Below are 223,556 nucleotides of genomic sequence, written 5' to 3' on the forward strand. Positions count from 1 at the left end.
TTCCGGCAAAGGCAAGCAGCCTTGGGGCTTCGCAAGCTTTGGGGATTCGCAAGTCGAAGGCTCCAGCGCTCAGCGCCGGATCATTCGATCAGGTGTCGCGGCTTCGGCCGTCAGCTCTGATGCGGTCCGCGCATCATTTTCAGCGCGTCCTCGATATGACGCCAGTCACGCGCGTCTTCGGTCTCGCCCTTGGCCTCGCAGGCCACAGCGTTCTGCGCGGCCTGGGCGATAGCCTCGGGGCCGTGCTTCAGCAGCATCTGCCGCGCGATGGTGTGGATCTGCATTTCAGCTATCATGGCGCTCTCCTCGGCTGTCGAGTGCTGACAGCAAAAACCGCCGAACGCCGTATCTGGTTCCCGCAGCGCCGCCGGGCGCGACACAATCAGCGGTTCCCACCCGCCGCGGCGGCGGTTACAGAGAGGCGACTTCCGTTGCTTCCCGGGTTGCCGCAGCCATGGCGCAGAACATCTATGACGATCCCGGCTTCTTCGCCGGCTACAGCCAGTTGCCGCGGCAGGTCCGCGGACTGCTCGGCGCGCCCGAATGGCCCGCAATCCGCGCCATGCTGCCCGACATTGGCGGCAAGCACGTGGTCGATCTCGGCTGCGGCTTCGGCTGGGTGTCGCGCTGGATGCGCGAGCAAGGCGCCACCGGCGTGCTCGGCATAGACCTCTCGCAGAACATGATCGCGCGCGCCACGGCGATGACGCAGGATCCGGCCATCGCCTACGAGATCGCCGACCTTGAAACGCTGGAGCTGCCGAAGGCCACCTTCGATCTCGCCTACAGCGCCCTCACCTTCCATTACATCAGGGACTTCGATCGCCTGGCGCGCATGCTGCACCGCGCGCTGGTCCCGGAGGGGCAGCTGGTCTTCACCATCGAGCATCCGATCTATATGGCGGCCGCCCATCCCGGCTGGGGACACGACCGGGATGGCCGCAAGACCTGGCCGGTCAACCGCTATTTCATCGAAGGCGAACGGCGGACCGACTGGTATGTGAAGGGCGTGCTGAAATATCACCGCACCATCGGCACCACGCTCAATGCGCTGATCGGCGCCGGCTTCACGCTTCGCCAGGTCGAGGAATTCTCCCCGACGCGCGAGCAGATCAAGGCCATGCCGGAACTCGCCGACGAACTCGAACGGCCGATGATGCTCCTGGTGTCGGCGCAGCGCTGACCTTACGCCGCGAGCAGCTTGTCGAATTCCTCGGGCGGGTATGATTTTCCGTCCTTGTCGGTGATCACTACCTGCCACCCCTCGCTCGCCCAGACCTTGGCCTTGGCGATGATGATGAAGGTGCTCTCCCGCTCGATCCTGACCGTTTCGTTCTCGCGTTCTGCGATCATCTTGTAAGCCAACGCTTGTCCCTCGCCGACGTCATTCATTCGGCGGCTTGTTGGCAGCGGCGTTGGGCCGCAATTCGCCGGGAGCGTGACAATTTGGTGGACACACAGGCACCGGATGCGGCAGTGCGCTGCCCGCAAAGAAAAACCCCGCCTCAGTGGAACGCCAAGGCGGGGAAGGTTCATTGGGTAGAAATCCACGCGCCTGGAAGAGCAGAGCGCGGGAAGTAGCGGCAACAATTCTATTGGGACGGGTGGTTCGGACAACAGGATTAATGCGCGCACGGCGCCGGGACTTTTTCCCGATCTGCCCGGCAAAAAATCCCGAATCCACCTCGTTCGATGCGGCCTACTGCACCACGTCGAGCCTGACGTTCGCGACGCCCTTGCCGATCATGCCGAGCGACTGTGCGGCAGAATACGACACGTCGACGATGCGCCCGGGAACGTAAGGCCCGCGGTCGTTGACACGCACGGTGACCGAGCGGCCGGTCTTGACGTCGGTGACGCGCAGCTTGGTGCCGAACGGCAATGTCGGATGCGCGGCGGTCAGTTCGCGCGCGTTGAACTTCTCGCCGCTCGCGGTCTCCTGCTCGTCGCTGTAGAAGCTCGCGACGCCCTGCGATGCAACCTTGGTACCGCCGCCTTTGCGCGCGGCGTAAGGCGCATGCCGCCGCGCGGTTGCGACATGAGTGCGCGTCGCCGCTGACGCAGCCCGCGTCGGCTCGGCCGATACCGGCCGGCTCGCGAGCGCCTGCGAACGCTGGCTGACGACGGAGGACTGCGCACAGGCCGCAAGCGACGCGGCGCCGATCACGACGGCGAACAGCCGCAGCGGCGTTCGGGCATGCGAAAACAGGATCGGAGGCGCAGCGCCGCGCGCGCTGCGTTTGACGCCGACGTACGAGATGACTGCATCGTCGCGTGACATGTTGCACCCCCAACTTGCGCCCCCAGCCCAAGCCGAAAATCCAACAACTGCCTATCAGCCGAATCCAATCGGGGCGGAACGGAGGCGGAATGCGGCGGGACGCACCCCGCACGATGCGATTCCCCCTTGGGTGTGGTGGATCCGCAACACAACCCTCAACAGCGGGACGCTGGAGATGCCGCTCGGGGCCTGGGCTGCGGCCAGCGCTCCGATGCCGGCGTGATCCGCCCCGGCATCGGTTCCCGAAACTCCCCAACCTCTCCACCCTCTCGCCTTGCTTTGGTCAAACCGGACTGGAGTCGTGGGGCCCGGGTCAGGGGTCGATACAGAGCTCAAATTGCCGGCCGCCCATTTGCGGTTGACCTTGGACTGAAACGGGGACCGCCATGCAATCGACACTGAAAGACGCAGATCCGCACGATATTTTCGCGATCGAACCGAGCTTCGCTCCGGCACGCCCGGACAATGCCGCCGCGCCTGCAGCCGGCGCCAAGGCAGGGCCGCGCGAGCCGTGGTTCGGCCCGAGCCTCGCGCCCTCGTCCGCGCCACACGTCGCGCCCGCCGCTACGGTCGCCTCGGCGCCATCAGTCACGCCGACGCCAATGACGCCGCCGCCGGCCGCGCCGGAGTACAGCACGGCAAGCCACGACGGCAGGCTGGACGACATCAGGCTGGAGCGCGGGCCGCGTCCCACCAACAAATGGGCGATCCGCGCCTTCTGGTTCGTGTTCGCGATCGTCGGCGCCATGGGCACCGCGGCGTGGCAACACTACGGCCATCGCGTCAAGCAGGTGGTGGCGGAGTATGTGCCGCAGGTCGAGGCGCTGACGTCGCTGCTGCCGGGCAAGGCCGCTCCCGCTGCCGACCAGACGAGCCCGCCCGCGCAGGCGGCTGCCGCCGATCAGCCGGCTGAGGCTGCTCCGGCGGCTCCGCCGCAAGATGTCGCCACGGCGCAGCCCGCTCCTGCTGCTGCGCCGGCGGCCGCAGCACCCGCTGCCGCAGTTGCGCCGGTTGCGGCCGCCGCCCCGGCAGCGCCGGCCGCCGTGGTACCCGACCAAACGCAATTGCTGCAGTCGATGGCGCGCGATCTCGCCTCGATGGGACAGCAGATCGAGCAACTCAAGACCAGCATCGATCAGCTCAAGGCCAGCCAGGATCAGCTGACGCAGCGGGTCGCACGGACGACCGAGACCCGGGCCGTCGAACCCCGGCCGGTCGCACCGCGCCCACGTGCCGCGATCACCCCGCCGGCAGCACCGCACGCGGCTGTTGCGCCGCCGCCGGTGCGCCGGCCGGCCCAGGCCTATATCCCGCCGCCGCCTGCATCAGCGGCCCCGCTGCCGGCACCCGTTGCGGCCTCCCCGCAGGCGGCCGCGGCACCGCGGCCCGTGCAACCGCAGCAGCAGTCCAATATCGTCGACGCGGATGATGGCGGCCCGGTGGTTCGGCCGCCGATGCCGCTGCGCTGAAGCTGAAAAAGAAAGCGGCCGATCGCGCAATCGCGATCGGCCGCTTTTCAATTGGCGAGCGAATTACGCGCTCTGTCCCGGCGGCAGCACGACCACGGTCGCGCCCGGCTTGACGTGCTGATAGAGATCGATGACGTCGGCGTTGTTCATGCGGATGCAGCCCGACGAGATCGCCTGCCCGATATATTCGGGCTGGTTGGTGCCATGGATACGGTACAGCGTGTCCTTGTTGCCCTGGTAGAGGTAGATGCCGCGAGCCCCGAGCGGATTGGCCGGTCCACCGGCGACACGCTTCGGATACGGCCCCAGCCGCTCCTGGATATCCTGGGTCGGAACCCAATCGGGCCACTCCGCCAGACGGCCAACCGTGGCGACGCCGGAGAAGGCCATCGCCTCCTCGCCGACGGCGACGCCGTAGCGGATCGCCTTGCCGCCGGGCAGCACGTAATAGAGGTAGCGCGCGTCGGTATCGACCAGGATCGAGCCCGGCTGCTCCTTGCGCCTGTAATCGACAATGTGGCGCTGGAACTGATCCGGGATCTTGGCCTCCGCATAGGGCGGATGCGCCAGCAATTGCCGATCGCGCGGCGTCATCGCAGCATCCGTCACCGGCGACAGCGTCGCCTGCATGCAGCCGCCAAGTGCAAGCGAACCCACCAGCACCGCAGCAAGCCCCAACTTCGACACGATCATTCTCCCCTGCGTCAACTTGTGGCACTTGCTGCCGAAATCGTGCTGAAATCGTGGCAGCTCGAACTGGAACACGGCCGTTTGATCGGTTCCTTCGGCAAGTGTGTCCTTCCGGTTGCAGTCGGTTCCGGCGGACGCTAGCCTTGCGACAAAATGGCTAAAACACCGGGAGGAATTCGATGCGTTACGCTCTGCTGATCGGCGGTCTGGTCGTCGCGGCTACACCGGCCCACGCCGATCCGCGCGCGGCCTATGTCACCATGGTGCTGCAGGCCTTCGCCGCCAAGGTCGAGTGCCCCGGCACCGATCTCGTCTATCAGGACCTCGTGCAGCGCGCGCAGGACATGCACCTTCCCGACGGCACCACCGAGCAGGTGCGCAAGGCGATCGCCTACATGCACACCGGCGGCAAGATGGGCGAGAAGCAGGCTGACGATCTGATGACGGAAGTCGCGATCGCGACCCAGACCACCGACCTCGACCAGCGCCGCGCCGGCAGCATGACGAGCTGGTGCCAGGACCAGAAGACGCGGCTCGCGGGCTACATCAGGACCAAGTAACAAGCTTCGCTCTCAATCGAGCTCCGGCGGCGCGAACCAGTTGGTCAGCGACAGGCCGCCGTCGACCACGATCGATGCGCCGGTGACGTAGCCGGAAAGCTTGTGCGAGAGCACGGCGAGTGCCATCGGCGCAAGATCGTCCGCCTGACCGAGCCGCCCGAGCGGAATATGCCTTGCCAGCGCGGGATCGGCGACGAAGCCGCCGGCCGCGATCGCACCGGGCACCAGCGCATTGACGCGGATGCCGTAGCGGCCCCAGCTCTTGCCAAGCTCCTTCACCAGCATCGCCATGCCGGCCTTCGCCGTCGAGTAATGCGGCAGGTTGCGCGGCGTGCCAGCATGCAGCGAGGTGAGCAGCAGGAACGAACCCGACGTCTTCGCCGCGATCAGCTTGCGCGCCAGCTCGCGCGACAGATGAAAGCCGGCATCGAGATTGACCGCGTGCATCTGCCGCCAGGTCTCTTCGTCGACCGCCATCGCGTGATCGGCCTCGCGGCGCGGCGGCGAGGCGCTATGGACGAAGTGCGTGACCTGCCCGAGCGCGCCTTGCGCATGCGCCAGCAGCGCGTCGCACGCCGCGCGCTGCGCGAGATCGCCGGCCCAGGGGACCGCAAGCTCGGGACGCGGCGCGGCCTTGATTGCGGCCAGGACCTTGTCCTCGTGCAGATCGGCGAACACCGTGCGTACGCCCTCGCCGACCAGGGCCAGCGCGATGGCCCGGCCGATGCCGTTGCCGGCGCCGGTCACCAGGGCGGCCTCGCGCGCGGGATCGAAGGGCGATGTGAAGAGGCTCATGATGCCTGTCTCCAGGGATTGCAGACCGGGGCTCAGTATGGCGGCGCCTTGCGCGCCCGCTGTGCCTTGGCGGCTTCGATCCACCAGGTGAAGTCGTCGGCAAAGCGCGGAAAGGCGCGTTCGAGCGACTTGCCGGCATCGCCGATCGGCTTGCCATCGGCCGAGAGCGTCTGCGCGATCGGCCCGGCGCTGATCGTGCTCGACACCACCACCATTCCCATCTCCGACAGCGTGCCGTGCCAGGCGGTCGCAGCGCGGGCGCCGGCGAACCGCCCGGCCGAGTAGCTTGCGATCGCCGCCGGGCGCCAGAACCATTCCTCGAGGAAATGATCAGTCAGGTTCTTCAAGCCGGGCTGGATGCCCCAATTGTACTCGCCGGTGACGAACAGGAAGCCGTCGGCGTCGCGGATCTTTCCGGCGAGCGTTTCGAGCACGGCCGGCGCCTGACCCTTGGGATGCTCCTTGTACATCCGGTCGAGCATCGGCAGGCCGACCTCCTTGGCGTCGATCAACTCGACGTCGTCGCCGCGCGCACGAAAGCCGTCGACGACGAAATGGGCCAGGCGGATGCCCATGCGATCCGAACGATAGGAGCCGTAGAGAACGAGAATGCGGTGGGTCATGGCGCGATCCTACCACGGCGCTGCGACAGCCGTCTTGCGGCCAGCGCGCAGATGTTAACCGGCCGTCCGGCGCGTTTTCCGACCATTAAGCAATTCGTCGCAGGCGCGGTGCCGCGGCCAAAAATCGCCGGATTTGTTTTCTGGATATGCATTCGCTTCGAGAAGGAGAACCCGATATGCGGATCGCAAAGCTGGTTTTCGCAGGGTCGCTCGCGGCCATTGCTGCCGGGGCAACGCCGGCGCTGGCGAAGAGCGCCGAGCGGCAGAAAGCCGACGAAAAAGCCGCCACCACAACCAATTCCACCGGCTGCCAAGCCTACCAACAGGCCGCCGACGGCACCTGGAACCAGCTTCCCTGCGGCGAAGCGGGCTCGAGCGGCGTGACCCAACACCGTGCCGCGACCAAGGGCGCTGACGACGACGAGCACTGATCGTCACGCCGTGCCGCCCCGCGCGGCCGGGCGACACCGGTCCTTCGACTTTCGGACAATGCGGAATGTGCGGGACCGCCACGGCTCCCGCATCATAAACCCAAGCTTAATGCGCACCCGGTACGGTTGAGGCCTCCCCTCTCTCGTCAAGAAATGGCGCGCATCCCATGAAAATCGGTACTCTCCTGACGGCTGCGATCGTCTCCTTGTCCGCGGTCGGCGGCGGCCTGGCGGCCTATGTCGCTGTCACGAAGTACCAGACCATGGACAAGGTCTCGACCGCGCAGAGCCGGCTCGAGATCGTCCGCGCCGTCGGCGATATCCCGCGTTACATGAACCCCGAGCGTGGCTACGCCACCAACCTGCTGCTTGGGGGAGCCACGATCGATCCGAAGCAGATCGCCGAGCTCGACCGTCAGCGTCAGCTGACCGACGGCGCGCTCGCCAAGGTCAACCAGGTGCGCACCATCCTGCCGGGATCGCTCGACGATGGCGAGGCGGTCGCGCGCGAGATCGACGCGCTGAAGGTGAAGTTTGCCGGGCTGCGCGATGCCATCGCGACCGCAATCGCAGGGCCGGCCGATGCCCGCCGCGCCGCCGCCGGCAAGATCGTCGCCGACAATTCCGTGTTCAACGCCGGGGTCACCACGTTGCTCGACGAGCAGGTGCGCCGGCTCGCCGGCCTCGACGGCAACGCCTATCGCCAGGCCAGCTACGCCAACGTCGCCTGGATGCTGCGCGACACCGGCGGCCTCAATGCCAGCCTGCACAAGGCGCTGGTCGGCGCCAAGCGCGTCGCGACCGAACCGGAGAAGATGGAGCTCTATCGCTCGACCGGCCGCACCGAGCAGATCCTCTCGACCTTGCAGGAACTGCGCAACAATCCGGCGACGCCGGCCAATGTCATGACCGCGCTCGGCAAGATGCAGGCTGACTATGTCGAGCGCTTCGGCAAGGCGCTGAAGCTCGCCAAGGAAGGCGCCGTGACCGGCAAGTACGAGCAGGATCTCGACACCTACTATCCGGAATCGCAGGTCGGCCTCGCCGCCATCATCACCGTGCGCGACGCGTTCTACGAGAATGCCGAGCAGGTGCTCGCGAGCGCCTATTGGTCGGCGCGCCTCAGCTTCGTGATCGCACTGGTCGGGCTGCTCGCGGTCATCGCCGTCAGCGCCGGCCTGATCGTCGTGATCCGCCGCCGCATCCTGAACCCGATCGCCGCCCTCACCGGCCGGATGTCGCGGCTCGCCGCGGGCGAGGTCGCCGAAGCGATCCCCGGCGCCGCGCGCAACGACGAGATCGGCGCGATGGCCGCCGCCGTCCAGGTGTTCAAGGACAATAGGATCGAAGCCGACCGCCTCGCAAACGAGAAGGAAGCCGAGAACGACGTCAAGATGCGCCGCGCCCGCGTGCTCGACGATCTGACCCGCGCCTTCGAAGCTAAGGTCACGGAGCTGGTCGGCGGCCTGTCCGCAGCGTCTTCGGTGATGGAGGACACCGCGCAATCGATGTCCGCCACCGCGGCCGCCACCAACCGTCAGGCCGCGGTCGTCGCGGCGGCGTCGGATCAGACCTCGACCAATGTTCAGACCGTGGCGAGCGCCACCGAGGAACTGACCTCGTCGATCTCGGAGATCGCCCGTCAGGTTGCGACCTCGACCGAGATCGCCGCGCGCGCGGTCGACCATGCCCGCCGCACCGGCGACACCGCGCGCTCGCTCGCCGAAGGCGCCCAGAAGATCGGCGACGTCGTGACGCTGATCCAGAGCATCGCGGCACAGACCAACCTACTCGCGCTCAACGCCACCATCGAGGCGGCCCGCGCCGGCGAGGCCGGCCGCGGCTTTGCCGTCGTCGCCTCGGAGGTGAAGTCGCTGGCCGGCCAGACCGCGAAGGCGACCACGGAGATCTCCGAGCAGATCACCGCGATCCAGACCGCGAGCGACGAGACCGTGACCGCGATCCGGAGCGTCGTCGACGTCATCACCGAGATCGACCAGATCGGCACTGCGATTGCCGCCGCGATCGAGGAACAGGGCTCGGCGACCAAGGAGATCTCGCGCAGCGTTCAGGAAGCCGCGCGCGGAACCCAGGAAGTCAACTCCAACATCTCCGGCGTGCAGCGCGCCGCCGACGACACCGGCGCGGCGGCAACCCAGGTGCTGGGCGCAGCCGAGCAGCTCTCGACGCAGTCCAAGGACCTCGCCGGCCAGGTCAACCGCTTCCTCTCGGACGTGCGGGCGGCGTAGTCGGGGGTCGCTGCGCTCGCAATGGCGACGCTGGATGAGGTCTAGCGATCCGTCTAGCCGCCCCGCAAACCGAGCACGCGGCGGGCGATCGCCTGGCGATGGACCTCGCTCGGGCCTTCGTAGACCCGCATCAGACGGGCCTTCTGCCAGAGCGCGTTGAGCGGCAATTCCAGCGTCACGCCGAGTGCGCCGAGCGTCTGCATGGCGTGGTCGCAGGCGTCATAGGCCATCTCGGTCGCGAACACCTTGATCATCGAGGCCTCGTGTCGGATGTCCTCGCCGCGGTCGGTCTTGTCGGCGGCCTCGCGCACCATCAGCCGGCAGGCGTGCATGCGCGTCGAGATGTCCGCAATCCACCACTGGATCGCCTGGCGCTCGGCGAGCTTGACGCCGAAGGTCTCACGCTGCTTGGCGTGCTCGCACATCATGTCGAGCGCGCGCTTGGTGATGCCGACGCAGGTCGATCCCATCTCGAGCCGCCGTGTGCGCAGCCGCAGCTGCATCGGCGCGTAGCCCTTGCCGACTTCGCCGAGCACGGAGTCCTTCGGGATGCGGCAGTCCTCGAATACGATCTCATAGGTCGAACCGCCGCCGACCATCGGGATCTCACGCTCGATGATGAAGCCGGGCGTGCCCTTCTCGACGATGAAGGAGGTGATGCCGCCCTGGCGCTGGTCGTTGCCGACGCGCGCCATCACGATGATGAAGTCGGCGGCGCGCGCATTGCTGATCCAGATCTTGCGGCCGTTCAAGACCCACTGCTCGCCGTCGAGCACCGCGCGCGTCTTCATCCCTGCGGGATCGCCGCCGGCGCCGGGCTCGGAGATCGCGATCGCCGATGCCATCCGGCCCTCGATATAGGGCTGCAGATATTTCTTCTTCTGCGCGTCGGTGCCGACCGCCTGCAGCATGCGCAGGTTCGGCGAGTCCGGCGGCAGCACGAACGGCACGCAGCTGCGGCCGAGCTCTTCGTGCACCGCCGCCATCGTGCGCGTCGGCAAATCGTGGCCGCCGAGATCCTCGGGCGCATCGAGACCCCAGAGGCCGAGCTCCTTGGAGACGTCGCGCAGCCGCTTGCGTTGCTCCGCGGTGAGCTCGGGATGATCGCTGCCGGGCAGCTTCGATTTCAGATATTGCGGCTCCAGCGGAATGAGTTCGCGATCGACGAATCTCGCGACGGTCTCGCGGATCATGGCTGTCTGTTCATCATCCCTCATCTGGGATTCCTCGCCTGTGCTGTTTCGCTTCACAAAACCAGTAGCGCATTTTTTGTCGGCAGGAATAGCGCAAACGCGCGCTGACACTCACTGTCGCGCAATGGTTTCATGGTGCGGAATTCAATATCCCGCGGCGCGGTCGGCGCGTGCGCAATTGCGCAGAACGCTCGGGCGCGTGAGCAGCCGATCGCGCAGCACGAGGTTATTGGCTGCAAGGAAGCGATCGACGATCGGTGCTCAAATCGCCGATGCTGCCGTGCCTCCGCACTGGTCGGATCATGCGCTACTCGGCAAAGCCGACGTAGCGGACAAAGTCGCTGTTGGCCTCGCGGTCCGACCGCACCGCGTTGGCGGCAAAGCTGTCGTCGGGATAACCCATCGCGACGCAGGTCATGATCACCTGGTCCTCCGGGATGTTGGCGACCTCGCGCACGATGTCTGAACGCATGATGCCCTGGCCGTTGATGACGCTGCCGAGGCCGCGATCCCAGGCCGCCAGCACGATGCCGTAGCAGAGCGCGCCGAGGTCGAAATGGCAGACCGCGCCGGGATCGAGGATCCGGTCGTAGGCCAGGACCAGCGAGACCGGGGCGTCGAACTGGCGGAAGCCGCGCAGCACCCAATCCTGCCGCATCGGCTTGTCGTCGCGGGCAATCCCCATCGCCCCGAACAGCTTCTTGGCGATATCGACCTGACGGCCACGGTGCACGCCCTGGTACTCGCCATGGCTGACGATGTCGCGCTTCGCCTTGGCGCCGGCGATCATCTCCTCCATGTTGCGGCGGCGCACTTCCTCCAGCGGCTCCCCGGTCAGGACGTGGACATGCCAGGGCTGGGTGTTCATCGAGGACGGCGCGCGCTTGGCCACCTCGATGATCTCCTCGACGGTCGCCCGCGACACCGGCTGCTTCTTGAACCCGCGCACGCTTTTGCGTGTCTGTACCAGCGTCTCGAATTCCATTCCCCGCTTCCCCCATTTTGTTCCGCGCTGCACACGGAATTTTCTAACGGCTATCCGGGCATTTTATAGACAAATTCGGTCGTGGGAACTTGATCGGGCCAAGAATCCGATATCCAATCCGGCCACTGGTTTGGTTTAGGGAGAACCCAGATGAAGCGGATTTTCTTGGCGGCCGTGATCGCGACCTTTGCCGCCGGTTCGGCATTTGCTCAGGACGCCTCCTGCGAGACGAAAGCCGTCGGCAAGGACGGCAAGCCGCTGGCCGGCGCGGCCAAGACCTCGTTCATGAAGAAGTGCCAGAGCGGCGCCTGAGCCCCTCGCCGGCGCTGATTTAGCCCCCTCTATCGGGACAGAGCATCGGGTCGCGCAGGGCGCGGCCCGAACGGCTATTGGCGGGTCTCGCGCCCTAAGGCGCTCAGAACGAGACGCCGACCCGGACGCCCCGGCTCCAGACCCGACGGACGCGCTTGCGGGTGTTGCCGTGAAACATCTCAAAGCGTTCGGGCAGCTGGACCGGCTTCGAAAACTCCAGGCAGGCCCCACCGGCGGAATAGTCCACCAGGCGGCATTCGATCAGCGGCGCCTTCGGTTCGAGCTGGAGCTTGACCACGCTGGATACGCATCCTGAGGGACGAACACGCGCAAATCGTCGGGGATGCATCAGGCCGCCTCTGGTGGAATCGTACCAACAGATTCACCGCCGGCCGTTAAGATTCCGTTCAGGCCTATTGTTACGTTTCGTGTCTGCCGGCGGCCGAATCGGCGCGTCCGGCGCCGGGGCGGCGCGAGGCCGCCAGCGTCTCCGACGGCGCTTCCCCGAACTGCGACCGGTAGCTCCTCGAGAAGTCGCTGAGGTGCCAGAACCCATAGGCCAGCGCGCAGGCCTTGACGCTGGGCGCACCGGCAAGCAGCTGCTTGCGCACCAGCCAGAGCCGGCGCAGCCGCAGATAGCGATGCAGGCTCATGCCTCGGTAACGCTGGATCGCGTCGTGCAGCGTACGCACCGACACGCCGATCTGCCTGGCGAGCTCGCCGCTGTAGATCGGGTGAGCGACGTCACCGGCCAGGACGGCGCGCGCGTCGTTGAAGACCTTGAACTGGCGCGTCGTATTGGCCCGCGTCGCCCACTTGGCCGGTACGATCTCGGCGAACGCGTTGTCGATCTCGGCGAGCAGCGTCTCCTTGATCGACGCGCCCGTGGCGAGCTCGGCAATCGTGACCTGATCCGACGTGACGAGCAGAACCTGCCTCACCACCTCTCGCAACCGATCCTGCGCGCGTTGAGAAATCTCGTGAATGCTGAAATGAAGGCCAGGCTTCGGCCAGCCGCGGTCGACGATCTCCGGCGTGAACATCAGCGAGACATATTGGCGGGGCGTCTCCTCCACGGAGGTGTAGAACGCGCCGCCGCCGCCGAGCACGATCACCGCACGATCTCGCTCGACGCCGTTGAACCGCATCGGAACGCCGTCATCCATCGTGAAGCCGACCGCGGTGGTATGCCGCGCAAGCTGCGCGTCGACGATCCGCGGGAACGACTGCGTATAGTTGAGCTCGCATCCCGGCAAACTCAGGATGACCTGCTCGGCCGAAATCTTCCGCGCAAGTGGCGTGAAATCAACATCCAGATCTCGGATCGAACTCCGGAATGCGTCAACATCGTCAAAACGAAAGACTCTCGGCACCAGCAACGGCGCCGTCAAATGACTGCTCCTGTGAAATGGTCTCTAAAACTTGCGCGCGGCGCAGCACAGAGCGCGCCGGCCGGGTTGATAAATCGCGTGCACAAATTGCGAATCGTCCAAAGAAATTCAATCGGGAGAAATGCGGTCCGTCGGCCGAACCGGACAATCTGGCAAAACAGCGCTGCTGCCGAATTTCGATAGTGTTTGCCGGTATATCCACCGGCGGGATCAGCCTCCACAGCAATTTCTATACCCCTATTAAAGATTCGGGGAGCAGATTGATGTCGGGAACGATGATGTTCCCCGTCGCGGACCATTTTAGAGACCGCAATGACAGTCATTGCCTCGCCCGATCTTATTGCCAAGCTCGACCAAGTCTTGAGAGCCGGTCCCCCGGACCTCCGCACACGCATGTTGCAGGAGGTGGCCGGGCTGTTTCTCGACGACGCTCACCGCCTCAGCGAGCGCCACGTCAAGCTGTTCGACGACATCCTGATCCGTCTGACCGAAAGCGTCGAACTGCGGACCCTCACCACGCTGAGCCGCTCGCTCGCCGACTTGCATCTGGTGCCGCGGGAGCTCGCCCGCCGGCTGGCCAACCACGACGATGCCGATGTCGCCGCGCCGATCCTGCGGAAATGCGAGTGCATTCCGGACGCCGATCTGATCGACATTGCCTGGATGCGGGCCGAGGGACATCTCTGCGCAATCGCGGGACGCAAGGCCGTCAATCAGGAGCTCACGGACATTCTGTTGATGCGCGGCGACTGCAATGTGCTGCGCGCTCTCGCGCGCAATCCCGGCGCGGACATGACCAGCGCCGGCCTTGCCATGATGGTCGATGCCGCCGAACACGATGAGGACATCGCAGGCGCCTTGGTGTCGCGCAAGGATCTGCCGCACCGCGTGCTTGCCGACCTCGTGATGCGATCCACGCCGCGCCGGCAGGCCCGGCTGCTCAAGATCGCACGTGCCGAGATCCGGCACGCGATCCGCGCCATCATCCATGCCAGTGCAGCCCGCGCCTCGGCAAGCCCGCCAGCCACGATCGACTATGCGGAGGCGCGGGCCACGGTGATCGCGAAGCGCTCTCGGGCCGTGTGAGTGCTGCAATGACATACGGTGACCGCAGGGCGGATCGCGTCAAGCTCGAGACGCGTCACCCCGTTAATCTGATGGGTGTCGACGGCACGTGGCGGCGGAGCTGCATCCTGCTCGACGTCTCGCAGACCGGCGCCCGGCTCGAGGTCGACGGAACGCTTGATGTGCTGAAGGCGCAGGAATTCTTCCTGGTGTTGTCCTCGCGGGGACTGGCGTTTCGCCGCTGCGAGCTGGTGCGTGTCGACGGCACCGAGATCGGCGTGCGATTCATCGAGGAACGAAAGCGAAAGGGACGCGCCGTCATTCCGAGATGAGGATTGGCGGCAACCGCCCCGAGGGGAAATTGACGACATGACCATGCAGAGAGCGACCAACATCGCGGTATCGGCCGTCTCCGCCGCACCACTCCGCGGCACCATCGCAATCGACTGCGCCGGCACCGTCGCGACGTTCGAGATCGACGAGGAGCTCGCACATCGGCTGTGCGCCGATCTGGAACGGTTCCTGACCCAGGTGCCGCGCCGGTCCCGCGCAGCGCGGTGACCTTGAACGGCGGGCTGCCGCGCCCTACGCGCGCTTGAAGCGATAGTCGAAGCGGTCGCCGTCCGCCGTGATCAGGCCGACCGTCGGGGCCGGAAAATGGATCGGCAGGATCAGCGTGTCGGTCCCGGCAACCGAGGCAAAGAACTTGCGCCGCGAGACCGACGATTGCTTCGGGTCCCAATCCGGCTTGGCCGACCACTCGGGCTCGCGGCACTGGATCGCGTGGTGCATCAGGTCGCCGGCGACCACCGCGCGCTGCCCCTTCGAGAAGATGTTGACGCAGCAATGACAGGGCGAATGGCCCGGCGTCGGCGTCAGCGTCACGGTGTCGTCGAGCGCATAGTCGTCGTCGACCAGCAGCGCCTGCCCGGCTTCGACGATCGGCAGGCAATTGTCGCGAAACACCGTGCCGGGCGGATTGGCGCCCCTGGCGTTCTCGGCCTCCCAGGCCGCGTACTCGCCCTTGTGGAAGACGTATTTCGCGTTCGGGAAAGTCGGCACCCAGCGTCCGTCGCGCAGCGTGGTGTTCCAGCCGGTGTGGTCGATATGCAGATGGGTGCAGAACACGTAGTCGATCTGCTCATAGGAGATGCCGAGTGCGAACAGCTCGTTGCGCCAGCGCTCCTTGCCGGGGAAATCGAACGGCGGCGGGTGTCCCTTGTCCTCGCCGGTGCAGGTGTCGACCAGGATGGTGTAGCGCGGCGTCCGCACCACGAAGGTCTGGTAGGTGATCACCATCATGCCGCGCGCGGCGTCGAAGACCTCCGGCTCCATCGTCTTCAAATGATGCTTGAACATACCGTCGTCATAGGTCGGGAAGAAATCCTGCGGCCGCCGCCACGGCCCTTCGCGCTCGATCACTGCGTCGATCGTGATGTCGCCGATCCTGATCTGCTTCATGCCGTTTCGCTCCCGCTTTTTTGTGAAGCGTAGCGGGCGGCCCTTCGCCCGACAAGCCGAGCACCGCGCAGCGCGCCATGCGGCTTTGCATCACTGGATATCGTCATGCCGCAATTCATCCGAAATGTTGGCCATGCTGTAGGGAACGATCCGGCGCGCGATTGAGATTGCGGAGCCCTATCCAGCAAGGAAACGTATAGCTTGGGCAGGAAATTGAACTACGCGGCAGCGGCGCTCGTTACTGTCGCCGCCGGAATCTACCTCAACAACTCCAGCCTTCTCGCAACCCACCCCGGCGGCAAGCCCCTGCTGCTCGCCCATCGCGGCATGGCGCAGCGCTTCGACGAACGCAACCTCCGGAACGACACCTGCACCGCGGCGCGCATGCTGCCGTCGACCCATGACTTTCTCGAGAACACGATCCGCTCGATGCAGGCGAGCTTCGCGCGCGGCGCCGATATCGTCGAGCTCGACATCCACCCGACGACCGATGGCGAATTCGCGGTGTTTCACGACTGGACCGTCGATTGCCGCACCGACGGCCAGGGCGTCACCCGCGAACAGCCGATGGCGCGGCTGAAGATGCTCGATATCGGCTATGGCTACACCGCCGATGACGGCAAGACCTTTCCATTCCGCGGCAAGGGCATCGGCTTGATGCCGTCGCTGGACGAGGTGCTCGAGACCTTTCCGGACCGCCGGTTCCTGATCAACGTCAAGAGCCGCGATCCCGCCGAGGGCGAGAAGCTCGCAGCGGTCCTGAACCGGCTCCCGGCCGAACGGCGCAAGCTGATCATGGTCTACGGCGGCGACGAGCCGATCGCGGCGATCCGCCGTCTTGCGCCGGAGACGCGGACCATTTCGCGCGCGGCGATCAAGAGGTGCCTCGTTCGGTATCTCGGCTATGGCTGGACCGGCATCGTGCCCGACGCCTGCCGCAACGCCATCGTGCTGGTGCCGATCAACTACGCGCCGTGGCTCTGGGGCTGGCCGGACCGCTTCCTCAACCGCATGGCGGCGGCGAACAGCGCGGTGTTCGCACTCGGGCCCTATCAGGGCGGCGAATTCTCGACCGGCGTCGACGATGCCGATCTGTTGAAACGCCTGCCTGAACACTACTCGGGTGGAATCTGGACCAACGAAATCGAGACCATCGCACGGCTCACCGGCCGGTAAATCCGGCGCCTTCCGTCATCTCGCCGTCATAGAAATCATGCGACTGAAGCGGCTCGTCGCATCGAGGATAACGCTATGAACGCACCGAACCTGATCCGCCCCAAGCTTGCCGAGACCGTCATCGAGCCGACGGTCAAGCTGCGCGAAGTCAAGGTCGGACGTTGCTGCGAAGTGCTCGGCGACACCGCAATCGAATATACCGAGCTCGGCGATTACTCCTATCTCGGCAGCGGCTGCATCGTCGCTGATGCCGTGATCGGCCGGTTCTGCGCGATCGCGGCGCAAGTTAGGATCGGCGCGCCCAACCATCCGGTCGAGCGTCCCTCGCAGCATCGCTTCACCTACTGCCCCGAATATTATTCGGCCTCCGCTGAGCGCGATCATGGCTTCTTCAGCGATCGGCGCGCGGACCGCGTCGTGATCGGAAACGACGTCTGGATCGGCCATGGCGTGATCGTGCTACCCGGCGTCACCGTCGGAGACGGCGCGGTGCTGGCGGCCGGCGCGGTGGTAACGCGCGATGTCGCGCCCTACACCATCGTCGGCGGCGTGCCGGCCCGGCCGATCAAGGAGCGCTTCAACCGCAAGATCGCGGCCGAGCTGTCGCAGATCGCCTGGTGGAACTGGCCGCCCGAGACGATCTGGGAGCGGCTGCCCGAATTCCAGTCCGGCGATGTCGAGGCGTTTTGCGCGCGGTGGGGGGCCTGAGCTAGCTCCGCAATCCCGGCGCTTCCTGCCCGGTACGCGCGACGTATTCGGTGTAGCCGCCGCCATATTGGTGGATACCCGCCGGCGTCAGCTCCAGCACGCGGTTGGAGAGCGCGGCCAGGAAGTGCCGGTCGTGCGAGACGAACAGCATGGTGCCCTCGAACTCGGCGAGCGCGTTGATCAGCATCTCCTTGGTGGCGAGATCGAGATGGTTGGTCGGCTCGTCCAGCACCAGGAAGTTCGGCGGATCGAACAGCATCTTGGCCATCACGAGCCGCGCCTTCTCGCCGCCCGACAGCACCCGGCACTTCTTCTCGACGTCATCACCCGAGAATCCGAAGCAGCCGGCAAGCGCGCGCAGGGAGCTCTGCCCGGCCTGCGGAAACGCGTCCTCCAGCGACTGGAACACGGTGCGCTCGCCGTCGAGCAAATCCATCGCGTGCTGGGCGAAATAGCCCATCTTGACGCTGCCGCCGACCGCGACCGCGCCGTCATCCGGCTCGGTTGAACCCGCAACCAGCTTCAAGAGCGTCGACTTGCCGGCGCCGTTGATGCCCATCACGCACCAGCGCTCCTTGCGGCGGATCATGAAGTCGAGCCCGTCATAGATGCGCTTGCTGCCATAGGCCTTGTGGACGTTCTTCAGGCTGACGACGTCCTCGCCCGAGCGCGGCGCCGGCTGGAATTCGAACGCCACGGTCTGCCGTCGCCGCGGCGGCTCGACTCGCTCGATCTTGTCGAGCTTCTTGACCCGGCTCTGCACCTGCGCGGCGTGCGAGGCCCGTGCCTTGAAGCGCTCGATGAACTTGATCTCCTTGGCGAGCATCGCCTGCTGCCGCTCGAACTGCGCCTGCTGCTGCTTGTCGGAGAGCGCGCGCTGCTGTTCGTAGAACTCGTAATTGCCGGAATAGGTGGTGAGCTGGCCGGCGTCGATCTCGACCACCTTGTTGATGATGCGGTTGATGAACTCGCGGTCATGCGAGGTCATCAGCAGCGCGCCCTCGTAGCCCTTCAGGAACTGCTCGAGCCAGATCAGGCTTTCGAGATCGAGATGGTTGCTCGGCTCGTCGAGCAGCATGACGTCGGGACGCATCAGAAGGATGCGGGCCAGCGCGACGCGCATCTTCCAGCCGCCGGAGAGCTTGCCGACGTCGCCGTCCATCATCTCCTGGCTGAAGCCGAGACCGGCCAGCGCCTCGCGCGCGCGGCCGTCGAGCGCGTAGCCGTCGAGCTCCTCGAACTGGTGCTGCACCTCGCCATAGCGCGCGATGATGTCGTCCATCTCGTCGGCCTTGTCGGGGTCGGCCATTGCGGCCTCGAGTTCCCGAAGCTCGGCTGCCACCACGCTGACGGGGCCCGCCCCGTCCATCACCTCGGCGACCGCGCTGCGGCCACTCATTTCGCCGACATCCTGGCTGAAATAGCCGATCGAGATGCCGCGATCGAGCGACACCTGGCCCTCGTCCGGGATTTCCCGGCCGGAGATCATCCGGAACAGCGTGGTCTTGCCGGCGCCGTTCGGGCCGACAAGGCCGATCTTCTCGCCCTTCTGGAGCGCCGCGGAGGCTTCGATGAAGAGGATCTGGTGGCCGACTTGCTTGGAGACGTTATCGAGGCGGATCATGCTCTAATACTGGGGAATTAGGGGGTTGCGGCCTCTTATTCGATCTGGGACGTGGGTGGAAGCCCATTCCCGCAGGTTTCGCGCCGTGCTCCATGCATGCCACGGTCGCTGCCGATCGAATATGACATGAAATCCTTCGGCGAACGGTTTTGGGGTCTCCTATGCAAGTCTGGTTTCTCTATCTGCTCGCGCTCGGCGCCGGCATCAGCGTCGCCACGCAGCAGGTCCTCAACGGCAATCTGCGCTCCGCGCTGAACTCGCCGGCCTGGGCCGGGCTGATCAGCTATCTCGGCGGCCTCGTGACGATGGCGGTCGTGCTGGTCGCGACGCGGGAGCCGGTGCCGTCCTGGAAACTGGTCTCGGCAGTGCCGTGGTGGGCCTGGAGCGGCGGCGTCCTGGGCGGCGTCTTTATCCTCTTGATGATCCTGCTGCTGCCGTCGCTCGGTGCCGCGACCCTGCTGGCGCTGGTGGTCGCAGGTCAGATGATCGCGGGCATCGCGATGGACCATTTCGGCCTGTTCGGGCTGGCGCAGCATCCGGTGTCGTTTTCACGGCTGACCGGCATCGCACTGATCATCGGCGGCGTGCTCCTGATCAAGGATTGAGGACGCTTTCCAAATCTAGGCGCGGCGCATCAGCCGCAGTTCGGCCGACAAGCGAAGGCTGCGCTTCCCTGCTAGCGCAATGCCCTCGAGCTCGGCGCCGTCCTCGCGGCACGAGCCGGCGAAACCGATGCCGACCTCGTAACCGCCGAACACCGGATACTCGCCCTTCGCCGGCGTGTGCTCCTGGTTGACGATCTCGCCGCGCCAGCGGCCATCCGCGGACGAATAGGCGCCGAGATAATAGAAGAACGCGTCGCCGCCGAGGATGCGGCCGTCCATCAGCAACATCACTCCGGTGAGGCCGGCATCGACACCGTCGAGCGCGCGCAGCTGGATGGAATAGAGGCCGTTGACGATGCCACCTGGCCCGACCTCCCCGCGCGGCGGCAAGGCCTCGTCGTCGAGCGGCGCCAGATTGGCCCAGAACACGCCATCCGGCATGGCGTCCGCTTTGCCCTCGAGCAGGATGGTCGAGCCCTCGGTCCGGCCGCGCACCTTGATGACGGCGACGTCGGCGCCCATCAGCGGCTTGAAGTCGGGATCGTCGTTGTGACGCTCGGTGATCACCTCGGCGATGATCTCGCCCTTCGTCACCTGATAGGTGCCGAGATGGGCGAAGGCGGAATTGCCCCCCATCATCTTGCCGTCGTGCAGGCACATGATGCTGCGGCCGAATGCGCCGCTGATGCCGTACTCGACCTTGTAAAGTCCGTTGAGCACGCAAAAATCCAATAAATAAAATTGATTCTGTTTGCGACATAGCACCGGGCCGAAACCCGCACCATTGGGTCTTTTGGCGCAGGCAAGCCCGCAATGTCCTGATATGGACACCGACCGATTCGTCGCTTAGCTGTAGGCACCGCCCGCATTGTGCCGCGTCACGCGGGATCTACACGCCCTGTTCACTTCTCTCCAGTTCATTGTGTCCAAGCATTTGCGCATTCCGCCAATGGTCGCGCGGCCGCATCCGGCCTCGACCCTGGCGAGGGGCTTCGAGGAGCATCACATGATCAATCGCCTTGGCCTGGCCGCCGCGCTGGCACTGCTGCTCGGCAGCAGTGGCGCGGCGCTGGCCCAGTCGCTGCCCGACTACATGGCACCGATCTCGGGCAAGACCTCGTCGACGCCGGCCGACGTCGCGACCAAGGACGTGCTCGCGCTCAACACCGGCATGTTCGAGCTCTATGGCGATGCGGCGCGGATATTCCAGAAGAACATCCTCGACAAGCACCCGGTGATCCTCGGACTGTTCTCCGGCGCCGGCGGCCGGCTGATCCTTTACCGGCCGGGCAAGCCGCCGACCGAGGCGCCGCAGGTGCCGATCGTCTATCAGCTGCTGAAGTCGGTCGGCCACAGCACAATGGCGCTGGCCGAGGTGGTCGGCCCCTATGTCAACAATCCCGACGACAAGGCTTGGCGGGGCTCGATGCAGGCCTATCGCAGCCGGATGCAGTCGGCGCTCGACGGGCTCGATGCCACGCCGATGCAGGCGGACTGGCGCGACAACAACCGCGCCATCCTCAAGAACAACATCGCCTTCATGGATGAATGCCTCACCGCCGGCGCGATCCCCTTCGCGACGCTCGAGGCGTTCGGCAAGAAGCAGGCGCCGCTGCTCGCCAGGAACGTCGCCTGGGCCGCGCAGACCCAGGTCGCGCACTGGATGACGGTCATGGCCGACTGGAAGACCCAGCTCGGCCCGGACTGGGACAAAACCTATGGGGCGAGCAATACGATCTACGTGGCGCGGCAGAACAACGTGATCTTCAGCGTGCTGGCGCAGTTCTTCGGCCCCGACGCCATCAACAGCCGCCTGATGCTGATCGAGACGATCTCCTTCACCACCACGCCGTCGGACATGCTGGAATCGCTGACCCGGATCATCGCCGACCGCTCGGTCGGCGCGCTGTTCTTCGGCAGCTATCATTTGATGGATTATGAGCTGATGGGAGGCGACGCCCGCGAGGCGATCATCGCCGAGACCAAGAAGCGCGGCATGACGACCTTCCTGCCGCCGCTGGTGCCATTCGGTTCCAAGCAATGGCCGACCCTGATCACATCGGGTCCGGGACCCGCCACCATCGCCGACCTCAAGTGAGGCCAAAGCTACAAGTGAGACAACTACGACCTATTGCGGCATTGCGATTGCACCCGCTTTGCCGCAACACTGAAGCGTGTATTTTTACGGTTCATAAACCGCGGCGCGATACGCCGTTGAAGCGTAGATGAGAGAACGGACCATGCGGCCTTCGCGACGCGAATTCGTGAAGTGGTTGTCGGCAGGCGGCATCTCGGTCAGCCTGTCGCATCTGGCGCTGGCGAAGGAACCGGCCTTCGCGACCCGCGAGACGCTGCCCGGGCGCGGCCATTTCAATCCGGCGACCAAGGGCGCCGGCCGCGTCGACGGCGTCGCCAAGGTCACCGGCGCAAAGCTCTACGCCTCAGACTTTCGTTCCGCCGACATGCCGGGCTGGCCCGCGACCACCTCGCACGCCATTCTGGTCCGCGCCAACGACGCCACGCATGTCTATACCGGCATGGACCTTGTCCGCCTCGATGGTCCGGCGAAGCCCTCGGTCGTCGTGACCGCTGCCGACCTTGATCGGATCGGCACCCGGGTGCCGGAGTTCTACACAGGCGATCTGTTCTGCCCGGTCGGCAAGACGCCACTCTATCTCGGACAGCCGGTCGCGCTGTTGATCTTCGAGCAGTTCGACGCTTTCGACCGCGCGCGCCTTGCGCTGCGCGACGTCGGCTTCGTCAAGTTCGGCGACGAGACCGGGCCGGTGATCCTGCCGGACTTCGGCGCCTATCGCTTCACGCGCGTGGCCGGCGCCACACCTGAGGCGCCCGACGTCTATTCGCCGATCCAGGCCGGCTGGGTCTCGCCGAGCCGGATCCAGAACGCGGCGCTGCCGGTCTGGCTCCCGCTCGCCAAGGAAACCAAGGCCGACTACGCCAAAGCCGCGATCCATGGCGAAGCGATCCGCGCCCAGCTCGCCAAGGACGATCCGTCGCAGCTCGTGCTCGACCGCGAGTTCGAGACCCAGTCGGTCGATCCGATGTTCCTCGAACCGGAGAGCGGGCTCGCCTGGTACAGCGACAGCAGCGGCAATCTCGAACTGGTGCTCGGCGTGCAGTCACCCTATGAGGCGACCGAGTCGATCGCGCATCTGCTCGGCAACGCCCGCCCGCCGTTCCGCCCCTCGCACATCAACGCGCAGTTTGCCCATGTCGGCGGCGGCTTCGGCGGCCGCGACCACACCCCGTTCGTGCTTTACGTGGCGCTGGCGGCGATGTTCTTTCCGGGACGGCCGGTGCGGCTGGCGCACGACCGCTACCAGCAATTCCAGGGCGGCATCAAGCGCCACCCGATCAAGATGCGCTCGCGGATCGGCGTCGATCGCGCGAGCGGCAAGATCGCGGCATTCGCCGCCGACCATGTGCTCGACGGCGGCGGGCTCGCCAACTTCTCCGCCAATGTCGCCGTCGTTGCCGCGACTGCCGCGATCGGCATCTACGACATCCCGAAGGTCGACGTCACCACCGTGGCGGTGCATTCGCGCGGCGTCACCGCTGGCTCGATGCGCGGCTACGGCACCCTGCAGACCATGACCGCGCTGGAAGTGCTGATCGACGAGGCGGCAAGCGAGCTCAAGGTCGATCCGATCGCGTTCCGCCGCAACAATGCGTTGAAGCAGAACGGCCGGACCATGACCGGCAACCCCTACATCGTGTCGGTGCGCACGTCAGATATCCTCGACAAGCTCGAGACGCATCCGATCTGGCAGCAGCGCGCTGTGTTCAAGCAGAAGGCGTCGGAAGGCCGGCTGATCGGCACCGGCGTTGCCTGCGTCACCAAGGACTACGGCTCGGGCGCGGATTGCTCGCTCGGCCGGGTCGAGATCGATCCCGAGGGACGGATCGCGATCCATTGCGACCACGTCGAGATGGGCAATGGCGTCGGCACTGCGCTCGCCAACCGGGTCGCGAGCCATCTCGGCGCCGTCGCCGACGAGGTCGCTGTCTCCCGCGTCGACAGCTACGAGGCGCTCGGGCTCGTCACCTCGGGCGATCCCTACACGATGGATCAGAAGACCCAGGATCTCGCCGAGAAGAATCCGCGCTGGGTGCCCGCGATCAGCTCGGCAACGAGTGCGTCGATCGGCGCCCATGTCGGCACCCATTCGTCGGCCGAGGCGGCCCGCGTCATCTTCCGCTTCGGCCTGTGGCCGGCGGCGCTCGAGCTTTGGCACATCGGCAAGGCCGATCCCCGTGCCCGGCAATGGGACAAGGCACGCTGGAACGATGGCCAGCTCGTGCTCGACGATCTCGCGGCGCTGCCCCTGCCAAAGCTTGCCGCGACCGCGCATGCACGCGGCTTCGTCACCGGCGCGGTGGCGCACAGTTTCTCGCGCTGGGCCTGGTCGCGTGCGCGCTTCCCGCTGTTCGGCGAGCAGTACCGCGCAGAGATCGACGCGCTGGCGATCCGTCATGGCCGCGGCAAATTCGAGCGGATCGATCGCGTCAGCGTCAAGTTTCCGCCGACCGACAACAACCGGATCGGCACCGCCTACACCTCGATGTGCGGCACGCTGGTGCGTGTCGAGATCGAGCGCGCGACCGGCATCTTGCGCATCGCCAAGGCCTACAGCGTGTTCGAATGCGGCCAGGCGCTGGTGCCCGAGGTGGTGCTCGGCCAGTCGCATGGCGGTTTCGCCATGGGCGTCGGCTACGCGCTGCTGGAAACCCTGCCACCGTTCGAGGGCGGGCCCGGCAACGGACAGTGGAATCTTGGCCAGTACCTGATTGCGCGCGGCTCCGACCTGCCGCTGCACGATCTCGAAATCGAAATGCTGCCGCCGTTGACGCCGGACGAACCGCCGAAGGGCATGGCCGAGGTGGTGATGATTCCGATCGTGCCGGCGCTGCTCAACGCCATCAACGATGCCACCGGCCAGCGTTTCCGCTCATTGCCGGTGACAACGAGCCTGCTCAAGGGAGCGCTTGCGTGACGACACTCAATCTCACCATCAACGGCCGGAAGCACGGCCCGATCGAGGTCCGCGACGACCTCTCGATGAACGATTTCCTGCGGGAAATGCTCGGGATGACCGGCACCAAGTTCGGCTGCGGCGCCGCGCAATGCCTGAGCTGCGCCGTGATCATCGATAATCCCGACGGCACCAGCTACACCACCCCGACCTGCGTGGTGCCGGCGGCCAATTTCGATGGCAAGGCGATCCGCACCGTCGAGGGCCACGCCAAGGACGGCGAACTCTCGGCATTGCAGCGCGCCTTCATCGACCATTTCGCATTCCAGTGCGGCTATTGCACGGCCGGCTTCCTCAACGAGGGCCAGGTGCTGCTCGAACTGCTGGCAAGAGAGCCGGTGGCGCGGGATCAGCTCGAGACCGTCATCGCCGACGCGCTCGACGGCCATTTGTGCCGCTGCACCGGCTACATCAAATATCACCAGGCGGTGCGCGACGTGATCCTCGCCGATGCCAACCGCTATCTGACCGCCAGCAAGTGAGCGCGCGCGATGCCATCGGACACGCGATTTCGGATCATGGCCGTGCTGATCGCGTTCGCGACCAGCCTGTGTGCCGGCTATGCGGCATCGGAAAGCGCGAGCCACGCCCTCGCCTCGCCGGAAAGCTTCGCGGGAATTGAGAACGTCGAACAACGCTCGGCGGCGATCTTCACCGAGCTCGGCAAGGTGCTGACCCATCCGCGCTGCACCAATTGCCATCCCGCCGGCGACAGCCCGCGGCAGGGCGACATCAGCCGCATGCACCAGCCGCCGGTCACGCGCGGCGCCGACGGCCACGGCACCGCCGCCATGCGTTGCTCGATCTGCCACCAGCACGCCAATTTCGATCCCGGCCGGGTGCCGGGCCATCCGGAATGGCATCTCGCGCCGCGCGAGATGGCGTGGGCGGGGAAAACCGTCGGCGAGATCTGCCAGCAGATCCGCGACCCCGCACGCAACGGCGGCCGCAAGGTCGAGGAGCTGATCGAGCATATCGGCAAGGACACGCTGGTGGGTTGGGCCTGGCATCCCGGCTTCGGCCGCTCGCCGGCACCCGGCACGCAGGCACAGGCCGGCGCACTGGTCGAGGCCTGGGTGAAGACCGGCGCGGCCTGCCCGCCCTAGACGAGACACGCGGCGTCCGAACTAGTGCCGCTTGAAGTACTGCACGTCGCGCTCGTGCTTCTCCGCCGCGGCGCGTGACTTGAAGGTGCCGAGATTGCGGCGCTTGCCGGTCTTCGGATTGACCTTGCGGGAATACAGCCGGTACTCGCCGGAACGCAGCTTGCGGATCATGACATCGCCTCGCCTGTGCCTTTCGCGAGTCAACGATACGCGAGCGTGAGCGTTCCTGTCTGAAGCGCGATGAGACTAGAAGCAGAGGTTGGTCACGGCATTGCCGCGCTTGTCCTTGATCACGTAGGGACAGCGCGCCCGCTCCAGCGCCTTCTTGGCATCCTCGTCGCCGAGCGCGGCCGCCCGTTCGTAATAGGCTTTTGCCGCATCGCTGTCCTTCGGTCCGCCGCGGCCGGCTTGCGCGAAGGCGCCCATCCGCTCCAGCGCGCCCGGATGGTTCTGCGCCGCAGCCTTCTCGAACAGCGCCCGCGCGGCGGTATCGTCCTGCGCACCGCCCTTGCCTTCGGCCAGCATCATGCCGAGCTGGTACTGCGCCTCCGCATTGGTCTCGGCAGACTTGGCGAGCAGTTCGCGCGCGCGTGCCGGATCGGCCGCCGCGCCGCCGCCGCCGAGCGCGGCGAGATTGCTGACGCCGCGCGCATTGCCGGCCTGCGCCGCGCGCTCGAACAATTTGCGCGCCTGCGCCTCGTCCCTGGCGACGCCGGTGCCATTGCCGTAGAGCACGCCGAGCTCGACCATCGCCGATGTCGAGCCCTTGTCGGCCGCCTTGCGCCAGGCCGACATGGCTTCCGCGGTCTGCCGGTTGGCCGCATAGGCACGGCCGAGCTCATACATCGCGCGGCGCGAGGACTTTGCCGCCACCGCGCAATATTTGATCGCGGTCGCGATGTCAGCCGATGCGACGTCGGGTACGCCCTTCACGTCGGCCGGCTTGTCGGGATCAGAGGGATCGGCGGCGAGCCGGTCGCACAGCACGAGGTCGGCCGATTGCGCGTGGGCAAGCACGGGCGCGGCCAGCGCCGCGGCAAGGACGATTGCATGGAGAGGTCTGAACATGGTCGGCAGGTTGCGTCGCGCTGCGGGCAAATTCAAGGCTCGAGCCCGGTCTCGCGCAGCACCGGCGCGACGTCGGCGGACGAGAGATAGCGCAGCAGATGATCGGCGGCCGCAGCGCGTTTCGAGGCGACCATGCGACCCGCGGAAAACACCGCGGGCGTCTGCAAATCTAACGGAATTGGCCCGACGACCTCGATGCCGTCGATCTGCTTCAACTCGCTGATCTGCTGGATCGCCAGTTCTGCTTCGCCAGTGACGAGCTTTTCCGCGGTGAAACCTACCGGAATGATCACCGCGCGGGTGTTGATCGCCTCCGCAATGCCGAGACGCGCGATCAGCTGCGCGAACAGGATGCCGCTAGCGCCGAGCTGCGAATAGGCCACCGCCCGCGCGGCGAGCAGCGCCGCACGCAACGCGGCTTCGCTCGCGATGTCCGGATGTGCGGCGCCCGCCTTTACGGCGACGCCGACATAGGAGCGTGCGAGATCGACAACGCTGCCCCGCGCAACGCGGCCCTCGCCGGACATCCCGTCGAGGCCCTCGCGGGTCAGGATCACGAGATCGGCGCTCTCGCCGCCGCGCAGGCGTTCGAGCAGCGCCAGCGTCGGCGCGAAATCGGCGTCGATCCCAACGCCGCTTGCCGCATGATAGGCCGCGGCCAGCCGCGCGACCGCGCCCTTCAGCGCCAGCGTCGAGAGCACGCGAACCGTATTGTCCATCCCGCTTACGCCCGCCGCATCAGCTTGAGCGCGGCCCTGAGGCGAAGGCTGCGCTTGCCGGCAAGCGCAGTTGCTTCGAGCACCGCGCCTTCCGCGTCGCAACTACCGGCAAAGCCAATGCCGACCTCGTGGCCGCCGAACACGGGGTTCTCGCCCATCGCCGAGGTGTGCTCCTGATTGAGGATCTGCCCCTTCCAGCGGCCTTTCTCTGACGTGTAGGTGCCGAGATAGTAGAAGAACGCGTCGCCGCCGAGGATGCGGCCGTTGTTTAGTACCATCACACCGGTCAGGCCGCCGTCGACGCCGTCGAGCAGCTCGATGTGGATCGAATAGAGCCCGTTGATGATGCCGCCCTCGCCGACCCCGCCGGCGATCGGGATATCCTCCTCGGTGATCGGCGTCATCACCGACTGGAACGGCACGCCGGGCAATTCCTTCAGCTCGCCCTTGAACCGATAGAGCTCGCCATCGGGCCTGCCCCTTGCGATCAGCGTCGCATCGTCGGTGCCGGCCATCGCGCGGTAGGCCGGATCGGGGTTGTGGCGGACGGTCTGGATCTCGACCGCGACCTCGTCGCCGTCCTTCTCGTAGGTGCCGATATGGGCGAAGGCCGAGTTGCCGCCGAGCATCCTGCCGTCGCCGGCAAACATCACGCTGCGGCCGACGGCGCGGCCGAGCTCGAACCGAACCTTGTAAAACCCTTCAAACAAGCGCCGTGTCCCCGGCAGCGAAGATACAACCGTTGTCTAGCGCGGTTCATAACGCAGCGAAACCGCTTTCGGCGGCAGACCGGCCGCAAAGACTGTCGTCAAAACGCAAAGGTCCGCCAAGGCAGTCGCCTTGGCGGACCCGATTGCGGTACCGGATGGCTCCATCCGGGTCCGATAGCTGCTTAGGCCGCAGCCATTAAGCCCCAGCCCTTTAAGCTGCAGCCTTTTATGCTGCAGCCTTGGCGCCGGTCGGTACCTCGGAGATCGTCTTCAGGATCTGCGAAGCGATCTGGTAGGGGTCGCCTTGCGAGTTCGGACGGCGGTCTTCCAGGTAGCCCTTGTAGCCGTTGTTGACGAAGGAGTGCGGCACGCGGATCGACGCGCCACGATCAGCCACGCCGTAGCTGAACTTGTTCCACGGGGCGGTCTCGTGCTTGCCGGTCAAACGCTTGTCGTTGTCCGGGCCGTAGACGGCGATGTGGTCCATCAGGTTCTTCTCGAACGCCTTCATCAGGCTCTCGAAGTACTCCTTGCCGCCGACTTCGCGCATGTACTTGGTCGAGAAATTGGCGTGCATGCCCGAACCGTTCCAGTCGGTGTCGCCGAGCGGCTTGCAGTGGAATTCGATATCGATGCCGTAGCTCTCGGTGAGGCGCAGCATCAGATAGCGAGCCATCCACATCTGGTCAGCGGCGGTCTTGGAGCCCTTGCCGAAGATCTGGAATTCCCACTGGCCCTTCGCCACTTCGGCATTGATGCCTTCGTGGTTGATGCCGGCGGCGAGGCAGAGATTGAGATGCTCTTCCACGATCTTGCGGGCGACGCTGCCGACGTTCTTGTAGCCGACGCCGGTGTAGTACGGGCCCTGCGGAGCCGGATAACCCTCTTCCGGGAAGCCAAGCGGACGGCCATCCTTGTAGAAGAAATATTCCTGCTCGAAGCCGAACCAGGCGCCGTCGTCGTCCAGGATGGTGGCGCGCTTGTTGGACACATGCGGCGTCTTGCCATCGGGCATCATGACTTCGCACATCACCAGCACACCGTTCTCGCGCGCGGCGTCGGGATAGCAGGCGACCGGCTTCAGCACGCAGTCAGAGCTGTGGCCTTCAGCCTGCTGGGTGGACGAACCGTCAAAGCCCCACAGCGGAAGCTGTTCGAGGGTCGGGAACGACGCGAATTCCTTGATCTGCGTCTTACCGCGCAGGCTCGGCGTCGGCGTATATCCGTCGAGCCAGATATACTCGAGCTTGTACTTGGTCATTGAACCTCTCTGTTGATGATGCAAAACCGTGAGGAACCGAAAGCCAGTCGGCCGCCGCACGCGTACCCGGCCACCATCGGCCGGCTCTTACTAAGCAATTAAAATGCCAGTCGCTGCACTGCGGCACCCGCCTGGCCCGCGGATGTCCACAGCGGAGATCGCATTTTTAGCTGCGACAAAGCAGCGCAGCTGGCATGCGCCACGGTCAGCCAAAATCTTCTCTCAGCCGCCTCCGCCGCCCGTTTCTGCAGCAAATTCAGCTATGGCGCCGGCCGCCGATTAATGCGGCGGCAGCGCAGTGTGACAGTTCGTGTCCGATCATCGGTCGCCTCGCAACCATCGCCCCGGCCCAAGCGTTGGTCATTCGCATCCTGCCTCGCAGGAGGCAAACCGGAATTTGCACATGAATTAGACGGGACGTGACTATTTATTGGTCAACTTGCACCCCGCCGGGCCTAGGCCGATATCAAAATGACGGTAACGACACACGAATGAGTCGGGCGCACCATGGAGGCTCGCTCCGGCCAAAGGAGACTTTGACATGATCACCACGGGCCAAAACCAAGGGCCAATCGAGGGATCGGCAACGATCTACCAATTCCCGGCGGGAGGCCGCGCGGCTCTCGGCGGGCGCCGCTACGGCGAAATCCGATCGGCGCGCGACCTGGCCGCTGAGGTCGAGACTTCGGCGTGCAGCGAGAGCTGGTACCACCAGGCGGCAATCGACGATGCCACGCCGAGCCGCGATCACTGATGTCGATCAGGCAGAGAGGCGCGACGCAAAAACGTCAGACAGCAGCACAGCAGTAAGAGAGGGTCGGAACGAGCGTTTCGGCCCTTTTTTCATGCCAGCTCGCAGGCCGTCACCGGCCGCTTCGCATGCCGCAGCCTGGTAAGCCCGGCCCGGGTGATCTCGAGCGTGACCCCGCCCCCTTTATAGCGCGTGCCCGTCAGTGACAGCCGCTTGGTCAGCGTCACCGCCTTACCGTCGAGTTGCAGATGCGCGCGGGTATCTCCGCCAAAGAACGCCGCAATGAACTGCGTGCCGTCGGCACAGTGATAATTCCGGAAGGCGGACTGCGCCGGCGCTGCCGAGGAACCAACAATCTCGAAAAGAATTGCGCCGACGAGAATGGCGCCTCCGCGATAAGTCATATTCTCCCCCCGACGGGCCGGTTATAGACCTGTCTGCAACGCCCATATTCCTGCGCCGAGATTTCTGCGCCAAGACCTCACCAGCTGCAACAGGCCCGCCCGATGTCAGAAGCCCCTGCCCGTCACCTCAATCTCGCCGGCGCCAGCAATTTTCGTGACCTGGGCGGCTACCAGACCCGTGACGGCCGGACGATGCGCTGGCGGCAGATCTTCCGCTCCAACCATCTTGCCCATCTCACCGAGCAGGACATCGCCGTGGTGCGCTCGCTCGGGGTCAAGAGCGCATTCGATTTCCGCGGCGTCGCCGAGCGCGCCGAGGCGTTGTGCGGCATGAGCGACGTCACCGTGCATTCGCTTCCGGTCGAGCCGACGGTGGTTGCCTCGCTGCGCGCGATCGCCAGCAACCGACAGCTCTCGGAAGCCGATGCGATCGACGTGATGCGGGATTCCTACCGCGGCTATGTCCAGGACAACACGCCGCGCTATCGCACGCTGTTCGCCCATCTGCTCGAGGACCGCGCCCCGCTGGTGATCCACTGCACCGCGGGCAAGGATCGCACCGGCTTTGCCTGCGCGTTGATCCTGCACGCGCTCGGCGTGTCCGAGCAGGTGATCGCGGACGACTACCTCCTGACCAACCAGTACTACAAGCGCGACCCGGCCCACAGCACCGAGTTGCCCGATGACGTCAAGCAGGTGCTCGGCACCGTGCGCGCGGCGTTTCTGGCGGCTGCGTTCGAGGCGATCGATACCGACTATGGCGGCCTCGACGGATATTTCCGCGAAGGCCTCGGGCTCGGCCAGGCCGAGCGCAAGGCGCTTGAAGGCCGCTATTTGCAGGCCTGATCACTTCGCGCGAGAGCGCTTCGATCAGAACCGAAAAAGCTCAGGCCGCGGCGGCCTCGAGCTCGATCTCCGCGTCGAGATCGGCGATCACATCCTCGAACGCCGAGATGGCCTGCTGGATCGCCGCGATCTGCATCAGCTCCCAGCTGCCCACTGGTCCCTTGCGGTTTTGTAGTGCCACCACGAGATCGCGCCGCTGCTCCTTAAGCTGAACAAGCGGTAAACCGTGGTCCGGAAGATTTCCCATTCGCATAACCCCTACCTTGGCTGGAGTTCCGCTTCTAAGGAAAGGGTTCTGAAAACGACTTACGGAACTGCAGCAAATTTTATCCAACCGGCCCTACACCGTAGTCTTACGTAGTCAGGACGACGTGCTCGCGCTGCGTGCCACCGCATCGTTGATCGCACCGAGCAACGCTTGAGTGATACAATCGGTCGCCCACTCGCTCGTATGGAGATGCTCCTGTGCACCATCGTCGAGTTCGGAGAGCGGAATTCCGGCCTCGACCCATTGCTTCATCAGCGCAAAGCGGCGGAACAGATTGACCTTCCTGCTTGCGGCGACGTCGGCGATCATTGGCATGAACTGGTTGGCGAGCTTGAGCACGTCCGGCGCGCCGATGATTGCCTGGGTGTACTGCGAATCCATCACCACGACGTCCAGCGGCAGCACGGCGAGCACATCGAGCCCTGCCTCGAATGTCGCTTGCACCTGATCGAAATTGTAGTTCCTGTACACGGCGTTGGTGCCGACCTGCCAAATCACCATCACCGGTGCTTCAGCGATGACATCGGACTCGATGCGCGAGAACTCTTCCGGCGCCTCTTGCCCGCCGATCCCCCGGTTGACGATGTCGATCATCCGGCCGAAGGACTGCTTCTGGCTTCGCCACAAGATCTCCAGCCGTGGCGGAAACGGGAGTATCTTATCGGCTCCCGCGGTCGATGACGATCCGAGGGCAACGATCTTGATCTTGCGTTCGCGCTTGAGCGCTTCCGCGAGATGCGGCAATCCGTAGCTGAACTTGACGAGTTCGGGATGGGTTTCGCAGGGCCTCGGCGTTGGCATCGCAAACATCCTTGACGCGAATGAACTGATGAATGCGCGCAGTAGGAGACGAAATCGGCGGCATTGCAAATGAAATCCGCCTGATCATAGTGGGCAGCAGCCTGTCGTGAGTACGGAGACCACCATGAAGGGAAAAGCCATTGTCATCACCGGCGCGCTTGGCGCGCTAGGCAAGGTGGTCGCCGAAGAGGCGCTGGCGCGCGGCGCGCGCGTCGCCGGCATCGATCATGCGGCCTCGCAGCTTGCCGCGACGGCCGATCGCATCGAACTCGGCGGTGTCGACCTCACCGACACCGCGCAGGCGACGGCTGCGATCGACAAGGCGGCGGCGCATTTCGGCCGGCTCGACGGGCTGATCAACATCGCCGGCGGCTTCACCTTCGAGGCGGTGAGCGACGGCGATCCCGCGACCTGGCAGCGGATGTATGCGATGAACGTGATGACCGCGTTCAACACGTCGCACGCGGCGATTCCGCACCTCATCAAATCCGGCGCCGGACGGATCATCAATATCGGCGCGCTCGGCGCCTTGCAGGCTGCCTCCGGCATGGGGCCCTATGCAGCATCAAAGGCCGGCGTGCACCGCCTCACCGAGTCGCTCGCCGCCGAGCTCAAGGGCAAGGTCACGGTCAACGCGGTGCTGCCCTCGATTATCGACACCGCAGCCAATCGCGCCGCGATGCCGAAGGCCGACATCTCGAAATGGGTGACGCCGAAGGAGCTCGCCGAGGTGATCCTGTTCCTCACCAGCGATGCCGCCAGCGCCGTCACCGGCGCGCTGCTACCGGTCAACGGGCGGGTTTGAGCCTGTCGTTGCCGATCGGCCCCGCTACCAGAGGTCGCGATAGTTCGCGAACCTCCGCAGGGTCTTGTCGTAGCGGGCCGGAACGATCCAGGGCAGCAGCAGCCGGAAGATCGCGTTCGGAAGCGGAGAGCGCAGACGCGCATAGAGGTCGAGCGGATCGAGCTCATGCCGCATCCGGAATTTCGGCTCGTAGCTGAGACCCGTGCTGCGAAACCACTTGTAACCGTTGGCGATCGCCCAGTTCATCATGTCGCGAATGGTGTAGTAGTAAAGATGGAGGTCGAGGGCGACGGCATAGTCGAGCCCGACATACTCCCAGAACAGACTGTCGCCTTCGACCATGCAGAGGCTGAAGGCAATCACCTTGCCGCCCCGCCGCCAGATGAAGAAACGGACCTTGTCCTTCATGTCGCTGCCGATCCGGCGGAGATAGTCGGCCGTCAGCTTCTCGAAACGGAATTTCGAACGGTCAAACACCTGCAAATAGAGCGGATGGATGTCGTCGACGGCATCCCCGGCGTCGTCGGTGACGGTAAGGACAAGGGGTACGCCGTCGGTCGCCTTGAGTTTCTTGCGAAGCTGCCATCGCGCCGATCGTGGCAGCGCATTTTGCATGTAGGCGTCGAAATCCTCGTGCTCGATATTGAGCACCGTCATCGGCATGCTCGGCGCGCGGGCGAAACCGCGCCGGACGAAGCAATCCAGCACCGGCCGGTAGCGCGCAGGGAATTCCTTCATGACGATGAGCTGCGCCCGGCACGACCTTGCGAGATCGACGATCTCGCGGCAGAGAATCTCCGCCATCTCGCCTGGTGGCACCGTGTCTGATGCGCCGAGGTGTCCCTCTCCGGCGAAGCATCCAACCATCAAGGTGCGCATCTTGAGAAATCGGGGAGCGAAGCGCCGGATGCGCGCCAGCCAAACCTGCCATTCCGTGCCAAGGCCTTCGAGAATGTCCTGGTCGAGAACAAAGAACGGCTGGATGGCCTGGATGCAGCCGGCCCGGTCGACGATCGCGACATAGCGGTACTCGACGCCGTCGCCGAGCGTATCCTCCAGGATTTCGTAGTAGCGATGATCCTTGCGCAGGGCTGCGAAGGTGGCAGCCCAGGCGGGGCAACCGGCGATTTCGCCGCGCGTCACGATCTTCACGCCGAACCGCGCTGTCGCAGCCGCGGCGTCGGCGACACTTGGCGTACCAGACAGGCTGACGGTGTCCGACATCACACTTTGCCCCAGTGATGCTTAACCTTCCAAGTCCGGATTGGAACTTAATCGATCTGGGCTGGGGACCCTGTGCCATCCGCGCAACAAGCAGCAACATTTCGATCGCTGGCGACCAGGCGGACAAGGCCAGCAAGAAGCCGCGGGTCAATCGCGCGCGACCCGGACGCCGCGGGCGGCCGATGTCCCCGACCGCGACCTAGCAAAAGGCCCGGCCTGGATCGGCGCCTCAGTCAGCGACCAGCAGGCGCAGCTTCGACTTGAAGCGAATGCTCTGCTTGCCGGCGAGCGCCATGCCGTCGCCCTCGGCGGTCTGATCGGTGTATGTGCCGGTGAAGCCGATGGTGACCACCTTGCGTTCCCAGACCGGGCGCTCGCCGTAAGTCGGCGAATGCTCCTCGTTGGTCACCTCACCCTTCCACTTGCCGTCGGCCGCGGTGTAGCTGCCATAGGCGTAGAAGAACGAGTCGCCGCCGCGCATCTGGCCGTCGCGCAGCACCATGACGCCCTGGTTGCCGCCAGAGACGCTATCGAGAAATTCGACGGTGATGTGATAGAGCCCGTTCCGGATCATGAGGATGGTTGCGCCTTGTCCCGGCCGCGAGAATAGCCCGTTGGCCGCACTTTGGGCAAATTCCATCAGCCGCGGCAGGCGCAATTCCGCGCTATGCTGGCACCTGAGTCGCGGCCGGACGCCGCAGGAGCCTGCCTGTTGGAAACCGCGCTTTATCTGCCAGTCAAACGCTTCCTCGAAAAGCTCGGCTTCGCGGTCAAGGGCGAGATCGGCGGCTGCGACCTCGTCGCACTGAACGGCAGCGATCCGCCCGTCGTCGTGATCGGTGAACTTAAGCTCGCCTTCAATCTCGAACTGATCCTGCAGGCGGTCGATCGCGCCGGCGCCGCCGACGAGGTCTGGATCGCGGCCAAGGTATCGGCCCGCGGCAAGGGCCGCGAAAGCGATGCGCGCTATCGCAATCTGTGCCGACGGCTCGGCTTCGGCATGCTCGGCGTCACCGATCGCGGCGAGGTCGAGGTGCTGGTGCCGCCGCCGACCACCGCGCCGCGCCGCAATCCGAAGAAGCGTTCGCGCCTGATCACTGAACACCGCAAGCGGAAGGGCGATCCGGCAATGGGCGGATCGACGCGGGCGCCGATCATGACCGCCTACAGGCAGCAGGCGCTGGCCTGTGCCTGCGCGCTGTCGGATGGGCCACGGCGGGTCCGCGACCTCCGCGCCGAGATTCCCGACGCCGGCAAGATCCTGCTGCATAATGTCTACGGCTGGTTCGATCGTGCCGAGCGCGGCATCTATGTACTCAATGATGCCGGCCGCGCCGCGCTGAGGCGCTGGCCGCAGCAGCCGATGAGTGCGTCAGGGGCCGAAGCCGCCCCATAACAACAGGGGGAGATCATGATCGTCGTCACCGGCAGCATCACCGCCCGCCCCGACTCGTTCGACGAGGTGCGGCGATTGAGCCTCGAGCACGTCCATCGCTCGCGCAGCGAGCCCGGCTGCATCTCGCACGCGGTTCATGTCGACTGCGAGAATCCGCTCAGGCTGGTGTTTTTCGAGCAATGGGCCGACCGCGCCGCGCTGGCGGCACATTTCGCGGTCCCCGCATCACGCGATTTCGTCCGCTCCCTGCAATCTCTTGCCGCCGCTGCGACCACCATCGAACTTTATGACGCTCACAAGATTGAGAGACTCTAGCTGCATGGCTGGATTGCCATCTCATATTCATATTGCAATGCAACATTGGGGACCTTACGTATCTCCCGCGATTCAAAGGTGAGGCGGCGATGAGCGGAGACTGGAATACCAAGTACGGCACCCGGCGCGTGCGGCATGATCCGCCGACGCTGGAGGAGGCAATCTTCGCCGCTATCGGCATCACCGATGACGTGGAGGCCCAGGCCGAGATCGCGTCGTCGCTGATGGGGCTGCCCTATGACGAGGTGCTGGCCGAGGTGAAGAAGACGGCGCGCGTCAGCGCCCGCACCGGCACGGCAACCCGCGTGATCGCCGGCGAACAGGGCGCCCAGCGCTCGGTCGTGGTCGAGCGCCGCGTGGTTCGCCGCTTCGCCACCGACAAGCGCACCGGCACCTGAACAACCCCATTCCGCTCCTTAAAGAAAAAGGGCAATCCGCTGAGCGGATTGCCCTTTTTGCATTTGATGCGAATTGATGGCTCAGGCGGCCCGGCCCCAGCCGGACATCTGCATCACCATTCGCCAATAGGCGCGGTTCATGTCGACGATCGCGCGCGCGGCCTCGACCGGCGTAACCGGGCCAACAGCCGGTGCCGGCTGAGGCTGGTGCTGCTCGGTCAGGTCGATGCTGCCGGTCGACTCACCGTGACGGAAGGTCAACTGGGCACCGAACTTGGTGGCGAGCGCACGCATCGCGTCGTTCTGCGCACCGGTGGTGATCCGCAGGCTGATGTAGCCCTTGGCATGCGCCTCCGCGATCAGCTTGCGGAACAGCGTGCTGCCGACGCCCTTGCGCCGCACCGACCGCTCTACGCTGAAGGCGATCTCGGGCTGTGCATCCGGTGACTGCTCCGGCGGATGCAGCTCGGCCGCGCCGCGGACCACGCCATCCTCGAAATAGGCGATGATGACCGTGCCGTCGTTGGCGCAGCGCTCGGCATAGCGGCGGATGAAACTATCATCGATGAAGCCATGAAAACGATCATGTCGGCTGGTACGATCCAGTCGCAGCAGGTGATCGCGCAGCAGAGGAAGCTCTTCCTGCTGGCTCAACGTCCGCACGGTGCCCTTGGCAGACGTCGGACGGATGGAATCATAGTTCATTTCATAACTCCTCTTGGTAGCCCTCGAGGAGGCGTCGAGTCCCTAGCACCCTAATATTGTGCGCCGCACCATGTAATTCAAGTACTTAGATTCATTTAAGTAAACAATGATGTGATTGGCAAATCACATCATTGTCTCATCATAGTACCAATTGTGTTTGGGTCACGACCGCGACCAGCTTGCCGTCCTCGGTCTCCAGCCTGGTCTGCCAGACTTGGGTCCGTCGGCCCCGATGGACGGGTGTGGCCGTCGCGATCACGGTGGTCCCCTCCTTGGCCCCGCCGATGAAATTGGTCTTGCTCTCCAGCGTCGTGGTGCCCTTGGCGTCCTCGGGCAGGTTGATCACGGTGGCGGCGGCACCGACCGAGTCGGCGAAGGCCATCACCGCGCCGCCGTGGATGGTGTTCCGGAGGGTGCAGAGATCCGGCCGCACCAGCATTGTCGCGACCACGCGGTCCTGACCGGCCTCGGTGAAGGTGACGCCCTTCAGTTCCGCAAACGGCATCTTCATCGACTGGATCTTTTCGAGCGGCGTCATCACGTTCCTCCGGTTTTTCTGGGCGTCATACGCGGGCTTGACCCCGCGTGTCCCTCCTTCTTCGCAAAAAGCTTTCTCGGCATGATGGATTGCCGGGTCGAGCCCGGCAATGACGTGCGAGGTAATGGTGCGGATGACGTCATGACATCAGTGACAACGGCGCGCCAAATCTGCATACCGTCCGCGATGCGCGACTTCCCTCCCCGCCGGATCGTCTGCCTGACCGAAGAGACGGTCGAGACGCTGTACCTGCTCGGCGAGCAGGACCGCATCGTCGGCGTCTCCGGCTACGCGGTGCGGCCGCCGCAGGTCCGCCGCGAGAAGAAGCGGGTGTCGGCCTTCATCTCCGCCGACATTCCAAAAATCCTGGCGCTCGACCCCGATCTGGTGCTCGCCTTCTCCGACCTGCAGGCCGACATCGTCGCCGATCTCGTGCGCGCCGGCGTCGCCGTCCATGTCTTCAATCAGCGCGACATAGCCGGCATCTTCGCGATGATCCGCACCCTCGGCGCGATGGTCGGCGCGGCCGATCGCGCCGGGCAATTGGCACAAAGCCTCGAGCAACGGCTGGCCGCGATCGCGGCAACGCCGCGACCTGCGCGGCGGCCAAAGGTCTATTTCGAGGAGTGGGACGATCCCCTGATCAGCGGCATTGGCTGGGTGTCCGAACTGATCGAGATCGCCGGCGGCGAGGATGCGTTGCCGCATCTGCGCGCGCAGAAAGCGGCCAAGGACCGCATCGTCACGCTTGAGGCCGTGCGCGCGGCGATGCCCGACGTGATCCTGGCGTCCTGGTGCGGCAAGAAGGTCGTGCCCGACCGCATCCGCGCGCGTGAGGGTTGGAGCGATATTCCGGCCGTGCGCGATAACCGCATCGTCGAGATCAAGTCGCCGATCATCCTGCAGCCCGGCCCCGCCGCGCTGACCGATGGACTCGATGCGATCGTGAAGGCGTTGTGGGCGGAGCGTATATGAATCTCACCGCCGTCATTGCGAGGAGCGAAGCGACGAAGCAATCCATGTCTCCGCACGTGGTGAAATGGATTGCTTCGCTTCGCTCGCAATGACGGATAGACACCCTACGCCTTCTCCACCCCGCACCACTCCGCGACGAACAGCGCCATCGCCTTGGTCGCCTTGCGCAGCGAGTCCAGTTCGACATATTCGTTGAAGCCGTGCATCGCCGCGCCACTGGCGCCGAAGCAGAGGCTCGGGATGTCGTAGTTCAGGCCGTAGAAGCGCGTATCGGTCAACGCGGTGAAGGCACGGTCTTCCACCGCGCCGCCATAGACCGCCTGATGCGCGTTGGCGAAGGCGGCCTCCGGCGCTTCGGAATTCACCAGCTCATAGCCTTCCGACAGGAAGCCCGACCATTCCACCTGCGGCGGATTGTTGGAGAGGAAGCGATGGTCGCGCGCCGCAGCCGACACGCAGGCCAGGATCTCCTTCTGGCATTCGGCGATCGACCAGCCCGGCAGCACCGCGATGCGGCAGTCGACATCGCACCAGGCCGGCACGCTGGAGGCCCAGTCACCGCCCTTGATGATGCCGGGATTGAAGTTGATCGGGTGATTGACGTCCTTGAAGTGGCGGTCAGCCTTGGCGCGTTCGTTCCAGGCGATCTCGAGCTTCTCCAGCGCGTGCACCAGGTGATACGCCGCCATGATCGCGTTCGAGCCGGCGCCGGCCTCGAACACATGCACCGGGAAGCCGCGCACCTTCAGGCGGAACCAGATCACGCCGACCTGCGAGCGGATCATCTTGCCGTTGGTCGGCTCCGGGATGAAGCAGGCATCGGCGCGATAGCCGCGCTGCAAGGTCGAGAGCGCGCCGACCCCGGTGCTCTCCTCCTCGATGACAGACTGGAAGTGAATCCGCGCCGTCGGCTTCAGGCCGGCCTTCTTGATCGCATCCAGCGCGTAAAGCGCGGCGATGGTGCCGGACTTCATGTCGCAGGCGCCGCGGCCGTACATCTTGCCGTCCTTGATGACAGGCGAGAACGGCGGCGTCTCCCACATCTCGAGCGGGCCGGTCGGCACCACGTCGCAGTGACCCTGCAGGATCAGCGATTTGCCGGCATTGGTCGCCGGGCGGTAGGTGCCGACCACCGTGCGTGCCTTGGAGAAATCATGCTCGATCGGGCCGAAGCCGCGCAGGTCCTTCAGGTCGTCGAGATTGATGTGCCAGTCGTCGACCTCGTAGCCGCGCTCGCGCAAGAGATCGCCGATCATGTCCTGGCACGGCCCCTCGGCGCCGCGGGTCGAGGGGATCGCGACAAAGGCCTGCGTCGTCGCAAGCTGCGCATCGAATCCCTCGTCAACGGCGCTAAGGATTCGTTGTTGCGTCTCGGCAGTCATGCGGCAGCTCCATGGGGACATCAGAAATGGCGGGAGCCGCACCGTAACCCGATTTCATCCCTCCTTGTATTGCGCAAAATAGGCATCCCGCAATGCATCTTCGAGCAGACGGCCTTCCGAATAGCCATCGAGCGTCGCGGGCCGCGTCACGCCGTCGAGCAGCCGCGGGCACGGCTCGGGCGCGCCGAGCACGGTGCGCACCGGAATGCGCTCGGCATAGATCGGCAACTCGTAATCCTCGTCGTCATCGGCGACGCCCTTGGCGCGCACTTTTGCCGAGGCCTCCTCGATCTCCATCGCGATGAACGAGGTCGCCTTGATCTCCTGCTTGTTGCTGGCGCGCAGGCTCGCGGTGCGCTCGGGAAAGAAGCGGTCGACCATCGCGACGATCGCCCGCTCCTTCTCTTCCGGATCGGTGACGAGATAGGCCGAGCCGAACGCCATCACCGCGCGATAGTCGGCCGAGTGATTGAAGCCGCAGCGCGCCAGCACCAGGCTGTCGAGATGGGCGACCGTCAGGCACACGCGCTGGCCTTCCGACTGGTTCTCCAGCATGCGGCTCGCGCTGGACCCGTGCCAGTAGAGCCTGGTGCCCTCGCGCCAGAAGAAGGTCGGCGTGCAATAGGGCTGGCCGTCGATCACGTAGGAGACGTGGCACAGCATCGAGGCGTCGAGGATCTTGTGAACGGTGGCGTGGTCGTAGAAGCCGCGATCATGGCGGCGCTTGACCCGGTTGCGGGACGACATGGGGTAGGACGGAGTGGACGCGCCTTCGGTCACGGCTGTGCCTTTCGAAATCTGGAATCTGTCCAGAGTTGTAGCGGTCCATTTGGTCTGCGATAGTGCCAATTCCATGCGAAAAATTCCGACCAATTCCCGAGGGGCCGCGGCGCGCAAGCCGGAGCTGCCGCTCGACCTCACCGGCCCGCACGTGACGCCGGGCGCGGCCTCGCAGCAGCGGCTCTATCAGGCGCTGTGCCACACGATCGTCGGCGGCCTCGTCAAGCCGGGTGAGCCGCTGCCGCCGTCGCGCGCGCTGGCCAAGCAGACCGGCTTCCGCCGCAACGCTGTCACCACCGCCTATGAGCGGCTGATCGCCGACGGCTTTGCGGTGGCGACCACGGGCTCCGGCACCTTCGTCGCGTCGCGCATTCCGGCCCAGGCCGGCGCGCCGCGACGTGCGAGGGTCGAGATCGAGCCGCCGCAGCACAATGCGCTGTCGCTCGGCTGCACGCATATCGATGACCGCGCGCTGCAGCGCTTCCGCGCCTTTGCCGGCCGCAGGCTGCGCGCCTTCGGCGCCGAGCATCTGCATTACGGCGACCCTCGCGGCAGCAGCGAGTTGCGCGCCGCGATATCAGACCATTTGCTGTCGGCGCGCGGGCTGCGCTGCGATCCCGACCAGATCATGCTGGCCTCGGGCACCTTGCATGCGCTGCGCATCGTGCTCGGGGCGATCCTCAAGCCCGGCGACCAGGTCTGGTGCGAGGATCCCGGCTATCCGGCGGCGCGGCGCGCGATCGAGCATTGCGGCTATCGCCCGGTGTCGGTGCCGGTCGATGGCTCGGGCATGCGCATCGACAGGGGACGCGTATCCGCTCCTGCCGCGCGTGCCGCCTACGTCACGCCCTCGCACCAGTTTCCGCTCGGCGTACAGATGTCGATGCCGCGCCGGCTCGAGCTGCTCGACTGGGCCAGGGACGCCGGCGCCTTCGTGTTCGAAGACGATTACGACAGCGAGTTCCGCTACGACGGAGCCCCGCTGCTGTCGCTCGCCGGCATCGATCATCTGCGCCGCGTGATCTACATGGGCACGTTCGCGAAGACGCTGTTTCCGGGATTGCGGATCGGTTACTGCGCCCTGCCCGAGGCATTGATCGGTCCGGTGACGGCGGCGCGCGCCGCGCTCGATCGCTTTCCGGGCACCCTGATGGAAGGCGCAGTCGCCGACATGCTGAACTCCGGCGCCTTCGCCGCGAACCTGCGCAAATCGCGAAAGCTCTATCGCGAGGCGCGCGACGTGCTGGCGTCGACACTCACCGGTGCTTCCGAGGGCGAGCTCACGGTTCCCGTACCATCGCAAGGCCTGCATCTGGTGGCGCGGCTCGATCCCTTAACCGATCCGCTGATTGCCGCGCAGGCAAAGGCGGCCGCCGGCGTCGGCGGCTGGCTGCTCGCGGAAACCTATCATCGCGCGCCGCCACTGCCCGGCTTCGTGCTGGGGTTCTCGGGTCATCCGGTTCCGCAACTCGTCGCCTCGGCGGAACACCTGGCGAGGACAACGCTAGCTGCGCTGCGCGCAACGCGCAAGATCTCCGTCAAGGCATCCGCCAAGTCATTTGCCAAGCCATCTACCGCGCCGCGGCGCTCTAGGAGAATCGCAGCCACCTGACTAAGGTCGCCAGCGTTCAGTCAGTGTCCGCCTACGGAGATACCGGATGCCCAATCGCAACGTCCTGTATCTCGTGATCGGCGCGCTGATCGTGATCACGGGCATGCTCGGCTACAATTTGTATCAGGCGAAGAAGCAGCCCGAAGGTCTGCAGATCAACGTCGGCCCCGACGGGGTCAAGATCCAGAACAAGTGAGGGAGGCCGCGATGCCGCGCGTCGAATTGGTCGCGTTGATCGGTGCCGTCGCGCTTGTCGCGACGACTCACCCCGCCTCCGCACAGCAGGCTGTCATGCGCGAGGCCGATATCGTCGACCTCCGGGTCGGTCAGCGCGTCCTGGTCGATGACGGCTCCTGCCCGGCCGGGCAGATCAAGCAGGTGATCGGCGCCAGGCTGAGCCAGAACGGCGTGGTGCGGACCCAAAGCTGCGTGCAGCGTCTCGCCAAGAAATAAACGCCCCGCTTCTGCGAGGCGCCTGCTTCATCATTGCATCAACACGCCGCTCAGTTCGAGATCGGCTCGAACATGCATTGCAGCGTCGGCTTGGCGATCTTGGTGAAGGTCGGGCCGATCTCGGCCTGCTTGGACGGCGGCACCCAATCGGTCTCGATGGTCGGCACGCCGGTCTCGCTGATGCCGCGCAGCAGCGCCTGGCGCAGATCGGGATCGTCCACCGTCGCGGCAGCATGGTCATGCAGGCAACCGCAGACAGCCTCGGGATGCGCCCAGCGGCCGAGCATATGCGGCGCGCACTGGCGCACGAACTCGTCGCGCGGTTCAGGCACCCGGTACAGCGACCTGATCTGCATCGACTCCAGCGGAAGTTGGGATTGGGCCTGTGCGGAACCGGCCAGAGCGAGCAATGCCAGGAGCGCGGCGGAGCAGATACGGAGCAACATGGGGAGCCTTTAGCGGCAGTTCTGTTTTTGCGTCGTGCTCAGTTGACCTGCGCCATCACCATCGGGGCCGAGGTGACCACCGGCGAGCCGTTATAGGAGAAGGTGCCGATGCCGGGCAAACCGTTGTCCGGGGTCCCAGCCATCGACGAACCGGCCATCACGAAGGCGAAGGCGAGGATCAGGCTCATGGTCCGCATCTGACAGTCTCCGTCATTCCGGTTCGGCGCCCGGCGCCGTTGTGTTGAGGGTTTGATAACGATCTGCCGTTTCGGGAGTTCTGCGGAACAAGCTGAAAATGGTTTCGTCGGCGCGAGAATTGTTTCGTCGACGAGCGGTCCACGAAACATTGGCCGAAAAACGCCAATGTTTTCAGTAGCCGCGACATTGCAGGCAGCCTGCTCAAAATTTCGAGCGTTCAACCTGCCCGGCTGTGGATGGTTCGATTATGCGTGCAAATTGAGCGCCCTACCGCGCTTTCTTAACTTTCCTCTGCTGAGACAGCAGGCAGCACAGCAAGGACGGCATGAACCGGGCGACGGTTCGGCCGACTCATCTGGGCGCCGTGCAACCATCTTCGCGGTGGCACGTTGTCGTGATTCCCGATCCAACGGCAGTTGTGATCCGATCCAACGAAGGATGTCAGTCGTGGGAAATGGCAACATCGGTGTTGGCAATGAATCCGCGGCCAGCAAATCCGGCCAGCAGCAACAGATGACGGCCGCGATGCCGCAGCAAGGCGCCTATGTGATGGGCGACAATGAGTGCGCGCAGCAGAAGCTGGTCCGCCTCGTCGGCTGCCGCGACTCGAAGGTGAAGCCGGGCCTCAGCCTCGGCACGAAGCAGTTCGGGCAAACCAAGCGCTAACTCGTCCGCCGCTTCAGCCGCCCGGGCCAAGCCCCTGTTACAGCTACTGAATGAACTCACCGCACTTTTGCACCGCGGTGGCATCGGCCGCGCCCCATGGCATGATCGGCACCGAGGACGTCGAGTTCTTCGGCGAGCCTTCGATCAGCTTGTCGGAATAGACCATGTAGACCAGCACGTTGCGCTTGGCATCGCAGCCGCGCACGATCTGCATCTTCTTGAAGAACAGCGATCGCCGCTTGCTGAACATGTCGTCGCCCTGGCCGAGCTTGCTCTTGAAGCGGATCGGCCCGATCTGCCGGCAAGCCAGCGAGATATCAGAGACTTCCTCGGCAAGGCCAAGCCAGCCTTTGAAGCCGCCCTTCTCCGGGACTGTGAAGTGACAGGCGACGCCCTCGACCTCGGGGTCGTCGACGCCATAGGTCGCGAGCTTGTCGTTGGGACTGACCCATTTGAACACCGTCGAGCGGCGAAAGATCAGGTCCGGCTCGTCAGCAGCGACCGCGGGGGCAGCCATCCCCAAGGTCAGCAACATCAGCAGCGCCGCGCAGCCCCATCGAGACAACAGTCGCACGTCACACAAGCTCACATTTCTCGATGTCATCGAAGTCTCCGCGGGGGTGGTTCCCGCCTATGTAGTGCGCAAACGCCGCACAGGAAGGCGCTGACAGTTCGGTGATCAAACCGGGCGCTTTAACCTCCTGTGAGGCTTTTTTGTTACTGTTTCGTCGAAAATTCGCCGCTCACGGAAGGGTTAGATCGCTCGCGCTGGTGAACGCGTTCCGCGTCTGCGACAACCAACAGATAGTTTGGACTGGGATTCGGAATATGCGCGCAAGCGGTCGGATTTCGATTTTTGATTCTGCGAATGGGCGGTTCTGGCGGTTTGCAGTTCTGACCGCGGCCGGCACCGTCGCCGCGTCCTCCCAGGCCAGCGCAGCTCTCTATTACTGGAACCGCGACTCCGCCTATTACGGCGACTATGAGCCGCTGCCGCCGCCACAGCCGCACCGGCAAAAGCCGAAGCGCAATGCGGCCACGAAGACTCCCGCAATCGAGAAGCAGGCCAGCAAGCCGCAAGGTCCCCTGATCATCTCGGTCTCGATCGATCATCAGCGGGTCAGCGTCTACGACGCCAACGGCCTCTATGCCGAGGGCCCGGTGTCGACGGGCATGAAGGGGCATTCGACCCCGATGGGTGTCTTCAGCGTCATCCAGAAGCAGAAGTACCACCAGTCCAACATCTACAGCGGCGCGCCGATGCCGTACATGCAGCGCATCACCTGGTCGGGCATCGCGATGCACGCCGGTGTGCTGCCCGGCTATCCGGCGTCGCATGGCTGCATCCGGATGCCGATGGCGTTTGCGGTCAAGATGTACAATTGGACGCGGATGGGCGCCCGCGTGTTCGTCACGCCGGGCACGATCTCGCCGGAGAGTTTCTCGCACCCCCTGCTGGTGACGCAGAAGGTCACCCCGCAGCAGCCGGTTGCCGACGATATCCTGAAGATGGACGCGCCGCTCGGCGTGAAGAGCGACAAGGGCACGGACAAGCCGCAGACCAATCTCGATCTGCGCAGCAGCGTCGGCCATGCCGCCGCGTCATTGCGCGACAACACCCACACCGCCGACGCGAGCGGCGCGATGCCGGCGGCGAGCGCGTCGGCGACGATGTCCGATGCCTCCTCCTCGGCCGCACGTGACGCCATCGCGGAGAAGATCGCGGCCGACAAGTCCGAGGTGACGGCGACCGGGCCTGCCGCCGCCGACAAGCCGGCCGAGAGCAATTCCGCGGCCACCGACGACAGGACGGTCGGCGAAGTCACCGGCAGTACCGACACGCCGAAGTCCGAAGTTTCCGCAAGCGACCCGGCGAAGGCCGAAGCCAAGGCCGATGAGCCCAAGGCGGATGCCGCCAGGCCCGGCGCTGCCGAGGCCCCCAAGACGGATGCTGCCAAGACGGACTCAGATAAGGCTGACGCGGCCAGGGACGCAGCCAAGGCGACGGATACCGTCAAGCCTGCCGAGGCAGCCACTGCGACCGATGCACCCGACGCCAAGAAGGATCCGGCACGGCTGCCGGGGATCGCCAGGATCGACGTGTCGAAGCGCGCCGGCCAGATCGCGGTGTTCATCAGCCGCAAGGATTCCAAGCTCTACGTGCGGCAGAACTTCGCGCCGCTGTTCGAGGTGCCGGTGACGATCGCGGCGAGCGACCGGCCGCTCGGCACGCATGTGTTCACCGCGGAAGCCGACAAGACCGATGCGAACCTGCTGCGCTGGTCGGTGGTGACCCTGCCGACGCGCAGCGCCGCCCGCATCGACGTCGAGGAGCGCGCCCCGCATCGCCGCAAGGTGGCGGCCGCAGTGCCGGTCGAGGCGAAGCCGCAGCCGGCGACCAACACTCCGGCCGAAGCGCTCGATCGCATCTCGATCCCGGCCGACGTGATGGCGCGGATCAACGAAGCGCTCGGGAGCGGCGGATCGATCATCGTCTCCGACCTCGGCGTGAACCAGGGCGAGACCGGCGAAGGCACCGACTTCATCCTGCCGCTGCGCTAGACCTGCCATAACGCCTTCTTGAAAGCCTGCGCCTCCACTCTGGATTATGATCCCTGTGAGCATCCGTTCCAGGGACGAGCCATGATGGACCGCAGGACACTGATCGTGGCGGCGTTCGCCGCGGCCGCCGGATCCCGTACACTGCATGCCGAGCCGCCGGCAATGAGCCGGATCACCGCGTACGCCTTCGCATTTCCGGCACTCTCTGGCGGCGAGATCCGCCTTGCCGACTATGCCGGCCATCCCCTGATGATCGTGAACACGGCCTCGCTCTGTGGCTTCACGCCGCAATACGCCGGCCTGCAGCAATTGTGGACCGAATTCCGCGATCGCGGCTTCGTCATCATCGGCGTGCCCTCCAATGATTTCGGCGGCCAGGAACCCGGCGGCCCGACCGAAATCGCCGAGACCGCGCAGCACCAATACGGCGTCACCTTCCCGATCGCGGCGAAAGCCGTGGTCAAGGGCGCAAGCGCGCATCCGTTCTACCGCTGGGCCGCGGAGGCACGGCCGAAGGACGTGCCGCGCTGGAATTTCCACAAATACCTGATCGGCCGCGACGGCTACATCGCCGACGTCTTCCCTGAGTCGGTCACGCCGGACGACACCCGGATCAAGACCGGGATCGCCCGGGCACTGGCGGCGGCCTGAGAGGCCACGATAATCCCCGGAATTAACTGGGATTTCGGCCACAACCCGGTCACGTTCATTGCCTTGGCGTCGGCACTGCGACTAGGGTACGATGAGTTGGGGGTGAAGCGGCCCGGTCGCGGCAAAGCGGCGACCTGGAGCGCGATCAGCAGGGAACACGCCATGCGCATAGCGGCAGGTCTGATTTTCGCAGGGACCGTATCGTTGCTCGCCTCGAGCGCAGCCTGGTCGCAGACGCCGCCCGCCAAGGGCGCGGCGCCGGCAGCCGCACCGGCGGCTGCAGCTCCAGCGCCTGCCGCCGCGGCGCCGGCGCCCGCCGCAGCAGCTCAAGTGCCGCCGAAACAACCACCGCAGCCGGCACGCGCCGCCTGCAACAATCCGAATGCGCTCGGCGTCGCCCGCACCGTCGAGATCGACACCACAGGCGGTCCCGGCTTCGGCTTCGAGCATTTCAAGCAGCTCGACTTCCTGCGCGACCATGAGGTGGTGCTGACCTTCGACGACGGTCCGTGGCCGGGCAACACGCCGGCGGTGCTGAAGGCGCTCGCCGACGAGTGCACCACGGGCATCTTCTTCCCGATCGGCAAGCACGCCACCTATCACCCCGAAATCCTGCGACAGGTCTATGCCGCCGGCCACACCGTCGGCTCGCACACCTGGTCGCACGAGAATCTGAACAACAAGAAGCTGACCGAGGATCAGAAGAAGGACGAGATCGAGCGCGGCCTGGCTGCGGTCAAGTGGGCGCTCGAGACCTCACCCTCGCCGTTCTTCCGCTTCCCGGCGCTGCAGCATCCGCCGGAGATGGTCACCTATCTCGGCAACCGCAACATCGCGATCTTCTCCTGCGACCTCGACTCCTTCGACTTCAAGTCGAAGAACTCGCAACAGGTGATCGACACCGTGATGAAGAAGCTCGCCAAGCTCGGCAAGGGCATCATCCTGATGCACGACTTCCAGAAGCACACCGCGGAGGCCCTGCCGACGCTGCTGACGCAGCTCAAGGCCGGCGGCTACAAGGTGGTGGCGATGCGCGCCAAATTCCCGGCGACCGTGCTGCCGCAATACGAGCAGGAGCTCGCCAAGGACGTCAAGCTGCCGACCGTGAGCTCGCGGCCGGTGAACAGCGTCGTCACCACCGTCGATCAGTAAACGCGCCCGCGATAATCCTGGTGTCTGCGTTGCGTATCGAGGGGTTCGTCATCGTCTCCGCCGACGGCCGGCTGGCGAATGCGCACAACGTGATGCCCGACGACCTCAAGATCGAGGGCGACAAGCGGTTCTTCACCGCAGCCCTCGATCGCGCCGACCTTGTCGTCCATGGCCGCCACTCCCAGGAAGAGCAGCCGAACGCACCGAAGCGCCGCCGTTTGATCCTGACCGGCAAGGTCGCGGCCATCGCCCCCGACCCGGACAATCCGAAGGCGCTGTTGTGGAATCCCGCCGGCTGCCCGTTCGAGACCGCGAGCCGCGAGGCCGGCGTCATCTCGGGCATGGTCGCCATCATCGGCGGCCCCGGCGTGTTCGGCATGTTCATGGACCGCTACGACACGTTCTGGCTCTCGGTCGCACCGAAGGTGCGCATCCCCGACGGCGAGCCGTGCTTTCCCGGCGTCCCCGCCCGCACCCCGCAGCAGGTGCTGTCAGCACACGGCCTTCACGCCGGCACACCGCAACTGATCGACGACGCGCACGATGTCAGCGTCACGCCGTGGCGGCGGATGGGTTGAAAGCGGCAATGCCCGTAGGATGGGTAGAGAAACCCATCACTTCTAACTTGCGGCACGATGATGGGTTTCGCTGCGCTCTACCCTTCCTGCGCAGCTAGGCACACGTCCTCCTACACATCCCCATATGCCGGGTCATCGCGGCGCGGGCCGCGGCCGTAGCCGGCGATGATGAACAGCGCGCCGATCAGCGACAGGTTCTTCAGCGCGTCGATCAAGGTCCTGAGATTGTCGGGCGCCGGCTGGTTCCAGAAATCATGAAAGTAGAAGGTCGCGAAGCAAACGAAGATGATCAGGAGGAGCGCGAAGAACCGCGCCAGTACGTTCACCGCGATCATCAGCCCCGCGACGATCTCGAAGCCGCCGATCACGATCGCCAAGAGCTGCATGAACGGCATGCCGACGAAGGTCTCGACCTGCTGCGTATAGGGCGCTGCGATGGCCGGGATCGCCACCTTGGCCGTGAGCAGATCCGCCGTTGCCTGAACGCCGAACAGCTTGCTCGCTCCCGAATAGAGGAACAGAACGGCAAACAGAATCCGTCCGAAGGTGATGAACGCTGGCATGGGTCGGCCTCACTGGATGGCAGAAATCGGACGAAGCAGGCGCAGCGATTATGGTCGCTCCGCCTGCTTCGATCAAATCGAATCCATGTCGGCTCGAGCACGATGCGGAAAACCGCGCTGCGGTCTTCCGAACATAACGTGCTCAAACAACGCCCGTCAGCCGAACAGCGTCGGCTGCGCGCGGCCGGCGCGCTCCTGCGCCTCGACCGCGGCAACCGCGGTCATGTTGAGGATGCCGCGCGCCGTCACGCCGGGGGTGAGGATGTGCGCCGGACGCGCCGGACCAATCAGGATCGGCCCCACCGGCAACGCGTTGGCCAGCGACTTGATCATCTGGTAGGCGATGTTGGCGGCATCGAGGTTCGGCATGATCAGGATGTTGGCCTCGCCTTCGAGCCGCGATTGCGGCAGCACCAGGCGCCGCGCCGCGGCCGACAACGCCGTGTCGCCCTGCATTTCGCCGTCAGCCTCGATCTCCGGATGCTTGTCCTTCAGAAGCTGGGTGGCCCGCCGCATCTTGCGCGAGGAGTCGGTATCATAGCTGCCGAAGTCGGAATGTGACACGAAGGCGACCTTCGGCTTGAAGGCGAAGCGCTGGACGTGGATCGCCGCCAGCGACGCGACTTCCGCCAGTTCCTCCGCACTCGGATTCGGCCGCACCTGGGTGTCGGCGAGGAAGTGCGCGCCGGTGGAGGTGATCATCAGCGCCAGCGCGGCATAGTCGCTGACCCCCGGCAGGAAGCCGATGATCTCGCGGACATGGCGCAGATGGCTCATGTAGCGGCCTTCGACGCCGCATAGCATCGCGTCGGCCTCGCCGCGCGACACCGCGAGCGCCGCGATCACGGTATTGTTGGTGCGGACCACCGTCCGTGCGGCCTCAGGCGTCACACCGCGACGGCCGGCAACGTCGATATAGGACTGCACGTAGGAACGGTAGCGCGGATCGTCCTCGGGATTGACCAGGTCGAAGTCGCGACCGGCCTTGATCGACAGGCCGAAGCGCTTGATCCTGGTCTCGACCACGGACGGACGGCCGACCAGGATCGGCCGCGCCAGCTTTTCCTCGAGCACCACCTGGGTCGCGCGCAGCACGCGCTCGTCCTCGCCCTCGGCGTAGATCACGCGCACCGGCTGGGTCTTCGCCTTGGCGAACACCGGCTTCATGGTGAGGCCGGAGCGGAACGCGAAACGCTCGAGGCTCGCGGCGTATTCGTCGAAATTGGTGATCGGCCGGGTCGCGACGCCGGACTCGATCGCGGCCTTGGCGACGGCCGGAGCGATGCGCAGGATCAGGCGCGGATCGAACGGGCTCGGGATCAGCGAGCCCGGGCCGAAGCCCTGCGTCTCGCCGGTCTCGAGACCATGGGCCACCGCATCCGACGGCGGATCGCGCGCGAGCTGCGCGATCGCGTCGACCGCGGCGTGCTTCATCGCCTCGTTGATCGCGGTGGCGCCGACGTCGAGAGCGCCGCGGAAGATGAAGGGGAAGCACAGCACGTTGTTGACCTGGTTCGGATAGTCCGACCGGCCGGTGCAGATCATCGCGTCGGGACGCGCCGCGCGGGCCTCCTCCGGCATGATCTCCGGCACCGGATTGGCAAGCGCCATCACCAGCGGCTTGTCGGCCATCTGCTTGACCATCTCAGGCTTGAGCACGCCCGGCGCCGACAGCCCGACGAAGATGTCCGCGCCCGGAATGACGTCAGCCAGCACGCGCGCGTCGGTCTTCTGGGTATAGACCGCCTTCCAGCGGTCCATCGTGGTGTTGCGGCCCTCATAGACCACACCGTCGATGTCGCAGACAAAGATGTTCTTGCGCTGCGCCCCCATCGAGACCAGCAGATTGAGGGTCGCGATCGCGGCGGCGCCCGCACCCGAGCAGACGATCTTCACATCGGACAGTTGCTTGCCGTTCAGCAGCAGGGCGTTGACGATCGCGGCCGCGACGATGATGGCGGTGCCATGCTGGTCGTCGTGGAACACCGGGATCTTCATGCGCTCCTTGAGCTGGCTCTCGATCTCGAAGCACTCCGGGCCGCGGATGTCCTCCAGATTGATGCCGCCGAAGGTCGGCTCCAGCGCGGCGACGGTCTCCACCACGCGCTCGATCGTGTCGGCCTTGATCTCGATGTCGAACACGTCGATGCCGGCGAATTTCTTGAACAGCACCGCCTTGCCTTCCATGACGGGCTTGGAGGCCAACGGGCCGATATTGCCGAGACCGAGCACCGCCGTGCCGTTCGAGACCACGGCCACCAGATTGGAGCGGGCGGTCAGCGTCGCCGCCTCGGCCGGGTTCTTGGCGATCTCGGTGCAGGCGGCAGCGACGCCCGGCGAATAGGCCAGCGCCAGGTCGCGCTGGTTGGCAAGCGGCTTGATCGCCTGGATCTCGAGCTTGCCCGGGCGCGGCAGCCGGTGATAGGCGAGCGCGGCATTATGGAGTTCTTCAGACGATGACGACATACGTGCTCCCCGCGTTTCCGGCCCAAATTTCTTGTTTCTGTGCTAATCCAGGCAAAAGTCAGTTGTCCGGCAAATCGAGCCGGATGTGAAGCATGTCCCGCCGCTTGGATGCAACATCCGATCATGTCCCCGTCAACAGGCCCGGGCGGGCCCGTTTACCGATGCTGCACCTTTCGACCGTGGATTGGCAATTTTTTTCCTTTGATGATCCGGAGTTGACCGAATGAAGAAAATTCTGCTCGGCCTGATCGCTGTCGTTGTGATTGCGATCGGCGGCTTCTTCGGTTTCGACTTCTTTGCCCAGCGCCGGGTCACACGCGACGTGGAGGCCGCCTTCGAGCAGGTCCGCGCCACCGGCGCCAAGGCGAGCCACGGCAAGATCGCGTTCGACACCAAGAGCCGCACCCTGACGATTTCCGACATCGCCACCGAGTCCGGCGCGCAGTCCCCGGTCAGCGTCAAGATCGCCAGCCTCACCATGAGAGGCCTCGGCCAGCCGGACGCGGCACGGGTCTCGGCCGATCATGTCGAGTTCAGCGATGTCGAGGTCGGCGTGTCGGGGCCGACGCCGACAATCGCCGCCCTGACCTACAAGGCGCCTCGGATTACGGTGAAGGACTATTCCGGTCCGGCCGCCCTGCCCCGGCTTCCAGCCTCGTCGTCGATCTTCGAGCTATACCGGTTTGCGTTCGCCCAGCTCGCGAGCATCAACGCCTCGTCGGTGACTGCGCCCACATTGAGCGGAACGATAACCTTCAGCGCTGCCGCACATGCCGGCGACGGCGCCGGAGGCACGTTCGACTATTCGGGCCTTGCCATCGAAAACATGAAGGATGGACGGATCGGGTCCAGCAAGACCGACAAGGTTGCGTTCAGGATCAATTCGCAGACGGCAGGCAAGCCGGTCAAGATGACCGGCGACCTCGCCAACATCGCCGCGAGCGATATCGACGTCGGCGCGATGGCGGCGATGTTCGATCCCGCGAAGGCCAACGACGACCGGGACTATCGGGTTCAAGGCCACGTTTCGATCGGCCCCTATTTGATCACCGTGACGCCTGATGCCGCCACCGCCGCGCCTGGTCTGAACATGCGGATCGAGGGCGTCACCATCGATGACGTCAGGATCAACCCGTCGCGGATGCAACTGCCGGCGCTGCTCGCGATGATCCCGCCACAAGGGAGCCCGCCGCCGTCTCCGGCCCAGGCGCGTGAACTGCTTGAGAAGGTCGCCGGCCTCTATTCGGGTGCCGGAATTGGCAATGCCGAGATGCGCGGGCTGGCATTTGATACGCCGCAGGGGCCGCTCAAGCTGTCTTCTTTGCGATTCAACTTCGAACACGGCAAGATCGGCGAGCTTGCCGTCGAGGGGCTTGATGGGCGCGCGCCACAGGGGCCCTTCAAGGTCGGACGCTTCGCGCTGAAGTCGCTCGATGTCGCCAGCCTCATGCGGCTGTCGGCTCAGTTCGCCGGACAGAAGCCGTCGCCTGAACAGGCGCTGGCGCTGATTCCACTGATCGAGGGCGTCGAGGTCAAGGGCGTCACGTCGCCCTACAAGGCCACCGGCAAGCCGGTCAACATCGATGTCCTCAGCCTCGACTGGGGCCAGTTCGTCGGATCGATCCCGAGCAAGCTGCGGCTGGTCGCGAAGATGGCGGCGCCGCTGGATGCGGCCGATCCGCGGCAACAGGCGCTGGTCGCCGCCGGGATCGACCGGATGGCCATCGATGCCGATCTCGGCGCGGCCTGGACCGAGACGTCGCGCTCGTTCGCACTCGAGCCGGTCAAGCTCGACATGGCGGGACTGTTGAATGCGTCGGCCAAGCTCACGCTCGCCAACGTGCCGCGCGAGGCATTCTCGACCAGCGCCGCGGAAGCGATGGGCGCGGCCGCACAGATCGAAGCCGGCACGATCGAGCTCACGGTGCACGACCTCGGCGCCATCGACCTCGCCATCGCCCAGTATGCGCGCTCCCAGAATGTCAGCCGCGACGAAGCGCGCAATGCCGTCCTCAACAGCATCAAGGCGCAGGGCGACGCGGTCAGCGGAGGCAGTGCCGATGTCACGGCGCTCGTCACCGCCGTCAGCCAGTTCATCGAGACGCCGGGGCAGACGCTCGTCATCAAGCTGACCCCGCGGGCGAAAGCGCCCGCGCTTCAGCTGATGCAATTGCTCAAGACCGATCCACAGTCGGCGCTGGCGCAATTCAAGATCGAGGCCTCGACGGGGTTGTAATCAATCTCTCCCGTAGCCCGGATGGAGCGCAGCGCTATCCGGGAACAGTGTTGCCGCCGAAGGACCGCCCCGGATTTCGCTTCGCTTCATCCGGGCTACGCACCTAATCTCCCTCTCCCCGTTCTTACGGGGTGAGGGGCTGCCTCCGCAAACTCGGCAGACGAGCTTATGCGGAAAGAAGCCCCTCACCCGGATTGCTTCGCAATCCGACCTCTCCCCGCAAGCGCGGGGCGAGGTGACTTCAGAGGCTACCCCTTCGCCGGCAGGTTGGTGCGGATATGCAGCTCCTTGAGCTGCTTCGGCGTCGCTTCCGACGGCGCGCCCATCAGCAAATCCATGGCCTGCTGGTTCATCGGGAATAGCGAGATCTCGCGCAGATTGTTGGTGCCGCAGAGTAGCATCACGATGCGGTCGAGGCCGGCCGCCATGCCGCCATGCGGCGGGGCGCCGTACTGGAACGCACGGTACATGCCGCCGAAACGGTCGATGACCTCCTGCTCGCCATAGCCCGCGATCTCGAACGCCTTCACCATGGCTTCCGGCTTGTGGTTGCGGATGCCGCCGGAAGCGATCTCGTAGCCGTTGCAGGCGATGTCGTACTGGAACGCCTTGATGGTCAGCGGGTCCTGCGACTTCAGCGCATCGAGACCACCCTGCGGCATCGAGAACGGGTTGTGCGAGAAGTCGACCTTCTTGTTCTCCTCGTCATACTCGTACATCGGGAAGTCGACGATCCAGGCGAGCTCGAACCGGTCCTTGTCGATCTGGTTCAATTCCTCACCGAGCTTGGTGCGCGCGAGCCCTGCGAACTTCCAGAACTTCTCCGGATCGCCCGCGACGAAGAACGCCGCATCGCCTTCCTTGAGGCCGAGCTGGTCGCGGATCGCTGCCGTTCGCTCCGGGCCGATGTTGTTCGCAAGCGGACCTGCGCCCTCGCCGCCCTCGCGCCACATGATGTAGCCGAGGCCGGGCTGGCCTTCGCCCTGCGCCCACGAGTTCATGCGGTCGCAGAACGCGCGACTGCCGCCGCCGGTGCCGGGGATCGCCCAGACCTGGTTCTTCGGGTCCTCCAGCATCCGCGCGAACACCTTGAAGCCGGAGCCGCGGAAGTGCTCGGAGACTTCCTGCATCACGATCTTGTTGCGCAGATCGGGCTTGTCGGAGCCGTATTTGCGCACGGCTTCCGCAAACGGAATCCGCGGCCAGTTCTTGGTGACCGGCTTGCCCTTGGCAAAGTCCTCGAACACGCCGGTGATGACGGGCTCCATCGCCGCGAACACGTCGTCCTGGGTGACAAAGCTCATCTCGACGTCGAGCTGGTAGAACTCGCCCGGCAGGCGGTCGGCGCGCGGGTCCTCGTCGCGGAAGCACGGCGCGATCTGGAAGTAGCGGTCGAAGCCCGACATCATCAGCAGCTGCTTGTACTGCTGCGGCGCCTGCGGCAGCGCGTAGAATTTGCCGGGATGGATGCGCGACGGCACCAGGAAGTCACGCGCGCCTTCCGGCGACGATGCCGTCAGGATCGGGGTCTGGAATTCGAAGAAGCCCTGCTCCTTCATCCGCTTGCGCATGGAATCGACCACCGCGCCACGGGTCATGATGTTCTGGTGCAGCTTCTCGCGACGCAGGTCGAGGAAGCGGTATTTGAGCCTGATATCTTCAGGATATTCCTGCTCGCCGAACACCGGCAGCGGCAGCTCGGCCGCCGGGCCCAGCACCTCGATCTCCTTGATGTAGATCTCGATCAGGCCGGTCGGCAATTCGGGATTGTCGGTGCCGGCCGGACGGCGGCGCACCTTGCCGTCGATCCGCACCACCCACTCCGAACGGAACTTCTCGACCTCGGCGAACGCCGGCGAGTCCGGGTCGGCCACGCACTGGGTAATGCCGTAATGGTCTCGCAGGTCGACGAACAGCACGCCGCCGTGGTCGCGGACCCGGTGGACCCAGCCTGACAGCCTGGCCGTCTGGTCGATATCGCTCTCTCGGAGCGCGCCGCATGTGTGTGACCGGTAGCGATGCATATTCGTTCCAAAACTGATGTCGGAGAGGAATCGCGATAGGAATTATCCTATCCGCGAAGTTGCGGAGGGTTTACCCGACGAGGCCGGGGGCGGCAACCAATGGAACGCCCGGTTTTCGAGCCAAACGGCAGATTTTCGGAAACCGAAGGCCGCCAATCGTTTGCCTATTCGGCCCGCGAGCCTATCTTCGGGATATGACCGTCCATTTCCCGTTCCAGAACACCTATTCGGCGCTGCCGGCGAACTTTTTTGCCCGCGTCGCGCCGACCCCGGTGGCCGCCCCCCGGCTGATCAAGCTGAACCGGCCGCTCGCGGTCCAGCTCGGGCTGGACCCGGACCTGCTCTCGACGCCGGAGGGTGCCGAAATCCTCGCCGGCAAGCGGCTGCCTGACGGCGCCGACCCGATCGCGATGGCCTATGCCGGCCACCAGTTCGGGCACTTTGTTCCCCAGCTCGGCGACGGGCGCGCCATCCTGCTCGGCGAGGTCATCGACAAGGACGGCGTCCGTCGCGACATCCAGCTCAAGGGTTCTGGCCCCACCCCGTTCTCCCGCCGCGGCGACGGCCGCGCCGCGCTCGGCCCGGTGCTGCGCGAATACATCGTCAGCGAGGCGATGTTCGCCTTGGGCATCCCGACCACGCGTTCCCTCGCCGCGGTCGTCACCGGCGAGGCGGTGATGCGCGAGACCGCGCTGCCGGGCGCTGTCCTGACCCGGGTCGCGTCGAGCCACATCCGCGTCGGCACCTTCCAGTTCTTCGCCGCGCGTGGCGACACCGACGGGGTGCGTGCGCTGGCCGACCATGTCATCGCGCGGCACTATCCCGAGCTGAAGGATGCCGCCCAGCCCTATCACGCGCTGCTCGCCGGCGTCGTCGCGCGGCAGGCCGCGCTGGTTGCGCGCTGGCTGCTGGTCGGCTTCATCCATGGCGTGATGAACACCGACAACACCTCGATCTCGGGCGAGACCATCGACTACGGCCCCTGCGCCTTCCTCGACGCCTACAACCCGGCGCAGGTGTTCTCCTCGATCGACGAGATGGGCCGATACGCCTATGCCAACCAGCCGCGTATCGCGTTGTGGAATCTGACCCGGCTCGCCGAGTGCCTGCTGCCGCTGTTCGACGGCGAGCAGGAGAAGGCGATCGAGCAGGCACAGACGATCCTCGGCGAATTCCCGGAAAAGTTCACCGCGGCCTATCAGGCCGGGCTGCGCACCAAGGTCGGCCTGTTCACCGCGCGCGACGGTGACGAAGCGCTGATCCAGGACCTGCTCGACGCGATGGCCAAGAACGCGGCCGACTTCACGCTGACCTTCCGCCATCTCGGCGCAGCCGCAGCCGATGATGCCGCCGACGTCCGCGCGCAGTTCAGCGATCCTGCCGCGTTCGACGAATGGGCCGGCCGCTGGCGCGCCCGCCTCGCGCTGGAACAGCAGAGCGCCGCCGAGCGCAGGGCCGCGATGGCTGCCGTCAACCCAGCCTTCATCCCGCGCAACCACCGGATCGAGGCGGTGATCCAGGCAGCGGTCACGAGCGACGACTACGCGCCGTTCGAAGAGCTGCTGGCGGTGCTGGCAAAGCCCTACGAGGACCAGCCGCAATTCGCGGCCTACGCCGACCCGCCGCTGCCCGAGCAGATGGTGACGCAGACGTTCTGCGGGACCTGAGGTCTCCACATCGTCGTTGCGAGCGCAGCGAAGCAATCCATCGCGCCACCTGCGCCGAACAATGGATTGCTTCGTCGCTTCGTTCCTCGCAATGACGGTGGGATCGTCAGCAACCACTCACACCGTCACGACAATCTTCCCAAACTGCACATTCGACTCCAGATACCGGTGCGCCTCCACGATCTGCTCGAATGGAAACGTCCGCGCGATGATCGGCTTCAGCGCGCCGTCCGCTAGCCCGTCGAGAATGAACGTCTTCGCCGCGGCGAGCCGAGCGGGATCCTGGACGACCTCATGGACGCGGTAGCCGCGCAGGATCAGGCTCTTGCTCAGCACGGTGAACAGGGGAAACGGCGTCGGCTCCTCGCTGAGCCCGCCATACTCGATCAGGATGCCGCCATGCGCCATCGCTGCCGTCAGCGGCATGAAGATGGGGCCGCCGACCGGATCGAGCACCACGCGAACGCCGTCGGGACCTGCGATCTGCTCCAGCCTCGATTCCAAATCCTCCTCCGCGGAGGCGATCACATGCGCTGCGCCGGCGTCGCGCAGGGCCTGCGTCTTGGCGGAGGTCCGCGTCACCGCGATCGGGATCGCACCGACGCGATTGGCGATCTGGATCGCGGCGAGCCCGACGCTGCTCGATGCCGCCGTGATGACGACGAACTCCGCACGGACGAGCTTCGCGATATCGATCAAGGCGCCGTAGGCCGTGAGATACTGCATCCACACCGCGGCGGCCTGCTGAAACCCCAGCGCCGGGGGATGCTTGACGACCAGCTCGGCCGGGAACGTCGCGAGCTCAGCATAGGCCGGCCAGCGCGCCATCGAGATCGGCGGCACGATGCTGACGGCATCGCCTGGCGCGAAACCGTCGACACCCTCGCCGACCGCCTCGACGAGGCCTGCGGCCTCGAGGCCGAGGCCGGACGGAAGCGCCGCCGTCTCGATATAGGTCCCTGTGCGCATCAGGGCCTCGGCGCGGTTCAGTCCGAGCGCCTTGATCCGGATCTGGACCTCGCCGCGCGCGGGCGGCGCGATCGCCACATCCTCGATGCGCAGCACTTCGGGACCACCGGTTTGATCAAAACGAACCACGCGCGCCATCGGCAACACTCCTGAATTGCAAAACAGTTCAATTGAATGAGCTATGCCAAGGCCAATTTAGCGGATAAACCATCGCACAGACTGAACAGTCAAAACTGCGGGTTTCGAATGATGGACCGCCTCACCAGCATGGCCGTGTTCCTCAGGGCGGTCGATCTCGGCTCTTTCGCGGCTGCCGCCGAGGCGCTCGAGATGTCCGGCCCGATGGTCGGCAAGCATGTCCGCTTCCTCGAGGAACGGCTCGGCGTCCGCCTGATCCATCGCACCACGCGGCGTCAGAGCCTGACCGAGTTCGGGCAAGCCTATTACGAGCGCTGCCGCGCGGTGCTCGCAGAAGCGGAGGCTGCCGACGCACTCGCGGCCGATCAGCTGTCCGAACCGCGCGGACGGCTCAAGGTGACGATGCCGGCGCTATTGGGTCGACACTGCGTCGCGCCGCTGCTGCTCAAGCTCGCGCAAAAATATCCTGCGCTGGAGCTCGACCTTTCGTTCGGCGATCCGGTCACCGATCTGATGGAGGGCGGCTACGACCTTGCGATCAGGACCGGCAATCTCGATGCGCCATCCGGCGTCATCACGCGGCGCATCGCACGCCAGCGCATGGTGGTGTGCGGCTCGCGCGCATATTTGAAGGCGCACGGCAGGCCGCGCTCGCTCGACGAGCTCAGCCAGCACCAGGCGATCGTCTATCGCCGGCTGGGGCGCGCGCGCCCGTGGCTGTTCCCGCGCGACGGCCAGCCGCCGCGCGAGGTCTGGCCCGCCGGGCGGCTCAGGCTCGACGATCTCGAAGCCATCGCCGACGCCGCGGCGCGCGGCATGGGCCTCGCGTGGCTGCCCTCCTGGCTGGTGCGCGACCGCCTCGAGCGCGGCGCGCTGGTCCGCGTTCTCGGCGATGAAGGCGAACTTCCCTACGACTGTCATGCGCTGTGGCTGCCGACACCGCGATTGCCGCCAAAAGTCCGGCTTGTGGTGGACGCGCTTGCAGCCGCGCTGCCGAAGCTCGTGGCCTAGCGCCAACGCGCAGTTCCGGAGCTCCGCCCGCCGTGAGCGTTAACTCACCCTCCACCATGCGCCGAGCCTCGCGGCGGTAACCATAAGGCTTAACAGCGCGTCAACGCTCCCCCAACAAGTCTAACTGTTTCTGATGGGGGAGAATGGCCCGTGGACGCTTTTGCATTCGAATTCATGGGACTGGCGATGATCGCGCTGTGTCTCGTCGTGCTGGCGATGCCGGCGGCGCGGCGGCCGTCGAAGAACATGCGTTACGAGTGAGCCGAGCAGCTGAAGTTGGGGCCGGCCGCTTCGTGCCAGCGGTCGTTTGACCCGCATGAGCCCGGATGACGACGAACGTCATCCTGGCTTCCACTGTCGTCTCGGCCCTCGCCTTCAACATTTGTCTCGCGATGGCCAGATAATATCGCGCTCGCACGTCATCGAATGCCGATATGCTCGCCCTGGTGAGTCCTGACATGGGACGCAAGTCAGGGAATTGACGCTTGAACGACACCGACGTCCGGAAGCCCGACACGCCGGCCTCCACCGCGAGGTCAGCGCATTCGCCGCTCGAGGTGCTGCTGATTTTTCTCAAGCTCGGCGTCAGCTGCTTCGGCGGCCCGATCGCCCATATCGGTTACTTCCGCGACGAGTTCGTCACTCGCCGGCGCTGGCTTGACGAGCAGGCCTATGCCGATCTGGTCGCGCTCTGCCAATTCCTGCCGGGCCCGGCGAGCAGCCAGGTCGGCTTTTCGCTCGGCCTGATGCGCGCCGGCTATCTGGGCGCGCTCGCGGCCTGGACCGGCTTCACGCTGCCGTCGGCAATCGCGCTGGTGCTGTTTGCGTACGGCGCCAGCGGATTGAGCGGTGCGGCCGGCGCGGGCCTCGTGCATGGCCTCAAGCTGGTCGCGGTGGCGATCGTGGCACAGGCGGTCTGGGGCATGGCGCGGTCGCTCTGCCCCGACCGCGAACGCGCATCGATCGCGACGGTCGCGGCACTCGTCGTCCTCACGAGCTCCTCGGCGATCGCGCAGATCGGCGCCATCGTGCTTGGCGCCTTGGCCGGGCTGTGGTTCTGCCGGGCGCAAGCGGCCAACGGCGTCACCCACATCGCGATGCCGGTGTCGCGCCGCGCCGGCCTCTGCGCACTGATCCTGTTCCTTGCGCTGCTGGCCGGACTGCCGCTGCTCACCCGCACCTGGCCCGGCCTCGGCCTGTTCGAGGCCTTCTACCGCTCCGGCGCGCTGGTGTTCGGCGGCGGCCATGTCGTGCTGCCGCTGCTGCGCGAAGCCGTGGTGACGCCGGGCTGGATCGGCGACGACGCATTCCTGACCGGCTACGGCGCAGCGCAGGCCGTGCCGGGCCCACTGTTCACCTTCGCCGCCTATCTCGGTGCCGTGATCGGCGGCGTCCCGGGCGCGATTGTCGGCCTCGTCGGCATCTTCCTGCCCGGCATTCTCGTCCTGCTCGCGGCGCTGCCGTTCTGGGATGGCTTCCGCAAGCGGTCGGCGGCGCAGGCGATGATGCGCGGCGTCAATGCCGCCGTGGTCGGCATCCTCGGCGCCGCGCTCTACAATCCGGTCTGGACCAGCAGCGTGCAGCGTCCGCTCGATTTCGGCATCGCGCTGGCCGGCTTCGTCCTGCTCACGGCATGGCGCGCGCCTCCGCTCGTGGTGGTCGTGCTCAGCGCGGCCGCCGGCATCGCCACGGCGCTCCTGCAATCGTGAACGGCCGCCCCGGCCTTCGCCGGGCGGATTAAGAACGCCTTCATGCCTCGCCGCCATCATCGCGGCCGAATGCCGATCGTACCCAAACAACCGGCTCCGACCCGGGTTCCCGTGCTGGACCTGCTGCGGCTCGCCGCGGTCGGGGCCGTGATCCTGTACCATTACGGCTTCTGGGGCGTGGCATCGCACGGCGCGCAAATGGTGGCGATGCCGTATCTCGCGCCGGTCGCCCAATACGGCTTCCTCGGCGTCCCCGTGTTCTTCGCGATCTCCGGCTTCGTCATCGCCTATTCGGCCGAAGGCCGCACGCCGGTCGGTTTCGCGATCGCCCGCTTCAGCCGGATCTATCCGACCTTCGTCATCTGCATGACGCTGACCTTCCTCGCGACGCTGTTGCTGGGCCATGCGTATTTCCGCGCGACATGGCAGCAATGGTTCGCAAACCTGTTCATCGCAGCGCCGATGCTCGGTCAGCCCTACATGGATGACGCCTATTGGTCGCTGGTGATCGAGGTCGTGTTCTACGGCTGGGTCGCGCTGTTCCTGGCCTGGGGCATCTTCCCGCGGCGGATCGACACCATCATCGTGGCGTGGATCGCCGTCACCTTCGCCAACGAACTGACGCTGGACGTGCCGCTGTTCGAGAAGCTGTTCATGGCCGACGACAGCGGTTTCTTCGCGGTCGGGCTCCTGATCTATGAACATTACCGCGGACGGCGCGATACGCGGCTCTACAGCCTGCTGACATTGGCGATGGGCACCGCGACGTTCCAGGCCGTGCACAAGCTGGAGCGGCTCGGCGTCCACACCCACGGCAGCTTCGATCCGCGCGTCGTCACGATGATCTGCATCGTCTCGCTCGGCATCGTGTTCGCCGCCACCCGCATCAAGACCGTGCCGCTGCCGGACAGCCTGGTCAGGGCCGTGGGCGGCATCACCTATCCGCTCTATCTGCTGCACCTTCAGCTCGGCTATGTGCTCCTGCTGTTGATGACGCCAGTGCCGGACGCACTCTCGACCGCGCTCGTGGTGGCGGGCATGGTCGCGTTGGCATGGTTCGTCTGGTGCTTCCTGGAAAGTCCGACGCATAATCTCGTCAGGGACAAGCTGACGATGCTAGCCTCACGGCACGGCTGGCCGTCGCGCATTCGCGCGCACGAAACGCGGGTCGATCCGGGCCACAGCACCCCGGCGATCGAGGCCGGGCGGATCGCCAATCACTGATTTGCCCGACCGCGCATGTCAGCGCATTGCGCCCATCCAGTCGTTGCAAAGGCACTTCTCTGCTGCTCAGCGCTGCGACCAGCGAGTGCTCGCAAATCCGGCGCAGAACACGGCATCGGCGCTGTCAGAGGCGATTTGAAACAGCTCGCTGGTAGCAGCCCCTGGCAGCGTCGCGATCAAGACAGTTCCTTGTTGCTTATCAAGCTAGTTCGGTCGCCAATCTTCCGTCGAAGCTCTGCATTTGTCACATCGACGAACAAATTCGGAATGTTGTCGGCGCGGTGCAACAGCCACGCCGCGACGATCATGATGGCGATTCCGGCCGCGCTCACCACCAGCTGTGCGATGACCGCACCGCTGTATTGGGTCAAGACCCAATGCGCGGAGAACGAAAGCAGGACCCCGAGGCAAAAGATCGGAAGCGAATGCTCGCCACACAAGGTTAGTGGACGCAATGATCTGAATTTCAGCGGCGGCCAGTCCTGCGGAATCAGGCGATGGACAACGACCGCGAGCGCGAGAAAGTGGGTCAAACGCAACATATCCAGATCTGTCTTGTCGATCGGGTAGATGAGCTTCATCATCCATCGCGGTATGAACGCCTCCAGCGCATGGAAATGCCAGGTCATCACGATCAGGAACGCAAAGATCAGCCAGGCAATCGCCACCGCCGCGACGATCCGCGACTCGATAAATCTGGCGATCTGGGACGATGCGCCAACCCCGCACCACTGGCCGAAGACAAACAGCAACTGCCAGCAAAATGGATTGAAGTACCACGTTGTGCCCGGTGGATAGGATGCGATATTCCAATCGAACCATCGTGCCAGCACGTAGAGAACAATCGAAGCCAGCAAGGTGAGATTGGGACGACGCACCAAGCCCCAGATGACCAGTGGGGAGGCGAGCAGCAAGACAATGAACAGTGGCAGCACGTCGAGATCCACGGGCTTGTACCGCAGGGTGAGTGCCTGCCCGATCAGGATATCCGGATGCTGGAGAAAATTGAAAACGTTGAATTCGTTTTCATACATCGGATTGTCGAGCCGTCGGGAGGTTCTCGCGACCTGGGCCGTGAAGATCAGGAACAGCATGATGTGCGCTGCGTAGATATGCGCAGCCCGCGTCCACAGCCGCTTCGCTGCGGACAGCAGGAAACCTGAAGCGATGATCGGGCCGTATATGAAACCGGCAAGGTAACCCGAGATGAAAACGAAGAACTCCGCGGCGTCGCTGAAGCCGTAGTTGCGTAGCGTAATCCAGCCGATAGCTCCATCATTGGGAATGTGATCCAGAAAGATCATCCACAAGCCGAGCCCTCTGAACAGGTCAAGCCGGACATCGCGCTCGATCGTTTCCTCGATCTGGTTCGCGTAGTGGAGCTCCATCGGAACGACCCTCACTCGGCTGCTTCTGAGATCGCGATAGCTGCATCCGTCGGAGCCTCGCGTCGGGGGCCGGAATAGGTTAGCCGACAGCAAGTCCGGGTCGACAGGGGAAGATCACAGACATCCCTATATACTCCCGCGTGTCATCACCGTCCAAGTGCCGCACCCGCATGCTTGACGTTCGTCGGGTGAGCCGCATTCGTTGAGACTGCGAAAGCTACTCGCGGGGTGTGTCCTAGCGGCAGGTGTCGTTTCGTAAAGCGTGCAAGCGTCTTGCGAAGGCGGCGACAACCAAGCCCAGTCTCACCGGGGAGAGCACGAGCAGGGAAAGCCGGATCGCTCCGGCCAAGTGAGTGGACGGAGCGCCGGGCGATGACATCGAAGGTGGCTTTCGCCAGGACAACCAACGGATTCCCGGCACGACCGGCCCGAAAACGCCCCCGAATCGCGCCCAATCAATTCAAAAATGCCCTGTCCCTCACCCCGTGCAGGGCCAAAATCCCTGCAAGACCCTTGACATAGCTGCCCTTTCGGCAGAACGCGTGTGGTCAAGCCGTTATGGACACTTCATGGATTTGATTAGCACGACCTCCGACCTCGCCGCCGCCTGCGACCGGCTCGCCAAACACAAGGTCATCACCGTCGACACCGAGTTCCTGCGGGAGACGACCTACTATCCCCTGCTCTGCGTCGTGCAGATGGCGAGCGCGGATGAAGCCGTCGTGGTCGACGCGCTGGCGCCCGGCATCGACCTCAAGCCGTTCTTCGATCTGATGTCGAACGAGACCGTGCTGAAGGTGTTTCATGCCGCGCGGCAAGACATCGAAATCGTCTGGCATCTCTCCGGCACGATCCCGCATCCGATCTTCGATACCCAGGTCGCTGCCATGGTGCTCGGCTATGGCGACAGCATCGCCTATGACCAGCTGGTCGATCGCGTCACCGGCCACCGCCCCGACAAGACCCATCGCTTCACCGACTGGTCGCGCCGCCCGCTGACCGAGGAGCAGCTGCACTACGCCGTCTCCGACGTCACCCATCTGCGCGAGGTGTTCGCGGCGCTCGATGCCGATCTGAAGAAGCGCGACCGCAGCGACTGGGTCAGCGAGGAGATGGAGGTCCTGACCTCGCCGAAGACCTACGACTTCCATCCCGAGCGCGCCTGGGAGCGGCTCAAGACCCGCGTCCGCAAGCCGCGCGAGCTCGCGGTGCTGATCGAGGTCGCGGCCTGGCGCGAGCAGGAGGCGCAGAGCCGCGACGTGCCGCGCTCGCGCGTGCTCAAGGACGATGCGGTCGGCGACATCGCCACCCATGCGCCGACCTCGCTGGACAAGCTCGGCAATCTGCGCTCGCTGCCGAAGGGCTTCGAGCGCTCGAAATGGGGGGCAGACATCATTGCCGCCGTGCAGCGCGGGCTGGCTCGCGACCAGGCGACGCTGCCCAAGCTGGAAAAGCCGAGAAACAATTCCAACGGCGCGGCAACCGTCGAGCTGTTGAAAGTGCTGCTCCGCATGACCTCGGAGCGCCACGGCGTTGCCAGCAAGGTGATCGCCACCGTCGACGATCTCGAGCAGATCGCGGCCAGCGATCAGGCCGAAGTCGGCGCCCTGCACGGTTGGCGGCGCGAATTGTTCGGCGAGGCGGCGCTCAAGCTCAAGCACGGCCAGCTCGCGCTCGCGATCGACAAGGGCCGCGTGGTGCGGGTGGATCGGGGCTAGCACGCCGCGTTGCAACGCGAAGGGGAACCCCGACCGTCGGCCAGTGGCCGAACACTTCGCGCCAGAAATCGACCGGCACAGGCTGAGGTTGCGTCTCGCGAAACCACCGCGCTTGCTACGGCGCGGATTTCGTGTTGCAATCCCTTCACAATCGGATTGCGGCCGTTCGACTGTGCGTTTCACGACGTTGATAGCCAAGGCTTCGAGAGGCGAAACTTCGGACTTGAAGACCTTGGATATAGAGACCCGGGAATTGAACAGACAGCGGAAAGCCCGCTTGTGGCGTGGCACGTGGAAAACGTGGCCGCGTCTTTTTTATGTCTAGACTGGGAGAGAGACGATGCCGAAGGGTACCGTCAAATGGTTCAACCCGACCAAAGGTTACGGGTTCATCAAGCCGGCAGTCGGCGACAAGGATGTGTTCGTCCACATCTCGGCGGTCGAGCGCGCAGGCCTCAGCACATTGAACGAGAACCAGACCGTCGAGTACGAGCTGGTGGAGAATCGCGGCAAGGCGTCGGCAGAGAACCTCAAGGTTCACTGAACGCTACGGCTAGCGGGATTCATCCTGATGCCTCCCCCGGCCGCATCACCCCGGGGGACGTTTCGTGCAATCGCGCGCTAAGGCGCCGGCGCGATCAGCGTGCTGTCGGTTGCGGCGCTGCCCTGCGTCTTGCAGAGGTCGCCTTCCAGCTTGAGCCGGCCAGACGCCAGAAGCCGCAGCGCCTCCGGATAGATGCGATGCTCGATGGTGATCACGCGTGCGGCGAGCGTCTCCGCCGTATCGTCGTCGGCCACGGTGACCGCGCCCTGCATCACGATCGGTCCGGCATCGGTCTCCGGGATCACGAAATGCACCGTCGCGCCGGACAGCTTGACCCCTGCACGCAGAGCCTGGCCGTGCGGATCGAGGCCGGGAAAGCACGGCAGCAGCGACGGATGGATGTTGAGCATCCGGCCGTACCAGTGCCGGACGAATTCGGCGGTGAACAGCCGCATGAAGCCGCCAAGGCAGATCAGCTCGACCTGGCTGTCGTCGAGCGCCTTCTGCAGCGCCGCCTCGAAACCTGCGCGATCCTTGCCGAACGGCTTGCTCTCGATCACGAGCGTCGGAATGCCGCTCGCGGCTGCCTTCTCGAGCCCGGGCGCGTTGGCGCGGTTGGAGATCACGGCCACGATCTCGGCCGGAAAATCCGCAGCCTTCGCAGCCTCGATCAGTGCGGCCATGTTGGAGCCGCGGCCGGAGATGAGGATGGCTGTGCGGCGCTTCATCGCGAGAGATCGAGATGACCGTTGTAGACCACGCGATGCTCGCCCTGGTGCGCCCCTTGGGCCTCAATCACCTCGCCCAGCAGCGTGACGGTCTCGCCGCCGGCGGTGAAGGCCTCGGTCACCGCATCGACCGCATCACGCTTGACGATCGCGATCATGCCGATGCCGCAGTTGAAGGTGCGCAGCAGCTCGAGCTCGGCGATACCGCCCTGCTCCGCCAGCCATTTGAACACCGGCAGCACCGGCAGCCGCGCCAGATCGATGCCGACGCCGAGATGCTTCGGCAGCACGCGCGGGATGTTGTCGGTGAAGCCGCCGCCGGTGATATGGGCGAGCCCCTTGACCGCACCGGTCTCTCGGATCGCGCGCAAGCAGGACTTCACATAGAGCTTGGTCGGCGTCAGCAGCGCCGCGCCGAGCGTCATGACCGGCGAGAACGGCGCCGGCGCATCGTAGGCAACGCCGGACTGCTCGACGATCTTGCGCACCAGCGAATAGCCGTTGGAGTGCACGCCCGAGGACGCCAGGCCAATCACGGCATCGCCCGCCGCGATATCACCGGTCGGCAGCAAGGTGCCGCGCTCGGCCGCACCGACCGCAAAGCCGCCGAGGTCGTAATCGCCGTCCTTGTAGAGGCCAGGCATCTCGGCGGTCTCGCCGCCGATCAGCGCGCAGCCGGATTCGCGGCAGCCCTCGGCGATCCCGGCGACGATCTGCGCGGTGGCCTCCGGATGCAGCTTGCCGCAGGCGAAATAGTCGAGGAAGAACAGCGGTTCCGCACCCTGCACGACAAGGTCGTTGACCGACATCGCGACGAGGTCGATGCCGATGCCGCTGTGGATGCCGGTCTCGATCGCGATCTTCAGCTTGGTGCCGACGCCATCGGTCGCGGCCACCAGGACAGGGTCCTTGAAGCCCGCGGCCTTGAGGTCGAACAGCCCGCCGAATCCGCCGATCTCGGCGTCAGCGCCGGGCCGGGCAGTTGCCCGCACCATCGGCTTGATCAGATCGACCAGACGATTGCCGGCGTCGATATCGACACCCGAATCCGCGTAAGTGAGCCCGTTTTTGCGCTCGGTCATGCCCAATTCCAGATGATAAGGGGCTGGTTACGAGGAATTCCGCCCCCGCGCAATGGCTCGCGGGCGGCTAGCCGCGATACTATGTAGATAACACCCGGCCGCCGCGCAAAAGAGCCGGATATCGAGTAAAATCAGGCTTCTAGCCGGGAAGCGATTCAAGTTGAGCATTCCGAACATCATCACCCTCGCCCGCATCATCCTGGTGCCGGTGATCGTCTGGGCCATCGTGTCGAGCCAGATGGAGATCGCGTTCGCGATCTTCGTGATCGCCGGGGTCTCGGATGCGGTCGACGGTTTCCTTGCCAAGCGCTTCAACATGGCGAGCGAACTCGGCGCCCTGCTCGACCCGCTCGCCGACAAGGCGCTGCTGGTGTCGATCTATGTCGCGCTCGGAATCTGGGGCGCGGTGCCGCGCTGGATCGTGATTCTCGTGGTGTCGCGCGACATCATGATCGTCTCCGCCGTGATTGTGTCATGGTTGTTCGACAAGCCGGTCGAGATGAAGCCGCTGATGGTGTCGAAGCTGAATACGGTGGCGCAGGTCGCGTTCGCGGCGCTGGTGCTGGCCTCGCTCGGCTTCGGCTTTCAGCCGCATCCCTACGACCTGATCCTGATGGGCCTCGTCACGATCTTTACTTTGGGCTCGGTGTCCCTCTATCTCGTGGAGTGGGTGCGGCACATGAGCACGATCGAGGCTCGGTAGCGCCTGAACCGGAAAAGTGGAAAGCGGTTTTCCCGCGACAAACGCCAGGCGTTTGCGCTGGGATCATGCTAACATGAAGTGGTTTGGAGATTTGCGTGGCCGGTAGCGTTCAACCTCGTCAATTGGCCTTGGCCCTGCCGCACGAGGAGAAGCTGACCCGCGACGATTTCCTCGAAGGGCCCGCCAACGAGGCCGCGCTGGCGCTGATCGACGGCTGGCCGGACTGGCCGAACCGAATCATGCTGCTGGTGGGGCCCGACGGCTCCGGCAAAAGTCACCTCGCTGCGATCTGGGCCGAGAGCGCCGGCGCGCGCTCGACCGCGGCGCATGCGCTGACCGCCGACACGGTGCCGGCCGCGCTCGCCACCGGCGCGCTGGTGGTCGAGGATTTGAGGCCGTCGGACTTCGACGAGCGTGCGATGTTTCATTTGATGAATCTCGCCCGCCAGGACGATGCCTTCGTCCTGATCACGGCGCGCGTGCCGCCGTCGGCGTTCGAGATCGAGCTGCGCGATCTGCGGTCCCGGCTCCGCGCGGTGCCGACGGTGACGTTGCTGCCGCCCGACGACCAGCTGTTCCGCGGCCTGATCGTCAAGTTCTGCGCCGACCGCCAGATGAGCGTGGACGAGCCGCTGGTCAGCTACCTGACCAACCGGATCGAGCGGTCCTATACCGCGGTCCGCCAGGCGGTCGAGCTGCTGGATACCGAGGCGCTGCGGCTGGGCCGGCCGGTGACCCGGGCGCTGGCGGCCGAGCTGCTGCGCGATGCCTGAGCCGTGCCGCGGCTTGACGGCGCGGCGAGGCGGAACATCAATGTCATCGAAACGTCATCGCAATATCACATGGTCTGTGCGGCCTTCGGCTAGACCGCCTCAGCCCCCTGCCCGGAATTGGACCAGCACTTGATGGACTCGGCACAAGCACCTGAAATCAAAGAGAAAGAGGCGGAACTTCCGTCCGTCCCAGCGATCGCGACCAGCCCCGAGCGATTCATCAACCGGGAGCTTTCCTGGCTGCACTTCAACCGGCGGGTGCTCGAGGAATCGGTCAATCTCGGCCATCCCGTGCTGGAGCGGGTCCGCTTCCTGTCGATTTCGGCGAATAACCTCGACGAGTTCTTCATGGTCCGCGTCGCCGGTATCAAGGCGCAGGTCCGCGAGGGCATTGCCGAACGCAGCCCGGACGGCCTGTTGCCGGCCGAGCAGCTCGTGATGATCAACAAGACCGTGTCGCAGCTCGCCTCCGACCAGCAGGCGATCTGGAGCGACCTGCGCGACATCCTGTCCAAGGTCGGCATCCAGCTGGTCGACGGGCGCGACGTCACCAAGTCCGAACGCACCTGGATCGAGGATCATTTCCTCCACAACATCTTCCCGCTGCTGACCCCGCTGGCGATCGACCCGGCGCATCCGTTCCCCTTCATCCCGAACCTCGGCTTCACGGTCGCGTTGCAATTGTCGCGGATCTCCGACGGCAAGGCGATGAACGCGCTGATCCGCATGCCCGGCAAGATCGACCGCTTCATCCGGATTCCCTCCAGCAAGGAAGGCGCGCCGGCGCGCCTGATCACGCTCGAACAGGCCACCGGTCTGTTCATCGGTCGCCTGTTCCCCGGCTACACCGTCAAGGGCCAGGGCGCGTTCCGTATCATCAGGGACTCCGAACTCGAAATCGAGGAAGAGGCCGAAGACCTCGTTCGCCTGTTCGAGACCGCGCTGAAGCGCCGCCGCCGCGGATCGGTGATCCGGCTCGAAATCGAGGCCACGATGCCCGAAGAGCTGCGCATCTTCGTGCAGCACGCATTGTCGGCCGCGGACGATGAAGTGATCCTGGTCGACGGCGTGCTGGCGATGAACGAGCTGTCGCAGCTGACCCGGCTCAATCGCCCCGACCTCGAATTCCCGCCCTATGTGCCGCGCCATCCCGAGCGCGTGCGCGATCATGGCGGCGATATCTTCGCGGCGATCCGCCAAAAGGACCTCGTGGTCCATCACCCCTACGAATCCTTCGACGTCGTCGTCCAGTTCCTGCAGCAGGCGGCGCGCGATCCCGACGTGGTCGCGATCAAGCAGACGCTCTATCGCACCTCGAACAACTCACCGATCGTGCGCGCGCTGGCGGAAGCCGCCGAGGCCGGCAAGTCGGTGACCGCGCTGATCGAACTCAAGGCCCGCTTCGACGAGGAAGCCAATATCCGCTGGGCGCGCGACCTCGAGCGCGCCGGCGTGCAGGTGGTCTACGGCTTCATCGAGCTGAAGACGCACGCCAAGCTGTCGATGGTGGTGCGCCGTGAGGGCGGCAATCTCACCACCTATGTGCACACCGGCACCGGCAACTACCATCCGGTCACCGCGCGCATCTATACCGACCTCTCCTACTTCACCTCGGATCCGATCATCGGCCGCGACGTCGCGCGGGTGTTCAACTACATCACCGGTTATGCCGAGCCGAGTGACATCGAGAAGATGGCGGTGTCGCCGCTGACGCTGCGCAAGCGGATCATCGAGCACATCCACGGCGAGATCGCCCACGTCAAGCATGGCCGCCTCGGCGCGGTCTGGATGAAGATGAACGCGCTGGTCGACCCCGACATCATCGACGCGCTGTACGAGGCCTCGCAGGCCGGCGTCGCGGTGGAACTCGTGGTGCGCGGCATCTGCTGCCTGCGGCCCGGGCTGCCCGGATTGTCGGAGAACATCCGCGTCAAATCGGTGATCGGCCGCTTCCTGGAACACGGCCGAATCTACTGCTTCGGCATGGGCCAGGGCCTGCCGAGCACAAAAGCTGCTGTGTATATCTCGTCCGCCGACATGATGCCGCGCAATCTCGACCGCCGTGTCGAGGTGCTCTGTCCGCTGCAAAATCCGACGGTGCATCAGCAGGTTCTCGAACAGATCATGGTCGCGAACCTGAAGGACACCGAGCAGAGCTGGCAATTGTTGCCGGACGGATCGTCAACGCGTATGAAGGCCGCGAAGGGCGAAGAGCCTTTCAACCTGCATGACTATTTTATGACAAATCCGAGTCTGTCCGGCCGTGGTAAGTCTCTCAAGGAATCTTCACCGCGCCGTCTCACGCGTCGTAACGAGCGTCAGCAGCTATCGTCTTAAGGGGGCCTTACGGTGAAGCGGCCGCGGAAGCGCGCTTCCAGCGTCGCTGTGATCGATATCGGCTCGAACTCGGTTCGTCTCGTGGTTTACGAGGCGATGGCGCGCAGCCTCATCACCATCTTCAACGAGAAGGCGCTGTGCGGGCTCGGACGCGAGGTGCAGAGCACCGGCCTGCTCGCAACCGATGCCGTGAACAAGGCGCTCACCGCGCTGCGCCGCTTTCGCGCGCTGTGCCGGATCCAGCAGGTCGGCCGCGTCTACGCGATCGCGACCGCGGCCTGCCGCGACGCCAAGAACGGTCCGGATTTCATCGCCAAGGCCGAGCGCATCTGCGGCGCCAAGATCGAGATCCTCACCGGGCCGCGTGAAGCCAAGCTGTCCGCGCTCGGCGTCGTCTCGGGCGTGCACAATCCGAACGGCGTCGTCGGCGACCTTGGCGGCGGCTCGCTCGAACTGATCGACGTCAAGGGCAACCGCGTGCGCAGCGGCGTGACGCTGCCGCTCGGCAGCCTGGCGCTGCAGGACCTCTCGAACAAGTCGCTCAAGCGCGCCGAACGCATCGTCAAGAACGAACTGCTCGGTGTTGCCCAGCTCAAGACCGGCCGTGGCCGCACCTTCTACGCGGTCGGCGGCACCTGGCGCGCGCTGGCGCGCATCCACATCATCCAGAGCGGCTACCCGCTCAAGGTGATGCACGGCTATTCCATTCCGGCCGCGGATGCGCTCGACTTCGCCCAGCGGCTGCGGCGGCTCGCGGCAACCAACATGCTGGCCAACATCGAGTCGATCGCCGATGCCCGGCGGCCTCTGCTGGCCTATGCCGCGCTCGTGCTCGAATACATCATCCGCGTGGCTCAGCCGAAGACCATCGTGTTCTCGACCTTCGGCGTGCGCGAGGGCCTGCTCTACGAGATGCTGCCGCAGGCCGAGCGCGCCAAGGACGGGCTGCACTGCGCCGCGCAGAACCTCAACGAATTGCTGTCGCGCTCCGCCCGTCACGCCCAGGAGCTGACCGCCTGGACCGACCGGCTGGTGCGCGTCGTCCGGCTGCGCGAGACCGAGGAAGATCGCAGGCTGCGTCACGTCGCCTGCCTGCTCTCCGACATCGGCTGGCGCGTCCATCCCGACCATCGCGGCGAGGAAACCCTCAGCCTGATCATGAACGGCAATTTCGGCTCGATCACCCATCAGGGCCGCGCCTTCGTCGCGCTGTCGGTGTTCTATCGCTATGCCGGCCTCAGCGAGGAGAACGAGCCGCCGCCGCAGATCCGCGCGCTGGTGACGCCGGCGATGGACGAGCGCGCGCGTGTGCTCGGCGCCGCGTTCCGCGTCGCGCATCTGATCACGGCGGCGCGCACCGGCGTGCTGCCGCTGACGCATTTCCGCACCCAGGGCCGCAAGCTGATGCTGGTGTTCGAGCACCGGATGGTGGATCTGGTCGCCGATCGCGTCGGCAGCCGCTTCAAGCAATTGGCGCGGCTGGTCGGGCGCGTCGGCTCGATCGTGCGGCGCTAGGCTTCGGCTCTGATTGAATCAGAGCCGAAGTTCTGCTTGTTTTGACGCGTTTTCTTCACGCGAACCGGCGTCCACTTCGCTCGAAAACGCTATGGTCACGCCGCCTTGGCGGCGTGCTTGGCCTTGCGCAGCGCGTGACGGCGCCAGATCGATCCGATCGCCAACACCACGACGATGCCGAGCACGGCGAGCGCGATCTCGCCGCCGTTGCCGCTATGGCCGAATTGCGGCGACATGCCGACCGAGCTCAGCCAGGAATCGAGCCTGGCGCCGAGCGGCCCGGCGAACAGCGCATCGAGCCTCGGATGCACGGCCGGATCGGTCGCGATGACGTCGCCCGCGATCCAGCCGAGCAGCGCTGCGCCGGCCCAGACCAGGATCGGCAGCTTGGTGAGCAGCGCCATGATCAGCGCAGCGCCGGCAACGATCAGGGGAACGCTGATCGCAAGTCCGAGCACCAAGAGCGGCACGCTGCCATTGGCCGCGGCGGCGACCGCGATCACATTGTCGAGGCTCATCACGATGTCGGCGACGACGACGATCTGAACCGCGGCCCACAGATGCGAGGCCGTGTGCACGCTGTCCTCGTCCTCCTGCTCCGGCACCAGCAGCTTGGCGGCGATCACGATCAGCGCCAGTCCACCGACCAGTTTCAGGTAGGGAAGCGCCATCAGGCTGGCGACGATGCCGGTGAAGATGACGCGCAGCAGCACCGCTGCGGCAGCGCCGAGAATCATGCCCCACAGGCGCTGGCGCGGCGCGAGGCCGCGGCAGGCGAGCGCGATCACGAGCGCATTGTCGCCCGACAACAGGACGTTGATCCAGATGATCTTGCCGACGGCAACCCAGAAGGTCGGGGTCGCCATCTCGTTCTTGAACTCGGTGAAGAACGCGCCGATATACGCCGGATCAACGATCTGCCACAGCCAGTCCACAGCGAGTCCTATTCGGCCCTTGCGGCCGCCCCTGGCGGCGGTGGTCCGCCGCTCCCCAGTTCATTTTGACGCGGTCTCGTCAGGAGACCGCGTCACTTTCAGTTGTTCGGCCTCAGCCGACGATCTCGTTGCCGGCGAAGAACTGCGCGATCTCGATCACCGCGGTCTCCGGCGCATCCGAACCGTGCACCGAATTCTCACCGATCGACTTCGCATAGAGCTTGCGGATCGTGCCTTCGGCGGCCTTCGACGGATCGGTCGCGCCCATCACGTCGCGATACTTCAGGATGGCGCCCTCGCCTTCCAGCACCTGGACCACGACGGGACCCGAGGTCATGAAGTCGACCAGTTCGCCGAAGAACGGGCGCGCCTTGTGGACGGCATAGAAGGTCTCGGCCTGGCCGCGGGTCATGCGGATGCGCTTCTGCGCCACGACCCGCAGGCCCGCCTTCTCGATCACCGCATTGACCGCGCCGGTCAGGTTGCGCTCGGTGGCATCGGGCTTGATGATCGAAAAGGTGCGTTCAATCGCCATGATTTCGTCCTTGTAAACGGTGGCTGGGAGTTGCCGGGGCTTATATCGGCGCGATGGGGTAACGGCAAGCGACCCTGTGACGCGTTAGCCTTTAGTTTTGATGGATTTTCACGACGAAAACCGCCGTCCGGGCGGTCTGCGGACAGAGCCAGGCTCGGCCAACTTACCGCGATTTCACCTAGGTGAACCCATTCTGTCAGCGCCGTGCCGCTGCCGTTCAGCTCCAGCCGTCTAGGCTCTCAACCGATCGGACGCCTTGCTGGCCCCCATCCGCAAGCCGCACAGGACGTCTCGGGAAACGATGTCACCGCGGGCGCGAGATGCGCGCCCATACCTCGAGGAGACGATCATGTTACGCAAATTATCGCTCGCCGCCGTTGCCGCAATTTCGCTCGGTGCCGCCGCGCTCGCCCCGACCTCCGCCTCTGCCTGGGGCGGTTGGCATGGCGGCTGGCACGGTGGATGGCACCACGGTTGGTGGGGCGGCCCGCGCGTCATCGTCGGAGGCCCGGCCTACTACGGCGGGTATGGATACGGCTACGGCGGCTGCTACGTGCGCCGCGTCGTGCCGACCCCGTGGGGTCCCCGCTGGCGCCTGGTCAACCGCTGTTACTGATCCATCTGTTCTGTCGACTGCTCCCCTGACTTGCTATCGCCCCGGCCTTGCGCCGGGGCTTTTTTCATGTGCGCCGGGAACTCGGCCGCAGAAGGCCGACTCACCACCTCAAGGCGAGAGTAAGGCGAAGCGGAAACCAAATTCGGGGTCGCGACTTGTCATGGCGAGGAGCTATTCGAACATGCGAGGTGGAACTCGCCGAAAGATGTGCTGCCATGACGATGACAATGACCCAGACCGAGAACGATCCCGATCAGATTGATCGGAAGACCTGCCGCTACATCTGCGATGCCGTGGGTGAACGGCTCCAGCAAAGCCTGCGGCCAGAACCCGCACTTTCGTCCCGCCTGCAGCAGCTCCTCGAGGAAATGCAACGCCGGGAAAACGAGCGCCATTAGGCAACGATTTCTGTCAGATATTGCGGGCTCGCCAGCAGCCCAATGCGTTTTTGCAACAGCCGTCCGGAGAGATTTTACAGACAGACGGGTTGCGTTTGGCAGCGGGTCCGGTGACAACGCTGCATGCTCTCCATCACTGACATTTCAGTCCGGATCGCCGGGCAGCTGTTGATTGATCACAGTTCTGTGCAAATCGTGCCCGGCGCACGCGTCGGATTTGTCGGCCGTAACGGCGTCGGCAAGTCGACGCTGTTTCATGCCATCAGGGGCGACATCCCGACCGAGAGCGGCAGCATTGCGCTGCCGCCGCGCTGGCGGATCGGCAGCCTCGCGCAGGAAGCGCCCGATGGGCCGGAAAGCCTGATCAACGTCGTGCTGAAAGCCGACCTCGAGCGCGACGCGTTGCTGCGCGAGGCCGAGACCGCGCACGACCCGCATCGGATCGCCGAGATACAGACCCGGCTGGTCGACATCGACGCCCACTCCGCCCCTGCCCGCGCCGCGGCGATCCTCTCGGGCCTCGGCTTCTCGACCTCAGACCAGGCACGGCCGTGCGCGGAATTCTCCGGCGGCTGGCGCATGCGCGTCGCGCTGGCAGCGACGCTGTTCTCCGCCCCAGATCTCCTGCTGCTGGACGAGCCGACCAACTATCTCGATCTCGAGGGCACGTTGTGGCTCGAGAATCACCTCGCCAACTACCCGCGCACGGTGATCGTGATCAGCCACGACCGCGATCTGCTCGACACCTCGGTCGATCAGATCCTGCACCTCGATCGCGGCAAGCTGACGCTCTACAAGGGCACCTATTCCTCATTCGAGGAACAGCGCGCCGCGCGCGAATTGCTCGACGCCAAGCACGCCAAGCGGCAGGCCGACGAGCGCAAGCGCCTGCAGGACTTCGTTGACCGCTTCAAGGCCAAGGCTTCCAAGGCGCGGCAGGCGCAGTCGCGCGTCAAGATGCTGGAGCGAATGAAGCCGATCACCGCACTCGTGACCCAGGACGTTCATGAGATCTCGTTTCCGGCGCCGGAGAAGCTGCTGTCGCCGCCGATCATCGCGGTCGATGACGTCTCGGTCGGCTACGAGCCGGGCAAGCCCGTGCTCAATCGCGTGACGCTGCGCGTCGACACCGACGACCGCATCGCGCTGCTCGGGGCCAACGGCAACGGCAAGTCGACGCTGGTCAAGCTGCTGGCCGGCAAGCTCGCGCCGTTCACCGGCAGGATCACCCGGGCCGACAAATTGTCGGTCGGCTATTTCGCCCAGCACCAGGTCGACGAGCTCAATCTCGACGGCTCGCCCTATGATCACATCCGCAAGCTGATGCCGGAGGCACCGGAGAGCAAGGTGCGCGGCCGCGTCGGCGCGATCGGCTTCTCCGGCAAGGCCGGCGACACATTGGTGAAGAGCCTGTCGGGTGGTGAGAAGGCGCGCCTGCTGCTTGGGCTTGCGACGTTCTACGCCCCCAACATGATCATCCTCGACGAGCCGACCAACCATCTCGACATCGACAGCCGCGCGGCGCTGGCAGAGGCGATCAACGAATTCCCCGGCGCCATCATGATGGTCTCGCACGATCGTTATCTGATCGAGGCCTGCGCCGATCGCCTCTGGGTCGTGGCGAACCAGACCGTGACGGCCTATGACGGCGATCTCGACGACTATCGCCGCATGATCCTGTCGGCCAATGACGGACGGACCGTGTCGCGTGAGCGCGCCAGGGAGCCGGCAAAGCCGGAACGCGCCCGCAATGAGAAACGCGCGTCACCCAGGCAACGCGTCGCGCAGGCCGAGAGCGAGATCGAGCGCATCAACGGCATCATCGCCAAGATCGATACCGCGCTCGCGCTGCCCGATATCTTCACGCGCGATCCCAAGCAGGCCGCACAGCTGACCAAGGCGCGCGCCGGTGCCGAGACCGCGCTGCAACGCGCCGAGGAAGAATGGCTGGAAGCCAGCGCCGAACTCGACGAAGCCGCGAACTAGATTTGCCTTACCGGCATTTTCGTTGTCGTCCCTGCGAAAGCAGGGACCCATAACCACCGATGCTCATTGTTGCGCGATCGCGGAACGACGAGGCCCCGTAACCCCCTCCGCCGCGGAGTATGGGTCCCTGCTTTCGCAGGGACGACGTGTGGAGGGAGCTGAGCTCTCGTCATGCCCGCACGTGCAGGCATCGATCTGCCGCCGCTGTGAAAATGCCCTAACCGTGCGCGGTCTTTTTCTTCTTCGGCTTCGCGGGCTTCGGCTCAGGCGCAGCATCCGGGCCACGCTCGACGGATGTCAGGCGCCCCGAGCTGAACGTGTAGATGCCGGCGCGCGCGCCGCGCGACCAGGTCACGACCGCGACGCGCTCACCGCCCGGCCCGTTGGACAGGTTCACGCTGTCAGGGGCGCCGATGCCGCGCACGACGTCGCATTCGGTGTGGCCAAGTGCGACACTACCGCCGGTCGGCTGCGGCGGCGGAGCACCCGGCGCCTGCGCGTTGGCGTCAGTGGCACCCGCGGGCGGCGCCATGCCGGGACAGCTTCCGTCGGCGCTGACGAGATCGTCGTTGGTCACCGGCTTGTCCGGCGTCAGCGGTGGCGATTCGATCGAGATGTTGCGGATGAACACCCGTCCAGGGCGCGAGAACCAATCCGCGTCACGCGAAAAGATGTCGGACGCGCCCGAACAGCCGGCAAGGCCAGGTGCAAGCACCAGCAACGCCAGCAGCGACTTCCGACTGAATGTTCCGTCTCGCACGATCGACAAGGCTCCTAATCCCTCTACCTAAGGGCTTGTCCGAACATCACTTTGCGGCATGACCGTGGCCCGCCCCAAGACCTGCCCCAGGAAACGTCGAATTATCATTAATTAGTCGATATCACTATTGGCGCCGCTGCCAGCGTCCCCGCTCGTCGGTCTGCCAATAGGTGACCTCGAAGCCGCGCGCCTTGCAAGCGGTCCAGCTCTCCCTCGCCGAAGCCACCGCGTCGGGGTCGTCGCCGTTGAACACGAGGACGATCCGCTCATAGCTGTCGCAGTCGGCCGGGAGCGCTGCGTTGTCGACCAGGAACCGGACATTGGCCCGGTTCGGATTGCCCTCCTCGATCGACAGGATGATCGGCTGGTCCTGCGCGTCGGCAACCCGCGAGCTCGCATGCGGCAGGAACGAATCGTCGCTGTAGGTCCACAAATGCGCGTCGAGCGTCTCGGCGCGCTCCTGCGACGTCGATTGCACGACCACCCGCCAGCCGCGCTCGAGCGACTTCTCGAGCAGCGGCGGCAGCACGCTCTCCAGCGTCATGTTCTGCAGATGGTAGAACAGAACCTCGGTCATGCGCCGGCTGACACTCTGTTACTTCTTGGCTTCATAATATTCGGAGACGAGCCGGTCGAGCAGCCGGACGCCGTAACCCGAGCCCCAGCTCTGATTGATCTCGGTCTTCGGCGCGCCCATCGCGGTGCCGGCGATGTCGAGATGGGCCCAGGGCGTGCCGTCGACGAAGCGCTGCAGGAATTGCGCGGCCGTGATCGAGCCGCCATTGCGTCCGCCGGTGTTCTTCATGTCGGCGAATTGCGAGTCGATCTGCTTGTCGTATTCGGGACCGAGCGGCATCCGCCAGACTTTCTCGCCGGTCTGAAGGCCCACCTTGGCGAGGCGCTCGGCGAGCTCGTCATTGTTGGAGAACAGGCCGGCGTGATCGGTGCCGAGCGCGACCATGATCGCGCCGGTCAGCGTCGCGAGATCGACCATGAATTTCGGCTTGCACTTCTTGGCCACGTACCAGAGCACGTCGGCGAGCACGAGGCGTCCCTCGGCGTCGGTGTTGATGATTTCGATGGTCTGGCCGGACATCGAGGTGACGATGTCGCCCGGACGCTGCGCGTTGCCGTCGGGCATGTTCTCGACGAGGCCAATGGCGCCGACCGCGTTGACGCGGGCCTTGCGCGCGGCGAGCGCGTGCATCAGCCCGACCACGCAGGCCGCACCGCCCATATCACCCTTCATATCCTCCATGCCGCCGGCAGACTTGATCGAGATACCGCCGGTGTCGAAGCAGACGCCCTTGCCGACGAACGCAACCGGCGCCTCACTCTTCTTGCCGCCGTTCCAGCGCATGATCACGGTGCGGCTGGGCCGCACGGAGCCCTGCCCGACGCCGAGCAGCGCGCCCATGCCGAGCTTGGTCATCGCCTTGACGTCGAGGACTTCGACGGTCACGCCAAGCTTGCGCAGCTGGCTGGCGCGGCGCGCGAACTCCTCGGGGTACAGCACGTTCGGCGGCTCGTTGACGAGCTCACGCGCGAGGTTCACGCCATCGACGATGGACGATTCGGGCGCAAACGCCTTCTTGGCAGCAGCGACGTCGTCGACCGCGATCGAGACGTCGGCCCGCACGGCGCCGTCCTCGCCGTCCTTCTTCTTGGTCTTGTAGCGGTCGAACTTGTAGACGCGCAGGCGGATACCGGTCGCGATCGACGCGGCCTGGCCGGCCGCCATCGCGGCATCGGGCAATTCCGCGAGGACGGTCATCGCAGCGCTGCCGGCATTGAGCTTGCCGGCCACCACGCCGCCGAACTTGAGAATATCCTTCTCCTTGATGTCGGCCGCCTTGCCGGTGCCGATCACGATCAGCCGGTCGACCTTGATTCCCTCCGGCGCCAGGATGTCCAGGGCTGCCCCGCTCTTGCCCTTGAACTGGTTGGCGGCCGCGGCCCGCTTAACCGTCTCGGCGGCAGCACCCAATACCTTCCGGGTGGCGGGCCCGAGCTTCAATTGCTCGTCGCAAAAGGCGACCAGAATGCCGCGGGCGGACGCGGAGAATGGGACAAAGCCGACCTTGACGGCGTCGGACATAGGAAAATCCTCCAGAACTCAGGGTGTTGCTCGGGCCTGAGGCGGCCCTTCCGGCACGCGGGGGTGAGCATTGCGATGGCGGTCCGGAGCGACCCGGACCGGGCTTGTGGCGCACTATGACCTGCCGCCAGCGCCGCTGCCAAGCGCCGGAGTGGCCGGAAGGCCACAAAAGCGATTAATTAACCATAAATTAAGCGCGCCTTGGCCCGGCCATTTTGTTGACGGATCAAAGGGATGGTAGTGAGAGTGTGAACAGAGAGTGAGCCGGACGAGTCCGCGGCTCGACCATAGGGGAACCCGGGTTGACGGGAATGGTCGAAAGCCGTGCGTTTGGTTGCGTGAAGGGGGCCTTGGGGGTCGTGCGGTAGCGATGGGGTCGATCGACAAGTACATCTTCAAAACGACGCTGGCGTCGTTTGCGCTTGTCCTGGTCAGCCTTACCGGCGTGATCTGGATTACGCAGGCGTTGCGCGGCATCGACCTGATGACCAGCCAGGGTCAGACCATCCTCACCTTCCTCGGCATCACCGGCCTCGTGATCCCCGCCTTGGTCCTGATCATCGCGCCGATTGCGCTGATGATCGCGATCTCCCACACGCTGAACAAGCTCGCGACCGATTCCGAGATCATCGTGATGAATGCGGCGGGCTTCTCGCCGTTCCGGCTGTTCCGGCCGTTCTTCTTCGCCACCTGCGTGGTGGCGGCGCTGGTCGCCTTCATCGGCGCCTATCTGGCCCCCGACGGCATGCGCCGGATCAAGCAGTGGGATGCCGAGATCACCGCCGACGTCCTGACCAACATCCTGCAGCCCGGCCGCTTCGCCCAGCTCGACCAGAACCTGACGATTCGGATCCGCGAGCGCCTGCCCGGCGGCGTGCTCGGCGGCGTGTTCGTCGACGATCGCCGCGATCCGCAGCAGCGCGTCACCATCGTCGCCGACCACGGCACCGTGCTGAAGAACGAGAGCGGCTCATATCTCGTGCTGGAGGACGGCAATCTCGAGCGATTCGAGGTTGGCAAGCGCGATCCGACGCTGGTGGTGTTTCAGCGCTACGCCTTCGACATGTCGAAATTCTCGCAGGGCCGCGACGTCACGCTCGGAATTCGCGAGCGTTACCTCTGGGAGCTGATGTGGCCGGACGAGAGCGACCAGACCTATCAGCAGCTGGCGGGCCAGTTCTTCGCCGAGCTGCATGATCGCTTCATGGCGCCGATCTATCCGTTCGCGTTCGCGGCCCTCACCTTCGCCTTCCTCGGCGCGCCGCGCACCACGCGGCAGAGCCGCAATTTCTCGATCGGCGGCTCGGTGTTCGCGGTGTTCGGCCTGCGCATGGTCGGATTCGCCTGCTCGGTCATGGCGGTGAAGACGCCGCTGGCGGCGCTGGTGCAATACCTGATGCTGTTCGCCGGCATCGGCGTCGGGATCTGGATGATCATCGGCGGCGTGGTCGTCGAACCGCCGCCGGCGCTGATGGAAGCGATCAATCGGAATAACGAGCGCATTGCACGCCTCTTCCGGAGGCCGGCCACCGCATGAGCATGGTCACCAACACGCTCGGGCGTTATTTCGCCGGCCGCTTCGTCGTCGCGGCGGTGGGCGTCTTCGCGGGCATCTTCGTGCTGCTCGTGCTGGTCGACTACATCGAGATGGTGCGCAAGACCTCGAGCCTGGTCGGGGCCTCCGCGATCACGGTCGCGGAAACCTCGCTTTTCCGCGTGCCGCAGCTGCTCGAGAAGCTGATGCCGTTCTGCGTGCTGATCGGCGCGATGACCTGCTATCTCGCGCTGTCGCGCCGGCTGGAGCTCGTCGTCGCACGCGCCGCCGGCGTCTCGGCCTGGCAATTCATCTCGCCGGCGCTGGTCAGTGCGATCGTGCTCGGCATCTTTGCGACCACCGCCTACAATCCGGTGTCGGCCAATCTGCGCGAACTCTCCAAGCGGATGGAGGCCGAGCTGTTCGGCTCGGCGCCCGGCGGCGGTATCCAGGACGCGTCCGGCTTCTGGCTCAACCAGATCAACGACGAAGGCCAGGCGATCATCAACGCGGCCCGCAGCGAGCAGCAAGGCATCCGGCTGACGGGCCTCACGGTGTTTCGATTCGATACGGCGCTGCAGTTCAAGGAGCGAATCGAAGCGCGCGAAGCGACGCTCGAAGAAGGCCGCTGGGCGTTCACGGGAGTACGCCGCTACACCCTCGACAAGGCTCCGGTGGATCAGGACACCTTCTACCTGACCACCACCCTGACCCCGGCGCAGGTACGCAACAGTTTCTCTACCCCCGAAACTGTGTCCTTTTGGCAACTGCCGAACTACATCCGTTCGTCGGAGAGTTCAGGGTTCGCGACGGCTGGCTATCGGTTGCAGTATCACAAGCTCATCGCACAGCCGTTTTTGCTGGCTGCGATGGTGATGTTGGCGGCTTCTGTGAGCCTCCGCTTCTTTCGGATGGGCGGCGTGCAGAAGATGGTTTTGAGTGGCGTGGGCGCAGGCTTTCTGCTCTACGTGCTGTCGAAAGTAACTGAAGATTTGAGCAAGGCTGAGTTGATGCATCCCATCGCTGCGGCGTGGTTGCCTGTCGTTGTGGGTAGCCTCACCGGTTTCTTAGCCTTGCTGTACCAGGAGGACGGGTAGTGGCTACTGTCGCCGCCCGCCAGTTGAGGTCGCCTGCATTCGGGCGGCGCAGTGCCCTGCGCCGTCAACGGAGCTGCTTGGCCCCGTTTGGCGTTTCGATCTCTGCACTCCTTGCCGCGTTCTTCGTGGTCAGCGCGCTCGATGTCGTCGCATCGACGCCGGCTGCCGCGCAGGCGTTCACCTACAACCCACGTCCGCCGAAGCCGGTCCGCCCGCCGGCCAAGAATGACGGGCAGATGCTCGTTCAGGCGACCGAGGTCGATTACGACTACAACAACAGCCGCATCTCGGCCGTCGGCAACGTCCAGATGTTCTACAACGGCACCAGCGTCGAGGCCGACAAGGTCATCTACGACCAGAAGACCAAGCGTCTTCATGCCGAAGGCAACATCCGCATGACCGATGCGGAAGGCAAGATCACCTACGCCAACATCTTGGATCTCAGCGACGACTACCGCGACGGGTTCGTCGATTCGCTGCGCGTCGATACCGAAGACCAGACCCGCATGGCGGCGACCCGCGCGGACCGGTCCAGCGGCAATTACACGGTGTTCGACAACGGCGTTTATACCGCCTGCGCACCCTGTAAGGATGATCCGAAGAAGCCGCCGCTCTGGCAGGTCAAGGGCGCGCGCATCATCCATAACCAGACCGAGAAGATGCTCTATTTCGAGAACGCCCAACTCGAATTCTTCGGCGTTCCGATGGCGTACCTGCCCTACTTCTCGACGCCCGATCCGACCGTGAAGCGCAAGAGCGGCTTCCTGATGCCGGGCTTCACCAGCTACACCGCGTTCGGCTACGGCGTCGAAATCCCGTATTATTGGGCGATCGCGCCCGACATGGACGCGACCTTCAATCCGCGCATCACCTCGAAGCAGGGCGTGCTGCTGCAGACCGAATTCCGCCAGCGCTTCGCGGACGGCTCCTATCAGATCCGGCTTTACGGCATCGACCAGCTCGATCAGGACGCCTTCAAGGGCCAGCCCGGCGACCGTCAGTTCCGCTGGGGTGTCGACACCAAGGGTCAGTTCGCGCTGAACGACAAATGGGTCTGGGGCTGGGACGGCGTGCTGCTGTCCGACTACTTCTTCATGTCCGACTACCGGCTCGCCCAGTACAAGGATCCGTTCGGATCGTTCCTGTCGCTGCCGACGGAAGCGATCTCGCAGCTCTATCTGACCGGTGTCGGCAACCGCAGCTTCTTCGATGCGCGCGCGATCTACTATCTCAGCTACTCGGGTAACCAGAACCAGGTCCCGGTGGTCGCGCCCGTGATCGACTACAACAACGTGATCAACAGCAACATCCTGGGCGGCGAGTTCAGCTACAAGATGAACTTCGTCAACCTGACGCGCGAAACCGCGGTGTTCGATCCGATCACGACGACCGCCAACACCAACGGCCTCTGCCTGACCGCGTCGGCCGATCCGATGGCGCGGTTGCCGTCGCAGTGCCTGCTGCGCGGCATGCCGGGTACCTACACGCGCCTGACGGCCGAGGCGCAGTGGCGCAAGTCCTACACCGACCCGCTCGGCCAGATCTGGACGCCGTTCGCCAGCGTCCGCGCCGATGCCATCAACGCCGACATCTCGAACCAGCCGGGCGTTTCCAACTTCCTGCCGGTCGGCGACACCCAGACTGTCCGCTTCATGCCGACCGTCGGCCTCGAATACCGCTACCCCTTCATCAATGTGCAGCCGTGGGGCACGACCACCGTCGAGCCGATTGCGCAGGTCATCATCCGGCCCAACGAGCCGAATGCCGGCAAGCTTCCGAACGAGGACGCGCAGAGCCTGGTGTTCGACACCAGCAACCTGTTCGCGGTCGACAAGTTCTCCGGCTACGACCGCGTCGAAGGCGGCAGCCGCGCCAATGTGGGCGTGCAGGCCACCACGCAGTTCGACCGCGGCGGCAGCATCAAGGGGATGTTCGGACAGTCCTACCAGATGTTCGGGATGAACTCGTTCGCGGTCGCCGACGTCACCAACACCGGCATAGACTCCGGCCTGCAGAACCCACGCTCGGATTACGTCGCGAGCCTCGCCTATTCGCCAAACCGCACCTACACCTTCAGCGTCCGCTCGCGGATGGATGAGGCGACCTGGAACATCAACCGGTTCGAAGCCACGGCGAGCGCGAATTTCGACCGCTGGTCGATCGCGGTGACGTACGGCGACTACGCAGCGCAGCCGGAACTCGGCTACCTCACCCGCCGCGAGGGCATCCTCACCAGCGGATCGGTCAAGGTGGCGTCGAACTGGGTGGTTCAGGGTGCGGCGCGCTGGGACCTTGAAGCGAACAAGATCAACCAGTATGCCTTCGGCGCGGGCTACGTGGACGACTGCTTCGTGCTGGCTGCCAACTACATCACGTCCTATACCTATCAGGCCGGATCGCAGCCGCCCGTCCTCAGCCACGCGTTCATGTTCCAGATCGGGCTGCGGACGATCGCCCAGACCTCCACGACCAGCAGTTCGGCTGGCATGCAGTAGCGAGCGGAGGCCTGCCAAGGGGCTTGGATTGGGGGCTTATATTGCCTGCGGGCCTGTGGCCCCGGCTTGAATTGGTTTAAACGGCTGACATGACCACGATGACGACCGCTAGCCTGCCAACGCGCTGCAATCAGCTAGTGTTGAGTTCCCTGCTGGCTCTTTTCCTCCTGCTGGGAGGCGGTGCCCGGTTGCACGCCCAGACCATCGCCGTGATGGTCAATGGCGAACCCATCACCAATTTCGACATCGAACAGCGCGCCAAGCTGAACGCCCTGACCGGCGGCAAGAATCCAGATCGAAAGGTCATCCTCGACGAATTGATCGACGAGAAGCTGAAGATCAAGGAAGCCAAGAAATTCGGCGTCGATCCCACCGCCAACGATATCGAACAGTCCTATGGCGGCATGGCGCAACGGATGCGGCTGAACAACGACCAGCTGACCAAGGTCCTTGAGAGCAAGGGCATCCGCCCCGACACGCTCAAGCAACGCATCAGGGCCGACATGGTCTGGACCAGCCTGGTCCGCGGCCGATTCAAGGAAAGCCTGCAGGTCGGCGAAAAGGACGTCGCCACCGCGGTCAAGGAGACCGGTGATGCTCCCGACGCCGAGGCGTTCGAATACCGGATGCAGCCGGTCGTTCTGATCGTGCCCCGCGGCTCTCCGCAATCCGAATTCGAGAGCCGCCGCAAGGAAGCGGACACGCTGCGCGAGCGCGTGACCTCCTGCGACGAGGCCAACACCTTCTTCAAGTCGATGCGCAACGCCGCGATCCGCGAGATCGTCGTGAAGACCTCGGCCGACCTGCCGCAGTCGCTGCGCGACATCCTGGACAAGACCCCGGTCGGCCACCTCACCCCTCCCGAAGTCACCAAGCAGGGCATCGAAATGGTCGCCCTCTGCGGCCGGAAGGCCACCACCGTGGACACGCCGAAGAAGCGCGAGATGCGGGACAAGATGTACGTGCAGAAGTACGAGGCGAAGTCGAAGGCCTATCTGCAGGAAGTCCGCAAAGCCGCGATGATCGAATATCCAGGCGGGCGATGATCGACTATCGTTGACGCATGGCTCAACCCCTCGCACTGACCTCCGGCGAGCCCGCAGGCATCGGCCCCGACATCACGCTCGCCGCATGGCTGCGCCGTCGCGAGCTCGATCTCCCGCCGTTCTATTTGCTCGGTGACCGCGCCTCGCTGGCCGAGCGCGCCAAGGCGCTCGGGCTTGCCGTCGAGTTCGCCGAGGTTAGCGCCGAGGAGGCATCCCAGGCATTTGCACGGGCCCTGCCCGTCGTTGCGACCGGCCAGGCGGCGACCGCGCAACCGGGCACGCCCGACGGCACCAGCGCGGAAGCCGCGCTGGCGTCGATCCGTCAGGCCGTGGCCGATGTCGCCTCGGGCAAGGCGAGCGCCGTCGTCACCAACCCCATCGCCAAGAATGTGTTGTACCGCGCCGGCTTCCGCCATCCCGGCCATACCGAATTCCTCGCCGAGCTTGCCGGTCGCGGCGGGCCGGCGCCGCAGCCGGTGATGATGCTGTGGTCGCCGGCGCTCGCCGTGGTCCCGGTGACGATCCATGTGTCGGTCCGCGAGGCGCTGGCGCAATTGTCGACCGACCTGATCGTCTCGACCGCGCGGATCGTGGTCGCTGACATGAAGGCGCGGTTTGGGCTCGCGGCGCCGCGGCTTGCCGTCGCCGGCCTCAATCCGCATGCCGGCGAAGACGGCACGCTCGGCATGGAAGACGTCGAGATCGTCGCGCCCGCGGTCGAGATCCTGCGCCGCGAAGGCATTGCGGCCCGCGGCCCGCTGCCGGCCGACACCATGTTCCACGCAGCCGCGCGCAAGACCTATGACTGCGCGCTCTGCATGTATCACGACCAGGCGCTGATCCCGATCAAGACCGTCGCGTTCGAGGACGCCGTCAACGTCACGCTGGGCCTGCCCTTCATCCGGACGTCGCCTGATCATGGCACCGCGTTCGATATCGCGGGCACCGGCAAGGCCAATCCCTCGAGCCTGATTGCCGCGCTGCGGCTCGCCGCGCGCATGGCCGCGGCCTCGAGCTGAGTGAGCACGATCGACGATCTGCCGCCGCTGCGCGACATCATTCGCGAGCATTCGCTGTCGGCGCGCAAATCGCTCGGCCAGAATTTCCTGCTCGATCTCAACCTCACCGCGCGCATTGCCCGTGCCGCCGGCCCGCTGGAAGACTCCACCGTGATCGAGGTCGGGCCCGGCCCCGGCGGACTGACGCGCGCGCTGCTGGCGATGGGCGCCAAGCGCGTCATCGCCATCGAGCGCGACGAGCGCGCGCTGGCCGCGCTCGACTACATCGTCAAGCGCTATCCCGGCCGCATCGAGATCGTGCATGGCGACGCGCAGCGCTTTGATCCACGCCCCTATCTCGACGGCGGCAAGGCCAAGATCGTCGCCAACCTGCCCTACAACATCGCAACCCAGCTCCTGGTCGACTGGCTGTCGATCGAACCGTGGCCGCCCTGGTACGACACCATGGTGCTGATGTTTCAGCGCGAGGTCGCCGAACGCATCGTCGCCCACGAGGACGAGGAAGCCTATGGCAGGCTCGCGGTGCTCGCCAACTGGCGCGCCGAGACCAAGATCCTGTTCGACATTTCGCCGGCCGCCTTCGTGCCGCAGCCGAAGGTGACGTCCTCGGTGGTACGACTGATACCGCGCGTGGCGCCCGAGCCGTGCGACCGCCGCATGCTCGAGCAGGTCGCCGCCGCCGCCTTCGGCCAGCGCCGCAAGATGCTGCGCCAGAGCCTGAAATCGCTGTCGGTCGATCCGGCGCGGCTTGCGGCCGCAGCGCAGATCGACGCGACCCGGCGCGCCGAAACCATTCCGGTCGCGGGCTTTGTTGCCATGGCGAGGGAATTGGCCGATATACGGTCCACAAAATAGAACATCAGGAGAAAACGTGATGGCGCGTATGGTTCGCCAATCCCTCGTCAAATTCGATGCACCGCTGTGCGAAACCATCGTCGACACGCCGAGGCCCCAGGGACGCGAAGTGCTTGTTCGCATCGAGCGCTGCGGCCTGTGCCATTCCGATCTCCACATCCAGGACGGTTACGCCGATCTCGGCGGCGGCAAGAAACTGGACACTACCCGCGGCATGGCCCTGCCCTTCACGCTCGGCCATGAGATCGCGGGTGTCGTCGACGAGGTCGGTCCCGATGCGCCGAAGGATCTGATCGGAACGAAGAAGGCGGTCTTCCCCTGGATCGGCTGCGGCCAGTGCCGCGACTGTCTCGCCGGCGACGAGAATCTCTGCGTCAAGCAGCGCTTCCTCGGCGTCTCCATCGACGGCGGCTTCGCCACCCACGTGCTGGTGCCCGACGCGAAATACCTGCTCGACTACGATCCGTTGCCCGTCAATCACGCCGCCACCCTGATGTGCTCCGGCGTCACCGCTTATGGCGCGCTGAAGCGGCTGGCCGATCGTCCGCGCCAGCGCAATCTGCTGCTGATCGGCCTCGGCGGCGTCGGCATGATGGGCCTGTCGTTCGCGCAGGCGATGTTCAAGCAGCCGATCACGGTTGCCGATCTGAGCCCGGCAGCGCGCGAGACCGCGCTGAAGAACGGCGCTGCGGCCGCCTACGATCCGGCGGAGGTGGACGTCGTCAAGCGCATGCTGAAGGAGAGCGACGGCGGCTTCGACGGCGTCGTCGACTTTGCCGGCAACGAGAAGTCGATGGCGTTTGCGGTGTCGACGGTGGCACGCGGCGGCAAGGTCGTGGTGTCCGGCCTGATGGGCGGCAACTTCTCTCTGCCGATGGTGCAATGGGTCTACAAGCGTATGACCATCGAAGGCTTCATGGTGGGCACGCTGGCCGAAGCCCAGGAGCTGATGGCGCTCGCCCGCGCCGGCAAGATCAAGCCGACGCCGATGAAGGAAGAGCCCATGGCCGACGTCCAGAAATGGATCGACGAACTGCGCGCCGGCAAGGTCGTGGGACGCATCGTCCTTAAGAACTAAGGCATGATCCGGGAGCGTGTGTAGCGGCTTGCCTGCGACAAACACCAAGCGCTTCCACGAAGATCATGTTCAGACAAGACGTCCCGCCCGCGTTGCCATCGCCGGCGGGACGTAACGTTTCGGCAGCCGCTACGCAATTCCCGCGGAACCTGACCGCGGACGGAGCAACTATCCAGCTCGCGTTCCCGCCTCCGGCGCGCCGCAATTGCGGTCCGCCGCGAGCCTCAATTAAGCCCTACCCGTTCCGGATTTGCGGCGCATTGCGACCCAACTCTTTACCGAGATTGGCGTCACCAGCGTTTGCGTAAAAAAGAATACCGGGGACGCGTATGTCAAATCGTTCAGCGAAATTCGCTGCGGCGCTTGCCGCCAGCATGCTGGCCGGCGCCTTCAGTGCCATGGCCCAGAACGCCGCCAATACGGCGAGCACCAATACGACGAATGCCAAGACGGCCGACAAGACGGCCGACACCTGTCAGTCCGCGCCGAAGGGAACCGCGCCTGCGGGAAGCCACTGGTTCTACCACCTCGACCGTAGCACCCAGAAGAAGTGCTGGTATCTCGGTGACGCCAAGACCAAGACCGTCGCCAAGACCGACGCTAAGGCCACGACAGCGCAGCAGCAGCCTGCGGCCGCGCCCGACCCGGCGACGGCCGACGCAACGCCGCCGCAGAGCCAACCCGCGCCCCAGCCGGCCATGCGCAAGTCCGTTGCCGATGCCCATGCCGAATGGCCCTCGCCGCAGGCCGTGGCCGCGCCGGTCGCGCCCTCCGCCGCCGGTCAAGCCGCCGGTGCGGCAGCGGCGACCGATCCGGCGGCGTCAGGCACGAACACCCAGGCGTCGGACGTGAACGCCAGATGGCTGGATGCATCGAGCATGGCCGGCACCAACGGAACCCGTCACGCCGCGGACCAGCCGACTGTGGTTGCGCAGGCCGATACGACGGCGCAACAGGCGGCCGCGCCGGGACCGGCCACCGCTCCAGCGACAGCCGAGGCGTCCGCAGAGAAATCCTCCTCCTCGACCCAGATGCTGCTGATCGTGATGGTCGGCGCGCTGGCGCTGGCCGGCCTGGTCAGTGCGCTGGTGTTCCGGCTGACCCGCACCCGTACGCCGCCCTATCAGATCAGCGACGAGTGGCGCGCGCCGTGGGATTCGCTCCACACCGAGCCGGCGCCGCCGATGGCGGTCGTCAGCCGCGACCGTCCGCTGCGCCTGGCGGAGGCAGCGCCCCGCCGGGCAGAGACACCGGTTCCGCGCCGCGCCGAGACGCCGGCACCTCGCCGCGAGACGGCGCGCGCGCCGGATCAAACCGAGCAGGACAACAAGCAGATCGCCGCAATGCTGCAGCGGCTGGCGCGCAGCGCGGCGAACTAGCTAGACGGCTCAAAAGAGCAAAGGAGAGGTGATGCGATCCACGGATCGCATCACGATGCCCGCGGGCTACTTCTCGAGTTGCCACTGCAGGCCGCGCACGAATTCGGTGAGGCCGGTGCGGCGCTCGCGCTTGAGCCGCTCGGCTTTCAGGATCGACTGCACCTCCGCGAAGGCGTCGGCGACGTTCTGGTTGACGACGATGTAGTCGTACTCCGCCCAATGGCTCAGCTCATGCGTGGCGCGGTTCATCCGTCCACGGATGACCTCCTCGGAATCCTGGGCACGGGTGTGCAGCCGCTTCTCGAGGTCGGCCGCTGACGGCGGCAGGATGAAGACGCTGACGACGTCGGCGCGCGCCTTCTCGCGCAACTGCTGGGTGCCCTGCCAGTCGATGTCGAACAGCACGTCCTGACCGGCCGCCAGCGCGGCCTCGACCGGCGCGCGCGGCGTGCCGTAGCGGTTGTCGAACACGGTGGCCCATTCCAGCAGCTCGCCCTGCGTGGCCATCGTCTCGAACTTGGCCTTGTCGACGAAGAAATAGTCGCGGCCCTCGACCTCGCCCGGCCGCTTCGAGCGCGTGGTCGCCGACACCGACATTTTCAGCCCCGGCATGCGATCGATCAGCATGCGCGACAGCGTCGTCTTGCCGGCGCCCGAGGGCGACGACAGCACGAACATCAGTCCGCGCCGCTCAACGCCGTCAAAACCCTGCGCCGTCATCATTCACTCCAGATTCTGGACCTGTTCGCGGAACTGCTCGACCACGTTCTTCATTTCGAGCCCGGTATTGGTCAGCTCGACGTCGTTCGACTTCGAGCAGCAGGTGTTGACCTCGCGGTTGAACTCCTGGGCGAGGAAGTCGAGCCGCCGCCCGACCGGTCCGCCCTTGCCGATCATCTCGCGCGCCTGGGTGACGTGCGAAGCGATGCGGTCGAGCTCCTCGCGGATATCGGCCTTGGTCGCAATCAGGATCGCCTCCTGACTCAAACGGTCGGCATCGAAGCGATCGGAGGTCTCCAGCAGCGCTGCGATCTGCTCGGCAAGCCGCGCCTTGATCGCCTCGGGCTTGCGGCCCGGCGCCGTCTCGGCACGCCTGGCGAGCTTTTCGATCTCGTCCATCCGCTGCAACAGGATCTGGCCAAGCGCATCGCCCTCGCGGCGGCGCATCTCGACGAGGCTGCCGAGCGCCTGCTCGAATGCCATCGCTGCCGCCTCGCGCGCGGCCTTGTCCTCGTCCTCGTTGCTCTCGGGCTCGACCACCTCGATGACGCCCTTGATGCCGAGCAGTCCGTCGATGCTCGGCGCGACGGCGTCGATCCGCTGCGCGAGCTCACCTGCGACCTTCACGACGGCGGCGAGCACGTCCTCGTTGATCCGGATGGTCTGCGCCGCATCGGTGCGCTTGACGCTGAGATTGGCATAGACCGTGCCGCGCGACAGCAATTCGCCGGCGCGCTTCTTGGCGAGGGCTTCCAGTTCGTCCCAGCCCGGCGGCAACCGCAACCGCAGGTCAAAGCCCTTGGCGTTGACCGACTTGAGCTCCCACTCGAACGTATAGGGACCGCTCGCGCCATGGCTTCGGGCAAAGCCAGTCATGCTCGACAGCGCCATCGCGTAAAACTCTCCAACAGAAGGATATGGGACTCACCCGGAGCCAAAGAGACTCGTGGGAGCCGGTACGACCTTAAAACGGATTCCGTGAAAGTGGAATTACGATCCACCCTCAAACAATGCAGGACTAGCGCTGCACGACGGGCGGCGAAGTGGTCTGCTGGGCTGCGCCCTGGCGGCCGCGCGGCGGCTTCTTCTGATTGTTGGGCTTCGGCGGCGTCGCAGCCGTTGGATTGGTGTCGGCCGCGCCCGGCGCCGCCGCGGCCGGTGCCGGATCATCCGCGGGCTCGACCGTGTCGTTCTGGATCTGCTTTTCCGACGCGCGCAGCTTGGCGACGTTCTTGGCGTGCTGGTCGTAGGTTTCGGTAAAGGCGTGGCCACCGGTTCCGTCGGCAACGAAGAACAGGTCGCGGGTACGCGCCGGGTTGGCGGTCGCCTCCAGCGAGGCGCGGCCCGGATTGGCGATCGGTCCCGGCGGCAGGCCGTCGATCACATAGGTGTTGTAGGGCGACGGCTGCGTGATCTCGCTGCGCTTGATCGGACGCCCCAGCGTTCCCTTGCCGCCCACCAATCCGTAGATAATGGTCGGATCGGACTGCAGCTTCATCCGCTGCCGCAGGCGGTTGACGAACACCGCGGCGACGCGGCTGCGCTCGTCGGCGCGGCCGGTTTCCTTCTCGACGATCGAGGCCAGCGTCACCAGTTGGTCCGGCGATTTCAGCGGCGTGTCGGTGTTGCGGCGTTCCCAGATCTCGGCAAGCACACGCTTCTGCGCCTGCTGCAGGCGCTGGATCACCTGGTCGCGCGTGGTGCCGCGCGGGAATTTGTAGGTCTCCGGCAGCAGCGTGCCCTCGCGCGGGATCTCGCGCACCGAGCCGGTGAAGATGTCGTTGTCGGACAGCCGCGACACGATCTGCTCCGAGGTCAGGCCCTCCGGAATCGTAATCGCGTGCTGCACCACCTTGCCGTCGACGATGGTAGCGATGACGTCGCGCAGGCTGGCATTCTTCTGGAACGAATATTCGCCGGGCTTGAGGTCGGAGCTTGCCTTCAGCGCAAACACGCCGCCGATGAAGACCCACGGATTGACGTTGATCACGCCCTCACGCGAGAGCACGTCGGCGATGTCACGCTTGCCGGCGCGCGCCGGGATGTTGACGATCTTGTCTTCCTGGAGCGGTCCAGGCGATTCCAGCGCCTGCTTGCCGTAGTAATACGTCGCTCCCGCGCCGATCATCAGGATGATCAGGATGGTGAAGATGGCGTTGCCGACGATCACGAAGGGATTGCGGGCACGATCCGAGCGCTTGGGCGGCGGCGGAACCTGTTCGGGCTCCAGCGCGGCACGTGGACTCCTTGGTGAAATGGGCGGCCTCTCACTCATCGATGCAAACCAATATCCTGCCGGTTGAATCGTGGCCGGACAAACCCCTGCCCTGCCAATAGCATACGCCCGCTATTAGGAGTCACCGCGGAATACGGCAAAACGGTGGACTAGTCCCAAAGTCCCGTTCCAATCGAATCGGGACTTCAGATTCTCTTTCTTGACGCGTTTTCTTCACGCGGACCGGGGCCCGCTTCGCTCGAAAACGCTCTCAAGACCTACTAATTGGTCACGCGCTGCACGATCACGGAGGCGTTGGTGCCGCCGAAACCGAAGGAATTGGACAGCGCCACATTGACGTCACGCTTGCGCGACGTATGCGGCACGAGATCGATCGCCGTTTGCACCGACGGATTGTCGAGATTGATGGTCGGCGGCACCACGTTATCGCGAATCGCCAGAATCGCGAAGATCGCCTCGATCGCACCGGCCGCGCCGAGCAGGTGTCCGGTCGCGGACTTGGTCGACGACATCGACACCTTCGAAGCCGCATTGCCGAGCAGACGCTCGACCGCGCCGAGCTCGATCTCGTCGCCGACCTGCGTCGAAGTGCCGTGCGCATTGATGTAGTCGAGATCGGATGCCGCGAGGCCGGCGCGCTTCAACGCCATGCTCATGCTGCGGAAGCCGCCATTGCCGTCCGGCGGCGGCGAGGTGATGTGGAAGGCATCGCCCGAGAGGCCGTAGCCGGTGACCTCGGCGTAGATCTTCGCGCCGCGCCGCTTGGCATGCTCGTATTCCTCGAGCACGAGGACGCCGGCGCCCTCGCCCATCACGAAGCCGTCGCGATCCTTGTCGTAGGGCCGCGATGCCTTTGTCGGGGTGTCGTTGAAGCCGGTCGACAGCGCACGCGCCGCACAGAAGCCGGCGATGCCGATGCGGGAAATCGGCGATTCGGCGCCACCCGCGACCATCACCTCGGCGTCGCCGAGCGCGATCAGCCGCGCCGCATCGCCGACCGCATGCGCGCCGGTCGAGCACGCCGTGACGACGGCATGATTGGGGCCCTTCAGGCCGTGCTCGATCGAGACGTAGCCGGACGCCAGATTGATCAGGCGTCCCGGAATGAAGAAGGGAGAGACCCTGCGCGGCCCGCGCTCCTTCAGGAGCACCGCGGTTTCGGCAATGCCCGTGAGGCCGCCGATGCCGGAGCCGATCATCGTGCCGGTCGCGTGCTGGTCCTCGTCGGACTTCGGATGCCAGTTGGCATCGTCGAGCGCCTGCTTGGCCGCGCACATCGCGTAGACGATGAAGTCATCGACCTTGCGCTGGTCCTTCGGCTCCATCCACTGATCGGGATTGAAGGTGCCGCCAGTGCCGTCGCCGCGCGGAATGTAGCAGGCGACCTGGCTCGGCAGGTCGGACACCTCGAAAGTGTCGATCTTCTTGCCGCCGCTGTCTCCGGCCAGGATGCGCGCCCAAGTTGCGTCAACGCCGCAGCCGAGCGGTGTAAGCATGCCCAGCCCCGTGACGACAACTCGTCTCATTTCCACGTCTCCGGCCAGCAATGCGCGGCTAATAATAAGAAGCCGGGGGACCGCTCGATCACGGTCCGTCCGGCCCCGTCAACTTCGCGATCGGCGTCAGCTCTTCGCGTTCTTCTCAAGAAACTTGGTCGCGTCGCCCACGGTCAGGATCGTCTCCGCCGCGTCGTCGGGAATTTCGCAACCGAATTCTTCTTCGAAAGCCATCACGAGCTCGACCGTGTCGAGGCTGTCGGCGCCGAGGTCATCGATGAAGCTCGCGCTATCGACCACCTTCTCGGGTTCGACACCAAGGTGCTCGACCACAATCTTCTTAACCCGCTCGCCAATCTCACTCATCGTTCAACCTCGTTGTTCCATTGGACCCGACCCCAAGACGATACGAGCCATCGTGGTCGTCTCGATTACTCAGTCGCGCATAGTCTTGATTCGGCCCGGTCGTAGCCGACTAAAGCCCCGGCGAACGGCAGGCGTCGCCCCGCCAATATACAGGGTTTCAAAATCCTGCAATGGCGTTCTTCGCCCATCCACGGGGGGTTCAGCTACCATACTTCCAAAGCCTTGACTACACGCCTGAACCGGCTCCCGAAAACGGCTTTTCGCCGCATTGCGAGAACCGGCAACCAGCTCAAATCATCGCCATCCCGCCATTGACGTGAATCGTCTGTCCGGTGACGTAGGCGGCCTCGTTCGAGGCCAGATAGACGGCCGCCGCAGCGATATCCTCGGGCGTTCCGAGCCGCGCCGCAGGAACCTTCGCCAGGATGGTCTCGCGCTGCTTGTCGTTCAGCGCATCGGTCATCGGCGTCTTGATGAAGCCCGGCGCGATGCAGTTCGCGGTCACGCCGCGCTTGGCGTATTCGGCGCCCAGCGTCTTGATCAGGCCGATGATGCCGGCCTTCGAGGCGGTGTAGTTGCCCTGCCCCGGATTGCCGGTGACGCCGACGATCGAGGTGATCGCGATGATGCGGCCGAAGCGCTTGCGCATCATCAATTTGGTCGCGGCGCGCGCCAGGCGGAACGTCGCGGTCAGGTTGACCGCGATCACGTCGTCCCAATCCTCGTCGCGCAGCTGCACGAACAAATTGTCGCGGGTGATGCCGGCGTTCGCGATCAGGATGTCGACCTGCCCCATCGCGGCTTCCGCCGCCGGCACCAGCGCCTCGACGTCATCCTTGCTGGAGAGATTGCACGGCAGCACGTGAACGCGCTCGCCGAGCTTGGCCGCGAAGCCGTCCAGCACCTCGCGCCGCGTTCCCGAGATCGCCACCGTCGCGCCCTGCGCATGCAGCGCCTGCGCGATCGCGCCGCCGATGCCGCCGGTTGCGCCCGTGACGAGCGCCGTCTTGCCAGTCAGATCAAACATCGAATTCCCCTCCCGGCTGCATTAAGCCGAAGCTGCCAGCGCATCCTTGGCCGCAGCAATATCGTTCGGACCGCCGACGGATACGCCGACCGCGCCATCGGCGATGCGCTTGACGAGGCCGCTCAGCACCTTGCCGGCGCCGATCTCGAAGAACCGCGTCACGCCCTGTCCTGCCATATAGGCAACCGACTCGCGCCAGCGAACCGTCCCCGTGACCTGCTCGACCAGGCGGCGGCGGATCTCGTCCGGATCTGATATGGCGGACGCCAGCACGTTGGAGACCAGCGGCGCCGCGGGCGCCTTGATGGTGACGCCGGCCAGCGCCTCTGCCATCGCATCGGCGGCCGGCTGCATCAGCTTGCAGTGGAACGGCGCCGACACCGGCAGCAGCATGGCGCGTTTTGCCCCTTTGGTCTTGGCGATCTCGACCGCACGATCGACCGCGGCCTTGTCGCCGGAGACCACCACCTGGCCGCCGCCATTGTCGTTGGCAGCCTGGCAGACCTGGCCCTGCGCCGCCTCGTTGGCGACCGCGACCGCCGCCTCGTAATCGAGGCCGAGCAGTGCGGCCATCGCGCCGGCGCCGACCGGGACCGCCTTCTGCATCGCCAGCCCGCGGGTGCGTAGCAGCCGCGCGGTGTCGCTGATGCTGAGGCTGCCGGCGGCGGCAAGCGCCGAATACTCGCCGAGCGAATGCCCGGCGACGAAGGCAGCGTTTTGGCCGACCGAGAAGCCGGCCTCGCTCTCCAGCACGCGCAAGGTGGCGATCGAGACCGCCATCAGGGCCGGCTGGGCATTTTCGGTGAGCTGCAGCGTCTCGCCCGGGCCGTCCCAGATGATTGCGGTCAGCTTCTCGCCGAGCGCGGAATCGACCTCGTCGAACACGGCCTTCGCGACCGGAAAGGCGTCGGCCAGGGCCTTGCCCATGCCAACCGCCTGCGAGCCCTGCCCGGGAAACGTGAATGCTGCCGTCATCGGCGCTCCCTACCTTGTTGAGCGTGATCCCCGCGCAGGCGCCGCGCGCCTGCCGCAGGGGAAAACGGTATCCCGTCGCGCGAAACGCGCCACAGCGGGTCCGGACCAATTTCATGCAACCAAATCTTGCAACCGGCCTCGGACCGGGCCGTAAGACACTGATGGGGGGCGCGATGTCAAGCCGCGAGGGCGGAACCCTGGGGATGCCGGGGCTGGCCCGGGCTAGAATCCACCGGCATTCTGGTCGGCGTTAACCTTGGCGCCGGCCCTCGCCCGGCGCGCGCTGTTGACCAGCTGGCCCGGGCGGTCTTCATGGGCGGGCCTGGCGGTCGCCAGCCGCAGCACGGCGGCGTAGCCCGGCTGGACTTCCATCCGGCCGGCATGGCGGCTTGCGCTCAGGATGCGGTGGACGCGCGGCAGGTTGTAGCAGGGCACGTAGAACAGCAAATGATGCTCGAGGTGGTAGTTCACGTAGTACGGCGCGATGAACAGCCGCTCGAGGACATTGGCCCGCGTGGTGCGGGTGTTGCGCAGGGGATCGGCGCTGTCGGGCACGACGGCATGTTCGGCGATGTTGCGGATGCGCGTGATCACCATCATCCAGGTCAGCAGCGGCACCAGCCACAGCAGCGGATAGGCCCACCACACGCCGGCGGCGGCTAGCCCTGCGAACAGCAGCGCGTTGGTCACGCATTGCGGCCCGAGCTTCTCCCAGAAATTGGCGGCGCGCTGCGATAGCGGCCACTCCTTCGGCCCGATCGCATTGAGTAGTTGCGCCTTGCGCTGCTGGTAGCCGGTCTGCCCGGTGATATCGCGGAGGAATTTCCGGCGGTAGCTCATCCTGGTGATCGGAAACGGCGCTGACAGCACGAGGTCCGGATCATCCTCCTGCTGCGTCCGGGCATGATGCTGCAGATGATAGCGGCGATAGCCTCGAGTTTCCGCGAAGATCGGATAGGCGCAGAACCACTGGCTCAGCGTGAGATTGGTCTTCTCGTCCGCCGAGAGACAACCATGCGCACCGTCATGCATCAGGATTGCAAGCCCGAGCTGGCGCGAGCCGATGATCGCAACAGCGAGCAGATAGGTCAGCGGATTGGGCCACCATGCGACCAGCGCAATCGCGCCCAGGATCAGCGCCCAGGCGTGCACGATCAGCGCGATGCCTTTCCAGGTCGCGCGTTCCCGCACAGCCACCAGTTCGTCCTCGGTGAGGAAATCGCGGGCACGCATCCGGAGCGCGGTCATGAGCTGGTCTCCCCGTCCGTTGAAGGTGAATGGTCGCGATCGCCGACCAGGCGCAGGCGCGATCCATCATTCGCCGATGTCGATGTCGCCTGCTCGCCGAGCGCACGCAGCAATTCGCGGCACATCTCCTCGGCGCCGCGGCCCATCGCAAAGCCTTCGACGATCACGCCGATCGCAATCGCCCAGAAGCGCCGTGAGCTCTCCTCGGGTGCGCGCAGCGAGCGCCAACCATGCCGTTCGACCTGCCCCGCATAGGCGCGCGCGCCTTCGCCGTGCAAACGCTCGATGGTGCGCTCGACCAAAGGCGCGAGATCCTGCCGGCGTCGTGTCAGCGTCAGGGCCTCGGCGAAGAAGGCGACCGTGTCGGTCGCGGTCACGGTCTCGGCCAAGGCGTGCGTGTACTCCCGCGGCGTGTGGGCCTTGAGGGCAGCCTGCTCGGTCGCGCGCGCGAGATAGAGCATGTCGCGGCTGGCGGCTTCGACGAACAGCGCTTCCTTGGTGCGGAAGTAATAAGTGATCTGGCTCGGAAACGCGTCCGCGGCCGCGGCAATGTCGGAGATCGAGGTGCCCGAGAGCCCGCGCTCCTTGAACAGGCGGCTGGCGGCATCGAGCAGCAACGAGCGCATCTTGCGCCCAGCCGACCGCGTCGCGCGGACGGCGTGCTTCGGATCGGGCGCAGGCATGCCGCTGGCGGTCTCCGAACCCATCGATCATCCTCCCGCTAATCTTTGTATGACATACAAACAAAGAAATCAACAGAAGATGCCCGGAAATGCGCCGGGCGACCTGGAGGGCTAACGACCCCATGCAGATCCAGAGGCCGAGACCCCTCCTTGAACCCTTGCCTTCGCGGTCAAAATCCGTATAAAGCGCGCCATTCGTGGGCTCCGGCCGGGAGCTGAACGGACGGTCTCAGCAAATTCACCCTTTCATTTTGATGTGGCGATTTTGATGTGGCAGGGCCAGTCGGCCCGTCGTCCCGTGCTCCCGCCTTCTGAGCAGCTCGAGTCCTTTCCGAAGGTCTCGAAGGGCTTGTCGCCGGAAACCCGCGCCAACACAGGAAAGGACAACCATGCCTCTTTATGAGCATGTTTTTCTCGCGCGTCAGGATGCGAGCACCCAGCAGGTGGATGAACTGACGGCCCAGATGACGGGTATCGTCGAACAGGGCGGCGGCAAGGTCACCAAGACCGAGAGCTGGGGCGTGCGCTCCCTCACCTACCGCATGAACAAGAACCGCAAGGCGCATTTCGTGCTGATGAACATCGACGCACCGTCGGCTGTCGTCACCGAGATCGAGCGCCAGGAGCGGATCAACGAAGACGTCATCCGCTATCTCACCGTGCGCGTCGAAGAGCACGAGGAAGGCCCGTCCGCGATGATGCGCAAGGCCGACCGTGATCGCGAGCGCGACGACCGTGGCGGCGGCTTCCGCGGCGACCGCGAAGGCGGCTTCCGTGGCGATCGCGATGGCGGCGGCTTCCGCGGCGATCGTGGCCCGCGCCGTCCGCGCGAAGAAGAAGCTGCGACCGAGGAGTAATGAATCATGGCTGATGCTGGTGCCCGCCGTCCGTTTTTTCGTCGTCGCAAGTCCTGCCCGTTCACGGGCGCGAATGCGCCGAAGATCGACTACAAGGATTCCAAGCTGCTGATGCGTTACGTCTCCGAGCGCGGCAAGATCGTGCCGAGCCGCATCACGGCCGTGTCCGCCAAGAAGCAGCGTGAGCTCGCCCGCGCCATCAAGCGCGCGCGCTTCCTCGGCCTGCTGCCCTACGTTATCAGGTAATCGTTTCCGGCCGGCGGCACGCCGCCGGCCGCTCATTCTCATAAGGCTTCCGGGTCGTCCGGTCGCCGATGGTTGGGGTTCTCGAAGCAGAACCCCTAACCGCTCAAAGGGGGCGGGACAGCTGATGATCGCGATACTCATTGTTGCTCTTGCCGCCGGCGCCGCGTCGGCGCTGATGTTCGCCTCGATCGTTTCGGGCGCGGCAATCTCGATATTGCTGTTCTATCTCGCGCCGCTGCCCGTGATGGTGACGGCGCTCGGCTGGGGCCCGCTCGCCGCCGCCATCGGCGGCATCGGCGCAGCATCCGTGCTCGGCGCGCTGTTCGGACTTCCCTATTGCATCGCGTTCGCCATGATGGTCGCCCTGCCCGGATGGTGGCTCGGCCACCTCGCCTTGCTCGGACGGCCGATCGCGGGCGCAGCAGCCGATAGCGCTGCCCAGCAGCCGCCGGCGATCGAATGGTATCCCGTCGGCCGCATCCTGCTCTGGGTCGCAGCCTTCGCCATCATCACCACGACCGCCGCGCTGCTTACGCTCGGCACCGATTCCGACACGATCACCGGAACGTTGCGGCGCGGCCTGCTCAAGGTGCTCAGCGCCGGCGAAGGTCAACCGAGCAGTGACATCGAGCGAGTGGTCGAAGCCTTGGTGATCTTCGCGCCGCTTGCGGCAACGGTCATCGCGATGGTCACGCTGACGCTCAACCTGTGGCTCGCCGGCAAGATCACGCAAACCTCCGGGCGGCTGAACCGGCCGTGGCCGGAACTTCGCAACACCGCGCTCCCCGCCATGACCTTGGTGGCTTTGCTGGTGGCAGTCGCCGCAAGCTTCGTCGGCGGCATGCTTGCGCTACTGGCACAGATCGTCACCACGGCGCTCGTAATCGCCTACGCGCTGGTCGGCTTCGCGGTGCTGCACACCCTGACGCTGTCGCTCACCAATCGCGGCTTCTGGCTCGGCGGCATCTACGCCGTCGTCGTCATGTTCGGCTGGCCGATCGTGGCAATCTTCGCACTCGGCATTGCGGACGCCGTGTTCGGACTGCGCCAGCGCTACCTGCAGACCAGACCGCCGCCTTTGCCGGCGGAGTGAGATTCGATCCAACCACTTAAACCCGATACTTAGCCTCTAAAGGAGAACGAAAATGGAAGTCATTCTGCTCGAACGCGTTGCCAAGCTTGGCCAGATGGGCGAAGTCGTGCGCGTCAAGGACGGGTTCGCCCGCAACTTCTTGCTGAAGCGCGGCAAGGCGCTGCGCGCGACCGAAGCGAACCGCGCCAAGTATGACGGCATGAAGGCCGAGCTCGAGGCCAACAACATCAAGGCCAAGGGCGAAGCCGCCGTGGTCGCCGAGAAGATCGACGGCCGCGACATCATCATCATCCGCCAGGCCTCCGAATCCGGCCAGCTGTTCGGCTCGGTCACGGTGCGCGACATCGTCACCGCGCTGGCTGCCGACGGCGTGCAGGTTGCCCGTCCGCAGGTCTGGCTCGACTCGCCGATCAAGGTGATCGGCGCGCAGAAGGTCACGATCGCGGTTCACCCCGAGGTCGAGACCAGCGTCACCGTGACGGTCGCCCGCTCCGCCGAAGAGGCCGAGCGCATCAAGCGCGGCGAGGACATCTCGACCCGCCAGGAAGACCAGGACGCTGCCGCCGAAGCGCTCGCCGCCGCCGGCGAATTCTTCGATCCGGAAGCCCAGCACGACGACGAGGCCGCGCCGGCTCCGGCTGCCGAAGAGAAGTAAGCTTCTCTCCATCGCCTTACCGACTGAAGCCCGGCCCTCATCAGGCCGGGCTTTGGATTCGTGCCGCCGCCTGATCGTCGAGCATGGCGATCGACGCCAGTGCGGTCGCGGTGTGCTTTTCCTTGCCGTCGATGATGCAGAACACGTCGGCTGCAACGACGGCGACCTGACGCCCCGGCTTGATCACGCGCGCCCGGCAGATCAGACGATCGCCCGACGCAGGCGACAGCAGGTTCAGCTTGTACTCCGCCGTCAGCGCCGGCTGGCCGCGCGACGTCGCCGCCGCGATCGTGGTGGCATTGTCGACCAGGAATGCCGTCACCCCGCCGTGAAACAGGCCGTGCTGCTGCAACAACTCCGGCCGGCGGTCGACCGCGAGCGTGCACGCACCGCGCGACAGTTCGGCCACCTCGGCGCCGACAAGTCCCATGAAGCCCTGACGGCCGACATTGTCGCGAATCCGCGTCTCGATCGGCGCAAAGTCCGGATCAGCCTCGTTCATGACGTTCCTCCTGCTCGCTCCGGCGCACCCGGCGCCACCACCGCGCGGATCGCGCAGGCGATCAACGTCTCGACCTGTTCGCGCGGATCGTTCTGATGGCGGCCCGACAGATAGGCGCGGCAGAAGATCTGCGCCGGCCCAATGATCTGGCTGAAGAACAGCGAGGCGCTCATCGGCAGCAACTCGCCGCGCGCGAGCAGCGGCGCGCGCCAGCGCTCGATGCCGTCAGTGAGCCGCGAGTTCTCGATGCGTTGCGCGCCGCGCACCTCCTCGCCCCACTCGCTGCGCGAGATCTCGAACAGGAAGCGCGCCTCGCGCCGGTTGCTCACGACCCAGTCGAGATGGGCGTGGATCAGCCGCGCAACGCCCTCGCCGGCGCCGTGCGTGTCGTTGACCGCGGTGATGATCGCGGCGTGATAGGCCTGCAGGATCTCCAGGAACAGGGTTCCGGCGAGCTCCTTCTTCGAGGTGAAGAAGTGGAAGAAGCTGCCGTTGGACGCACGGGCGCGGGAGCGAATCTCGGCCACCGTCGCGCCCTCGAAACCGTCGCGATCGAACACCGCCAGTCCCGCCGCCAGCAGATCTTCGCGCGCCGTGCTCACTGCGTCTCCATCGGCTAGACCATAACTCTAGAGTGTTACTCTAGTCGTGGTCAAACGATAACGCCGGACCTCACGGCCCGGCGCTGGCGGTTACTTCGAGGTCGGCGCTTCCGGCGGACCGGAGCCTGGCGTCGTCGGGGGCGGAGGTGGCGGAGCAGCCGCCGTTACTGGCGGCGCGGCGGGCGCCGGCGATGCGGCCGCAGCCGGCTCGGATGGCGCCGCAGGTGTGACTTGTGGAACCGGGGCGGATCGCACGGCAGCCGGCTCGCTGCCGGCATTGCTCTTCGGGGCATCGATCTTGGGCGCATCGACCTTGGCCGTGTCAGGCTCACCGGCAGGCTTCGCCGGCTTCTCGGCCTCACCCTTGTCCTCGCGCTTGACGGCGGTCTGGGATTTGGGCTCGTCGCCCGCCGCGCCCTTGGGCGTCTCCTCGGACTTCGGCTCCTCGACCGGCTTGCCGCGACGGCCGTGCTTCTGGCGCGACGGCCTGCCCTCAACGGCCGCCTGCGGGGTCTGGCCATCGTCCGGCTTTGCACCATCCGGGGCCTCGCTCGGGCGCGCCATGCGCCGGCCGCGGTGGGCGGGACGCGCTTCGGGATTCAGACCATCGGCGTCCGGCTTAGCAGTTTCCTTGGCACCTTCCTGCGGCGCCGCACCCTGATGCTGCCGGCGCGACGGACGCTCGGCCGGCTGCTCCGGCGACTGGTTCGCCTCCTGCCTGGCGTCGCGGCCCTTGGCTCCCCGGGGGTTATCCTTTGCCTGGTAGCGCGGATCGTTGGCGCCGTTCGAGATCAGGAAGGACGCCAGCACGCCGGCCATGTCGCTCGACGTCGTGTAGTGCTGGCGCAGGAAGCCCGGCAGCGAACCGGCCGGCACGGTCTTCAAGAGACCGCGCGGGCTCTTGTGGCAGGCCGTGCAGGTGCTGCCGAATATCTGGGAGGGGCTTTTGCCGGCCTCGAGGTTTTGCGCCTGCGCTGATACGGCTGACAGGCAGCCAATCAGAAGCGTCACCGTCGCCAGACTGAGGGCTCGGCTCAACATTCCTTAAGTCTCCAGATTCCGGAAAAATCGCCGCCTGCGCCTCATGGATTGGCCGCGGCGGTCACCTTTTATCCGATTATCGCGCGAATGGAAGCGCGCGCGTGACGCATCCACGCAATTGTCACATTTTGGAATATCGGCTTTGACCACAACGCTATAGCGCGATCCAATTCCCTGCCTATCTTGGGTTTGGGGACACATTGGAGTGATCAGCTCCGGTGGTGTCGGTGTGCAGCTTGCCGTTCCGTTGGTGTTTCGATGGACCGATTGTTGCGATTTTTCTTGGGGCGCTTCATCCGCCGCGGGTCGATCACGTTCACGACCGCGAGCGGGGCTCAATTCACCTGTGGCGACGGCACGGGCATTCCCGCCGCCGTGCGCTTCATGACCAGGGCCGCCGAACTGCGCGTTCTGGTCGATCCCGAGCTTTATCTCGGCGAAGCCTTCATGGACGGCACGTTCGTCGTGGAGCAAGGCACCATCGCCGATGTGCTGGCCATCCTGATGGGCCAGGCGGCCATGTTGCCGAACTTTGCCAGGTTGCAGGCCTGGGTGCGCTTCCTCGGACGGCGCGCCCAGCAGATCAATGTGCGCGGCCGCTCCAGGAGCAACGTCGCCCGCCATTACGATCTCGACGGCCGCCTTTATTCCCTCTTCCTGGACGCGGACAAGCAATACAGCTGCGCCTATTTCGAGACGCCGGACGCGACGCTGGACGACGCCCAGCTCGCCAAGAAGCGCCACCTTGCCGCAAAACTCCTGATCAAGCCCGGCGACCGCGTCCTCGACATCGGTTCCGGTTGGGGTGGACTTGGGCTCTATCTCGCCGAGATGAGTGGTGCCGACGTCACCGGGGTCACGCTGTCGACCGAGCAGCTGCAGATCTCCAACGCCCGCGCCGCGGAGCGGAACCTGTCGCAGTCGGCGCGCTTCCTGCTGCAGGACTACCGCGACATCCCCGGTCCGTTCGATCGCATCGTTTCGGTCGGCATGTTCGAGCATGTCGGGATCGCCTATTACGAAACCTTCTTCAAACGCTGCGCCGAGCTGCTGAGCGATGACGGCGTCATGATGCTGCACTCGATCGGCCGCTCGACCGGTCCCGACGTCACCAGCCCCTGGATCCGCAAATACATCTTCCCCGGCGGCTACATTCCGGCGCTCTCCGAAGTCATGCCGGCGATCGAGAAGGCCGGACTGCTGATCTGCGACATGGAGATCCTGCGCCTGCACTATGCCGAGACCCTGAAGGCGTGGCGCGACCGCTTCATGGCGCGGCGCGAGGAGGCCGTGCGGCTCTACGACGAGACCTTCGCCCGGATGTGGGAGTTCTATCTGGCGGCCTCGGAGATGTCGTTCCGTGTGCAGAACATGATGAACTTCCAGCTGCAGCTGACCAAGCGCCAGAGCGTCGTGCCGATGACCCGCGATTACATCGGGCGCGAGGAAGGCCGCCTCCGCCTCAAGGAAGCCGGCGCCGCAAAGCCCCGGCTGCAACTCGCCGGCGAATAGGTCCGTGAGAGCGGGTACCGTTAGTTGCGCAGGCTGTAGGCCGAGGCGCAATGCGCGAAAGTCGGCGCCGGGCGCGCGAGGTGGGCCGTGGCGGCCGAGATCAGGCTGACATCACAGGGCACGTTCCGGACCTCCGGGCGCGCCGCCTGCTCCATGGCGTCGACCAGCGCCGCCAGCCAGCGGCGGTCCATGCCGCCTGCCCGGCCAAGCCCAATTCGCGCTGTCTGAAACTCTCGAGCCATCGTCACCGTATCTGCCCTGGGCGAGGACAACCCGGAATCCGCCAGGTCGTTCCCGCGAGCCTGCCGCAAAGAAAATGCGCCAGGTGTGATCTGCTTCACAGAGGTCTGTTCCGGGCTGTCGTAGTGGTCCGGAATGACCCGAGAACCGCACCAGACGATGTTGGACCCGCAGCGCGACCTCGTGACCGACTACGCCCTGATCGCGACAGGCGTGGCTGCCGCCTTGATCGCGCTGGCTTTCCTCATCCTCGTCTGAGGCCGAAGGCCAGCACCGACCTCACTGCTGGTTGGGCGCCGCAGCCCGGAAAAAGGTTCAGGCCGCGTCGGATTTTTGCCAACGACATCGCTGGCAGGCCGACTCCCACCGTTTTTCGACCGAAACCCCGTCAAGCGGAATGCACCCGGCCGTCCCGGATTCACACCTCGCGTTGTGTGAATCGTGCATAAGAAACATCCGTCCTTTCGCTTCGTGCCGGGCTGGCGCTTGATCGCGGCCCCACAGCCGAAAATCTCAGTAACGACGAAATCAGAAGAATAAGCTCGTCCATGGCCTTGATTGATTCGAACGTCCACAAGCTCGCGCCCGACGCCGCGTCCCCGACCTATCGGAGCGCGCCGCACAACATCGAAGCGGAACAGGGGCTGCTGGGCGCGATCCTGGTCAACAACGACGCGTTCTACCGGGTCTCCGACTTCCTGGAGCCGAAGCACTTCTTCGAAGTCATCCACCAGCAGATTTACGAGACGGCCGGCAGCCTGATCCGGATGGGCAAGGTCGCAAATCCCGTGACCTTGAAGACGTTCCTGCCGGCCGAGCTCGACCTCGGCGGCATCACGGTCAGCCAATACCTCGCCCGGCTCGCGGCCGAAGCGACCACCATCATCAACGCCCAGGACTACGGACGTACCGTCTATGATCTCAGCCTGCGCCGCAATCTGATCCAGATCGGCGAGGAGATCGTCAACGTCGCCTACGACGCGCCGGTCGATTTTGCCCCACGCGCGCAGATCGAGGACGCCGAACGGCAGCTCTACAGCCTCGCCGAAACCGGCCGCTACGACGGCGGCTTCCAACGCTTTGCCGATGCGCTCACGGTCGCCGTCGACATGGCGGCCAAGGCGTTCCAGCGCGACGGCAAACTGTCCGGCATTTCGACCGGGCTGCGCGACCTCGACACCAAGATGGGCGGCCTGCAACCGAGCGACCTGATCGTGCTCGCCGGCCGTCCCGGCATGGGCAAGACCTCGCTCGCCACCAACATCGCCTACAACATTGCCAAGGCCTACGTCCCCGAGGTACAGGCCGACGGCACCACCAAGGCGATCAACGGCGGCGCGGTCGGCTTCTTCTCCTGCGAAATGAGCGGCGAACAGCTCGCCACCCGTATTCTCGCCGAACGCACCGGCATTCCCTCCAGCCATATCCGCCGCGGCGGCATCTCCGAGCTCGATTTCGAGAAGATCCGCGACTGCTCGATCGAGTTGCAGTCGCTGCCGTTCTACGTCGACGAAACCGGCGGTCTATCGATCTCGCAGCTCACCGCGCGCGCCCGCCGCCTCAAGCGGCAGAAGGGTCTCGACCTGATCGTGATCGACTACATCCAGCTGTTGCAGGGCTCGGGCAAGCGGGGCAACGACAACCGCGTCCAGGAAATCACCGAGATCACCACCAATCTGAAAGCGCTGGCGAAGGAGCTCAACGTTCCCGTGATCGCGCTGTCGCAGCTCTCGCGCCAGGTCGAAAATCGCGACGACAAGCGGCCCCAGCTTTCGGACCTGCGTGAATCCGGCTCGATCGAGCAGGACGCCGACGTCGTGATGTTCGTGTACCGCGAGGAGTACTATCTCGCGAACAAGGAACCGCGGCCCGGCACCCCGGAGCACGCGACCTGGCAGGCCGAAATGGAGCGCGCGCTCGGCAAGGCCGAAGTCATCATCGGCAAGCAGCGCCACGGCCCGACCGGCACCGTCGAACTGCACTTCGAAGCCAGCGTCACCCGGTTCGGCGATCTCGCATCGGACGGACAGGTTCCGGATCGTCCCCCCGCCTACTAGAGCGTTTTCGAGCGGAGGGGCACGGTTGAAGGCCGCAGGCCCCGCTTGTACAACCGAGCCATGAACATCGTGACCGACGCGAAATCGCAGCTGACGCCCGAAGCCAATCTGCTGGCGGCCCATCCGACCGCCACCGGCATCCTCACCGTCGACCTCGACGCCATCATCGCCAACTGGCGCAAGCTCGAGAAGACCGCGGTCCCGGCGGAATGCGCCGCCGTGGTCAAGGCCAACGCCTATGGCTGCGGCGCCGAGCAAGTGTCGCGCGCGCTGGCCAAGGCCGGCTGCAAGACCTTCTTTGTCGCAACCGTCGAGGAAGCCGCCGTGGTGCGCACGGCCGTTCCCGAGGCGACCGTCTACTCGCTCGGCGGCTTCTTCCAGCAGACCGGCGATGCCTACGCCAGGATCGACTGCAAGCCTGTGATCGGCGATCTCAACGAGCTCGCCGAATGGGACGTGTTCTGCCGCCGCTCCGGTTGGTCCGGCGGCGCCGCCATCCACATCGACACCGGCATGAACCGGCTCGGGCTGACGGTCAGCGAAGCCCAGGGCATCATCCCGCGGATCAATGCCGGCGATCATGGCATCACGCTGGTCATGAGCCACCTCGCCTCCGCCGAGCTGCTCAACAGCCCCGCCAACGCCAAGCAGCTTGCGAGCTTCCGCGAGATCGCGAGCCTGTTCACCGGCGTGCCGGCTTCGCTCGCAAACTCCTCCGGCGTGTTCCTCGGCGCCCAGTTCCAGTTCGAGATGGTGCGGCCGGGCTGCGCGCTCTACGGCGTCAACCCGACGCCGGAGGCCGACAACCCGATGCAGCAGGTGGTCGACCTCAAGGCGCGCATCGTGCAGATCCGCAACATCGATCGCGGCGAGACCGTCGGCTATGGCGGCACCTGGACCGCGCGGCGGCCGACCCGGCTCGCGATCGTCTCCGCCGGTTACGCCGACGGCTATTTCCGCGCCGCCAGCGCCAATGACGGCACCCGCGGCGCCGAGGTCGTGGTCGCCGGCAAGCGCTGCCCGATCGCCGGCCGCGTCTCGATGGATCTGATCGCGGTCGACGTCACCGATCTCGACAAGAATGCCGTGCGGCGCGGCCACATGGTGACGCTGATCGGCGAAGGCATCACGGTCGACGAGGTCGCGCATCATTTCGGCACCATCGGCTACGAGGTGCTGACCAGCCTCGGCCGCCGCTTCGTGCGCATCTACAAGGGCGGCGATGCCGTCGCCGCGACAAGCGAGCCCGTCGCCGGCAAGGGCGACGCCGTCGGCGAGAAGAGCGAGCCGGCCGCGGCGCAAGCGGCGCCGCCAGCGATTCCGACGGCAGCGCCCGCTGCACCGCCGCCGTTGCCATCTGCGTGACGACATGAAACGTCGCGATCGCCGGTGCGCATGAAGATCGCGACCTTCAACATCAACAACGTCAATCGCCGGCTGCCGAACCTGCTGCGCTGGCTGAAATCGGCCAAGCCCGACGTCGTCAGCCTGCAGGAGCTCAAGGCCAGCGACGCCGAGTTTCCCGCGGCTGCATTCGAGAAGGCCGGCTACGGCGCGGTGTGGCGGGGACAGAAGACCTGGAACGGCGTCGCCATCCTCGCGCGCAAGGCCGAGCCGGTCTTGATCCGCACCGCCCTGCCCGGCGACGCCGGCGATCACGAGGCGCGCTACATCGAGGCCGCGGTGCGCGGCATCGTCGTCACCAGCCTCTATCTGCCGAACGGCAATCCGCAGCCCGGGCCGAAATTCGATTACAAGCTGGCCTGGTTCAAGCGGCTGCGCGCCCACGCCGCCAAGCTGCTCAAGCAGCAGGTCCCCGTGGTGCTCGCCGGCGACTACAACGTCGCGCCGACGCCCTTCGACATCTATCCGACGCGCTCCTGGGACAAGGATGCGCTGGTCCAGCCGAAGAGCCGCGCCGCGTTCAAGGCGCTGGTCGACCAAGGCTGGTGCGATGCGATCCGCACGCTGCATCCGGACCGCCAGATGTTCACCTTCTGGGACTACAAGCGCCAGCGCTGGCCGCGCGATGCAGGCCTCAGGCTCGATCATCTGCTGCTCAGCCCCGACGTCGCGGCGCGGCTCGTGAAAGCGGGCGTCGACCGCGACATCCGCAGCGAGGAAGGTGCCAGCGATCATGCGCCGGCCTGGGTGGTGCTGAGGTGATGGGCCGCCCCACCACTGCTGTCGTCCCTGCTTTCGCAGGGACGACGGTGGGAATCGGATGCACCAGTCAAACAGCGCGGGTCATCGCCCGCGCATGCGGGTAGTCCAGCATTCCAGAGACGCCGGACGCTTGAGCCGAGAGGCCGCGGCGTACTGGATCGCCCGGTCGAGCCGGGCGATGACAGTTGAGAATGGGGACGCAGTTTCGCGATCTCGTGGCTCGACGGGACCCTCTCGACACACGCGAATGCGGCTGGATGTGGCGGACCGGGTACAGCCGGAGGTCGTGCAAATCGACTAGGCTGGCGCCGATTTGATTTCGTGCATTGGGTCTGCCCATGAAGACATATTTCGTCGCCGCCTCCATGCTGATGCTCGGCATTGCAAGCGCCTCGGCTGCCGACGTTGCCGCCCGCCCCTATACCAAGGCACCCCCGATCGTCGCCGCCACCACCGACTGGAGCGGCTTCTACGTCGGCGCCAATGGCGGCGGCGGCTGGAGCCGGAAGTGCTGGGACATCCTGCCCTTCACCATCACCAATCCGGCGCTCGGCGTCGTGAATTTCACCGGCCCGGAAGGTTGCCATACCGCGAGCGGCGCGACCGCCGGCGGCCAGATCGGCTATCGCTGGCAGCAGGCGGCGTGGGTGTTCGGCGTCGAAGCACAGGGCGATTGGGCCGATCTCTCCGGCTCGAATCCGTCCACAGCGGCGTTGTTCGCAGGCTTCGCCAACCGCTCGAAGATCGATGCCATCGGCCTCTTCACCGGACAGGTCGGCTATTCCTGGGGCGCCTTCCTGCTGTACGCCAAGGGCGGCGCGGCCGTCGTGCGCGATCGCTACGACAGCTTCATCACCCCGGCATTCGGGCCCGGCGTGCCGGTCGGCTTCATCGCCGACCGCGGCAGCGAGACGCGCTGGGGCGGCGCGATCGGCGTCGGCGCCGAATATGCGATCGCGCACAACTGGTCGCTGGCGCTCGAATACGACCATCTGTTCATGGGCACCGATACTGTTCGCATGACCTACGATCCCGCCTTCATCGCCCAGCTCAATCATGACGAGCGCATCCGCCAGGACGTCGACATGGTGACGGTGCGGGTCAACTACCGCTTCGGCGGCCCGGTCGTCGCGAAGTACTGACGCTGCACACGATGGCGCGTCCCGGATTGAGGACGCCCTTGCGCCGTCTCGAACCATGAGATCACACTGAGCCTCCGCTTTCGAGACACGCATCCGGCGTGGCTCGGGATTACGTCCCGGAGTGCGCGTGGGCCTCCTGTTCATCCTCATCGTCGGCCTGGTCGCCGGCACCATCTCCGGCATCGTCGGCACCGGCTCGTCGATCATGCTGATGCCGGTGCTGGTCTATCAATATGGGCCGAAGCAGGCGGTGCCGATCATGGCGGTCGCCGCCGTGATGGCCAATCTGTCGCGGATTCTCGCCTGGTGGCGCGAGGTCGACTGGCGTGCCTGCGCCGCCTATTCGATCACGGGGATTCCGGCCGCGGCGCTCGGCGCCCGCACCCTGCTCGCGCTGCCCTCCCGCGCGGTCGATATCGCGATCGGCGTGTTCCTGATCGCGATGGTGCCGGTGCGGCATTGGCTGGCACAGCACAGACTGAAAGCCAATCTCTGGCATCTTGCAATCGGCGGCGCGCTGATCGGCTATCTCACCGGCATCGTGGCCTCTACCGGTCCGCTCAGCGTGCCGCTGTTTTTGTTCTACGGCCTCAACAAGGGCGCGTTCCTCGCCACCGAAGCGGCAAGCTCGCTCGGGCTCTATGTCAGCAAGTCGGTGACCTTCGAGCGGTTCGGCGCGCTGACACCTGACATCGCGCTGAAGGGCCTGATCGCCGGCGCCTCGCTGATGGCCGGCGCCTTCATCGCAAAGCGCTTCGTGTTGCAGATGAAGCCGGAGTCGTTCCGCCTGATCATGGACGGCATCATGCTCGCGGCGGGCACGGCGTTGCTGTGGTCCGCCATGGCCCAGTAGGCCCGCAGGCATGTCGTAATTCTACGGGCTCTGTGCACACTTGGTGGTGTGTACCTCTAAAGAGCCTCATTGAGCGCCGGTTCCCGGTGTTATCCGGATTGCCTCCATCCAGCGACTGCGTTTATGACGATCTCATTACTTGATCGTTTGCGGACAAGCACTTTGCTCTAGCAGGCATCACGGGATTGATCGACGACCCGGATGCGAATCACCAGGAGTCAGGCAGCACAAGGGGCGCAATCGAGCGCGCACCTCAGCGTCTGATGTCGGCCTGACGGGTTCGGATCTCGGGATCGCAAGTCGAAGCATTCGGACGAGCGGGTTGTCAGAACCCGCGACAGGCGGGAAAGGCAGACGCGCGATGCGCAAGATGATGATGACGACTGCGGCGGTCGTGACGTTCGCCGTCGCCGGCGCGGCTCTCTGGCCGACAGCAAAGCCCGATGTCGCGCAGTTCGGCGACAGCGTCTACGAGACGATCTGGGTCTGGCGCATTCCCGCCTATGCGAGCAATCCGTCCTGGCGCGTTCGCTGGAGCTGGAGCGATCCGCTGCGCGCGCAGGCAAGATGCTGCCGGGCCCTGCCGACGGCCCTAGTGCCGCGCGAGAATTCTCCGCTGCTGCTGTCGGTGCGAGACATCCGCGCCTGAACGCGGCCACCGATCGCGCCGCCAGCATTTGATTCAAATTCTCGCTGTAGTTGAACTTACTTTTTATCCTTAACCAGAAACCCGATCTTTGATTTACATCTGCAAGATGCGGTTTACCTTGTCTCCGCGAACACAGCGGATTCAGGGACGACAACAAGATGCGCCAGTTAAGCCTCACGCTGTCGTTGACCGTCTTTCTCGCAGCACCAGCCTTGAGCGTTGCCGCCGACGATCCGAAACCGAACCAACCGGGTTCCGCTCCCGCCGTTGACCGAGTCGCCTGTTCCCTGCAACCAAAAGCTGAGGAACCGTCCGATCCGTCCTCGACCTCGGCGATCCCTCGCACTGAAAAATTCGTCGCGCGGGACCATTTCAAGGAGAACATCGCCTCGAGCGCGCCGGTGAAAATCTCCTGGCTCGGTGCGACCTTCGCGCAACGTTTCACGAACAAGGTCGAGGACGAGACCGGCAGCGCATCGTTGCAGACCTTCGTCCTGAGCGCTGCCTCGAGCGACAAGGACATCCTCGCCAGGCTCGGTCAGAGCCACGAGAGCCGGCTGGCCGACGTCTGGTGCAGATTGCAGCAGCAGCCCAACGGCAACGGCGGCCCGCTGGAGACCAACGCCAGGCCGAACGTGTTTTACGTCCGCGATGTCGCGGGAGAGCTTGGTGCCGTCGACGTGCTCTGGGGCGGCGTCGGATGGGAGATCGGCGCAAGCCCGGTCGGAGACAAGCCGCGATGGCCGGCCGGAACACGGGTGTTCTCGCGCTGATTGCCGTGGTGCCGACAGGCGTTCCCTCGATCATCGACGGCGCGCGGCGTTGAGATAGTCTGCAACAGAAAGTGTTGCGCGCATGGTGGCCCGGTCCTGCTAGGACGTCGTCGTCTGCTTGGGGGCTGGGAATCGTGGGCGCATTGATCTTCGACTTCGACGGCGTGATCGCCGACAGCGAGGCCATCGCCAACACCGTACTGGCGAAGGCCGTCAGTGATCTCGGCCATCCATCCACGCTCGATCAGGCGCTCAGTCGCTATTCCGGCAAACGCTGGGTCGACGTCATCGCCGAGATCGAGGCCGCCATCGGACGACCTGTGCCGACCGATTTCCAGAGCGCGTTCAACCGCGCCACGCTGGACCGGCTTCGCAGCGACCTCAAGGAGGTCAGCGGTGCCACCGACTTCATCCGAAAATTCTTCGGCATCCCGCGATGCATCGCCTCGTCGAGCTCGATGGAACGCCTGCAATTGTGCCTCTCGGTGCTCGGACTGGAAGCGGAATTCGACGGCCACATCTTCAGCGCCGACATGGTCGCGCGCGGCAAGCCGCATCCGGATATCTTCCTGCTCGCCGCCGAGAAGCTCGGCGCAAGGCCCGGCGAATGCCTGGTCATCGAGGACAGCGCCGGCGGCATCAAGGGAGCGGTCGCGGCCGGCATGACCGCCATTGGCTTGTGCGCCGCCAGCCACATTCGCGACGGTCACGACGTCAAACTGCGCGACGCGGGCGCGGTACATCTGGCGAATTCGTGGCGCGAGGTCGAGGAGATTGCGCGGCAATTCTTCCGGATGGCGGGCTGATCGATCTGACGTGTCGCCCGAATCTTGCTTTCATGTTAGGCAGCCGAGCATCGGCGACAGCGATCGCCAGCCCTCCGGCATGACCATTTGAACATGCAATCCTTCAAGCTCTCGCTGTTTGCGGACTATTTCCAGTTCTACATCCAAGATGAACCTGCGGACGGCAATCTTTCCGAAGCGTGGACGCCGGAAACGACCGATCGACTGCTGGCGACGGCGCCGGGGACGGTCGGGATTGGCACGGTTCGGAACATGGACGTTCCAGTCGGGGTTGAAATTCTCGACGCCGAGCCGGACGCCGATTTCACCAAGTGGGATCACGTTGTCGAAGCCAGCCTGGACGTCGCGTCCGGCCGCATCGTGATCGCCGGCTGCACCGATTATTTTCCCGACGCGCAGCGCATCGAGGTCGCGCCGGGAAGCTATCGCGTGCGCGTCTCTTACGGCGCACTCGACACGTCGTCGGCGAACGGCCTGGAGCGAGACGATCACTACCGCCTGCAGCTATGGCAGGCGCCCGCGATTGAAGTTCGTGTCCTGAAAGAGCGCAGAGGATAACCCAGACTTGCTTCTGTCGAACACGCGTTGCGCGGCGCGCGGCCTCGCCATGCTGCTGCATTCAACTGGACATGCGCACACCGATGTTCTACGTTTGTTCTAAACCGTATTGAGCGGAAATGGCCAAATCCACCCTCTCCTTCGTCTGCCAGAACTGCGGCGCGGCGTATAATCGCTGGCAGGGCAAGTGCGATTCCTGCGGCGAGTGGAACACGCTGGCCGAGGAAGACACCACGGGCTCGGTGCCGGTCTCGATCCGCAGCAAGCGGAAGGGACGGACGTTTGCGCTGGAATCGCTGTCCGGCAAAACCCAGGACGCGCCGCGGCTGTCGTCCGGCATGACCGAGCTCGACCGCGTCACCGGCGGCGGCTTCGTCCGCGGCTCGGTGCTCTTGGTCGGCGGCGATCCCGGCATCGGAAAATCCACCCTGCTGACCCAGGCAACCTCCATGATGGCGCGCGCCGGCCATCGCGCGGTCTATATCTCCGGCGAAGAGGCGGTCGCGCAGGTGCGGCTCCGCGCCGAGCGGCTCGGGCTCGCGGATGCGCCGGTGCAGCTGGCGTCCGAAACCTCGGTCGAGGACATCGTCTCGACGCTGTCGGAAGGCGCGGTGCCGCGGCTGATCGTGATCGATTCGATCCAGACCATGTGGACCGACACCGTCGAATCCGCGCCCGGCACCGTGACCCAGGTCCGCGCCTCGGCGCAGGCGCTGATCCGCTTCGCCAAGAAGACGGGCGCTGCGATCATCCTGGTCGGCCATGTCACGAAGGACGGCCAGATCGCCGGTCCCCGCGTGGTCGAGCATATGGTTGACGCGGTGCTGTCGTTCGAGGGCGAAGGCTCGCAGCAGTTCCGTATCCTGCGCTCGGTGAAGAACCGGTTCGGCGCGACCGACGAGATCGGCGTGTTCGAGATGACCGGGCTCGGGCTGCGCGAGGTTACCAACCCCTCCGAATTGTTCCTCTCCGAGCGCGAGCTCGGCAGCCCTGGCACCGCGGTGTTCGCCGGCATCGAGGGCACCCGCCCGGTGCTGGTAGAGTTGCAGGCGCTGGTGGCGCCGACTTCGCTCGGCACCCCGCGCCGCGCCGTGGTCGGCTGGGACCCGAGCCGGCTGTCGATGGTGCTGGCGGTGCTGGAAGCGCATTGCGGCGTCAAATTGTCCGGACATGACGTCTATCTCAATGTCGCGGGCGGCCTGCGCATCCAGGAACCGGCCGCCGACCTTGCCGCGGCGGCCGCGCTGGTCTCCTCGCTGGTCAATGCGCCCTTGCCGACGGATGCGGTCTATTTCGGCGAGATTTCGCTCTCCGGCGCAATCCGCCCGGTGGCGCAGACCCCGGCCCGGCTGAAGGAGGCCCTGAAGCTCGGCTTCGGCCGCGCCATCCTGCCCGAATCGGCCCGCGGCGATGGCGGCGGCGATACCGGGCTCACCCTCAACAGCGTCGGTAATCTGACCACGCTGGTCGCCGAAATTGCGGCGCGCGGTACGCCAAGAGGCGGACGCGCTGCGCCAAGGGACGACCAGGACGGCTCTGGAGGCGCTGAATCGGCTGGGAAAAATGCCACACCGGCCCGATTCCGACGCGACAACAGCTAAAGCAGGCGTGACGTATCAGCCCCTCGCCGCTATACATCCGCCGCGCGGGACAGGTGGTGTTGCGGCCTTGCCGGATGCCCCCCGATGCGCCTCAGTTAGGACGGCACCGACTTTGCCGATTCGCGAGAGCCCTTAACAGCGTAAGCCCTTAACAGCGTACCGAAACGTACCAGCGGACCTGACCAGCCGATGCCCATAACGATACTCGATCTCGTCCTGCTCGGGGTGATGCTGATCTCGGGCCTGCTCGCGATGGTGCGTGGCTTCATGCGCGAGATCCTGTCGATCGCGGCCTGGGGCGCCGCCGCGCTGGTCACTCTTTATGCTTTCTCGAAGCTGCTGCCGACCGCCAAAACTTACTTCAATAACGACACGGTCGCGGCCGTCGTGGTGGTGGCCGGTGTCTTCATCGGCACGCTGATCGTGGTCTCGATCATCACGGTGCGGATCTCCGACATGATCCTGGATTCCCGGATCGGCGCGCTCGACCGCACCCTCGGTTTCCTGTTCGGGCTCGCCCGCGGCCTCCTGATCGTGGTCGTGGCGTTCATGTTCTTCACCTGGCTGGTTCCGGACAAGCAGCGGCCCGATTGGGTGACCGGCGCGAAGTCCCGGGTGGTGCTGCAGGGAACCGGGGATTGGCTGATGTCGCTCTTGCCTGACGACCCCGAGAACACCATCTTAAAGAAGTTCAAGAAGAATAAGCCAGACGACGATTCTGCGGCTGATACCAACGATCAGGCGACGCCGGCGTCGGGCGATGGCTATAGCAAACCTGCGCGTGACAGCTTGAAAAAGCTGATCGAGAAACCCGCGGGCCGATAAACTATTTGGGCCCTTACGAGAGGCGATGAACGAGATGCAAACCCCTTCCGATCATGGCGCCCAACTGGATCTCGACCTCGGCCCGACGGAATTGCAGGAACATCTTCGACAGGAACATCTCCGGGAAGACGATCTCAGATACCACCCCGATCTCGATGGCGACACGCTTCGCGAGGAATGCGGCGTGTTCGGCGTCTTCGGCCACCCGGAGGCGGCCGCGATCACCGCGCTCGGCCTGCACGCCCTGCAGCACCGCGGCCAGGAGGCCGCCGGCATCGTCTCGTTCGACGGCAGCCGTTTCCACAGTGAACGCCGCCTCGGCCTGGTCGGCGACGCCTTCTCCCGCCGCGAGGTGATCGAGCGGCTGCCCGGCAATGCCGCGGTCGGCCATGTCCGCTACTCCACCACCGGCGGCACCATCCTGCGCAACGTGCAGCCGCTGTTCGCCGAGCTCAGCGCCGGCGGCTTCGCGGTCGGCCACAACGGCAATTTGACCAACGGCCTGACCCTGCGCCGCGAGCTGGTCAAGGGCGGCGCCATGATGCAGTCGACCACCGACACCGAGGTGATCCTGCATCTCGTCGCGCAGTCGAAGCGCACCCGCTTCATCGACCGTTTCATCGAGGCACTGCGCACCATCGAGGGCGCCTATGCGCTGGTGGCACTGACCAACAAGAAGCTGGTCGGCGCACGCGATCCGCTCGGCATCCGTCCCTTGGTGCTCGGCGATCTCGACGGCCATCCGATCCTGACCTCGGAGACCTGCGCGCTCGACATGATCGGCGCCAAATATGTCCGCGACATCGAGCCCGGCGAGATCATCGTGTTCGACGAGCACGGCGCACACAGCCACAAGCCGTTCCCGCCGAAGCCGGCACGGCCCTGCATCTTCGAGTACATCTATTTCGCGCGGCCGGATTCGATCGTCGGCGGCCGCTCGGTGTACGACGTGCGCAAGGCGTTCGGCGCCCAGCTCGCCTGCGAGAGCCATCCCGAGGTCGACGTCGTGGTGCCGGTGCCGGATTCCGGCGTGCCCGCCGCGGTCGGCTACAGCCAGTATTCCGGCGTGCCGTTCGAGCTCGGCATCATCCGCAACCACTATGTCGGCCGCACCTTCATCCAGCCGACCCAGACCGTGCGCGAGCTCGGCGTGCGCATGAAGCACTCGGCCAACCGCGCCGCGATCGAAGGCAAGCGCATCATCCTGATCGACGACAGTCTGGTGCGCGGCACCACCTCGAAGAAGATCGTGCGCATGATGCGCGACGCCGGCGCCCGCGAGGTGCATTTCCGCCTCGCCTCGCCGCCGATCCTCTATCCCGACTATTACGGCATCGACCTGCCCGACCGCGGTGGCCTGCTCGCCGCGACCCACTCGCTCGAGGAGATGCGCGACATCATCGGCGCCGACTCGCTCGCCTTCCTGTCGATCGACGGCATGTACCGCGCGATGGGCTATGAGGGCCGCGACCCCTCCAACCCGAAATTCGCCGACCACTGCTTCACCGGTGCCTATCCGACCCATCTCACCGACCAGAGTGAAACCGAGCCCTCCCCGCGCCAGCTCTCGCTGCTGGCGGAGGCGAGCTGACGCGCAGCGTCATCCCGGGGCGATGCGCAGCATCGAACCCGGGATCTCGAAGTTGTCTTGCGTTCTTGCCTTAAATTTCGAGATTCCCCGATGCGCGATTGCGCATCTGAGGTCTGGTCCTTCGGACCATCCCGGAATGACCGTGTCTTTTAGCCATGGCCGGGCTTGTCCCGGCCATTTCCGTCTGTAATACCCCCGGGCAACGACGCGGACAGACAGACATGACAAAACCCCTTGCCTCCCGAATTGCCCTCGTGACCGGCGCCTCGCGCGGCATCGGCTATGCGACATCGATCGCGCTGGCCAAGGCCGGCGCCCATGTCGTCGCGGTGGCGCGCACCCAAGGCGGGCTGGAAGAGCTCGACGACGAGATCCGGAAAGGTGGCGGCAGCGCCACGCTGGTGCCGCTCTCGCTCACCGATTACGAGGGCATCGCGCGGCTCGGGCTCGCGCTGCATGAGCGCCACGGCAAGCTCGATATCCTGGTCGGCAATGCCGGGACGGCCGGCCCGTCGTCGCCGCTCGGCCATATCGAGCTGAAGCCGTGGAACGACGTGTTCGCGATCAACGTCACCGCGAATTTCCAGCTGATCCGCTGCATGGACCCGCTGCTGCGGCAGTCCGACGCCGGCCGCGCGGTGTTCGTGACGTCAGGCGTGGCGCACAAGGCCAACGCCTATCTCGGCCCCTATGCGGCCTCGAAGGCCGCGCTCGACGCGCTGGTGCGCTCCTGGGCCAACGAGACCGCCAACACGGCGCTGCGCGTCAACCTGTTCAGCCCCGGCCCGATCCGCACGCGGATGCGCGCGCAGGTATTTCCCGGCGAAGACCCGATGACGCTGGATACGCCCGACATGGCCGCGGAATTCATCGTGCCGATGTGTTCACCTGAGTGGACCGAAACCGGCAGGCTCTACGACTACAAGGCGCGCACGCTGCGGAGTTTTCAGCCGCCGGTGTGAGCTGCCACGCATTCGATGTCATCCCCGCGAACGCGGGGATCCAGTATTCCAGAGACGATAGCGTTTGAATCGTAACGCCGCGGCGTACTGGATCGCCCGGTCGAGCCGGGCGATGACACCGTTTATGAGGCGTCGGCTCGCCTTTCCCTAGCAATTGACTCCTCCCCCGCCCCGCGATTGACTGCCCTCCGCAGCGGCTCGGCCGCCAAGAAAAATCTCGGGAGGCATCATGACGCCGACGTTCAATCGCGCGCGCTCCATTCTGTCCGGATTGTTTCTCTCGGCCGGCATCGCATCATCAGCCCTTTTTATTCAGCCAAAGCCCGCCACGGCCGGTGACGTCCCGACCTTCGCGGTCGATCCGTCGTGGCCCAAGCAACTGCCGAACAACTGGATCATCGGCCAGGTCGGCGGCATCACCGTCGACTGGCAGGGACATATCTGGGTGGTGCACCGGCCGCGCTCGCTGACCGACGGCGAGAAGGCGGCGAGCCTCACCCCACCGCGCGCGAAATGCTGCGTGGCGGCGCCGCCGGTGCTCGAATTCGATGTCGACGGCAATCTGCTGCGGGCCTGGGGCGGCCCCGGCGACGGCTATCAATGGGTCGGCCGCGAGCACGGCATCGAGGTCGACGAACGCGGCTTCGTCTGGATCGGCGGCAATGCCGATGACGACAGCGAGATCCTGAAGTTCTCGCTCGACGGCAAATATCTCGGCCAGATCGGCAAGGTCGCAGCCCGCACCAACAGCAACGACACCACCCAGCTCGGCCGGCCCGCCGAGATGGCGATCGACAAGGACGCCAACGAACTCTACATCGCCGACGGCTACGGCAACCGCCGCGTCATCGTCTTCGACGCCACCACGCTGGCCTACAAGCGGCACTGGGGCGGCTACGGCAAGCTGCCCACCGACGACAAGCAGCCGCCCTACGATCCAAGCGCCGCGGTGCAGGAGCAGTTCGGCAATCCCGTTCATTGCATCAAGATCGCCAATGACGGGCTGGTCTATGTCTGCGACCGCAGCCAGGACCGCATCCAGGTGTTCCAGAAGAACGGCACCTTCGTCAGGGAATGGTTCTACGAGAAGAACACCCGCGGCGACGGCGCGGTGTTCGATCTCGCGCTGTGGCCCGATCCGAAGCAGACGTATCTGCTCAACGCCGACGGCGCCAACAACGAGATCCGCGTCATCAAGCGCGACGACGGCTCCGTCGTCGGCACCTTCGGCCATAGCGGCCGCAATGCCGGACAATTTGCCCTGCTCCATGTCATGGCAGTCGACCAGAAGGGCAACGTCTACACCGGCGAGGTCGAGGGCAAGCGGATCCAGAAGTTCAAGCTGACCTCGGACGCGCTGAAGTGAGGATGACAGCAGCATGACGCTTCGACGCAGCTCATTCGGCTTTATGCGGATTGCCGCTTCCACGCGGAAAGGGTAAGCGGGAACTCGAACGACCGGCACAAGGCCCCACAAGAGGACCATCCGGACAAATCACAGTGGAGGGAATGTCTGATGACGACGATGCTTGCGCGGCGCCACGCCGTGCTTCTTGCTTGCGCTGCACTCGGACTTGCAACGCCGGCTTTTGCTCAGGACAAGAACGTCAAGATCGGCGTCTTGAACGACATGTCGGGCCTCTATGCCGACATCGGTGGGCCGAATTCGGTGGCCGCGGCCAACATGGCGGTGGAAGATTCCGGCCTGCGCGCCAAGGGCTGGAAGATCGAGGTGGTCAGCGGCGATCACCAGAACAAGCCCGACGTCGGCGTCAACATCGCGCGCAACTGGATCGACAACGACAAGGTCGACATCATCACCGATACGCCGAACTCCGGCGTCGCGCTGGCGGTGAGCAACCTTGCCAAGGAGAAGAACTCGATCGTGCTCAATTCGGGGGCTGCGACCGCCGATCTCACCGGCAAGGCCTGCAACGCCAACACGATCTCCTACACGTTCGACACCTACATGCTCGCCAACGGCACCGGCAAGGCGCTGACCAAGGCCGGCGGCGACAGCTGGTTCTTCCTCACCGCCGACTACGCCTTCGGCCATGCGCTGGAGCGCGACACCGCCGCGGTCGTGTCAGCCAACGGCGGCAAGGTGCTCGGCGGCGTCAAGCACCCGCTCAACACCGCGGATTTCTCCTCGTTCCTGCTGCAGGCGCAGGCCTCCAAGGCCAAGATCATCGGCCTCGCCAATGCCGGCGGCGACACCACCAACGCGATCAAGCAGGCGTCCGAATTCGGCATCACCGCCGGCGGACAGAAGCTCGCGGCGCTGCTGCTGTTCGTCAACGACGTGCACGCGCTGGGGCTGAAGATCGCCCAGGGCCTCACCTTCACCGAGTCGTTCTACTGGGACATGAACGACCAGACCCGCGCCTGGTCGAAGCGCTTCCAGAAGGTGTCGCCGAAGGGCTCGATGCCCTCGATGACGGTGGCCGGCGTCTATGCCGGCGTGCTGCATTATCTGAAGGCGCTCGACGCGATGGGCGCCAATCCGCATGACGGCGCCAAGGTCGTCGCCAAGATGAAGGAGATCCCGACCGACGATCCGCTGTTCGGCAAGGGCCCGCTGCGCATCGACGGCCGCCGCATCATCCCGGCCTATCTGTTCGAGGTGAAGAAGCCGGAAGAGTCCAAATATCCGTGGGACTATTACAAGCTGATCGCCACCATCTCGCCGGAAGACGCCGCCAAGCCGCTCGAGGCCAGCGACTGTCCGCTGGTGAAGAAGTGAGCGAGCTGCCTTAGGGTGGGTTAGTCTTACTGCGTCACGGGCATTTTTTCGATCCCGAGAGCTGTGAACGAATCCAGCCGTCATTGCGAGCGAAGCGAAGCAATCCATCGCGCCACAAGCGGAGCCATGGATTGCTTCGTCGCTGTCGCTCCTCGCAATGACGACGGAGACAGAATCGTGATCCGGTAAGACTAACCTACCCTACTCCCGTCATTTCGCCGCCGACTTCGCCTTGGCCGCCGCCGGCAGCGATGCCCATTCCCGGTCGGCGCGCGGGCCGCCGGCATCGCCGGTCAGTCCGACCAGCTGTCCGGGCCGAACGTCCAGCGTTTGCGTCCAGGTCTGGGTCTGGCACAGCAGCTTGAGCAGACACCCCTTGAGCTTCAGCCGGTCGGACGCATCCCGCCACAGCGAGACCGAATAGGACTTGCCGTCCTCGGCATTGTAGATGTCGCCGTCGAAGCGGCCCTCCGCTGTCGGCTTCAATCCCAGGATCAGCTGATGGCCGAGCAGCGCGCGCGTGCGCTTGTCGGGGTCGGGATTGAAGCTGTCGCGGAACGGCTGGCCGCGCGGATCGAGCGGATCCTTCATCCACACGATGAAGCCGCAGATGCGGTCGCGCGCGGTGCCGCAGCGTTCGAGACGGATGCGTGCGCGTCCGTCTTCGGTGGCCCATGTGCCGCTCGGATCGCTCGATGCGATCACTTCGGCTTGGCCGGTTGAGCTCATCAGAATGGCGGCGACCAGGCTGCGCAGAAACAGGCGAACCATGTAATTCATTCGACAGCACCTTTCATTGTCGGGATCGTTGCGGCAGGCGTTCGGCGCGCCTCACTTCAGCTGCGCCATGAAGGCATCGGCACCCTTGTCGATGCCGGCGGTGGCGGCGGCGAGATCGCCGACGCTGGCCTTGATGTCGTAGGCATTGGGATATTGCTTGCTGACGTAAGCGCCGAGCAGCCGTGCGGTCGCGCTGTCGAACATCTCGACGGCATAGATCACCGAACCGGTCATCGCGCCCTCGCCGTCACGCGCGGCCTGCACGCCGTTATAGATCGCGCCGGCCATATCGAAGCGCGACAGCGTGCCGAGCACCGGCGTGTTGGCGACCGCGCCGGTCAACGTCAGCCGCAGGCGAAACGTGTTGGGCCCGCGCGTATTCACCAGCGTGAAGCGGCCGCGCAGCTTGTCGGCGAAGCGGGTCTGCATGTAGGCGGCGAGCGTCTCCTTGTCCTTCTCGGACATGTCGCCGAACTGATGATCCGCGCCGCGATAGATCACGACCGGATCGAGCATGACCTTGTTGTAGCTCCGCCAATCGACCGGCGGCGCATAGCGATACGGCACGCGGCCTGAGGAATCGGACGTATCAGGCGTCATGTAGGCCGTTGACGCCACCTCCGAATAAGCCACCGGCGTGACGGCGGCACATCCTGTTGCGAGGACGCAAAGCGCCACCGCTCCCAGACCGCGCGCGGCGATCGAGCTCTCCATTCCAATCTCCTCATCCGACCCTAAGGCGGAAAAGCAGCTCGGCCGCAGCCGCGTCCGGGGCTTAAGTTGCGGCTGCGGCCGTCACTGCCGATCTGGCTCGCCGTCCCGACGCCGCCAGACCTTGCCTCAGTATGGCCAGCTATAAAACCGACCAGGCGGTTTGTAAAGTTGCAATCGGCGGAACGCGTTAGAAAAATGCGGGCGGTCCGAAGCGCCGGGAAAGTTCAAGAAAACTCGCTAGTCTTCCAGAATAAGGACGCCTCAGATCAATCGGATTGCATCGCGATGAAATTCCCAATTGAGAACGGCACCGGCAAGCCCCTGACTATTTTCGTCGAGCTCGAAACCTTGGAGAAGACCATCCCTCCAGGAGGCAAAGCCCTCGTCACATTGCCCGATCATCCAACCTCGTATCTTGAGGTGCGTGACGGGCTGCTGGTCTTTTGGAACAACGGCCCCGGTGGTGCGACGATCCAGAGTTTGGATTGCTAGGCTGGTGAGCCGGCGTCGCGAATGACGGCCGAGCGTTGTCACAAACCTGCGATATCTCTTGTGCTACCGCACCGATTGCCGGGGGATTTCAGGGGCCCGGTGTCGATCCAACGCCGCCAAGCGATTATATTCCGCTTGGGCGGCGTTGTGCTTTCGGGCAACTCTGGAAGGTTCAGCGGCGCTTGCGCGCCGAAACCTGCTTTGCAGTGCGTGCGCCGGCAGGCTGCGGCGATGCTGCTCGCGCCGCTGTCGTCGTCTTGGATGACTTGCCAGTCGTCGCCGCGCCCTGCTCGAGCGCAGTCCATTTGCTGTCGTCGAGCAATCGCTCGAACAGGCGGTCGCGCTCGGCGTCGGTCAATGACGACAGGCCGAACAGCGAACTCAGCAGCAGCCCCCGCGCCGCCGCCCAGCGCAGCAGTGCGAGATCGGGATCGCGCGCCTCGGCCTTCATCAACGCGACCTTCTTGATGTCGACGTCGCGCGGCATCGCCATCAATTCGGGATTCTCGTTCATCGCCGCCAGCAGTGCGAACGCCCCTGCCCGCGGCGTCGAGATCGCTTCCTTAAGCGTTGCGATCTGCGCCGCCAGCTCGGGCTGATCCGTGGTCTCGCGTGCCTTTTCGAGATAGCGGCTCGAGAATTCCTCGAAATGCGTCATCTGCTGCTCGAGCAAGGCGCGCAGCACCGCTTCCTTGGTGCGGAACTGATGCATCACGCCGCCCTTGCTGAGCCCGCTCTCGCGCGCGATCGCATCCAGCGTCAGGCGCCCCGGACCATCGCGCGTCACGATGGTGATCGCGGCGTCGAGTGCGGCGTTGCGGGAGCGTTCCGAACGGGAAGGATTATCCATGGAATTACTCAGGAAGGAGTCGCGTGAGAGCGCAGTATCTCAGCGGCATCGCTCAATCTCAAGCGCGACATCTGGTTCTGCCGACGAGCCGATCATCGGGCGATCCGACCACTACGCGCACATGCTCATGGAGCCGCGAACCTTCCGCAGCAAGCGGCGGCGCAGGCCGTGCAGGAAGCCGTGAGCCATGCGGCCGATAACCCTTTCCCCTCGACCACGCGCGCGGGCGACAGACTCCGCGTCGGCATAGCTGGCGGCGACAATGGTGCCGTGCCTGCCGTCGTCGAGCTTCAGGTCGGTCAGATAGACGAGGCTGCGCGACGTCAGCAGCGCCGCCTGCGCGTCGCTGAAGCGGGTCAATTCATCGCAGATATCAACGGCCTCGTCGCTCACCATGCTCCTCCTGCCAGCGCCGCCCGGAGCCGCACCGCACCTTCATCCAGTATCAGCCCTTATACAAACCAACCGGATGGTTTGTAAATAATGAAAGAAAACGAACGCGTGAGATCGGGCCGTTCCGGCCGGATCAGGCGCCGACTGCCCCGGACGGAAAGCCAACCGGGCGTGTCGGATCGGTGCCGACGCATTCGTCCTCGAAGCATCGATCAGCCAGCACTCGGAGCACGCGAACGATGACACAGCAGAACCGGACGGCCGAAACCGAAGTCAGAACACTCATCGAAGCCTGGGCGGACGCCGTCCGCAGACACGACTATGCGGGCGTTCTCGCCCATCACGATCAGGACATCGTGATGTTCGACGTGCCGCCGCCGTTCCAGTCACACGGACTTGATGCGTACAGGAAGACCTGGGATCTGTTCTTCGGCTGCCAACGCCCGTCCTACGCTTTCGATATCGAGGAGATCGCGATCACGGCCGGCGACGACGTCGCTTTCGCGGTCATGGTGATGCGGTGCGGCCCGCCCGACGACACGTTCCAGTTCCGCCTGACGATCGGACTGCGCAAGATCGACGGCAAATGGCGGGTCACGCACGAGCACCATTCGGTGCCGGCGACTGACTAGAATGTAGGTGGGTTAGGCGAAGCCGTAGTCCCACCGTCTTTTCTTGTCGCACAAAGTTGGTGGGTTACGCTTCGCTAACCCACCTTACGAAGCTACGCCTTCCTTGCCGCGGTCGCGCGCCAGGCGACGGCCAGCGCGAGCAGCAGCAGCGCCGAGGCCAGATAGAACGGCGCACCGGGCATTTTCAACGGCGCGCTGTCGCCGATGAACCAGGCGAAGGTCAGCGTGAACAGAAACGGGCCGATCAACTGCGAGAGGCTCTGCACGCTTGATGTCGCGCCTTGCAGCTGACCCTGCCGGTCTGCCGCGACAAGCTGCGTGGTCAGCGCCTGCGTCGCGGCGCCCGAGATGCCCCACAGCGCCATGACGGGAATCCCGACCCAGAACCAATGGCCGGTCGGTGCTGCGCCGAAGATGAAGAAGCCGGCGGCACCACAGCAGAGCCCGAGGAACAGCGCCTTGCGTTCACCAACGCGCTTGACGATCGGACCGATCGCCGCGCCCTGCACGATCATGGCGCAGACGCCGACCAGCGCGAGCGTCGCGCCGACGGTGCCGGTGCTCCAGCCATAACGATAGGTCGCGTAGAGCACGAAGACCGACGGCAGCACGACATGCGCAAGCTGCGCGAAAAAATTCGCCAGCGACAGCCCGGCGAGCACCCGGTTCGAGCGCAGCAGATGCAACGCGCCGATCGGGTTGGCGCTCCGCCACCGGAACGGCGAGCGGCGCCCGGCGGGCAGCGACTCCGGCAGGATCAGCAGACCATAGAGGCCGTTGGCAAAGCTCAGGCCAGCCGCGACCCAGAACGGCAGCCGCGGATCGAATTGGCCCAGCAAGCCGCCCAGCGCCGGCCCGAGGATGAATCCGGCGCCGAAGGCGACTCCGATCTTGCCGAACACGGCGGCGCGCTGCTCCGGCGCGGTGACGTCGGTGATGTAGGCAAAGGCGGTCGATATGCTCGCCGAAGTGATGCCCGAGATCATCCGGCCGATGAACAGCCAGCCCAGCGTCGGCGCGAGCGCCATCACCACATAATCGGCGGCCAGCCCGAAATTCGACAGCAGCACCACGGGCCGGCGACCGAAGCGATCGGACAACGCACCCAGGATCGGCGAGCAGAAGAACTGCATCAACGCCCAGATCGTGCCGAACAGTCCGAAGATGCGCGCAGCGTTCGCGGTGTCGTTGTTGACGAAACTCTCGACCAGCTTCGGCAGGATCGGGATGACCACGCCGAGCGCGAGCGTGTCGAGCAGGATGGTGACGAAGATGAAGATGACGGCGGCACCGCGAGCCGGTGGCGCGTCGGTGGCGTCATTCTCGTCTTGACGCGTTTTCTTCACGCGAACCGGTACCCACTTCGCTCGAAAACGCTATGCGCCACCTCCCCGCTCACGACGGCCGCTTGCGCTTGTGGGCAAACGGATTGGCCTTCTCGCGCAGCGTGATCCGGATCGGCGTGCCCGGCAGATCGAAGGTCTCGCGCAGCGAGTTGATGAGGTAGCGCAGATAGGATCTCGGGATCGCGTCGGCGCGCGAGCAGAACAAGACGAAGCTCGGCGGCCGCGCCTTCACCTGCGTGATGTAGTTCAGCTTCAGCCGGCGGCCGGAGACGGCCGGCGGCGGGCTCGCCTGGATCGCCTGCTCGAACCAGCGATTGAGCGCCGAGGTCGGCAGGCGCCGGTTCCAGACCGCGTAAGCTTCCTGGATCGCGGTCATCAGGCGGTCGATGCCCTCGCCCATCAGCCCGGACACGGCGACGATCGGCGCGCCCTTGACCTGGGGCAGCCAGTGGTCGGCATCGGTGCGCAATTGCGAAATCTGGTTGGGCTTGCGCTCCACGAGGTCCCATTTGTTGACCGCGAGCACGATGGCGCGGCCCTCGCGCTCGACCAGGTCGGCGATGCGCAGATCCTGCTCCTCGAACTTGTTTTGCGCGTCCATCATCATCACGACGACTTCGGCGAAGCGCACCGCGCGCAACGCGTCGGCGACCGAGAGCTTTTCCAGCTTCTCCTCGATCCGCGAGCGGCGGCGCAGGCCGGCGGTGTCGAACACGCGGAACTGGCGGCCCTGCCAGGTGATCTCGACCGCGATGGAATCGCGCGTGGTGCCGGCCTCGGGACTGGTCAGCAGCCGCTCCTCGCCGAGCAGATGATTGATCAGCGTCGACTTGCCGGCGTTGGGCCGGCCGACGATGGCGACGCGGATCGGACGCTGCGCGGCCTCCTCCTCCGAGATGTCCTCGTCGTCCTCGACCTCGTCTTCTTCTTCCGGTGTCTCGGGCACCAGCGCGCTCAGCGCCTCGTGGAGATCGCCCATGCCCTCGCCGTGCTCGGCCGAGATCTGCACGGGATCGCCGAGCCCGAGCGCGTAAGATTCCATCGCGCCGATCTCACCATGCTTGCCCTCGGCCTTGTTGGCGACCAGCACCACCGGCTTGTTGGCCTTGCGGGCGAAGTCGGCGAAGGCGCGGTCGGTTGGCGTCAGGCCGACGCGGGCGTCGATCACGAACATCAGGGCATCGGCGAGCTCGATCGCGGTTTCGGTCTGCTCCTGCATCCGCGCCGTCAGCGAGCCCTTGGCGCCCTCATCGAGGCCCGCGGTGTCGATGATGGTGAAGTCGAGATCGTAGAGCTTGGCCTGGCCCTCGCGACGGTCACGCGTCACGCCGGGCTCGTCGTCCACCAGCGCGAGCTTCTGGCCGACCAGCCGGTTGAACAGCGTCGACTTTCCGACATTGGGCCGGCCGATAATGGCGATGGTAAAAGACATGGATCATCCCGGCGCCGCGGCGCGGCGCGCGTCTAATGAATTGAAGCAGGAGCCTAGCGGCTAAATCCGCCGCTCGGTAGCGGCGCGGGGAACGCGCCGCCGGATTGTTGCGTGGTCTGGGTCTGCTGCTGGGCCGGCGCCGCAGGCTGGGCCTGCTGGTCGTCGGCGGGCGGCGCGGTGGTGCGGCGGCGAACGATCTTCTTCGGCTTCGGATCGGGCGGCACCGCGGCAGGCGCGCCCTCTTCGGTTGCGGCGTCGGGAGCAGCCGCCTGATCGGCAGCAGGCGCGGCCCGCTTGGCGTGCTTCTTGGCGCCCTTCGGCGGCTCCGGCGGCGGCGCCGGCTGAGCGGCGGCGGCAGCGGCCGCGTTTTGCTGGTCGAGTTGCTCCTGCTGCGAGCCCTTGTACAATTCCTTCGGCACGCCCTGCTCGAGGCCAGGCACACCTTCGGGGAATACCGGCTTGCGGTCACCCTGCAGCTTCTTCTTGGTGTCGAGGAAGTCGAGCAGATCGCTCGGATCGAAATTGGCCATGCCGCCACCGCCACAGCCTGCCAACGCGCTGCAAAGCGCTGTCAGAACTGCGGCTGCGATCAGGCGTTGCGAGCGGCGCATGGTCGATCTCTCACTCAAACTCGGGTTTCGCGCCTGGTCAGCTCTTGGCGACCGGCGGCAACAGGGCCTGCAACGCTTCGGCGCGCGAACGCAGGCTCGGTGGCGTCTCGCCGTCATTGGCAATCTGGTCGAGCCACTGCCGCGCGGCGGTGGCATCGTTGGCGCGCCAGGCCGACAGCGCCAGCAGCTCGCGCGCGGAGTGGCGGAACGTCGAATCCTTCGACGTCGCCATCGCCTCGAGCCGCTGCACCATGTTCGGATAGGTCGTGGTGTCCATCACCATCTGCGCGGCACGGATCCGCGCCAGATCCTGATCGGGGCCACCGACGCTGCGGTCGGCCGCGATCTCGTCATAGAGCTTCGCAGCGGCCGGCTGATCGCGGGTCGCGACCTCGGCGGCCATGCGCAGCCGCGCCAGGTTGCGGTAACCGGACGGCGCCTTGGTGATCAGGTCGGCAAACGCAGCCTCGGCCTCGGCGTGCTTGTTCTGGTCCGACAGCTCGACGGCGCGGTCGAACGCCGCACCGGCCACGGCGGCCTTCTTGGCCTCGAGATATTGGTAGCCACGCCAGCCACCGACGCCGGCAACCACCAGGATCGCCAGCGCGATGATAAAGATCGAGTACTTGTCCCACAGCTGCTTGAGCTGATCGCGACGGACTTCCTCGTCGACTTCGTCAAATAATTCAGACACTTAAGGCTATCCCATCTCCTCGGGACCGCGAATCTCGGCGGAGCCTGGCCCCTACCTGATCCCCACATCGCGGCGGCGTTACCCTAACGGTGTGGCGGAGGCAAGGCAAAGCGAGGCGGATCAAAGCGTTAACCGGGGAAGTTTGCCCTGCCCCGGCTCACGCCCCTGCCGAGATGCTTTCCCTGAGCTGGCGCTTGATCACCTTGCCGTTGGCGTTGCGCGGCAGCGGCTCTGATGTCAGCGCCATCGTCTCCGGCACCTTGTAGTCGGACAGACGCTCAGCACACCAGGCGCGCAGGCTCTCGGCATTCACATCGGTGCGGGTCACGATCACGGCGTGCACACGCTCGCCGAGCACCGGGCACGGTTTTGCGACGATCGCGCTCTCGACCACGGCCGGATGGCCGGCCAGTACGGACTCGACCTCGGCGGAATAGATCTTCAGGCCGCCGCGGTTGATCATGTCCTTCTGGCGATCGAACACGCGGACGAAGTTGTCGGCATCGACCGAGCCGAGATCGCCGGAATGCCAGAACCCTGCCGTGAAGCTCTCCGCGCTCGCCTTCGGGTTATTCCAGTAGCCCTTGATGACGGAGGCGCTGCGGATCCAAAGCTCGCCAATCTCGCCGCGCGGCACCTCGCTTCCGTCGGCGCCCATCACGATGATCTCGGCGCCGGGACACGGCAGGCCGACGCTGTCGATATGCGCCGCGGTCAGTTCACCCGGCATCAAGGTCGAGGGCGACGTGGTCTCGGTCGCGCCGTAGCAATTGGCGAGCTTGAGCCCGGGAATCTTGGCGTCGAGCTTTTCGATGGTCGCAACCGGCATCGGCGCGCCGCCGAACCCGCCGATGCGCCAGCTCGACAGGTCGTAGCTGTCGAAATCCGGCTGCATCAGGCAGAGATTGTACATCGCCGGCACCATCACCGTGTAGGTGACGCGCTCACGCGCCGCGACCTTCAGGTACTCCGACGCCCTGAACTCCGGCATGATGATCAGCGCGCCGGCGCAGCGCGCCATGGTGGTGATGTTGGCGACCGCGCCGGTGACATGGGCGAGCGGCACCGCGGCGATCGAGCGATCGGCCCTGGTCAGCTTCAGGCAAGACGCGAACACCATCGAGGAGTGGATGATGTTGCAATGGGCGAGCATCGCGCCCTTCGGCCGGCCGGTGGTGCCCGAGGTGTAGAGGATCATCGCGGTGTCCTCTTCCCTCACCTCCGCGGGCGGCTGCGCCGGAGCATTGTCGCGCAAGGCAGCGAATTGCGACCTGCCGTCGTCGCTGACCGGGATGCGGTGCGCAAGGCCGGGAATATCGGCAGCGTTGGGGATGCGGTCGGCAAGCGTGGCCTCGTGGACCAGACACTTCGCGCCGCAATCATTCAGCACATAGGCGATCTCAGGCTTCTGCTGGCGCGTCGAGAGCAACACCGTGACCAGCCCGGCATGGGCGGCGGCGAACATCGTCAGCACGAACTCGATGCGGTTGCCGAGCAGGATGGCGACGCGGTCGCCGGGCGCAAGACCAAGCATTGCAAAGCCCGCCGCAACTCTGGCTGACTCCTCCGCAACCTCGCGCCAGCTCAGGCGCTGATCGCCACAGACCAGCGCCTCGCCGTCGCCATTCTGGGCAACGGCGTCGGCAATCATCGCCCAGAGGCTAACCGGTCGCTCGACAAATGCCGGCACGACGCGGTCACCGAAGCGCGGCTCGAGCCGCATCGGCGGCAGTGCGTGTTGCGACCAGTCCATGCGCGCCTCGTCAGCTCTTCTTCATGCCGTAGACATGCTCCGGCCCCGGGAAGGCGCGGCTCTTCACGTCGCGTGCGTAGCCCGCGATCGCTTCCTCGATCATCGGGCCGAGATTGCCGTAGCGGCGCACGAATTTCGGCGCGCGCGCCGACAAGCCGAGCATGTCCTCCAGCACCAGCACCTGGCCGTCGCAGGCCGCGCTGGCGCCGATGCCGATGGTTGGAACGGCGATCGATTGTGTGATCTTGCGCGCCAGCGGCTCGGCGACCGCCTCGACCACGATCGAGAAGGCGCCCGCCTCCGCGATCGCCTTCGCGTCGTTCTCGATCGGCGCCCAGTTCTCCTCCTCGCGGCCCTGTGCGCGGAACGAGCCGAGCGTGTTGATCGATTGCGGCGTCAGGCCGATATGGCCCATCACGGGAATGCCGCGCCCGGACAGGAACGCCACCGTCTCCGCCATCCGCGCGCCGCCCTCGAGCTTGACCGCGCCGCACAGCGTTTCCTTCATGATCCGCACCGCCGATCGGAACGCCTGCTCTTTCGATTCTTCGTAGGAGCCGAACGGCATGTCGACCACGACCAGCGCAGCCTGCGAGCCGCGCATCACGGCGCGGCCCTGCAGGATCATCATGTCGAGCGTGACCGGCACCGTGGTCTCGAAGCCGTGCATCACGTTGCCGAGGGAATCGCCGACCAGGATCGCATCGCAATGGCGGTCGACCAGCGCCGCGGTGTGCGCATGATACGACGTCAGCATCACGATCGGCTCGCCGTTCTTGCGGGCGCGCAGATCGGGCGCGGTCTTGCGCTTGATGGCGGATTGAACAGACATAGTCAGGCTCCCATGACAGGCACGCCGATCACGACCGGGTGGAACGCAAACGCCAGCGCCAGATACGCGATGACACCGACCGCGATCGCGATCAGGTCGTTGGTGGGCCCGCCCACCGGGATCGGCGGCGCGCCGGCATCGCTGCGGCGCTTCAGCGAGATGCGGTCATAGACCGCCCAGCCGAGAAACGAGCCGAACAGGATGATCGAGCCGAGATCGCCATTGGCGAGCAGATGCGCGAACGCCCACAACTTCACGCCCGCCAGCATCGGATGCTTCAGCGTGGTGTAGATGCGGCCGCGGATGTAGGAGGCGACGACGAGGATGACGGCGGGCAGCATCAAGGCCACAGCGATGTGCTTGAACGCGGTCGGCGGGGTCCAGACGTCGATCCAGCCGGTCGCGCGGTAATGGCCGAAGCCCCAGATGATCAGCGCGAGGCCTGCGAACGACACCAGCGAATAGACGCCCTTGTAGGCCCCCTCGCCCATCGCGTTGACCAGGCCGGCACGCAGCTCGCGCAGGCTGCTCAGCACGTGGATGCCGAGGAACAGCACGAGACCCAGGATCATGACGAGCAGTCCCACGATGTTCCTCCCCTGATTGATTGCCGCCTTCGCGTACCATCTTCGCCGGGCGGGTGGCAATGCACCACGCCGGGTGGCAGGTCACGGATTGCCGGCCGGCTTGCCCAGCGCGCGATTGTCGACATAGCGGATCATGATCGGGCGGCCCGCCAGCGCGCCGCCGAGCCCGCTGCTGAACTTCAGCGGCAGGCAGGCGCCGAGCGAGGCGTTGATCGCATTGAGGTAGGTCGTGCGGGTGTCGGCCGCGATGCCCCGCGTGGAAAATGTCAGGCGCGGCGTGCCGATCATCTCGCCGGTCCGCTTGAAGCTGAAACGCACCGACATCTGCATGCCCTGGCGCGCATCGCCTGCCGGCGGCGGCGCCCAGCAGGCGCGCAGCGCGGCGAAGAGATCGCCGATGGTATCGAGATCATGATCCGGCTTGCGGTACTTCTCGGCCTGTCCCTCGGGCGGCACGGTCAGGATCGTGAGCTGGAGATTTTCGCCGTACGGATAATCCATCTCGGGAAAGCACGGCCCGTGGTTGAACACGCTGCAATAGGACGGGATGCAAGGCCCTTCGTCGAGCACACTGCAAGGCGTGTGTGCGAACGGCGCCGGGTTGGTCTGTTGCCGCTGCTGCGCAGAGGCAGCGCTCGCGAGCACACAGGCCAGCACGGCAAAAGCGAGACAGATGGCGACGCGTCGGAACATACGGTTGGACCCGGGATGTGCTTCCGGGAAAATGGTACCGCGGCCCGACCGCATCAAGCGGGGCCAGTTCACGTCCTCGCGCTTTTAGCGCCACAACCTCGCTGTCATCGCCCGGCTCGACCGGGCGATCCAGTATTCCAGAGGCCGGTGTGAGTCACGGAGAGGCCGCGGCGTACTGGGTCCCCCGGTCAAGCCGGGGGACGACACTGAATGCGCGGGGCGTATGCGGCGCTACGCCTTCTTCTTCACGTCCTTGACGTTGGAGAAGGTGATGCCCTCGGCGCGCTCGCGGGTATAGCCGAGATAGAACTCGTTCTTGGCCATGAACACGGGATCGCCATCGACGTCGTCGGCGATTCCGGAATTGTTGGCAGCGACGAAGGCCTCCAACTTCTTGCGGTCGTCGGACGAGATCCAGCGCGCCAGCGAAAATTCGCTGACCTCGAACTCGACCGGCAGCGAATATTCAGCATCGAGCCGCGCCTTCAGCACGTCGAGCTGCAGCGGACCGACCACGCCGACCAGCGCCGGCGCGCCGTCGCGCGGACGGAACACCTGCACGACGCCCTCCTCCGACATCTGCTGCAAGGCTTCCTTCAGCTTCTTCGCCTTCATCGCATCGGTCAGGCGGACGCGGCGGACGATTTCCGGCGCGAAGCTCGGCACGCCGACGAAGGTCAGATCCTCGCCCTCGGTGAGCGTGTCGCCAATTCGTAGTGTGCCGTGGTTCGGAATGCCGACGACGTCGCCGGCAAAGGCCTCGTCGGCGACCGAGCGGTCCTGCGCGAAGAAGAACTGCGGGCTCGACAGGCTCATGTTCTTGCCTGTTCGTACCAGCTTGGCCTTCATGCCGCGGCTGAGTTTTCCGGAGCACAACCGGGCGAAGGCGATGCGGTCGCGGTGGTTCGGATCCATGTTGGCCTGGATCTTGAACACGAACGCGCTCATGCGCGGCTCGGCCGCCTCGACCTTGCGCAGGTCGGAATCCTGTGCGCGCGGCGCCGGCGCGAACTTGCCGAGGCCTTCGAGCAAATCGCCGACGCCGAAATTGCGCAGCGCGCTGCCGAAATAGACCGGCGTCAGATGGCCCTCGCGGAACGCCGCGAGCTCGAACGGCTTGCAAGCCTCCGAGGCCAGCGCGAGCTCGTCCTTGACCTCGGCGACGTCGAGATTCGGATTGCGCTTGCCGAGATCGGCGATGTCGATCTGCTCGGTGGCGCCGGTCTTGGCGCCGCCGCCCTCGAGCAGCCGCACCCCGCCATTGACGACGTCATAGGTGCCGAGGAAGTCGCGGCCGCGGCCGACCGGCCAGGTCATCGGCGTGGTATCGAGCGCCAGCGTCTTCTCGATCTCGTCGAGAAGCTCGAACGTGTCGCGGCTCTCGCGGTCCATCTTGTTGATGAAGGTGATGATCGGGATGTCGCGCAACCGGCACACCTCGAACAGTTTGCGGGTGCGCGCCTCGATACCCTTGGCGGCGTCGATCACCATGACCGCGGAATCGACCGCGGTCAGCGTGCGATAGGTATCTTCCGAAAAGTCCTCGTGGCCCGGCGTATCCAGCAGGTTGAACACGAGGTCGTTGAACTCGAAGGTCATCACCGAGGTGACGACCGAGATGCCGCGCTCGCGCTCGATCTTCATCCAGTCCGAGCGCGTGTTGCGCCGCTCGCCCTTGGCCTTGACCTGGCCTGCGAGGTTGATGGCGCCGCCGAACAGCAGCAGCTTTTCCGTCAGCGTGGTCTTGCCGGCGTCAGGGTGCGAGATGATCGCAAAGGTGCGCCGGCGCGCCACTTCCTCGGAGAGCGGCGAACGGGACGGCGATTCGGTTGAAACAGCGGTATCGGACATGGCGGGGCAGCGTTTGGCAGGGAAAACGGGCGCAATCAAGGGCGTTTTGTCGCAATGCGGAATGGCCGCACCGCCCACATATAGGCACGGGAAGGACGACCTTCTCCTCACCATACCATCCGCGGGGACGACCCTGCCCAATTGGAGGGTTCGTTATGGCTTGGGCCATTCTGTTCACCGCAGGCCTGCTCGAGATCGGCTGGGCGATCGGGCTGAAATATACCGAGGGTTTTTCGCGGCTGGTGCCGTCGGTGCTGACGCTGGCGGCGATGGCCGGCAGCGTGATCCTGCTCGGCATCGCGCTGAAGACGCTGCCGATTGGAACCGCCTATGCGGTCTGGACCGGGATCGGAGCGGTCGGCACCGCAGCACTCGGCATCATCCTGCTCGGCGAGCCCGCGACCGCGATGCGGCTCGCTAGCATCGGGCTGATCGTGTCCGGCATCGTCGGGCTGAAGTTGGTTGGGTAGCTATTTGAGAACCTGCACCGCCCAATAGGTCGCGGCTGCGACCGCGGCCGACGCCGGGATCGTGATCACCCAGGCGTAGACGATCGAGCTCGCCACGTTCCAGCGCACCGCGGACAGCCGCCGTGCCGCGCCGACACCGACGATGGCGCCGGTGATGGTGTGCGTGGTCGAGACCGGAACCCCGAGATAGGTCGCGATGAACAGCGTCGCCGCGCCGCCGGTCTCGGCGCAGAAACCCTGCATCGGCGTCAGCTTGGTGATCCGCAGCCCCATGGTGCGGACGATCCGCCAGCCGCCCATCAGGGTGCCCAGCGCCATCGCGCTCTGGCAGGCCAGCACCACCCAGAACGGAATCTCGAAGGTGTCGCCGAGATGGCCCTGCGAGTAGAGCAGCACGGCGATGATGCCCATGGTCTTCTGCGCGTCGTTGCCGCCATGGCCGAGCGAATAGAGCGAGGCCGAAGCGAATTGCAGGATACGGAAGGCGCGATCGACCGCGAACGGCGTCGAGCGCACCGAGAGCCAGGACACGATCGCAACCAGCACCAGCGCCAGCAGGAAGCCGACCAGCGGCGACAGCACGATCGCGAGCAAGGTCTTGGTGAGCCCGCTCCACACCGCAGCCGAAATACCCGCCTTGGCCATACCGGCGCCGACCAGGCCGCCGATCAACGCGTGCGAGCTCGACGAGGGAATGCCGAGTGCCCAGGTGATCACGTTCCATACGATCGCGCCGACCAGCGCAGCGAAGATCACGGTCGCGTCCACCACCGACGGATCGATGATCCCGGTGCCGATGGTGTTGGCGACGTGCAGGCCGAACACCGCGAAGGCGACGAAGTTGAAGAACGCCGCCCAGAACACCGCATATTGCGGCCGCAGCACCCGGGTCGAGACGATGGTCGCAATCGAGTTCGCGGCATCGTGCAGGCCGTTCAGGAAGTCGAACAGCAGCGCGACCGCGATCAGGATGGTCAGGACCGGAAGACCCAGCGTGGCGTCCACTTGATCGCCCCGCCTTACACTTGCTCGATGACGATGGAGTTGATCTCGTTGGCGACGTCGTCGAAGCGGTCGGCCACCTTCTCGAGGTGATCGTAGATCTCCGCGCCGACGATGAAGTCCATCGTGTTGGCGTCGCGGTGCTTCAGGAACAATTCCTTGAGCCCGATGTCCTGGAGATCGTCGACCCGGCCCTCGAGCTTGGTCAATTCCTCGGTGATCTGGGTCAACATCGAGACGTTGTGGCCGATCGACTGCAAAAGCGGCAGCGCGCGGCCGACCAGATTGGCGCATTCGACGATCAGGGTGCCCATCTCGCGCATCGGCGGCTCGAACTCGCGCACCTCGAACAGCATCACCGCCTTTGCGGTCGCCTGCATCTGGTCGACCGCGTCGTCCATCGCGGTGATCAGGTTCTTGATGTCGCTGCGGTCGAACGGGGTGATGAAGGTGCGGCGAACCGCGGTCAGGACCTCGCGGGTGACGCTATCGGCGTCGTTCTCGAACTGGTTGACGCGCTGGCAGAAGACCGGGGTCTCCTCCCCGCCCCTCAGCATGTCCTGCAAAGCCTTCGCGCACTGCACCGAGGTCTGGGCGTGGCGGGCGAACAGGTCGAAAAATCGCTCTTCCTTGGGCAGAAAGGCGCGAAACCAGCGCAGCATGTCTCAGTTCCATCATTCCGGGACAGCCCTTTTAGCGACTGTCACAGAACTGTCATAGAGCATCTGGCGGGGAAAAAACCTGAAACGACCGCCCGAACGGGCGGTCGTCCACCGCTATGTCGGCCGAAATTCGCGGGGCACGCGCTTGCGCCCGCCCTGCCCTACAGCGATCGCCGCAGCAGGTGGGCCAGCTCACCAACCAGGCCGCGGCGGAACAGCAGCACGCAGGACACGAAGATCACGCCCTGGATCACCGTCACCCACTGTCCGAAACCGGCGAGATATTGCTGCATGGCGATGATCACGAACGCGCCGACCACCGGTCCGAAGATGGTGCCGAGGCCGCCAACCAGCGTCATCAGCACGATTTCACCGGACATCGACCAGTGCACGTCGGTGAGCGAGGCATTCTGTGCCACGAACACCTTCAGCGAGCCGGCAAAACCCGCCAGCGTGCCCGACAGGATGAAGGCCAGCAGCTTGTACTGGTCGGTCTTGTAGCCGAGCGAGATCGCGCGCGGCTCGTTCTCGCGGATCGACTTCAGCACCTCGCCGAACGGCGAGTTGATGGTGCGGTAGATCAAGAGGAAGCCGCCGAGGAAGCCGACCAGCACGACGTAGTAGAGCACCAGCGGCTTCGACAGGTCGAAGATCCCGAACAGATGGCCCTGCGGAATGCCCTGGATGCCGTCTTCGCCATGGGTGAACGGCGCCTGCAGATAGAGGAAGTAGAGCAGCTGCGACAGCGCCAGCGTGATCATCGAGAAGTAGATGCCCTGCCGCTTGATCGAGATGTAGCCGGTGACGAGGCCGAGCAAGGCCGCCGCGGCGGTGCCGACCACGATGCCGAGCTCCGGCGGCAGCCCCCACACCTTCAGCGCATGCGCCGAGACGTAGCCGGCGGTGCCGAGGAACATGGCGTGGCCGAACGACAGCAGGCCGCCATAACCGATCAGGAGGTTGAAGGCGCAGGCAAGCAGCGCAAAGCACAGCGCCTGCATCACGAAGAAGGGATAGATCCCCGTGAACGGCACCACTGCCAGCAGCAGCGCCATCGCGGCGAATACGATCATCTCGTCGCGCATCGCGCGCGGCGTGATCGGAAGTGTATCGTCGGTCAATGCTGACATATCAGGCCGCCCGTCCCGTCAGTCCCGTTGGCTTCACCAGCAACACCACCACCATCAGGACAAACACCACGGTGTTGGAGGCTTCGGGATAAAAATACTTGGTCAGTCCCTCGATCACGCCGAGCGCGAAGCCGGTGATGATCGAGCCCATGATCGAGCCCATGCCGCCGATCACGACCACCGCGAACACCACGATGATGAGGTCGGCGCCCATCAGCGGGCGGACCTGGTTGATCGGCGCCGACAGCACGCCGGCGAGCGCGGCCAAACCGACGCCGAGCCCGTAGGTCAGCGTGATCATGCGCGGTACGTTGATGCCGAAGGCCCGCACCAGCGTCGGGTTCTCGGTCGCGGCGCGCAAGTAGGCGCCGAGCTGCGTCTTCTCGATCAGGAACCAGGTCGCAAGGCACACCACCAGCGAGAACACGACGACCCAGCCGCGATAGACCGGTAAGAACATGAAGCCGAGATTGACGCCGCCCTTGAGCTGATCCGGGATCGAGTAAGGCAGGCCGGAGGAGCCGAAATAGTTCTGGAACACGCCCTGCACGATCAGCGCGATGCCGAAGGTCAAGAGCAGCCCGTAGAGATGGTCGAGCCCGGCGAGCCATTGCAGCATGGTCCGCTCGAGGATCATGCCGAAGATGCCGACCACGACGGGCGCGATGATCAGCGCCCACCAATAGTTGATGCCGCCCAGGTTGAGCAGGAAATACGCCACGAAGGCGCCCATCATGTAGAGCGCGCCGTGCGCGAAATTGATGATGTTGAGCATGCCGAAGATGACGGCGAGCCCCAGACTGAGCAGCGCGTAGAACGAGCCGTTGATCAGTCCCACCAGAAGCTGTGCGTAGAGAGCCTGCATCGAATGAGCTTTCACTAGATAGATGAAGCCCGCCGGCCACGCGCATGGCCGGCGGGCATGATCGTCACTTCTTCAGAAGCGCGCAGGTGCTCTTGTCGAGCGGCGTGAAGGCCTGGTTGCCCGGCACGGTGCCGACCAGCTTGTAGAAGTCCCACGGCCCCTTGGACTCCGAGGGCTTCTTCACCTCGAACAGATAGGCGTCGTGGGTGACGCGGCCGTTGGCCTCGACCTCGCCCTTGCCGAACAGCGGATCGTCGGTCGGGATCGTCTTCATCTTCGCGATCACCTTGGCGCCGTCATGCGGATTGCCGCCGAGCGCTTCCAGCGCCTTGAAGTAATGCAGCAGGCCCGCATAGACGCCGGCCTGCACCATGGTCGGGGGAGCGCCGCTCTTCAACTTCTCCGAGAAGCGCTTGGAGAAGGCGCGGGTCTTGTCGTTCAAGTCCCAGTAGAACGTCTCGGTGAAGTTGAGGCCCTGCGCGGTCTCGAGCCCGATCGCCTTGACGTCGGTGAGGAACAGCAGCAGCGCCGCGAGCTTCTGGCCGCCCTTGACGATGCCGAACTCGGCCGCCTGCTTGATCGAGTTGGTGGTGTCGCCGCCGGCGTTGGCGAGACCGATGATCTTGGCCTTGGAGGCCTGCGCCTGCAGCAGGAACGAGGAGAAGTCGGCGGTGTTGAGCGGATGCTTGACGCCACCGACCACCTTGCCGCCATTGGCGGTCACGACGGCGGTGGTGTCGCGCTCCAGCGCCGCACCGAACGCATAGTCCGCGGTCAGGAAGAACCAGGTGTCCCCGCCCGCCTTCACCAGCGCCTGGCCGGTGGCGTGGGCGAGCATGTAGGTGTCGTAGGTCCAGTGCACCGTGTTCGGCGAGCACTGCGCGTTGGTGAGATCCGAGGTGGCGGCGCCCGAATTGATGTAGACGCCGTTCTTCTCCTTCACGACGTTGTTCACCGCGAGCGCGACGCCGGAATTCGGCACGTCGACGATGGTGTCGACCTTGTCGACGTCGAACCACTGGCGGGCGATCGTGGTGCCGATGTCGGGCTTGTTCTGGTGGTCGCCGGAGATCAGGTCGATGGTCCAGCCCTTGGCCTTGAGGCCGGAGTCCTCGATTGCCATCTGAGCCGCCAGCGTCGAGCCGGGGCCCGCGAGGTCGGCATAGAGGCCGGACTGATCCGACAACACGCCGATCTTGACCGTCTTGTCGTCAGCGGAGGCGACGCTTGCAACCGAGAGCACCAGCGCGGTGCCAAGCAGGAGCGCAGAAATCGTGTTCTTCATCGGGTATTTCCTCGTCCTAAATTTTCTGGCTCGGCGACTTCAGACGCCGAGATAGGTATGCAGCTTGTCCATGTTGGCCGACAGCTCCGAATTCGCGAAGCCATCGATCACCTTGCCGTGCTCGACGATGTAGTAGCGGTCGGCGACGGTCGAGGCGAAGCGGAAATTCTGCTCGACCAGCAGGATCGTGAAGCCCTCAGACTTCAGGCGCGCAATGGTGTGCCCGATCTGCTGGATGATGACCGGCGCCAACCCTTCGGTCGGCTCGTCCAGCATCAGGAAGCGCGCGCCGGTGCGCAGGATGCGCGCGATCGCCAGCATCTGCTGCTCGCCGCCCGAGAGCTTGGTGCCCTGGCTGGTGAGACGCTCCTTCAGGTTGGGAAACAGCGTGAAGATCTGGTCGAGCGGCAGGCCGCCCGGGCGCACCACCGGCGGCAGCAGCAGATTCTCGCGCACGTCGAGACTCGAGAAGATGCCGCGCTCCTCGGGGCAGAACGCGATCCCGAGCCGCGCGATCTTGTCGGAGGTGGCGCGGATGATCTCCTTGTTGTCGAAACGGATCGAGCCGGAGCGCTTGCCGATCACGCCCATGATCGACTTCAGCGTCGTGGTCTTGCCGGCGCCGTTGCGGCCGAGCAGCGTCACCACCTCGCCGGCCTTCACGTTGAAATTGATGCCGTGAAGAATGTGGGATTCGCCATACCAGGCCTGCAGGTCGCCAACCGTCAGCACCTCAGCGCCGGCCGCAGCGACGGGCCTCTCCGCCAGTTTTGCCTCAGCCATGACCCGCTCCCAGATAGGCTTCCTTCACGCGCTCGTCCTTGGAGAGGTCGGCGTAATTGCCCTCCGCCAGCACCTGCCCGCGCGTCAGCACGGTGATGATGTCGGAGAGGTTGGCCACCACCGAGAGGTTATGTTCGACCATCAGGATGGTGTATTTGGCGGAGATCCGCTTGATCAGCGCCGCGATCTTGTCGATGTCCTCGTGGCCCATGCCGGCCATCGGCTCGTCGAGCAGCATCATCTCGGGGTCGAGCGCGAGCGTCGTTGCAATTTCAAGTGCGCGCTTGCGGCCGTACGGCATCTCGACTGCAGGCGTGTTGGCGAACTCGCTGAGGCCGACGTCGTTCAGCAGTTCATGGGCGCGCGGATTGAAGCGGTCGAGCACGCTCTTCGAGCGCCAGAAATCGAACGACGAACCGTGCTGGCGCTGCAGCGCCACGCGGACGTTTTCGAGCGCGGTCAGATGCGGAAATACCGCCGAAATCTGGAACGAGCGGACGAGGCCAAGCCGCGCCACGTCGGCCGGCGGCATCGCGGTGATGTCGTGCCCCTTGTAGCGAATCTGCCCGCCCGTCGGCTTCAGGAATTTGGTCAGCAGATTGAAACAGGTCGTCTTGCCGGCGCCGTTCGGCCCGATCAACGCATGGATACTGCCGCGACGCACCTTCAGCGCGACGTCGCGAACGGCAAAGAAACCCGCGAATTCCTTGGTCAATCCGCTGGTTTCGAGAATGAACTCATCGGCCAAATAGATTCCCCCATAAGCCATCGCTGCGAAGCCCCTCGCCCGCGTGGCCAGCTTTTTTCGTGTCCGACAGGTTGTCCGTACGTCTTGGAAACCGTTCGGGGGCCTGTCGCCTCCGGGCCGGAATATGCCGTCATCTGCGGCGGTTACGCAAGGTGGAAAGCTGTGCAGTGCAGTATTCGCACGACCAGTTCCGGTTGATCCTTAGTCGAATGGCCTTTGAGAGCGCTTTGCGCCTCGGAAAGTCGTCATTAAGGCTGTTTTGCTCCTGACCTTCCCTTTCATAGAATATTTCCGCCTCTCGCCGAAGCTCCTCCCATTAATATTGTGGACGGCTGCAGCCTTGCATTTCGAGAGCGCCAATTCCTCGGTCATCAAGTCGATCCGGCAACGTGATTTCCTGAACACGTGGCTGCGACTTTATGCCCGTGGCCCAACCATCCCGCGTTAGCCGATGCCATTCAGAAGTGCCGATCCATCGGTGGTCAAATCGATCACGCAGCGGGTGCTGCTGAACGCCTGGCTGCGCGCGCTGCGCATGCCGGACGCGCTTCCAATGCTGTGCGATTTCCACACCGATGGCACCGCCGACGAGCGGGCCGACATGATGGGCTTTGACGTCGTCGGCAGCGGCGAGGCCGCCCGCTTCCTGATCACGCAGGAAGGCGCGCGGCTGACGACCGCTTATGGCAACGAGCACGTCGAGCCGCCGCTACGCACCAACCGCTATCTCGACGACGCGATCGGCCCCGAGCGCTATGCCGGCGTGATCCTGTCCTATCGTGCTTGCCTCGCGCGCAAGCGCCCGACCTATACGGTTGCGGAGGTCACGGATGCCGACGGCAAGGACGTGTCGTACGAGCGGCTGCTGCTGCCGTTCGGACGCGGCGACACCGTCGAGCACATCGTCGGCTCCTACAAGGCGATCAGCATCGAGGGCGGCTTCCGGCTGCACAATCTGATGGGCGCGAAGGCGAAGTCGGTCCCGGTCGTCACCGTGCGGGCGGTGATCGACCGCAGGTTCGTGCCGGCGGATCGTCCGGCAAGCCAGGATTCGGTCGAGCTGATTTAGAACGCGTCAGCCCTTCTTGCGCGCCTTGGCCGGCACTTCCTTGGCATAGATATCCGGCTTGAAGCCGACGACGCGCTTGGGCCCGAGGTCGAGCACCGGACGCTTGATCATCGAGGGCTGCTCGGCCATCAGTGCCAGTGCCTTGCGCTCGTTCAAGCCATCCTTGTCGGCATCGGGCAGCTTCTTGAAGGTGGTGCCGGCGCGGTTGAGCAGCGTCTCCCAGCCGACCTCGTCGCTCCACTGCTTGAGCTTGTCCTTGGCGATCCCTGCGGTCTTGTAATCGTGGAACTCGTAGGCGACGCCGTGATCGTCGAGCCAGCTGCGCGCCTTCTTCATGGTGTCGCAGTTCTTGATGCCGTAGATGGTGATGGTCAAAGCCGTTCCCCGCATGCGATTGCTGCGGGGAAACTAGCCTCGCAGCAACCACAGCGCCAGATCAGACCGCGTGGCGAGGACGTGAAGAAGGCGTAGTGCCCATACCCGGTGTCGTCCCCCGGCTTGACCGGGGGACCCAGTACGCCGCGGCATCTCCGTATCTCACAGCCGCCTCTGGAATACTGGATCGCCCGGTCCATGTGCGCAATTGCGCACAGGCCGGGCGATGACAGTCGGAGTTGCGGCGAGAAAGAACGTTTGGACGTGAAGGGCGCGCAGTGCCGCATACTCGGCGTCGTCCCCCGGCTTGACCGGGGGACCCAGTACGCCGCGGCATCTCCGTATCTCACAGCCGCCTCTGGAATACTGGATCGCCCGGTCAAGCCGGGCGATGACAGTGGGGTTATGGCGAGAAGAAGCGCTCCACACCGATCTTGCCGGCGCTCAGTGTGCGTAGTGCGTGAAGACGAAATCGTGATCGCGGGCATGCGCCTCGTGGCAGGCGAAGCACGTCTCGTGCTGCGCGGCATCGACCGGCTTGCTGTCGATGAAGCGGCCAAAACCCCAGCCGCCGGTCGAAGCATATTTGGCGGAGTCCTTGACCATGACCTGAACCGTGGTCGAAGGCCCCGTGACGAACGCGCCGTTGAGGCCTTCAACCGGCTTGCGCTTCCAGGCGAGCTTGACCAGCACGGTGCCGTCGGGGAACCGCGCGGCACCGTCCTGATAGGCTTTCACGGCGGTCGCGTTGCCGAGCACGCTGCGCAGTTCGTCGAGCCCGGTCTCCTCGCCGACCGCGATCAGCTTCCAGTCGCGATAGCCGTCTGGGATTTTCACGCCGAAGATCGGCGATGCCAGCGCCGCGTCATCGGCATGCCCGACGGCGAACGGCAATGACGCGCTGATGCAGGCTGCCGCGATCGCGGCAGCTGCCCATTTCACAACCTGTTTCATGATTCCTTGTCCGCGCTCTCGATTCTTGTTTGACGCGTTTTCTTCACGCGAACCGGTATCCACTTCGCTCGAAAACGCTTTAGACCTTGCTGACGTCGATGATGGCCTGGACGAAGGCCTGCGGCGCTTCCTGCGGCAGATTGTGCCCGATGCCGCCGGGCAGCTGGCGATGCTCGTAATGCCCGGAGAACTTCTTGGCATAGGCGGCGGGCTCCGGATGCGGCGCGCCGTTGGCGTCGCCCTCCATCGTGATGGTCGGGATCGCGATGACAGGCGCCTGCGCCAGCGTCTTCTCGAAGGCGTCGTACTTCGCCTCGCCCTCGGCGAGACCGAGCCGCCAGCGGTAATTGTGGATCACGATATCGACGTGGTCGGGGTTCTCGAACGCGGCCGCGCTGCGGTCATAGGTGGCGTCGTCGAACTTCCACTGCGGCGAAGCGAGCTGCCAGATCAGCTTGTTGAAGTCGTGCCGGTTCTTGGCATAGCCCTCGCGGCCGCGCTCGGTCGCGAAATAGAACTGGTACCACCATTGCAGCTCGGCCTTCGGCGGCAGCGGCATCTTGCCGGCGGCCTGGCTGCCGATCAGGTATCCGCTGACCGACACCATGGCCTTGCAGCGCTCGGGCCAGAGCGCCGCCATGATATTGGCGGTGCGCGCGCCCCAGTCGTAGCCGCCGAGCACGGCCTTCTCGATCTTCAATGCGTCCATCAGCGCGATGATGTCGGCGGCGACCGCGACCGGCTGGCCGCTGCGCATGGTGTCGCCGGAGAGGAAGCGCGTGCTGCCGTAGCCGCGCAGATGCGGCACGATCACGCGATAGCCGGCCTCGGCCAGCGCCGGCGCGACGTCGGCATAGCTGTGGATATCGTACGGCCAGCCGTGCAGCAGGATGACCGCGGGACCCGACGCCGGGCCCATCTCGACATATCCGGTATCGAGCACGCCGGCATTGATCTGCTTGACCGGACCGATCGAGGTGTGGCTCCCGGCCTTGACGGCTGACAACTCCGTCCTGGATTGAGCCTGAGCCGATCCAATCAAGCCGAGCTTGGAAACGGCGAGGATCCCGCCGGCGATGCCGAGGAAGCGGCGGCGTTGCTGATTGATGGATTGGGACATGGCGATCTCCTTAAAATCTGGTGTCGGATGGAATATCGCAGAGACCGCCCCCGTCCGCTTTCAGAAGACGTGGATTTGTCCTTCAGACCGTCGTGATTTTGGCTCGACGCCGCCTGTGCTAGGTTCGCCCCGCATTCAGCCGCCGGCCGCCGGACTTTCGAATTTGACCTACCATTTCAACGACTTGACCCTCGACTCCGAGCGCCGGGAGCTGCGCCGCGGCGACGCCCTGGTGGCCGTCGAGCCGCAGGTCTTCGACCTGCTCGAGTTCCTGATCCGCGCCCGCGACCGCGTGGTCAGCCGCGACGAGGTGCTGGCGGCGGTGTGGCACGGGCGGATCGTCTCGGAAGCGACGCTCTCCAGCCGGGTCAATGCGGCACGGACCGCGATCGGCGACAATGGCGAGGAACAGCGCCTGATCCGCACCCTGCCCCGCAAAGGCCTTCGCTTTGTCGGCGATGTCAGGGAGGACAGCGCGAACGATCATCCGGTTGCGGACAAAGCCACTGCGTCACGGCCGAGCGAAGGTCCGTCGATCGCGGTGTTGCCCTTCACCAACATGAGTGGCGATCCCGAGCAGGATTATTTCGCCGACGGGATCGCCGAGGACATCACCACCGCGCTGGCGCGTTGCAGCCGCCTCACCGTGATCGCGCGCAACTCCGCCTTCACCTACAAGGGCAAGGCGGTCGATATCCGCCAGGTCGGGCGCGATCTCGGCGTCGGCTACGTGCTCGAAGGCAGCGTCCGTCGCGGCGGCGAACGGCTGCGCATCACCGGACAGTTGATCGACGCCGTCTCCGGCGCGCATCTGTGGGCCGACCGCTTCGACGGCGCGGCGACCGACGTGTTCGACCTGCAGGACCGCATCACCGAGAACGTGGTCGGCGCGATCGAGCCGACCTTGCTGGTCGCGGAAGCCGAGCGGGTGCGGGCGGCGCCGCCGGACAGGCTCGATGCCTACGACCTGCTGCTGCGCGCCTACAGTCTGCGGTACGAGTTCACGCCCGCGAGCATGGCAGCCGCGCTCGACTGTCTCGACCAGGCGCTGGCGCTTGACCCGGCCTACGCGCCGGCGCTGGCGGCCTCCGCCTATTGTCATGCGATGCGTCATGTCCAGGGCTGGCTGAAGCCGAACGACGCCTACCGCGAGCGCGCGGTCACGCAGGCCTGGCGCGCGGTGGAGCTCGCGCCGGGTGACCCGCAGGTGCTGTGGATGGCGGCATTCGCGATCTGGAACATGGCCGACGAGATCGAGCCCGCGCGCGACTTGTTCGAGCGGTCGCTTGCGATCAACCCGAACTCGGCAATGGCGCTCGTGCTCTGCGGCTGGATCGAGGCGATGCGCGGCAACCAGCAGGCTGGCCGCGCCATGATCGAGCGCGCGCAGCGGCTGAATCCGCGCGACCCGCGCGGCTGGTTCGCCTCCGCGGCGCTCGCGATCTGCGCGGTGCTCGACCAGAATTTCACTGAGGCGGTGACGTGGGCCGACAAGGCGCTGGCGCAGAACCGCCGCTTCGCAGTGGCGCTGCGCGTGCTGATCGTGGCGCTGGTGAAGACCGGCGACAGCGAGCGCGCGACCCAGATCGCGCGCGAACTGCTCAAGGTCGATCCGGAGTTTTCGATTTCCGGGTTCCTGGCGCGGATCCCCTTCCCGGTGGAATCGATGTCCGCGACTTATCGCGAGACGCTGAAGGCGGCTGGCGTCCCGGACTGACGCCTTCTGAGGACGCGACGATCATTCGCCCGATACGTCGCGCGACGTGCCTGGCGGCTTCGGCGTGATGGCAGTCCATTCCTCGTCGGAGAGCTCGTGGCGCATGATTCAGATCCTTCGGTTAAGGATTTGAATCATGGCTCGACAGTCAGGCTCAATGACCCCGTACCGTCGGATGCGGTCGCGATGTGCCCGTTCGTCATGCCGCTTACTGGCCCGTAGCCGACCTAACAAGGCCGCATTGTCCGCTTTCGGGAGATAAGCTGACCAAGGTCAAGCTGATGGCCGTGGTCGGCTTATGACGCCGCTGTGGACTTGGAAATCAGACTTGTAGGAAAGACATTGCTGGCCTCGCGGTGACCTTATACTGTCGTAACTTCAAGACTGGGGGCAGCCTTGGAAAAAGACGAACTTGAGCGCCTGGCAGGCCGCCGGTTGCGGTTGAGCTTCGAGGAGATCGTAAGCCACCCTCGGCTGCCGGAGGCGCGGCGTGCCTATGTCGCGGCCTTTTGCGATTTGTACGAGGGCGATCCGTTTTTGGTTCGCCTGCTGCTTCAGGCCGGCCGATTCCTTGTCTTCCTGAGCGCAGCAGTGCTCGAAGCAGCACAAGATCCGGCGCGGCGCGAAACCTGGTTCACGGTCTCCGCGCTGAAGCGGCAGCTCAATATGCACGGACACGTTAGCGACCGGCAGGTGGATCATCTCCTGGCACGGCTGTGCGAGGTCGGATTTATCGAGCAGAGCCGCGCGCCAGCCGACCGGCGCGTCCGGCTCCTGGCGACCACGGACAAGCTGCGCTCACATCACGCCGAGTGGCTTGCGACACACTTCGTGCCGCTTGCTAAATTGTACCCCGATCATGACTACAGCCCGGTGCTGTCACGAAATCAGGCCTTCAACGTGACCCACTGCCGCGTGGGCCTGCCGTTCTTTCCGGTCTCCGTTCGCCTCATGATGGCGCTGCCCGACACGATGCTGTTCTTTTCCCATGCAGCGGGGCCGCTGATTCAGAACGCGGTCCTGAAGGCTGCCATGGATGCGGGCGATCCGACCGCGGCCATCCCCTACATGGATGTGGCGGAACGATTCGGTGTTTCACGAACTCATATCCGCAACCTGATGAACGCCGCACAGACCGCCGGTCTCGTCAGGATCATTGGGCGCGGCGGGCGGAGCATCGAGATCACGCCGCGCCACTGGGTGAGCTACGATCGTGGCCTTGCAGTTGGAATGTACCTGCACGATGCGGTCAATCTCGTCGCGATGCGCGACTGGACGGAGGCTCGGCGCAGCTCCGCCGAGCACCTTTTGATCGCGGACTGATCCTGTCCACGGCTTTTCTTTGCGTCTCCGATAGGCGCAAAGTTTTCCGACTGCATCTCGCTCGAAAAGGCTAGGCTCATTTGCGGCCCGACCTTGCCCCCACGGGCCGATCTGTTTTTCGATTCTCTTTTGTTAAGGACAATTTTGATGACCGAAATCGATAGCGGCGAGCACGGCTCAATTGCCGTGCCGCTCCGTTCGCTCGCCTATGCCCTGCTTGTTGCGATCCTGGCCGCTTCCGGCCTCTACGCCTCGTTCATCGCAGGTCCCGCCATGCATGCCGCCGCACGCGATGACCTCGTACGGACGGTAGCTGAGGAAAATCGCAAGTTCTGTGGAATGTTCGGAATGGGCGTCGGCACAGACACGTTCGCTGCGTGCAGCAGAGAACTGACAATTGTCCGGCAACGGCAGGCCGATCGCGACAATGCCGCCGCCCAAGGTCTGCTTTAACGCTTTAACCCCGATATTTCTTCCGAAAAGGATTTGGTGATGGTCAGACGTTCGAAGTTTGCGCTGGGTGTTGCGGCGATCTGCATCGGTTCGGCCTCGGCGCAGGACGCTCCTCCCTCCTACCAGGCCGATCCGACAGTCTATAAGGTCATTTTCGAGGATCAGAACTTTCGTGTGATCGCGGCGACCTGGAAGAAGGGTACGACGGACAAGCCGCATTCGCACGCGCTACCGTTCATGGTCTACGCGCTCGATGACTGCACCGTGCGAGTCCGCAATCCGGACGGCACGACGCGCGAACTGAAGAACAAGGCTGGAGCGGCCAGCGCGGGCCCCATCACTGTCTCGCATACGGCTGAAAATGTCGGCGACTCGGATTGTCGAGCCCTTCTGGTGGAGAGAAAGTGATCCGGCAATGCTCCGCGCGGCGAGCGATCTATTGCCGCACATCAGGCTCCAGCATGCACAGCGTCAATCGAGGGACTCGCATCATGCGTTACCGGATCGCTGCGATCGTCATCTCCCTGTCTGCATTGCTTGGGGCAATTGCGTCCAACGCAGGGGCTGACGAAACGACCGATACACGACAGCCCGTGCAGCGAACGGACGCGGAGAAAGCCTTCGTGCTCGACCAAATGCGGCTGTTCCTGACCTCCATTGCGGAGATCGAGGAAGGGCTTGGCTCGGGCGATCTGGATCTGGTCGCGCGTGAAGCCGCGGCACGCGGCCGCAAGGCCAACGCCGCGCTCGCCCGCCCGGCTACCTTGGCCGCCAAGGAAAGCGACGCCTGGAAGTCGATGATTGGCTCGGTCCGGAATGGCTTTGACCAGATCACCGAGCAGGCGACTACGCGTGCGCCGGCGGCAAAAATCAACAAGACGCTTGCCGATACGATGAGGAATTGCGTTGCCTGCCATCAAACCTATCGCATTTCCGCGGAAGCGCGTTAGGCTGGGTGCTCGATCGGCTTATGACCCTAACCGGACCTTCGAATTGTGCTACTCTTTCCGGGATCGGTGTGCAGATTCCGTGCGGCCTGACGCACCAGGCTCACGAAGTTGCGAACCACGGGCGATGGTTCGCCGCGGCGCGATGCGAGGCTCAGGACGGCTTTCGGTTGTGAGGCCCCCTTGAGCCGCTGGTACGCGATGCCGTCCATCGTCATTCGCTGCATGCAAGCCGGCACCAGCGAAATGCCGAGCCCGACGGCGACGAGGCTCAGCGCCGATGTAATGCGGGGCGCTTCCTGGCCGAGGCGCGGGCTGAATCCTGCCTTGAGGCAGGCCGCCATCGTCGCCTCATAAAACGCGGGTCCGAGTTGGCGCGCGTAGACGATGAATGTTTCGCCGGCAAGGTCCTTCAATGAGAGGGTCCCGCCGCGACCGCGCCGCGCCAACGCGTGATCGCTCGGCAACGCGACCACCATCGGCTCCACCAGCAATGGATTGACGATGAGGCTCTGCGGTTCGGTAAGGGGGGCGCGCATGAAAGCAACGTCCATCTGGTCATTGCGCAGGCGTTCGAGCGCCTCCTTGCTGAGACACTCGTCCAGCGTTAGCGACACCATCGGGAAGGCTGTGCGAAACGCCCGGATGGCGAATGGCACGAAGGGATGAAACAGAGCGGTCGGCATGACGCCCACGCGGAGGCGGCCTTGCTCGCCCCGCGCGGCACTGCGAGTGGCTTCGATCGCGCCGTCGTGTTGTGCGAGCGTCGCGCGCGCACGATTGAGGAAGACCCGCCCAGCTTCGGTCAGCTCGACCCCGCGCGCCTTGCGGCGAAAGAGCTGGACGCCGAGCTCGCTTTCGATCGCCTTGATCCGCTGGCTAAGCGGCGGCTGCTGCATGCCGAGCCGCTCCGCGGCCCGCGTGATGTGTCCTTCTTCGGCGACGACGACGAAGTGGCGGAGATGTCGCAGCTCCATTGTCATATCCGTTTCGATATGAATTTTCCATGATCCATATCATACCTCGGCTATCTCGCAAATGATATACCGGCCTTGCTCGACAAAGGAGACGGCCATGACGCTATTGCGCCGGCAATTTCTCTATCTGACGGCGGGCTCGCTGATCGCGCCCGCGCTGTCGTCCTTCGCGCTTGCGCGGACTTACCCGGCGCGGCCGGTGCGCGTGCTGGTACCTTACGCACCCGCCGGCCCCGCCGATATCTTGGCGCGGCTCGCCGCGCAGAAGCTCTCCGATCAACTGGGACAACAGTTCTATGTTGAGAACATCGGCGGAGCCGGCGGCAATATCGGCATGGGTCAGGGCGCGAGAGCGCCCGCTGACGGCTACACCCTGCTGGTCGTTCCGCCGAACATCGTCGTCAATCCGGCGATGTACGACACGGTGCCCTACGATCCCTACAAGGACTTCGACCCGGTCACGATTGCTGTCAGCGCGCCGACAGTGCTTTCAGTGCATCCGTCGGTCGCGGCCCAAACGGTCAAGGACCTTGTTGCACTGATCAGGTCCGGCGGCGCCAGGTACAGCTTCGCGTCGCCCGGGACCGGCACTCCGCCACATCTGATCGGTGAGCAATTCCGCCTGTCGCTTGGGCTCGACCTCGTACATGTGCCGTTCAACAGCGCGGGCCAGGCCGTCGCCTCGACGCTCGCCGGCCACACGCCGATTGCTTTCAGTTCGCTGCCTCCCGCCGTGCCGCAGATCAAGGACGGCAGGCTACGTGCGCTGGCCGTGACCAGCAAGACTCGCGCGCCGGTGCTCCCCGACGTGCCGACCATGCTGGAAGCCGGCTATCCCGAAATCGAGGGCGAAGGATGGTTCGCCTTCATCGTTCCAGCCGGAACGCCAAGCGAGATCACCGCGCTGCTGAACCGCGAGATCGTCAAACTGATCGCGCTGCCCGACGTCAACGAGAAAATGGCGGCGCTCGGGTTTACGGCGGTTGGCACGACCCCCGAGCAGGCGGCCGCGCTGTTCCGGACGGAGAGCGCCAAGTGGGTAAAGGTCATCCGCGAGACCGGCATCAAGGCCAATTGATGCTGCGCGCGGTGTGCGCCGAGTATCGACCGTTTGTTTGGATGACCATCGAGAACGTCGGCTCTTCGAGGTGAACCGGAAGTCCCCAGGTTCGGTCGCTATCGGCGGCTCTTGACCCCCCGGCGATCTCGAGAGATGTCCGCTTTTTCGTCGCTGTTGCGGTTAAACGGACATCAGGCGCCAGCCGCTTAATGAGTGCACGGCTTACGCAGTACTACTCCAGGCGCTTGGCCGCTCCGATGAAGCTAGCACTACAATCCCGGTGATCTCGTCGCCCAGGCCTTGGTGGCCTGGCAGCTTTCCATCGCTCGGGCGTAGGCAGGGCGTGTCGTCGTCCGAGTGAGATAGTCCCGCTCGATCGAACCGGGGACGTAGTTGCCGGTGCGCATACCGAGCAGGAGGGCGTAGCTCACCGAGATATCGGCAGCAGTGAAGCGGTCACCGGCGAGATAGGGGCAATCCGCGAGGCGGCGGATGACCAACCCCAGCCGGCTCTCGAAGGTCTCGCGTGCCCAGCAGGTAACCCGGACATCTCGCTCGGCTTCGGGCGCCAGTTGGCGACCGACGATGACGGCATTCATCGGCCCGGCGAGCCCGGCCTCGCCCAAATGGAGAAATTGCAGATAGGAAGCGAAGGCGGGATCATCAGGGGCGACGGCAAGCGAAGCTGAGCCGTGGCGGGCGAGCAGGTACTCAAGGATCGCGATCGATTCGACCATGATCGTCTCGCCGTCCTGCAACGCGGGAATGAAGCCGGCGGGGTTGATGGCGAGGAAATCACAATCCTTCTCGGCTGCGAGCAGATCGACCGGGCGCAGCCGATAAGCCAATCCCAGTTCCTCGAGCAGCCAGACGACGCGGAAGCCGCGACCTTCGCCATAGACGGTGAGCATGGTTGAGCGCTCCTGGATTGGGCTGGATGACCTAACGCGCAGAGCCAAGCCCGTCGCCAACGGACCAGCGATGGCGCATCATGCGCTCAAGGCTTGGCGCAGATGTGCGACATGCCTTGGAGCGGACGCCCGCGCAATTTCGGAATATTAGAAGAGTATCCCTGAGTTGCCCGACGTGTCAAGTTGCTCGGTCGAACGCCGGCCGCCGCCGGCTACTGTGCATGGGGTTGTTTTCGATATTTTGGCAGCGCCCCTGCGACGGCCCCATCACTTCATATTGCTCTAGCCGGAGCCGCCCGGCTCCAGCGCCTCGCCAAGCTCGAGCGGATGCGCCATCGTCTCGTGCAGCGCGTCCTTGTCGAGCTCGCCCTCGGACAGGCTGATCACGACGCAGGCGACGCCGTTGCCGATCAGGTTGGTGAGCGCGCGGCACTCGCTCATGAACTTGTCGATGCCGACCAGGATCGCGATCGACTGGATCGGAATGTCAGGCACGATCGACAGCGTCGCGGCGAGCGTGATGAAGCCCGCCCCGGTGACGCCGGAGGCGCCCTTCGAGGTGATCATGGCGATGCCGAGGATTCCGAGCTCCTGCCAGATCGTCAGATGCGTGTTGGTCGCCTGCGCCAGGAACAGCGTCGCCAGCGTCATGTAGATGTTGGTGCCGTCGAGGTTGAAGCTGTAGCCGGTCGGCACCACGAGGCCGACCACCGAGCGCGAGGCGCCGAGATGCTCCATCTTCTGGATCATCTGCGGCAGCACCGTCTCCGACGACGAGGTGCCGAGCACGATCAGGAGCTCGTCCTTGATATAGGCGATGAAGCGGATGATGGAAAAACCCGAGAGCCGCGCGATCGCGCCGAGCACGATCAACACGAACAGGATGCTGGTGAGATAGAAGGTGGCGATCAGCGCCGCCAGATTCACCAGCGAGCCGAGGCCGTAGGCGCCGACCGTGAAGGCCATCGCGCCGAACGCACCGAGCGGTGCGACGCGGACGATCATCCGGATGATGCCGAAGAACATCTTGGAGGCCTTGTCGATCGCCTCGGCGATCGGCTCGCCCGGCTTGCCCATCAGGGCAATGGCAAACCCCGAGAGGATCGAGATCAGCAGCACCTGCAGCAGGTCGCCGCGCGCCAGCGCGCCGAAGAAGCTGTCGGGGATGATCGCCATCAGATGGGCGACGATGCCCTGCTCCTTCGCCTGGGTGACGTAGGTGGACACCGACTTCGGATCGATCGTGGCGGGATCGATGTTGAAGCCGCGACCGGGCTGCAGCAACTCGCCGATCAAGAGGCCGACCGCGAGCGCGACCGTCGACACCGCCTCGAAATAGATCAGCGCCTTCAGCCCGACCCGGCCAACCCGCTTGAGGTCGCCCATCGAGGAGATGCCGTGCACCACGGTGCAGAAGATCACCGGCGCGATCATCATCTTGATCAGCGCGATGAAGCCGTCGCCGAGCGGCTTCAACTGCTTGCCGAGGTTCGGGTAGAAGTAGCCGATCAGGACGCCGGCGAAAATCGCGATCAACACCTGGATGTAGAGGATCTTGTACCAGGGCTGATGCTTGTGATGGACGGCGGGCTTGATCGCGTCTGTGGTCATGAGGTGCCCCGGGCTGGAATGAACTCAACTGGTGATGCCATCTTGGCGGAGCCGCGCGCAAGCGACAATGGCCATTCGCGCCCGCCGCGAGCACACACGAATCTGTCATAGACTACGGCCGGCTCGCATCCGGAGGCCGAGATGGAATTCACCGCACTGTTTCTCGCCATCGCCATTGCCATGCTAGTGGCCTGGCGTGGCCCGCGCCCGGTCGCGATCGGATTGTTCGCGCTGATCCTGGTCGCCTGCGTCGCGACCTTCCTCCACCACGCCACCGACCGTCTCACCCTGTCGTTCTGAGGCAAGCCATGACCGACACGCAGGCCGTGACCCTGAATGCCCTTGCGCTCTATGGCCTCGCGCTGTTGCTGGCCGCGGCTTTTGCAGCGCAGCTACTGCTGCACGAGCTGCCCTGCCCGCTGTGTCTGTTGCAGCGCATCCTTTTCGCCCTGCTGGCGATCGGACCGATCCTGAACATCCGTTTCGGACCGCGGCCGAGCCATTATGCCTTGTCGCTGCTGACGGCCGTCGTCGGCGCCTCGGTCTCGACCCGGCAGGTCCTGCTGCACATCCTCCCCGGCGATGCCGGCTATGGGTCGGCGCTGCTCGGCTATCATTATTATACGTGGGCGCTGATCGGGTTCATCGCGGCGATTGTGCTGCTCGCCGCCATGCTGCTGTTCGACCGCCAATTCGATCACCGCGCGGCGCCGGGCACTTCGCCCGGCGGATTCGCGCAAGCCGCGGTGTGGCTGGTGGCCGGATTGACGGCGCTGAACGTGCTCTCCACCCTGCTCGAATGCGGCTTTGGCGCCTGCGCCGACAATCCAGTCGTCTATGAGTTGCTGAAGTAAGCCGCTTTAAGGCCGCTTCGGAATATTCAACCCGCGCTTCACGGCCGGCCGCTTCAGAGCGCGTTCCAGCCAGGCCGCGACGTGCTTGAACTGGTCGAATTCGACGAGCTCGCGCGCGCCGTAGAATCCGATCAGATTGCGGACCCAACCGATCATCGAGATGTCGGCGATGCTGTATTCATCGTCCATGAACCACTGCCGCCCGGCGAGATGCGTCTCCATCACGCCGAGCAGACGCGCGGACTCGGCGACATAGCGCTCAAGCGGCCGCTTGTCCTCATAATCCTTGCCGGCGAATTTGTGGAAGAAGCCGACCTGGCCGAACATCGGTCCGATGCCGCCCATCTGGAAATACACCCACTGGATCGCCTGGTAGCGGCGCGCTGCATCGTCAGGCAGCAGCTTGCCGGTCTTCTCGGCGAGATATTGCAGGATCGCGCCGGACTCGAACAGCGGCAGCGGCTTGCCGCCGGGACCGTCGGGATCGAGGATCGCCGGGATCTTGCCGTTGGGGTTCAGCGACAGGAACTCCGGCGTCTTCTGGTCATCCTTGTTGAAGTCGACCAGATGGACCTCGTACGGCAGCCCGATCTCCTCGAGCATGATCGAGACCTTCACGCCATTCGGCGTCGGCAGCGAATAGAGCTGCAGGCGGTCCGGATGCTGGGCGGGCCAGCGTTTTGTGATGGGAAAGGCCGACAGGTCGGTCATATCGACATTCTTTGCAGGGATGTTGCTTTGCACGGTTGTTGTTGGCTGGCTAATGTACGGAGCTCATTGAAAGCCGCAAGGTCTGCAACCGGCCATGAACGATCAACAGACGGGCACAAGGCTCGGCCTCTCCGACGACGAGCTCGCAACACATCCGACCGTGTTCGCGGCGGATGCGCTTGCCGGCCAGGTGGTCGTCGTATCCGGCGGCGCAGGCGGCATCGGCCGCGCGATCGCCTGGCTGTTCGCCCGGCTCGGCGCACATGTCATCGTGGTCGGCCGCAATGCCGACAAGCTCGATGCGCTGGTCGATCATCTCGGCCATCACGGCCTGAAGGCGTCGGCGTACGTTGCCGACATCAAGGAACCCGACGCGGTCGGCGCGATGTTCGACGCGCTGTGGGCCGAGCATGGCCGCATCGATCATCTCGTCAACAGCGCCGGCGGCCAGTTCCCGCAAGCCGCGATCGATTTCTCGATCAAGGGCTGGAACGCGGTCATCAACACCAACCTCAACGGCACCTGGTACATGATGCAGGCCGCGGCGCAGCGCTGGCGCGACCGCGCCCATGCCGGCAGCATCGTCAATATCGTCGTGGTCACGACGCACGGCCTCTACGGCATCGCGCACACGATCGCGGCGCGCTCCGGCGTGATCGGACTGTCGCGCGCGCTCGCGGTCGAATGGGCGCCGCTCGACATCCGCATCAATTGCATCGCGCCCGGCGCGATCGAGACCGAGGGCTGGAACGTCTACAGCGAGGCCGCCCGCGCAGCCTATCCGCGCTCCAACCCGATGATGCGCCCGGGCACGCCCTGGGACATCGCGGAAGCCGCGGTCTATCTCGCCGCGCCCTCCGGAAAATTCATCACCGGCGAGACGCTGACCGTCGATGGCGGCGGCCAGCATTGGGGCGAGACCTGGACCACCGGCAAGCCCGACTACTTCAAGGGCGACGACTAACGCACGCATACGCCGCCCACAGCTCCCTCGACTACTTGCCGTCGTCGAAGCTGACGATGACGGCGGCGTTCGCAATCAGGATCGGGTCGTTGCCGAGATCGGAGGGGATTTCGAGCCCGCCCGCGATCGCCTTCACGGTCTTGGTGCCGTAGGGCAATTCCTTGGCGACGGCTGCGGTATCGACCTCATCGGGATTCGGCACGGCGATCGTGACGTCGACGAACATGTCGTTGGCGGTCTTGCCGAGCATGCGGAAGAAGCCGAGGCTGGAATGCCGGATCGCGTCCAAGACCGCCCGCTTGGCAGCCTTGGTGGCGTCGCGGCCGTGGACGTCGACGCCCATGCCCATTTCGGTGATACAGCGCACGCGTGTCATGAAGACTTCCTGTTGTCGTTGGCGTGAGAGACCCTCATTCCTTCGACCGCCGCGCGCACGGCGTCAAGCCGGGTCCCTCACCTCGCTTACGCGTTTGTGATCGACGCGCGCCAGCATCCATGCCGCCAGACCTGCGAGGATCGCCGCGGCAACCACCATGACGCAGGCCGCGCTCCAGCCCCATGCCGAGACGACCGCGCCGACCGCGATCGGTCCGGTCACCTGGCCGAAATTGCTGCCGGTCATCAACAGGCCCATCATGACCGGCACCATGGCGGCCGAACCCGCCGCCGCGGGCGCGGTCGCCAGCAATGTCGCCGGGATCAGGCCGCCGGTCGCGGAGAACAGCAGGCACAGCATGAATGCGCCCCAGCCTCCGAGCACCGGCAGGAAGATGCCGAGCGCAGAGGCGCCCATAACGACCGCCGCAACCACAATCAACACAGTCCGGCTCACCCCGCGCGCCAGCAGATGGCCGGCAGCGAGATTGCCGACGACGTTGCCGGCCGCTGCCAATGCGCTAAGCGCGCCGGCGCTTTGGCTGGAGACGCCGAGCCGCTCGGTCAAAAGGATCGGCAGGAAGCTGAACAGCGCAAAGAACATCAGGCTGTAGAGCCCGAACAGCGCCATCAAAAGCGCCGGGGTGCGGCGCCGCGCCAGCGCGGTGGCCTCTTGCATCAAGCCCACGCGCGCCGGGCCGGTCCGCGATGCCGCGTCGGGCACGAGCACGCTGGCAAGCACAAACAGCAGTGCGACAAAAGCGGCGCTGGCCCACCAGATCGTACGCCAGCCATCGAAGATCGGACCCGCGACCAGCGCCAGTGCGATCCCGAACGGCATCACGCAGCTCCACAGCGCCATGGTGACGTCGCGCGCGCTGACATCGACGACACGATCCAGCAGGACGGGCGCTGCCACCATCACCAGCAGGAAGCCGAGCCCTTCCAGTAGGCGCGATCCCAGCAGCAGCGCAAGCTGCGGCGCGAGCGCACCCGACGCTGCACCGAGCGTGGTGGCCGCAAGCCCGCACAGCAGCACCCTGCGCGCGCCGACCGCGGCGATCGCCACCCCGGCCGGCACGCTGCCGATGAGCCCGAGCACCGCGAAGATGCCGGCGACGGTTCCGACCGCGGCGAGATCAATGCCGAGGTTCTGTTGCAGCATCGACGCGGCGATCGGCACCTTCCCGACCTGGAGGGCGGCGCCGATGCCGCAACCGACCACGACGGCGACCGTCGCCCATCGCTTCGCCTCGCTCTTCTGCACCACGGCCGTCCCGATCGTCATGCGTTCACCCATCGAATTCACGCCATCACAGATAGCGTTTCCCGATCATCGACAGGAGTGATATGTTTTGCATCCAATTGATCGATTTTGTAGATCATGCTCGATAACCTCACGCTCGACCAGATCCGGGTCTTCGTCACCATCGCCGAGAGCGGCAGCTTTCGCGCTGCCGCGACCAAGCTGGCGCGCGTGCAATCCGCGGTCAGCCATGCCATCGCCAATCTCGAGGTCGAACTCGGCCTCTCGCTGTTCGACCGCTCCAGCCACCGCCCGGCGCTGACAGCCGAAGGCAAGGCGCTGCTCGGCAACGCCCGTGACCTGCTGCTCCGCGTCGATGCAATGCGGGCGCGGGCGCACGGCCTTGGCGAGGGAGTGGAGTCGGAACTCTCGGTGGTCGTCGACACGCTGTTTCCGATCGCCGCCGTCGGCGAAGCGCTGACGGAAATGCGCGCGGCGTATCCGTCCGTGAGCGTGCGGCTCGCGGTCGAACCGATGGGCGGGCCGATCGCAGCCTTGACCGAACGGCGCAGCGCCCTCGCCGTCACGGTCGGCGAGGATTTTCGCGATCCCCGCCTCGCGCTCGACGCGATCTGCGCCGTGCAGATCGTCGCCGTCGCCGCCGCCACCCATCCGCTCGCGCGCCGCGGCCGCAAGAGCGTCGCCGACCTTGCCGATCATCTGCAGATCGTGCTGTCGGATCCGACCCCGCTGTCGGAGGGCCGCAGCTTCGGCGTGCTCTCGCCGCAGATTTGCAGGGTGAGCAATCAGGACACCAAGCACGCCATGATCCTGGCCGGGCTCGGCTGGGGCCGGCTGCCGCTCTGGCAGGTGGCGCGCGACCTGAAGGAGCGCCGCCTGGTGCGCCTCGAAACCGGCGCGCTCGGCCGCAACGCGGCGCTGGCGATGGAGGCCTATCTCGCGCACCGGCTCGACGAACCGCTCGGCCCTGCCGCGCGCGCGTTTGCTGATGCACTGACGCGGATCGCCGCGCGCAGCAGCGAGCCGGCGCGCAAGACCAAGACGCGCAAGCAACGCTGAAGTTCTTTCGTCGCGATCATTTCCGTTGTTGACATCGTCAGCGACGAGGCGTATGTCCCGCAACCTTCGCGAGCACTGTCGTTCGCGATCACATGAGCACGATGATGCAATACGGATTTGAAAACTTCCGCAGACTATCGAACGGCCTCCGGCCGATCGATAGCGTGTGCCCGGCTCATGGGAGCGATCTCGCATAATGCGAGGTCGACAGTCCGCCTTAAACGGACCCTCCCGAGCCAGCCGCTCCGGAGGGTTTTTTGTTGTCCGAAGCAAGGCTCATTTGAATTGCCCGGCGCAAGCCGGAACGGGAGACCCGGATCCCGGGGCTCGCGCGGCAACGCGCGTGCCCAAGCGCGCGGGGCCTGCCGGAGGGAACGAGGCGATGAGCCGGACACCGATGGCAGAGTGAACTCCGAGGAGTTCGCAAACGGCGGCGCGTCGACAGCGCCGCGATCAACTATTCACGAAACGGTTGACCGCGTCACTGCGGCTCGACCGCCGCTGGTGGTGAAGATGTCGGATACTTCGCGTGGTGAAAGCGGGTTCGATTCCCGCCTTTGACGCACGCACCGGGATGCGGCCCTGCGCAGGGATCCGCGCGCGGCCCGGCACGGTTTCTCTCCGCAAGGATGGATGCCGTGTTGCGTCACTGCTCAAAACCGATATCGCCTGTTCCCCAGCGGACGTATTCGCCGATGCGCAAGCATCGGCGTGGCGGTGGTGAAGATGTCTGTTACTTCGTCTGAACCACGGTGCCCGCAAGGGCAGCAACAGCATCGCTTGTTCCCCGCCAACCCTCTCCACGCCCCGTGGTGAAGATCGCTGTTACATCGTTTGAACCACGAGAGGTCGCGGGTTCGAATCCCGCCTGGCGTCATGTGCGCCGGTAGCTCAGCGGTAGAGCGCTACCCGGCCGGCCTTGGCTTGCCGGGGTCTCAGCAATCGCCTGTTCCCGGGTCGTGGTCTTCAATCGTTGGCATGGTGTCCGCAAATGCTTTGCGTTTGTCGCGAACTCGTGCCGACGGCCGGTGGTGAAGAGCGCTGTTACATCGGATCGCAAGGCAGAAGGTTCGATTGCTTCTGGACAATACGTCCGTGGCTCGATGGAAGAGCGTGCGACGCCCGCAAGGGTAGTACAGTCTCGCCTGTTCCCCGGCACCACTTCCAATCCACGCTCACCCAGAAAGGAGGCCATCATGGCCACGATCAACAAGATCATGCGCGCCTTCACCCGTGAGGGGGCGCGCGGCAAGCGCTTCACGCCCGAGATGGAGCTGCGGCGCGCGCTGCTGAACTGCCTCCTGTGGGAGAACCAGTTCTACGAGGACGGGGTCGCGATCGCCGACCGCATCAAGGCGCTGGTGCCGAAGGTCGAGCCGGCGCGCGTGGCCGAACTCGCGATCGCCGCGCGCGAGACCATGAAGCTGCGGCACGCGCCGCTGCTCGTGGTCCGCGAGATGGCGCGGCATGCGACGCACCGCAGGCTGGTCGCCGATACGCTGGCCCGCGTGATCCAGCGTCCGGACGAGATGACCGAGCTGCTTGCGATCTACTGGGCGGATGCGCTCGGCCCGCAGCAGCAGCGCAAGCGTCAGCCGGTCTCGGCGCAGATCAAGAAGGGGCTGGCGCGGGCGCTCACCAGGTTCGACGCCTACCAGCTCGCGAAGTACGATCGCGACGGCGCGGTACGGATCAAGGACGTGCTGTTCCTGGTTCACGCCAAGCCGAAGGACGCCGCACAGGAGAAGGTGTGGAAGCAGCTCGTCGACGGCGAGCTGGCCTCGCCCGACACCTGGGAGGTTTCGCTCTCGTCCGGCAAGGACAAGCGTGAGACGTTCGAGCGGCTGATCGCCGAGAACAAGCTTGGCGGGCTGGCGCTGCTGCGCAACCTGCGCCTGATGCAGAAGGCGGAGGTGCCGCGCCGGACCATCGCGGAGGCGATCGACGCGATGCGGACCGACCGCATCCTTCCCTACCGCTTCATCACGGCGGCGCGCTATGCGCCGGACTTCGAGCCGGAGCTGGAGGCCGCGATGCTGAAGTCGATCAAGGACTACGCGCGGCTTGACGGCCGCACGCGGCTCCTGATCGACGTGTCGGGATCGATGTTCACTCCGCTTTCGGCCCAGTCCGAGATGACGCGGGCGGAAGCGGCCTGCGGACTTGCGATCCTCGCCCGCGAGGTCTGCGACGAGGTGGAGATCTTCACGTTCAGCAATGAGGTCGTGAAGTTGCCGCCGCGCCGCGGCTTCGCGCTGCGCGATGCGATCATCGGCTCGCAGCCGCATGGCCGGACGTATCTCGGCAAGGCGGTGACGGAGATCGACCGCAAGGGCGATCGCCTGATCGTCTTCACCGACGAGCAGAGCCACGACCAGGTGCCCGCGCCCAAGGGACGCGGATACATGGTCAACGTGGCGTCCTACCAGCACGGTGTCGGACACGGCCCGTGGACGCGGGTGGACGGCTTCTCAGAGGCCGTGATCGCCTGGATCGCGGCGTCGGAAGCGACCGCACACTGACGTCTGCATCAACAACAACGGGCCCGGACGCGCGATGCGCGCCCGGGCCATTTTCCTTTTCAACCTCCGCCTACCCCTGCTTCTGCAGCACCGTGATGTGCAGGCGGCGGCGGATTTCCATGCCCTGGCGGCGGTAGAGCGCGATCGCCGAGACGTTGCTGGTGAAGACGTGCAGGAACGGAATCTCGCCGCGCGCCACGATCTGGCGGCCGACTGCCGACAGCAATGCCTGGGCATAGCCGCGGCCGCGATGGTCGGGATGCACACAGACCGCGGTCATCTCGGTATAGTTCCCTGGCTTCATCCGTTCCCCGGTCATCGCGACCAGCTCGCCGCCAACGCGGATGCCGAAAAAGTTGCCGAGCTCATGCGTCCGCGCGCTGAACGGTCCGGGCTTTGTCAGCGCCGTCAATGCCGTCATCGCCGGAACGTCGGCCGCGCCGAGCGTGACGATCTCGACGCCGGGCAGAGAAAAATCCGCCGGCGTGCCGATCATCTGCTCGCCGGTCTCGGCGAGCAACACCTTGAACTCCGGCGGCACGGCGACCGGATCGGGCGTGAACAGCACCGCAATGTCGGGTCCCGACAGCAGCGCGCCGAGCGCGGCAAAGCTCTCGGGCGACATGTCGATCATGTCGGCAAAGGGGGCGATCGCGACCGGAAAGCGCCTGGCCTCGGTGCCGCCTTCCGCAAGGTCCCGTTGCCTCGTGGTCAGCGCGCTCCAGATTGGGCGATCAAGCGGATGGATCGGCGGGACTACGGACATGCGGCGCTTCGCTCCTGATTTTGCTCGAACAGAGCAAGAAGCGCCGACAAAATCCAGCGTGGCGTGATGCCGTTGCGGCTCACAATCACGCCAGCAGGATCTCCTCGCCATGCCGGAGGAACCTACGCCACCTTCAGGCAGAGCTCGGTACCACCCTTGAGCGGCAGCGTGATCGACACGAAGCCATTTTTGGGATCGCGCACGAACTCCAGAAAATCCGCCTCGGCATTGTCGTTCATGACATAGCCGCCGACGCGAAGCTGCGGTGCAACGATCTCGATCACCTGGCGCGCCAGCGTCGGTCCCTTTTCGCCGGGCCAGCCATCGATCAGGATGAAGTCGACGGGACCGCCGAGATCGCGCAGCGTCTTGCGCGCGTCGCCCTCGCGGATCTCGGCGTAGTCGGCAAGGCCGGCCTCGGCAAGATTGCGCTTTGCGGCCTGCACCTTGGCCGGCACGATTTCCGAGCCGATCACCGTGCCGCCGCCATTGTCGCGCATCGCGGCCGCGAAATACAGCGTCGACATGCCGACCGAGGTCGCGAACTCGGCGACGCGCTTGGCGCGCAGGCCGCGGCACAACAGGTAGATCAGCTCGCCCTGCTCCGGGTCGATCGAGAAGCCCTGCTCGGCATAGTCGTGCGGATCGCGGCTCATCGCCGGATTGCCGCGCCGACCGCCGTCGGCCGGCCTGCTGCGCGAGGCCTGCAGGCGCGCGATGACGGCAGCGACGCGGGCGTCGGCAATCGCGCTGTGTGGTTCAGCGTTGTACATGAAAGGTCTCCGTTGCTGCGGCTGCGTCATTGCTGCAGGATTTCGGCGGCGGCGCGGTCGAGGATTTTCGCGATGCGGCGCGCCTCGGCGGCATCGCAGCCGCGCTTCTGGCGCAGCGCGCTCTTCAGCGCATGACGGGCGCGGTGCACGTCGTCGGATGCTTCGCTATCTAGATCGCTCACCCCGGCGAAGGCTTCGCGCACCTCCTCCATGCGGCGGCCGATCCGCGACAGCGCCTCGAGAATGGTATCGGCGGTGGCGCGGTTCTCGGCGAGATACACCTTGCCCTGCTCCGTGATGCTGTAGAGCTTGCGCGCCGCATCCTGGGTGACGCTGGCATGGCCGATCTCCTCGAGGAAGGTCAGCGCCGGATAGATCACGCCCGGGCTCGGGCTGTAGAAGCCGTCCGACCGCTCCTCGATCTTCTTGATCAGCTCATAGCCGTGCGCCGGCTGCTCGCCGAGCAGCGCCAGGATCACGAGCTGCAGATCCTGCGACGAGAGCCGCCGCGATCCCGGAAAGTCGCCGCCACCCCGCCCGAAGAAGCCGTGGCCGCCGCGGCCAAAGCGATGGCCGCCCCGGCCGTGCCGGCCCATGGCGAAGAACCCAAACCGGAAACTGTCATCGTCCCGGTCGCGAAACATCGATCGTCTCATTGTCCATTTCCTTACTGAAAACATATCTTACGATATATCTTCCGATGGATTGGCCACAACCCACGTTTTCGTGAGCTCCCGGGGGCGAAGCTGCGGCCGGAACCGGCCCGGGATTGCCGGTTCACGCCGAGCTTGCCCGTCGTCGCGCGGCCGGCTTATGGCTTTGAAGTCCCTCCAGCCCTTCCGACTCATGCGCCCCAAAACCTTCGAAGCTCATTGCCTGCGCCTGCCCGCCGCCACCAAGGTGGTGCAATGGGAGGGCACGTCGGTGTTCAAGGTCGGCGGCAAGATGTTCGCGCTGGCCGGCGGCTATATCGAGAGCACCGGTGGCTTCATGTTCAAGACCTCGAACATGGCCTATCAGGTGCTGATCGAGCAGGGCCTGGCGCGGCCGGCGCCGTATCTGGCGCGTGCCACATGGGTGCAGCTGATCGGCAATGACGCCCTGCCCGACGCCGAGCTCAAGGCCTATCTCAATCAGGCGCATGCGCTGATCGCCGCGAAGCTGACCCGCAAGTCTCGCAAGGCGCTCGGGCTCGACTGATCGGCGCGGCCGCGACGCTATTCAGCCACCCAGCGGCTTGTCGGAATCGCCCGACAGCAATTTCGGAAACAGCTCCTTGAAGGCGAACTTGTCGTCACCCTTGGCGCGCTCGAAGCGCAGCACGACGTCGAAGCGGCTGCTCTCCCATTTGGTCGGCGGCTTGCCCTTGCTGACCGGGATCAGCGGCAGGATGTCGGCGATGATCGCCTTATGCTCCCAGCACAGCAGCACGACGCCCTTCAGCGCCAGCACCGCCTTCATCAGGTCGGGCTCATCACCTTTGCCGAAGCCCTCGTTCGGCGTCAGGTCGCGGCGCGCGGCGAGCGCCGAGATCGTCTCGGCCGGACGGCTCGACGGCGGCTGATTGGGCTCGGTTCCGGGCGTCGCGGCGTAGATCGCATCGGGCTTGGCATAGTCGCCGGTCGTGAGATCGGTGCCAAACAGCGCGGCCCATGCGCCGGCGCGCTGCCAGCCGCGCAGCACGAGCGACTCGGTATCGGACACGCCGTCCGCGGTGAAGCCGGGCCCCGGCCAGGACTCGCCCGGCTTCTCGGCGTGACGGATGATGAAGAGCGTGAGTGCGTCCATGGCAGCCTCGCGGAGCAGTTGCATGATTGGAAGTGACGTCGGACAGGTTGACCCTAGCCTCGATCAGGCCTCCGCTTCATGAACGACGTCACACTTTGCGAAAACTCGACCGGTACTGCGCGGGCGACACGCCGAGCCGCTCGGTGAACACGATGCGCATGCGGTCCGCCGAGCCGAAGCCGCAATCGAACGCAACTGCCTTCAGCGGCCGGTCCGAGCCCTCGAGCAGCCGCCGCGCGGCGTCGACCCGCGCGCGTTCGACGAATTCGTGCGGCGTGATGCCGGTCTCCTGCGCGAAGGCGCGGCCGAAATTGCGCACGCTCATGCCGACGGCTTCGGCCAGCGACTGCAGCGTGTGGCGCTCGCCGACATGCTGCATGACATGGGCCTGCGCGCGCGCAATCGGCGAATCCTCATCGACCGGCGCGGTGAGGTAGGGGCTGAACTGCGACTGCCCGCCCTGGCGCTGCGCCACCACGACCAGCCGCTTCGCCACCGCGACCGCAACCTGCGGCCCATGACGTTCGGCAACCAGCGCGAGACCGAGATCGATGCCGGCAGTGACACCGGCCGATGTCATCAGCTTGCCGTCGCGAATGTAGATCCGGTCGAAGATCACCTCGGCAGCCGGAAAGCACGCCGCCAGTCGCTGCGCGTTCTGCCAATGCGTCGTCACCTTGTGGCCGTCGAGCAGCCCGGCATGGCCGAGCGCAAAGGCACCGGTGCAGATCGAACCGTAGAGCTCGGCGCGCGCCGGCGCTCCGCGCAGCCACCGTGTCAACGCCGGATCCGGTGCGGCATCGGGCAATGCCGGCCCACCAGCAACCAGCAGGATGTCGAATTTCTCTTCTGCCTCGTCGAAGCTGAGATCGGCCGATATCTTCATGCCGTTCGATGCGCGCAGCGGTTCGCGGCTGGCGCCGACCAGCACCGTCTCGTAGCCGTCGCCATCGGCGACGAAGCCGTTCGTCTCCGCGAACACATCGACGGGACCGGCGACGTCGAGCGCCTGAACCCCTTCGTGGATCGCGATCGCCACCTTCTGAACCGCCATACCTTCTCCGTGCCAGCTGGCGCGAAACGATGTCTGGTTGGCCCGATCCGGCGGCGCACGAGCGTTGCGAGATCAAGACGAAACGAGCGACAAACACACCACGGATCACGCCAGCAGGCGATCCGAACCCACCGCAGAGACGAGCGCCGGCGGCCCGCGTGTTTCGCACGCCATGGCCTCGTCTTGCCATATCGAGGAGCGTCTTGAAATGACCGAGATCATCGCCGGCATCCGTGTACCCGACAGCGCCATGGCCCGCGCCGCCACCCAGCTGGTGCGCGATACCGAGGATGACCTGCTCTACAATCACAGCCGCCGCGTGTTCTTCTGGGGTGCGCTGACCGGCAACCGCCGCAAGCTGAGGTTCGATCCCGAGCTGCTCTATATCGGCGCCATGTTCCACGACATGGGCCTCACCGCCGCGCATGCGACCCCGGACCTGCGCTTCGAGGTCGATGGCGCCAACGCCGCACGCGACTTCCTCAGGGGTTACGGCGTCGCCGAACGCGACATCGATGACGTCTGGGTCTCGATCGCGCTGCACACCACGCCCGGCATCCCCGAGCATATGCGTCCGACCGTCGCACTGGTCACCGCCGGCGTCGAGATGGACGTGCTCGGCATCGCCTATGACGATTTCTCGCACGAGCATCGCGACCATGTCTGCGCGCACCATCCGCGCGAGGCCAACTTCAAGGAGAACATCATCGATCATTTCGCCGCCGGCACCATCAAAAAGCCGCTGACCACCTTCGGCAACGTCAAGGCCGACGTGCTGGCGCTGAAGGACGCGAACTACACGCGGGTGAACTTCTGCTCGATCATCCTCGGCTCGAAATGGCCGACATGACGCCGCGCCGGTTCAGTCGTGCGGACCGCGGTCCGGACCGGGGTTCCGACCGGCGGCCGCGATCGCGAGCCGGCTCATATAGTGGGCCCAGCCCTTGTCATGGGCCTCGCACTGCGCGACGTTCGGCAGGCCGCTATGGGTCATCCGCAGCAGCGTGCCGGCGTCCTTGTCGATCAGGTCGATCTCGATCAGGCTCGATCCCGGCGGCACTTCGGGGCCATCCTCCCAGCCGAAGCTGTAGGCGAGACGATGCACCGGCACGACCTCGCGGAACGCGCCGCGCGCGGCGCGGTTGCGGTCGTTGCCGAGGCCCTTGAGCAGATAGAGCCCGCCGGGATGCAGCTCGGTCTCGGCCTCGAGCCCCATCCAGCTCACGATCTTCTGCGGATCGGTCAGGAACGCGAACACGGTTGCGGGCGGGGCTGCGATCTGGATCTCGCGTTGAACGATGAAAGCTTCAGTCATCGATCCATTCTCCATTGACGGTGGGTCTTCAGGGATAATTCGTGACAAGGGCGGCGCATCAACCCCATGATGGGGTGATGCAATTGTCCTCGACACTGAGCTGGCTGGTCGACGCCGCGGCCGAGACCGCGAGCGCCAACCGGTTGCTGGCGGACCTCGGCAGCCATCTTATCACGGATGGCCTGCCGCTTGCCGGCGGCGCCCTGACGCTCGAAGTTCCACACCCGCTGATTGCAAGGCGCACCTGGTTGTGGCGCGCCGGCAATGGCGAGGTCATCGAGGCGCTGGGCTTTGCGCCGGAACAACCCTTTGCGATGCCCGATATGGTCGGATCCGGCGATGCCGGCCGGCGTTGGCTCGCTGGCCTGGCGCCCGGCCCCATCCACGAGGACACGATCGGAACGCGGCCGGATGGTCCGACCCTCGGCTGGATCGGGACCCGCGCCTTCACGCCGGCCGAGGCGGATCAATTGCGCGAGGCGGCGCGCTTCACGGCCGCCCCGCTCGCCGCGCTCGCGGCGCGCGCGACCTTGACGGCGGCGCTGGAGGCCTATCTCGGCCGGCGCAGCGCGGCGCGCGTCCTGGCATCCCCTCTGCGGCGCAACACCGGCGAAACCATCCGGGCGGCGCTGCTGTTTGCCGATCTGCGCGGCTTCACCGCACTCTCCGAAAGCCATCCGCCCGCCGAGGTGATCGCGGCGCTCGATGCCTGGTTCGATCGCATCGCCGGCGCGATCCACGCCTTCGGCGGCGAGGTGCTGAAATTCATCGGTGACGGACTGCTCGCGATCTTTCCGGTCACGACCAGCCCGCGCAGCGCATGCGAGGCGGCACTGCGCGCGGTGTCGGCGGCGCGCGTCGGCATGGCGCATCTCGATACCGAGCGGCGCAAGCAGGGCCTGCCGCCGCTGCCGTTCGGCGTAGCGCTGCATCTCGGCGAGGTGCATTGGGGCAATATCGGCGCCGCCGACCGGCTCGACTTCACCGCGATCGGTGCCGCGGTCAATCTTGTGAGCCGGCTGGAAGGCCTGTGCAAGCCGCTGGAGCAGACCGTGCTGGTCTCGGGCGCGCTTGCCGCCGAAACCGAGATGCCGCTGGTCGCGCTCGGCACCCATGAGCTGCGCGGCATCGCACGGCCATGTGCGGTCTTCACGCTGCCGCAGAGATGAGGCGGTCATCGGAACAGGCGCAACCACGGCGCCAGGTGAAATGTGCTCATCAGCGCGTACATCGGCACCATCCCCTGCAATGAAAGCGGTCCCTGCATGGCGCCGCAGATCATGTCGACCGGCGCCAGGGCGGCGACCAGCGCCATCACGGCGAAGGTCGGCGCCGCCGCCAGCGCCAGCCAGCGCGCGACCGTGGCACCGCGGCCAGTGATGCGGCCCTTCAACCAATCCTGATGTGTCTCGATTCCGGTCATCATTCGATCTCTCTGGAGATGATCCATGTCGTCATGTGCTAGGTTAGGACCAGGCCTCGGAGGGCGAGAGTGACAAGTGTGTCGGGATTCGAATGGACTCGCTGATTACGGCTGCGGCGCGCGCGCTCGCGGCGGGTGATCCCCTCGGCGCACTGAAACGGGTGGCCCTGCGCGACGACGCGCCGGCGCTGGCGCTACGCGGCATTGCGATGGCCCGGCTCGGCGATTTCACCCGCGCCAAGGAGCTGTTGCGGCGCGCGGGGCGCGCCTTCGGTCCGCGGGAAGCCATCGCGCGGGCCCGCTGCGTGGTGGCAGAAGCGGAGATCGCGCTGGTGTCGCGCGACCTGTCCTTTCCCGGCAAGAGCCTTGCTGCGGCGCGCGCAACGCTCGCAGCGCGTGGCGATGCGCTCAACGCCGCGCACGCCGGTTATCTCGAGATCCGCCGCCTGCTCTTGATCGGGAGCCTCGATGCAGCCGAGCGCATGCTCGACGACCTCGACCCGGCGCCCTTCCCGCCGGCGCTGCGGGTCGGGCATGAGCTGGTCGTCGCCGGAATCGCGATGCGGCGGCTGCGGACCAAGCCGGCGCGCGAGGCACTGGCACGGGCAAGGGATGCCGCACGGCGCGCCCGCATCGCCGCGCTTGCGGCCGAGGTCGAAAGCACCGCTCAGCTGCTCGCCACGCCCGCAGCACGCCTGATCGCGCGCGGCAGCGAGCGCCCGCTGCTGCTCGATGAGGTCGAGGCCCTGATGGCGTCGAAGGCGCTCGTCGTCGATGCCTGCCGCTACGTCGTGCGCGACAGCAGCACCACGGTCTCGCTGACGCGGCGGCCGGTGCTGTTCGCGCTCGCCCGTGCGCTCGCCGAGGCGTGGCCGCACGACGTGTCGCGCGCCATGCTGATCGCACGCGCATTCCGCGGCAAGCATGCCGATGAATCGCACCGTGCGCGGCTGCGGGTCGAGATCGGACGGCTGCGCCGCGCCTTGCAGCCGCTCGCCGATCTCAACGCGACGCCTGACGGCTTCGTGCTGGAGCCGCACGGCCGCCGCGAGGTCACTGTGCTGGCACTGCCGGTCGAGGAGGAGCATGCGGCGGTGCTGGCCTTCCTCGCCGACGGCGAGGCCTGGTCGAGCTCGGCGCTGTCGGTGGCGCTGGGGGCGAGCCAGCGTACCGTGCAGCGGGCGCTCGACGCGCTGGCCGCCACGGGCAAGGTGCAATCGGTCGGCCGTGCCCGCGCCCGGCGCTGGATGACGCCCCCGGTGCCGGGATTCACGACGACGTTGTTACTCCCTGCCCCGCTGCCGAACGGCTAGCATCGGGCCACAATCAGACCGCTTTCGAGCGAAGTGGAGACCCCTTCGCGTGAGGAAGCCGGGTCAAGACAAGAACCAGGAGTGCCGCATGAAGAAGTCCGAGGCCGAGATCATCCGGGAATATGCCTTCGAGGGCGTCGAGAGCGTGGGCGGCGTCAGCTTCGACGGCGAGCAGGTCTGGTTCGCGGCCGGTGGCCAGCTGGTCGCCTTCGATCCCGACAGCGGCACCACCACCCGCACGCTCGACATCGCGGCCCATGCCGGCACCGCCTTCGACGGCAAGCACCTCTATCAGATCGCCGAGGACCGCATCCTGAAGATCGAGCCGAGCAGCGGACGCGTGGTGTCCACGATCCCCTCGCCCGGCGGCGGTCGCGACTCCGGCCTCGCTTGGGCGGAAGGCTCGCTGTGGGTCGGCCAGTATCGCGACCGCACCATCGTTCAGGTCGATCCGGAAACCGGCAAGGTGCTGCGCACCATCGAGAGTAACCGGTTCGTCACCGGCGTCTCCTGGGTCGATGGCGAACTCTGGCACGGCACCTGGGAAGAGGATCAGAGCGACGTCAGGCGCATCGATCCGCAGACCGGCGAGGTGATGGAACGGCTGGAGATGCCGCAGGGCGTGTTCGTCTCAGGGCTCGAGTCCGACGGCAAGGACCGGTTCTTCTGCGGTAGCGGCTCGACCAACAACAAGGTGCGCGCCATCCGGCGGCCGAAGCGCAGCCGCGCGTGACGCGAACAGCGCTCACCTTTCGGCTAGGGAAAGAATAGAGCGGATGACCTGGCGCTTCTCGTCCGACAAACCCGCGAGTAGCGCCTCGTCGAGAAGCTCTTCTCGAATGAGCCGTGCAAAGACAAGCGGGAGCTGCGAATATCGATAGTCGAACATCTCATCGAGCTCCCTCCTTTGTTGGTGCAGATAGTCGCCAACTTCCCACATCTCCGACGGCGTCGCCGCTGCGCCGGCCCTGCTTTTGAATTCGACCATCACCTTGGCGAGTGCGCGCTGCACCGCTGAATCATAGGCCTCGCGCGCAATCTTCTTTTCGGCCGGGGACCATTTGAGATCATGGTACATTGTAGGCTCTCGAGGACATCGTTGCCGCTGTGATGGCGGTCGCTGCAATGGCAACGGGGCGTGTGCGCCCGACCGATCCAGCGGTGCCACAACGTTGCCCCTTTGCCGGCCGCTCGGCAAGAACAATGCATCTCTCCGAGCGGCGCGCTGCTTGACACTGCGGGCAACCTCACGCCGGCGCGGGCACCGCGGTAGGCCGCGCCAATGCCATCGGCCGGAAGGTCATCATGATCAGGAACGCGCCAATGCCGACGGCCCAGGAGCCGACGTAAAGCCACGTATAGCTCGCAAAGGTGTCGTAGATCAGGCCGCCGGCCAAAGGTCCGGTCGCCATGCCGAGGCTGCCGGCCATTGCGGTGCCGCCGATCACGGTGCCCATCATGCGCAGCGGAAAGTTCTCGCGGATCAGCACCGAATACAGCGGCATGGTACCAGCATAGATGAAGCCGAAGATCGCCGCGACCGCATAGAACGCAGCGAGCTCACGCACGAAGACATAGCCGAGCGCGCCGAATGCCTGCGCCAGCAGGCCGAGCACCAGCACGCGCTTGGCGCCGAAGCGGTCGCCGAGCAGGCCGAAGGCGATGCGGCCGCCCATGCCGGCGAGCCCTTCGACGCTATAGATCGTCACCGCGGCGACCATCGGAATGCCGCAGGTGACCGCGTAACTCACGGTGTGGATGATCGGTCCCGAATGGGTGGCGCAGCAGAAGAAATTGGTCGCGATCAGGATGATGAATTGCGGCGAGCGCAGTGCCTGGGCCAGCGACATCGCCGGCTCCCCGCTCGTGCTGGCCGCCGCCTCAGCGTGATCGGCTTGCAGCGCCGGCGGGCGGCGCACCAGGAACGAGACCGGGATCATGATCGCGCCGACCACGCCTGCGACGATCAACATCGCGGTCCGCCAGTCATGGTGCGAGATCAGCCAGGCCGCCAGCGGCGACATCGTCATCGGCGCCATGCCCATGCCGGCCGACACCAGCGAGACGGCAAGACTGCGATGGGTGTCGAACCAGCCGGTGACGCACGCCATCATCGGGGCGAAGATCGCGGCCGTCGCCGCTCCGACCAGCGCGCCGAACACGAACTGAAATGCCAGCAGCGACGTTGCCTGGCTCGCCAGCGCAAGGCTCGCCGCTAGCACGACTGATCCGGTCAGCACCACCGGAAGCGGCCCGAAGCGGTCGGACAGCGTGCCCCAGATCATGCTGGTGAAGGCCATCGCGAGGAAGCCGATCGTCATCGCGCTGGAGATCCCGGTCACCGACCAGCCGGTCTCCCGCGCCATCGGCTGGAGGAACACCGGCAGCGAAAACATCCCGCCGATCGCGACGCAGCCAAGCAGGCCGCCGGCCGCGACGATCACCCAGCGATAGGTCGAATTGGTCATTCCGGAACTCCCATGCCGTTCGTTCTGGCTGAAAGACGAACGGACCGGACTGGAACCGACAGCCGCCGCGCGCGCCAGCTCTTTTTTTCGAAGTCGGAAGGCCTCAGCAGTTGAAGCGCGATCATGGTGTCGGGCGGCCCCGCGACGGGAGGGGTTCCTTTTTGCTCGCCGCCGGTGTTTCTTGTATCGTGGCGGAGCATGGGCATGCAGAAATCGCTGGGAGAGAAGATCGGCGATGGGCTTTTCGCTGATGTCTACGCCTGGGCGCCCGGTCAGGTCGTCAAGCTGTCCAAGCCAGGTATCCCGCAATGGGTCGTCCAGCACGAGGCGCAAATGACCCGCGCGGTCTTCGCCGCCGGCGGCCCAGCGCCGGAGGTGCTCGGCGAAGTCGCCCTGGACGGGCGCTTCGGCATCGTGCTGCCGCGGTTCGATGGGCCGACCCTGATGCAGGCTACGCGCACCGGCGCCGTCACGCGTGAACAAGCTGGCGCAATCCTTGCGGCGCTCTGCCTCGCCGTTCACCAGACGCGGCCACCGCCGGACGCACTCTCGTTGCGCGAGGCAATGGACGCCCGATTGCGGTTCGGCGGCAGCGTGCTTCCGGAGCGCATCACCACCGGCGTCCTCGCGCTGATCGAGCACCTCGCAGCCGATGACGTGCTGTGCCATTCCGATCTTCACCCCGGCAACGTGATCATGACGGCGGAGGGTCCGAGACTGATCGACTGGCTCGGCGCGACCCGCGCGCCCGCCGCCTACGAGATTGCGCAGTGCCATGTCTTGCTCGCCGAGCTTGGCCCGGACTACGCCGACGATCCGGTGCGGGCCACGGTCAATTCGGCTCTGCAGGCGGAGTATGCGCGGCTGGCCGGCGTGACCCCTGCGGCGCTGACCGCGGCGATGCAGCCCTATTTGCCGATCGTCCGCGTCTTCCTTCTGCTCGGCGGGGCCTTGCCTGACATGCGGGAGCGACTGATCCAGCGCGTCGAGGCGGCCCTGCGCTCGGAAGACTGAGTTGTCTTGGTCGCGCGCGACCTGGAGTGGCCCGTCGAAGCGCGCCATCGGTATCTCCGTCGGGTCACAAGGCGATATCCCAGACGTCAGGTCGCGCGTCTGCTTCACGCCCAAAAAGCGAACGTCCCGGTTTGTGAGTAAGCCCCAGCCTTCTGTCAGCGACCAGCCAGACTGCATCCGGGCTGCGGCGCGATCGCGCCGAGCGCACGGACCTGCACTAGTTCCGTCCCTTGCGTCTTGGCGATGAACATGTTCATCGCCGCGTGATGATCCTGGCCGAGCGTCACCGGGCCGGTCGGCGTCGCAATCGTGAGCCCCGCCATGGCATCGATGATGGCCTCCTTGTCGAGCTTGCCGGCCTTCTCGGCCGCTACCTTGAGCGCGATCAGGGAGTTGTAATGTGTCATCACATAGTTCGAGACCGCGACACCCGGGTTCGCGGCGCCGCGGGCCTTCGCAACGAACGCCTTGACCGTTGGATCCTCGCTCGCCGCGACCGCCGGCACCACCGTGACCATGTTCTGGCCCTTGCCGCGGAAGATGCCGAGATCGACCTCCGACAATCCGAGGAAAGCGACGGTGATATCCTTCAGCAACCCGGCCTCGTCGGCCTGCCGGATGAAGTCCATGCCGTCGCCCTTCAGCGCGAACAGCAACACCTTGGCCTTGCTCGCCGCGATCTCCTTGATCAGCGGCGAGAAGTCGGACTCGGTTCCCAGCGTGTACTTCGTCCTCACCACCGTGCCGCCGAGCTTCGCGATCAAGGGCTGCGCGATACCGAACATCTGATGCGGCCAGACCCGGTCGGCGCCGAGCAGGAAATACGTGTTGCCGAAGGTCTGCGTCATGTAAGGCAGCAACTGGCCGAGCTCCTGGTTCGGCACTGCGCCGAACGAGAACAGATAGCGGCTGCATTTGCCGCCCTCGTAATTGGTGGCGTAGAGCAGCGGCGTCTTCGTGCTCTCGGCGAGCGGCACCAGCGCATTCAGATTGCGTGAGGTGATCGGACCGACCACCGCCAACACACCGTCCTTCTCGACCAGCGAACGCATGGCCTCGGCGGCCGACTCCGGCCGCGTCTTGTCATCGGCATAGATGATCTCGACCGGCCGGCCGAGAATGCCGCCCGCGGCGTTGATGTCCCCAGCGGCAAGATCGAGGCCGAGCTTTGCCTGCTGGCCGTAGAGCTCGACGCCGCCGGAAAACGGCAGCACCGCGCCGATCCGGATCGGTGCGTTGGTTTCCGCTGCGCGTGACGGCTGAAGTGCTGCGCAGCAGAGCAGCGCGAGCGTGATGCAGGTGATCGAGCGTGATGCCACGTGCGTCTTCCCTCCGAGCGGGATGCAGCAAGCTTGGTCGATACTATCGGCGCGGCGCTGAAGAATTCGTCAAGCAACTCCCGCTTGCGTCACATTCGTACAGACACCGGCGGCCGGCGCCTCTTGACATTCAGAGGTTGCAGGCGTATCTCGGCGGCCCTCGCGAGCGCCATGCTCGCGAACCATTGCGAGCAAACCGATGCAACCGAAACCGCAGCACGGATACCAACAGATCCGCCGACCATCAGCCAGCCTACGGCCGATCGTCTATGCATGCCCGGTTCATGGGAGCGGTCTCGCTTAAGCGCGATCGACAATCCGTACATCACGGACCCTCCCGAGCCAGCCGCTTCGGAGGGTTTTTTGTTGCCCACGCGCGGTCTGGTCGAACTCCGGCAGCGACAATGTCGAATGCCGCGCGAAATGCGCGCGGCCGATCCAGCTTGAGCAGGAGCCAACACAATGCGACGACCTGATCCCTACCAGGAGCGCGCCCGCGAACTCTGCCTCGCCGCGGGCATCGATCCGGATTCCCGCGTCGGCGAAGGCCGCGGCCAGCCGGCCTGGTGCCTGTATCGCGATGCCGCCCGCAAGGAGAAGCTTGCGCGCGAGGCCGATGCGGCCTCGTCGGAGATTGCGATGCTGCGCCCGCAGGAGGAGCGCTTCAAGAACGCGCCGCTGAAGGTGTTCGGCGAGCACGACGCCGCAACCATCAAGCAGATGCGCAACTGCATGGCGGTCGGCAACGTCGTGTCCGGCGTGATCTGCGCGGATGGCCATCTCGGCTACGCGCAGCCCGTCGGCGGCGTGATCGCCTACGAGAAGCAGATCAGCATCTCCGGGGTCGGCTTCGACATCGGTTGCGGCAACATGGCCGCGCGGCTCGACGTGCGCTTCGACGACATCCGCGAAACCGTCCCGACCATCATTCGCGACGTTGCCAAGGTGATCTCGTTTGGCATCGGCCGGAAGAACGTCGAGAGGGTCGATCACGCGCTGTTCGACGACGGCGATGCGTGGCGCGAGAGCGACATGGAGGCATACCGGCAGAAGGCCGTCAGCCAGCTCGGCACGGTCGGCTCCGGCAACCACTATGTCGACCTGATGCGCGACGAAGCCGGCTTCGTCTGGATCGGCGTTCACTTCGGAAGCCGCGGGCTCGGGCACACCAGCGCGACCCGCTATCTCAAGGCCGCCGGCGGCAAGGACGGGATGAACGTCCCGCCCGCCATCGTCGACGAGGATTCCGAACTCGGGCGCCGCTACATCGCCGCGATGCAGCTCGCCGGGCGCTATTCCTATGCGGGCCGCGAGTGGGTCGTGGACCGTGTCCGCCGCATCATCGGCGGCAAGGTCACCGATTCCGTGCACAACCACCACAACTACGCCTGGCGGGAAACGCACGACGGCAAGGATTTGTGGGTGGTGCGCAAGGGCGCGACGCCGGCTTTCCCCGGACAGCGGGGCTTCGTCGGCGGGTCGATGGGCGACGATGCCGTCATTCTCGAGGGCGTCGACAGTCCGGAGGCCAAGGCCTCGCTCTACTCGACGGTGCACGGAGCCGGCCGGCTGTTCGGCCGCAACGAAGCGAAGCGGCGCTTCACCCGCGAGGAGATGGATCGCTGGCTCAACGAGCGCGGCGTCACGCTTGTTGGCGCCGATCTCGACGAGAGCCCGATGGCCTATCGGCGACTGCCGGACGTGCTCGCCCGGCATGCCGGAACGGTGAAGGTGCTGCACACGCTGCGACCGTTTGCCGTGGCCATGGCCGGCGAAGGCGAGTTCGATCCGTTCAAGGACTAAGGCGAGGCGTACGCGCCTCGCTCGGGTGCGGTGGCGAAATGGGAACGCTGCGGTCTGCAAAACCGCCATGAGCCGGTTCGATTCCGGCCCGCACCTCCAGCAATATTGCCTGCACGCGCCCCGAACGCTAATCTGATCGCGCCCGTCGAGCGATCTCCCGGCAATCCCCCAGACATAGAAGTGCCATCAACCGCGACCGCGGCGCGCCACCCTGCGTTCTCCGTTGCAAGGAAAGGACCTCCTCTTGAACTGCCGCTTCGTCCTGATCTCCGGCTGCTCCGGCGGCGGAAAATCGACCTTGCTGGCCGAATTGCGCGCGCGTGGCTATCCGGTCGTCGAAGAGCCCGGCCGCCGCATCATCGCCGACGAGCTCGCATCCGGCGGCACGGCGCTGCCTTGGGTCGATACGGCGGCCTTCCTGCGGCGCGCCATTGACGTCGCACTGAACGATATGGCGATCGCCAAGTTCCATTCCGGATGGGTGTTCTTCGATCGCGGCCTCGTCGATGCCGCGTCGGCGCTGCAAGCCTTGACGGGCGAGCCGGCGCTGCGCCGGATCTGCTCCGACCATCGCTACCACGCGCGCGTGTTCATGACGGCGCCATGGCCCGAGATCTACGTCACCGATGCCGAGCGGCGGCACGGCTTCGAGGCAGCGACGGCGGAGTATCAGCGGCTGATGCAGGCGCTTCCGACGCTTGGTTACGATGTCATCAACCTGCCGAAGATATCGCCGTCGGCGCGCGCCGATTTCGTGCTGGCGATGCTCGGCGGCGTCGAACTGCAAGCGATATGACTACGCTCCTAGAACGACGTCCCGCCGCCGAACCTGAACTCCTGCACGATGTCGTACTTGCCCTTGGTGATCGGCACCGCGTAGTCGAAGCGCAGCGGGCCGAACGGCGATGCCCAGATCAGGCCGACGCCGACCGAGGTTCGCACCACATTCTCATCGTCGTATTGGAGGCCGCATTTGCAGGCAGCCGTATTCACCTCGCCGGTCGCGGCCCATGACGTCGGGCCTTGATAACCCCAGAGCGAGCCGGCATCCGCATAGACGGCCCCCTTCAGCCCAACCTCGGAGGGCAGGAACCAGAACGGCATCTGCAGCTCCATCGACGCACCCCAATATTTGGTGCCGCCGAGCGCATCGCCGACCGCCCCGAAGCTCGCATAGGTGATGTCGCGCGGCCCGATGCCGTTGGTGGCAAAGCCGCGCACCAGGTTCGGCCCCATCTGGAAATGATCCAGCATGCGCAGATCGTTGTCGCCGATCTTGGTGAGCAGGCCGCCCTGCAGGCGGATCAGCCCGATCAGATCGGACACCAGCGGCGTGTAATATTTCGCGTCGACCGCGCTCTTCAGATACGTCACGTCGCCGCCGACGCCGGCAAAATCCTGCTTGAAGTCGATCAGCAAGCCGTCGGTCGGGTTCTTGTTGTTGTCGAGCGTGTTGTAGGTCAGCGTATAGCCGAGCGCCGAGGTCCAGGTTGCGCCCGCAGCCAGCTCCTTGCGCACGGGCAGAGTGGATTCGCCGTCGCCGTAGCAACCATATCCATAAAGCCCTGATGAGACCGAGTTGGTCGGGTCGACGCCGCCGAGCACACTCTGGATGTAGGCGGGTGTCGGATTGAACGCGAGCGACGGGTTGGACGGATTGTTGTTGCAGTTGTTATAGGCGCTATCGAGCGAGATTTCCTGCTGATAGAGCGAGTATCTCAGCTGCAGGGTCAGGTCCTCGCGCAAGGCGAGACCCAGCCGCGGCGCGAAGCCGATCGTCTTCACGCCATAGGTCGTGTAGGAGGTCGGCAGTTGCTCCTTGTAATACGCATCGAGCCCGAGCGCGACGCGGTAGTCGAGCAGGTACGGCTCGACGAAGGAGAGCGACAGGCCGCGCGAATACTGGCCGTAGCTGACCGTCGCCTTGGCGAACAGGCCACGGCCGAGCAGGTTGCGTTCGGAGACGCTGACCTCGGCAAGCGCGCCGTCGGTCGTGGAGTAACCGCCCGACACGGAGAAATCGCCGGTCGACTTTTCCTCCAGATCGACGATCAGGACCACGCGATCGCTCGATGACCCGGGCTCGGTGGTGATCTTGACCCTCTTGAAGTAGTCCAGATTCTTCAGCCGCCGCTCGGCCCGATCGACCAGCGCTCGGTTATACGCATCGCCCTCGGACAGATCGAACTCACGCCGGATCACGTAGTCGCGGGTGCGGCCGTTGCCGCGAATGTCGATCCGCTCGATATAGGTGCGCGGCCCCTCCTCCACGCGGAACACGATCCCGACGGTGTGGGCCTCGAAATTGCGGTCGCCGTCCGGGCGGACCACGGCGAAGGCGTAACCGCGGCGCGACGCTTCGATCTGCATGTCCTCGACCGACTTCTCGATCGCCTCGACATTGTAGAGCGAGCCTTCGCTGACCCGCGAAAGCGAGCGCAGGATATTCGGGTCGAAGCCCGCGACGGTCGAGCGGAAGCTGACCGTCGCAACGCGGTACTGCTGTCCCTCGTCGATCTTGAACGTGACCTGAAAGCCCTTGTTCTCGCGGTCATACTCGGCGAGCGCGGCCACCACCTGCACGTCCGCATAGCCATGCTTCAGGTAGAAGCGGCGGATCAGGTCGCGGTCGGCCTCGACGCGATCGGGGTCGTAGATGTTGGCGCTGCCGAGAAAGCTCAGGAAGTTCGTCTCGTGGGTCTTGATCACGTCCTTCAGGCGCGCCGCCGTGAAGGCGTTGTTGCCCATGAACTCGATGGTCTTGATGCCGGTCTTGGTGCCCTCGTCGATGGTGAAGACGAGGTCGACGCGGTTGTTCGAGCGTTCGATGATCTCCGGCGTGACGCGCACGTCGTAGCGGCCGGAGTGGCGGTAGATCTCGGCGATCCGCAGCGCATCCGACTGCACCACCGGCCGTGACAGCGTGCCGCGCGGCTTGGACTGCACCTCGGCGGAGAGCTGCTCGTCCTTGACCTTCTTGTTGCCCTCGAACGCGACGCGGTCGATCACCGGATTCTCGACGACCGCGACGACGATCCGCCCGCCCGCGTGATTGATCTTGACGTCCTGGAACAACCCGGTCGCGACCAGCTCCTTGAGGGCGTCATCGATCGCGGCCTGATCGAGATGGCCGCCCGGCCCCGGCCTGAAATACGAGCGGATGGTCTCCGCCTCGACCCGCCGGTTGCCTTCGATCGCGATAGCATCGACCGATTGGGCCGCCGCCGGCGGCAACAACAGCCAAGCCACCAGCCCGGTCACCGACGTCGCCGAGATCAAAAGTCCCGTCAGCACAAGCGCCGCGACAAAGCTCCGCCACATCTTCATTCCACACCTCGCGAACCAGTCGCCCGTTGTGACGGGACGGTGATGGCTGCGGTGTGGCTGCCGGATTGCGGGATTATTTCCAGTGATTGGGGACTGTGAGCGCCGCGCGCGGTCGCCGCGGTCCCGGTTTGTTTCCGGCGGCGAGCGCCGCTTACAGTTCAGAAACACTATGCTTACGAAAAGGCGCAATGCCGCCCACATGCGACGCGCATGCTGGTCGATTGGTGGCTAAGCCAGCGCGCCGGAATGCGCGCAAATGACCTGATGACGAGGCCCAGTCGCAAACCATGCTCGCACATACTCCAAAAATCCTGGTCGTCGAGGACGATCTGCCGACCAGGGATTTGATTGCCCGTTACCTCCGCGACCAATCGTGCCTGGTAGCGACCGCCTCGAACGGCAAGGAAATGGATCGTTACCTTGCCGGGCACTCGCTCGATCTCGTCGTGCTCGACCTGATGCTGCCGGGAGAGGATGGATTGACGCTGTGTCGGCGCCTTCGCGGCGACTCGACGATTCCGATCATCATGCTGACTGCCAAGGGCGAGGACCTCGACCGGATCCTCGGGCTCGAGATGGGGGCGGATGACTATCTCGCCAAACCCTTCAATCCGCGCGAGCTGCTGGCGCGGATCAACGCGGTGCTGCGCCGCCAGGCCCAGGCAGGGCTTGCCGGACGCTCCGGCCAGAGCGCCGCTCGCCTGCGCTTCCAGGATTGGACCATCGATCTTCGCCTGCGCGAGCTGCGCGATCCCGACGGCGCCCAGGTCCCGCTGACCAGCGCGGAGTTCGACCTGCTGCAGGCCTTCTGCGAGCGGCCCGGCCGGATCCTGACGCGGGATGGCCTCCTGACCATGACGCGCAGCCGGCCGGCCAGTCCGTTCGGGCGAAGCATCGACGTTCTTGTCAGCCGGCTTCGCCGCAAGCTCGATGGCAGCGAAGGACCGTCGGTGATCAGGACGGTGCGCACCGGCGGCTACATCTTCACGCCGCATGTGGAGGACGCATGAGCTGGACCCGCAGGATTGCCGCGCTCTTCAGCTTCCACCGGATCAGCGGCCAGATCGCCGCGCTGATCCTGCTTTCGCTGGTGCTGATCCACGCGCTAATCGGACTCTATTTCACCAGCCAGAAACCGAAATCGTTCGCGGACCGGCCGATCCATCAATTCCAGCTGGTTGCCAAGCTCCTGGCCGAGACCCCTGCGGCCGAGCGCGCAACGCTGCTGCGGGCTGCCGATCGGGCCTTTCCCCGGCTGCACTTCGCCTTGCGCGACGCAGCCGCAGGCTTGAATGGCGATGCTTCGCCCGGGGTGCCGGGCGTCGACGATGTCGACGAGTTTTCAATGAAGACCGCGCCGGCGGCGGTTCGGTTGCCGGACGGGACCCTATTCGAAGCCGCTATCGGACCAGTAAAAATGCCGCCTTTCGTCGGCGCATTCTGGGCGAGCACATTCCTGTTCCTATTGGTCAGCGTCACGCTGCTCGGCGTGTGGGCCGGTCGCGCGCTCAGTGCTCCGCTCTCAGCGTTTGCCCGCGCCGCCGAGAACTTCAGCATCAACCAGGCGGCCGCCCCGCTTGCCGAGACCGGCCCGGAGGAGATTCGCGCCGCCGCGGTCGCGCTCAATCGGATGCGCGAACGCATCACCACGCTGATGAATGATCGAACCCGGATGCTCGCCGCCATCAGTCACGATCTGCGCACGCCGATCACCCGGCTGCGGCTCAGATCCGAATATATCGAGAACGATGCCCAGCGCGCGGAGACCCTGCACGACCTCGACCAGATGCAGGCCATGCTGGAATCGGTGCTGTCATTCCTGAGCGGCGGCAGCGCGGCGAAGCCGACGCTTGTAAACGTGGCCGCCCTGCTGCAGACGATCTGCGACCAGTTCTCCGATTGCGGCCATGTCGTGCGCTACCACGGCCCGGTCAGGGCTTCGCTGCTGATCCGGCCCAGCGACATCAGCCGGACCGTGACCAACCTGGTGGAAAATGCGCTGCGGTTCGGCAGTGAGGTCGATATCCGCCTGACCGCATCCGCCGATCACGCCACCATCGACGTATCGGACGACGGTCCGGGGATTCCGGAGCACCGCCGCGCCGAGATGCTGAAGCCCTTCGTCCGCGGCGACGAGGCCCGCACCATGGACGAGAAGAGCGGCTTCGGGCTCGGCCTCTCGATCGCTCAGGCCATGGTGTGCGGGTACGGCGGCGAGCTTTCCCTGCACGACAATGCACCGCACGGCCTGCTTGTCCGGATCAAGCTGCCGGGCGCCGTGCATCTTGGATCGGATCGAAACGCCGCAAGCCCGGCTCGCCCCGCGCTTGCCGAGCTGATGTCCGGTTAGAGGAACGTCAGGATCGCTTGCCCCTGCCGCCCGGCCGAACGGCAACTTCCTGCTCAAGTCGAACTCTCCTCCGCATCATCCAGAAGCGGAGCGGAGTTGCCGGTTGCGCGGTGGCGAAAATGCGGAACGACGCAGCGCGGATACAGCCCGTTACAATTTGATCCGGCAGCACGCCGCCAAGGACCGGACCGCCGCCGCAGCAGCATCAGCCCTTCTTCGCCTCACCGCGCGTGTGGTGCAGCAGATTGTCGCGCAGCCTGACGACGCTCTTCTGCACGATGGGAAATTCGTCGCCGAGCCCGGTGGCGTCGACCAGCGATGCGTTGATCTCCTTGTCGAGCAGGCGCCGGCCCGCTGGCGTCAGGCTCACGCGCACCTGCCGCTCGTCGGCGGGATCGCGGACGCGGCTGATATAGCCGCTCTGCTCCAGCTTCTTGAGGATCGGCGTCAGCGTGTTGGATTCCAGGAACAGCTTTTCGCCGAGCGCGCTCACGGTCTGCCCGTCGGCCTCCGACAGCGCGATCAGGGCAATGTACTGGGTGTAGGTCAGGCCAACCGCGTCGAGGATCGGCTTATAGGCGCGGCCGAAGGCCAGATTGGCCGAATAGACCGCAAAGCACAGAAAATTCGAGAGTTTTCGGCCCTTGGTCTCGGCCTTGGCGGTGCGGGTCACGGGCGTCTCCGGAGTTTGTGAAGTCAGGGTCAATATAAATCGCATCCGATTAAATCGGAAGTGCTTGACATGGTCCATTAGCTGGATTATTTCGACTCGCATCCGATTAGATCGGATACGATCTATCTTCAACCAAAGGAGCTCACCATGACCGCCAATGCAAAGGTTCTCGTCACCGGAAAGACCCACGTCACCGCCGGCCCGAACGGCGCCGCCCGCTCGCGCGACGGCTTCCTCGACGTCAAGCTGCCGCAGCCGCACCCGGCCGCCGAAAACCTGTTCGCCGCTGCCTGGTCGGCCTGCTACATCGGCGCGATCCAGCTCGCCGCCGGACAGCGCAAGGTCAAGCTGGCGAGCGAGCCCGAGGTCGACGCCGAGATCGATCTGAACCAGGCCGGCGGCTCGTTCTTCCTGAGCGCACGCCTCAACGTCCACGTTCCCGGCGTCGAGCGCGAGGTTGCGCAGCAGCTGATCGAAGCCGCGCACGGCATCTGCCCCTACTCCAAGGCGGTCCACGGCAACATCGACGTCACGACCACCCTTGTCTGAAACGAGCGCATGACGACCTCCGACGCGGGCCGGCCGCTTGCCGGCTCGCGGTCGGACAAGTCCACAAACCCTGGAGCTCAAGATGACCAGCAAGCTGATGACGGCGACACGCCTGCTCGCAAGAGCGGCCCTGATCGCCGGAAGTTTCCTGACGATCCCGACGGCGCAGGCGCAGCAGCCGGCCGGCTTCACCCGAACCGACCTGCAGCGCCATGACCTCAGCGCGCCCGGCCGCGAAGTGGTCCAGGTGCGAGTCGACATCGTCATCCCCGCAAACACGATCCATGCGGCGAAGAACGTCGGCAAGGTCACGGCCAGCGAGCTTGCGACTTATATCGTCGAGAAAGACCAGCCGCTGCTGACCCTCGTGAAGTGAATGCCGCCTGCCCGCCCCAGTCCTGGTGCGAGCACGGCGACATCAAACTCACTTCGTGCCCTGGGCTTCAGCCTGCCGCATCGGCCGCACGTTGAAGATCAGGAAGCTGACCGCGGCCATGATCCAGACGCCGATGCCGCCATAAAGCATCACCCAGCCGAAGCCGCTCGCCAGCGCCTGATGCACGACAGGACCGCTCAGCTCCGGCGCCGATGCGGCATCACCAGCCGCGATCCGTTCCGCGATGCTGCGGAGCTGCGCGCCGTCGAGCGCAGTCAGCACCGCCTTCAGATGCGCCAGCACGCCGCTCGCCAGGATGAAGCCCATCAGCGCAATGTTGACCGACAGCGAGACCATCCGCGCGCTCATGTCGATGCCGGAGGCCATGCCGGCGCGGTCGCTCGAGACCGAGCCGGTCGTCGTGTTGGTGACCGGCGTATTGGTGATGCCGAGGCCGATTCCGGCGATCAGGCAGCCCGGCAGCATGGTCAGCCAGTCGGGCTGTGCGGCGGCGCTGCCGACCTTCATCAGCATGAAGCCGATGCCGATGGTGAAGAGACCCGCCGGGATGATCAGGCCGGGCTGATAACGCAGCGACAGCCGCTCCGCGAAGGGCGGCATCACCAGCGTCGGCAGCGTGTAGGCGAGCAGCGCAAGGCCCGCGAAAACGCTGTCATAGCCGAGACCAGCGTGAAACCAGATCGGCAGATAGATCATGAACGGCCAGTAGCTGAGGTTCATCGCGGCCGAGCCGACGATCGAGCCGAAGAACGCCGGGATCCGGAACACCGAGAAGTCGAACATCGGCCGCCGGCTGATTCTCTCGGCGACCAGGAACGCGACGAAGCTCAGCGCGGAGACGGCGAGGATCGCGAGCCCCTTCGGGCTGGCAAAGCCGAGATCCGGGCCCTGCGTGATGTAGAAGGCGAGGCAGAACACCGCGAGCGACATCGTCACGATGCCGGCGACGTCGAGGCTGCTCGCCTTCGGGTCCTTCGATTCATGCACGCCGCCGATCGTGAGCACGAACGCGACCGCCGCGAACAGCACGTGGACGAGGAATACCCATTCCCAGCTCAACACCGCGACGACGGCGCCGCCGATGATCGGCCCGAAGCCGAGACCGATGCCGAAGATCACGCCCCACCAGCCCCAGGCGACGGCGCGCACCCGGCCGCCCTGGAATTCGTGCGACAGCACGGCGATCTGGCAGATCAACAGCGCGCCGCCGCTCAGCCCTTGCAGGAACCGGGCGATGATCAGCATCTCGACGCTCTGGGCGACGCCGCAGATCAGCGAGGTGATGCCGAACGCTGCAATCGCGACCAGGAAGATGCGCTTGCGCCCGTAACGGTCGGCCACCGTCCCGATCGCCATCAGCACCGTGGTCACCGCGATGGTGTAGGCGTTCATGATCCATTGCAGCGCCTTGAAGTCGGCATGCAGCACCCGCTCCAGCGTCGGCAGGATCGCGGGGATGCTGGATATCTCCAATCCGAACATCAGGCAGGCAAGGCATACGGCGGACAGCACGACAGCGCCGCGGCGGCTCAATTCAGTGGACATGATCAGGCCTTTTGTTGTGGCAAGCCAACGGCATACCGCACGCTGTTGCCAGGGTGCTGGCAGCAGCGCCGGTCGATCGACTCACGATGTATTGACGCAGCAGCGGCAGGAATCGGGTGGCCGCGGCGCTTCACGACGCAAAGCTAGTCACGGCTTGAGCATTGTTGAATTGGATGACTAGATATTTCAGAGACAACAATTCCGGATGACTGACATGACAACGCTCGACGTCGACGCCGTGAAGGCTTTCGTGACCATCGCGGATCTCAAGAGCTTTACCCGCGCCGCCGACGCGCTCGGCACCACGCAAGGCGCGATCAGCGTGAAGCTGAAACGGCTGGAACACCGGGTCGGCCAGAAACTGGTCGAGCGAACGCCGCGGCTGGTGCGCCTGTCGGCGCAGGGCGCGGTGTTCCTCGAGTCCGCGCGCGCCTTCCTTGCCGCGCACGATCGTGCGGTCGCCGGGCTGTCGTCCGTTCGCCGCCGTTTCTCATTGGGGATCGCGACCCACGTCGGCGCGCCCGAGCTTCCGACCTTGCTGGCGCGGCTCAATGCGCATGATCCGGCACTGACGATCGAGGTACGGCTCGACGATGCTCGTGACCTCTTGGAGGCCTTCGATCGCGGGACGATCGACGCAGTGATCGTGTTCCGGGATGACGACCGGCGCGACGGCGTGGTTCTGGGGCCCGATCATTTCGCCTGGTTTGCCACGCCGGACTTTGTCCATCGCGATGGCGAGCCATTTCGATTGGCAGCCTCCTCACCGTCTTGCGGCATCCTCAACACCGCCACACGCGCGCTCGACACCGCGGGGCTGCCATGGACCGAAACCTTCCTTGGCTGCGGAGCCTTTGCCGTCGCCGAGGCGGTCTCGGCGGGCCTTGCGATCTCGGTGTTCTCGCGCCGGGTCGTCCCTCCGGGCGCGGTCGAGGTGACCGAGAAGTTCGGCCTCCCGGCGCTGCCTCCATCCGAGATCATGCTGCTGTCGAAATTGTCGGATGCGAAGTCGCGCGCAACGCTGAAAACCTTGGCAAGTGCCTTTCGCGAACATCATCGTCCGCCGGCTAGTCGCCCGACAAAGGACGTCCGCACCGTCACGGAGGCGGCGGAGTCCTGATCGATTTGCGCGCCTGCCGGCTAGCGCCGCGCGCGGCCGGCGCGCCTTCCCTCGAATAGCGCGCGCTCCGACGCAAGCGCCCTGGCCAAAAAATCGAGCGTGGCGCGGATGCGCGCGGTGCGCTTGAGATCGTCATGGGTCAACAGCCACAGCGCCGAGCGCGGCTCGGCCAGCGCTTTCGGTGTCAGGCGGCGCAGCGCGGGCGCGAGATCGCCGACATAGCAGGGAAGCAGCGCAAGTCCCAGTCCCGCAGACGCGGCATCGCGCAGCGCCGGAAGTGCATCGACGCGGCAGGTGAGGCGCGCCGGACGCAGGTTCTCGCGCATCCAGCCGGCGATCACGGTCCCCGCCAGCGCATCGTCGAGCCCGACCCAATCGTGTGCGGACAGATCCTTGTCGTGACGCCGGGCGAGATAGGCCCTCGATCCGTAGACCGCATGGGCAATATCGGCCACGCGCCGCCCGACCAGCAGTTCGGACGGCGCCGGCGTCGGCCGGATCGCGATCTCGGCCTCGCGGCGCGTCAGGTTCGCCATCGCATTCGAGATGATGATCTCCGGCTGGATTTCCGGATGCGCAGCGCGCATCGCGGGAAGATGCCGCACCAGCACCGTGCCAAGCGTATCCGTCGTGGTGATCCGGACCGGTCCTGACGGCCTGAGGTCCTGCCCCGCCAGCCTGCGCTCGAGCGCGAGCACTTCATCCTCGAGCCGGGCCGCCGAAGCGGCCGCGGTCTCGCCGGCCGGTGTCGGCGCGTAACCGTCGCGGAAACGCTCGAACAGCCGCGTCCCAATCAGCGTTTCGATCGTGCCCAAGCGACGAAACACCGTCGAGTGCGTGACGCCCAGCTTCCGCGCCGCCCCGGAGAGGCTGCCTTCCCGCGCGACGGCGAGGACGAGCCGAAGATCGTTCCAATCGAGCGGGCTGTTCATTTTTGCAAACTCAGTTCGCGGAGTTGAGGAGTACATTATCACAGACAGACAGGCCATCTTCCCGAAAAGTTCGACCGACGGGCACACCGCGTGCGCCGCGCCGGCAACGCAGAGGAGCTGGCAGGTGACAAGCGAGACCACCGAGACGTTGCAACTGCATGACACGCGGCCGGCAACGGTCGACCCGCGGCGATGGCTGGCGCTGCCCGTGCTGCTCACCGGCGCCTTCCTGCCGATCCTCGACTTCAACGTCGTCAACCTCGCACTGCCGGCCATTCGCGACAATCTCGGCGCCTCGGCGAGCCAGGTGCAATTCGTGATCTCGGCCTATGCCGCGACCTACGCGGTCTTCCTGATTACGGGCGGCCGGCTCGGCGACCTGCTCGGGCGGCGGCGCATGTTCCTGGCGGGCGTCGCAGGCTTCACGGTCGCGTCGGTGCTGTGCGGTGTGGCGTGGTCGCCGGACGTGCTCGTCGCCGGGCGGATCCTGCAAGGCCTCACCGCGACCGTGATGGCGCCGCAGGTGCTCGCTTCGATCCGCGTGCTGTTTCCGGCGGCCGAACAGGGCCGCGCGCTCGGCTTCTACGGCGCGACGTTTGGTCTTGCCAACATCTGCGGCCAGGTGCTCGGCGGCGTCCTGGTCTCAGCCCATCCACTCGGATTGGCCTGGCAGGCGATCTTCCTCATCAACGTGCCGATCGGCCTTGCCGCGTTGATCGGCGGGCTGCTGTTCCTCACCGACTCGCGTGCCGAGCACGCCCAACGGCTCGACATCGTCGGCGTCATCCTGCTGTCGCTCACGCTGGGCTTGCTGGTCTATCCGCTGATCGAGGGTCGGGAATCCGGCTGGCCGGCCTGGATCGTCGCGATGCTGTTGGCTTCTCCGCTGATGCTCGCCGGCTTCGTCCGCTTCGAGGCGCGCCTGTCCGCCCATGGAGGCGACCCGTTGGTCGCGCTACATCTGCTGCGCAACAGCGATTTCGTGATTGGGCTGGTGATGGCGCTCGCCTTCTACATGCTGTCGTCGTTCTATTTGACCTTTGCGGTCTACCTGCAAAGCGGGTTGCATTTCTCACCGCTGGCGGCCGGCCTCGCCACCCTGCCCTTTGCCACCGGCTTCTTCGTCAGTTCGCTGGTGTCGTCGCTGGTGATGCAATGGCTCGGCGCGCGCACGCTGACGCTGGGCTTCGCGCTCCAGGTCATCGGCTTCGGCGTCGTGATGGCGTCGGTCAGTGGCGAGCTGCCGCAAAGCCTTGAGTTCGGCCTGATCTGCGGCGGGCTCGGCTTCGGCACCGTGATGCCCTCGGTCATCAAGGCTGTGATCGGCAGCATCGATCCGCGCCACGCCGGGCTGGCATCGGGGATGATGATCTCGACTTTCCAGATCGGCGCAGCACTCGGCGTTGCCGTGATCGGCGGCGTCTTCTACAGCCTGCTCGGGCCGCATCCGCAGGCCGACGATTACGCGCAAGCCTTCACGATCGCGCTCGGCTGCAACGTCGCACTGCTTGCGCTCGGCGGCTGGCTGTCGCTGTGGCTGCCGCGCGAGCCGGCGGGATGAAATCAGGAGAACAATTCCATGAACACTCCGCTTTACGATGCGTCCGTCCCGGTATTCCGCCAGATGCTCGACGCGCTTGCCGATCTGCTGCGCAAGGGCGAGGCCCACGCCCGCGAACGCGGTCTCGATCCCGACACCATGCTTGCGGCGCGGCTGACGCCCGACATGCTGACGCTGATCGGCCAGGTGCAACGGGCCAGCGATCACGCCAAGGGCGCTGCCGGGCGGCTCGCCGGCCTCGAGCCACCGCTGTTTGCCGACGACGAACAGACCCTCGCCGATGCCCACGCCCGGATATCGCGAACGCGCGACTACGTCGACACGGTCCCGGTTCGGGCATTCGACCGCGCGGCGGAACGCATCGTCACCCTGCCGTTCGGCGTCCCCCCGATGCCGGCAGCGCGCTATCTGTACGGATTCGCGCTGCCGAGCCTGTTTTTCCACGTCGCCACCGCCTACGCCATCCTGCGCCATCGCGGCGTGCCGCTCGGCAAGCGTGACTTCCTGGGCAAATACCTCTCGGAGTGACCTCTATTTCTTCGCGACCTCGCGAAGCGTGTTGTAGACCCACTCCGTCCCCTGCCTGATCGCCTCGACGCCGATCCTTTCGTCGTTACCATGCATCCGGCTCAGGATGTCGTCGTCGAGCGGATAGGGATAGATGCCGTAGACGGGCACGTTGCGCTCGCGCCAGGCGGTGGCGTCGGTGCCCGCCTCGAACATCGTCGGCACCAGGACGGCATCCTTCCAGACCCGCTTCGCGTTGCGGTCCAGCGCCGCATAGAGCTCGGTATTGACGGGTGACGCCGGTATCCTGGAGCGCATCAGGTAAGCCTCCCGCGCGTCCTGTTGCGACAGCGAGCTCACAATGCTGACCTCGATGCCGGGATCGCCGATCACCCGCTTGATCTCCTCGATCATCTGATCTGTGGTGGTGCCCGGCAGCAGCCGCGTATTCACGACCGCCTTGGCATCGCCGGGGATGACGTTGGGCTTGATGCCGGCGTCGATCATGGTGATCACCATCGTATCGCGCAGCAGTGCGTGCAGCAGCAGGCTGTCCTTGGGATTGTCGGCGACCAGTTTCTTTCCGGCCGCTTCGAGATCACTCGGATCCTTGGCAGCCAATAGTTGCTTGATATCCGATGCCGTCTGCTCCGAACCGATCGGAAGCAGCGCCTTGAAATAGGCTTCGGTCGCCGGCACCAGCTTGACGGCCGGATCATGCACCGCCAGCTTGGCCAGCGCCGCGATCAGGCGGTCGTTGGCCATCGCGCCCGCCGGGAATGGCCGTGAGGAATGACCGGAGGGACCGGACGCCTTCAAGGCGAAGGTTGCCGAGAGTTTTTCCGCCGTCGTGATATTGATCTGGCGCACCGTGCCGTCGCGCTCCTGCAGCACATAGCCGCCTTCGTTCAGCGCGAATTCCGCGTCGATTTTGTCCCAATGGTTCTTCGCCAGCCATACCGTACTGTACTGCCCCTGCTCCTCATCGGCTTCGGCCAGGAAAATCACGTCGCGCGACAGCGGCGTCTTCTCCTCGGCGAGTCGCATCACCGCACTGGCGAACACGGCGAGCCCGCCCTTGAAGTCCATCGCGCCGCGCCCGTAGACGAAGCCGTCCTTCTCGACGCCGCCGAACGGCTCCACGGTCCACTTCTCGCGCTCGACCGGAACGACGTCGGCATGCGCGGCCAGCAGCACCGGTTTCCGCGAACCGTCGCCGCGCAGCCGCGCGATGAAATGCGCGGCCTTGCCGTTCGGGGCCACGAAGATGTCCACCTCGGCGCCGAGCGGCGCGAATTGCGACTTGAGATATTCGGCGAGCGCCCGCGTGTCGCCCGGGCCATTCGACGTGTCGAAGGCGATCAGCTTCTTGAGCAGCGCAACCGTACGGTCGCCCGGCTGCTCGGCACGCGCATGTCCCGCTCCGGCACAGGACAGCAACGCAGCTAGGGCCAACGCAGCGAGGCGGGTCTTGGTCGACAGCACCATGTTCTTCTTCCTCCCTTATCTGGTTTTGAAACAGGATAAACTGCGCCGCTGGCCTCAGGGAGTCCTCGAGCTCAAGAAGTTCTGGGGAACATCACCTTCAGCATCGCGGCTGCGAACAAGGTCGTCACGGCAAGGCCGGTGGAGAGATAGAGCGCGCTGGCATCGCCGAACCGGTCGATCACGATCGCATAGACCAGCGGCGCCGCCGCGGGCAAAATGAAGCTCGGAACGATGAGCCGGCCGACCAGCGTACCGTAGCTGCGATGATCGAACAGGATCAGCGGCAGCGTTCCCCTGGTAATGGTCAGAATGCCGTTGCAGGCGCCGTAGAGCAGCGCGAAGGCGATCGCCATCTCCTTCGACGACCCGCTGAACAGGCCTGCGATGAAGGAGAGCGGCATGATCAGGCACGCCATCAGGTTGAGGGCCAGCGGATCAAGCCGTGCGCCGAACAGCACCTCGCACAGACGCGCGGCGGATTGCCCGATGCCCCGGAGCGTTGCGATCCATACCGCCACCGTGACGGTGAGCCCGAGGCCGCCGAGCACCGCGATCATGTGCGCGGACATGCCTGCATTCAGGAAGTTAGCGCCGGTCATGATCATGGCATAGAGCACGCCGGCCGCCGCAAGCTGGCGGCGGCTGACGGCGCGCGGTTGCCTATGTGCCGGCGCTGCGGAGCTCGGCACGCCGGCAAACCGCTTGTTCGGAATCAGCAGGTGCAGCGGGATCGTCAGCAGTGCGAGACCGGCATAGACCAGCACCGCGATACGCCAGCCGAACTGTTCCGAAAGCAGATGGCCGAGCGGCCAGAACACGGTGGCCGCCAGGCCACCGAGCAGGGTGATCCCGGACATCGCGCGGCGCGCCTCCGGCCCGCCGATCCGGGCTAGCGTAGCGAATGCTGCATCGTACAGCGTCAGCCGCATGCCGAGGCCGAGCACGATCCACGATGCGAAATAGCTGCTGATCTGATGCGAGACCGCAAGACCGATGCAGCCGAGCGCGTTGATCACGGCGCCTGCCACCATGACCTGACGGCCACCGCTTCTGTCCACCCACCTCCCCGCCAGGGGCGACGTCACCCCCATCACCAGCAACGCCGCAGCGAATCCGCCATAGACTACGTCGCGCCCCCAGCCGAGATCCGCGGCGATCTGCTCGCCGAAGCCGCCGATCAGATAGTAGGTCGCGCCCCACGAGATCAGTTGAGCCAGCCCGAGGGCGGCCACGACGCGGCGGGCAATCACCGTGGCAATTCCCTCTCCGCGGGAAGCGTGGAGGCGCCCGGCCCAAGCGGCCGCTGCATCAGCACGGTGTCGACCCACTGCCCAAGCTTGAAGCCGACCGATCGCAGCGTTCCGACCATCTCGAAGCCCATGCGACGGTGCAGCGCGATCGATCCCGCGTTGCCGCTGTTGCCGATCACGGCAATCATTTGACGCCAGGGCCCGGCCTCCGATCGCTCGATCAGCGCCTGCAGCAGCGCCGCTCCGACGCGGCGGCCGAGCAGGGCCTCCGACACGTAGACCGAATCTTCAATGGTGTTGCGATAGGCTGGCCGCGGCCGGTATGCCGTCGCATAGGAATAGCCGGCCACCCGGCCGTCGACGACAGCCACGAGGTACGGCAGGCCCGCGGCCAGCACGGCGTTGCGGCGGCTGCGCATCTCGTCCACCGTCGGCGGTACCTCCTCGAAGGTCGCCAGTCCGTTGAGCACGTGATGGGCGTAGATGCCCTGCACCTCAGCCATGTCGTCGTCCGTTGCATCGCGAACCACGACGCCGTTGCTGTCTGCCACCATTCCGTCTCCACCCGAGCCGTCAATATTGCCCGAGCATGCGCCCTGGCGTTATATAAGTGAAGCTTTGATTGGTTATGCGTTGCATAAGGCGTCCTTTGATGAAGAACCTCAACCTCGCCTATCTCGAGAGCTTCGCCGTCGTGATCGATTGCGGCAGCTTCTCCGCCGCGGCCGAGCGGCTGCAGTTGACGCAGCCCGCGGTAAGCTTGCAGGTGCGCCAGCTCGAACGGAGCCTGAATGCGACCTTGATCGAGCGGGTCGGACGACGGGCGAGGCCAACGGCTGCCGGCGTCGCCCTGCTCTCGCACGCGCAGCAGATCAACGCGGCGGTGACGTCGGCGGTCGACGCCGTTGCGCAGCAGACCACGGGAACGGCGGGCCGCGTGCGGCTCGGCACCGGCGCGACCGCCTGCATCTTCCTGCTGCCGCCGATCCTGAAGGAGCTGCGGGCCGCGCTGCCGTCGCTGGAGATCACGGTCACGACCGGCAATACGGCGGAGATCGCCAGAGCCGTCGAGGACAACACGATCGACATTGCCCTCGTCACGCTGCCGGTGTCGGGACGAAGTTTTGAGATCACGCCGGTCATGAACGACGAGTTCGTGCTGATCGCGCCGCGAGAGATGCCGCTGCCGGCTCGGATCACGCCGGAGGTGCTGGCGACGAGGCCGGTGCTGCTGTTCGAGCCCGGCGGCAACACAAGGCGCACTGCCGACGAATGGCTGGCGCGCGGCGGCGTGTCGCTGAAGCCGCTGATGTCGCTCGGCAGCGTCGAGGCGATCAAGGAGATGGTGCGCGCCGGCCTCGGCTGCGCGATCCTGCCCGGCATGGCGGTTCCCGCCCGAACCAAGCAGCGCGACCTGATCGTCCGGTCGCTGTCGCCAAAGCTCTACCGCCGCCTCGCGGTCGTGATCCGCCGCGACAAGCGCCTCGACCGCGGCCTGCGGCAGACGCTGTCCGCGCTGAAGGGACTCTCGGCCACCAAGGATAGCGGCCGCTAGGGAGGACGCCGCGCGTCCTCCCTGCTCCAACCCTCACGTCGCCTTGCGTTCCTGCTCCGCGATCTTGCGGAATGCGGCTTCGCCGGCGTCGGTCACGGCCGCCCACTTCGCGTTCGGCGCGGTCTCCACCTCGTAATTGTCGTGCCAGTTCCACCATTTGTAGGTCGGGCCCTGCGGATAGCCTTTCGGCGAATCCTCCCAGAGCTCCTGGCGACCGAACGGCGTGATGTCGAGATAGCTCCACACCGTGCCCATCGACTCGTCGCCGCGGCTGTTGACGAGGTAGGTGCGGAAGATCCGCTCGCCGTCGCGGATGAACACGTTGTGGCCGTGCCATTCGGCGACGCCGAAGTCGGCATCAAAACTATCTGTTATCGTGTACCATGGCATATCCCACTCCATCCGCGCCTTCAGCCGCGCGATGTCGGCCTGCGGCGCGCGCGAAGCATAGGCCAGCGTGGTGTCGCGCTGGTTCAGATGCGAGAGATGGCTGACCTGATCGGCGCCGAGCGAGCAGCCACGGCAGCCGTGATCGGGCCACCCGAATACGCCGGGCTCGAAGAACGCGCGATAGATGATTAGCTGCCGGCGCCCCTCGAACAAATCGAGCAGGCTCGCTTTGCCGTTCGGCCCCTCGAAGACATACGACTTCTCGACTGCCATCCACGGCATCCGCCGCCGATCGGCCGCAAGCGCATCGCGCGCCCGCACATGCGCCTTCTCCTTGACCAGCATCTCCAGGCGCGCCGCCTCCCACGCCTCCCGCGATACCACGGGCGGGGTCTGCATTGCCGCCAGTCCGCCGCGATCGTTGTCAGCCGATTTGCTCATGATGATCTCCATCTTTCGAATTGGACGAACTCCGCGACCGCTGCGCAGTTCCCGCGCCGAGGCCGTTCGTCATTGGCCATGCCGCAATCTGGCGCGGCGGCACCCGATGATGGGAGTGACAAGTGTGTCGGGATTTTCGCGCATGCGCGCCGATCGCCTCCATCTCCTTGCATAATACTTGCACTTTGCAAATAACTATGCGAGCCTCGCCGCCATGAAGCAAACTGCTGCCCCCGTGTCCGACGATGGCCTGAAGCTCAGCGCCTGGCTGCCCTATCGCCTGTTTCTCGTCGCAGCGCAGGTCGCTCGCCCGCTCGAGAGCTTCTACAGCGAGACGTTCGGATTGAGCCAGGCCGGCTGGCGCATCCTCGCCGTCATCGCCGAGCGCGACGCCGCCAATGCCTCCGAGATCGGCCGCGCCTGCGCGCTCGATCCGTTCGCGGTCAGCCGCGGCATCGGCCAGCTCGCAGATCTCGGCTTCGCGGTGCGGCGGCCGGGCAAGACCGACCGTCGCTTCGCTGCGGTCAGCATCACCCGCAGCGGCCGGATCGCATTCAACCGGATCGCTGCGCTCGGCAGCGCGATCGAGGCGCGGCTGCTGTCGCGCCTCTCGGAGAGCGAGCGGACGGCACTTGATTCTACCCTGACCCGGCTCGAGGGAGAAAGTGCGCGGATCGATGCCGGCGGTTGGCGCGCGCTGCTCGACGACGCCGCAACGCCATGACGGCCATGCTGTTCGCGCTGACCGCACTGCTGTGGGGCGGCGGCGCGCTGGCAACCGCGATGCAGGCCGGCGTCACGCCTGCGCCGTGGTCGGTGGCGCTGCGCATGGTGCTCGCGGGCCTCATCCTGCTCGGCTACGGCCGGCTGCGCGGCATATCGCTCGCGATCCCGCGCAAGGACCGGCTGGCCGTCGCGGTGCAGGGCCTGCTGTTCTTCGCCATTGCCTTCATCGCGTTCTATGAAGCGACCGCGCGGATGCCGAGCGGACTTGCGGCGCTGGTGCTGTCGACGTCCTCGCTGTTCGCGGCCGTGATCGCGCGTGCCACGCTCGGCGTCCCGATCTCCTCCGGGTTCGTCTGGGGCGCGCTGTGCGGGATCCTCGGTCTTGCGATCATCTTCCTGCCCGGCGCCATCGCGCATGGCGCCGCACCGCTCGCCGGCTTCGCCTGGGCACTTGCAGCGGCGATCGCGACCGGTGCCGGGACAACGGTCGGCGCGCGCAACCAGCGCGCCGGACTGCCCGTCGCCTCCGTGCTCGCCTGGGGCGCATTCGTTGGTGCGGCCGCGAGCGCGCTCTGGGCGGTCGCGACCGGCACGCCGTTTGCCGCCGACGTCTCGCTCTCTTATTTGACAAGCTTCCTCTATCTCGCCGTCGCCGCGTCCTGCATCACATTCATGCTCTATTTCGAGCTGGTGCGCCGGCTCGGTCCCGGCCGCGCAGCCTACACGCTCGCACTGGTGCCGCTCGTTGCGCTGGTGCTGTCGGCGCTGTTCGAGCATCTCGTGCTGGGCTGGCCGGTGCTGGCCGGCGCCGCCGCGATCCTTGCCGGCAACGTGCTGGTGCTGGCGCGCGGCTAGGTTCAGGTGGCCAGGCCGATCGCGCAGCCATCGGAATTGACGCCAGCACGATATCTGACTAAAGTCAGATATATGCTCGATCCGGTTTCCCGCGTCCGTCGTTTCAACCGTGCCGTCACGTCTGCGGTCGGCGCGCTCGACACCTCGTTCCTCGGCCGCGGCCGGCCGCTCGGCGCCGCGCGCGTGCTGAACGCGATCGGGCACGGCCGCACTGACGTCGGCGAGATCAGGGATTATCTCGGGCTCGATTCCGGCCTGATGAGCCGGCTGTTGCGTAGCCTCGAGGACGAAGGGCTGATCGAGACCACGGCACACGAGACCGATGCGCGTCGACGCATCGCGAAACTGACGGCGGCAGGCAGGCGCGAATTCAACGCGTATGAGGCGATCTCCAACCGACAGGCGAAGGACTTCCTCGCCCACAATTCGCAACGCGAGGCGCTGCTGGCAGCGATGGATTTGATCGCCTCGGCGCTCGGGCGCGACGGCACCGCCTTGGACGAGATGGACCCGCGCAGCGACGCGGCGCGCTATTGCCTCGGCGAATACTACGCCGAGCTCGCGCGGCGCTTCAAACAGGGGTTTGATGTCAAGTTGTCGCGCGATCCGGATGCCAAGGACATGGTGCGGCCGCGCGGCAGCTTCATCGTGGCGATGTCGGACGGCCTGCCGATCGGCTGCGTCGGGCTGAAGGGTACGAGCGGCGAGTACGCGGAGATCAAGCGGCTCTGGGTCGCACCTGGCGCGCGCGGGCTCGGCCTCGGCCGCCGCCTGATGGATGCGGCCGAGCACGCCGCGCGCGAGCTCGACATCGCGGTGCTGCGGCTCGACACCAACAGCGCGCTGGCGGAAGCCGGCCAGCTTTACCGTCGAACCGGCTGGACCGAGATCCCGCGCTTCAACGACGACCCCTACCCCGATCTGTTCTTCGAGAAGCATCTCTGAGCAGCGCAGCGCTCCCAGCACGCCTCTTGCACGTGTTGTCCGGCGTCGTGCACTGGCCTATGACACGGACATGACTATCCGCCCCATCGTCCGCTATCCCGATCCGCGGCTTGCGCTGCCGGCCGAGCCCGTCAACCTGTTCGACGATGTACTGCGCAAGCTGGCGGCCGATCTGCTCGAGACCATGCATGCAGCGCCCGGCATCGGTATCACCGCGCCGCATATCGGCGTATCGCTGCGCGTCGTGGTGCTGGAGCTCGACGCCAGCGAGGGCCCGCGGACCTATGTCAACCCGGAGATCATCTGGACCTCGCCCGAAATGATCCTGCACAAGGAGGGCAGCGTCTCGATGCCCGGCGTCAACGACGAGATCGAGCGCCACGCGAGAGTCCGCATCCGCTATCAGGACGTTTACGGCAACGTGGAGATCGAGGAGTCCGACGGGCTGCGCGCGGCGTGCCATCAGCACGAGATCGATCAGCTCGACGGTGTCTTCTGGATCAGGCGGCTCTCCCGCTTGAAACGGGAGCGCCTGATCAAGCGGTTCGAGAAGATCTCGCGAACCTAGCCGGACCTCACCCTGCCGCCATCAAATCCTTCGCCAACGCCATGTAGGCCGGCAGCGTCACAGGGTCGTTCGCGGCATTGCCGGCGGCGTGGTGCGAGGCATAGCGCGCGATCACCATCTCTGCCTTCGGATCGATATAGATGCCCTGGCCGTGCACGCCGCGCGCCATGTAGGCGCCGTGCGCATTGTGCGTCACCCACCACTGATTGCGGTAGGAGGCACCAGGCAATGTGGTGTAGCCCGCCGGCCTGAATTTCTCGGGGTCGCCGCCGCGCGCGATGTCCTCGACCACCGTTGACGGCACGATCTGGCGGCCGTTGAAGCGGCCGTGATTGCGCATCGTCTCGCCGAACCGGGCGAGATCGCGCAGCGTGGTCGAAAGCCCGCCGCCGCCGCTCTCGGTGCCGATGCGGTCGACGTGGTAATGCGCGTCCTCCTCCGCGCCCATCGGCGCCCAGATTCGCTCGGACAGCAGGTCCGACAAGGTCATGCCGCTGGCACGCCGGCAGATGAAGGCCAGCACGTCGGTGTTGACGGTCTTGTAGGCGAAGGCCTTGCCGTGCTCGCCCTGCTTCTGCTGCGCGCAGAGGAAGTCGAAGATGTTGGTGGCACCCTCGTAGCCCGGCGGGATCGGCGCCATGCCGTTGGCGCGGCGCAGCCCCCACACGTCGGAATTCCTATCGGTATAGACCTCGGTGTATTTCAACCCCGTGGTCATATCCATCACCTCGTGCACGCGCGCATCGCCGAACGCGCTTGGCTTCAGCTCCGGCACATAGTCGGTGACCGGCGCCTGCGGATCGATCTTGCCTTCGGCGACCAGCATGCCGGCCAGCACGCCGGTGAACGACTTCGTCACCGACATCGCGATATGCGGCTTGTGCGGCTTCAAGGCGCCGAAATAGCGCTCGTAGATCAGTTTGCCCCGGTGCAGCACGGCGATGCCGTCGGCATAGCTGTCCTCGAGCATGCGCGCGAACGTCTGCGGGCGGCCGTCCATCGTCACCGACGCGGAGATGCCGATGTCGTGATCCTCGCGCGGCAGCATCGACGCAGGCCCGGCCCCGCGCCAGACGTTCACCGTCGGCACCAGCTGGCGGATGTTGCTCCAGGCCCAGCGCAGCTCAGGGAAGCTGCGGAACGAGCCGTCCAGGAACGTGATCGTCTTGTCTCGCGGCGGCGGAAAGCCCTGCATCCAGCCGAGCGTCTCGGGATCGCTCTCTGCGGCGGTCGGATTTTGTTGAGTTGCGGCGGCTGCGACGGACATCAGGGGCTGGCTCCAGAGCTGCGGAGCGAAATGCGTATCACGCGATGGCATCGCACACATCCCGCGTTTGCGCCGGGGTGACCGTCGCCGCGTGCGCATGCCGCGAGGCAAATGGCCTCGCGCCGCATAGACCAGCTCGATCGGACGCACGACTGTCGCGTCCGGGCCAAATCATTCCACCAAGCGGATTACGCCGCGGCCGCCCGCTCGATTGCGGCGATGTCGATGTTCTTCATCGTCATCATCGCCTCCATCGCGCGCCGTCCGGCGGCGCGATCGGTGCCGTTGACGAGCTCGAGCAGCCGCCGCGGCGTGATCTGCCAGGTAAAGCCCCAGCGATCCCGGCACCAGCCGCACGGCAATTCCTTGCCGCCATTGCCGGTGACCGCATTCCAGTAGCGATCGGTCTCCTCCTGGCTGTCGGTGAGCACCATGAAGCTGACCGCCTCGTTCGGCGTGAAGTTGGAGCCGCCGTTCAGGCCGACGAAGCGGCGGCCGAGCACGGTGAACTCGACCGTCAGTTCATCGCCCTGCCCGATGCCCGGTATCGGCGAGACATGCCCTGCATCGACATGGCTGTCGGGAAACGTCGCGGCGTAGAATTCCGCCGCTGCGCGCGCCTGGCCTTGATCGAACCAAAGGCATGTGACGAGATCGGTCATTTGCAGTCTCCTGGTTTACGCGCAAAGGACGGTTGACGAAGAAGCCAGCCGACACCGCGGCAACGGGCTGGTGAAAATAATTCAGGGGAGCGGCGTTTGTCGCAACACCGCCTCTACACGCCCCGCCCTCGCCCCGGCGAAGGCCGGGACCCATGACCCCAAATGTAAATTGTTGAGTGTTGCTGACACGACGAGTTCCCACATGACGCCTGCTGCGGCGTATGGGTCCCGGCCTCCCGCCGGGACGACACTGAATATATTGCGCGATCACGAGTTATACGTTCGCATTCTCGCGACACAGATTGCCTTGCTCTTCGCTCCCCTGCGGAGGGCGCAGGGACGCTTGCGCTCAAAATAGTCCGGGATCGGCTGTCGGGACGGACGCCGCTCGTTCGTCCTCGGAACGCAAGGACATGGAGTGAAACGATGACCCCGACCATCACCGCCTTCGAACGGTCCCCCGATGGCGGCAAGGGACTGGCGCGCGATACGCGCGTTCGTTGGGCGCTGGAAGAAGTCGGCCAACCTTACGAGGTTCGCCTGGTTTCGTTCCAGGCGATGAAGCAGCCGCCACATCTGGCGCTGCATCCCTTCGGCCAGATTCCGACCTATGAGGAAGGTGATCTCGCACTGTTCGAAACCGGATCGATCGTGCTCCATATCGCCGAGCGCCACGCCGGCCTGCTGCCTGACGACGCCAATGCCCGCGCCCGCGCAATCAGCTGGATGTTTGCCGCGGTCAACACCGTGGAACCGCCGATCCTCGAACTCGTCACCGCCAGGATCCTGGAGAGCGACAAGCCCTGGACCCAAGAGCGCCTGCCCCTGGTCATGGATCGCATCCGCGACCGGCTGAAGCAGCTCTCCGCCCGCCTCGGCGATGCCGACTGGCTCGACGGCGCATTCAGCGCGGGCGACCTGATGATGGTGTCGGTGCTGCTCAGGCTGAGACTATCGGGCATCCTCGACGAATATCCGAACCTTTCCGCGTACGTCGCCCACGGCGAAGCGCGACCGGCGTACAAGCGGGCTTTCGCGGCGCAGCTGGCGGTTAACACGGGCAAGCAACCGACCGGCTGAGGCTTGGGCACGCGGGATATGCGCACTAGTCGAATGACTCGTGTTCCGCCAGCGGTTCGGTCAGCTCAAATCCCGGATGAAGCTGCGAAATGATCTTGAGCGCGGTGCTGCCGGGTGCGATCCCCGCGGGATGCACGCCCGACGCATTGAAATACTGGTTGCTCAGCACCGCCACGCCGCATTGCAGTTCCGGCACAACGATCACGATCGCCTCGAACCCGCCCTGGCTCGTCGCACCATTCTTCGTGAAGACGGCATGGCCTTGCGCGTCCGACGTGATTTGCCAGGCGAGCCCCATGGTGACGCTGGTCTTTTCCCCACAGACCGGGAATGTCCCCTGGTTCTGCTGCGTGAGCGCGATCTGCGCGCCGAGCGGCCCCTTCGGTGCCGCGATCTGCGCGGCAAGAAACTTCAGCATATCGTCGCCGGTGGATTTCAGATCGAAGGCCGTGCCGCCAGTCGGCGTATTGCGATCGAACACGATCGAATATGGCGGCTCAGTGCTCTTGCTCCAATGCCCGATACATCCCTGCGCGATCTTCCAGGAAGAATCGAGCACGGCTCCGGTCTGCTTCATGCCGAGCGGACCGGTGACGTATTCGGCCAGGATCAAGTTGTAGTTATGGCCCGGGTCATTCCCATACATCTGCGTGACCGCAAAACCCAGGGTCACAAAACCGATATTGGAATACTGCCAGCATCCTGGCGGCGGCGTATCGTATTGATTCCACCACGCGACGAGTTCGCTGGAGGGCGGCTGATCGGCAAACAGTTGCTGGCTGTAGCCGGTCAAGCCATCCCCCGGCTGCTCCGGCATGCCGGAGGTATGGGTGGCGAATTGCACGAGCTGGATGGCGTCCAGCACCGGCGTTCCGATCGGGTTCGGGCTGAGGTTGTGGCCAGCGTTCAGATAAGGGCCGATCGGGTCGTCGAGACTGGGCCCGCCTGCCTTGACCGCCACCGCCAGCAATGTGCTGGTGAACACCTTGGTCACCGATCCGATCTCGAACACCGTGTCGGTCGTGACGGCAAATGGCGCGGGCGAAGAGCCGGGCACGCCTGACAGTCCCTTGGGGTAGACGTAGCCCTTGGTGCCGAATGACTTTTCGTCATAGACCGCGATGCAGCAGCCGGGTGCATTGCTGATCTTGAGATAATTTTCGGCCGCCTGCTGAACGATTTGTGCCGGACTTGTCGTCCCGTCGATCACTTGGTCGCTCATTTCGCCCTCTCACGGTGAAGATGCACGAGCTGATCTTTGGTTGCATCTTCTCATATAACTTCGTCCAGCGCGAGTGAAATCACCGTTACTGTTTGTTTCAAGTTCGCTCGTCCGTTGAGCATTCGTGCGGACAGCCGCGTGATCAAACATTGCTTCGCCCCGGACTCTCGGCGGTCGCGAAACTCACGCAGCGTTGAGCCGGCGTGAGCAAGGATTGCGTTTAACTGCGCCCGCTCCGCGCACATCTATCTGACGAGGCCAGACTCCTTGGCCCCGTAAGCAAACGGAGAAACTGAATGACGAACGTCAAACTGTTGTCGGCTGCTTTAATCGCGGTTGCCACGATCGCGTCACCGGCAATTGCGCGTGAAACCCACGTTGCCTCCAGGCATGTCGCCGAAGCCAACGCAGCCGCGCCGGCCGAGCCCGTCTATGTCGAGGGTCGCGCCTGCATTCCGGCGCCGCGTGTCGGTTCATTCGCGACTGCGCCCTGGACCGGCGGCAATGTCCCCTGCGAACCGGGTCCGTATTGATCGCGCCGCGCGCATCGGTCGGCCGAGCTGCTGTTAGCTGCTGAGTCGGCGCGATGTGCGATTGCGACAGATAACAAGATTCCAGCTCGTAGAGCGGGTCAGCGATCGCTTAATCCGCTCTGCGCGCTGAGGGCCGCCGCGCGTCAGTCGCGCGATATCGACAAGCCGGCGAGAAGCGGAGCGTGGGCAGCGAGCCTGCGGGATATGAACTCGGTGAAGAGCCGCACGCGCTTCGTCTTGCGTGTCTCCCCCTGCGTGAGAAGCCAGAGCGTTCCGTACATATGCAGGTCGGTACCCGGCACCCTCACCAGCAGAGGGTCGGCGTCTCCGACGAAGCACGGCAGCGTCGTCATCCCGATCCCCTGCCGCACCGCGACGATCTGCGCCTCGGCATCTGTAGCCCTGAACGGAACCTCGGCGGCGCGAACCTCACCCTCGTGGGCCCAGTCCGGGATTCCATGAATACTGATGACGATCCACCTGATGGGATCAGGCGCGCCCGCGCGCCATGCGGCCAGTCGCTCGCGGGATATGTAGATGCCTCCGAACAGCTCCGGTCCCTTCAGCCCGTGAAGATTGAGCGGCAGGGTTTGGCGGTCGTAGACGACACGGATCGCGACGTCGGCCTCCCGGTTGGTCAGATTTGCCAGCTCGCCGAACGACAGGATCTCCATCTCGATGTCCGGATGCAGGCGCGCGAAATCGGCGAAGTCCGGCATCAGCAGGTGTGTCGCGAGGGTCGGTGCCAGTGTCACCCGCAGCAGCCCGCGCACGCTCTGGTCGCGGCCGAAGACGCGCGTCTCCAGCTGGTGCGACGACGCTTCCATCTGGTCCGCGAGCTCGAGAACCTCCTCCCCCGCAGCCGTCAGGCGGTAGCCCGAAGGCAGTTTCTCGAACATCTGCGCCCCGAGCCGTTCCTCAAGCTGGGCGACGCGTCGCAGCACGGTCGAGTGGTTCACCCCAAGCCGCTCGGCGGCAGCCCGCACCGAGCCTCCGCGCGCGACGGCAAGAAAGTAGCGAACGTCATCCCAGTCGATCATGGTGCAATCCAGCACCGCTGGGGTGCGCCTTCCAAAGCCGATATCCGATACACCGAACAAGATCTCGTATGTGGGTATTGCGCGCGATCATCATAGCCCAAGCCGACAAGCGCGGCCCATTCCGAACGACGGACATCCGTCATCGCGGCCTCCTTCAACCGTCCAGCCGGATGGATTTCGCACCACCGATGTGCGCGCTTCCGCACTCAACGCCTGACGCCGGCTGGCCTACTTCGAGGTGCTCGGGGGCATCCCCGAATGACCAAAGACGGAGCCTGAAGGAGAAGTCATGGGTAAGCTTGAGGGTAAGGTTGCAGTCGTCACGGGTGGATCGAGCGGCATGGCGCTGGCGAGCTCCCGGCGGTTCGTTGAAGAAGGCGCCTATGTTTTCATCACAGGGCGAAGGCAGGAGGCGCTCGACGAGGCCGTCAAGCTGATTGGCCGCAACGTGACCGGTGTACGCGGCGACGCGGCCCGCCTCGACGACCTCGACCGCCTGTTCGACACCGTCAAGCGGGAAAAGGGCAAGATCGACGTCCTGTACGCGAGCGCCGGCATGGGCAACGCCGTGCCGCTGGGCGAGATTACCGAGCAGCATTTTGATGCGACCTTCGACCTGAATACGCGCGGCACGCTGTTTGCGGTTCAGAAGGCGTTGCCGCTGTTCAACGATGGCGGATCGATCTTCATGACCGGGTCAGTTGCTTCGGTGAAAGGCTTTCCCGGTTACGGCGTGTATGCGGCGAGCAAGGCGGCGCTGCGCTCATTCGCACGCACCTGGCTCAACGAGCTGAAGGGCAGGAACATCCGGGTGAACGTGCTGAGCCCGGGGCCGATCGCCACGCCGATGCAGGACCAGGTTCTCACCGAGGAGGCGAAGCGGATGTTCGAATCTCTGATCCCGCGGGGAAAGATGGGTCGTCCCGAGGAAATTGCGGCGGCCGCGCTGTTTCTCGCCTCAGACGATTCGAGCTTTGTGAATGGAGTGGAGTTGTCAGTCGACGGCGGCTTCTCGGCCATCTGAATTCACCCGCAACACGTATCGGAGAAACATATGAGTTACGCAATTATCGGCTTCGGCAAGGTAGGCCAGGCCCTCGCCCGAGCCTTCGCCCGCAAGAACATCGAGGTGACCGTCGCGAGCCGCCGGCCACCCGAGGCGTTGGTACCGCAGGCGCGGGCGATCGGGCCCACGGTGGTCGCCAGGTCGCTGCGGGATGCACTCGAGGCCGACACGATCATCCTGGCGGTCCCGTTCGAGGAGCATCGCGAGGTTGCGAAGACGCTGCCGAGCTGGAAAGGCAAGACGGTCATCGACGCGATGAACGCGTTGGTTCCGCTTGAGGAGCTGGACGGTCTCCCCTCGTCCGCCTTCGCCGCCAAGGCGTTCACCGGCGCCAGGTTCGTGAAAGGGTTCAATCACCTGATTGCGGCCAAGTTGGCTGCCGATCCGATCGTCGAGGGCGGCCACCGGGTCATCTTCCTGTCCAGCGACGACGAGGACGCGATCGCTCCCGTGGCGGCCCTCGCCAAGCAACTCGGGTTCGCACCCGTCAAGCTCGGAAAGCTCAACGAAGGTGGCGCGCTGGTGCACGCACGCGGCCGCGTTTGGGGCCCGCTGATCTTCCAGGATCTATTCAAGAAGGAGCAGTGATCGGCGTATGGGCGCCGTTCGAACAGCGGGGCGACACCCTGGCCGCGCCGGATGTACAGCGCGCAGTTCGGTTCAACGGTGTCAAACGGCGTCAGATATGACAACGCGTTCTCGCGACGATAATCGTCCGAGCTTTACTGTTGGTTTCACCCTCTTCGATCCGAGGGCGCAGGGAAGACCGGGTGCCGATCGCACCCATGGGCCCCGAGCGATGGGTAGAGAGCTCGGGGGTAGGACCACAGGTGTAACCGGAAACATCCGGCCTTCCCTGCGCGATGGTTGTGCGGCTTACTTCGTGCTCTCCCCGGCGAGACTGGGCTTCTTTGTCACCGTCCTCACACGCGCATCGCGCAATGCAAGAAGACACCTGCCGTTAGGGCGTCAGGACCACACGACTTCGCCGTCCGCCTCATGCGCGTTCGTCAACTGCGCACTCAGCGTCCACCGCATCCCACACCACGCTCGTGACGATCGCGATCCGCCCCTCGTGTCGGGTGAGACCGGCGGATTGAACATCTGAGTTGGGTTAAACGCCAAGCGGAATATTTTCTTATCGCAGGATTGACACGTTTTGGTGAGTTGCCCGTCGGGTTGATTTGTCGCACGTGGTGGAGCGGGATTCGAGAAACACGTCGGCCAGGGAGCGCATGAGCACTGGGAAGAAAGCCACGCTCCGTCCTTCTCGTCTCCGCTCCACAAGCGTCGCTCAGCCAACAGGCCAGTACGGTGGCGATCCGGCGGCCGCAAAGGGCCAGTTGAGCATTTTGCGCTCGCGGTTGTTTGGCCCGGTTACGCCTTGCTCTGAACATCGGCGATGAGCTTGATGATCATTGGTCGAACGAAGTCGACGTGATCGAGAATCCGGCGGGGCATGTGTTCGACATAGGTCACGAACTTGTCCAGCACGTCGTGGGCGGCTGAAATACCGACCTCGCGAACGTGTGAGTCCACCTTTTGCTTGCCTTCCTTGTACTGACTGTAGAAGGCGCCGATCTGCTTGCACATCAGCTCGTCGATTGGACCGATCGACTGGCGCGGATGCAGGGGAAGACCGCCCATGGCCACCTGCGTCGCCCGGTCCATCGGAAGGTAGATGATATTCCAATCGTCATAAGGCAACAGGTTCATCAACTTGATCAGAAACTGGCCGAGTTCGCCGTTGTAGACCGGCTCGGAAAGCACGAAGAACGGTCGGATCGCGTTGTGGCCATGGGCCTGCAGCAGCTCCGTTTCGATCTTTGTCCGGCGCGCATCCTGTGTCGCCAGGGATTGCTTGACCCTGCGCGCGAACTCGGCCTCGTCGGGAATGATATTCGCGGCGTCGTTCAGGCCGAATCCCAGCGACCGCAGCATGTCGCCATGTCGTCCCGCGAACACGTCTTCGCCGAACACGCGGCGCTTGCCGTCAGAATCGGTCTTCCGCTTGCCGAACATGCGCAACCCCCTGTTGTTTTGCGGGGAGGCTAAACGGGAACGATTAAGAAGTTGAAGGTCGCGAAAGGTAAAATTTGCCTTACACGGCCCCTGGAAACAGCCCGCGTCGGGCCGCTCTCGCGTCAGTCTCACGAGAGCGGTGTCGCAAACTACGATCTCGATCAAGCTGCCTCGATCGGCTCGGACATCGTGATCCGGTTCTTGACGCTCGGACGCTCCTGCATCGCTGCATACCATGCCGAAAGAGCCTCGCACTCCACCGGCACCGGCACCTTCACAAGTCCCGCGAATATCAAGCCGCCTATGACGGTGATATCGGCCATCGTGAATGCGTCGCCGGCGACGAACGGCTGTCCTTTCAGAATGCCGTCGAAGTAGTGCATCCCCCTGAGGGCCTTGTCGCGCTGACGGAATCCCCATTCGGGGTTCTGATAGATTTCGACATGAGGCCCGAGGCCCGGCGTGGCGTGGTGGAAATAGACGCTGATGGCATCGAGCAGTTCCAGTTCGGCGCGCTTGCTCATCATGTGGATCACGCCCTTTTCGCGCGGCGTCCTGCCGGTCAGCGTCGGTGCGCCGTCGAGCGCGTCAAGGTACTCGGTAATGGCCGTGCACTCGCCAATGAAGGTCCCGTCGTCGAGTTCGAGCACCGGCAGGGTGCCGGAGTAGTTCTTGGCCAGGAATTCGGGCTTCTTGTGCTCGCCCTTGTAGAGATCGACCAATACGAACTCCACTTGCGACCGCAGCTTCTTCTCGGCCAGGGCGATGCGAACACGGGCCGGATATGGGCCAGTTGGCCAATCGTAAATCTTCATCGGGACTCCTTTGCCTACCTGTCACTTGGTAGGGTCCATATGAATACTTCACATCCGACCGGTCAACGCCTATCTGTCACTTGGTAGATAACGAAGCAGTGAGGCGATGAGGTGAGTTCAAGCTCTCGGGAGGCCATCCTGGCGGCAGCAAAGCGGACCGCGCAGGCGCGCGGCTATATCGGCTTGAACTTCCGCGATCTCGCGGACGAAGTCGGGATCAAGGCCGCCAGCATCTATCACCATTTCCCAAGCAAGGCCGATCTCGGCGAGGCCGTCGCGCGACGCTACTGGGAGGACACCGCCGCCCAACTCGAGGCGATGCTGGCAGAAACGGCCGACCCTGTCCGCTGCCTGCGTCGATATCCCGAGGTGTTTCGCAAAGCGCTCGAGAGCAACAATCGAATGTGCCTCTGCAGCTTCATGTCGGCGGAAGTCGACCACCTGCCGGACGCAGTGAAGAAGGAGGTCCAGACCTTTGCCGACGTCAACGTGGCGTGGCTGAGCAAGCTGTTGGTGGCGGCTAGCCTGGTCAGTTCGCGAAAGAGCGAACAGCGGGCCCGCGCCATCTTCGCCGCCGTCGCCGGCGCGCAGCTCATCGCCCGAAGCCGCTCCGATATTTCGCTCTACGACTCGATGATCGACAGCTATCGCGCCGCGGGTCTTCTGCCGGCATAGATGGCCCGAATGTCAGATCGAGGTGAGGCGGTGACCCCCTACTCCCACTCAATCATTTGGGACGACGTTGCGTCGTTGATCTACAAGTACAAATCTTCAAGGCTGACAGACAAATCCCGACGGTATACCCGCCGCATTTTTTCGGTCTTGAATTCGCAGAATAATTTGTGCTGTTCGGAAAACCGGCGATACCGCTACCTATCGGAGTCAATCGACTGAATAGCCCTGCATGCGTGACGGAAATCGCCGGCTCGTACTGGCGCAGCGTAGCTTCACATACCGTCAGAGATTAGGAAAGCGCTGGTTTGGTCATCCGATGGTCCCTACACCGCTCACCCCACTACTGCGCGCTATCGAAGCAGGTCCGCTTTTGCGCCAAAAGCCGCCCTCTGCCCAACCTGCCATAGTGAACGGGATGCCAAGCGCGGACAGATTCTTGTACAGCCTTCACTCGTATCGCTCAGATCTGGCGATTCAGGGCCAGCTCTGGCATTGGATACCCAAGCACATGGCATTATCGTCAGGGAATAGTTTTCCTCCTACGTCGGCCGCGTTCGGTTAAGCGCAGGCTTTTCAGAGCGCAATGATGACTAAAGAAAATTTCTTCGCCGCACTGGCAATCACGCTTTTGATTCCGTCCGCCGCCCTTGCTGACAGCAGAAATGGAGAACGAATCTTCTTGTCGAGGTGCGCCATGTGCCACGGAACCGATATTAAGGGCACAGGGCCATTGGCTAAAAAGAGTGTCCCTCCCACGCCCGATCTTACAACTCCTGCTTTCCGCCAACGCCTGGTCGATTACCCGGGCGTCATTGTCTCATCCGTAATACTCCGTCCAAATGGAGATCTGATTCCCGGGACATTACGAGAAAACGGCGTAAGGCTGCCTGCATTCGCATGGACAGTTAAGGATTTTCGCGATCTGAACGAATATATGACTGGCGTAATTTCTCGAAGTCGATGATCGCATAGACGCGGCCTGTATTTCGGGGCGCGTCGTGTCGCAAAACCTAGGATTTATGCGACACTTCAAGACAATTTTCAGCGCAGCGGACGCTCAGCGAAACTTGACCGCTGTGACCGGCTGTCCCCAACGCCGCAATCAAGGCAGTCTCGCAGTGTTCTGACGCTGGCGGAGGTTGTCGGCCCAGGAAGCTAGAGCAACAATCTCAGACGCCAGCGCATCTGGCCTAGGCAGCGGGCGATTCAGCGCAGGGGCAGCATTGTGCAGTAAGTCCGAACAACGCCCGAACCCGTCCCGCATAGCCTCACAATCGGGAACCGTGATCGCGGTCAGTTTGACCAGGCCGGGCGTTTTGAGCTCGTGATCGGGTCCGCACCGCCGGCGTGCTGAGACTTTTCAGCGCGCTCCGCACGCTCCATGCAGTGCCGTTGTTTGCGGCGGGCCAGAGGAGGTTGGAGACACACAGGACGACACGAAGAGCCGGGGCGATCACTCCAAACTACGATATCGCCGCCGCCTGTATCCCTACTCCCACTCGATCGTCCCCGGCGGCTTGCTCGTCACGTCGTACACCACGCGGTTCACGCCCTTCACCTCGTTGATGATGCGCGTCGCGGTTTCCCCTAAGAACTTCATCTCGAACTGGTAGAAGTCGGCGGTCATGCCGTCGGTCGAGGTGACGGCGCGCAGGCCGACGACGTATTCGTAGGTGCGGCCGTCGCCCATCACGCCGACGGTCTTCACCGGCAGCAGCACGGCGAAGGCCTGCCAGATCGCATCATAGAGGCCGTGCTTGCGGATCTGGTCGATGTAAACCGCATCCGCGTTGCGCAGGATGTCGAGCTTTTCTCTTGTGATGTCGCCGGGGCAGCGGATGGCAAGGCCCGGGCCCGGGAACGGGTGGCGGCCGACGAACACTTCGGGCAGGCCGAGCTCGCGGCCGAGCACGCGCACCTCGTCCTTGAACAGCTCGCGCAAGGGCTCGACCAGCTTCATGTTCATGCGGGCCGGAAGGCCGCCGACATTGTGGTGCGACTTGATGGTCACCGACGGTCCGCCGGTGAAGGAGACGCTCTCGATCACATCAGGGTAGAGCGTGCCCTGCGCCAGGAATGCCGCGCCACCGATCTTCTTGGCCTCCGCCTCGAACACGTCGATGAACAGCCGCCCGATGGTCTTGCGCTTCACCTCGGGATCGGTGACGCCTTCGAGTTCGCCCAAAAACTCTTTCGACGCGTCCACATGGACCAACGGGATGTTGTAGTGGTTGCGGAACAGGTCGACGACGGTTTTCGCCTCGTCGAGCCGCAGCAGGCCGTGATCGACGAACACGCAGGTGAGCTGGTCGCCGATCGCCTCGTGGATCAGCACCGCCGCCACGGCGGAATCGACGCCGCCGGAGAGGCCGCAGATCACCTTGCCGGTGCCTACCTGGGCGCGGATCTTCTCGATCGCCTCCTCGCGGAAGGCCCGCATGGTCCAGTCGCCGGTCAGGCCCGCGACCTTGCGGACGAAGTTGCGCAGCAGCTTTGCGCCGTCGGGCGTGTGCACCACCTCGGGATGGAACATCAGGCCGTAGTACTTGCGCTTCTCGTCCTGGATGATCGCGAACGGCGCATTCGCAGAGGTGCCGGCCACCGAGAAGCCGGGCGGCATTTTTGTGATCCGGTCGCCATGGCTCATCCACACCTGATGCTTTTCGCCGTGGCCCCAGACGCCGTCGAACAGCTGGCTGTCGGTCTTCACCTCGACGTCGGCACGACCGAACTCGCGGTGATGCCCGCCCTCGACCTCGCCGCCGAGCTGGGCCGCCAAGGTCATCTGGCCGTAGCAGATGCCGAGCACGGGAACGCCTGACTCGAAGATCAGTTGCGGGGCGCGCGGCGAGCCGGTCTCGTGCACGGACTCCGGGCCGCCTGAGAGGATCACCGCCTTCGGCTTCATCTCGTTGAAGGCGGCCTCCGCCTTCTGGAACGGCACGATCTCGGAATAGACGCCCATCTCGCGGACGCGGCGGGCGATCAGTTGCGTCACCTGGCTGCCGAAATCGACAATCAGAATCTTGTCATGCGCCGAGGCCACGGAGGGCGTCGACGGTTCGCGGGCTGTGTGCTGGGCTGTCATGGCAAGCAGATACGCGACAGCGCCCGCCCCCGCAACCGCGCAGCGCGGGGCGCCCACATTCTTCTTTGGGCATGGACAAATCGATATAGGTCAGTATTATTGACCTAATTTGGCCATAACCAATGGGAGGAAACCAATGCCAGATTTCCACGACCCGTCCCGCCTCACCGCGCTCGGCCGCGACTGGATCGCCGCGTGGAACGCTCGCGACCTCGAGCGGGTGCTCGCGATGTATGCCGAGGATACCGAGATGACCTCGGACCGGATCCCGGCGTTCGGCTTCGGCGCGTCAGGCACGGTGCGCGGCAAGGCGCAGCTGCGGGCCTATTGGAGCGCCGCGCTGGCGAAACTGCCCGAGCTGCATTTCGAGCTGATCGACCTCTATGTCTCGCCCGACAGCGTCGTCGTGTTCTACCAGAACGAACGCGGCAAGAAGATCTGCGAGTATCTGCGGCTCGATGATCAGGGCAAGATCAGGCAAGGTTCGGCGAACCATCTGGTTGGGTGAAACGAAAATCGTAGGGTGGGTTAGCCGCAGGCGTAACCCGCCGAGTCACACGGCGAAAGATGGTGGGTTACGCTAACGCTAACCCACCCTACGCACCGGCATCCGGATCAGGATCACACCCAATGAAAATCCCGCCCCTGCCCTTCACCGTCACCGACTGGAGCCATGTCTCGCCCACCGTGCATCGCGGCGAGAGCGGGCAAGCGCTGTGGCGCACGCTCAACATCGGCGAGCTCAGGGTGCGGATGGTCGAATACTCGCCGGGCTACCTCGCCGATCACTGGTGCGATCGCGGCCATGTGCTCTATGTCGTCGCGGGCGAGCTCGACACCGAGCTGCGCGACGGCCGCAAATTCACGCTGAAGCCGGGTATGAGCTACCAGGTCTCCGATTTCGGCGACGCCGCGCACCGTTCGTCGACCACGACCGGCGCGACACTGTTCATTGTGGATTGAGACGATACCTCACTCTCTCCCGTCACCCTGAGGAGGTCGCGAAGCGACCGTCTCGAAGGGCGACAGCCCGGCTCCATCCCCATCCTTCGAGGCTCGCTTCGCTCGCACCTCAGGATGACGCCAGTGCTAGAGGATATAGCAGACTATCGCGTACACCCTCACCGCCTCCGCCCGACCACCTTCCTCACCCTGGTCTCCGCCCAGCTCAGCGGCTTGCCGCTCTTCGAGGGCAGCACGAGTTGGCCGACCGCCTGCCCGGCCTTGTCCAGCAGCACCGAATGCGCCTCGCCGCGCGCATAGAGATGCGCCTCGCCCCATTGCCTTAAGGAGACCACGATCGGGAACAGGTCGTGTCCCCGCTTGGTCAGCGCATATTCGAGGTAGGCGCTGCCGTCGGACGCCGCGACCTGCTCGAGCACGCCTAGCTCGACCAGCTTGCGCAGCCGCGCCGTCAGCATGCCCTTGGCGATGCCGAGGTTCTTCTGGAAGTCGCCGAACCGGCGCAGGCCATCGAACGCGTCGCGCACGATCAAGAGCGACCACCAGTCGCCGATCGCATCCAGCGCGCGCGCCACCGGGCATTCCGCCCTGGCGAATGCAGTCCGCTTCATCGCGGTCCATCTCCCTCGATCACGATTCCGAACTGGTATTAAAATAGGACTAGACAGCATCGGGTGCAACTGGTCTCTTTATGAGACTAGATTGGATTTGCAGCGGAGGCGATGATGAGCACCCAGGATGCGACGACGGCGGAACCGGCAAAGCCGGGCGACATGGCTACGGGGCGGCTTTCACCCGCGATCGTGCTGCTGTTTGCGGTCGCCTGCGGGCTCAGCGTCGCCAACATCTATTCGGCCCAGCCGCTGCTCGACACCATGGCGCAGGATCTCGGCATCACCCTTGCCGCGATCGGCATCGTGGTGACGCTGACCCAGGTCGGCCTCGCCTTCGGCCTGATGCTGATCGTACCGCTCGGCGACCTCTGGGACCGCCGCAAGCTGATCGTCGGCCAGATCATGCTGTCCGCGGCGGCGCTCGTCGTGGTCGGCACCGCGCCGAACGCGGCCGTGCTCTTTTTCGGAATGGCGCTGGTCGGGCTGCTCGCCGTGGTCATCCAGGTGATCGTCGCCTTCGCCGCGACATCGGCTGCGCCGGCCGAGCGCGGACAGACCATCGGCACCATTCAAAGCGGCGTCGTGTCGGGCATCCTGCTCGCCCGCTTTGCCTCGGGTACGCTAGCCGATATCGGCGGATGGCGCATGGTCTACCTGACCTCGGCCGTGCTGATGCTGGCGATGGCCGCGCTGCTCGCCTATGTGCTGCCGCGGCAGCCGCCGCGGGCGCTGACCGGATCATCCTATGCAAGGCTGTTGCGCTCGACGACCGCGCTGTTCGCCGAGGAGCCGGTGTTGCGCGAGCGCGCCGTGTTCGCGCTGCTGGTGTTCGCGAGCTTCAGCGCGTTCTGGAGCTCGGTCGTGCTGCCGCTCGCGGCGCCGCCGCTGTCGCTGTCGCACACCGCGATCGGCATGCTCGGCATTGCCGGCCTCGCCGGCGCGCTGGCGGCGCGCAATTCCGGCCGCCTCGCCGATCGCGGCTGGGGCCAGCGCACCACCGGATTGTCGCTGCTGCTGATGCTCGCCGGCTGGGCGCCGATCGCCTGCCTGCACACGTCGCTGTGGCTGGTGCTCGCCGGCGTTCTCATGATCGATTTCGCGGTGCAGGCCGTCCACGTCACGAACCAGAGCCTGATCGTCGCCGCGCGCCCGGAGGCGTCGAGCCGCCTGATCGGCGTCTACATGGTGTTCTATTCGATCGGCAGCGGGCTCGGCGCGATCGCTTCGACGATGGCCTATGCCGCCGCGGGCTGGCTCGGCGTCTGCGTGTTGGGCGCTGCGATCAGTGGCGTCGCGCTATTGTACTGGGTCATTGCGGTGAGCAAGACGCCGGTGCCACAGAGCGTTTGCACTGTCCCGTCACCCTGAGGAGCGCGCTGTTGCGCGCGTCTCGAAGGGTCGACGGCCCGGCTCCATCCCATCCTTCGAGGCCCACCGAGCACTGCTGGCGCAGCGCTCGGCGTGCACCTCAGGATGACGGTCGCCGCTTGAGGATGCTGACGAAGAATCCATCTGTGCCGGTGCGGCGCGGCGTCATCAGCAGGCCCTCTGGCGATTGCAGCGCGGCTTCGGCAAAGGCTTCCGCCTTGTCCCACAGCACCGATGCGGTCTGCTCCGGCGGCTGCACGGAGAATTCCGGGTGCCGCGCGACGAAAGCCCTGACCTGCTCGCCATTCTCCTCCGCCAGCACCGAGCAGGTGATGTAGGCGATGCGGCCGCCGGACTTCACCAGCGGCGCGGCGCGCTCCAGTACCTCGGCCTGATCCTTCAGCCGCACCTCGAGCGCGCCCGGGCGCATCCGCCATTTGGCGTCGGGATTGCGCCGCCAGGTGCCGGTGCCGGTGCACGGCGCGTCGATCAGCACGAGATCGGCGGAGGCCTTGATGTCGGACAGCACGTCCTCCTCGCCGCGCGGCGTACGCACGTCGCAATTGTGCACGCCGGCGCGCGACAGCCGCTCATGGATCGGCGCGAGCTGGCGCTTGTCGCTGTCGGTCGCGATCAGCCGGCCCTTGCCTTGCATCATCGCCGCTATCGCGAGCGTCTTGCCCCCGGCGCCGGCGCAGAGGTCGATTACCTGCTCGCCGGGCTTCGCCGCCGAGAACAGCGCGGCGAGCTGCGAGCCCTCGTCCTGGACTTCGATGGCGCCCTTGATGAAATCCTCCTCGGCGTGGATGCCGGGATTGCGCGCGTCGGCGCCGAGCTCGATGCGCAGGCCGAGCGGCGACCACGGCGTTTCCTTCGCACCGAGATGCGACAACCGCGGCAGCACCTTCTCGCGCTTGCCGCGCAGCGTGTTGACGCGCAGATCGAGCGGCGCGCGGCTCGCCATCGCGGTCGCCTCCGCGGCGCGGTCGTCGCCGAACACTTTCGCCAGATACGGGTCGAGCCAGTCCGGATAGTCGCCCGCGACATGCGCCGGCGCGGCCTTGAGCGAACGCGAAGCCAATGCAGCCTCTTCAGTCGCGGTGAGCGGATCCGGCGCAAAGCGGCCGCCGTCGCACAGCGCCGAGATCGTCGGGATGTCCATGCCGCGCTCGAGCTTGAGCATGCCGAGCACCCGCGACCGGGCGCTGGCATCGTCCATCAGATAGGCCGCGGAGGACTGCCGGCGCAGCACATCCCAGATCAGGCCGGAGATCGCGGCGCGATCGCCGGAGCCGGCATAGCGGTGCGCAGTGCCCCATTCCTTCAGCGCCTTGGCCGCAGGAATGCGCTGTGCATCGATAGTGGCGATCAGCTCGATCGCGGCGGAAAGCCGGGCAGCAGGGGTCATTGATCTCTTTCGGTTGGGCGCATCAGATCAGCAGCAGGATCCTGAGCGCGAAATACAGCCACATCGCCGCCAGCACCAGCACGCCGGCGAACCAGGCGAGCGAGCGCGGCCGCACGTCGTTGGAGGTGACGAAGACGCCGGCATGGGCGAACCGCGTCACCACGAACACCCAGGACATCAGCACGATGAACAGATCGGCATGGCGGATCGGCAGCGCAATGGCGATCAGGACATAGAACAGCACCGGCAGCTCGAACTGGTTGGCGAAGCAATTGCCGAGCTGGGTGGCGCGCTCCGGCCAGTTCGGCTGGCGCAACGCGATATCGGCCATCTTGGTCTCGCCGCTCGCCAGGGTCCGCGTGCGCAGCGTCGCCATCCCGAACAGGAGCGCGAAGGTGAGCCCAATCTGGACGAAGACCGGCAATAGAACCATTTGAACCGACATCAAGAATCTCCCTCCGCCACGGGCGCCCGGCCGCCCTCTTAGCCGCCACGGCCGCCCCTGACAATGAAGCGTACGCGGTAACCCGTTGAACCATCGTCCGAGCCCGGCTGACCAACTCCTGGGAACAATGACGGTTTCAGTCACCTGGCTGCTCGGAAGCCGCGTCAGCCCGCCTGTCCCGCCCGCCCGCTCGATGCAGTAGCTGGCGATCTAGCGCTCGCGCGAAAGCGCCGGAGTCAAACAAGACTTCAAACGCCGCATCAAACAGAGCAGCGAAGAACGCGGCGAAATCGTCATCGTTCCGACTTCGCGCCGACGCTATAGTTCGGCCGAAAGGATCGATGCATGCCCCAGTTTCGCCTGACCCAGATCTCCGATACCCACCTCGCGCGCCGCTTCAAGCCGCTGGTCGACAACTTTCATCGCGTCAGCGAGCACATCGACGCGACGCGTCCCGATCTCGTGCTCAACTCCGGCGACGTCGCGTTCGACGGGCCGACCAGCCGCGACGATCTGGTGTTCGCCAAGGAGCTGCACAACGCGCTGCCGGTCGATTGCCTCTATTTACCGGGCAATCACGACATCGGCGACAATCCGACCGCGGTCGGTCCGGTTCCGGCGCAACTGCCGACCGAAGAGACGCGCCGCGCCTTTACCTCGGTGCTCGGCGAGGATCGCTGGCATTTCGACGCCGCCGGCTGGTGCTTCATCGGCCTCAATTCGCTGATCATGAACACCGGTCTCGACAGCGAGGCCGCGCAATTCGACTGGCTCGCAGGCGTGCTCGACAAGACGGTCGGCAGGCCGGTCGCGCTGTTCCTGCACAAGCCGCTCTATCTCGACGTACCCTACGATGCCGAACGCGTCGAGACCGCGATCCGCTACGTGCCGCAGCCAGCGCGGCGGCGCCTGATCGAGATGTTCGGTAAGGTCGATTGGCGCCTGGTCGGCAGCGGCCACGTGCACCAGCGCCGCGACTACACGTTCGAGCATGTCAGACACGTCTGGGCGCCCTCGGCCGGCTTCATCATTTCAGATGCGCGGCAGGAAGTGATCGGCATCAAGGAAGTTGGCCTCGTCGAGTACCGCTTCCAGCCGGACAGCTTCGAGGTTCGCCACGTCAGGGCCAAGGGTCAGGTCGATGTCGACCTGGACATGCTGCTCGGCAAGCAGCCGGCCTGAGCCGAACCTAGCTCCGCGCCGCGTCGTGCAGGTCCCGCTTGATGACCGTGAGCAGCGCTTGCAGCGAGTCCTTGTTCGGCTGCGCCGGCGCGGGCTGCACGCGCGGCACGAAGCGGACCGGCTCGGCAGCCGGCTGCTCCTCGACGAATTTTCCATGCAAGACGTCGTCGCGGCGGCCCATGACGAACATCGTCGCCCAATAGCCGACGGCGAGCAGAATGACCCCGACAACAATAGCTTCAAAAATCATGGCTACACCTGAAATATAGCCATATTGAATCAACTGCCGCCGGTCCCCGTCAAGCAAATGGGGGCCGAATAGCCCCCAAAACCCCGCCATTGTGGCGTTTTTGATACTTTGTTGCGCGGAATGGGAGCTGGAAAGCCCCGTTCTGATGCGTTTTCTTCACGCGAACCGGTGCCCACTTCGCTCGAAAACGCTATCCCTCACGCCTTGTCCGGCCCGATCCGGACCAGCTGCTTGCCGAAATTGGCGCCCTTCAGCAGGCCCATGAAGGCCTCCGGCGCGCTGTCGAGGCCCTCGGTCACGAACTCCTTGTACTTGACCTTGCCCTCGCGCACCCACTGCGACATGTCGCGCAGGAAGTCGCCATGCATGGCGGCGAAATCGCTGACGATGAAGCCGCGGAAGGTCAGCCGCTTGGTCAGGATGTTGCGCATCATCGCGCCGGCCCATTTCGGGGCATGCGCTTCGGTGTCGTTATAGTGCGCGATCAGGCCGCAGACCGGGATGCGCGCGAATGCGTTGAGCAGCGGAAACACCGCGTCGAACACCGCGCCGCCGACATTCTCGAAATAGACATCGATGCCCTTCGGGCAGGCTTCCTTGAGCTTCGCCGCAAGATTGGGATCGCGATGGTCGAGGCACTCGTCGAAGCCGAGCTCGTTCTTGACGTAGGCGCATTTGTCCTTGCCGCCGGCGATGCCGATCGCCCGCGCGCCCTTGATCTTGGCGATCTGGCCGACCGCCGAGCCGACCGCGCCGGACGCCGCGGCAACCACCACCGTCTCGCCCGCCTGCGGCTTGCCGATCTCGAGCAGGCCGGTATAGGCGGTCATGCCGGGCATGCCGAGCACACCGACTGCGGTCGAGATCGGCGCGATCTTCGGATCGATCTTGGCGAGGCCCTTACCGTCGGACAGCGCATGGGTCTGCCAGCCCGCGCGCGACAGCACGATATCGCCCTTGGCAAAGGCGGGATTGTTGGACGCGATCACCTCGCTCACCGTACCGCCTTCCATCACGCCGCCGACCGGCACCGGTGCGGCATAGGACGGACCGTCGGCCATGCGGCCGCGCATATAGGGATCGAGCGACAGCCAGATGGTGCGCAGCAGCACCTCGCCGGCGCCCGGCGTCGGCGGCGTGTAGTCCTCGAGCCTGAAATTGGCCGGCGTGGGCTCGCCGTGCGGGCGCGAGGCGAGAACGATGCGCTTTCCTTGGGACATGATTTTTCCTCTTGGGGTGATTGGTTCGTGGCGCACACGTAGTCATGCAATCCAGCTCCCCGCAAGGGAGATGGATTTGCTGTTTCGCGCGCGCTTGTTTGAAACGGTGTTTGAAATGATGCCCGTCATTTCGCAAGCAAAGGTGCTCGAAACGGCGCCGTCGTCCCGGGGCGGTCCGCAGGACCGCCCCCGGAATCTGGTGTCGGCAAGTCGATCAAGGCATGCCACCAGCGAACGAAGCGGCCATGCTCGATTCTCCCGAACCGACCTCGGCATCCGGCGCGACGGAGCTAACGCGTAGCAGCCGTCCATGGGTCGCGACGAGCGCCGCCGCGCAGTGGGCGATCGGTTTGTCGCCTCCCCTCGAAAGCTAAGTGGCGAGGACGTCGGTCCGCTCCGTGGAGCCGGCCGACGTATGTGAGGCCTCCCAAACCATTGGGATTACCTCTTGAGGAGCCGACCAGCTTCTTCGCACCGCAAGGTCTTTGGTTTGGCGGCCGGATTCACCTTCGGACGACCGGCACCCGGTAGACCATCCCCCGTCCCGCGTCCGCGCTGGAACGCGATCTATCAATCTGGCACTTGTCGGACTTTCGATTCGCTGTAGTCTCGGAGCATGCGGCACTCGCATGGCTGTTACCCAAAAAAGGGACAGGCATCACCATAACAGGAGCGAACCAACGCTCCGGTTTTTGGATCGAGACCGACATGGCCGGCGGCGGATCGTATGACACGTTTCCCAAATTGCTGCTGCGAAACAGCGCGCAGTTTGGCACGCGGCCAGCGTTTCGGCACAAGGATCTTGGCATCTGGCAGAGCTGGACCTGGGCTCAAGTTGCCGAGATCATACGTGCCTACGCTGTGGGCTTGCATCGCCTTGGCTTGCGCCAAGGCGACACGGTCGCCGTAGTCGGCTCAAATCGGCCGAAGCTTTACTGGACCATGATGGCAGCGCAGGTGCTGCGCGCCATTCCCGTTCCGGTCTATTCGGATGCCGTGGCGGATGAGCTTGCCTTTGTTCTCGCTCATGCCGACGCGAAGCTGGTCGCGGCGCAGGACCAGGAGCAGGTCGACAAGGTCTTGTCCGTGTCCGACCGGCTGCCGCAACTCGACAAGATTGTCTACGACGAGCCGCGCGGGCTTGACGGCTACGACCGCAGTCGACTGATCGCTATCGGCGATATCATCGAGGACGGCCGCACCGCGCTTGCGGCCGAGCCAAAGCTTGGCGAACGGATCGATGAATCCATTCGG

The 223,556-nt window shown here is 65.2% G+C and carries 236 protein-coding genes and 1 tRNA gene (1 of these 237 cut by a window edge); 121 read left to right on the forward strand and 116 right to left on the reverse strand.

Translation table 11 applies throughout. The annotated features are described in order from the left end of the window. Positions 1–110 precede the first annotated feature (110 nt). Complete coding sequence (locus XH92_RS25960; protein ID WP_194454647.1) at positions 111–296, reverse strand: hypothetical protein; 186 nt, start codon at positions 294–296, stop codon at positions 111–113. A gap of 158 nt (positions 297–454) precedes the next feature. Between XH92_RS25960 and XH92_RS25965 the strand changes: the two genes are divergently transcribed. After that, positions 455–1,183, forward strand: coding sequence for a bifunctional 2-polyprenyl-6-hydroxyphenol methylase/3-demethylubiquinol 3-O-methyltransferase UbiG (locus XH92_RS25965; protein ID WP_194454648.1), 729 nt, complete (start codon positions 455–457; stop codon positions 1,181–1,183). Between the two features lie 2 nt (positions 1,184–1,185). On the opposite strand, the gene XH92_RS25970 is transcribed toward XH92_RS25965, so the two are convergent. Beyond that, positions 1,186–1,392 carry a hypothetical protein gene (locus XH92_RS25970; protein ID WP_194454649.1) on the reverse strand — a complete coding sequence of 69 codons (207 nt, stop codon included), beginning with the start codon at positions 1,390–1,392 and terminating at the stop codon, positions 1,186–1,188. Positions 1,393–1,699: 307 nt separating this feature from the next. Next, positions 1,700–2,281, reverse strand: a complete 582-nt coding sequence (locus XH92_RS25975; protein ID WP_194454650.1) for a septal ring lytic transglycosylase RlpA family protein — start codon at positions 2,279–2,281, stop codon at positions 1,700–1,702. Positions 2,282–2,667: 386 nt separating this feature from the next. On the opposite strand from XH92_RS25975, the gene XH92_RS25980 reads away from it, so the two are divergent. Beyond that, positions 2,668–3,750: a hypothetical protein gene (locus tag XH92_RS25980; RefSeq protein ID WP_194454651.1), complete on the forward strand. Its 1,083-nt coding sequence runs from the start codon at positions 2,668–2,670 to the stop codon at positions 3,748–3,750. A 63-nt stretch (positions 3,751–3,813) separates the two neighbouring features. On the opposite strand, the gene XH92_RS25985 is transcribed toward XH92_RS25980, so the two are convergent. Next, positions 3,814–4,443 carry a L,D-transpeptidase gene (locus XH92_RS25985; protein ID WP_246787626.1) on the reverse strand — a complete coding sequence of 210 codons (630 nt, stop codon included), beginning with the start codon at positions 4,441–4,443 and terminating at the stop codon, positions 3,814–3,816. A 176-nt stretch (positions 4,444–4,619) separates the two neighbouring features. On the opposite strand from XH92_RS25985, the gene XH92_RS25990 reads away from it, so the two are divergent. Then, entirely contained in the window at positions 4,620–5,000 is a 381-nt protein-coding gene (locus XH92_RS25990; protein ID WP_194454652.1) for a hypothetical protein, read from the forward strand. Positions 5,001–5,012: 12 nt separating this feature from the next. On the opposite strand, the gene XH92_RS25995 is transcribed toward XH92_RS25990, so the two are convergent. Together XH92_RS25995 and XH92_RS26000 are read right to left on the reverse strand one after the other, a co-directional pair. Further along, entirely contained in the window at positions 5,013–5,795 is a 783-nt protein-coding gene (locus XH92_RS25995; RefSeq protein ID WP_194454653.1) for an SDR family NAD(P)-dependent oxidoreductase, read from the reverse strand. 32 nt (positions 5,796–5,827) lie between these two features. Beyond that, on the reverse strand, positions 5,828–6,418 hold the full coding sequence (locus XH92_RS26000) for an NADPH-dependent FMN reductase (RefSeq protein ID WP_194454654.1): 591 nt from the start codon (positions 6,416–6,418) through the stop codon (positions 5,828–5,830). A 176-nt stretch (positions 6,419–6,594) separates the two neighbouring features. Here XH92_RS26000 and XH92_RS26005 point away from each other — a divergent pair, with 176 nt between their 5' ends. Then, complete coding sequence (locus tag XH92_RS26005; RefSeq protein ID WP_194454655.1) at positions 6,595–6,849, forward strand: hypothetical protein; 255 nt, start codon at positions 6,595–6,597, stop codon at positions 6,847–6,849. Positions 6,850–7,016: 167 nt separating this feature from the next. Continuing rightward, positions 7,017–9,098, forward strand: a complete 2,082-nt coding sequence (locus tag XH92_RS26010) for a methyl-accepting chemotaxis protein (RefSeq protein WP_194454656.1) — start codon at positions 7,017–7,019, stop codon at positions 9,096–9,098. Between the two features lie 53 nt (positions 9,099–9,151). Here XH92_RS26010 and XH92_RS26015 read toward each other — a convergent pair whose 3' ends face one another. Continuing rightward, a complete protein-coding gene (locus XH92_RS26015; protein ID WP_194454657.1) occupies positions 9,152–10,315 on the reverse strand; it encodes an acyl-CoA dehydrogenase family protein in 1,164 nt (387 codons plus the stop codon). A gap of 283 nt (positions 10,316–10,598) precedes the next feature. Then, complete coding sequence (locus tag XH92_RS26020; protein ID WP_076860249.1) at positions 10,599–11,276, reverse strand: nitroreductase; 678 nt, start codon at positions 11,274–11,276, stop codon at positions 10,599–10,601. 150 nt (positions 11,277–11,426) lie between these two features. Between XH92_RS26020 and XH92_RS26025 the strand changes: the two genes are divergently transcribed. After that, positions 11,427–11,588, forward strand: coding sequence for a hypothetical protein (locus XH92_RS26025; protein WP_194461705.1), 162 nt, complete (start codon positions 11,427–11,429; stop codon positions 11,586–11,588). A 103-nt stretch (positions 11,589–11,691) separates the two neighbouring features. Here the strand turns inward: XH92_RS26025 and XH92_RS26030 are convergent, their stop codons facing one another. The 3 genes from XH92_RS26030 to XH92_RS26040 form a co-directional block, all read right to left on the reverse strand. Next, positions 11,692–11,937, reverse strand: coding sequence for a PilZ domain-containing protein (locus XH92_RS26030; protein ID WP_194454658.1), 246 nt, complete (start codon positions 11,935–11,937; stop codon positions 11,692–11,694). Between the two features lie 70 nt (positions 11,938–12,007). After that, positions 12,008–12,703 carry a helix-turn-helix domain-containing protein gene (locus XH92_RS26035; protein WP_371817824.1) on the reverse strand — a complete coding sequence of 232 codons (696 nt, stop codon included), beginning with the start codon at positions 12,701–12,703 and terminating at the stop codon, positions 12,008–12,010. A 235-nt stretch (positions 12,704–12,938) separates the two neighbouring features. Beyond that, a complete protein-coding gene (locus XH92_RS26040; protein WP_194461706.1) occupies positions 12,939–13,205 on the reverse strand; it encodes a hypothetical protein in 267 nt (88 codons plus the stop codon). A gap of 86 nt (positions 13,206–13,291) precedes the next feature. Between XH92_RS26040 and XH92_RS26045 the strand changes: the two genes are divergently transcribed. The 3 genes from XH92_RS26045 to XH92_RS26055 are packed head-to-tail and all read left to right on the forward strand — an operon-like array spanning position 13,292 to position 14,605. Continuing rightward, positions 13,292–14,065, forward strand: a complete 774-nt coding sequence (locus tag XH92_RS26045) for a DUF2336 domain-containing protein (protein ID WP_194454659.1) — start codon at positions 13,292–13,294, stop codon at positions 14,063–14,065. A gap of 8 nt (positions 14,066–14,073) precedes the next feature. Then, positions 14,074–14,376: a PilZ domain-containing protein gene (locus tag XH92_RS26050; RefSeq protein WP_194454660.1), complete on the forward strand. Its 303-nt coding sequence runs from the start codon at positions 14,074–14,076 to the stop codon at positions 14,374–14,376. A 37-nt stretch (positions 14,377–14,413) separates the two neighbouring features. Continuing rightward, a complete protein-coding gene (locus XH92_RS26055) occupies positions 14,414–14,605 on the forward strand; it encodes a hypothetical protein (protein ID WP_194454661.1) in 192 nt (63 codons plus the stop codon). 24 nt (positions 14,606–14,629) lie between these two features. On the opposite strand, the gene XH92_RS26060 is transcribed toward XH92_RS26055, so the two are convergent. Further along, complete coding sequence (locus XH92_RS26060) at positions 14,630–15,505, reverse strand: MBL fold metallo-hydrolase (protein ID WP_194454662.1); 876 nt, start codon at positions 15,503–15,505, stop codon at positions 14,630–14,632. A gap of 201 nt (positions 15,506–15,706) precedes the next feature. Here XH92_RS26060 and XH92_RS26065 point away from each other — a divergent pair, with 201 nt between their 5' ends. Beyond that, on the forward strand, positions 15,707–16,681 hold the full coding sequence (locus tag XH92_RS26065; protein ID WP_194454663.1) for a glycerophosphodiester phosphodiesterase family protein: 975 nt from the start codon (positions 15,707–15,709) through the stop codon (positions 16,679–16,681). A gap of 75 nt (positions 16,682–16,756) precedes the next feature. Next, the gene (locus XH92_RS26070; RefSeq protein WP_194454664.1) at positions 16,757–17,389 is read left to right on the forward strand and encodes a DapH/DapD/GlmU-related protein; all 633 of its coding nucleotides are present in this window, start codon (positions 16,757–16,759) and stop codon (positions 17,387–17,389) included. A 1-nt stretch (position 17,390) separates the two neighbouring features. Here XH92_RS26070 and XH92_RS26075 read toward each other — a convergent pair whose 3' ends face one another. Then, positions 17,391–19,013 (reverse strand): ABC-F family ATP-binding cassette domain-containing protein, encoded by a 1,623-nt coding sequence (locus XH92_RS26075; RefSeq protein ID WP_194454665.1) that lies wholly within the window; start codon positions 19,011–19,013, stop codon positions 17,391–17,393. 161 nt (positions 19,014–19,174) lie between these two features. Between XH92_RS26075 and XH92_RS26080 the strand changes: the two genes are divergently transcribed. Continuing rightward, a complete protein-coding gene (locus XH92_RS26080) occupies positions 19,175–19,618 on the forward strand; it encodes a DMT family transporter (protein WP_194454666.1) in 444 nt (147 codons plus the stop codon). Between the two features lie 15 nt (positions 19,619–19,633). Here XH92_RS26080 and XH92_RS26085 read toward each other — a convergent pair whose 3' ends face one another. Further along, positions 19,634–20,338, reverse strand: a complete 705-nt coding sequence (locus XH92_RS26085; protein ID WP_194454667.1) for a GrlR family regulatory protein — start codon at positions 20,336–20,338, stop codon at positions 19,634–19,636. A 286-nt stretch (positions 20,339–20,624) separates the two neighbouring features. Between XH92_RS26085 and XH92_RS26090 the strand changes: the two genes are divergently transcribed. From XH92_RS26090 to XH92_RS26105, 4 genes are all read left to right on the forward strand, one after another. Further along, on the forward strand, positions 20,625–21,716 hold the full coding sequence (locus XH92_RS26090; RefSeq protein ID WP_194454668.1) for a hypothetical protein: 1,092 nt from the start codon (positions 20,625–20,627) through the stop codon (positions 21,714–21,716). 142 nt (positions 21,717–21,858) lie between these two features. After that, on the forward strand, positions 21,859–24,633 hold the full coding sequence (locus XH92_RS26095) for a xanthine dehydrogenase family protein molybdopterin-binding subunit (RefSeq protein ID WP_194454669.1): 2,775 nt from the start codon (positions 21,859–21,861) through the stop codon (positions 24,631–24,633). After that, entirely contained in the window at positions 24,630–25,154 is a 525-nt protein-coding gene (locus tag XH92_RS26100) for a (2Fe-2S)-binding protein (protein WP_194454670.1), read from the forward strand. Before XH92_RS26095 ends, XH92_RS26100 begins: the two co-directional genes overlap by 4 nt. Before the next feature lie 9 nt (positions 25,155–25,163). After that, entirely contained in the window at positions 25,164–25,778 is a 615-nt protein-coding gene (locus XH92_RS26105; RefSeq protein WP_194454671.1) for an Isoquinoline 1-oxidoreductase subunit, read from the forward strand. Between the two features lie 21 nt (positions 25,779–25,799). Here XH92_RS26105 and XH92_RS26110 read toward each other — a convergent pair whose 3' ends face one another. The 5 genes from XH92_RS26110 to XH92_RS26130 all read right to left on the reverse strand — a co-directional run bounded on the left by XH92_RS26110 (position 25,800) and on the right by XH92_RS26130 (position 29,536). Continuing rightward, on the reverse strand, positions 25,800–25,949 hold the full coding sequence (locus tag XH92_RS26110) for a hypothetical protein (RefSeq protein ID WP_016843021.1): 150 nt from the start codon (positions 25,947–25,949) through the stop codon (positions 25,800–25,802). 75 nt (positions 25,950–26,024) lie between these two features. Then, entirely contained in the window at positions 26,025–26,846 is an 822-nt protein-coding gene (locus XH92_RS26115) for a tetratricopeptide repeat protein (RefSeq protein ID WP_194454672.1), read from the reverse strand. Positions 26,847–26,878: 32 nt separating this feature from the next. After that, positions 26,879–27,565, reverse strand: coding sequence for a substrate-binding domain-containing protein (locus XH92_RS26120; RefSeq protein ID WP_194454673.1), 687 nt, complete (start codon positions 27,563–27,565; stop codon positions 26,879–26,881). Between the two features lie 5 nt (positions 27,566–27,570). Beyond that, positions 27,571–28,275, reverse strand: a complete 705-nt coding sequence (locus XH92_RS26125) for a GrlR family regulatory protein (RefSeq protein ID WP_194454674.1) — start codon at positions 28,273–28,275, stop codon at positions 27,571–27,573. Between the two features lie 226 nt (positions 28,276–28,501). Then, on the reverse strand, positions 28,502–29,536 hold the full coding sequence (locus XH92_RS26130) for a glutamine synthetase beta-grasp domain-containing protein (protein WP_050401410.1): 1,035 nt from the start codon (positions 29,534–29,536) through the stop codon (positions 28,502–28,504). A gap of 541 nt (positions 29,537–30,077) precedes the next feature. Here XH92_RS26130 and XH92_RS26135 point away from each other — a divergent pair. Continuing rightward, positions 30,078–30,290 carry a DUF2735 domain-containing protein gene (locus XH92_RS26135; protein WP_194454675.1) on the forward strand — a complete coding sequence of 71 codons (213 nt, stop codon included), beginning with the start codon at positions 30,078–30,080 and terminating at the stop codon, positions 30,288–30,290. Positions 30,291–30,379: 89 nt separating this feature from the next. Here the strand turns inward: XH92_RS26135 and XH92_RS26140 are convergent, their stop codons facing one another. Continuing rightward, entirely contained in the window at positions 30,380–30,691 is a 312-nt protein-coding gene (locus XH92_RS26140) for an MliC family protein (protein ID WP_194454676.1), read from the reverse strand. 102 nt (positions 30,692–30,793) lie between these two features. Between XH92_RS26140 and XH92_RS26145 the strand changes: the two genes are divergently transcribed. Then, on the forward strand, positions 30,794–31,537 hold the full coding sequence (locus XH92_RS26145) for a tyrosine-protein phosphatase (RefSeq protein WP_194454677.1): 744 nt from the start codon (positions 30,794–30,796) through the stop codon (positions 31,535–31,537). Positions 31,538–31,577: 40 nt separating this feature from the next. On the opposite strand, the gene XH92_RS26150 is transcribed toward XH92_RS26145, so the two are convergent. Beyond that, positions 31,578–31,784, reverse strand: a complete 207-nt coding sequence (locus tag XH92_RS26150) for a hypothetical protein (RefSeq protein ID WP_194454678.1) — start codon at positions 31,782–31,784, stop codon at positions 31,578–31,580. 114 nt (positions 31,785–31,898) lie between these two features. After that, positions 31,899–32,399 (reverse strand): SGNH/GDSL hydrolase family protein, encoded by a 501-nt coding sequence (locus XH92_RS26155; protein ID WP_194454679.1) that lies wholly within the window; start codon positions 32,397–32,399, stop codon positions 31,899–31,901. 331 nt (positions 32,400–32,730) lie between these two features. Between XH92_RS26155 and fabG (XH92_RS26160) the strand changes: the two genes are divergently transcribed. Next, positions 32,731–33,411, forward strand: a complete 681-nt coding sequence (fabG, locus tag XH92_RS26160; protein ID WP_194454680.1) for a 3-oxoacyl-ACP reductase FabG — start codon at positions 32,731–32,733, stop codon at positions 33,409–33,411. Positions 33,412–33,435: 24 nt separating this feature from the next. On the opposite strand, the gene XH92_RS26165 is transcribed toward fabG (XH92_RS26160), so the two are convergent. Then, positions 33,436–34,635 carry a GNAT family N-acetyltransferase gene (locus XH92_RS26165; protein ID WP_194454681.1) on the reverse strand — a complete coding sequence of 400 codons (1,200 nt, stop codon included), beginning with the start codon at positions 34,633–34,635 and terminating at the stop codon, positions 33,436–33,438. 229 nt (positions 34,636–34,864) lie between these two features. Then, positions 34,865–35,275, reverse strand: coding sequence for a GrlR family regulatory protein (locus XH92_RS26170; RefSeq protein ID WP_246787630.1), 411 nt, complete (start codon positions 35,273–35,275; stop codon positions 34,865–34,867). Between the two features lie 72 nt (positions 35,276–35,347). On the opposite strand from XH92_RS26170, the gene XH92_RS26175 reads away from it, so the two are divergent. The 3 genes from XH92_RS26175 to XH92_RS26185 all read left to right on the forward strand — a co-directional run bounded on the left by XH92_RS26175 (position 35,348) and on the right by XH92_RS26185 (position 36,744). Continuing rightward, the gene (locus tag XH92_RS26175; protein WP_194454682.1) at positions 35,348–36,031 is read left to right on the forward strand and encodes a DUF2161 domain-containing phosphodiesterase; all 684 of its coding nucleotides are present in this window, start codon (positions 35,348–35,350) and stop codon (positions 36,029–36,031) included. A gap of 15 nt (positions 36,032–36,046) precedes the next feature. Then, complete coding sequence (locus XH92_RS26180) at positions 36,047–36,346, forward strand: putative quinol monooxygenase (RefSeq protein WP_194454683.1); 300 nt, start codon at positions 36,047–36,049, stop codon at positions 36,344–36,346. An 89-nt stretch (positions 36,347–36,435) separates the two neighbouring features. Further along, a complete protein-coding gene (locus XH92_RS26185) occupies positions 36,436–36,744 on the forward strand; it encodes a hypothetical protein (RefSeq protein WP_024581534.1) in 309 nt (102 codons plus the stop codon). An 81-nt stretch (positions 36,745–36,825) separates the two neighbouring features. On the opposite strand, the gene XH92_RS26190 is transcribed toward XH92_RS26185, so the two are convergent. Both XH92_RS26190 and XH92_RS26195 read right to left on the reverse strand, forming a co-directional pair. Continuing rightward, positions 36,826–37,449 carry a GNAT family N-acetyltransferase gene (locus tag XH92_RS26190; RefSeq protein ID WP_194454684.1) on the reverse strand — a complete coding sequence of 208 codons (624 nt, stop codon included), beginning with the start codon at positions 37,447–37,449 and terminating at the stop codon, positions 36,826–36,828. Positions 37,450–37,588: 139 nt separating this feature from the next. Then, a complete protein-coding gene (locus tag XH92_RS26195) occupies positions 37,589–37,987 on the reverse strand; it encodes a PaaI family thioesterase (protein WP_194454685.1) in 399 nt (132 codons plus the stop codon). A gap of 186 nt (positions 37,988–38,173) precedes the next feature. On the opposite strand from XH92_RS26195, the gene XH92_RS26200 reads away from it, so the two are divergent. Further along, complete coding sequence (locus XH92_RS26200) at positions 38,174–38,962, forward strand: cobalamin-binding protein (RefSeq protein WP_194461426.1); 789 nt, start codon at positions 38,174–38,176, stop codon at positions 38,960–38,962. 104 nt (positions 38,963–39,066) lie between these two features. On the opposite strand, the gene XH92_RS26205 is transcribed toward XH92_RS26200, so the two are convergent. Continuing rightward, a complete protein-coding gene (locus XH92_RS26205) occupies positions 39,067–40,344 on the reverse strand; it encodes an ArgE/DapE family deacylase (RefSeq protein WP_194454686.1) in 1,278 nt (425 codons plus the stop codon). Between the two features lie 54 nt (positions 40,345–40,398). Beyond that, a complete protein-coding gene (locus XH92_RS26210; protein ID WP_371817825.1) occupies positions 40,399–41,091 on the reverse strand; it encodes a pyridoxamine 5'-phosphate oxidase family protein in 693 nt (230 codons plus the stop codon). A gap of 106 nt (positions 41,092–41,197) precedes the next feature. Between XH92_RS26210 and XH92_RS26215 the strand changes: the two genes are divergently transcribed. The 3 genes from XH92_RS26215 to XH92_RS26225 are packed head-to-tail and all read left to right on the forward strand — an operon-like array spanning position 41,198 to position 43,189. After that, positions 41,198–42,736, forward strand: coding sequence for a PLP-dependent aminotransferase family protein (locus XH92_RS26215; RefSeq protein ID WP_194454688.1), 1,539 nt, complete (start codon positions 41,198–41,200; stop codon positions 42,734–42,736). 46 nt (positions 42,737–42,782) lie between these two features. Further along, positions 42,783–42,932, forward strand: a complete 150-nt coding sequence (locus XH92_RS26220) for a hypothetical protein (protein WP_194454689.1) — start codon at positions 42,783–42,785, stop codon at positions 42,930–42,932. 11 nt (positions 42,933–42,943) lie between these two features. Further along, positions 42,944–43,189, forward strand: a complete 246-nt coding sequence (locus XH92_RS26225) for a DUF6719 family protein (RefSeq protein ID WP_194454690.1) — start codon at positions 42,944–42,946, stop codon at positions 43,187–43,189. A gap of 50 nt (positions 43,190–43,239) precedes the next feature. Here the strand turns inward: XH92_RS26225 and XH92_RS26230 are convergent, their stop codons facing one another. Both XH92_RS26230 and XH92_RS26235 read right to left on the reverse strand, forming a co-directional pair. Further along, on the reverse strand, positions 43,240–43,635 hold the full coding sequence (locus tag XH92_RS26230) for a hypothetical protein (RefSeq protein ID WP_194454691.1): 396 nt from the start codon (positions 43,633–43,635) through the stop codon (positions 43,240–43,242). Between the two features lie 38 nt (positions 43,636–43,673). Beyond that, positions 43,674–43,832: a hypothetical protein gene (locus XH92_RS26235; RefSeq protein WP_173643233.1), complete on the reverse strand. Its 159-nt coding sequence runs from the start codon at positions 43,830–43,832 to the stop codon at positions 43,674–43,676. Between the two features lie 166 nt (positions 43,833–43,998). On the opposite strand from XH92_RS26235, the gene XH92_RS43165 reads away from it, so the two are divergent. Beyond that, on the forward strand, positions 43,999–44,499 hold the full coding sequence (locus tag XH92_RS43165; RefSeq protein ID WP_246787632.1) for a hypothetical protein: 501 nt from the start codon (positions 43,999–44,001) through the stop codon (positions 44,497–44,499). A gap of 43 nt (positions 44,500–44,542) precedes the next feature. Here XH92_RS43165 and XH92_RS26245 read toward each other — a convergent pair whose 3' ends face one another. Then, complete coding sequence (locus XH92_RS26245) at positions 44,543–45,103, reverse strand: CreA family protein (RefSeq protein ID WP_194454692.1); 561 nt, start codon at positions 45,101–45,103, stop codon at positions 44,543–44,545. 224 nt (positions 45,104–45,327) lie between these two features. On the opposite strand from XH92_RS26245, the gene XH92_RS26250 reads away from it, so the two are divergent. The 4 genes from XH92_RS26250 to XH92_RS26265 all read left to right on the forward strand — a co-directional run bounded on the left by XH92_RS26250 (position 45,328) and on the right by XH92_RS26265 (position 49,442). Then, entirely contained in the window at positions 45,328–47,061 is a 1,734-nt protein-coding gene (locus XH92_RS26250; RefSeq protein ID WP_194454693.1) for a L,D-transpeptidase family protein, read from the forward strand. A gap of 81 nt (positions 47,062–47,142) precedes the next feature. Then, the gene (locus XH92_RS26255) at positions 47,143–47,712 is read left to right on the forward strand and encodes a glutathione peroxidase (protein ID WP_194454694.1); all 570 of its coding nucleotides are present in this window, start codon (positions 47,143–47,145) and stop codon (positions 47,710–47,712) included. A gap of 162 nt (positions 47,713–47,874) precedes the next feature. Further along, positions 47,875–48,864, forward strand: a complete 990-nt coding sequence (locus XH92_RS26260) for a polysaccharide deacetylase family protein (protein ID WP_194454695.1) — start codon at positions 47,875–47,877, stop codon at positions 48,862–48,864. 20 nt (positions 48,865–48,884) lie between these two features. Then, the gene (locus tag XH92_RS26265; RefSeq protein ID WP_246787634.1) at positions 48,885–49,442 is read left to right on the forward strand and encodes a dihydrofolate reductase; all 558 of its coding nucleotides are present in this window, start codon (positions 48,885–48,887) and stop codon (positions 49,440–49,442) included. 110 nt (positions 49,443–49,552) lie between these two features. Here the strand turns inward: XH92_RS26265 and XH92_RS26270 are convergent, their stop codons facing one another. Together XH92_RS26270 and XH92_RS26275 are read right to left on the reverse strand one after the other, a co-directional pair. Beyond that, complete coding sequence (locus XH92_RS26270) at positions 49,553–50,005, reverse strand: DoxX family protein (protein WP_194454696.1); 453 nt, start codon at positions 50,003–50,005, stop codon at positions 49,553–49,555. A gap of 156 nt (positions 50,006–50,161) precedes the next feature. After that, positions 50,162–52,471 carry an NADP-dependent malic enzyme gene (locus tag XH92_RS26275; RefSeq protein WP_194454697.1) on the reverse strand — a complete coding sequence of 770 codons (2,310 nt, stop codon included), beginning with the start codon at positions 52,469–52,471 and terminating at the stop codon, positions 50,162–50,164. Positions 52,472–52,694: 223 nt separating this feature from the next. Here XH92_RS26275 and XH92_RS26280 point away from each other — a divergent pair, with 223 nt between their 5' ends. Next, on the forward strand, positions 52,695–54,707 hold the full coding sequence (locus XH92_RS26280; protein WP_194454698.1) for a hypothetical protein: 2,013 nt from the start codon (positions 52,695–52,697) through the stop codon (positions 54,705–54,707). Positions 54,708–54,955: 248 nt separating this feature from the next. On the opposite strand, the gene aspS is transcribed toward XH92_RS26280, so the two are convergent. Continuing rightward, the gene (gene aspS, locus XH92_RS26285) at positions 54,956–56,731 is read right to left on the reverse strand and encodes an aspartate--tRNA ligase (protein ID WP_194454699.1); all 1,776 of its coding nucleotides are present in this window, start codon (positions 56,729–56,731) and stop codon (positions 54,956–54,958) included. 194 nt (positions 56,732–56,925) lie between these two features. Between aspS and XH92_RS26290 the strand changes: the two genes are divergently transcribed. Continuing rightward, positions 56,926–58,398 carry a YdiU family protein gene (locus XH92_RS26290; RefSeq protein ID WP_194454700.1) on the forward strand — a complete coding sequence of 491 codons (1,473 nt, stop codon included), beginning with the start codon at positions 56,926–56,928 and terminating at the stop codon, positions 58,396–58,398. 117 nt (positions 58,399–58,515) lie between these two features. Here XH92_RS26290 and XH92_RS26295 read toward each other — a convergent pair whose 3' ends face one another. Continuing rightward, a complete protein-coding gene (locus tag XH92_RS26295) occupies positions 58,516–59,505 on the reverse strand; it encodes a zinc-dependent alcohol dehydrogenase family protein (RefSeq protein WP_194454701.1) in 990 nt (329 codons plus the stop codon). Between the two features lie 111 nt (positions 59,506–59,616). Between XH92_RS26295 and XH92_RS26300 the strand changes: the two genes are divergently transcribed. From XH92_RS26300 to XH92_RS26310, 3 genes are all read left to right on the forward strand, one after another. Further along, positions 59,617–60,516: a LysR family transcriptional regulator gene (locus tag XH92_RS26300; RefSeq protein WP_194461429.1), complete on the forward strand. Its 900-nt coding sequence runs from the start codon at positions 59,617–59,619 to the stop codon at positions 60,514–60,516. 485 nt (positions 60,517–61,001) lie between these two features. Beyond that, positions 61,002–62,225: a chromate efflux transporter gene (gene chrA / locus XH92_RS26305; RefSeq protein WP_210345476.1), complete on the forward strand. Its 1,224-nt coding sequence runs from the start codon at positions 61,002–61,004 to the stop codon at positions 62,223–62,225. A gap of 69 nt (positions 62,226–62,294) precedes the next feature. Then, entirely contained in the window at positions 62,295–63,449 is a 1,155-nt protein-coding gene (locus tag XH92_RS26310; RefSeq protein WP_194454702.1) for an acyltransferase, read from the forward strand. Between the two features lie 176 nt (positions 63,450–63,625). Here XH92_RS26310 and XH92_RS26315 read toward each other — a convergent pair whose 3' ends face one another. Then, positions 63,626–64,837, reverse strand: a complete 1,212-nt coding sequence (locus XH92_RS26315; RefSeq protein ID WP_194454703.1) for an OpgC domain-containing protein — start codon at positions 64,835–64,837, stop codon at positions 63,626–63,628. Between the two features lie 569 nt (positions 64,838–65,406). On the opposite strand from XH92_RS26315, the gene rnd reads away from it, so the two are divergent. Then, complete coding sequence (gene rnd / locus XH92_RS26320) at positions 65,407–66,555, forward strand: ribonuclease D (protein ID WP_194454704.1); 1,149 nt, start codon at positions 65,407–65,409, stop codon at positions 66,553–66,555. A 340-nt stretch (positions 66,556–66,895) separates the two neighbouring features. Continuing rightward, positions 66,896–67,099, forward strand: coding sequence for a cold-shock protein (locus XH92_RS26325; protein WP_021079877.1), 204 nt, complete (start codon positions 66,896–66,898; stop codon positions 67,097–67,099). A 77-nt stretch (positions 67,100–67,176) separates the two neighbouring features. Here XH92_RS26325 and purN read toward each other — a convergent pair whose 3' ends face one another. Together purN and purM are read right to left on the reverse strand one after the other, a co-directional pair. Next, positions 67,177–67,827, reverse strand: coding sequence for a phosphoribosylglycinamide formyltransferase (purN, locus tag XH92_RS26330; protein WP_194454705.1), 651 nt, complete (start codon positions 67,825–67,827; stop codon positions 67,177–67,179). After that, on the reverse strand, positions 67,824–68,909 hold the full coding sequence (gene purM, locus XH92_RS26335; RefSeq protein WP_194454706.1) for a phosphoribosylformylglycinamidine cyclo-ligase: 1,086 nt from the start codon (positions 68,907–68,909) through the stop codon (positions 67,824–67,826). Before purM ends, purN begins: the two co-directional genes overlap by 4 nt. Before the next feature lie 160 nt (positions 68,910–69,069). On the opposite strand from purM, the gene XH92_RS26340 reads away from it, so the two are divergent. The 4 genes from XH92_RS26340 to ppx all read left to right on the forward strand — a co-directional run bounded on the left by XH92_RS26340 (position 69,070) and on the right by ppx (position 74,237). Further along, the gene (locus tag XH92_RS26340; RefSeq protein ID WP_050401447.1) at positions 69,070–69,612 is read left to right on the forward strand and encodes a CDP-alcohol phosphatidyltransferase family protein; all 543 of its coding nucleotides are present in this window, start codon (positions 69,070–69,072) and stop codon (positions 69,610–69,612) included. Between the two features lie 95 nt (positions 69,613–69,707). Next, positions 69,708–70,385 (forward strand): DnaA/Hda family protein, encoded by a 678-nt coding sequence (locus tag XH92_RS26345; RefSeq protein WP_194454707.1) that lies wholly within the window; start codon positions 69,708–69,710, stop codon positions 70,383–70,385. Positions 70,386–70,517: 132 nt separating this feature from the next. Next, on the forward strand, positions 70,518–72,722 hold the full coding sequence (locus XH92_RS26350) for an RNA degradosome polyphosphate kinase (protein WP_194454708.1): 2,205 nt from the start codon (positions 70,518–70,520) through the stop codon (positions 72,720–72,722). Between the two features lie 12 nt (positions 72,723–72,734). Next, entirely contained in the window at positions 72,735–74,237 is a 1,503-nt protein-coding gene (ppx, locus tag XH92_RS26355) for an exopolyphosphatase (RefSeq protein ID WP_194454709.1), read from the forward strand. A 95-nt stretch (positions 74,238–74,332) separates the two neighbouring features. On the opposite strand, the gene XH92_RS26360 is transcribed toward ppx, so the two are convergent. After that, entirely contained in the window at positions 74,333–75,172 is an 840-nt protein-coding gene (locus tag XH92_RS26360) for a TerC family protein (protein ID WP_194454710.1), read from the reverse strand. A gap of 112 nt (positions 75,173–75,284) precedes the next feature. Beyond that, positions 75,285–75,707 carry a nucleoside-diphosphate kinase gene (ndk, locus tag XH92_RS26365; protein ID WP_016847423.1) on the reverse strand — a complete coding sequence of 141 codons (423 nt, stop codon included), beginning with the start codon at positions 75,705–75,707 and terminating at the stop codon, positions 75,285–75,287. A gap of 349 nt (positions 75,708–76,056) precedes the next feature. Between ndk and XH92_RS26370 the strand changes: the two genes are divergently transcribed. The 3 genes from XH92_RS26370 (at position 76,057) to XH92_RS26380 (ending at position 78,707) form a co-directional block, all read left to right on the forward strand. Further along, entirely contained in the window at positions 76,057–76,323 is a 267-nt protein-coding gene (locus XH92_RS26370; protein WP_050406602.1) for a hypothetical protein, read from the forward strand. A 227-nt stretch (positions 76,324–76,550) separates the two neighbouring features. Then, complete coding sequence (locus XH92_RS26375; protein ID WP_246787636.1) at positions 76,551–76,721, forward strand: hypothetical protein; 171 nt, start codon at positions 76,551–76,553, stop codon at positions 76,719–76,721. Positions 76,722–76,844: 123 nt separating this feature from the next. Continuing rightward, positions 76,845–78,707, forward strand: a complete 1,863-nt coding sequence (locus XH92_RS26380; RefSeq protein ID WP_194454712.1) for an ABC-F family ATP-binding cassette domain-containing protein — start codon at positions 76,845–76,847, stop codon at positions 78,705–78,707. Positions 78,708–78,924: 217 nt separating this feature from the next. On the opposite strand, the gene XH92_RS26385 is transcribed toward XH92_RS26380, so the two are convergent. From XH92_RS26385 to XH92_RS26395, 3 genes are all read right to left on the reverse strand, one after another. Then, positions 78,925–79,476, reverse strand: coding sequence for a hypothetical protein (locus XH92_RS26385; RefSeq protein WP_194454713.1), 552 nt, complete (start codon positions 79,474–79,476; stop codon positions 78,925–78,927). Between the two features lie 115 nt (positions 79,477–79,591). Continuing rightward, the gene (locus XH92_RS26390; RefSeq protein ID WP_194454714.1) at positions 79,592–80,044 is read right to left on the reverse strand and encodes a DNA polymerase III subunit chi; all 453 of its coding nucleotides are present in this window, start codon (positions 80,042–80,044) and stop codon (positions 79,592–79,594) included. A gap of 18 nt (positions 80,045–80,062) precedes the next feature. After that, entirely contained in the window at positions 80,063–81,565 is a 1,503-nt protein-coding gene (locus XH92_RS26395; RefSeq protein ID WP_194454715.1) for a leucyl aminopeptidase, read from the reverse strand. Positions 81,566–81,935: 370 nt separating this feature from the next. Here XH92_RS26395 and lptF point away from each other — a divergent pair, with 370 nt between their 5' ends. From lptF to XH92_RS26435, 8 genes are all read left to right on the forward strand, one after another. Next, on the forward strand, positions 81,936–83,102 hold the full coding sequence (gene lptF / locus XH92_RS26400) for an LPS export ABC transporter permease LptF (RefSeq protein ID WP_194454716.1): 1,167 nt from the start codon (positions 81,936–81,938) through the stop codon (positions 83,100–83,102). Next, positions 83,099–84,196: an LPS export ABC transporter permease LptG gene (gene lptG / locus XH92_RS26405; protein ID WP_092113464.1), complete on the forward strand. Its 1,098-nt coding sequence runs from the start codon at positions 83,099–83,101 to the stop codon at positions 84,194–84,196. The genes lptF and lptG overlap by 4 nt, the downstream gene beginning before the upstream one ends. A gap of 77 nt (positions 84,197–84,273) precedes the next feature. Beyond that, the gene (locus XH92_RS26410; RefSeq protein WP_194454717.1) at positions 84,274–86,691 is read left to right on the forward strand and encodes an LPS-assembly protein LptD; all 2,418 of its coding nucleotides are present in this window, start codon (positions 84,274–84,276) and stop codon (positions 86,689–86,691) included. A gap of 98 nt (positions 86,692–86,789) precedes the next feature. Next, on the forward strand, positions 86,790–87,737 hold the full coding sequence (locus XH92_RS26415) for a SurA N-terminal domain-containing protein (protein ID WP_194461431.1): 948 nt from the start codon (positions 86,790–86,792) through the stop codon (positions 87,735–87,737). Between the two features lie 17 nt (positions 87,738–87,754). Continuing rightward, positions 87,755–88,756, forward strand: a complete 1,002-nt coding sequence (gene pdxA, locus XH92_RS26420) for a 4-hydroxythreonine-4-phosphate dehydrogenase PdxA (protein ID WP_194454718.1) — start codon at positions 87,755–87,757, stop codon at positions 88,754–88,756. Beyond that, a complete protein-coding gene (gene rsmA / locus XH92_RS26425) occupies positions 88,757–89,611 on the forward strand; it encodes a 16S rRNA (adenine(1518)-N(6)/adenine(1519)-N(6))-dimethyltransferase RsmA (RefSeq protein ID WP_194454719.1) in 855 nt (284 codons plus the stop codon). It begins immediately after the preceding gene. Between the two features lie 19 nt (positions 89,612–89,630). Continuing rightward, the gene (locus XH92_RS26430; RefSeq protein ID WP_194454720.1) at positions 89,631–90,689 is read left to right on the forward strand and encodes an alcohol dehydrogenase; all 1,059 of its coding nucleotides are present in this window, start codon (positions 89,631–89,633) and stop codon (positions 90,687–90,689) included. Between the two features lie 329 nt (positions 90,690–91,018). After that, positions 91,019–92,068, forward strand: coding sequence for a hypothetical protein (locus tag XH92_RS26435; protein ID WP_194454721.1), 1,050 nt, complete (start codon positions 91,019–91,021; stop codon positions 92,066–92,068). A 66-nt stretch (positions 92,069–92,134) separates the two neighbouring features. Here the strand turns inward: XH92_RS26435 and gmk are convergent, their stop codons facing one another. The 9 genes from gmk to XH92_RS26480 form a co-directional block, all read right to left on the reverse strand. Beyond that, on the reverse strand, positions 92,135–92,788 hold the full coding sequence (gmk, locus tag XH92_RS26440) for a guanylate kinase (protein ID WP_194454722.1): 654 nt from the start codon (positions 92,786–92,788) through the stop codon (positions 92,135–92,137). A gap of 3 nt (positions 92,789–92,791) precedes the next feature. Continuing rightward, a complete protein-coding gene (locus XH92_RS26445) occupies positions 92,792–93,679 on the reverse strand; it encodes a YicC/YloC family endoribonuclease (RefSeq protein ID WP_194454723.1) in 888 nt (295 codons plus the stop codon). A gap of 127 nt (positions 93,680–93,806) precedes the next feature. Beyond that, entirely contained in the window at positions 93,807–95,063 is a 1,257-nt protein-coding gene (gene mltG / locus XH92_RS26450; RefSeq protein WP_194454724.1) for an endolytic transglycosylase MltG, read from the reverse strand. Positions 95,064–95,284: 221 nt separating this feature from the next. Next, on the reverse strand, positions 95,285–96,550 hold the full coding sequence (fabF, locus tag XH92_RS26455; protein ID WP_194454725.1) for a beta-ketoacyl-ACP synthase II: 1,266 nt from the start codon (positions 96,548–96,550) through the stop codon (positions 95,285–95,287). 96 nt (positions 96,551–96,646) lie between these two features. After that, positions 96,647–96,886 carry an acyl carrier protein gene (locus tag XH92_RS26460; protein WP_002716125.1) on the reverse strand — a complete coding sequence of 80 codons (240 nt, stop codon included), beginning with the start codon at positions 96,884–96,886 and terminating at the stop codon, positions 96,647–96,649. Positions 96,887–97,175: 289 nt separating this feature from the next. Beyond that, the gene (gene fabG / locus XH92_RS26465) at positions 97,176–97,913 is read right to left on the reverse strand and encodes a 3-oxoacyl-[acyl-carrier-protein] reductase (protein ID WP_024581467.1); all 738 of its coding nucleotides are present in this window, start codon (positions 97,911–97,913) and stop codon (positions 97,176–97,178) included. A 21-nt stretch (positions 97,914–97,934) separates the two neighbouring features. Beyond that, on the reverse strand, positions 97,935–98,888 hold the full coding sequence (gene fabD, locus XH92_RS26470; RefSeq protein ID WP_194454726.1) for an ACP S-malonyltransferase: 954 nt from the start codon (positions 98,886–98,888) through the stop codon (positions 97,935–97,937). Between the two features lie 222 nt (positions 98,889–99,110). Then, the gene (locus XH92_RS26475) at positions 99,111–100,136 is read right to left on the reverse strand and encodes a fatty acid desaturase family protein (protein WP_194454727.1); all 1,026 of its coding nucleotides are present in this window, start codon (positions 100,134–100,136) and stop codon (positions 99,111–99,113) included. Continuing rightward, positions 100,133–100,843 carry a TetR/AcrR family transcriptional regulator C-terminal domain-containing protein gene (locus tag XH92_RS26480; RefSeq protein ID WP_194454728.1) on the reverse strand — a complete coding sequence of 237 codons (711 nt, stop codon included), beginning with the start codon at positions 100,841–100,843 and terminating at the stop codon, positions 100,133–100,135. The genes XH92_RS26475 and XH92_RS26480 overlap by 4 nt, the downstream gene beginning before the upstream one ends. A 365-nt stretch (positions 100,844–101,208) precedes the next feature. Between XH92_RS26480 and rpsF the strand changes: the two genes are divergently transcribed. From rpsF to rplI, 4 genes are all read left to right on the forward strand, one after another. After that, complete coding sequence (gene rpsF, locus XH92_RS26485; RefSeq protein WP_026192679.1) at positions 101,209–101,676, forward strand: 30S ribosomal protein S6; 468 nt, start codon at positions 101,209–101,211, stop codon at positions 101,674–101,676. A 6-nt stretch (positions 101,677–101,682) separates the two neighbouring features. Further along, on the forward strand, positions 101,683–101,922 hold the full coding sequence (gene rpsR, locus XH92_RS26490) for a 30S ribosomal protein S18 (protein WP_016844287.1): 240 nt from the start codon (positions 101,683–101,685) through the stop codon (positions 101,920–101,922). A 124-nt stretch (positions 101,923–102,046) separates the two neighbouring features. Further along, positions 102,047–103,015: a hypothetical protein gene (locus XH92_RS26495; protein WP_194454729.1), complete on the forward strand. Its 969-nt coding sequence runs from the start codon at positions 102,047–102,049 to the stop codon at positions 103,013–103,015. Positions 103,016–103,067: 52 nt separating this feature from the next. After that, positions 103,068–103,670 (forward strand): 50S ribosomal protein L9, encoded by a 603-nt coding sequence (rplI, locus tag XH92_RS26500; RefSeq protein WP_194454730.1) that lies wholly within the window; start codon positions 103,068–103,070, stop codon positions 103,668–103,670. 40 nt (positions 103,671–103,710) lie between these two features. Here the strand turns inward: rplI and XH92_RS26505 are convergent, their stop codons facing one another. The 3 genes from XH92_RS26505 to XH92_RS26515 form a co-directional block, all read right to left on the reverse strand. Continuing rightward, positions 103,711–104,172, reverse strand: coding sequence for a PaaI family thioesterase (locus XH92_RS26505; RefSeq protein WP_194454731.1), 462 nt, complete (start codon positions 104,170–104,172; stop codon positions 103,711–103,713). Next, positions 104,169–104,774: a TetR/AcrR family transcriptional regulator gene (locus XH92_RS26510; RefSeq protein ID WP_194454732.1), complete on the reverse strand. Its 606-nt coding sequence runs from the start codon at positions 104,772–104,774 to the stop codon at positions 104,169–104,171. Before XH92_RS26510 ends, XH92_RS26505 begins: the two co-directional genes overlap by 4 nt. A 90-nt stretch (positions 104,775–104,864) precedes the next feature. Continuing rightward, the gene (locus tag XH92_RS26515) at positions 104,865–105,815 is read right to left on the reverse strand and encodes a hypothetical protein (protein ID WP_194454733.1); all 951 of its coding nucleotides are present in this window, start codon (positions 105,813–105,815) and stop codon (positions 104,865–104,867) included. Between the two features lie 258 nt (positions 105,816–106,073). Here XH92_RS26515 and XH92_RS26520 point away from each other — a divergent pair, with 258 nt between their 5' ends. Then, on the forward strand, positions 106,074–107,327 hold the full coding sequence (locus tag XH92_RS26520) for a cyclopropane-fatty-acyl-phospholipid synthase family protein (protein WP_194454734.1): 1,254 nt from the start codon (positions 106,074–106,076) through the stop codon (positions 107,325–107,327). A 20-nt stretch (positions 107,328–107,347) separates the two neighbouring features. Here the strand turns inward: XH92_RS26520 and XH92_RS26525 are convergent, their stop codons facing one another. Next, positions 107,348–107,518 (reverse strand): hypothetical protein, encoded by a 171-nt coding sequence (locus XH92_RS26525; RefSeq protein ID WP_194454735.1) that lies wholly within the window; start codon positions 107,516–107,518, stop codon positions 107,348–107,350. A 184-nt stretch (positions 107,519–107,702) separates the two neighbouring features. Here XH92_RS26525 and XH92_RS43665 point away from each other — a divergent pair, with 184 nt between their 5' ends. From XH92_RS43665 to XH92_RS26600, 16 genes are all read left to right on the forward strand, one after another. Continuing rightward, entirely contained in the window at positions 107,703–107,825 is a 123-nt protein-coding gene (locus tag XH92_RS43665) for a hypothetical protein (RefSeq protein ID WP_256437482.1), read from the forward strand. 290 nt (positions 107,826–108,115) lie between these two features. After that, complete coding sequence (locus XH92_RS26530; RefSeq protein WP_194454736.1) at positions 108,116–109,624, forward strand: replicative DNA helicase; 1,509 nt, start codon at positions 108,116–108,118, stop codon at positions 109,622–109,624. 60 nt (positions 109,625–109,684) lie between these two features. Beyond that, a complete protein-coding gene (gene alr, locus XH92_RS26535) occupies positions 109,685–110,989 on the forward strand; it encodes an alanine racemase (protein WP_194454737.1) in 1,305 nt (434 codons plus the stop codon). Positions 110,990–111,019: 30 nt separating this feature from the next. After that, the gene (locus XH92_RS26540) at positions 111,020–111,790 is read left to right on the forward strand and encodes an exodeoxyribonuclease III (RefSeq protein ID WP_194454738.1); all 771 of its coding nucleotides are present in this window, start codon (positions 111,020–111,022) and stop codon (positions 111,788–111,790) included. A 338-nt stretch (positions 111,791–112,128) separates the two neighbouring features. Beyond that, positions 112,129–112,932, forward strand: coding sequence for an outer membrane protein (locus tag XH92_RS26545; RefSeq protein ID WP_194454739.1), 804 nt, complete (start codon positions 112,129–112,131; stop codon positions 112,930–112,932). Positions 112,933–113,059: 127 nt separating this feature from the next. Beyond that, on the forward strand, positions 113,060–113,785 hold the full coding sequence (locus XH92_RS26550; protein ID WP_194454740.1) for a sulfite exporter TauE/SafE family protein: 726 nt from the start codon (positions 113,060–113,062) through the stop codon (positions 113,783–113,785). A gap of 361 nt (positions 113,786–114,146) precedes the next feature. After that, positions 114,147–114,434, forward strand: a complete 288-nt coding sequence (locus XH92_RS26555; RefSeq protein ID WP_194454741.1) for a hypothetical protein — start codon at positions 114,147–114,149, stop codon at positions 114,432–114,434. A gap of 401 nt (positions 114,435–114,835) precedes the next feature. Continuing rightward, on the forward strand, positions 114,836–115,207 hold the full coding sequence (locus XH92_RS43170; RefSeq protein ID WP_246787638.1) for a hypothetical protein: 372 nt from the start codon (positions 114,836–114,838) through the stop codon (positions 115,205–115,207). A gap of 134 nt (positions 115,208–115,341) precedes the next feature. Further along, positions 115,342–116,013 (forward strand): HAD family phosphatase, encoded by a 672-nt coding sequence (locus tag XH92_RS26565; RefSeq protein ID WP_194454743.1) that lies wholly within the window; start codon positions 115,342–115,344, stop codon positions 116,011–116,013. Between the two features lie 93 nt (positions 116,014–116,106). Continuing rightward, positions 116,107–116,571, forward strand: coding sequence for a hypothetical protein (locus XH92_RS26570; RefSeq protein ID WP_194454744.1), 465 nt, complete (start codon positions 116,107–116,109; stop codon positions 116,569–116,571). Positions 116,572–116,690: 119 nt separating this feature from the next. After that, the gene (gene radA / locus XH92_RS26575) at positions 116,691–118,172 is read left to right on the forward strand and encodes a DNA repair protein RadA (RefSeq protein WP_194454745.1); all 1,482 of its coding nucleotides are present in this window, start codon (positions 116,691–116,693) and stop codon (positions 118,170–118,172) included. A gap of 189 nt (positions 118,173–118,361) precedes the next feature. Continuing rightward, positions 118,362–118,997 carry a CvpA family protein gene (locus tag XH92_RS26580; protein WP_021079832.1) on the forward strand — a complete coding sequence of 212 codons (636 nt, stop codon included), beginning with the start codon at positions 118,362–118,364 and terminating at the stop codon, positions 118,995–118,997. A gap of 25 nt (positions 118,998–119,022) precedes the next feature. Further along, positions 119,023–120,588: an amidophosphoribosyltransferase gene (purF, locus tag XH92_RS26585; protein WP_371817826.1), complete on the forward strand. Its 1,566-nt coding sequence runs from the start codon at positions 119,023–119,025 to the stop codon at positions 120,586–120,588. Between the two features lie 221 nt (positions 120,589–120,809). Beyond that, positions 120,810–121,550: an SDR family NAD(P)-dependent oxidoreductase gene (locus XH92_RS26590; protein ID WP_194454746.1), complete on the forward strand. Its 741-nt coding sequence runs from the start codon at positions 120,810–120,812 to the stop codon at positions 121,548–121,550. A 229-nt stretch (positions 121,551–121,779) separates the two neighbouring features. Continuing rightward, a complete protein-coding gene (locus XH92_RS26595; RefSeq protein ID WP_194454747.1) occupies positions 121,780–122,916 on the forward strand; it encodes a hypothetical protein in 1,137 nt (378 codons plus the stop codon). A 150-nt stretch (positions 122,917–123,066) separates the two neighbouring features. Beyond that, entirely contained in the window at positions 123,067–124,293 is a 1,227-nt protein-coding gene (locus XH92_RS26600; protein WP_194454748.1) for an ABC transporter substrate-binding protein, read from the forward strand. Between the two features lie 210 nt (positions 124,294–124,503). Here XH92_RS26600 and XH92_RS26605 read toward each other — a convergent pair whose 3' ends face one another. Both XH92_RS26605 and XH92_RS26610 read right to left on the reverse strand, forming a co-directional pair. Continuing rightward, on the reverse strand, positions 124,504–125,073 hold the full coding sequence (locus XH92_RS26605) for a DUF2147 domain-containing protein (protein WP_194454749.1): 570 nt from the start codon (positions 125,071–125,073) through the stop codon (positions 124,504–124,506). Positions 125,074–125,124: 51 nt separating this feature from the next. Next, positions 125,125–125,787 (reverse strand): DUF3313 domain-containing protein, encoded by a 663-nt coding sequence (locus XH92_RS26610; protein ID WP_194454750.1) that lies wholly within the window; start codon positions 125,785–125,787, stop codon positions 125,125–125,127. Positions 125,788–126,072: 285 nt separating this feature from the next. Between XH92_RS26610 and XH92_RS26615 the strand changes: the two genes are divergently transcribed. Then, on the forward strand, positions 126,073–126,279 hold the full coding sequence (locus tag XH92_RS26615) for a hypothetical protein (RefSeq protein ID WP_194454751.1): 207 nt from the start codon (positions 126,073–126,075) through the stop codon (positions 126,277–126,279). A gap of 172 nt (positions 126,280–126,451) precedes the next feature. On the opposite strand, the gene XH92_RS26620 is transcribed toward XH92_RS26615, so the two are convergent. Further along, complete coding sequence (locus XH92_RS26620; protein ID WP_194454752.1) at positions 126,452–127,129, reverse strand: TetR/AcrR family transcriptional regulator; 678 nt, start codon at positions 127,127–127,129, stop codon at positions 126,452–126,454. Positions 127,130–127,240: 111 nt separating this feature from the next. Further along, positions 127,241–127,522 (reverse strand): hypothetical protein, encoded by a 282-nt coding sequence (locus XH92_RS26625; RefSeq protein WP_194454753.1) that lies wholly within the window; start codon positions 127,520–127,522, stop codon positions 127,241–127,243. A 239-nt stretch (positions 127,523–127,761) separates the two neighbouring features. Between XH92_RS26625 and XH92_RS26630 the strand changes: the two genes are divergently transcribed. After that, a complete protein-coding gene (locus tag XH92_RS26630) occupies positions 127,762–128,154 on the forward strand; it encodes a nuclear transport factor 2 family protein (protein ID WP_194454754.1) in 393 nt (130 codons plus the stop codon). A gap of 92 nt (positions 128,155–128,246) precedes the next feature. On the opposite strand, the gene XH92_RS26635 is transcribed toward XH92_RS26630, so the two are convergent. The 9 genes from XH92_RS26635 to XH92_RS26675 form a co-directional block, all read right to left on the reverse strand. Beyond that, positions 128,247–129,500, reverse strand: a complete 1,254-nt coding sequence (locus tag XH92_RS26635; RefSeq protein ID WP_194454755.1) for a TCR/Tet family MFS transporter — start codon at positions 129,498–129,500, stop codon at positions 128,247–128,249. Positions 129,501–129,549: 49 nt separating this feature from the next. After that, a complete protein-coding gene (gene der / locus XH92_RS26640) occupies positions 129,550–130,932 on the reverse strand; it encodes a ribosome biogenesis GTPase Der (protein ID WP_194454756.1) in 1,383 nt (460 codons plus the stop codon). 53 nt (positions 130,933–130,985) lie between these two features. Then, entirely contained in the window at positions 130,986–131,543 is a 558-nt protein-coding gene (locus XH92_RS26645; protein ID WP_194454757.1) for a hypothetical protein, read from the reverse strand. A 37-nt stretch (positions 131,544–131,580) separates the two neighbouring features. Continuing rightward, positions 131,581–132,237, reverse strand: coding sequence for a tetratricopeptide repeat protein (locus XH92_RS26650; protein ID WP_194454758.1), 657 nt, complete (start codon positions 132,235–132,237; stop codon positions 131,581–131,583). Between the two features lie 157 nt (positions 132,238–132,394). Next, positions 132,395–133,990, reverse strand: coding sequence for a class I adenylate-forming enzyme family protein (locus XH92_RS26655; protein ID WP_194454759.1), 1,596 nt, complete (start codon positions 133,988–133,990; stop codon positions 132,395–132,397). Between the two features lie 10 nt (positions 133,991–134,000). Next, complete coding sequence (gene panB, locus XH92_RS26660; RefSeq protein ID WP_194454760.1) at positions 134,001–134,822, reverse strand: 3-methyl-2-oxobutanoate hydroxymethyltransferase; 822 nt, start codon at positions 134,820–134,822, stop codon at positions 134,001–134,003. A 2-nt stretch (positions 134,823–134,824) separates the two neighbouring features. Further along, positions 134,825–135,409 (reverse strand): NnrU family protein, encoded by a 585-nt coding sequence (locus XH92_RS26665; protein WP_194454761.1) that lies wholly within the window; start codon positions 135,407–135,409, stop codon positions 134,825–134,827. 81 nt (positions 135,410–135,490) lie between these two features. Further along, positions 135,491–136,102 carry a hypothetical protein gene (locus XH92_RS26670; protein ID WP_194454762.1) on the reverse strand — a complete coding sequence of 204 codons (612 nt, stop codon included), beginning with the start codon at positions 136,100–136,102 and terminating at the stop codon, positions 135,491–135,493. A gap of 231 nt (positions 136,103–136,333) precedes the next feature. Further along, positions 136,334–137,953, reverse strand: a complete 1,620-nt coding sequence (locus XH92_RS26675) for a peptide chain release factor 3 (RefSeq protein WP_194454763.1) — start codon at positions 137,951–137,953, stop codon at positions 136,334–136,336. A 155-nt stretch (positions 137,954–138,108) separates the two neighbouring features. On the opposite strand from XH92_RS26675, the gene sugE reads away from it, so the two are divergent. Then, positions 138,109–138,423 (forward strand): quaternary ammonium compound efflux SMR transporter SugE, encoded by a 315-nt coding sequence (sugE, locus tag XH92_RS26680; RefSeq protein ID WP_092113374.1) that lies wholly within the window; start codon positions 138,109–138,111, stop codon positions 138,421–138,423. Here the strand turns inward: sugE and XH92_RS26685 are convergent, their stop codons facing one another. From XH92_RS26685 to XH92_RS26715, 7 genes are all read right to left on the reverse strand, one after another. Further along, positions 138,424–139,428, reverse strand: coding sequence for an inorganic phosphate transporter (locus tag XH92_RS26685; protein WP_194454764.1), 1,005 nt, complete (start codon positions 139,426–139,428; stop codon positions 138,424–138,426). A gap of 14 nt (positions 139,429–139,442) precedes the next feature. After that, entirely contained in the window at positions 139,443–140,087 is a 645-nt protein-coding gene (locus XH92_RS26690; protein ID WP_194454765.1) for a DUF47 domain-containing protein, read from the reverse strand. A 161-nt stretch (positions 140,088–140,248) separates the two neighbouring features. Further along, the gene (locus XH92_RS26695; RefSeq protein ID WP_194454766.1) at positions 140,249–141,217 is read right to left on the reverse strand and encodes a branched-chain amino acid ABC transporter permease; all 969 of its coding nucleotides are present in this window, start codon (positions 141,215–141,217) and stop codon (positions 140,249–140,251) included. A gap of 1 nt (position 141,218) precedes the next feature. Then, a complete protein-coding gene (locus XH92_RS26700) occupies positions 141,219–142,082 on the reverse strand; it encodes a branched-chain amino acid ABC transporter permease (RefSeq protein WP_074127705.1) in 864 nt (287 codons plus the stop codon). A 64-nt stretch (positions 142,083–142,146) separates the two neighbouring features. Beyond that, positions 142,147–143,367, reverse strand: coding sequence for an ABC transporter substrate-binding protein (locus XH92_RS26705; RefSeq protein WP_194454767.1), 1,221 nt, complete (start codon positions 143,365–143,367; stop codon positions 142,147–142,149). A gap of 39 nt (positions 143,368–143,406) precedes the next feature. After that, complete coding sequence (locus tag XH92_RS26710; RefSeq protein ID WP_194454768.1) at positions 143,407–144,150, reverse strand: ABC transporter ATP-binding protein; 744 nt, start codon at positions 144,148–144,150, stop codon at positions 143,407–143,409. Beyond that, positions 144,143–144,898 (reverse strand): ABC transporter ATP-binding protein, encoded by a 756-nt coding sequence (locus tag XH92_RS26715; protein WP_194454769.1) that lies wholly within the window; start codon positions 144,896–144,898, stop codon positions 144,143–144,145. The genes XH92_RS26710 and XH92_RS26715 overlap by 8 nt, the downstream gene beginning before the upstream one ends. 451 nt (positions 144,899–145,349) lie before the next feature. On the opposite strand from XH92_RS26715, the gene XH92_RS26720 reads away from it, so the two are divergent. Beyond that, positions 145,350–145,967, forward strand: a complete 618-nt coding sequence (locus XH92_RS26720; RefSeq protein WP_194454770.1) for a hypothetical protein — start codon at positions 145,350–145,352, stop codon at positions 145,965–145,967. Positions 145,968–145,973: 6 nt separating this feature from the next. On the opposite strand, the gene XH92_RS26725 is transcribed toward XH92_RS26720, so the two are convergent. The 3 genes from XH92_RS26725 to XH92_RS26735 form a co-directional block, all read right to left on the reverse strand. Then, the gene (locus XH92_RS26725; protein WP_194454771.1) at positions 145,974–146,342 is read right to left on the reverse strand and encodes an ArsC family reductase; all 369 of its coding nucleotides are present in this window, start codon (positions 146,340–146,342) and stop codon (positions 145,974–145,976) included. Between the two features lie 444 nt (positions 146,343–146,786). Beyond that, the gene (locus XH92_RS26730) at positions 146,787–147,296 is read right to left on the reverse strand and encodes a cytochrome P460 family protein (RefSeq protein WP_194454772.1); all 510 of its coding nucleotides are present in this window, start codon (positions 147,294–147,296) and stop codon (positions 146,787–146,789) included. Between the two features lie 79 nt (positions 147,297–147,375). Next, positions 147,376–148,416: an alpha/beta fold hydrolase gene (locus tag XH92_RS26735; protein ID WP_194454773.1), complete on the reverse strand. Its 1,041-nt coding sequence runs from the start codon at positions 148,414–148,416 to the stop codon at positions 147,376–147,378. Between the two features lie 163 nt (positions 148,417–148,579). Here XH92_RS26735 and XH92_RS26740 point away from each other — a divergent pair, with 163 nt between their 5' ends. From XH92_RS26740 to XH92_RS26760, 5 genes are all read left to right on the forward strand, one after another. Further along, positions 148,580–150,133, forward strand: a complete 1,554-nt coding sequence (locus XH92_RS26740) for a winged helix-turn-helix domain-containing protein (RefSeq protein WP_194454774.1) — start codon at positions 148,580–148,582, stop codon at positions 150,131–150,133. Positions 150,134–150,529: 396 nt separating this feature from the next. Continuing rightward, a complete protein-coding gene (locus tag XH92_RS26745; protein ID WP_194454775.1) occupies positions 150,530–151,456 on the forward strand; it encodes a winged helix DNA-binding protein in 927 nt (308 codons plus the stop codon). A 147-nt stretch (positions 151,457–151,603) separates the two neighbouring features. After that, the gene (locus XH92_RS26750; RefSeq protein ID WP_210345477.1) at positions 151,604–151,909 is read left to right on the forward strand and encodes a hypothetical protein; all 306 of its coding nucleotides are present in this window, start codon (positions 151,604–151,606) and stop codon (positions 151,907–151,909) included. Between the two features lie 39 nt (positions 151,910–151,948). Beyond that, entirely contained in the window at positions 151,949–152,317 is a 369-nt protein-coding gene (locus XH92_RS26755; RefSeq protein WP_194454777.1) for a hypothetical protein, read from the forward strand. Between the two features lie 83 nt (positions 152,318–152,400). Then, positions 152,401–152,859 (forward strand): hypothetical protein, encoded by a 459-nt coding sequence (locus tag XH92_RS26760; RefSeq protein WP_194454778.1) that lies wholly within the window; start codon positions 152,401–152,403, stop codon positions 152,857–152,859. Positions 152,860–152,885: 26 nt separating this feature from the next. Here the strand turns inward: XH92_RS26760 and XH92_RS26765 are convergent, their stop codons facing one another. Beyond that, positions 152,886–153,833 (reverse strand): LysR family transcriptional regulator, encoded by a 948-nt coding sequence (locus XH92_RS26765; RefSeq protein WP_194454779.1) that lies wholly within the window; start codon positions 153,831–153,833, stop codon positions 152,886–152,888. A gap of 97 nt (positions 153,834–153,930) precedes the next feature. Between XH92_RS26765 and XH92_RS26770 the strand changes: the two genes are divergently transcribed. Continuing rightward, positions 153,931–154,911: a tripartite tricarboxylate transporter substrate binding protein gene (locus XH92_RS26770; protein WP_194454780.1), complete on the forward strand. Its 981-nt coding sequence runs from the start codon at positions 153,931–153,933 to the stop codon at positions 154,909–154,911. Positions 154,912–155,162: 251 nt separating this feature from the next. Here the strand turns inward: XH92_RS26770 and XH92_RS26775 are convergent, their stop codons facing one another. Together XH92_RS26775 and XH92_RS26780 are read right to left on the reverse strand one after the other, a co-directional pair. Then, a complete protein-coding gene (locus tag XH92_RS26775) occupies positions 155,163–155,804 on the reverse strand; it encodes a glutathione S-transferase family protein (protein ID WP_194454781.1) in 642 nt (213 codons plus the stop codon). A 282-nt stretch (positions 155,805–156,086) separates the two neighbouring features. Beyond that, positions 156,087–157,415, reverse strand: a complete 1,329-nt coding sequence (locus XH92_RS26780; RefSeq protein ID WP_194454782.1) for a dicarboxylate/amino acid:cation symporter — start codon at positions 157,413–157,415, stop codon at positions 156,087–156,089. 141 nt (positions 157,416–157,556) lie between these two features. On the opposite strand from XH92_RS26780, the gene XH92_RS26785 reads away from it, so the two are divergent. Further along, a complete protein-coding gene (locus XH92_RS26785) occupies positions 157,557–157,715 on the forward strand; it encodes a DUF5993 family protein (RefSeq protein ID WP_194454783.1) in 159 nt (52 codons plus the stop codon). An 8-nt stretch (positions 157,716–157,723) separates the two neighbouring features. Further along, complete coding sequence (locus XH92_RS26790) at positions 157,724–158,269, forward strand: disulfide bond formation protein B (protein WP_194454784.1); 546 nt, start codon at positions 157,724–157,726, stop codon at positions 158,267–158,269. 6 nt (positions 158,270–158,275) lie between these two features. On the opposite strand, the gene XH92_RS26795 is transcribed toward XH92_RS26790, so the two are convergent. Continuing rightward, entirely contained in the window at positions 158,276–158,980 is a 705-nt protein-coding gene (locus tag XH92_RS26795) for a glutathione S-transferase family protein (protein WP_194454785.1), read from the reverse strand. 94 nt (positions 158,981–159,074) lie between these two features. On the opposite strand from XH92_RS26795, the gene XH92_RS26800 reads away from it, so the two are divergent. Beyond that, positions 159,075–159,944, forward strand: coding sequence for an SDR family oxidoreductase (locus XH92_RS26800; RefSeq protein WP_194454786.1), 870 nt, complete (start codon positions 159,075–159,077; stop codon positions 159,942–159,944). 31 nt (positions 159,945–159,975) lie between these two features. Here the strand turns inward: XH92_RS26800 and XH92_RS26805 are convergent, their stop codons facing one another. Then, positions 159,976–160,320: a Lin0512 family protein gene (locus XH92_RS26805; protein WP_194454787.1), complete on the reverse strand. Its 345-nt coding sequence runs from the start codon at positions 160,318–160,320 to the stop codon at positions 159,976–159,978. Positions 160,321–160,383: 63 nt separating this feature from the next. After that, positions 160,384–161,607, reverse strand: coding sequence for an MFS transporter (locus XH92_RS26810; protein WP_194454788.1), 1,224 nt, complete (start codon positions 161,605–161,607; stop codon positions 160,384–160,386). Positions 161,608–161,703: 96 nt separating this feature from the next. On the opposite strand from XH92_RS26810, the gene XH92_RS26815 reads away from it, so the two are divergent. Continuing rightward, positions 161,704–162,645, forward strand: a complete 942-nt coding sequence (locus XH92_RS26815; protein WP_194454789.1) for a LysR family transcriptional regulator — start codon at positions 161,704–161,706, stop codon at positions 162,643–162,645. Between the two features lie 1,196 nt (positions 162,646–163,841). Then, on the forward strand, positions 163,842–165,167 hold the full coding sequence (locus XH92_RS26820; protein ID WP_194454790.1) for a TROVE domain-containing protein: 1,326 nt from the start codon (positions 163,842–163,844) through the stop codon (positions 165,165–165,167). A gap of 70 nt (positions 165,168–165,237) precedes the next feature. Here the strand turns inward: XH92_RS26820 and XH92_RS26825 are convergent, their stop codons facing one another. The 3 genes from XH92_RS26825 to XH92_RS26835 form a co-directional block, all read right to left on the reverse strand. Further along, positions 165,238–165,933, reverse strand: a complete 696-nt coding sequence (locus XH92_RS26825) for a GNAT family N-acetyltransferase (RefSeq protein WP_194454791.1) — start codon at positions 165,931–165,933, stop codon at positions 165,238–165,240. Positions 165,934–166,055: 122 nt separating this feature from the next. After that, the gene (locus XH92_RS26830) at positions 166,056–166,706 is read right to left on the reverse strand and encodes an O-methyltransferase (protein WP_194454792.1); all 651 of its coding nucleotides are present in this window, start codon (positions 166,704–166,706) and stop codon (positions 166,056–166,058) included. 26 nt (positions 166,707–166,732) lie between these two features. Next, on the reverse strand, positions 166,733–167,362 hold the full coding sequence (locus XH92_RS26835) for a PadR family transcriptional regulator (RefSeq protein ID WP_246787640.1): 630 nt from the start codon (positions 167,360–167,362) through the stop codon (positions 166,733–166,735). A 190-nt stretch (positions 167,363–167,552) separates the two neighbouring features. On the opposite strand from XH92_RS26835, the gene XH92_RS26840 reads away from it, so the two are divergent. Beyond that, entirely contained in the window at positions 167,553–167,906 is a 354-nt protein-coding gene (locus tag XH92_RS26840; RefSeq protein ID WP_194454793.1) for an MmcQ/YjbR family DNA-binding protein, read from the forward strand. Positions 167,907–167,927: 21 nt separating this feature from the next. On the opposite strand, the gene XH92_RS26845 is transcribed toward XH92_RS26840, so the two are convergent. Beyond that, on the reverse strand, positions 167,928–168,494 hold the full coding sequence (locus tag XH92_RS26845; protein ID WP_194454794.1) for a histidine phosphatase family protein: 567 nt from the start codon (positions 168,492–168,494) through the stop codon (positions 167,928–167,930). A gap of 88 nt (positions 168,495–168,582) precedes the next feature. Further along, entirely contained in the window at positions 168,583–169,548 is a 966-nt protein-coding gene (locus tag XH92_RS26850; protein ID WP_194454795.1) for a GlxA family transcriptional regulator, read from the reverse strand. Positions 169,549–169,756: 208 nt separating this feature from the next. On the opposite strand from XH92_RS26850, the gene XH92_RS26855 reads away from it, so the two are divergent. After that, positions 169,757–170,398, forward strand: a complete 642-nt coding sequence (locus XH92_RS26855; RefSeq protein WP_194454796.1) for an HD domain-containing protein — start codon at positions 169,757–169,759, stop codon at positions 170,396–170,398. A gap of 12 nt (positions 170,399–170,410) precedes the next feature. Here the strand turns inward: XH92_RS26855 and XH92_RS26860 are convergent, their stop codons facing one another. Further along, entirely contained in the window at positions 170,411–170,863 is a 453-nt protein-coding gene (locus XH92_RS26860; RefSeq protein ID WP_194454797.1) for an SRPBCC family protein, read from the reverse strand. Between the two features lie 77 nt (positions 170,864–170,940). Here XH92_RS26860 and XH92_RS26865 point away from each other — a divergent pair, with 77 nt between their 5' ends. Beyond that, positions 170,941–172,032, forward strand: coding sequence for an adenylate/guanylate cyclase domain-containing protein (locus tag XH92_RS26865; protein WP_194454798.1), 1,092 nt, complete (start codon positions 170,941–170,943; stop codon positions 172,030–172,032). Between the two features lie 5 nt (positions 172,033–172,037). On the opposite strand, the gene XH92_RS26870 is transcribed toward XH92_RS26865, so the two are convergent. Beyond that, positions 172,038–172,289: a hypothetical protein gene (locus tag XH92_RS26870; protein ID WP_194454799.1), complete on the reverse strand. Its 252-nt coding sequence runs from the start codon at positions 172,287–172,289 to the stop codon at positions 172,038–172,040. 89 nt (positions 172,290–172,378) lie between these two features. On the opposite strand from XH92_RS26870, the gene XH92_RS26875 reads away from it, so the two are divergent. Continuing rightward, positions 172,379–173,599 carry a helix-turn-helix domain-containing protein gene (locus XH92_RS26875; protein ID WP_194454800.1) on the forward strand — a complete coding sequence of 407 codons (1,221 nt, stop codon included), beginning with the start codon at positions 172,379–172,381 and terminating at the stop codon, positions 173,597–173,599. Positions 173,600–173,687: 88 nt separating this feature from the next. Next, the gene (locus XH92_RS26880; protein WP_194454801.1) at positions 173,688–174,332 is read left to right on the forward strand and encodes a glutaminyl-peptide cyclotransferase; all 645 of its coding nucleotides are present in this window, start codon (positions 173,688–173,690) and stop codon (positions 174,330–174,332) included. A 12-nt stretch (positions 174,333–174,344) separates the two neighbouring features. On the opposite strand, the gene XH92_RS26885 is transcribed toward XH92_RS26880, so the two are convergent. Both XH92_RS26885 and XH92_RS26890 read right to left on the reverse strand, forming a co-directional pair. Beyond that, the gene (locus XH92_RS26885) at positions 174,345–174,677 is read right to left on the reverse strand and encodes a hypothetical protein (RefSeq protein WP_194454802.1); all 333 of its coding nucleotides are present in this window, start codon (positions 174,675–174,677) and stop codon (positions 174,345–174,347) included. A 169-nt stretch (positions 174,678–174,846) separates the two neighbouring features. Next, positions 174,847–176,067: an MFS transporter gene (locus tag XH92_RS26890; RefSeq protein WP_194454803.1), complete on the reverse strand. Its 1,221-nt coding sequence runs from the start codon at positions 176,065–176,067 to the stop codon at positions 174,847–174,849. A gap of 123 nt (positions 176,068–176,190) precedes the next feature. Between XH92_RS26890 and XH92_RS26895 the strand changes: the two genes are divergently transcribed. Next, the gene (locus tag XH92_RS26895; RefSeq protein ID WP_246787642.1) at positions 176,191–177,081 is read left to right on the forward strand and encodes an aminoglycoside phosphotransferase family protein; all 891 of its coding nucleotides are present in this window, start codon (positions 176,191–176,193) and stop codon (positions 177,079–177,081) included. Between the two features lie 155 nt (positions 177,082–177,236). Here the strand turns inward: XH92_RS26895 and XH92_RS26900 are convergent, their stop codons facing one another. After that, the gene (locus tag XH92_RS26900; RefSeq protein WP_194454804.1) at positions 177,237–178,400 is read right to left on the reverse strand and encodes a substrate-binding protein; all 1,164 of its coding nucleotides are present in this window, start codon (positions 178,398–178,400) and stop codon (positions 177,237–177,239) included. 462 nt (positions 178,401–178,862) lie between these two features. On the opposite strand from XH92_RS26900, the gene XH92_RS26905 reads away from it, so the two are divergent. From XH92_RS26905 to XH92_RS26915, 3 genes are all read left to right on the forward strand, one after another. Beyond that, the gene (locus XH92_RS26905; protein ID WP_194454805.1) at positions 178,863–180,203 is read left to right on the forward strand and encodes an RtcB family protein; all 1,341 of its coding nucleotides are present in this window, start codon (positions 178,863–178,865) and stop codon (positions 180,201–180,203) included. Positions 180,204–180,227: 24 nt separating this feature from the next. Further along, positions 180,228–180,302: transfer RNA gene (locus XH92_RS26910), tRNA-Cys, on the forward strand. 145 nt (positions 180,303–180,447) lie between these two features. After that, complete coding sequence (locus tag XH92_RS26915; RefSeq protein WP_194454806.1) at positions 180,448–180,999, forward strand: AAA family ATPase; 552 nt, start codon at positions 180,448–180,450, stop codon at positions 180,997–180,999. A gap of 8 nt (positions 181,000–181,007) precedes the next feature. On the opposite strand, the gene bamA is transcribed toward XH92_RS26915, so the two are convergent. Beyond that, positions 181,008–183,530, reverse strand: coding sequence for an outer membrane protein assembly factor BamA (gene bamA / locus XH92_RS26920; RefSeq protein WP_194454807.1), 2,523 nt, complete (start codon positions 183,528–183,530; stop codon positions 181,008–181,010). A 287-nt stretch (positions 183,531–183,817) separates the two neighbouring features. Here bamA and XH92_RS26925 point away from each other — a divergent pair, with 287 nt between their 5' ends. After that, a complete protein-coding gene (locus XH92_RS26925) occupies positions 183,818–184,540 on the forward strand; it encodes a response regulator (RefSeq protein WP_194454808.1) in 723 nt (240 codons plus the stop codon). Continuing rightward, positions 184,537–185,880: an ATP-binding protein gene (locus XH92_RS26930; RefSeq protein WP_194454809.1), complete on the forward strand. Its 1,344-nt coding sequence runs from the start codon at positions 184,537–184,539 to the stop codon at positions 185,878–185,880. The genes XH92_RS26925 and XH92_RS26930 overlap by 4 nt, the downstream gene beginning before the upstream one ends. Before the next feature lie 205 nt (positions 185,881–186,085). Here the strand turns inward: XH92_RS26930 and XH92_RS26935 are convergent, their stop codons facing one another. Beyond that, positions 186,086–186,553 carry a MarR family winged helix-turn-helix transcriptional regulator gene (locus XH92_RS26935; RefSeq protein WP_246787645.1) on the reverse strand — a complete coding sequence of 156 codons (468 nt, stop codon included), beginning with the start codon at positions 186,551–186,553 and terminating at the stop codon, positions 186,086–186,088. 147 nt (positions 186,554–186,700) lie between these two features. Here XH92_RS26935 and XH92_RS26940 point away from each other — a divergent pair, with 147 nt between their 5' ends. Beyond that, positions 186,701–187,102 carry an Ohr family peroxiredoxin gene (locus XH92_RS26940; protein WP_194454811.1) on the forward strand — a complete coding sequence of 134 codons (402 nt, stop codon included), beginning with the start codon at positions 186,701–186,703 and terminating at the stop codon, positions 187,100–187,102. A gap of 97 nt (positions 187,103–187,199) precedes the next feature. Further along, positions 187,200–187,478: a hypothetical protein gene (locus XH92_RS26945; RefSeq protein WP_194461435.1), complete on the forward strand. Its 279-nt coding sequence runs from the start codon at positions 187,200–187,202 to the stop codon at positions 187,476–187,478. A 48-nt stretch (positions 187,479–187,526) separates the two neighbouring features. Here the strand turns inward: XH92_RS26945 and XH92_RS26950 are convergent, their stop codons facing one another. Then, complete coding sequence (locus tag XH92_RS26950; protein WP_194454812.1) at positions 187,527–189,044, reverse strand: MFS transporter; 1,518 nt, start codon at positions 189,042–189,044, stop codon at positions 187,527–187,529. Positions 189,045–189,258: 214 nt separating this feature from the next. On the opposite strand from XH92_RS26950, the gene XH92_RS26955 reads away from it, so the two are divergent. Continuing rightward, positions 189,259–190,164 carry a LysR family transcriptional regulator gene (locus XH92_RS26955; protein ID WP_194454813.1) on the forward strand — a complete coding sequence of 302 codons (906 nt, stop codon included), beginning with the start codon at positions 189,259–189,261 and terminating at the stop codon, positions 190,162–190,164. A 20-nt stretch (positions 190,165–190,184) separates the two neighbouring features. Here XH92_RS26955 and XH92_RS26960 read toward each other — a convergent pair whose 3' ends face one another. Next, positions 190,185–191,096 (reverse strand): LysR family transcriptional regulator, encoded by a 912-nt coding sequence (locus XH92_RS26960; protein ID WP_194454814.1) that lies wholly within the window; start codon positions 191,094–191,096, stop codon positions 190,185–190,187. Positions 191,097–191,220: 124 nt separating this feature from the next. Between XH92_RS26960 and XH92_RS26965 the strand changes: the two genes are divergently transcribed. Then, positions 191,221–192,657: an MFS transporter gene (locus XH92_RS26965; RefSeq protein WP_194454815.1), complete on the forward strand. Its 1,437-nt coding sequence runs from the start codon at positions 191,221–191,223 to the stop codon at positions 192,655–192,657. 18 nt (positions 192,658–192,675) lie between these two features. Further along, positions 192,676–193,185 (forward strand): DUF1993 family protein, encoded by a 510-nt coding sequence (locus XH92_RS26970; RefSeq protein ID WP_194454816.1) that lies wholly within the window; start codon positions 192,676–192,678, stop codon positions 193,183–193,185. Positions 193,186–193,188: 3 nt separating this feature from the next. Here the strand turns inward: XH92_RS26970 and XH92_RS26975 are convergent, their stop codons facing one another. The 3 genes from XH92_RS26975 to XH92_RS26985 all read right to left on the reverse strand — a co-directional run bounded on the left by XH92_RS26975 (position 193,189) and on the right by XH92_RS26985 (position 196,405). Continuing rightward, positions 193,189–194,652, reverse strand: a complete 1,464-nt coding sequence (locus XH92_RS26975; RefSeq protein WP_194454817.1) for a M20/M25/M40 family metallo-hydrolase — start codon at positions 194,650–194,652, stop codon at positions 193,189–193,191. 71 nt (positions 194,653–194,723) lie between these two features. Continuing rightward, on the reverse strand, positions 194,724–195,902 hold the full coding sequence (locus tag XH92_RS26980; protein WP_194454818.1) for an MFS transporter: 1,179 nt from the start codon (positions 195,900–195,902) through the stop codon (positions 194,724–194,726). Beyond that, positions 195,899–196,405: an N-acetyltransferase family protein gene (locus tag XH92_RS26985; RefSeq protein ID WP_371818092.1), complete on the reverse strand. Its 507-nt coding sequence runs from the start codon at positions 196,403–196,405 to the stop codon at positions 195,899–195,901. Before XH92_RS26985 ends, XH92_RS26980 begins: the two co-directional genes overlap by 4 nt. Before the next feature lie 149 nt (positions 196,406–196,554). Between XH92_RS26985 and XH92_RS26990 the strand changes: the two genes are divergently transcribed. Continuing rightward, on the forward strand, positions 196,555–197,457 hold the full coding sequence (locus tag XH92_RS26990) for a LysR family transcriptional regulator (RefSeq protein WP_194454820.1): 903 nt from the start codon (positions 196,555–196,557) through the stop codon (positions 197,455–197,457). 33 nt (positions 197,458–197,490) lie between these two features. Here the strand turns inward: XH92_RS26990 and XH92_RS26995 are convergent, their stop codons facing one another. Then, positions 197,491–198,288 carry a DUF899 domain-containing protein gene (locus XH92_RS26995; RefSeq protein WP_194454821.1) on the reverse strand — a complete coding sequence of 266 codons (798 nt, stop codon included), beginning with the start codon at positions 198,286–198,288 and terminating at the stop codon, positions 197,491–197,493. 214 nt (positions 198,289–198,502) lie between these two features. On the opposite strand from XH92_RS26995, the gene XH92_RS27000 reads away from it, so the two are divergent. From XH92_RS27000 to XH92_RS27015, 4 genes are all read left to right on the forward strand, one after another. Further along, the gene (locus tag XH92_RS27000) at positions 198,503–199,012 is read left to right on the forward strand and encodes a MarR family winged helix-turn-helix transcriptional regulator (protein ID WP_194454822.1); all 510 of its coding nucleotides are present in this window, start codon (positions 198,503–198,505) and stop codon (positions 199,010–199,012) included. Then, complete coding sequence (locus XH92_RS27005) at positions 199,009–199,869, forward strand: DMT family transporter (protein WP_194454823.1); 861 nt, start codon at positions 199,009–199,011, stop codon at positions 199,867–199,869. The genes XH92_RS27000 and XH92_RS27005 overlap by 4 nt, the downstream gene beginning before the upstream one ends. Positions 199,870–199,941: 72 nt before the next feature. After that, on the forward strand, positions 199,942–200,814 hold the full coding sequence (locus tag XH92_RS27010; protein ID WP_194454824.1) for a bifunctional helix-turn-helix transcriptional regulator/GNAT family N-acetyltransferase: 873 nt from the start codon (positions 199,942–199,944) through the stop codon (positions 200,812–200,814). Positions 200,815–200,884: 70 nt separating this feature from the next. Further along, complete coding sequence (locus XH92_RS27015) at positions 200,885–201,382, forward strand: peptide deformylase (RefSeq protein WP_194454825.1); 498 nt, start codon at positions 200,885–200,887, stop codon at positions 201,380–201,382. Between the two features lie 7 nt (positions 201,383–201,389). On the opposite strand, the gene XH92_RS27020 is transcribed toward XH92_RS27015, so the two are convergent. Further along, a complete protein-coding gene (locus XH92_RS27020) occupies positions 201,390–202,649 on the reverse strand; it encodes a serine hydrolase (protein WP_194461436.1) in 1,260 nt (419 codons plus the stop codon). Between the two features lie 188 nt (positions 202,650–202,837). Continuing rightward, positions 202,838–203,311 (reverse strand): VOC family protein, encoded by a 474-nt coding sequence (locus tag XH92_RS27025; protein WP_194454826.1) that lies wholly within the window; start codon positions 203,309–203,311, stop codon positions 202,838–202,840. A 426-nt stretch (positions 203,312–203,737) separates the two neighbouring features. Between XH92_RS27025 and XH92_RS27030 the strand changes: the two genes are divergently transcribed. Further along, positions 203,738–204,391 carry a glutathione S-transferase family protein gene (locus tag XH92_RS27030; protein WP_194454827.1) on the forward strand — a complete coding sequence of 218 codons (654 nt, stop codon included), beginning with the start codon at positions 203,738–203,740 and terminating at the stop codon, positions 204,389–204,391. Positions 204,392–204,416: 25 nt separating this feature from the next. On the opposite strand, the gene XH92_RS27035 is transcribed toward XH92_RS27030, so the two are convergent. Next, on the reverse strand, positions 204,417–205,601 hold the full coding sequence (locus XH92_RS27035) for a serine hydrolase (protein ID WP_194454828.1): 1,185 nt from the start codon (positions 205,599–205,601) through the stop codon (positions 204,417–204,419). Positions 205,602–205,909: 308 nt separating this feature from the next. On the opposite strand from XH92_RS27035, the gene XH92_RS27040 reads away from it, so the two are divergent. Next, positions 205,910–206,146, forward strand: coding sequence for a hypothetical protein (locus XH92_RS27040; protein WP_194454829.1), 237 nt, complete (start codon positions 205,910–205,912; stop codon positions 206,144–206,146). A 143-nt stretch (positions 206,147–206,289) separates the two neighbouring features. Here the strand turns inward: XH92_RS27040 and XH92_RS27045 are convergent, their stop codons facing one another. Next, positions 206,290–207,186 carry a LysR family transcriptional regulator gene (locus XH92_RS27045; protein ID WP_194454830.1) on the reverse strand — a complete coding sequence of 299 codons (897 nt, stop codon included), beginning with the start codon at positions 207,184–207,186 and terminating at the stop codon, positions 206,290–206,292. 289 nt (positions 207,187–207,475) lie between these two features. On the opposite strand from XH92_RS27045, the gene XH92_RS27050 reads away from it, so the two are divergent. Beyond that, a complete protein-coding gene (locus XH92_RS27050) occupies positions 207,476–208,210 on the forward strand; it encodes an SDR family NAD(P)-dependent oxidoreductase (protein ID WP_194454831.1) in 735 nt (244 codons plus the stop codon). A 30-nt stretch (positions 208,211–208,240) separates the two neighbouring features. After that, on the forward strand, positions 208,241–208,840 hold the full coding sequence (locus XH92_RS27055; protein ID WP_194454832.1) for an NADPH-dependent F420 reductase: 600 nt from the start codon (positions 208,241–208,243) through the stop codon (positions 208,838–208,840). Between the two features lie 789 nt (positions 208,841–209,629). Here the strand turns inward: XH92_RS27055 and XH92_RS27060 are convergent. Both XH92_RS27060 and XH92_RS27065 read right to left on the reverse strand, forming a co-directional pair. After that, the gene (locus XH92_RS27060; RefSeq protein ID WP_194454833.1) at positions 209,630–210,274 is read right to left on the reverse strand and encodes a hypothetical protein; all 645 of its coding nucleotides are present in this window, start codon (positions 210,272–210,274) and stop codon (positions 209,630–209,632) included. Positions 210,275–210,435: 161 nt separating this feature from the next. Beyond that, the gene (locus XH92_RS27065) at positions 210,436–211,089 is read right to left on the reverse strand and encodes a glutathione S-transferase (RefSeq protein WP_194454834.1); all 654 of its coding nucleotides are present in this window, start codon (positions 211,087–211,089) and stop codon (positions 210,436–210,438) included. A 111-nt stretch (positions 211,090–211,200) separates the two neighbouring features. Between XH92_RS27065 and XH92_RS27070 the strand changes: the two genes are divergently transcribed. Further along, complete coding sequence (locus tag XH92_RS27070) at positions 211,201–211,764, forward strand: TetR/AcrR family transcriptional regulator (RefSeq protein WP_194454835.1); 564 nt, start codon at positions 211,201–211,203, stop codon at positions 211,762–211,764. 573 nt (positions 211,765–212,337) lie between these two features. Here XH92_RS27070 and XH92_RS43670 read toward each other — a convergent pair. Continuing rightward, positions 212,338–212,460 (reverse strand): hypothetical protein, encoded by a 123-nt coding sequence (locus XH92_RS43670; RefSeq protein WP_256437483.1) that lies wholly within the window; start codon positions 212,458–212,460, stop codon positions 212,338–212,340. On the opposite strand from XH92_RS43670, the gene XH92_RS43955 reads away from it, so the two are divergent. After that, positions 212,459–212,728, forward strand: a complete 270-nt coding sequence (locus XH92_RS43955; protein WP_371818093.1) for a hypothetical protein — start codon at positions 212,459–212,461, stop codon at positions 212,726–212,728. The two genes, XH92_RS43670 and XH92_RS43955, sit on opposite strands and share 2 nt — an antisense overlap. A 525-nt stretch (positions 212,729–213,253) precedes the next feature. Here XH92_RS43955 and guaA read toward each other — a convergent pair. Further along, positions 213,254–214,852 carry a glutamine-hydrolyzing GMP synthase gene (gene guaA / locus XH92_RS27075; protein ID WP_305825186.1) on the reverse strand — a complete coding sequence of 533 codons (1,599 nt, stop codon included), beginning with the start codon at positions 214,850–214,852 and terminating at the stop codon, positions 213,254–213,256. 136 nt (positions 214,853–214,988) lie between these two features. Here guaA and XH92_RS27080 point away from each other — a divergent pair, with 136 nt between their 5' ends. Both XH92_RS27080 and XH92_RS27085 read left to right on the forward strand, forming a co-directional pair. Next, a complete protein-coding gene (locus XH92_RS27080) occupies positions 214,989–215,360 on the forward strand; it encodes a nuclear transport factor 2 family protein (RefSeq protein WP_194454837.1) in 372 nt (123 codons plus the stop codon). 122 nt (positions 215,361–215,482) lie between these two features. Beyond that, complete coding sequence (locus XH92_RS27085) at positions 215,483–215,815, forward strand: DHCW motif cupin fold protein (RefSeq protein ID WP_194454838.1); 333 nt, start codon at positions 215,483–215,485, stop codon at positions 215,813–215,815. Positions 215,816–215,973: 158 nt separating this feature from the next. Here XH92_RS27085 and XH92_RS27090 read toward each other — a convergent pair whose 3' ends face one another. Beyond that, positions 215,974–216,426 (reverse strand): helix-turn-helix domain-containing protein, encoded by a 453-nt coding sequence (locus XH92_RS27090; protein ID WP_194454839.1) that lies wholly within the window; start codon positions 216,424–216,426, stop codon positions 215,974–215,976. Between the two features lie 114 nt (positions 216,427–216,540). Here XH92_RS27090 and XH92_RS27095 point away from each other — a divergent pair, with 114 nt between their 5' ends. After that, entirely contained in the window at positions 216,541–217,797 is a 1,257-nt protein-coding gene (locus XH92_RS27095) for an MFS transporter (RefSeq protein ID WP_210345478.1), read from the forward strand. A gap of 100 nt (positions 217,798–217,897) precedes the next feature. Here the strand turns inward: XH92_RS27095 and XH92_RS27100 are convergent, their stop codons facing one another. Continuing rightward, on the reverse strand, positions 217,898–219,205 hold the full coding sequence (locus XH92_RS27100; protein ID WP_194454840.1) for an RsmB/NOP family class I SAM-dependent RNA methyltransferase: 1,308 nt from the start codon (positions 219,203–219,205) through the stop codon (positions 217,898–217,900). A 22-nt stretch (positions 219,206–219,227) separates the two neighbouring features. Then, on the reverse strand, positions 219,228–219,650 hold the full coding sequence (locus XH92_RS27105) for an MAPEG family protein (RefSeq protein ID WP_194454841.1): 423 nt from the start codon (positions 219,648–219,650) through the stop codon (positions 219,228–219,230). A gap of 345 nt (positions 219,651–219,995) precedes the next feature. Here XH92_RS27105 and XH92_RS27110 point away from each other — a divergent pair, with 345 nt between their 5' ends. After that, the gene (locus tag XH92_RS27110) at positions 219,996–220,832 is read left to right on the forward strand and encodes a metallophosphoesterase (RefSeq protein ID WP_194454842.1); all 837 of its coding nucleotides are present in this window, start codon (positions 219,996–219,998) and stop codon (positions 220,830–220,832) included. 7 nt (positions 220,833–220,839) lie between these two features. Here the strand turns inward: XH92_RS27110 and XH92_RS27115 are convergent, their stop codons facing one another. Both XH92_RS27115 and XH92_RS27120 read right to left on the reverse strand, forming a co-directional pair. Continuing rightward, entirely contained in the window at positions 220,840–221,082 is a 243-nt protein-coding gene (locus XH92_RS27115) for a hypothetical protein (protein WP_194461438.1), read from the reverse strand. A gap of 197 nt (positions 221,083–221,279) precedes the next feature. Beyond that, a complete protein-coding gene (locus tag XH92_RS27120; protein ID WP_194454843.1) occupies positions 221,280–222,302 on the reverse strand; it encodes an NADP-dependent oxidoreductase in 1,023 nt (340 codons plus the stop codon). Positions 222,303–223,010: 708 nt separating this feature from the next. Here XH92_RS27120 and XH92_RS27125 point away from each other — a divergent pair. Beyond that, a protein-coding gene (locus XH92_RS27125; protein ID WP_194454844.1) for an AMP-binding protein crosses the window boundary here: on the forward strand, positions 223,011–223,556 show its beginning. It continues 1,425 nt past the right edge of the window; the window shows 546 of its 1,971 coding nt (coding positions 1–546); the start codon lies at positions 223,011–223,013; its stop codon lies off the right edge, out of view.

It is taken from the genome of Bradyrhizobium sp. CCBAU 53421, assembly GCF_015291625.1.
In the GTDB taxonomy this organism is placed as follows: Bacteria; Pseudomonadota; Alphaproteobacteria; order Rhizobiales; family Xanthobacteraceae; genus Bradyrhizobium.

Coding starts and splice junctions, on each gene's coding strand:
- XH92_RS27055 (WP_194454832.1), top strand. CDS start 208,241: ATGAGTTACGCAATTATCGGCTTCGGCAAGGTAGGCCAGGCCCTCGCC.
- XH92_RS26570 (WP_194454744.1), top strand. CDS start 116,107: ATGCAATCCTTCAAGCTCTCGCTGTTTGCGGACTATTTCCAGTTCTAC.
- purM (WP_194454706.1), bottom strand. CDS start 68,909: ATGACCGAGCGCAAAAACGGGCTCACTTACGCGGATTCGGGTGTCGAT.
- XH92_RS26020 (WP_076860249.1), bottom strand. CDS start 11,276: ATGGAATTCGAGACGCTGGTACAGACACGCAAAAGCGTGCGCGGGTTC.
- XH92_RS25960 (WP_194454647.1), bottom strand. CDS start 296: ATGATAGCTGAAATGCAGATCCACACCATCGCGCGGCAGATGCTGCTG.
- XH92_RS26645 (WP_194454757.1), bottom strand. CDS start 131,543: ATGCGCCGCTCGCAACGCCTGATCGCAGCCGCAGTTCTGACAGCGCTT.
- XH92_RS26235 (WP_173643233.1), bottom strand. CDS start 43,832: ATGCGGACCATGAGCCTGATCCTCGCCTTCGCCTTCGTGATGGCCGGT.
- XH92_RS26280 (WP_194454698.1), top strand. CDS start 52,695: ATGAAGAAAATTCTGCTCGGCCTGATCGCTGTCGTTGTGATTGCGATC.
- XH92_RS26215 (WP_194454688.1), top strand. CDS start 41,198: ATGCGAAAAATTCCGACCAATTCCCGAGGGGCCGCGGCGCGCAAGCCG.
- XH92_RS26750 (WP_210345477.1), top strand. CDS start 151,604: ATGACCGAAATCGATAGCGGCGAGCACGGCTCAATTGCCGTGCCGCTC.
- XH92_RS26120 (WP_194454673.1), bottom strand. CDS start 27,565: ATGGACAATACGGTTCGCGTGCTCTCGACGCTGGCGCTGAAGGGCGCG.
- XH92_RS26865 (WP_194454798.1), top strand. CDS start 170,941: ATGCAATTGTCCTCGACACTGAGCTGGCTGGTCGACGCCGCGGCCGAG.
- XH92_RS26630 (WP_194454754.1), top strand. CDS start 127,762: ATGACACAGCAGAACCGGACGGCCGAAACCGAAGTCAGAACACTCATC.
- XH92_RS26255 (WP_194454694.1), top strand. CDS start 47,143: ATGATGGACCGCAGGACACTGATCGTGGCGGCGTTCGCCGCGGCCGCC.
- XH92_RS27015 (WP_194454825.1), top strand. CDS start 200,885: ATGACTATCCGCCCCATCGTCCGCTATCCCGATCCGCGGCTTGCGCTG.
- XH92_RS26165 (WP_194454681.1), bottom strand. CDS start 34,635: ATGTCGGACACCGTCAGCCTGTCTGGTACGCCAAGTGTCGCCGACGCC.
- XH92_RS26805 (WP_194454787.1), bottom strand. CDS start 160,320: ATGACACGCGTGCGCTGTATCACCGAAATGGGCATGGGCGTCGACGTC.
- XH92_RS26600 (WP_194454748.1), top strand. CDS start 123,067: ATGACGACGATGCTTGCGCGGCGCCACGCCGTGCTTCTTGCTTGCGCT.
- XH92_RS43665 (WP_256437482.1), top strand. CDS start 107,703: ATGACCCGAGAACCGCACCAGACGATGTTGGACCCGCAGCGCGACCTC.
- XH92_RS26870 (WP_194454799.1), bottom strand. CDS start 172,289: ATGATGACCGGAATCGAGACACATCAGGATTGGTTGAAGGGCCGCATC.
- XH92_RS26210 (WP_371817825.1), bottom strand. CDS start 41,091: ATGTCGTCCCGCAACCGGGTCAAGCGCCGCCATGATCGCGGCTTCTAC.
- XH92_RS26390 (WP_194454714.1), bottom strand. CDS start 80,044: ATGACCGAGGTTCTGTTCTACCATCTGCAGAACATGACGCTGGAGAGC.
- XH92_RS26835 (WP_246787640.1), bottom strand. CDS start 167,362: ATGAGACGATCGATGTTTCGCGACCGGGACGATGACAGTTTCCGGTTT.
- XH92_RS26115 (WP_194454672.1), bottom strand. CDS start 26,846: ATGTTCAGACCTCTCCATGCAATCGTCCTTGCCGCGGCGCTGGCCGCG.
- XH92_RS26260 (WP_194454695.1), top strand. CDS start 47,875: ATGCGCATAGCGGCAGGTCTGATTTTCGCAGGGACCGTATCGTTGCTC.
- XH92_RS26755 (WP_194454777.1), top strand. CDS start 151,949: ATGGTCAGACGTTCGAAGTTTGCGCTGGGTGTTGCGGCGATCTGCATC.
- XH92_RS26555 (WP_194454741.1), top strand. CDS start 114,147: ATGCGCAAGATGATGATGACGACTGCGGCGGTCGTGACGTTCGCCGTC.
- XH92_RS26530 (WP_194454736.1), top strand. CDS start 108,116: ATGGCCTTGATTGATTCGAACGTCCACAAGCTCGCGCCCGACGCCGCG.
- mltG (WP_194454724.1), bottom strand. CDS start 95,063: ATGAGTGAGAGGCCGCCCATTTCACCAAGGAGTCCACGTGCCGCGCTG.
- XH92_RS26700 (WP_074127705.1), bottom strand. CDS start 142,082: ATGCAGGCTCTCTACGCACAGCTTCTGGTGGGACTGATCAACGGCTCG.
- XH92_RS26705 (WP_194454767.1), bottom strand. CDS start 143,367: ATGAAGAACACGATTTCTGCGCTCCTGCTTGGCACCGCGCTGGTGCTC.
- XH92_RS25975 (WP_194454650.1), bottom strand. CDS start 2,281: ATGTCACGCGACGATGCAGTCATCTCGTACGTCGGCGTCAAACGCAGC.
- XH92_RS27080 (WP_194454837.1), top strand. CDS start 214,989: ATGCCAGATTTCCACGACCCGTCCCGCCTCACCGCGCTCGGCCGCGAC.
- XH92_RS26170 (WP_246787630.1), bottom strand. CDS start 35,275: ATGGAATTTGCCCAAAGTGCGGCCAACGGGCTATTCTCGCGGCCGGGA.
- ndk (WP_016847423.1), bottom strand. CDS start 75,707: ATGGCGATTGAACGCACCTTTTCGATCATCAAGCCCGATGCCACCGAG.
- XH92_RS26060 (WP_194454662.1), bottom strand. CDS start 15,505: ATGAAGCAGATCAGGATCGGCGACATCACGATCGACGCAGTGATCGAG.
- sugE (WP_092113374.1), top strand. CDS start 138,109: ATGGCTTGGGCCATTCTGTTCACCGCAGGCCTGCTCGAGATCGGCTGG.
- XH92_RS26205 (WP_194454686.1), bottom strand. CDS start 40,344: ATGACTGCCGAGACGCAACAACGAATCCTTAGCGCCGTTGACGAGGGA.
- XH92_RS26930 (WP_194454809.1), top strand. CDS start 184,537: ATGAGCTGGACCCGCAGGATTGCCGCGCTCTTCAGCTTCCACCGGATC.
- XH92_RS26250 (WP_194454693.1), top strand. CDS start 45,328: ATGCGCGCAAGCGGTCGGATTTCGATTTTTGATTCTGCGAATGGGCGG.
- XH92_RS26760 (WP_194454778.1), top strand. CDS start 152,401: ATGCGTTACCGGATCGCTGCGATCGTCATCTCCCTGTCTGCATTGCTT.
- XH92_RS26135 (WP_194454675.1), top strand. CDS start 30,078: ATGATCACCACGGGCCAAAACCAAGGGCCAATCGAGGGATCGGCAACG.
- XH92_RS27010 (WP_194454824.1), top strand. CDS start 199,942: ATGCTCGATCCGGTTTCCCGCGTCCGTCGTTTCAACCGTGCCGTCACG.
- XH92_RS26850 (WP_194454795.1), bottom strand. CDS start 169,548: ATGGCGGTTCAGAAGGTGGCGATCGCGATCCACGAAGGGGTTCAGGCG.
- XH92_RS26950 (WP_194454812.1), bottom strand. CDS start 189,044: ATGTCCACTGAATTGAGCCGCCGCGGCGCTGTCGTGCTGTCCGCCGTA.
- XH92_RS26540 (WP_194454738.1), top strand. CDS start 111,020: ATGAAGATCGCGACCTTCAACATCAACAACGTCAATCGCCGGCTGCCG.
- XH92_RS26010 (WP_194454656.1), top strand. CDS start 7,017: ATGAAAATCGGTACTCTCCTGACGGCTGCGATCGTCTCCTTGTCCGCG.
- XH92_RS26325 (WP_021079877.1), top strand. CDS start 66,896: ATGCCGAAGGGTACCGTCAAATGGTTCAACCCGACCAAAGGTTACGGG.
- XH92_RS26495 (WP_194454729.1), top strand. CDS start 102,047: ATGATCGCGATACTCATTGTTGCTCTTGCCGCCGGCGCCGCGTCGGCG.
- XH92_RS26545 (WP_194454739.1), top strand. CDS start 112,129: ATGAAGACATATTTCGTCGCCGCCTCCATGCTGATGCTCGGCATTGCA.
- XH92_RS27050 (WP_194454831.1), top strand. CDS start 207,476: ATGGGTAAGCTTGAGGGTAAGGTTGCAGTCGTCACGGGTGGATCGAGC.
- XH92_RS26190 (WP_194454684.1), bottom strand. CDS start 37,449: ATGAACTATGATTCCATCCGTCCGACGTCTGCCAAGGGCACCGTGCGG.
- rplI (WP_194454730.1), top strand. CDS start 103,068: ATGGAAGTCATTCTGCTCGAACGCGTTGCCAAGCTTGGCCAGATGGGC.
- XH92_RS26615 (WP_194454751.1), top strand. CDS start 126,073: ATGAAATTCCCAATTGAGAACGGCACCGGCAAGCCCCTGACTATTTTC.
- XH92_RS27025 (WP_194454826.1), bottom strand. CDS start 203,311: ATGACCGATCTCGTCACATGCCTTTGGTTCGATCAAGGCCAGGCGCGC.
- XH92_RS27110 (WP_194454842.1), top strand. CDS start 219,996: ATGCCCCAGTTTCGCCTGACCCAGATCTCCGATACCCACCTCGCGCGC.
- XH92_RS26460 (WP_002716125.1), bottom strand. CDS start 96,886: ATGAGTGAGATTGGCGAGCGGGTTAAGAAGATTGTGGTCGAGCACCTT.
- XH92_RS26505 (WP_194454731.1), bottom strand. CDS start 104,172: ATGAACGAGGCTGATCCGGACTTTGCGCCGATCGAGACGCGGATTCGC.
- XH92_RS26070 (WP_194454664.1), top strand. CDS start 16,757: ATGAACGCACCGAACCTGATCCGCCCCAAGCTTGCCGAGACCGTCATC.
- XH92_RS26670 (WP_194454762.1), bottom strand. CDS start 136,102: ATGTTCCGACGCGTCGCCATCTGTCTCGCTTTTGCCGTGCTGGCCTGT.
- XH92_RS27040 (WP_194454829.1), top strand. CDS start 205,910: ATGACGAACGTCAAACTGTTGTCGGCTGCTTTAATCGCGGTTGCCACG.
- XH92_RS26270 (WP_194454696.1), bottom strand. CDS start 50,005: ATGCCAGCGTTCATCACCTTCGGACGGATTCTGTTTGCCGTTCTGTTC.
- aspS (WP_194454699.1), bottom strand. CDS start 56,731: ATGCATCGCTACCGGTCACACACATGCGGCGCGCTCCGAGAGAGCGAT.
- XH92_RS26590 (WP_194454746.1), top strand. CDS start 120,810: ATGACAAAACCCCTTGCCTCCCGAATTGCCCTCGTGACCGGCGCCTCG.
- radA (WP_194454745.1), top strand. CDS start 116,691: ATGGCCAAATCCACCCTCTCCTTCGTCTGCCAGAACTGCGGCGCGGCG.
- purF (WP_371817826.1), top strand. CDS start 119,023: ATGAACGAGATGCAAACCCCTTCCGATCATGGCGCCCAACTGGATCTC.
- XH92_RS26110 (WP_016843021.1), bottom strand. CDS start 25,949: ATGATCCGCAAGCTGCGTTCCGGCGAGTACCGGCTGTATTCCCGCAAG.
- XH92_RS26840 (WP_194454793.1), top strand. CDS start 167,553: ATGCGCCCCAAAACCTTCGAAGCTCATTGCCTGCGCCTGCCCGCCGCC.
- XH92_RS26975 (WP_194454817.1), bottom strand. CDS start 194,652: ATGGTGCTGTCGACCAAGACCCGCCTCGCTGCGTTGGCCCTAGCTGCG.
- XH92_RS26145 (WP_194454677.1), top strand. CDS start 30,794: ATGTCAGAAGCCCCTGCCCGTCACCTCAATCTCGCCGGCGCCAGCAAT.
- XH92_RS26095 (WP_194454669.1), top strand. CDS start 21,859: ATGCGGCCTTCGCGACGCGAATTCGTGAAGTGGTTGTCGGCAGGCGGC.
- XH92_RS26080 (WP_194454666.1), top strand. CDS start 19,175: ATGCAAGTCTGGTTTCTCTATCTGCTCGCGCTCGGCGCCGGCATCAGC.
- XH92_RS26525 (WP_194454735.1), bottom strand. CDS start 107,518: ATGGACCGCCGCTGGCTGGCGGCGCTGGTCGACGCCATGGAGCAGGCG.
- XH92_RS26370 (WP_050406602.1), top strand. CDS start 76,057: ATGTTACGCAAATTATCGCTCGCCGCCGTTGCCGCAATTTCGCTCGGT.
- XH92_RS26130 (WP_050401410.1), bottom strand. CDS start 29,536: ATGACCAAGTACAAGCTCGAGTATATCTGGCTCGACGGATATACGCCG.
- XH92_RS27030 (WP_194454827.1), top strand. CDS start 203,738: ATGACCCCGACCATCACCGCCTTCGAACGGTCCCCCGATGGCGGCAAG.
- XH92_RS26880 (WP_194454801.1), top strand. CDS start 173,688: ATGAAGAAGTCCGAGGCCGAGATCATCCGGGAATATGCCTTCGAGGGC.
- XH92_RS26710 (WP_194454768.1), bottom strand. CDS start 144,150: ATGGCTGAGGCAAAACTGGCGGAGAGGCCCGTCGCTGCGGCCGGCGCT.
- XH92_RS26290 (WP_194454700.1), top strand. CDS start 56,926: ATGACCGTCCATTTCCCGTTCCAGAACACCTATTCGGCGCTGCCGGCG.
- XH92_RS26925 (WP_194454808.1), top strand. CDS start 183,818: ATGCTCGCACATACTCCAAAAATCCTGGTCGTCGAGGACGATCTGCCG.
- rpsF (WP_026192679.1), top strand. CDS start 101,209: ATGCCTCTTTATGAGCATGTTTTTCTCGCGCGTCAGGATGCGAGCACC.
- XH92_RS27020 (WP_194461436.1), bottom strand. CDS start 202,649: ATGTCCGTCGCAGCCGCCGCAACTCAACAAAATCCGACCGCCGCAGAG.
- lptG (WP_092113464.1), top strand. CDS start 83,099: ATGAGCATGGTCACCAACACGCTCGGGCGTTATTTCGCCGGCCGCTTC.
- XH92_RS27090 (WP_194454839.1), bottom strand. CDS start 216,426: ATGAAGCGGACTGCATTCGCCAGGGCGGAATGCCCGGTGGCGCGCGCG.
- XH92_RS26375 (WP_246787636.1), top strand. CDS start 76,551: ATGACCCAGACCGAGAACGATCCCGATCAGATTGATCGGAAGACCTGC.
- XH92_RS26435 (WP_194454721.1), top strand. CDS start 91,019: ATGTCAAATCGTTCAGCGAAATTCGCTGCGGCGCTTGCCGCCAGCATG.
- XH92_RS26225 (WP_194454690.1), top strand. CDS start 42,944: ATGCCGCGCGTCGAATTGGTCGCGTTGATCGGTGCCGTCGCGCTTGTC.
- XH92_RS26475 (WP_194454727.1), bottom strand. CDS start 100,136: ATGACCGCGCTCCGGATGCGTGCCCGCGATTTCCTCACCGAGGACGAA.
- XH92_RS26830 (WP_194454792.1), bottom strand. CDS start 166,706: ATGTACAACGCTGAACCACACAGCGCGATTGCCGACGCCCGCGTCGCT.
- XH92_RS27115 (WP_194461438.1), bottom strand. CDS start 221,082: ATGATTTTTGAAGCTATTGTTGTCGGGGTCATTCTGCTCGCCGTCGGC.
- XH92_RS26810 (WP_194454788.1), bottom strand. CDS start 161,607: ATGACGATCGGGACGGCCGTGGTGCAGAAGAGCGAGGCGAAGCGATGG.
- rpsR (WP_016844287.1), top strand. CDS start 101,683: ATGGCTGATGCTGGTGCCCGCCGTCCGTTTTTTCGTCGTCGCAAGTCC.
- XH92_RS26905 (WP_194454805.1), top strand. CDS start 178,863: ATGCGACGACCTGATCCCTACCAGGAGCGCGCCCGCGAACTCTGCCTC.
- XH92_RS26735 (WP_194454773.1), bottom strand. CDS start 148,416: ATGTCCCAATCCATCAATCAGCAACGCCGCCGCTTCCTCGGCATCGCC.
- XH92_RS26855 (WP_194454796.1), top strand. CDS start 169,757: ATGACCGAGATCATCGCCGGCATCCGTGTACCCGACAGCGCCATGGCC.
- XH92_RS26955 (WP_194454813.1), top strand. CDS start 189,259: ATGACAACGCTCGACGTCGACGCCGTGAAGGCTTTCGTGACCATCGCG.
- XH92_RS26860 (WP_194454797.1), bottom strand. CDS start 170,863: ATGACTGAAGCTTTCATCGTTCAACGCGAGATCCAGATCGCAGCCCCG.
- XH92_RS26105 (WP_194454671.1), top strand. CDS start 25,164: ATGCCATCGGACACGCGATTTCGGATCATGGCCGTGCTGATCGCGTTC.
- XH92_RS26785 (WP_194454783.1), top strand. CDS start 157,557: ATGGAATTCACCGCACTGTTTCTCGCCATCGCCATTGCCATGCTAGTG.
- XH92_RS27065 (WP_194454834.1), bottom strand. CDS start 211,089: ATGAAGATTTACGATTGGCCAACTGGCCCATATCCGGCCCGTGTTCGC.
- XH92_RS27100 (WP_194454840.1), bottom strand. CDS start 219,205: ATGACCCCTGCTGCCCGGCTTTCCGCCGCGATCGAGCTGATCGCCACT.
- XH92_RS26395 (WP_194454715.1), bottom strand. CDS start 81,565: ATGTCCGACGCCGTCAAGGTCGGCTTTGTCCCATTCTCCGCGTCCGCC.
- XH92_RS27000 (WP_194454822.1), top strand. CDS start 198,503: ATGAAGCAAACTGCTGCCCCCGTGTCCGACGATGGCCTGAAGCTCAGC.
- XH92_RS26075 (WP_194454665.1), bottom strand. CDS start 19,013: ATGATCCGCCTCGATAACGTCTCCAAGCAAGTCGGCCACCAGATCCTC.
- XH92_RS26230 (WP_194454691.1), bottom strand. CDS start 43,635: ATGTTGCTCCGTATCTGCTCCGCCGCGCTCCTGGCATTGCTCGCTCTG.
- XH92_RS26275 (WP_194454697.1), bottom strand. CDS start 52,471: ATGTCGTCATCGTCTGAAGAACTCCATAATGCCGCGCTCGCCTATCAC.
- XH92_RS26295 (WP_194454701.1), bottom strand. CDS start 59,505: ATGGCGCGCGTGGTTCGTTTTGATCAAACCGGTGGTCCCGAAGTGCTG.
- fabD (WP_194454726.1), bottom strand. CDS start 98,888: ATGACGGCAGCATTCACGTTTCCCGGGCAGGGCTCGCAGGCGGTTGGC.
- XH92_RS26885 (WP_194454802.1), bottom strand. CDS start 174,677: ATGTACCATGATCTCAAATGGTCCCCGGCCGAAAAGAAGATTGCGCGC.
- XH92_RS26945 (WP_194461435.1), top strand. CDS start 187,200: ATGACGGCGACACGCCTGCTCGCAAGAGCGGCCCTGATCGCCGGAAGT.
- XH92_RS26300 (WP_194461429.1), top strand. CDS start 59,617: ATGGACCGCCTCACCAGCATGGCCGTGTTCCTCAGGGCGGTCGATCTC.
- XH92_RS26795 (WP_194454785.1), bottom strand. CDS start 158,980: ATGACCGACCTGTCGGCCTTTCCCATCACAAAACGCTGGCCCGCCCAG.
- fabG (WP_194454680.1), top strand. CDS start 32,731: ATGAAGGGAAAAGCCATTGTCATCACCGGCGCGCTTGGCGCGCTAGGC.
- XH92_RS26055 (WP_194454661.1), top strand. CDS start 14,414: ATGACCATGCAGAGAGCGACCAACATCGCGGTATCGGCCGTCTCCGCC.
- XH92_RS26820 (WP_194454790.1), top strand. CDS start 163,842: ATGGCCACGATCAACAAGATCATGCGCGCCTTCACCCGTGAGGGGGCG.
- XH92_RS43955 (WP_371818093.1), top strand. CDS start 212,459: ATGTGCCACGGAACCGATATTAAGGGCACAGGGCCATTGGCTAAAAAG.
- XH92_RS26690 (WP_194454765.1), bottom strand. CDS start 140,087: ATGCTGCGCTGGTTTCGCGCCTTTCTGCCCAAGGAAGAGCGATTTTTC.
- XH92_RS25970 (WP_194454649.1), bottom strand. CDS start 1,392: ATGAATGACGTCGGCGAGGGACAAGCGTTGGCTTACAAGATGATCGCA.
- XH92_RS26790 (WP_194454784.1), top strand. CDS start 157,724: ATGACCGACACGCAGGCCGTGACCCTGAATGCCCTTGCGCTCTATGGC.
- XH92_RS26675 (WP_194454763.1), bottom strand. CDS start 137,953: ATGTCCGATACCGCTGTTTCAACCGAATCGCCGTCCCGTTCGCCGCTC.
- XH92_RS26765 (WP_194454779.1), bottom strand. CDS start 153,833: ATGGAGCTGCGACATCTCCGCCACTTCGTCGTCGTCGCCGAAGAAGGA.
- XH92_RS26220 (WP_194454689.1), top strand. CDS start 42,783: ATGCCCAATCGCAACGTCCTGTATCTCGTGATCGGCGCGCTGATCGTG.
- der (WP_194454756.1), bottom strand. CDS start 130,932: ATGTCTTTTACCATCGCCATTATCGGCCGGCCCAATGTCGGAAAGTCG.
- XH92_RS26605 (WP_194454749.1), bottom strand. CDS start 125,073: ATGAATTACATGGTTCGCCTGTTTCTGCGCAGCCTGGTCGCCGCCATT.
- XH92_RS25985 (WP_246787626.1), bottom strand. CDS start 4,443: ATGATCGTGTCGAAGTTGGGGCTTGCTGCGGTGCTGGTGGGTTCGCTT.
- XH92_RS26800 (WP_194454786.1), top strand. CDS start 159,075: ATGAACGATCAACAGACGGGCACAAGGCTCGGCCTCTCCGACGACGAG.
- XH92_RS25980 (WP_194454651.1), top strand. CDS start 2,668: ATGCAATCGACACTGAAAGACGCAGATCCGCACGATATTTTCGCGATC.
- XH92_RS26815 (WP_194454789.1), top strand. CDS start 161,704: ATGCTCGATAACCTCACGCTCGACCAGATCCGGGTCTTCGTCACCATC.
- XH92_RS26875 (WP_194454800.1), top strand. CDS start 172,379: ATGGACTCGCTGATTACGGCTGCGGCGCGCGCGCTCGCGGCGGGTGAT.
- XH92_RS26195 (WP_194454685.1), bottom strand. CDS start 37,987: ATGACGCCGCTCGAAAAGATCCAGTCGATGAAGATGCCGTTTGCGGAA.
- XH92_RS27085 (WP_194454838.1), top strand. CDS start 215,483: ATGAAAATCCCGCCCCTGCCCTTCACCGTCACCGACTGGAGCCATGTC.
- XH92_RS27120 (WP_194454843.1), bottom strand. CDS start 222,302: ATGTCCCAAGGAAAGCGCATCGTTCTCGCCTCGCGCCCGCACGGCGAG.
- XH92_RS26720 (WP_194454770.1), top strand. CDS start 145,350: ATGCCATTCAGAAGTGCCGATCCATCGGTGGTCAAATCGATCACGCAG.
- XH92_RS26655 (WP_194454759.1), bottom strand. CDS start 133,990: ATGGACTGGTCGCAACACGCACTGCCGCCGATGCGGCTCGAGCCGCGC.
- rnd (WP_194454704.1), top strand. CDS start 65,407: ATGGATTTGATTAGCACGACCTCCGACCTCGCCGCCGCCTGCGACCGG.
- XH92_RS26620 (WP_194454752.1), bottom strand. CDS start 127,129: ATGGATAATCCTTCCCGTTCGGAACGCTCCCGCAACGCCGCACTCGAC.
- XH92_RS43670 (WP_256437483.1), bottom strand. CDS start 212,460: ATGGCGCACCTCGACAAGAAGATTCGTTCTCCATTTCTGCTGTCAGCA.
- purN (WP_194454705.1), bottom strand. CDS start 67,827: ATGAAGCGCCGCACAGCCATCCTCATCTCCGGCCGCGGCTCCAACATG.
- XH92_RS26730 (WP_194454772.1), bottom strand. CDS start 147,296: ATGAAACAGGTTGTGAAATGGGCAGCTGCCGCGATCGCGGCAGCCTGC.
- XH92_RS26030 (WP_194454658.1), bottom strand. CDS start 11,937: ATGCATCCCCGACGATTTGCGCGTGTTCGTCCCTCAGGATGCGTATCC.
- XH92_RS26140 (WP_194454676.1), bottom strand. CDS start 30,691: ATGACTTATCGCGGAGGCGCCATTCTCGTCGGCGCAATTCTTTTCGAG.
- XH92_RS26025 (WP_194461705.1), top strand. CDS start 11,427: ATGAAGCGGATTTTCTTGGCGGCCGTGATCGCGACCTTTGCCGCCGGT.
- XH92_RS26005 (WP_194454655.1), top strand. CDS start 6,595: ATGCGGATCGCAAAGCTGGTTTTCGCAGGGTCGCTCGCGGCCATTGCT.
- XH92_RS27005 (WP_194454823.1), top strand. CDS start 199,009: ATGACGGCCATGCTGTTCGCGCTGACCGCACTGCTGTGGGGCGGCGGC.
- XH92_RS26155 (WP_194454679.1), bottom strand. CDS start 32,399: ATGATCGACATCGTCAACCGGGGGATCGGCGGGCAAGAGGCGCCGGAA.
- XH92_RS26825 (WP_194454791.1), bottom strand. CDS start 165,933: ATGTCCGTAGTCCCGCCGATCCATCCGCTTGATCGCCCAATCTGGAGC.
- XH92_RS26960 (WP_194454814.1), bottom strand. CDS start 191,096: ATGAACAGCCCGCTCGATTGGAACGATCTTCGGCTCGTCCTCGCCGTC.
- XH92_RS26180 (WP_194454683.1), top strand. CDS start 36,047: ATGATCGTCGTCACCGGCAGCATCACCGCCCGCCCCGACTCGTTCGAC.
- XH92_RS43165 (WP_246787632.1), top strand. CDS start 43,999: ATGTTTTCAGTAGCCGCGACATTGCAGGCAGCCTGCTCAAAATTTCGA.
- XH92_RS26445 (WP_194454723.1), bottom strand. CDS start 93,679: ATGGCGCTGTCGAGCATGACTGGCTTTGCCCGAAGCCATGGCGCGAGC.
- XH92_RS26940 (WP_194454811.1), top strand. CDS start 186,701: ATGACCGCCAATGCAAAGGTTCTCGTCACCGGAAAGACCCACGTCACC.
- XH92_RS26350 (WP_194454708.1), top strand. CDS start 70,518: ATGGACTCGGCACAAGCACCTGAAATCAAAGAGAAAGAGGCGGAACTT.
- XH92_RS26090 (WP_194454668.1), top strand. CDS start 20,625: ATGATCAATCGCCTTGGCCTGGCCGCCGCGCTGGCACTGCTGCTCGGC.
- XH92_RS26185 (WP_024581534.1), top strand. CDS start 36,436: ATGAGCGGAGACTGGAATACCAAGTACGGCACCCGGCGCGTGCGGCAT.
- XH92_RS26890 (WP_194454803.1), bottom strand. CDS start 176,067: ATGACCAATTCGACCTATCGCTGGGTGATCGTCGCGGCCGGCGGCCTG.
- XH92_RS26775 (WP_194454781.1), bottom strand. CDS start 155,804: ATGCTCACCGTCTATGGCGAAGGTCGCGGCTTCCGCGTCGTCTGGCTG.
- XH92_RS26050 (WP_194454660.1), top strand. CDS start 14,074: ATGACATACGGTGACCGCAGGGCGGATCGCGTCAAGCTCGAGACGCGT.
- XH92_RS26970 (WP_194454816.1), top strand. CDS start 192,676: ATGAACACTCCGCTTTACGATGCGTCCGTCCCGGTATTCCGCCAGATG.
- XH92_RS25990 (WP_194454652.1), top strand. CDS start 4,620: ATGCGTTACGCTCTGCTGATCGGCGGTCTGGTCGTCGCGGCTACACCG.
- XH92_RS26610 (WP_194454750.1), bottom strand. CDS start 125,787: ATGGAGAGCTCGATCGCCGCGCGCGGTCTGGGAGCGGTGGCGCTTTGC.
- XH92_RS26770 (WP_194454780.1), top strand. CDS start 153,931: ATGACGCTATTGCGCCGGCAATTTCTCTATCTGACGGCGGGCTCGCTG.
- XH92_RS26310 (WP_194454702.1), top strand. CDS start 62,295: ATGCCGATCGTACCCAAACAACCGGCTCCGACCCGGGTTCCCGTGCTG.
- XH92_RS27105 (WP_194454841.1), bottom strand. CDS start 219,650: ATGTCGGTTCAAATGGTTCTATTGCCGGTCTTCGTCCAGATTGGGCTC.
- XH92_RS25965 (WP_194454648.1), top strand. CDS start 455: ATGGCGCAGAACATCTATGACGATCCCGGCTTCTTCGCCGGCTACAGC.
- pdxA (WP_194454718.1), top strand. CDS start 87,755: ATGGCTCAACCCCTCGCACTGACCTCCGGCGAGCCCGCAGGCATCGGC.
- XH92_RS26380 (WP_194454712.1), top strand. CDS start 76,845: ATGCTCTCCATCACTGACATTTCAGTCCGGATCGCCGGGCAGCTGTTG.
- XH92_RS26515 (WP_194454733.1), bottom strand. CDS start 105,815: ATGTTGAGCCGAGCCCTCAGTCTGGCGACGGTGACGCTTCTGATTGGC.
- XH92_RS27045 (WP_194454830.1), bottom strand. CDS start 207,186: ATGATCGACTGGGATGACGTTCGCTACTTTCTTGCCGTCGCGCGCGGA.
- XH92_RS26995 (WP_194454821.1), bottom strand. CDS start 198,288: ATGAGCAAATCGGCTGACAACGATCGCGGCGGACTGGCGGCAATGCAG.
- alr (WP_194454737.1), top strand. CDS start 109,685: ATGAACATCGTGACCGACGCGAAATCGCAGCTGACGCCCGAAGCCAAT.
- fabF (WP_194454725.1), bottom strand. CDS start 96,550: ATGAGACGAGTTGTCGTCACGGGGCTGGGCATGCTTACACCGCTCGGC.
- fabG (WP_024581467.1), bottom strand. CDS start 97,913: ATGTTTGATCTGACTGGCAAGACGGCGCTCGTCACGGGCGCAACCGGC.
- XH92_RS26415 (WP_194461431.1), top strand. CDS start 86,790: ATGACGACCGCTAGCCTGCCAACGCGCTGCAATCAGCTAGTGTTGAGT.
- XH92_RS26985 (WP_371818092.1), bottom strand. CDS start 196,405: ATGGCTGAGGTGCAGGGCATCTACGCCCATCACGTGCTCAACGGACTG.
- panB (WP_194454760.1), bottom strand. CDS start 134,822: ATGTCTGTTCAATCCGCCATCAAGCGCAAGACCGCGCCCGATCTGCGC.
- XH92_RS26895 (WP_246787642.1), top strand. CDS start 176,191: ATGGTGTCGGGCGGCCCCGCGACGGGAGGGGTTCCTTTTTGCTCGCCG.
- XH92_RS26845 (WP_194454794.1), bottom strand. CDS start 168,494: ATGGACGCACTCACGCTCTTCATCATCCGTCACGCCGAGAAGCCGGGC.
- XH92_RS26780 (WP_194454782.1), bottom strand. CDS start 157,415: ATGACCACAGACGCGATCAAGCCCGCCGTCCATCACAAGCATCAGCCC.
- XH92_RS26520 (WP_194454734.1), top strand. CDS start 106,074: ATGGACCGATTGTTGCGATTTTTCTTGGGGCGCTTCATCCGCCGCGGG.
- bamA (WP_194454807.1), bottom strand. CDS start 183,530: ATGAAGATGTGGCGGAGCTTTGTCGCGGCGCTTGTGCTGACGGGACTT.
- XH92_RS27060 (WP_194454833.1), bottom strand. CDS start 210,274: ATGTTCGGCAAGCGGAAGACCGATTCTGACGGCAAGCGCCGCGTGTTC.
- gmk (WP_194454722.1), bottom strand. CDS start 92,788: ATGACGGCGCAGGGTTTTGACGGCGTTGAGCGGCGCGGACTGATGTTC.
- guaA (WP_305825186.1), bottom strand. CDS start 214,852: ATGACAGCCCAGCACACAGCCCGCGAACCGTCGACGCCCTCCGTGGCC.
- XH92_RS26580 (WP_021079832.1), top strand. CDS start 118,362: ATGCCCATAACGATACTCGATCTCGTCCTGCTCGGGGTGATGCTGATC.
- XH92_RS26245 (WP_194454692.1), bottom strand. CDS start 45,103: ATGACATCGAGAAATGTGAGCTTGTGTGACGTGCGACTGTTGTCTCGA.
- XH92_RS26015 (WP_194454657.1), bottom strand. CDS start 10,315: ATGAGGGATGATGAACAGACAGCCATGATCCGCGAGACCGTCGCGAGA.
- lptF (WP_194454716.1), top strand. CDS start 81,936: ATGGGGTCGATCGACAAGTACATCTTCAAAACGACGCTGGCGTCGTTT.
- XH92_RS26480 (WP_194454728.1), bottom strand. CDS start 100,843: ATGGGTTCGGAGACCGCCAGCGGCATGCCTGCGCCCGATCCGAAGCAC.
- XH92_RS26315 (WP_194454703.1), bottom strand. CDS start 64,837: ATGGAGCTCCACTACGCGAACCAGATCGAGGAAACGATCGAGCGCGAT.
- XH92_RS27095 (WP_210345478.1), top strand. CDS start 216,541: ATGAGCACCCAGGATGCGACGACGGCGGAACCGGCAAAGCCGGGCGAC.
- XH92_RS26990 (WP_194454820.1), top strand. CDS start 196,555: ATGAAGAACCTCAACCTCGCCTATCTCGAGAGCTTCGCCGTCGTGATC.
- XH92_RS26595 (WP_194454747.1), top strand. CDS start 121,780: ATGACGCCGACGTTCAATCGCGCGCGCTCCATTCTGTCCGGATTGTTT.
- XH92_RS26045 (WP_194454659.1), top strand. CDS start 13,292: ATGACAGTCATTGCCTCGCCCGATCTTATTGCCAAGCTCGACCAAGTC.
- XH92_RS26430 (WP_194454720.1), top strand. CDS start 89,631: ATGGCGCGTATGGTTCGCCAATCCCTCGTCAAATTCGATGCACCGCTG.
- XH92_RS25995 (WP_194454653.1), bottom strand. CDS start 5,795: ATGAGCCTCTTCACATCGCCCTTCGATCCCGCGCGCGAGGCCGCCCTG.
- XH92_RS26695 (WP_194454766.1), bottom strand. CDS start 141,217: ATGTCAGCATTGACCGACGATACACTTCCGATCACGCCGCGCGCGATG.
- XH92_RS26150 (WP_194454678.1), bottom strand. CDS start 31,784: ATGGGAAATCTTCCGGACCACGGTTTACCGCTTGTTCAGCTTAAGGAG.
- XH92_RS26200 (WP_194461426.1), top strand. CDS start 38,174: ATGCGCGACTTCCCTCCCCGCCGGATCGTCTGCCTGACCGAAGAGACG.
- XH92_RS26000 (WP_194454654.1), bottom strand. CDS start 6,418: ATGACCCACCGCATTCTCGTTCTCTACGGCTCCTATCGTTCGGATCGC.